The 230686-nt window shown below is 58.4% G+C and carries 213 protein-coding genes, 6 tRNA genes, 1 other RNA gene, 3 pseudogenes and 1 riboswitch (2 of these 224 running past the window's edge); of the genes and pseudogenes, 129 read left to right on the top strand and 94 right to left on the bottom strand.

What is annotated here, in order from left to right; all coding sequences use genetic code 11:
- Positions 1-292, bottom strand: partial view of an NAD(P)-dependent oxidoreductase gene (locus tag N1037_15820; GenBank protein UWS78725.1) — the 5' portion only. 656 nt of this gene lie to the left of the window's left edge; only the first 292 of its 948 coding nucleotides appear in the window; its start codon is at positions 290-292; its stop codon lies off the left edge, out of view.
- A 123-nt stretch (positions 293-415) separates the two neighbouring features.
- Here N1037_15820 and N1037_15815 point away from each other — a divergent pair, with 123 nt between their 5' ends.
- Entirely contained in the window at positions 416-1321 is a 906-nt protein-coding gene (locus tag N1037_15815; protein ID UWS78724.1) for a LysR substrate-binding domain-containing protein, read from the top strand.
- Between the two features lie 179 nt (positions 1322-1500).
- Here N1037_15815 and N1037_15810 read toward each other — a convergent pair whose 3' ends face one another.
- From N1037_15810 to secG, 3 genes are all read right to left on the bottom strand, one after another.
- Positions 1501-2397, bottom strand: a complete 897-nt coding sequence (locus N1037_15810) for a fructose bisphosphate aldolase (GenBank protein ID UWS78723.1) — start codon at positions 2395-2397, stop codon at positions 1501-1503.
- Between the two features lie 219 nt (positions 2398-2616).
- Complete coding sequence (locus N1037_15805) at positions 2617-4260, bottom strand: CTP synthase (protein ID UWS78722.1); 1644 nt, start codon at positions 4258-4260, stop codon at positions 2617-2619.
- 163 nt (positions 4261-4423) lie between these two features.
- Complete coding sequence (gene secG, locus N1037_15800) at positions 4424-4795, bottom strand: preprotein translocase subunit SecG (GenBank protein ID UWS78721.1); 372 nt, start codon at positions 4793-4795, stop codon at positions 4424-4426.
- A 185-nt stretch (positions 4796-4980) separates the two neighbouring features.
- On the opposite strand from secG, the gene nthA reads away from it, so the two are divergent.
- The 5 genes from nthA to N1037_15775 all read left to right on the top strand — a co-directional run bounded on the left by nthA (position 4981) and on the right by N1037_15775 (position 8354).
- A complete protein-coding gene (nthA, locus tag N1037_15795; GenBank protein UWS78720.1) occupies positions 4981-5643 on the top strand; it encodes a nitrile hydratase subunit alpha in 663 nt (220 codons plus the stop codon).
- Positions 5640-6335, top strand: coding sequence for a nitrile hydratase subunit beta (gene nthB, locus N1037_15790; protein UWS78719.1), 696 nt, complete (start codon positions 5640-5642; stop codon positions 6333-6335). The genes nthA and nthB overlap by 4 nt, the downstream gene beginning before the upstream one ends.
- Positions 6332-6664 carry a nitrile hydratase accessory protein gene (locus N1037_15785; GenBank protein UWS78718.1) on the top strand — a complete coding sequence of 111 codons (333 nt, stop codon included), beginning with the start codon at positions 6332-6334 and terminating at the stop codon, positions 6662-6664. Before nthB ends, N1037_15785 begins: the two co-directional genes overlap by 4 nt.
- 140 nt (positions 6665-6804) lie before the next feature.
- Positions 6805-8118, top strand: coding sequence for an adenylosuccinate synthase (locus tag N1037_15780; GenBank protein ID UWS78717.1), 1314 nt, complete (start codon positions 6805-6807; stop codon positions 8116-8118).
- Entirely contained in the window at positions 8118-8354 is a 237-nt protein-coding gene (locus N1037_15775) for a DUF2842 domain-containing protein (protein ID UWS78716.1), read from the top strand. The genes N1037_15780 and N1037_15775 overlap by 1 nt, the downstream gene beginning before the upstream one ends.
- A gap of 112 nt (positions 8355-8466) precedes the next feature.
- On the opposite strand, the gene N1037_15770 is transcribed toward N1037_15775, so the two are convergent.
- Entirely contained in the window at positions 8467-10842 is a 2376-nt protein-coding gene (locus tag N1037_15770; protein ID UWS78715.1) for a chemotaxis protein CheA, read from the bottom strand.
- Positions 10843-10981: 139 nt separating this feature from the next.
- Between N1037_15770 and N1037_15765 the strand changes: the two genes are divergently transcribed.
- Positions 10982-11638 (top strand): thiamine diphosphokinase, encoded by a 657-nt coding sequence (locus tag N1037_15765; GenBank protein ID UWS78714.1) that lies wholly within the window; start codon positions 10982-10984, stop codon positions 11636-11638.
- Between the two features lie 22 nt (positions 11639-11660).
- Here the strand turns inward: N1037_15765 and N1037_15760 are convergent, their stop codons facing one another.
- The 3 genes from N1037_15760 to N1037_15750 all read right to left on the bottom strand — a co-directional run bounded on the left by N1037_15760 (position 11661) and on the right by N1037_15750 (position 14751).
- Entirely contained in the window at positions 11661-12599 is a 939-nt protein-coding gene (locus tag N1037_15760) for a DMT family transporter (protein UWS78713.1), read from the bottom strand.
- A gap of 71 nt (positions 12600-12670) precedes the next feature.
- Complete coding sequence (locus N1037_15755; GenBank protein UWS78712.1) at positions 12671-14044, bottom strand: L-serine ammonia-lyase; 1374 nt, start codon at positions 14042-14044, stop codon at positions 12671-12673.
- Positions 14044-14751 carry a glutathione S-transferase family protein gene (locus N1037_15750; protein ID UWS78711.1) on the bottom strand — a complete coding sequence of 236 codons (708 nt, stop codon included), beginning with the start codon at positions 14749-14751 and terminating at the stop codon, positions 14044-14046. Before N1037_15750 ends, N1037_15755 begins: the two co-directional genes overlap by 1 nt.
- Before the next feature lie 191 nt (positions 14752-14942).
- On the opposite strand from N1037_15750, the gene rpiA reads away from it, so the two are divergent.
- The 6 genes from rpiA to N1037_15720 all read left to right on the top strand — a co-directional run bounded on the left by rpiA (position 14943) and on the right by N1037_15720 (position 22133).
- A complete protein-coding gene (gene rpiA, locus N1037_15745) occupies positions 14943-15731 on the top strand; it encodes a ribose-5-phosphate isomerase RpiA (GenBank protein ID UWS78710.1) in 789 nt (262 codons plus the stop codon).
- A gap of 14 nt (positions 15732-15745) precedes the next feature.
- Complete coding sequence (gene gor, locus N1037_15740; GenBank protein UWS78709.1) at positions 15746-17101, top strand: glutathione-disulfide reductase; 1356 nt, start codon at positions 15746-15748, stop codon at positions 17099-17101.
- A 69-nt stretch (positions 17102-17170) separates the two neighbouring features.
- Positions 17171-18337: an FtsH protease activity modulator HflK gene (gene hflK, locus N1037_15735; GenBank protein UWS78708.1), complete on the top strand. Its 1167-nt coding sequence runs from the start codon at positions 17171-17173 to the stop codon at positions 18335-18337.
- Positions 18337-19218 (top strand): protease modulator HflC, encoded by an 882-nt coding sequence (locus N1037_15730; protein ID UWS78707.1) that lies wholly within the window; start codon positions 18337-18339, stop codon positions 19216-19218. Before hflK ends, N1037_15730 begins: the two co-directional genes overlap by 1 nt.
- 483 nt (positions 19219-19701) lie before the next feature.
- The gene (locus N1037_15725) at positions 19702-21156 is read left to right on the top strand and encodes a Do family serine endopeptidase (GenBank protein UWS78706.1); all 1455 of its coding nucleotides are present in this window, start codon (positions 19702-19704) and stop codon (positions 21154-21156) included.
- Between the two features lie 512 nt (positions 21157-21668).
- A complete protein-coding gene (locus N1037_15720) occupies positions 21669-22133 on the top strand; it encodes a thermonuclease family protein (GenBank protein UWS78705.1) in 465 nt (154 codons plus the stop codon).
- 99 nt (positions 22134-22232) lie between these two features.
- Here the strand turns inward: N1037_15720 and N1037_15715 are convergent, their stop codons facing one another.
- Positions 22233-22901, bottom strand: coding sequence for a Crp/Fnr family transcriptional regulator (locus N1037_15715; protein ID UWS78704.1), 669 nt, complete (start codon positions 22899-22901; stop codon positions 22233-22235).
- Between the two features lie 192 nt (positions 22902-23093).
- On the bottom strand, positions 23094-23612 hold the full coding sequence (locus N1037_15710; protein ID UWS78703.1) for a peptidoglycan-binding protein: 519 nt from the start codon (positions 23610-23612) through the stop codon (positions 23094-23096).
- A 383-nt stretch (positions 23613-23995) separates the two neighbouring features.
- On the opposite strand from N1037_15710, the gene N1037_15705 reads away from it, so the two are divergent.
- Together N1037_15705 and N1037_15700 are read left to right on the top strand one after the other, a co-directional pair.
- Positions 23996-24319, top strand: coding sequence for a 2Fe-2S iron-sulfur cluster-binding protein (locus N1037_15705; GenBank protein UWS78702.1), 324 nt, complete (start codon positions 23996-23998; stop codon positions 24317-24319).
- A complete protein-coding gene (locus N1037_15700) occupies positions 24319-25149 on the top strand; it encodes a VCBS repeat-containing protein (GenBank protein UWS78701.1) in 831 nt (276 codons plus the stop codon). The genes N1037_15705 and N1037_15700 overlap by 1 nt, the downstream gene beginning before the upstream one ends.
- Before the next feature lie 211 nt (positions 25150-25360).
- On the opposite strand, the gene N1037_15695 is transcribed toward N1037_15700, so the two are convergent.
- The 3 genes from N1037_15695 to purD form a co-directional block, all read right to left on the bottom strand.
- Positions 25361-25978: a LuxR C-terminal-related transcriptional regulator gene (locus N1037_15695; GenBank protein UWS78700.1), complete on the bottom strand. Its 618-nt coding sequence runs from the start codon at positions 25976-25978 to the stop codon at positions 25361-25363.
- Between the two features lie 100 nt (positions 25979-26078).
- Positions 26079-26960 carry a hypothetical protein gene (locus N1037_15690; protein UWS78699.1) on the bottom strand — a complete coding sequence of 294 codons (882 nt, stop codon included), beginning with the start codon at positions 26958-26960 and terminating at the stop codon, positions 26079-26081.
- 294 nt (positions 26961-27254) lie between these two features.
- A complete protein-coding gene (purD, locus tag N1037_15685) occupies positions 27255-28520 on the bottom strand; it encodes a phosphoribosylamine--glycine ligase (protein ID UWS78698.1) in 1266 nt (421 codons plus the stop codon).
- A 189-nt stretch (positions 28521-28709) separates the two neighbouring features.
- Between purD and xseA the strand changes: the two genes are divergently transcribed.
- The gene (xseA, locus tag N1037_15680) at positions 28710-30176 is read left to right on the top strand and encodes an exodeoxyribonuclease VII large subunit (GenBank protein ID UWS78697.1); all 1467 of its coding nucleotides are present in this window, start codon (positions 28710-28712) and stop codon (positions 30174-30176) included.
- A gap of 21 nt (positions 30177-30197) precedes the next feature.
- Here the strand turns inward: xseA and N1037_15675 are convergent, their stop codons facing one another.
- Positions 30198-30599, bottom strand: a complete 402-nt coding sequence (locus N1037_15675; GenBank protein ID UWS78696.1) for a hypothetical protein — start codon at positions 30597-30599, stop codon at positions 30198-30200.
- Positions 30600-30796: 197 nt separating this feature from the next.
- Here N1037_15675 and N1037_15670 point away from each other — a divergent pair, with 197 nt between their 5' ends.
- From N1037_15670 to N1037_15655, 4 genes are all read left to right on the top strand, one after another.
- On the top strand, positions 30797-31456 hold the full coding sequence (locus N1037_15670) for a lysoplasmalogenase (protein UWS78695.1): 660 nt from the start codon (positions 30797-30799) through the stop codon (positions 31454-31456).
- A 76-nt stretch (positions 31457-31532) separates the two neighbouring features.
- Positions 31533-32615, top strand: a complete 1083-nt coding sequence (gene ftsY / locus N1037_15665; protein UWS78694.1) for a signal recognition particle-docking protein FtsY — start codon at positions 31533-31535, stop codon at positions 32613-32615.
- Between the two features lie 100 nt (positions 32616-32715).
- A complete protein-coding gene (locus N1037_15660; protein UWS78693.1) occupies positions 32716-33618 on the top strand; it encodes a DMT family transporter in 903 nt (300 codons plus the stop codon).
- Positions 33619-33667: 49 nt separating this feature from the next.
- A complete protein-coding gene (locus N1037_15655) occupies positions 33668-34288 on the top strand; it encodes a septation protein IspZ (GenBank protein ID UWS78692.1) in 621 nt (206 codons plus the stop codon).
- A 32-nt stretch (positions 34289-34320) separates the two neighbouring features.
- Here the strand turns inward: N1037_15655 and N1037_15650 are convergent, their stop codons facing one another.
- Positions 34321-35019 carry a glutathione S-transferase N-terminal domain-containing protein gene (locus tag N1037_15650; protein ID UWS78691.1) on the bottom strand — a complete coding sequence of 233 codons (699 nt, stop codon included), beginning with the start codon at positions 35017-35019 and terminating at the stop codon, positions 34321-34323.
- Positions 35020-35187: 168 nt separating this feature from the next.
- Positions 35188-35265: riboswitch (SAM riboswitch) on the top strand.
- Positions 35266-35324: 59 nt separating this feature from the next.
- On the opposite strand from N1037_15650, the gene metZ reads away from it, so the two are divergent.
- From metZ to N1037_15595, 11 genes are all read left to right on the top strand, one after another.
- Positions 35325-36515: an O-succinylhomoserine sulfhydrylase gene (gene metZ / locus N1037_15645; GenBank protein UWS78690.1), complete on the top strand. Its 1191-nt coding sequence runs from the start codon at positions 35325-35327 to the stop codon at positions 36513-36515.
- Between the two features lie 159 nt (positions 36516-36674).
- Positions 36675-37778 (top strand): GTP cyclohydrolase FolE2, encoded by a 1104-nt coding sequence (gene folE2, locus N1037_15640; GenBank protein ID UWS78689.1) that lies wholly within the window; start codon positions 36675-36677, stop codon positions 37776-37778.
- Positions 37779-37935: 157 nt separating this feature from the next.
- Entirely contained in the window at positions 37936-39390 is a 1455-nt protein-coding gene (locus N1037_15635; GenBank protein UWS78688.1) for a TrkH family potassium uptake protein, read from the top strand.
- Between the two features lie 158 nt (positions 39391-39548).
- Positions 39549-40787 carry an aspartate kinase gene (locus N1037_15630; protein ID UWS78687.1) on the top strand — a complete coding sequence of 413 codons (1239 nt, stop codon included), beginning with the start codon at positions 39549-39551 and terminating at the stop codon, positions 40785-40787.
- A gap of 48 nt (positions 40788-40835) precedes the next feature.
- Positions 40836-43076: a phosphoenolpyruvate--protein phosphotransferase gene (ptsP, locus tag N1037_15625; protein ID UWS78686.1), complete on the top strand. Its 2241-nt coding sequence runs from the start codon at positions 40836-40838 to the stop codon at positions 43074-43076.
- Positions 43077-43706: 630 nt separating this feature from the next.
- Positions 43707-46001, top strand: a complete 2295-nt coding sequence (locus N1037_15620) for a bifunctional salicylyl-CoA 5-hydroxylase/oxidoreductase (GenBank protein ID UWS78685.1) — start codon at positions 43707-43709, stop codon at positions 45999-46001.
- Positions 45998-46753: an SDR family oxidoreductase gene (locus N1037_15615; protein ID UWS78684.1), complete on the top strand. Its 756-nt coding sequence runs from the start codon at positions 45998-46000 to the stop codon at positions 46751-46753. Before N1037_15620 ends, N1037_15615 begins: the two co-directional genes overlap by 4 nt.
- A complete protein-coding gene (locus tag N1037_15610; GenBank protein UWS78683.1) occupies positions 46750-47211 on the top strand; it encodes a MarR family transcriptional regulator in 462 nt (153 codons plus the stop codon). The genes N1037_15615 and N1037_15610 overlap by 4 nt, the downstream gene beginning before the upstream one ends.
- Positions 47208-48011 carry an enoyl-CoA hydratase family protein gene (locus N1037_15605; protein UWS78682.1) on the top strand — a complete coding sequence of 268 codons (804 nt, stop codon included), beginning with the start codon at positions 47208-47210 and terminating at the stop codon, positions 48009-48011. The genes N1037_15610 and N1037_15605 overlap by 4 nt, the downstream gene beginning before the upstream one ends.
- A gap of 82 nt (positions 48012-48093) precedes the next feature.
- Entirely contained in the window at positions 48094-49254 is a 1161-nt protein-coding gene (locus N1037_15600) for an acyl-CoA dehydrogenase family protein (protein ID UWS78681.1), read from the top strand.
- 1 nt (position 49255) lies between these two features.
- Positions 49256-50875: an AMP-binding protein gene (locus N1037_15595; protein ID UWS78680.1), complete on the top strand. Its 1620-nt coding sequence runs from the start codon at positions 49256-49258 to the stop codon at positions 50873-50875.
- 66 nt (positions 50876-50941) lie between these two features.
- Here the strand turns inward: N1037_15595 and N1037_15590 are convergent, their stop codons facing one another.
- The gene (locus N1037_15590) at positions 50942-51526 is read right to left on the bottom strand and encodes an NAD(P)H-dependent oxidoreductase (protein UWS78679.1); all 585 of its coding nucleotides are present in this window, start codon (positions 51524-51526) and stop codon (positions 50942-50944) included.
- Positions 51527-51687: 161 nt separating this feature from the next.
- Between N1037_15590 and N1037_15585 the strand changes: the two genes are divergently transcribed.
- Entirely contained in the window at positions 51688-52269 is a 582-nt protein-coding gene (locus N1037_15585; protein ID UWS78678.1) for a TetR/AcrR family transcriptional regulator, read from the top strand.
- 34 nt (positions 52270-52303) lie between these two features.
- Here the strand turns inward: N1037_15585 and N1037_15580 are convergent, their stop codons facing one another.
- Entirely contained in the window at positions 52304-52921 is a 618-nt protein-coding gene (locus N1037_15580) for a glutathione S-transferase (GenBank protein UWS78677.1), read from the bottom strand.
- A gap of 193 nt (positions 52922-53114) precedes the next feature.
- Between N1037_15580 and N1037_15575 the strand changes: the two genes are divergently transcribed.
- The 5 genes from N1037_15575 (at position 53115) to N1037_15555 (ending at position 54661) form a co-directional block, all read left to right on the top strand.
- Positions 53115-53687 carry a histidine phosphatase family protein gene (locus tag N1037_15575; GenBank protein ID UWS78676.1) on the top strand — a complete coding sequence of 191 codons (573 nt, stop codon included), beginning with the start codon at positions 53115-53117 and terminating at the stop codon, positions 53685-53687.
- Positions 53688-53760: 73 nt separating this feature from the next.
- Positions 53761-53836, top strand: a tRNA-Val gene (locus tag N1037_15570).
- Positions 53837-54291: 455 nt separating this feature from the next.
- A tRNA-Asp gene (locus N1037_15565) sits at positions 54292-54368 on the top strand.
- A gap of 93 nt (positions 54369-54461) precedes the next feature.
- Positions 54462-54538, top strand: a tRNA-Asp gene (locus tag N1037_15560).
- A gap of 46 nt (positions 54539-54584) precedes the next feature.
- A tRNA-Asp gene (locus N1037_15555) sits at positions 54585-54661 on the top strand.
- A gap of 172 nt (positions 54662-54833) precedes the next feature.
- Here the strand turns inward: N1037_15555 and N1037_15550 are convergent.
- On the bottom strand, positions 54834-55055 hold the full coding sequence (locus N1037_15550) for a hypothetical protein (GenBank protein ID UWS78675.1): 222 nt from the start codon (positions 55053-55055) through the stop codon (positions 54834-54836).
- Between the two features lie 208 nt (positions 55056-55263).
- Positions 55264-56652, bottom strand: coding sequence for a M20/M25/M40 family metallo-hydrolase (locus N1037_15545; GenBank protein ID UWS78674.1), 1389 nt, complete (start codon positions 56650-56652; stop codon positions 55264-55266).
- A gap of 515 nt (positions 56653-57167) precedes the next feature.
- Here N1037_15545 and hemA point away from each other — a divergent pair.
- From hemA to ispG, 3 genes are all read left to right on the top strand, one after another.
- The gene (gene hemA / locus N1037_15540; GenBank protein UWS78673.1) at positions 57168-58403 is read left to right on the top strand and encodes a 5-aminolevulinate synthase; all 1236 of its coding nucleotides are present in this window, start codon (positions 57168-57170) and stop codon (positions 58401-58403) included.
- Positions 58404-58533: 130 nt separating this feature from the next.
- Positions 58534-59748, top strand: coding sequence for a DUF4115 domain-containing protein (locus N1037_15535; protein UWS78672.1), 1215 nt, complete (start codon positions 58534-58536; stop codon positions 59746-59748).
- Between the two features lie 170 nt (positions 59749-59918).
- Positions 59919-61049 carry a flavodoxin-dependent (E)-4-hydroxy-3-methylbut-2-enyl-diphosphate synthase gene (gene ispG / locus N1037_15530; protein ID UWS78671.1) on the top strand — a complete coding sequence of 377 codons (1131 nt, stop codon included), beginning with the start codon at positions 59919-59921 and terminating at the stop codon, positions 61047-61049.
- A 91-nt stretch (positions 61050-61140) separates the two neighbouring features.
- Here ispG and N1037_15525 read toward each other — a convergent pair whose 3' ends face one another.
- Complete coding sequence (locus tag N1037_15525; protein ID UWS78670.1) at positions 61141-61911, bottom strand: DsbA family protein; 771 nt, start codon at positions 61909-61911, stop codon at positions 61141-61143.
- The gene (locus N1037_15520; GenBank protein ID UWS78669.1) at positions 61908-63284 is read right to left on the bottom strand and encodes a M48 family metalloprotease; all 1377 of its coding nucleotides are present in this window, start codon (positions 63282-63284) and stop codon (positions 61908-61910) included. Before N1037_15520 ends, N1037_15525 begins: the two co-directional genes overlap by 4 nt.
- Between N1037_15520 and N1037_15515 the strand changes: the two genes are divergently transcribed.
- The 3 genes from N1037_15515 to N1037_15505 all read left to right on the top strand — a co-directional run bounded on the left by N1037_15515 (position 63283) and on the right by N1037_15505 (position 68490).
- On the top strand, positions 63283-64428 hold the full coding sequence (locus N1037_15515; protein ID UWS78668.1) for an aminotransferase class I/II-fold pyridoxal phosphate-dependent enzyme: 1146 nt from the start codon (positions 63283-63285) through the stop codon (positions 64426-64428). The two genes, N1037_15520 and N1037_15515, sit on opposite strands and share 2 nt — an antisense overlap.
- Before the next feature lie 91 nt (positions 64429-64519).
- On the top strand, positions 64520-65755 hold the full coding sequence (locus N1037_15510; GenBank protein ID UWS78667.1) for an N-acetylmuramoyl-L-alanine amidase: 1236 nt from the start codon (positions 64520-64522) through the stop codon (positions 65753-65755).
- 230 nt (positions 65756-65985) lie between these two features.
- A complete protein-coding gene (locus N1037_15505) occupies positions 65986-68490 on the top strand; it encodes a PBP1A family penicillin-binding protein (protein ID UWS78666.1) in 2505 nt (834 codons plus the stop codon).
- 65 nt (positions 68491-68555) lie between these two features.
- On the opposite strand, the gene N1037_15500 is transcribed toward N1037_15505, so the two are convergent.
- Positions 68556-70397, bottom strand: a complete 1842-nt coding sequence (locus tag N1037_15500; protein UWS78665.1) for a Hint domain-containing protein — start codon at positions 70395-70397, stop codon at positions 68556-68558.
- Positions 70398-70729: 332 nt separating this feature from the next.
- Here N1037_15500 and prfB point away from each other — a divergent pair, with 332 nt between their 5' ends.
- The 3 genes from prfB (at position 70730) to N1037_15485 (ending at position 74361) form a co-directional block, all read left to right on the top strand.
- A complete protein-coding gene (prfB, locus tag N1037_15495) occupies positions 70730-71854 on the top strand; it encodes a peptide chain release factor 2 (protein ID UWS78664.1) in 1125 nt (374 codons plus the stop codon).
- A gap of 295 nt (positions 71855-72149) precedes the next feature.
- Complete coding sequence (locus tag N1037_15490) at positions 72150-73547, top strand: amidase (protein ID UWS78663.1); 1398 nt, start codon at positions 72150-72152, stop codon at positions 73545-73547.
- Between the two features lie 49 nt (positions 73548-73596).
- The gene (locus N1037_15485) at positions 73597-74361 is read left to right on the top strand and encodes a DUF2189 domain-containing protein (GenBank protein UWS78662.1); all 765 of its coding nucleotides are present in this window, start codon (positions 73597-73599) and stop codon (positions 74359-74361) included.
- A 48-nt stretch (positions 74362-74409) separates the two neighbouring features.
- On the opposite strand, the gene N1037_15480 is transcribed toward N1037_15485, so the two are convergent.
- A complete protein-coding gene (locus N1037_15480; protein ID UWS78661.1) occupies positions 74410-75240 on the bottom strand; it encodes a helix-turn-helix domain-containing protein in 831 nt (276 codons plus the stop codon).
- A gap of 117 nt (positions 75241-75357) precedes the next feature.
- Between N1037_15480 and N1037_15475 the strand changes: the two genes are divergently transcribed.
- Complete coding sequence (locus N1037_15475; protein ID UWS78660.1) at positions 75358-75951, top strand: hypothetical protein; 594 nt, start codon at positions 75358-75360, stop codon at positions 75949-75951.
- A gap of 202 nt (positions 75952-76153) precedes the next feature.
- Here N1037_15475 and ilvN read toward each other — a convergent pair whose 3' ends face one another.
- The 4 genes from ilvN to N1037_15455 form a co-directional block, all read right to left on the bottom strand.
- Positions 76154-76714: an acetolactate synthase small subunit gene (gene ilvN, locus N1037_15470; protein ID UWS78659.1), complete on the bottom strand. Its 561-nt coding sequence runs from the start codon at positions 76712-76714 to the stop codon at positions 76154-76156.
- Positions 76715-76791: 77 nt separating this feature from the next.
- The gene (locus N1037_15465; protein ID UWS78658.1) at positions 76792-78543 is read right to left on the bottom strand and encodes an acetolactate synthase 3 large subunit; all 1752 of its coding nucleotides are present in this window, start codon (positions 78541-78543) and stop codon (positions 76792-76794) included.
- Positions 78544-78987: 444 nt separating this feature from the next.
- A complete protein-coding gene (locus N1037_15460) occupies positions 78988-79632 on the bottom strand; it encodes a response regulator transcription factor (protein UWS78657.1) in 645 nt (214 codons plus the stop codon).
- 53 nt (positions 79633-79685) lie between these two features.
- Positions 79686-81128 carry a cache domain-containing protein gene (locus N1037_15455; GenBank protein ID UWS78656.1) on the bottom strand — a complete coding sequence of 481 codons (1443 nt, stop codon included), beginning with the start codon at positions 81126-81128 and terminating at the stop codon, positions 79686-79688.
- A 249-nt stretch (positions 81129-81377) separates the two neighbouring features.
- Here N1037_15455 and N1037_15450 point away from each other — a divergent pair, with 249 nt between their 5' ends.
- The 4 genes from N1037_15450 (at position 81378) to N1037_15435 (ending at position 86653) form a co-directional block, all read left to right on the top strand.
- Positions 81378-82460 (top strand): TRAP transporter substrate-binding protein, encoded by a 1083-nt coding sequence (locus N1037_15450; GenBank protein ID UWS78655.1) that lies wholly within the window; start codon positions 81378-81380, stop codon positions 82458-82460.
- Between the two features lie 153 nt (positions 82461-82613).
- Positions 82614-83540: a C4-dicarboxylate ABC transporter permease gene (locus N1037_15445; GenBank protein ID UWS78654.1), complete on the top strand. Its 927-nt coding sequence runs from the start codon at positions 82614-82616 to the stop codon at positions 83538-83540.
- A gap of 17 nt (positions 83541-83557) precedes the next feature.
- A complete protein-coding gene (locus tag N1037_15440) occupies positions 83558-85912 on the top strand; it encodes a TRAP transporter large permease subunit (protein ID UWS78653.1) in 2355 nt (784 codons plus the stop codon).
- Positions 85913-86089: 177 nt separating this feature from the next.
- Entirely contained in the window at positions 86090-86653 is a 564-nt protein-coding gene (locus tag N1037_15435; protein UWS78652.1) for a hypothetical protein, read from the top strand.
- 24 nt (positions 86654-86677) lie between these two features.
- On the opposite strand, the gene N1037_15430 is transcribed toward N1037_15435, so the two are convergent.
- From N1037_15430 to N1037_15410, 5 genes are all read right to left on the bottom strand, one after another.
- A complete protein-coding gene (locus N1037_15430) occupies positions 86678-87085 on the bottom strand; it encodes a VOC family protein (protein ID UWS78651.1) in 408 nt (135 codons plus the stop codon).
- Entirely contained in the window at positions 87082-87906 is an 825-nt protein-coding gene (locus tag N1037_15425) for an arginyltransferase (GenBank protein UWS78650.1), read from the bottom strand. The genes N1037_15430 and N1037_15425 overlap by 4 nt, the downstream gene beginning before the upstream one ends.
- A 312-nt stretch (positions 87907-88218) precedes the next feature.
- Positions 88219-88650 carry an RDD family protein gene (locus tag N1037_15420; GenBank protein ID UWS78649.1) on the bottom strand — a complete coding sequence of 144 codons (432 nt, stop codon included), beginning with the start codon at positions 88648-88650 and terminating at the stop codon, positions 88219-88221.
- A gap of 89 nt (positions 88651-88739) precedes the next feature.
- On the bottom strand, positions 88740-89186 hold the full coding sequence (locus N1037_15415; protein ID UWS78648.1) for a DUF2852 domain-containing protein: 447 nt from the start codon (positions 89184-89186) through the stop codon (positions 88740-88742).
- A 411-nt stretch (positions 89187-89597) separates the two neighbouring features.
- On the bottom strand, positions 89598-90509 hold the full coding sequence (locus N1037_15410; GenBank protein UWS78647.1) for a LysR substrate-binding domain-containing protein: 912 nt from the start codon (positions 90507-90509) through the stop codon (positions 89598-89600).
- A 94-nt stretch (positions 90510-90603) separates the two neighbouring features.
- Here N1037_15410 and N1037_15405 point away from each other — a divergent pair, with 94 nt between their 5' ends.
- A complete protein-coding gene (locus N1037_15405) occupies positions 90604-91572 on the top strand; it encodes a sodium-dependent bicarbonate transport family permease (GenBank protein ID UWS81373.1) in 969 nt (322 codons plus the stop codon).
- A gap of 122 nt (positions 91573-91694) precedes the next feature.
- Here the strand turns inward: N1037_15405 and N1037_15400 are convergent, their stop codons facing one another.
- Positions 91695-92141, bottom strand: coding sequence for a response regulator (locus N1037_15400; protein UWS78646.1), 447 nt, complete (start codon positions 92139-92141; stop codon positions 91695-91697).
- Positions 92142-92516: 375 nt separating this feature from the next.
- Here N1037_15400 and N1037_15395 point away from each other — a divergent pair, with 375 nt between their 5' ends.
- Positions 92517-93311: an ATP-binding protein gene (locus N1037_15395; GenBank protein ID UWS78645.1), complete on the top strand. Its 795-nt coding sequence runs from the start codon at positions 92517-92519 to the stop codon at positions 93309-93311.
- A gap of 293 nt (positions 93312-93604) precedes the next feature.
- Here the strand turns inward: N1037_15395 and N1037_15390 are convergent, their stop codons facing one another.
- Positions 93605-94345 (bottom strand): response regulator, encoded by a 741-nt coding sequence (locus tag N1037_15390; GenBank protein ID UWS78644.1) that lies wholly within the window; start codon positions 94343-94345, stop codon positions 93605-93607.
- Between the two features lie 389 nt (positions 94346-94734).
- On the opposite strand from N1037_15390, the gene N1037_15385 reads away from it, so the two are divergent.
- From N1037_15385 to N1037_15355, 7 genes are all read left to right on the top strand, one after another.
- The gene (locus tag N1037_15385; GenBank protein UWS78643.1) at positions 94735-95655 is read left to right on the top strand and encodes a protoglobin domain-containing protein; all 921 of its coding nucleotides are present in this window, start codon (positions 94735-94737) and stop codon (positions 95653-95655) included.
- Positions 95656-95660: 5 nt separating this feature from the next.
- Positions 95661-96020 (top strand): STAS domain-containing protein, encoded by a 360-nt coding sequence (locus N1037_15380; protein UWS78642.1) that lies wholly within the window; start codon positions 95661-95663, stop codon positions 96018-96020.
- 2 nt (positions 96021-96022) lie between these two features.
- Positions 96023-96439 (top strand): anti-sigma regulatory factor, encoded by a 417-nt coding sequence (locus N1037_15375; GenBank protein ID UWS78641.1) that lies wholly within the window; start codon positions 96023-96025, stop codon positions 96437-96439.
- 92 nt (positions 96440-96531) lie between these two features.
- Complete coding sequence (locus N1037_15370; GenBank protein UWS78640.1) at positions 96532-97050, top strand: serine/threonine-protein phosphatase; 519 nt, start codon at positions 96532-96534, stop codon at positions 97048-97050.
- The gene (locus N1037_15365) at positions 97047-98222 is read left to right on the top strand and encodes an ATP-binding protein (GenBank protein UWS78639.1); all 1176 of its coding nucleotides are present in this window, start codon (positions 97047-97049) and stop codon (positions 98220-98222) included. The genes N1037_15370 and N1037_15365 overlap by 4 nt, the downstream gene beginning before the upstream one ends.
- On the top strand, positions 98219-98614 hold the full coding sequence (locus N1037_15360) for a response regulator (protein UWS78638.1): 396 nt from the start codon (positions 98219-98221) through the stop codon (positions 98612-98614). The genes N1037_15365 and N1037_15360 overlap by 4 nt, the downstream gene beginning before the upstream one ends.
- A gap of 526 nt (positions 98615-99140) precedes the next feature.
- Positions 99141-99214: transfer RNA gene (locus N1037_15355), tRNA-Gly, on the top strand.
- Between the two features lie 153 nt (positions 99215-99367).
- Here N1037_15355 and N1037_15350 read toward each other — a convergent pair.
- Positions 99368-100270, bottom strand: a complete 903-nt coding sequence (locus N1037_15350; protein ID UWS78637.1) for a LysR family transcriptional regulator — start codon at positions 100268-100270, stop codon at positions 99368-99370.
- A 107-nt stretch (positions 100271-100377) separates the two neighbouring features.
- Here N1037_15350 and N1037_15345 point away from each other — a divergent pair, with 107 nt between their 5' ends.
- The 5 genes from N1037_15345 (at position 100378) to N1037_15325 (ending at position 107911) form a co-directional block, all read left to right on the top strand.
- Positions 100378-101568, top strand: a complete 1191-nt coding sequence (locus N1037_15345; protein ID UWS78636.1) for a cytochrome P450 — start codon at positions 100378-100380, stop codon at positions 101566-101568.
- 35 nt (positions 101569-101603) lie between these two features.
- Complete coding sequence (locus tag N1037_15340; protein ID UWS78635.1) at positions 101604-102641, top strand: TRAP transporter substrate-binding protein; 1038 nt, start codon at positions 101604-101606, stop codon at positions 102639-102641.
- Between the two features lie 303 nt (positions 102642-102944).
- Complete coding sequence (locus N1037_15335; GenBank protein ID UWS78634.1) at positions 102945-104744, top strand: ABC transporter transmembrane domain-containing protein; 1800 nt, start codon at positions 102945-102947, stop codon at positions 104742-104744.
- Between the two features lie 169 nt (positions 104745-104913).
- The gene (locus N1037_15330; GenBank protein UWS78633.1) at positions 104914-106824 is read left to right on the top strand and encodes an acyl-CoA synthetase; all 1911 of its coding nucleotides are present in this window, start codon (positions 104914-104916) and stop codon (positions 106822-106824) included.
- Positions 106825-106978: 154 nt separating this feature from the next.
- On the top strand, positions 106979-107911 hold the full coding sequence (locus tag N1037_15325) for an alpha/beta hydrolase (GenBank protein UWS78632.1): 933 nt from the start codon (positions 106979-106981) through the stop codon (positions 107909-107911).
- A 28-nt stretch (positions 107912-107939) separates the two neighbouring features.
- Here N1037_15325 and N1037_15320 read toward each other — a convergent pair whose 3' ends face one another.
- The 10 genes from N1037_15320 to N1037_15275 form a co-directional block, all read right to left on the bottom strand.
- Positions 107940-108533: a DUF4453 domain-containing protein gene (locus N1037_15320; GenBank protein UWS78631.1), complete on the bottom strand. Its 594-nt coding sequence runs from the start codon at positions 108531-108533 to the stop codon at positions 107940-107942.
- 65 nt (positions 108534-108598) lie between these two features.
- Positions 108599-109435 (bottom strand): alkaline phosphatase family protein, encoded by an 837-nt coding sequence (locus N1037_15315; GenBank protein ID UWS78630.1) that lies wholly within the window; start codon positions 109433-109435, stop codon positions 108599-108601.
- Positions 109436-109581: 146 nt separating this feature from the next.
- The gene (locus tag N1037_15310; protein ID UWS78629.1) at positions 109582-110811 is read right to left on the bottom strand and encodes a hypothetical protein; all 1230 of its coding nucleotides are present in this window, start codon (positions 110809-110811) and stop codon (positions 109582-109584) included.
- Between the two features lie 142 nt (positions 110812-110953).
- A complete protein-coding gene (locus N1037_15305) occupies positions 110954-112591 on the bottom strand; it encodes an ABC transporter ATP-binding protein (GenBank protein UWS78628.1) in 1638 nt (545 codons plus the stop codon).
- Positions 112588-113445 (bottom strand): ABC transporter permease, encoded by an 858-nt coding sequence (locus N1037_15300; GenBank protein UWS78627.1) that lies wholly within the window; start codon positions 113443-113445, stop codon positions 112588-112590. The genes N1037_15305 and N1037_15300 overlap by 4 nt, the downstream gene beginning before the upstream one ends.
- Positions 113442-114398, bottom strand: coding sequence for an ABC transporter permease (locus N1037_15295; GenBank protein UWS78626.1), 957 nt, complete (start codon positions 114396-114398; stop codon positions 113442-113444). The genes N1037_15300 and N1037_15295 overlap by 4 nt, the downstream gene beginning before the upstream one ends.
- 1 nt (position 114399) lies before the next feature.
- Positions 114400-115983 carry an ABC transporter substrate-binding protein gene (locus N1037_15290; protein ID UWS78625.1) on the bottom strand — a complete coding sequence of 528 codons (1584 nt, stop codon included), beginning with the start codon at positions 115981-115983 and terminating at the stop codon, positions 114400-114402.
- Between the two features lie 511 nt (positions 115984-116494).
- Entirely contained in the window at positions 116495-116941 is a 447-nt protein-coding gene (dtd, locus tag N1037_15285; protein UWS78624.1) for a D-aminoacyl-tRNA deacylase, read from the bottom strand.
- A 94-nt stretch (positions 116942-117035) separates the two neighbouring features.
- Positions 117036-117710, bottom strand: coding sequence for a nitroreductase (locus N1037_15280; protein UWS78623.1), 675 nt, complete (start codon positions 117708-117710; stop codon positions 117036-117038).
- A gap of 393 nt (positions 117711-118103) precedes the next feature.
- Positions 118104-119222: a TFIIB-type zinc finger domain-containing protein gene (locus N1037_15275; GenBank protein UWS81372.1), complete on the bottom strand. Its 1119-nt coding sequence runs from the start codon at positions 119220-119222 to the stop codon at positions 118104-118106.
- A 276-nt stretch (positions 119223-119498) separates the two neighbouring features.
- Between N1037_15275 and N1037_15270 the strand changes: the two genes are divergently transcribed.
- Positions 119499-119780, top strand: coding sequence for a CZB domain-containing protein (locus N1037_15270; protein ID UWS78622.1), 282 nt, complete (start codon positions 119499-119501; stop codon positions 119778-119780).
- 81 nt (positions 119781-119861) lie between these two features.
- On the opposite strand, the gene N1037_15265 is transcribed toward N1037_15270, so the two are convergent.
- The 5 genes from N1037_15265 to N1037_15245 form a co-directional block, all read right to left on the bottom strand.
- Positions 119862-121049: an SPFH domain-containing protein gene (locus N1037_15265; protein ID UWS78621.1), complete on the bottom strand. Its 1188-nt coding sequence runs from the start codon at positions 121047-121049 to the stop codon at positions 119862-119864.
- A 54-nt stretch (positions 121050-121103) separates the two neighbouring features.
- Complete coding sequence (locus tag N1037_15260; GenBank protein ID UWS78620.1) at positions 121104-122060, bottom strand: DUF2927 domain-containing protein; 957 nt, start codon at positions 122058-122060, stop codon at positions 121104-121106.
- A gap of 3 nt (positions 122061-122063) precedes the next feature.
- On the bottom strand, positions 122064-123254 hold the full coding sequence (locus tag N1037_15255; protein ID UWS78619.1) for a toxic anion resistance protein: 1191 nt from the start codon (positions 123252-123254) through the stop codon (positions 122064-122066).
- A 38-nt stretch (positions 123255-123292) separates the two neighbouring features.
- Positions 123293-124252: a 5-bromo-4-chloroindolyl phosphate hydrolysis family protein gene (locus tag N1037_15250; GenBank protein ID UWS78618.1), complete on the bottom strand. Its 960-nt coding sequence runs from the start codon at positions 124250-124252 to the stop codon at positions 123293-123295.
- Between the two features lie 173 nt (positions 124253-124425).
- On the bottom strand, positions 124426-125688 hold the full coding sequence (locus N1037_15245) for a pseudouridine synthase (protein UWS78617.1): 1263 nt from the start codon (positions 125686-125688) through the stop codon (positions 124426-124428).
- Positions 125689-125769: 81 nt separating this feature from the next.
- Between N1037_15245 and N1037_15240 the strand changes: the two genes are divergently transcribed.
- Positions 125770-126216, top strand: a complete 447-nt coding sequence (locus N1037_15240) for a nucleoside deaminase (GenBank protein UWS78616.1) — start codon at positions 125770-125772, stop codon at positions 126214-126216.
- 79 nt (positions 126217-126295) lie between these two features.
- Entirely contained in the window at positions 126296-126925 is a 630-nt protein-coding gene (locus N1037_15235; GenBank protein ID UWS78615.1) for a DNA-3-methyladenine glycosylase I, read from the top strand.
- 147 nt (positions 126926-127072) lie between these two features.
- On the opposite strand, the gene N1037_15230 is transcribed toward N1037_15235, so the two are convergent.
- Positions 127073-127765, bottom strand: a complete 693-nt coding sequence (locus N1037_15230; GenBank protein ID UWS78614.1) for a metal-dependent hydrolase — start codon at positions 127763-127765, stop codon at positions 127073-127075.
- A gap of 251 nt (positions 127766-128016) precedes the next feature.
- Here N1037_15230 and gatC point away from each other — a divergent pair, with 251 nt between their 5' ends.
- The 7 genes from gatC to N1037_15195 all read left to right on the top strand — a co-directional run bounded on the left by gatC (position 128017) and on the right by N1037_15195 (position 133054).
- Complete coding sequence (gene gatC / locus N1037_15225; protein UWS78613.1) at positions 128017-128304, top strand: Asp-tRNA(Asn)/Glu-tRNA(Gln) amidotransferase subunit GatC; 288 nt, start codon at positions 128017-128019, stop codon at positions 128302-128304.
- A gap of 3 nt (positions 128305-128307) precedes the next feature.
- A complete protein-coding gene (gene gatA / locus N1037_15220; protein ID UWS78612.1) occupies positions 128308-129795 on the top strand; it encodes an Asp-tRNA(Asn)/Glu-tRNA(Gln) amidotransferase subunit GatA in 1488 nt (495 codons plus the stop codon).
- A gap of 39 nt (positions 129796-129834) precedes the next feature.
- A complete protein-coding gene (locus N1037_15215) occupies positions 129835-130629 on the top strand; it encodes a hypothetical protein (GenBank protein UWS78611.1) in 795 nt (264 codons plus the stop codon).
- On the top strand, positions 130629-131369 hold the full coding sequence (locus N1037_15210) for an N-acetylmuramoyl-L-alanine amidase (protein ID UWS78610.1): 741 nt from the start codon (positions 130629-130631) through the stop codon (positions 131367-131369). Before N1037_15215 ends, N1037_15210 begins: the two co-directional genes overlap by 1 nt.
- A 150-nt stretch (positions 131370-131519) precedes the next feature.
- An RNA gene (gene rnpB / locus N1037_15205) (RNase P RNA component class A) lies at positions 131520-131941 on the top strand.
- Between the two features lie 214 nt (positions 131942-132155).
- Positions 132156-132323 (top strand): 50S ribosomal protein L33, encoded by a 168-nt coding sequence (gene rpmG, locus N1037_15200; GenBank protein ID UWS78609.1) that lies wholly within the window; start codon positions 132156-132158, stop codon positions 132321-132323.
- 290 nt (positions 132324-132613) lie between these two features.
- Positions 132614-133054 carry a hypothetical protein gene (locus N1037_15195; protein UWS78608.1) on the top strand — a complete coding sequence of 147 codons (441 nt, stop codon included), beginning with the start codon at positions 132614-132616 and terminating at the stop codon, positions 133052-133054.
- A gap of 92 nt (positions 133055-133146) precedes the next feature.
- Here the strand turns inward: N1037_15195 and N1037_15190 are convergent, their stop codons facing one another.
- The 3 genes from N1037_15190 to N1037_15180 all read right to left on the bottom strand — a co-directional run bounded on the left by N1037_15190 (position 133147) and on the right by N1037_15180 (position 135029).
- Positions 133147-133620 carry a GNAT family N-acetyltransferase gene (locus N1037_15190; GenBank protein UWS78607.1) on the bottom strand — a complete coding sequence of 158 codons (474 nt, stop codon included), beginning with the start codon at positions 133618-133620 and terminating at the stop codon, positions 133147-133149.
- Between the two features lie 105 nt (positions 133621-133725).
- Entirely contained in the window at positions 133726-134502 is a 777-nt protein-coding gene (locus N1037_15185; GenBank protein ID UWS78606.1) for a Bax inhibitor-1/YccA family protein, read from the bottom strand.
- 293 nt (positions 134503-134795) lie between these two features.
- Positions 134796-135029: a DUF1127 domain-containing protein gene (locus N1037_15180; GenBank protein UWS78605.1), complete on the bottom strand. Its 234-nt coding sequence runs from the start codon at positions 135027-135029 to the stop codon at positions 134796-134798.
- A gap of 124 nt (positions 135030-135153) precedes the next feature.
- On the opposite strand from N1037_15180, the gene N1037_15175 reads away from it, so the two are divergent.
- A complete protein-coding gene (locus N1037_15175; protein UWS78604.1) occupies positions 135154-136035 on the top strand; it encodes a LysR family transcriptional regulator in 882 nt (293 codons plus the stop codon).
- A 192-nt stretch (positions 136036-136227) separates the two neighbouring features.
- Here the strand turns inward: N1037_15175 and N1037_15170 are convergent, their stop codons facing one another.
- Positions 136228-137184: an NADPH:quinone oxidoreductase family protein gene (locus tag N1037_15170; GenBank protein ID UWS78603.1), complete on the bottom strand. Its 957-nt coding sequence runs from the start codon at positions 137182-137184 to the stop codon at positions 136228-136230.
- 350 nt (positions 137185-137534) lie between these two features.
- On the opposite strand from N1037_15170, the gene N1037_15165 reads away from it, so the two are divergent.
- The 4 genes from N1037_15165 (at position 137535) to N1037_15150 (ending at position 140941) form a co-directional block, all read left to right on the top strand.
- A complete protein-coding gene (locus N1037_15165) occupies positions 137535-137903 on the top strand; it encodes a helix-turn-helix domain-containing protein (protein ID UWS78602.1) in 369 nt (122 codons plus the stop codon).
- 201 nt (positions 137904-138104) lie between these two features.
- Entirely contained in the window at positions 138105-138899 is a 795-nt protein-coding gene (hisN, locus tag N1037_15160) for a histidinol-phosphatase (GenBank protein UWS78601.1), read from the top strand.
- A 232-nt stretch (positions 138900-139131) separates the two neighbouring features.
- Complete coding sequence (locus tag N1037_15155) at positions 139132-140487, top strand: 8-oxoguanine deaminase (protein UWS78600.1); 1356 nt, start codon at positions 139132-139134, stop codon at positions 140485-140487.
- Between the two features lies 1 nt (position 140488).
- A complete protein-coding gene (locus N1037_15150) occupies positions 140489-140941 on the top strand; it encodes a CAP domain-containing protein (protein ID UWS78599.1) in 453 nt (150 codons plus the stop codon).
- Between the two features lie 54 nt (positions 140942-140995).
- Here N1037_15150 and guaD read toward each other — a convergent pair whose 3' ends face one another.
- Positions 140996-142282, bottom strand: a complete 1287-nt coding sequence (gene guaD, locus N1037_15145) for a guanine deaminase (protein UWS78598.1) — start codon at positions 142280-142282, stop codon at positions 140996-140998.
- Between the two features lie 136 nt (positions 142283-142418).
- Here guaD and mgtE point away from each other — a divergent pair, with 136 nt between their 5' ends.
- From mgtE to N1037_15125, 4 genes are all read left to right on the top strand, one after another.
- Positions 142419-143810 (top strand): magnesium transporter, encoded by a 1392-nt coding sequence (gene mgtE, locus N1037_15140; GenBank protein ID UWS78597.1) that lies wholly within the window; start codon positions 142419-142421, stop codon positions 143808-143810.
- A gap of 60 nt (positions 143811-143870) precedes the next feature.
- Entirely contained in the window at positions 143871-144428 is a 558-nt protein-coding gene (locus N1037_15135) for a 5-formyltetrahydrofolate cyclo-ligase (protein ID UWS78596.1), read from the top strand.
- Positions 144429-144561: 133 nt separating this feature from the next.
- Positions 144562-145380, top strand: coding sequence for a TIGR00282 family metallophosphoesterase (locus N1037_15130; protein UWS78595.1), 819 nt, complete (start codon positions 144562-144564; stop codon positions 145378-145380).
- A gap of 198 nt (positions 145381-145578) precedes the next feature.
- The gene (locus N1037_15125) at positions 145579-147357 is read left to right on the top strand and encodes an SLC13 family permease (GenBank protein ID UWS78594.1); all 1779 of its coding nucleotides are present in this window, start codon (positions 145579-145581) and stop codon (positions 147355-147357) included.
- A 419-nt stretch (positions 147358-147776) separates the two neighbouring features.
- Here the strand turns inward: N1037_15125 and N1037_15120 are convergent, their stop codons facing one another.
- Both N1037_15120 and N1037_15115 read right to left on the bottom strand, forming a co-directional pair.
- Entirely contained in the window at positions 147777-149447 is a 1671-nt protein-coding gene (locus tag N1037_15120; protein UWS78593.1) for an FAD-binding dehydrogenase, read from the bottom strand.
- A 142-nt stretch (positions 149448-149589) separates the two neighbouring features.
- Positions 149590-151365, bottom strand: coding sequence for an SLC13 family permease (locus N1037_15115; protein UWS78592.1), 1776 nt, complete (start codon positions 151363-151365; stop codon positions 149590-149592).
- Positions 151366-151526: 161 nt separating this feature from the next.
- On the opposite strand from N1037_15115, the gene N1037_15110 reads away from it, so the two are divergent.
- Positions 151527-152267 carry a YebC/PmpR family DNA-binding transcriptional regulator gene (locus N1037_15110; GenBank protein UWS78591.1) on the top strand — a complete coding sequence of 247 codons (741 nt, stop codon included), beginning with the start codon at positions 151527-151529 and terminating at the stop codon, positions 152265-152267.
- Between the two features lie 122 nt (positions 152268-152389).
- On the opposite strand, the gene N1037_15105 is transcribed toward N1037_15110, so the two are convergent.
- The 3 genes from N1037_15105 to N1037_15095 are packed head-to-tail and all read right to left on the bottom strand — an operon-like array spanning position 152390 to position 154903.
- Positions 152390-153238 carry a hypothetical protein gene (locus tag N1037_15105; protein ID UWS78590.1) on the bottom strand — a complete coding sequence of 283 codons (849 nt, stop codon included), beginning with the start codon at positions 153236-153238 and terminating at the stop codon, positions 152390-152392.
- A 33-nt stretch (positions 153239-153271) separates the two neighbouring features.
- Positions 153272-153964 carry a nitroreductase family protein gene (locus N1037_15100; protein ID UWS78589.1) on the bottom strand — a complete coding sequence of 231 codons (693 nt, stop codon included), beginning with the start codon at positions 153962-153964 and terminating at the stop codon, positions 153272-153274.
- A 33-nt stretch (positions 153965-153997) separates the two neighbouring features.
- Positions 153998-154903 (bottom strand): LysR family transcriptional regulator ArgP, encoded by a 906-nt coding sequence (locus tag N1037_15095; GenBank protein UWS78588.1) that lies wholly within the window; start codon positions 154901-154903, stop codon positions 153998-154000.
- 128 nt (positions 154904-155031) lie between these two features.
- Here N1037_15095 and N1037_15090 point away from each other — a divergent pair, with 128 nt between their 5' ends.
- The 3 genes from N1037_15090 to N1037_15080 all read left to right on the top strand — a co-directional run bounded on the left by N1037_15090 (position 155032) and on the right by N1037_15080 (position 157781).
- Positions 155032-155652, top strand: a complete 621-nt coding sequence (locus N1037_15090) for a LysE/ArgO family amino acid transporter (GenBank protein UWS78587.1) — start codon at positions 155032-155034, stop codon at positions 155650-155652.
- A gap of 121 nt (positions 155653-155773) precedes the next feature.
- Positions 155774-156694: a DMT family transporter gene (locus N1037_15085; GenBank protein UWS78586.1), complete on the top strand. Its 921-nt coding sequence runs from the start codon at positions 155774-155776 to the stop codon at positions 156692-156694.
- Positions 156695-156842: 148 nt separating this feature from the next.
- Positions 156843-157781, top strand: a complete 939-nt coding sequence (locus N1037_15080; protein ID UWS78585.1) for a DUF1036 domain-containing protein — start codon at positions 156843-156845, stop codon at positions 157779-157781.
- 70 nt (positions 157782-157851) lie between these two features.
- Here the strand turns inward: N1037_15080 and betI are convergent, their stop codons facing one another.
- The gene (gene betI / locus N1037_15075; GenBank protein ID UWS78584.1) at positions 157852-158427 is read right to left on the bottom strand and encodes a transcriptional regulator BetI; all 576 of its coding nucleotides are present in this window, start codon (positions 158425-158427) and stop codon (positions 157852-157854) included.
- 348 nt (positions 158428-158775) lie between these two features.
- On the opposite strand from betI, the gene betC reads away from it, so the two are divergent.
- The 4 genes from betC (at position 158776) to N1037_15055 (ending at position 164120) form a co-directional block, all read left to right on the top strand.
- The gene (betC, locus tag N1037_15070; GenBank protein UWS78583.1) at positions 158776-160284 is read left to right on the top strand and encodes a choline-sulfatase; all 1509 of its coding nucleotides are present in this window, start codon (positions 158776-158778) and stop codon (positions 160282-160284) included.
- Between the two features lie 62 nt (positions 160285-160346).
- Positions 160347-161804, top strand: coding sequence for a betaine-aldehyde dehydrogenase (gene betB, locus N1037_15065; GenBank protein UWS78582.1), 1458 nt, complete (start codon positions 160347-160349; stop codon positions 161802-161804).
- A 204-nt stretch (positions 161805-162008) separates the two neighbouring features.
- Positions 162009-163664: a choline dehydrogenase gene (gene betA, locus N1037_15060; protein ID UWS78581.1), complete on the top strand. Its 1656-nt coding sequence runs from the start codon at positions 162009-162011 to the stop codon at positions 163662-163664.
- A 216-nt stretch (positions 163665-163880) separates the two neighbouring features.
- Positions 163881-164120: a YdcH family protein gene (locus N1037_15055; GenBank protein UWS78580.1), complete on the top strand. Its 240-nt coding sequence runs from the start codon at positions 163881-163883 to the stop codon at positions 164118-164120.
- Between the two features lie 122 nt (positions 164121-164242).
- Here N1037_15055 and N1037_15050 read toward each other — a convergent pair whose 3' ends face one another.
- The 3 genes from N1037_15050 to N1037_15040 all read right to left on the bottom strand — a co-directional run bounded on the left by N1037_15050 (position 164243) and on the right by N1037_15040 (position 168133).
- On the bottom strand, positions 164243-165631 hold the full coding sequence (locus N1037_15050) for a short-chain fatty acyl-CoA regulator family protein (protein ID UWS78579.1): 1389 nt from the start codon (positions 165629-165631) through the stop codon (positions 164243-164245).
- Positions 165632-165724: 93 nt separating this feature from the next.
- Positions 165725-166936: a multidrug effflux MFS transporter gene (locus N1037_15045; GenBank protein ID UWS78578.1), complete on the bottom strand. Its 1212-nt coding sequence runs from the start codon at positions 166934-166936 to the stop codon at positions 165725-165727.
- A gap of 48 nt (positions 166937-166984) precedes the next feature.
- Entirely contained in the window at positions 166985-168133 is a 1149-nt protein-coding gene (locus N1037_15040) for a M10 family metallopeptidase C-terminal domain-containing protein (GenBank protein UWS78577.1), read from the bottom strand.
- 410 nt (positions 168134-168543) lie between these two features.
- On the opposite strand from N1037_15040, the gene N1037_15035 reads away from it, so the two are divergent.
- From N1037_15035 to N1037_15000, 8 genes are all read left to right on the top strand, one after another.
- Positions 168544-170076, top strand: coding sequence for an acyl-CoA carboxylase subunit beta (locus tag N1037_15035; GenBank protein ID UWS78576.1), 1533 nt, complete (start codon positions 168544-168546; stop codon positions 170074-170076).
- Positions 170077-170259: 183 nt separating this feature from the next.
- Positions 170260-170679 carry a hypothetical protein gene (locus N1037_15030; GenBank protein ID UWS78575.1) on the top strand — a complete coding sequence of 140 codons (420 nt, stop codon included), beginning with the start codon at positions 170260-170262 and terminating at the stop codon, positions 170677-170679.
- A gap of 209 nt (positions 170680-170888) precedes the next feature.
- Entirely contained in the window at positions 170889-171251 is a 363-nt protein-coding gene (locus N1037_15025; protein UWS78574.1) for a DUF6497 family protein, read from the top strand.
- A gap of 214 nt (positions 171252-171465) precedes the next feature.
- Positions 171466-171606, top strand: coding sequence for a hypothetical protein (locus tag N1037_15020; protein ID UWS78573.1), 141 nt, complete (start codon positions 171466-171468; stop codon positions 171604-171606).
- Between the two features lie 69 nt (positions 171607-171675).
- Positions 171676-172032: a hypothetical protein gene (locus N1037_15015; protein UWS78572.1), complete on the top strand. Its 357-nt coding sequence runs from the start codon at positions 171676-171678 to the stop codon at positions 172030-172032.
- Between the two features lie 280 nt (positions 172033-172312).
- Complete coding sequence (locus N1037_15010) at positions 172313-172516, top strand: hypothetical protein (protein UWS78571.1); 204 nt, start codon at positions 172313-172315, stop codon at positions 172514-172516.
- Positions 172517-172653: 137 nt separating this feature from the next.
- Positions 172654-174705, top strand: a complete 2052-nt coding sequence (locus N1037_15005; GenBank protein UWS78570.1) for an acetyl/propionyl/methylcrotonyl-CoA carboxylase subunit alpha — start codon at positions 172654-172656, stop codon at positions 174703-174705.
- 186 nt (positions 174706-174891) lie between these two features.
- Positions 174892-175392, top strand: a complete 501-nt coding sequence (locus N1037_15000; protein ID UWS78569.1) for a hypothetical protein — start codon at positions 174892-174894, stop codon at positions 175390-175392.
- Positions 175393-175453: 61 nt separating this feature from the next.
- Here the strand turns inward: N1037_15000 and N1037_14995 are convergent, their stop codons facing one another.
- Entirely contained in the window at positions 175454-175900 is a 447-nt protein-coding gene (locus N1037_14995; protein ID UWS78568.1) for a DUF4174 domain-containing protein, read from the bottom strand.
- 180 nt (positions 175901-176080) lie between these two features.
- Here N1037_14995 and N1037_14990 point away from each other — a divergent pair, with 180 nt between their 5' ends.
- Both N1037_14990 and scpA read left to right on the top strand, forming a co-directional pair.
- Positions 176081-177016 carry a hypothetical protein gene (locus N1037_14990; protein ID UWS78567.1) on the top strand — a complete coding sequence of 312 codons (936 nt, stop codon included), beginning with the start codon at positions 176081-176083 and terminating at the stop codon, positions 177014-177016.
- The gene (scpA, locus tag N1037_14985; protein ID UWS78566.1) at positions 176979-179108 is read left to right on the top strand and encodes a methylmalonyl-CoA mutase; all 2130 of its coding nucleotides are present in this window, start codon (positions 176979-176981) and stop codon (positions 179106-179108) included. The genes N1037_14990 and scpA overlap by 38 nt, the downstream gene beginning before the upstream one ends.
- A 169-nt stretch (positions 179109-179277) precedes the next feature.
- On the opposite strand, the gene N1037_14980 is transcribed toward scpA, so the two are convergent.
- Complete coding sequence (locus N1037_14980; GenBank protein ID UWS78565.1) at positions 179278-179745, bottom strand: hypothetical protein; 468 nt, start codon at positions 179743-179745, stop codon at positions 179278-179280.
- 263 nt (positions 179746-180008) lie between these two features.
- Between N1037_14980 and N1037_14975 the strand changes: the two genes are divergently transcribed.
- The 4 genes from N1037_14975 (at position 180009) to N1037_14960 (ending at position 182824) form a co-directional block, all read left to right on the top strand.
- Positions 180009-180611: a VOC family protein gene (locus N1037_14975; GenBank protein ID UWS78564.1), complete on the top strand. Its 603-nt coding sequence runs from the start codon at positions 180009-180011 to the stop codon at positions 180609-180611.
- A gap of 103 nt (positions 180612-180714) precedes the next feature.
- Complete coding sequence (locus N1037_14970) at positions 180715-181413, top strand: molecular chaperone DjiA (GenBank protein ID UWS78563.1); 699 nt, start codon at positions 180715-180717, stop codon at positions 181411-181413.
- Complete coding sequence (locus N1037_14965; GenBank protein UWS78562.1) at positions 181394-182389, top strand: endonuclease/exonuclease/phosphatase family protein; 996 nt, start codon at positions 181394-181396, stop codon at positions 182387-182389. The genes N1037_14970 and N1037_14965 overlap by 20 nt, the downstream gene beginning before the upstream one ends.
- Positions 182390-182419: 30 nt before the next feature.
- Positions 182420-182824, top strand: a complete 405-nt coding sequence (locus N1037_14960) for a hypothetical protein (protein UWS78561.1) — start codon at positions 182420-182422, stop codon at positions 182822-182824.
- A gap of 59 nt (positions 182825-182883) precedes the next feature.
- Here the strand turns inward: N1037_14960 and N1037_14955 are convergent, their stop codons facing one another.
- The 4 genes from N1037_14955 to N1037_14940 form a co-directional block, all read right to left on the bottom strand.
- Positions 182884-184428 (bottom strand): Ppx/GppA family phosphatase, encoded by a 1545-nt coding sequence (locus tag N1037_14955; protein UWS78560.1) that lies wholly within the window; start codon positions 184426-184428, stop codon positions 182884-182886.
- A gap of 56 nt (positions 184429-184484) precedes the next feature.
- The gene (locus N1037_14950; protein UWS78559.1) at positions 184485-185204 is read right to left on the bottom strand and encodes a DnaA/Hda family protein; all 720 of its coding nucleotides are present in this window, start codon (positions 185202-185204) and stop codon (positions 184485-184487) included.
- A 1-nt stretch (position 185205) separates the two neighbouring features.
- On the bottom strand, positions 185206-186288 hold the full coding sequence (locus tag N1037_14945) for an AI-2E family transporter (protein ID UWS78558.1): 1083 nt from the start codon (positions 186286-186288) through the stop codon (positions 185206-185208).
- A gap of 222 nt (positions 186289-186510) precedes the next feature.
- Positions 186511-187875, bottom strand: a complete 1365-nt coding sequence (locus N1037_14940; protein UWS78557.1) for an FAD-dependent oxidoreductase — start codon at positions 187873-187875, stop codon at positions 186511-186513.
- A 275-nt stretch (positions 187876-188150) separates the two neighbouring features.
- Between N1037_14940 and N1037_14935 the strand changes: the two genes are divergently transcribed.
- Complete coding sequence (locus tag N1037_14935) at positions 188151-189506, top strand: proline--tRNA ligase (protein ID UWS78556.1); 1356 nt, start codon at positions 188151-188153, stop codon at positions 189504-189506.
- A 92-nt stretch (positions 189507-189598) separates the two neighbouring features.
- Here N1037_14935 and hemN read toward each other — a convergent pair whose 3' ends face one another.
- Positions 189599-190954 (bottom strand): oxygen-independent coproporphyrinogen III oxidase, encoded by a 1356-nt coding sequence (gene hemN, locus N1037_14930; protein UWS78555.1) that lies wholly within the window; start codon positions 190952-190954, stop codon positions 189599-189601.
- A 264-nt stretch (positions 190955-191218) separates the two neighbouring features.
- Here hemN and N1037_14925 point away from each other — a divergent pair.
- A tRNA-Leu gene (locus N1037_14925) sits at positions 191219-191305 on the top strand.
- A 426-nt stretch (positions 191306-191731) separates the two neighbouring features.
- Here the strand turns inward: N1037_14925 and N1037_14920 are convergent.
- Both N1037_14920 and N1037_14915 read right to left on the bottom strand, forming a co-directional pair.
- Positions 191732-192157, bottom strand: coding sequence for a hypothetical protein (locus tag N1037_14920; protein ID UWS78554.1), 426 nt, complete (start codon positions 192155-192157; stop codon positions 191732-191734).
- Complete coding sequence (locus N1037_14915; protein UWS81417.1) at positions 192154-192480, bottom strand: hypothetical protein; 327 nt, start codon at positions 192478-192480, stop codon at positions 192154-192156. The genes N1037_14920 and N1037_14915 overlap by 4 nt, the downstream gene beginning before the upstream one ends.
- Between N1037_14915 and N1037_14910 the strand changes: the two are divergent.
- The 4 genes and pseudogenes from N1037_14910 to N1037_14895 all read left to right on the top strand — a co-directional run bounded on the left by N1037_14910 (position 192416) and on the right by N1037_14895 (position 195366).
- A pseudogene (locus tag N1037_14910) lies at positions 192416-192866 on the top strand (IS5/IS1182 family transposase). The gene N1037_14915 and the pseudogene N1037_14910 overlap by 65 nt on opposite strands.
- Positions 192867-193088: 222 nt before the next feature.
- On the top strand, positions 193089-193382 hold the full coding sequence (locus N1037_14905) for a phosphopantetheine-binding protein (GenBank protein ID UWS78553.1): 294 nt from the start codon (positions 193089-193091) through the stop codon (positions 193380-193382).
- Entirely contained in the window at positions 193379-194017 is a 639-nt protein-coding gene (locus N1037_14900) for a hypothetical protein (protein ID UWS78552.1), read from the top strand. The genes N1037_14905 and N1037_14900 overlap by 4 nt, the downstream gene beginning before the upstream one ends.
- A 2-nt stretch (positions 194018-194019) precedes the next feature.
- A complete protein-coding gene (locus tag N1037_14895; GenBank protein ID UWS78551.1) occupies positions 194020-195366 on the top strand; it encodes an AMP-binding protein in 1347 nt (448 codons plus the stop codon).
- 50 nt (positions 195367-195416) lie between these two features.
- Here the strand turns inward: N1037_14895 and N1037_14890 are convergent, their stop codons facing one another.
- Positions 195417-196193: a 1-acyl-sn-glycerol-3-phosphate acyltransferase gene (locus N1037_14890; GenBank protein ID UWS78550.1), complete on the bottom strand. Its 777-nt coding sequence runs from the start codon at positions 196191-196193 to the stop codon at positions 195417-195419.
- A 207-nt stretch (positions 196194-196400) separates the two neighbouring features.
- Here N1037_14890 and N1037_14885 point away from each other — a divergent pair, with 207 nt between their 5' ends.
- From N1037_14885 to N1037_14840, 10 genes are all read left to right on the top strand, one after another.
- On the top strand, positions 196401-197135 hold the full coding sequence (locus tag N1037_14885; GenBank protein UWS78549.1) for a class I SAM-dependent methyltransferase: 735 nt from the start codon (positions 196401-196403) through the stop codon (positions 197133-197135).
- Between the two features lie 16 nt (positions 197136-197151).
- Positions 197152-197910 (top strand): glycosyltransferase family 2 protein, encoded by a 759-nt coding sequence (locus N1037_14880; protein ID UWS78548.1) that lies wholly within the window; start codon positions 197152-197154, stop codon positions 197908-197910.
- A complete protein-coding gene (locus N1037_14875; protein ID UWS78547.1) occupies positions 197907-198308 on the top strand; it encodes a hypothetical protein in 402 nt (133 codons plus the stop codon). Before N1037_14880 ends, N1037_14875 begins: the two co-directional genes overlap by 4 nt.
- 338 nt (positions 198309-198646) lie before the next feature.
- Positions 198647-199576, top strand: a complete 930-nt coding sequence (locus N1037_14870; protein UWS78546.1) for a hypothetical protein — start codon at positions 198647-198649, stop codon at positions 199574-199576.
- A 43-nt stretch (positions 199577-199619) separates the two neighbouring features.
- Positions 199620-200081 carry a hypothetical protein gene (locus N1037_14865; GenBank protein ID UWS78545.1) on the top strand — a complete coding sequence of 154 codons (462 nt, stop codon included), beginning with the start codon at positions 199620-199622 and terminating at the stop codon, positions 200079-200081.
- Positions 200078-202273, top strand: a complete 2196-nt coding sequence (locus tag N1037_14860) for an MMPL family transporter (protein ID UWS78544.1) — start codon at positions 200078-200080, stop codon at positions 202271-202273. Before N1037_14865 ends, N1037_14860 begins: the two co-directional genes overlap by 4 nt.
- Positions 202270-203460, top strand: coding sequence for a beta-ketoacyl-ACP synthase (locus N1037_14855; GenBank protein UWS78543.1), 1191 nt, complete (start codon positions 202270-202272; stop codon positions 203458-203460). Before N1037_14860 ends, N1037_14855 begins: the two co-directional genes overlap by 4 nt.
- Positions 203457-204248 (top strand): beta-ketoacyl synthase chain length factor, encoded by a 792-nt coding sequence (locus N1037_14850; protein ID UWS78542.1) that lies wholly within the window; start codon positions 203457-203459, stop codon positions 204246-204248. Before N1037_14855 ends, N1037_14850 begins: the two co-directional genes overlap by 4 nt.
- The gene (locus N1037_14845; protein UWS78541.1) at positions 204245-204670 is read left to right on the top strand and encodes a hypothetical protein; all 426 of its coding nucleotides are present in this window, start codon (positions 204245-204247) and stop codon (positions 204668-204670) included. Before N1037_14850 ends, N1037_14845 begins: the two co-directional genes overlap by 4 nt.
- A complete protein-coding gene (locus tag N1037_14840) occupies positions 204667-205383 on the top strand; it encodes an SDR family oxidoreductase (GenBank protein UWS78540.1) in 717 nt (238 codons plus the stop codon). Before N1037_14845 ends, N1037_14840 begins: the two co-directional genes overlap by 4 nt.
- Before the next feature lie 142 nt (positions 205384-205525).
- On the opposite strand, the pseudogene N1037_14835 reads toward N1037_14840, so the two are convergent.
- Positions 205526-206011: pseudogene (locus N1037_14835) on the bottom strand (transposase).
- Between the two features lie 32 nt (positions 206012-206043).
- Positions 206044-206433: pseudogene (locus N1037_14830) on the bottom strand (transposase).
- A gap of 279 nt (positions 206434-206712) precedes the next feature.
- Here N1037_14830 and N1037_14825 point away from each other — a divergent pair.
- Positions 206713-207111 carry a rhodanese-like domain-containing protein gene (locus N1037_14825; protein ID UWS78539.1) on the top strand — a complete coding sequence of 133 codons (399 nt, stop codon included), beginning with the start codon at positions 206713-206715 and terminating at the stop codon, positions 207109-207111.
- Between the two features lie 87 nt (positions 207112-207198).
- Positions 207199-207390, top strand: a complete 192-nt coding sequence (locus N1037_14820) for a hypothetical protein (GenBank protein UWS78538.1) — start codon at positions 207199-207201, stop codon at positions 207388-207390.
- A gap of 83 nt (positions 207391-207473) precedes the next feature.
- Here N1037_14820 and N1037_14815 read toward each other — a convergent pair whose 3' ends face one another.
- Entirely contained in the window at positions 207474-208232 is a 759-nt protein-coding gene (locus tag N1037_14815) for an alpha/beta fold hydrolase (GenBank protein ID UWS81371.1), read from the bottom strand.
- Between the two features lie 124 nt (positions 208233-208356).
- On the opposite strand from N1037_14815, the gene N1037_14810 reads away from it, so the two are divergent.
- The 4 genes from N1037_14810 to N1037_14795 all read left to right on the top strand — a co-directional run bounded on the left by N1037_14810 (position 208357) and on the right by N1037_14795 (position 211285).
- Positions 208357-208722: a hypothetical protein gene (locus N1037_14810; protein ID UWS78537.1), complete on the top strand. Its 366-nt coding sequence runs from the start codon at positions 208357-208359 to the stop codon at positions 208720-208722.
- Between the two features lie 126 nt (positions 208723-208848).
- Positions 208849-209340, top strand: coding sequence for a RimK/LysX family protein (locus tag N1037_14805; GenBank protein ID UWS78536.1), 492 nt, complete (start codon positions 208849-208851; stop codon positions 209338-209340).
- Positions 209337-210242 carry a 30S ribosomal protein S6--L-glutamate ligase gene (rimK, locus tag N1037_14800; protein ID UWS78535.1) on the top strand — a complete coding sequence of 302 codons (906 nt, stop codon included), beginning with the start codon at positions 209337-209339 and terminating at the stop codon, positions 210240-210242. Before N1037_14805 ends, rimK begins: the two co-directional genes overlap by 4 nt.
- Positions 210242-211285: a M14 family metallopeptidase gene (locus tag N1037_14795; GenBank protein UWS78534.1), complete on the top strand. Its 1044-nt coding sequence runs from the start codon at positions 210242-210244 to the stop codon at positions 211283-211285. Before rimK ends, N1037_14795 begins: the two co-directional genes overlap by 1 nt.
- Positions 211286-211475: 190 nt before the next feature.
- Here N1037_14795 and N1037_14790 read toward each other — a convergent pair whose 3' ends face one another.
- Positions 211476-212771: a serine hydroxymethyltransferase gene (locus N1037_14790; protein ID UWS78533.1), complete on the bottom strand. Its 1296-nt coding sequence runs from the start codon at positions 212769-212771 to the stop codon at positions 211476-211478.
- A 181-nt stretch (positions 212772-212952) separates the two neighbouring features.
- On the opposite strand from N1037_14790, the gene N1037_14785 reads away from it, so the two are divergent.
- Positions 212953-213714 carry an NAD kinase gene (locus N1037_14785; protein ID UWS78532.1) on the top strand — a complete coding sequence of 254 codons (762 nt, stop codon included), beginning with the start codon at positions 212953-212955 and terminating at the stop codon, positions 213712-213714.
- Between the two features lie 461 nt (positions 213715-214175).
- Here N1037_14785 and N1037_14780 read toward each other — a convergent pair whose 3' ends face one another.
- The 15 genes from N1037_14780 to N1037_14710 all read right to left on the bottom strand — a co-directional run.
- Positions 214176-215606 carry an amidase family protein gene (locus tag N1037_14780; GenBank protein ID UWS78531.1) on the bottom strand — a complete coding sequence of 477 codons (1431 nt, stop codon included), beginning with the start codon at positions 215604-215606 and terminating at the stop codon, positions 214176-214178.
- A gap of 171 nt (positions 215607-215777) precedes the next feature.
- Complete coding sequence (prpE, locus tag N1037_14775) at positions 215778-217670, bottom strand: propionate-CoA ligase PrpE (GenBank protein ID UWS78530.1); 1893 nt, start codon at positions 217668-217670, stop codon at positions 215778-215780.
- A gap of 473 nt (positions 217671-218143) precedes the next feature.
- Positions 218144-218371: a hypothetical protein gene (locus N1037_14770; GenBank protein ID UWS78529.1), complete on the bottom strand. Its 228-nt coding sequence runs from the start codon at positions 218369-218371 to the stop codon at positions 218144-218146.
- A 67-nt stretch (positions 218372-218438) separates the two neighbouring features.
- A complete protein-coding gene (locus N1037_14765; GenBank protein UWS78528.1) occupies positions 218439-218993 on the bottom strand; it encodes a hypothetical protein in 555 nt (184 codons plus the stop codon).
- A 163-nt stretch (positions 218994-219156) separates the two neighbouring features.
- The gene (locus tag N1037_14760; GenBank protein ID UWS78527.1) at positions 219157-219672 is read right to left on the bottom strand and encodes a DUF4065 domain-containing protein; all 516 of its coding nucleotides are present in this window, start codon (positions 219670-219672) and stop codon (positions 219157-219159) included.
- 458 nt (positions 219673-220130) lie between these two features.
- Complete coding sequence (locus N1037_14755) at positions 220131-220328, bottom strand: hypothetical protein (protein ID UWS78526.1); 198 nt, start codon at positions 220326-220328, stop codon at positions 220131-220133.
- Between the two features lie 45 nt (positions 220329-220373).
- Positions 220374-220781: a DUF4376 domain-containing protein gene (locus tag N1037_14750; GenBank protein UWS78525.1), complete on the bottom strand. Its 408-nt coding sequence runs from the start codon at positions 220779-220781 to the stop codon at positions 220374-220376.
- A gap of 3 nt (positions 220782-220784) precedes the next feature.
- Entirely contained in the window at positions 220785-221120 is a 336-nt protein-coding gene (locus tag N1037_14745) for a hypothetical protein (protein UWS78524.1), read from the bottom strand.
- Positions 221121-221132: 12 nt separating this feature from the next.
- Positions 221133-222269, bottom strand: coding sequence for a hypothetical protein (locus tag N1037_14740; GenBank protein UWS78523.1), 1137 nt, complete (start codon positions 222267-222269; stop codon positions 221133-221135).
- A gap of 13 nt (positions 222270-222282) precedes the next feature.
- A complete protein-coding gene (locus tag N1037_14735) occupies positions 222283-226257 on the bottom strand; it encodes a DUF1983 domain-containing protein (GenBank protein UWS78522.1) in 3975 nt (1324 codons plus the stop codon).
- Positions 226254-226658, bottom strand: coding sequence for a hypothetical protein (locus N1037_14730; GenBank protein ID UWS78521.1), 405 nt, complete (start codon positions 226656-226658; stop codon positions 226254-226256). Before N1037_14730 ends, N1037_14735 begins: the two co-directional genes overlap by 4 nt.
- Before the next feature lie 2 nt (positions 226659-226660).
- On the bottom strand, positions 226661-227254 hold the full coding sequence (locus tag N1037_14725) for a hypothetical protein (protein ID UWS78520.1): 594 nt from the start codon (positions 227252-227254) through the stop codon (positions 226661-226663).
- Positions 227255-227256: 2 nt separating this feature from the next.
- A complete protein-coding gene (locus N1037_14720; GenBank protein UWS78519.1) occupies positions 227257-227907 on the bottom strand; it encodes a hypothetical protein in 651 nt (216 codons plus the stop codon).
- Positions 227907-230327 (bottom strand): phage tail length tape measure family protein, encoded by a 2421-nt coding sequence (locus N1037_14715; protein UWS78518.1) that lies wholly within the window; start codon positions 230325-230327, stop codon positions 227907-227909. The genes N1037_14720 and N1037_14715 overlap by 1 nt, the downstream gene beginning before the upstream one ends.
- Positions 230328-230684: 357 nt before the next feature.
- Positions 230685-230686, bottom strand: partial view of a hypothetical protein gene (locus tag N1037_14710; GenBank protein UWS78517.1) — a 2-nt sliver only. The gene runs 328 nt beyond the window's last position; just 2 of its 330 coding nucleotides fall inside the window; its start codon lies beyond the right edge, outside the window; the stop codon is cut by the window's right edge — 2 of its three bases fall inside, at positions 230685-230686.

Here is a 230686-nt window from a genome sequence, read left to right as displayed (position 1 = left end):
CCTCGGCTTCGTCGGTGGTGGACATCTCCATCCAGATCTTGCCAGCGCTCACCTCGGGCAGCATTTCCTTCATCACCGCATCCGATGCCGCAGGCGCGGGCAGGCAGGTGATCACGGCATCACAATCGCGCATCAGTTGCGCGGGGCTGGTCCCGGCCTTGGCGCCACAGGCCACAAACTGCGCTACCAGATCGGGGTTCAGATCATGCACCGTGAGGTCAATACCATTGCGCAGCAAGGAGCCCGAGAGCTTGGCCCCCACATTACCCAGGCCAATAAATCCAACTTTCATTCTACTCTCCCTGATCCGTGTCGCGCCCGATCGCGCATATTGCTGACGACAAAGAAATCCGGCGACGCAGGCAAAGGGAAATGATATTTGTGAGCCAAAATACCCAATTAAATTTGGTGATAAATGGATGAACGCCTTTCCAATTTGACCTGGCTGCGCACATTCGAGGCGGCAGCGCGGCTGTTGAACTTTACTGAAACCGGGCAGGAGCTGGGGCTGACCCAAACTGCCGTCAGCCTGCATATCCGCTCGTTGGAGGCGCGGCTGGGCAGCAAGCTGTTTTACCGCCAGGCACGCAGGCTGGAGTTGACCGAAATAGGACAGGCCTATGCGCTGACGGTCCGCCGGGCGCTGGGGGATATCTCGCTTTCTACCACGCGGTTGTTTGGGGCTGAGACGGCGCGGACCTTGACAGTGCGGGTGCCGGTCTCCACCGCAGCGCTATGGTTGGCGCATCTGTTGCCGGATTTTGCCACACGCCATCCGGAGATTAACATTCGGCTGGTGTCGAACATCTGGACCGAGCCAGAACCGCGCGATGATGTCGACGCCGATGTGGAAATTCGCTTGGGCCATGGCAATTGGGAAGACGGCAGCGCCCTGCAGCTGTCGCAGGAATGCATTGTACCAGTCTGCGCCGCCGGCGCCGCCCGACCAGGTTCTGTGGCAGAGCTGCTGCAGGGGCCGCTGATCCATATTCTGGGCTACGAGGACCACTGGGCCCGCTATTTTGCGGCTCATAAGCTGCCCTATGCCAATGAACACGCGCGTTTTTCCGTGGATACGACGGTTTCTGCCCTGCAATTGGTGGCGGGGGGCGGGGGCCATGCAACAGTACTGGTCCGCTTTGCCAGGTTGTCTATCGCGCGGGGCATGGGGATTGCCATTGCCGGTCCTGAAATGCCGTTTCAGCAATCCCACTACCTGATCCGCCGACCGGCACGTGGGCCGCTTAGGCCCGAAGTGCAGCTGTTCGAGGATTGGCTAACAGAGATTTTTGCGCGTTCTGAGGATGAGACCGGATCATAATTTTCTGGTGTCTTTTTCTAGGCCACGCCACGCGGCCAGTGTTGAGTGGCCTTGCACTGCGTTACCGCTTGATGGGGTGATCCCTGGTGGCACAGGGAAAAGAGGATAAAAAAAAGGCCGCCCCGATGGGGCGACCTGAAACCTGTGGGCCAGTCGTGCAGTAGCCTGCGCTGCACTGCTTACAGCGAGGATTGGTAGATCTTTTCGATGTTGGATCCCAATGCCGCGTTGTATTCTTCGTCGGACATGGCGACATTCAGCCCTTCGGTCAGCGCGCGGCTGAAAGAGGCGATCATTTTGCTGTTCTTGGACAGTTTTTCGCAGGCGTCATCGGTGCTGTAGCCACCGGACAGGGCCACAACGCGTACCACGGCAGGGTGATCCGCCAGCGAATCATACAGACCGGCCTCATTGGGGATGGTCAGCTTCAGCGAGACCTTGGTGCCCTCGGGCAGGGCGTCGAGCTGGTCTTTGATCTCTGCCTTGAGGAAGATTTCGGCCTCGCCTTTGGTGGGGGAGTTGATGTCGACCTCTGGTTCGATGATTGGCACCAGGCCTGCGGCTGCGATCTGCTTACCGACTTCGAACTGCTGCGCCACTACAGTCTTGATGCCCTGCGGGTTGGCCTCTTTGACAACCGAGCGCATCTTGGTGCCAAAAATGCCTTTTTCCACGGCGCGCGACAGCAGCGCGTCAAGGTCGGGCATTGGTTTCATCATCTGCACACCGTCGGCTTCATCTGCCAGGCCTTTGTCGACCTTGAGGAAAGGCACAACGCCGCATTTTTCCCACAGGTAGGTGGGCACAGGGGTGCCGTCGATGGCGTTATCCATGGTTTTTTCAAACAGGATCGCGCCCAGGATCTTGCCCGAGCTGAAATCGGGAGAGCAGATGATACGGGCGCGCATCTTCTGGATCTCGCCAAACATTTCTTCGTCGTTGGAATAGGCGTCTTCGGTGACGCCATAGAGGCCAAGCGCCTTTGGGGTTGAACCGCCGGATTGATCCAGTGCTGCAATAAAGCCGCCGCCATTGGCGATACGGTCAAACTGTTCCTGGTTAATCTCTTGCGCCATGATCCGGTCTCTCCGCGAAAAATCGTTTCTAATCTGGCCCTGTCTATAGCGTGCCTGTCACAAGAAACAAGTTGTGGCTGCATGCGCTTGCGCTAACGGTTGGGGTTTTATGCTCATCAGGGCAAAGCCGCGGCCAATCGCCTGACAGAATGCAAAAACGGGCCTCAATAGAGGGCCCGTTTTTAATGTCACACTGTCAGCACACTGTCTGCGCGCGGATCAGACTAGGCGCGAGGCTTCTTTTGCGGCGCGCACAAAGCCGTCAAACAGCGGATGTGGGGCAAAGGGTTTGGATTTCAGCTCGGGGTGGAACTGAACGCCAATGAACCAAGGGTGATCGCTCCATTCCACGATTTCCGGCAGGCGGCCATCAGGTGACATGCCAGAGAAATTCAAACCGCATGCTTCCAGCTGTTCTTTGTATTTGGTGTCGACCTCATAGCGGTGGCGATGGCGTTCCTCGATATGGGTGCTGCCATAGACGCTGGCCACATGGGAGCCCTCGGTCAGGGTGGCGTCATAGGCGCCCAGACGCATGGTGCCGCCCTTGTCGTCATCGGCCTTGCGCTGAACCTTGTGATTGCCCTGCACCCATTCTTTCAGGTGATAGACAACGGGTTCAAACCGCTTTTTGCCTGCCTCGTGGTCGAATTCTTCCGATCCGGCCTCGGCGATGCCGGCGACATTGCGGGCGGCCTCGATGACCGCCATCTGCATGCCAAGGCAAATGCCCAGATAGGGTACTTTGTGCTCGCGGGCGTATTGCGCGGCTTTGATCTTGCCCTCGGTGCCGCGTTCGCCAAAGCCGCCAGGCACCAGAATCGCATGAAAGCCCTGCAGGTGCGGGGTGGCGTCCTCGCGGTCAAATAGCTCGGCATCGACCCATTCGATCTTGACCTTCACCCGGTTGGACATGCCGCCATGGGTCAGCGCCTCGGCGATGGATTTATAGGCATCTTCCAGCTGGGTGTATTTGCCAACGATGGCAACCCGAACTTCGCCTTCAGGGTTGTAGATACGATCTGCCACATCTTCCCAACGGGCCAGGTTTGGTTTTGGCGCCGGGGAAATGCCAAAGGCATCCAGAACCGCCTGATCCATACCTTCGCGGTGATAGGCCAGGGGGGCCTCGTAGATGGATTTCAGATCCTGGGCTGCAATCACCGCATCCGGGCGTACGTTGCAGAACAGCGCCAGCTTTTCGCGCTCTTTCTTCGGGATCGGCCCCTCAGAGCGGCAGACCAGCAGATCCGGCGCCAGACCGATGGAGCGCAGCTCCTTGACCGAGTGCTGGGTTGGCTTGGTCTTCAGCTCGCCGCTGGCCTTGATATAGGGCAGCAGGGTGAGGTGCATGAACAGGCACTGGCCGCGCGGCTTATCCTGGCTGAACTGGCGAATGGCTTCAAAGAAAGGCAGGCCTTCGATGTCGCCAACGGTGCCGCCGATTTCGCAGAGCATAAAATCAACCTCATCTTCGCCAATCGAGATGAAGTCTTTGATTTCATTGGTCACATGCGGGATCACCTGAATGGTTTTGCCCAGGTAGTCGCCGCGACGCTCCTTCTCCAGCACATTGGTGTAGACGCGCCCGGACGAGATCGAGTCGGTCTTGCGCGCAGGTACGCCGGTAAAGCGTTCGTAATGGCCCAGATCCAGATCGGTCTCGGCACCGTCATCGGTAACAAAGACTTCGCCATGTTCGAAGGGGCTCATGGTGCCGGGGTCGACGTTAAGATAGGGGTCCAGTTTGCGCAGGCGGACGGAATAGCCACGCGCCTGCAAAAGAGCCCCAAGAGCGGCGGACGCCAAGCCCTTGCCAAGCGATGAAACCACACCACCAGTGATAAAGATGAAACGCGCCATGAGTGTTCGGCTGCCCCCGTGAGAAGTCAGAAAATAGCTGCCCGGCGGTTGTGAAAAACCGCTGCACCACGGGGCTACACATATAAAGGATTCGCGCGACATGCGCAAGAGAACCGCAAGATGCTGTTACGGTTCTCTCTCAGAATTCTAGGTCTTGTAGGTGTTAGTCGGCGCTGGGAACCAGCGGCGCATTGTCACCTTCGGCTGGCGGCAACAGATCGCTGCCCAGCGGCGCGATTGGTGCTTCCGGCGCATCACCTGTTTCAGTCGCGGCAGGCACGATGCCATCGGCAACCGAAGATCCAGCGGATTTCTGCGCGGCCAGTACGGTCAGGGTGATCGAGGTGCAGATAAAGCAGATCGCGAGGATCCAGGTCACTTTGCCCAGAGCGGTCGCTGCAGAGCGGCCAGACATGGCCCCGCCACCGCCGCCGCTGCCCATACCCAGGCCCCCGCCTTCGGAGCGCTGCAACAGCACCACGGCAATTAGGCCAAGAGCCAAGAGAAGATGGATGATGAGAACAACGTTTTCCATAGGTTCCTGCGGCTGTTGGCTAAACTATCGGGCGGTAAATAGGCAAGAATGCCGACAGGGGCAAGGGCTCAGTTTCGATTGTTGGTTCAGAGCGGGAGCGGAGGGGGAACAAGCCCGGTAAAACTGTGGGGAAACAGAAGAAAAGTGACTGGACGCGGGCGCGGGCGCTGGGGCAGGCTGCGCTCATGCCTCATGATCATTCTGACCACCCGCACGCCGTTCTGCCTTCTGACCCTGCTTTGCGGGTCAAAGCACTGGAAACGATTCTTACCCGCAAGGGGCTGATTGATCCGGCTGCGCTGGATGAAATCATCGATACCTATCAAAACAAGATCGGCCCACAAAACGGCGCCCGCGTTGTTGCCCGCGCCTGGAGCGACCCGGCGTTCAAGGCAGCACTGCTTGCAGATGCAGATCCGGTTCTGGCCGAGCTTGGCTATTATGGGCGCCAGGGCGAACATATGGTGGTCGTCGAGAACAGGCCTGAGCGGCATAATATGGTCGTCTGTACACTGTGCAGCTGTTACCCGTGGCCGCTGTTGGGCATCCCGCCGGGGTGGTATAAATCCGATGCCTATCGTGCCCGCGCCGTGCGTGAACCCCGTAAGGTGCTGGCTGATTTTGGCGTGACCCTGCCCAGCGAGACCGCGGTGCGGGTCTGGGATTCCACCGCAGAGGTCCGCTATCTGGTGCTGCCCATGCGCCCGGCTGGCAGCGAGGGGCTGGATGAAGACGCGCTTGCCGCGCTGGTGTCCCGCGATTCGATGATTGGCACCGCGCTGGCCACTGCGCCCAGAGGCGCCGGTGATCTAAAAGGCGGTGATTTAAACGGCGGCGATCTTACATGAGCCGCCTGCACGATATGGGCGGGCGATTCGGCGATGGCGCCGTGGTGCCGGACGCCCCGGATGCGCCGATCTTTGCAACAGACTGGCACGCCCGCGCTCTCGCCGTCACCCTGGCCTGCGGCGCCTTGGGAAAATGGAACATTGATGTCTCGCGCCATGCCCGGGAACGCCTGTCGCCCAAGGATTACACCCGATTCTCCTATTATGAGAAATGGATCTCGGCGCTGGCGGATCTGCTGGTTGAGACCGGGGTGCTGACCCGTGAAGATCTGCAAGGTCACAGCGGGGAGGGGTTGCATGCGCTGGCCTCAGCGGCGCTCAGGGCGGAGGCCGTGGCGGCGGTTCTGGCCAAGGGCGGCCCCGCCAATCGCCCCAGCGCTATCGCGCCGATTTTTGCGCCCGGTGAGCGGGTGAAAACCCGCCATCCCGGTGGCAGCGCCCTGGTGGATGGTGGTCACACCCGCCTGCCAGACTATGCAGCCGGCGCCTGTGGTCAGATTCTGCGCCAACACGGCACCCATGTATTGCCGGACAGCAATGCCCATGGGCTGGGTGAAGCACCAGAGCCGCTTTATGCGGTGGCCTTCCCTGCGTCAGAGCTTTGGGCGCATCCGGAACACCCCCATGATGAGGTGGTGCTGGATCTGTGGCAAAGCTATCTGCAACCGCTGGAGCCGGGGGCGCAGATATGAGCGATTGCATCAGCCACTCGGCGCCCGAGCCGGTCTTTCTAGAACCCTGGCATGCGCAGGTCTTTGCGCTCACGGTTTCATTGAATGAGGCGGGGCGGTTTAGCTGGGCGGAATGGGTTGCGCAGTTTTCTGCAACCCTGCGCCGCAATGGGCTGAGCCGGGAACTGGATGGTGGCGCCGACTATTTCAACGCTTGGCTGGAAACGCTGGAGGCGATTCTTGCAGAGGCTGGCAATGCCAGTCCGCAAGAGGTTGCTTTGGTGCGGCGCGACTGGGAAGAGGCCTATCTGAGCACGCCGCACGGCGAACCTGTGCATCTGCCGCGTTGATCCTGGCCCTTGCATCATGGGTCTTGCTCGAATGTAACGGGTCTGCGTCGATTTAACGGTTTCCTCGCGGACGCGGCATCGCTATACGGGGCTCTGGTTTCCACCAGCATACATTCTAACCAGCATACAAAGGACCTGAGATGGCCAATGTCGTGGTAGTCGGCGCCCAATGGGGCGATGAAGGAAAAGGCAAGATCGTTGACTGGCTCAGCGAACGCGCCGATGTGATTGCGCGTTTTCAGGGCGGTCACAATGCCGGCCATACGCTGGTCATTGACAGCAAAGTTTACAAGCTGCACGCGCTGCCCTCGGGGGTTGTCCGTGGTGGCAAGCTGAGCGTGATCGGCAATGGTGTGGTTCTGGACCCATGGCACCTGCTGAAAGAGATCGAAACCGTGCAGGCGCAGGGCGTGGATATCAGCCCCGAAACCCTGATGATCGCCGAGAACACGCCGTTGATTCTGCCGATCCATGGTGAGCTGGACCGCGCCCGCGAAGAGGCCGCTTCCAAGGGTACCAAAATCGGCACCACCGGGCGTGGTATCGGCCCCGCCTATGAAGACAAGGTTGGCCGCCGTGCCATCCGGGTTGCCGATCTGGCCGATGAGGCCACACTTGAGGCCCGCGTTGACCGCGCCCTGCAGCACCATGATCCGCTGCGCAAAGGTCTGGGTTTTGAGCCGGTTGACCGCGATGCGCTGATTGCCCAGCTGCGCGCGGTTGCGCCCGCGATCCTTAAATTTGCCGCCCCAGTGTGGAAAGTGCTGAATGAAAAGCGCAAAGCAGGCAAACGGATCCTGTTTGAAGGCGCCCAGGGCGCGTTGCTGGACATTGATTTTGGCACCTATCCCTTTGTCACCTCGTCAAATGTGATTGCAGGTCAGGCCGCCACCGGTGTCGGCATCGGTCCGGGCTCGATTGATTATGTGCTGGGGATCGTCAAAGCCTATACCACCCGCGTGGGCGAAGGCCCGTTCCCGACCGAGCTGCTGAATGCCGATGGCAAACCTGACACCGATGGGGACCGTCTGGGAACCCGCGGCCATGAATTTGGCACCACCACGGGCCGTCAGCGTCGCTGTGGCTGGTTTGATGCCTGTCTGGTGCGCCAGACCTGTGCCACCTCGGGCATCACTGGCATCTCGCTGACCAAACTGGACGTGCTGGATGGGTTTGAAACCCTGAAGATCTGTGTCGCCTATGATCTGGACGGCACCCGTCTGGACTATCTGCCCACCGCTGCTGATCAGCAGGCGCGCTGCACCCCGATCTACGAGGAAATGCCCGGCTGGTCTGAATCCACTGAGGGCGCGCGCAGCTGGAACGATCTGCCTGCCAATGCCATCAAATATGTAAAACGTGTGGAAGAGCTGATTGAATGCCCGGTGGCATTGCTCTCTACCAGCCCGGAGCGGGACGACACCATTCTGGTGACCGACCCCTTTGCTGACTGATGTCGGATAAGCCGGGGCTCAGCTACAAGGCGCGTCGTCGCTGGGCGTTGATCATCCTGCTGGTTGGCATGCCGCTTTATATCATCGCTGCGGTCAACGTGGTGAGCCTGTTTGAACGGCCACCAATCCTGTTGGAGCTGTTGATCTACGCGGTGTTGGGGGTGCTTTGGGTGCTGCCTTTCAAGTTCGTCTTTCGCGGCGTTGGTAAGGAAGACCCAGAGGCCGAAGATCAGTAGCGCAGGCATTTAGCTAAAAGAAGGCCCGACCGGAAATCACTCCGGTCGGGCCTTTTCTATGTCTGGCAGCTGTCTCGGCTTGCCCCTACAAGCGGATCATACCTGCCTGCGGTTAGCCTGCGGCGCGTTTGCGGGGGCGAAAGCCAATATCGTCAGTGGCGGTGAACTGACCATTGTCGGAGCGCTCGATCTTGCCCTCCCGCAGTAATTGGCCAATGGAACGCAGACCGTTCTCGCGATTGAAGTCGCCATGTCCGACGCTGCGCACCTTGTTCATCAGCTGGGGGCGCGAGAATTTATCGCGTCCTTCGACAAAGCTGAGGTAGGAGGCGGCCGCTTCCAGCATCTCGTGTAGCTCGGTGGCGCCGAGATCCTGAACATAGTCGGTAAAGCTGCCAAAGGCTTCGGCCTGCGCCGAGGGCGTATCGTCAGCAGCCATGGAAATGCGCCGTGGCCGCACCGGTTTGGCCGAGGTTTTTACCTCCGGTTCAATGCGCTGTTCGGCCACCAGTTTTAGCGGCGCGGGGCGGCTGCCTGTGCGGCTACCCGTGCTGCGCGACCGTGTGGCCTCTCCCGCTTCCGGGCGACGCGGGCGAACCACACTGGCGAGATCCTCACGATAGGGTTCGGCCTCATCCGTTTTGGCGCCGGTCGGGCTGGCCGAGCGATCTGCCTCGGCGGCGGCGACAGCGGCGCGCAGATGGCTGTAGGTTTCCCGCGAGGTTGCATTGTCGGGGTCGCCGAGCTTGCTTTCTGCGGCCTCCATCAGGCGGGTGACATCGCTATCTGCGGGCTGAGTGGTCTGCGGGTTGGCTCTGCTGGTTACTTCGCGGGCAGATGCAGAATCAGCGGCCTGTTCGGGCGCGCTTTTTGGCGAAGGGGCATCTGTTTCTGCCTGTACCTCAGAGATCTGCGCGCTGTCCTGATTACTGGCAAGCAGCTCAGCTTCAACCTCTGCCAGTTCGCGCATCAGATCCGCCTCTTCATCGGCGTCCAGTGAGCTTTCTGCAGAGGGCGTGCTGTCTGGCGTTTCGTCTGTTGGTGTTTCGACAACCTCTTCCAGGTTGCCGGAGCTCATGGCTTGTTCCAGATCGGCGCGCTTTACCTTGACGATGCGGGCGCGCAGCGGTTTTGCGGTCTGGGGTGCGATCTCGGGCGCAGTCGGGGCCGCGGTTGGTGCAGGCTCTGCTGCAGCGTCTTCAGCAGGGCTTGGCGCGGCAGTTGTGTCTATGGCCGAAGTGTCGCTCGCAGTGTTGAGCGCCAAATCTTCGGAGGCTGTGAGGCGGCCCAGGCGCATGCCGCGTTTGGGGCGGGCAGGGGGCTCTTGTGCCGCCCGAGAGTCTGCCTGAGTGTCTACCTGAGAGTCGGCCTGGGTGTCTGCCTGAGTGACGGGCTGGGCATCTGGCTGGGCAGCAGCGGTGGGGTCCGCCACTGGATCAGGGGCGGCCTCCTGCAAGACGGAATTGATCAGTGCCTCGCTGGAGGGGGCCGGTGTTTGCGGCTCCGATGTGGCCTCTGCTTCCTGTGCCGCAGACGCCGCGTCGGCGCGCTTGCCGGTCAGATCAATACGATCCAGAACCCGCGAAATTTCATCGCTTTCGGCGTCGATATCTTCCAGGTCTTCGTCTTCAACCTGCGCCATTTCCGCCCGGGCTGTTTCGATAAAGGTCTCGGCGTGCTCGTCCTCAGAGAATTCCTCTTCCGGGGCTTTGGCCACCACGGAGCGAATGCGCAGGAGCTTGGCCGCGATGCTGTCAGCGGCTGGAACGGTGTCACTGCGCGGCGCGGAGGTCACGGGCTCTGCGGCCAGATCTTCGTCAAAGAAATGGACCTTTTCCGCCACCTCTTCTGCGGTGTTGTCATCCATGGTCGCAGCTTCGGAGGCTGGCGAATCGGAAACGGCGGCGGAAATGGCCGCAATGGTGGCCAGATCAACTGAGGCAGCCGGGCTTTCCACGATGCTGCCTGTTTGGGACTGTTCTGCGGGGGCTGCTTGAGCAGGGGCATCTGCCAAGATAACAGCATTGGCTTCGGCAGCGGTATTAGCTTCGCTGGGGGCCTCGGACTGGGTGTCGTCTTCTTCAAACAGGTCAACTTCGCTGGGGGCGACATCAATGGTGTCCTGCGCCAGACGTGCCGGACGATCTGGCTCTGCCGCAGGTGCTTGCTCAGGCTCTGCTGCGGGCTCGGCGGTTTGGGGGGCTATCGTGGGCTGCGATGGGGCCGCTTCTGGGGTTGTCGTGCGCAGGTGGATGCCATCGCTGCTGGTGCGGGCTTCAACCTGACGCGCCACTTCGCGCTGAGCGATGCGGGCCAGCATCTCTGCGTCTGGCTGCGGTGGCTCGGCACCAAAGTAGCGGTCATCGGATGCCAGATCACGGAAATACTCGGCAATGGCCTTCATCGTGCCAAAGGAATCCTCGAACCCTTCCAAGGTGCAGGAGAAGGTTCCATAGGAAACCGTCAGAACTTTGTTGTTGTGTACCATCGGTTTGCTCGTCCTCGCCAAAGTAATTGTCATTTACAATATGGGCTAGCTCGTCAAATTCTGCTCGAATCCGTGCAATTGATCGTATCATTTTGTGTTTAGATTGTGGCTGGTTTCTATATCTGCGATTAATCTCGGCATGAACGAGCTTATTGTAGACGAAATGGGACCAGTGACTCTGGTTGGTGGCGGTGATCTGGGGGAAGGCGACCTGAATTGGGCGCTTTCATTAACCAATTTTTTAGTCGCTGCGGACGGGGGCGCCGATCACGCGCTGGCTTTGAATCACCTGCCAAGTGCTGTGATCGGAGATTTTGATTCAATTTCACCGCAGGTTTTGGCACAGATTCCGCCAGATCGGCTGTGTCGGGTGACCGAGCAGGACAGCACGGACTTTGAAAAAGCCCTGCGGGCAATCCGCGCGCCTTTGGTTCTGGCAGTTGGGTTTCTGGGTGGCAGGGTCGATCATCAACTTGCGGTTCTCAATGCTCTGGTACGGGACATTGGCCCGCCCTGCATCCTGTTGGGGGCGCAGGAGGTGATTTTCCACCTGCCTGCCCGGATCGCGCTGCCGCTGCAGGCGGGGGAGACCGTATCCCTGTTTCCCTTGCGCGAAGTGCGCGCAGAGTCTGTCGGGTTGGAGTGGCCGCTTGAGGGGTTGGTGATGCGCCCGGGTGGGCAGATCGGCACCTCAAACCGGGCACTAGGCCCGGTGACGCTCACAGTTGATGGGCCGGGGCTGTTGGGGTTGGTGCCACGTCATCATTTGCCCGCGCTTATACAGGCGCTTATGTAACGGGCACTTATGTAACGGGCGCTTAGGTAACTGGCGGCGGCGATTTGGCCAGGGCGGCGCCTTTTGCGACGCTGTGCTCGCGTAGGATCGCATACAGCCCTGCCGCCACAGTGAGGCCAATGCCAAGACTGGCCAGGGTGTTGGGCAGCTCGTTAAAGACCAGCCAGCCCACAATGGTGGCAATGGGAATTTCCAGATACTGCATCGAGGCCAGCGTCGAAGCGGGCGCATAGCGCAGGCTCCAGGTCATCAACAGATGGGCCAGGGTGCCCAGCCCACCGGCCATGGCCAGCAGGGTCCAACTGTCCTGTAAGGGCAGAGAGGGACTAAGAACGGCAATCTCCCAGCTATGGCCCAGCCAGAACAGCGGCAGCATTAGCACCGAAGCGATGATACCGGACATCGCCTGCAGTGGAATCGGAGAGGTCTCTTTGGCTATCTTGCGGGTGACCAGCATGAACAGGGCAAAGATCACCGCGACGGCCAGGGGCCAGAGCGCATTGAGCCCCACCACGGCAAAGCTGGGCTGGATCACCAAAAGCGTGCCAATGAAGCCAACAACGCAGGCGGCAAGACGGCGAAAGCCCACCTCTTCGCCCAACACGTATTTACCCAGCAGCAACATGATAAAGGGCATCACAAAAGCAATTGCCACCGCATCCGCCAGCGGCAGATAGCGCAGGGCGTTGAACATGGCGGTAATCCCAGCCATCTGCAGCACGGTGCGCAGCAGCACGGGCGGCAGCAGGTGGCGCGAAATTCGCAGGCTTTGCCCCAGCAGCAGCGAGACAGGCAGCAGAATCAGCGCCTGAGAAGCAAAGCGCACAAAAACGATCTGCCCAACGGGCACGCTTTCTGCCAGCAGTTTGGCAATGGCGTCCCCCAGCGGGATCAGAATGCAGAACCCCAGCATCAATGAGATGCCGAGCAGAGGACGATCTAGGGCGTTGTTTTGTGTCATGGCGCCACGCTAGGGGCGGCGCCAGAAAGGTGCAAGTTCTGGTTGCCTGAGAACGGAAAATTAAACCGTGGTCAGCAGTTGGGTACGTTGACAGCCAGCCCGCCCAGCGAGGTTTCTTTGTATTTCTCGTGCATATCGGCCCCGGTCTGGCGCATGGTCTCGATACAGGCATCCAGTGGCACAAAATGCTGCCCGTCACCACGCAGCGCCAGCGAGGCGGCCGAGACCGCTTTGATTGCCGCCAGCCCGTTGCGCTCGATGCAGGGCACCTGCACCAGGCCTTTGACCGGATCGCAGGTCATGCCAAGGTGGTGCTCCAGCGCGATTTCGGCGGCATTCTCCACCTGTTCGGGGGTGCCGCCCATCACCGCACACAGCCCAGCAGCCGACATTGCCGCAGCCGAGCCAACCTCGGCCTGGCAGCCAGCTTCGGCACCAGAGATAGAGGCGTTGAATTTGACCAAGCCGGCAATGGCGGCGGCGGTCAGCAGGAAATCTTCGATGTGAGAGTCTGACGCACCGGGCACATGGTCCAGGTAGTAGCGGATCACCGCAGGCAGGGTGCCGGCCGCGCCATTGGTGGGGGCCGTGACAACTTGACCTCCGGCGGCGTTTTCCTCATTCACCGCCATGGCATAGACGCTCATCCAGTCGTTGATGGTATGGGGCGCGCTCTGGTTCATGCCACGTTCCGCCATCAGGCTGTCATGGATGCCCTTGGCGCGGCGGCGCACAAACAGACCGCCGGGCAGGATGCCGTCGCGCTCCAGCCCGCGATTGATGCAGTCGTTCATCACCTGCCAGATGCGTGCGGTTCCCTTGGACAGGCTTTCAGGGCACCCACGGGCCACTTCATTGGCCCGCTTCATCTGGGCAATGCTTTTGCCGCTGGATTTGGCCATGGCCAGCATTTCATTGGCGGATTTGAACGGGAAAGGAACGGGAGCGCCCTCATCAGTGTCCTTGCCCTGGGCCAGTTCTTCTTCGGTGACGACAAAGCCACCGCCGATAGAGTAAAACACCTGCCGCAAAATCACATCGCCCTGGGCGTCCGTGGCCATCAGGATCATGCCATTGGCGTGGCCTTCCAGCGCGTGGTCATAGTCAAAGACCATATCGGCTTTGGGGTTGAAATGCAGTGGTGGCAGGCCTTCGGGCTGCAGCGAATGGGTCTTGGCCAGCTCTGCCAAAAAGGTCTCGGCCTTTTCGTCATCATAGGTGTCGGGCACAAAGCCCCCAAGGCCCAGAATGGTGGCGCGGTCGGTGGCATGGCCGACACCGGTAAAGGCCAGCGACCCATGCAGCGAGGCACGCAGCCCGTGGAATTCAAAGGGCGAGGCGCGCATCATGTCGAGAAACCGCGCTGCCGCGACCATCGGGCCCATGGTGTGCGAAGAAGAGGGGCCAATGCCCACTTTGAACATGTCAAAAACGGAGAGGAACATCAGGTAGCAGATCCTTCTGGGGGATTGGCGAGAATTGGCTGACTAAAGGGCGTGGCGCCAAGCCCTTCGGCCTGTTGCGCGGTCTGGGTGGCAGGGCGGCGTTCCAGCTGTTGCAACAGCTGGCGCAGATGCGGGTAGTCTGTCAACCGATACCAGCTGCGATCGCTTTGGGCTGGGTAAAGCGCCATCCAGCGCATCATGCAGCCGAGATAATAATCCAGCACCGAGGGCACCTTATGGCCAAACCAATTGGGTTTGGTGGCGGCCAAATCGTCGAGATGGCGAAGATGCACCGCAAGGCGCTGCTGGATACTGCGGGTCAGAACCGTCTGATCCTGTGGCGCGGCGCCAATGTATTTCTCTGGATAGAACGAAATCCTGAGATCCGCATGCAGGGTGTTGGAGGCAAAGAACAGCCATTTGAGAAAATCGCCGCGCTCTGGGCTGTTGGGGGCGGGGGCAAGCTGGCCGTGGCGATCCGCCAGCCACAGCAGGATTGCGGCGGTTTCAAAAATCGCCCCATCGGGGGTTTCCAGAACAGGGATCAGCCCATGGGGATTGATCGCCCGGTATGCGGCGCTTTCCTGCGCACCGGCCCGGCGATCCACCAGACAGGTCTCGTAGGGCAAGCCAAGCTCCTCAAGCACCAGCCGGATCACCAGCGAGGCGTTGTCAGGGGCGTAATGGAGGCGGTACTGATCTGTCATGGGAGCTTTCTAAATCTCGCTGAAATGCAAATAGCGCCCGATTCCGGCGTTTCCAATAGGAAACACGCCTTTCAGCGACATGTTTACCGGCGCGGAGGGGCTGCGGGCGGAAAAGGCGCCCAATTGCCGCTCGCCTAAGGGCGGGGCTTTGCCTATAAGGCTGGCAAACAGCTAATCACGGAGCCCAGCCAATGACCGGAGAATTGTCCCCTATCGACAAGGCAAAATTCGTCGCGGCCAAACGCGCGGCGGGCTTGGTTGAGGATGGTATGCGGGTTGGGTTGGGCACGGGCTCTACCGCGGCCTGGCTGGTGCGCTGCCTTGGGGAAATGGTGCGCGAAGAGGGGTTGAAGTTCACCGCTGTGCCCACCTCGACCCGCACCGCAGAGCTGGCCCGCGAGGTTGGCATCCCTGTGACTTCGCTGGATGAGGCCAAATGGCTGGATCTGACCATTGACGGCGCTGATGAGTTCGACCGCGATCTCAACCTGATCAAGGGCGGCGGTGGCGCCTTGTTGCAGGAAAAGATCGTCGCCACCGCCTCTGATCAAATGGTGGTGATCGCTGATGCAGGCAAAGAGGTCGAAAACCTCGGGGCCTTTCCCCTGCCGGTAGAGGTCATTCCCTTTGGTTGGCAGACGAGCCAGGCTTTGATCGAGGAAACCCTTGTTTCCATGGATGTTTTGGGGCGGTCTGCCAGCCTGCGGATGAATGGGGATCGGGCCTTTATGACCGATGAGGGCAACCATATCCTGGACCTTCATCTGCACCGGATTGGCAACGCACGGCAGCTGGCGCTGGTGATCAACCAGATCCCGGGCGTGGTTGAAAACGGCTTGTTCATTGATATCTGTGACACCGTCATCATCGGCTATGGGGATGGCAATGTGGAAGTGCGAGATATCAACGAAGGCACGGTAGAGCGGGAAAAACTGGATTTTGTCGAAACCGACAATCTGTTTTCCGACCTCTCCGATTAAAAGGCAGAACTAAGATGAGCTTTGACTACGATCTTTTTGTTATTGGCGGTGGCTCTGGCGGGGTGCGCGCCGCGCGTGTGGCCGCACAGGAAGGCGCCAAGGTCGCCCTGGCCGAAGAAGACCGCTATGGCGGCACCTGTGTCATTCGCGGCTGTGTGCCCAAAAAGCTGATGGTTTTTGCCTCTGAGTATTCTGCCATGGTGGGGGATGCGCAGGCCTATGGCTGGGATATCAAGGGCGGCGCCTTTGATTGGGACAGCTTCAAGGCCAAGCTGCACGCCGAACTGGACCGGCTGGAAGGCATCTACCGTGGCATCCTGAAAAACAACTCAGTCACCAATTACGACAGCCGCGCCACCCTGGTTGACGCCCATACGGTGGCGCTGGCGGATGGCACGCAAAAGACCGCAAAACATATCCTGATCGCCACAGGTGGCTGGCCTACGGTGCCGGAATTCCCCGGCTCGGATCTGGCGATCACCTCGAACGAGATGTTCCATCTGGAAAAACTTCCAGAGGCGATCCTGATCGTGGGCGGTGGCTATATCGCATCCGAGTTTGCCGGCATTATGAATGGGCTTGGGGTAAAGACCACGCAATTCTATCGCGGCACCCAGATCCTGCGCGGCTTTGACGAAGAGGCCCGCAACGTGGTCGCCGCAGGCATGATCGAAAGCGGCATTGATTTGCAGCTGGAAACCAATGTGGTGTCCATGGTCAAGGATGGCGACAAGATCCGGGTCACCGATACCAAGGGCAATGAGACCCTGTTTGATCAGGTGATGTATGCCACTGGACGTCACCCCAATGCCGACAATCTGGGGCTTGAAGCGCTGGGCATTGCACGGGGCAAAAAGGGTGAAATCCTGGTCGATGAATACAGCCAGACGGGTGTGCCGTCGGTCTATGCCATTGGCGATGTCACCGACCGCGCCAATTTGACACCAGTTGCGATCCGCGAAGGTATGGCCTTTGTCGAGACAGTGTTCAAAGGCAACCCCACCAGCCCCGATCACGAGCTGATCCCGACGGCGATCTTTACCCAGCCGGAAATGGGCACTGTGGGTCTGTCTGAGGAAGAGGCGGCGGCGCAGGAACCAATCGAGGTCTATTCCGCCAGCTTTAAGCCGATGCAGCAAAGCTTTGCCGGGCGGGCGCAGAAAGTGCTGATGAAATTGATCGTCAGCAAGGCAAACCGCAAGGTTCTGGGCTGTCACATCGTGGCGCCGGGGGCTGGCGAGATGATCCAATTGGCCGGTATTGCGATAAAAATGGGGGCAACCAAGGAAGATTTCGATCGGACGGTTGCGGTTCACCCCACCATGTCGGAAGAATTGGTCACAATGAAACAACCAAGCCGGACAACTTGAATTCTCAAAGTTTGACCACAGGTTTGAAGAACATGCCGCGACATGCGGCAGAAAAGGGATAGGAGACATATGGCGGGCAATAGCGGTGGCCCCTGGGGGGGCGGAGGCTCTTCTGGCGGCGGTGGCAACCAGGGTGGCAATAATGGCGGTGGCAACAACGGCGGTGGCGGCGGTGGCCGACGTCCCGAAGACCCCCAGATCCCTGAAATCGATGAGCTGGTCAAAAAAGGCCAGGAGCAACTGCGCGTCCTGATGGGCGGTCGTGGTGGCAATGGACAGGGCGGCGGCACTGGTGGCGGCCAGGGCGGCGGCGGCTCGCCGCTGTTCACCAAAGGCACCGTGGCAATTGCTGCGGTTGTTGGTGCTGTGCTTTGGGGTATGAACAGCTTTTATTCGGTCAAAACCGAAGAGCAATCTGTTGAGCTATTCTTGGGTGAGTATTGGAAAACCGGCTTGCCGGGTCTGAACTTTGCCCCCTGGCCGTTTGTCACCTACGAGGTGATCCCGGTACGGGTTGAGCAAACCGAAAACATCGGGGCAGGCTCGCGCGGCAGCGACGCTGGGTTGATGCTGACCGGCGATGAAAACATCATCGATGTGGATTTCCAGGTGGTCTGGAATATCAACGACCCGGCCCTGTATCTGTTCAACCTGCGCGACCCACAGGCGACCATTCAGGCGGTGTCTGAATCGGCGATGCGGGAAATCATAGCGCAATCCGAACTGGCCCCAATCCTGAACCGGGATCGTGGTGCTATTACCGCCCGTCTGGAACAGCTGGTCCAGTCGACACTCGACAGCTATGACAGCGGTGTGAATGTCGTCCGGGTGAACTTTGACGGTGCCGATCCGCCAGAGCCTGTAAAAGACGCTTTCCGCGACGTGCAGTCGGCCGGTCAGGAACGTGACCGGTTGGAAAAACAAGCGGATGCCTACGCCAACCGTAAACTGGCGGCAGCCCGTGGTCAGTCGGCCCAGACGCTGGAAGAAGCCGAAGGCTATCGCGCCCAGGTGGTCAACGAGGCCCAGGGTGAAGCCAGCCGTTTCATCGCAGTTCTGACCGAGTACCAAAAGGCGCCAGAAGTCACGCGTAAGCGGCTCTATCTGGAAACCATGGAAACGGTTCTGGGCAATGTGGACAAGGTCATTCTCGACCAATCCACTGGCGAAGGTGGCCAGGGTGTTGTGCCCTATCTGCCGCTCAATGAAGTGCGCCGTTCGGGAGGGAGCAACTGATGAATAAGACAACTTTCCTTCTGCCAGTTCTGGTGCTTGTCGTTGTTGGTATGATGTCTTCGATCTTTATCGTGACAGAAACTGAAAAGGCGCTTGTTCTGCGCTTTGGTCGTGTGGTTGCCGTCAAGGAAGACCCAGGTCTTGCCTTTAAGGTGCCAGTCATCGACGAGGTGGTGAGCTATGACGACCGTATCCTCAGCCTTGAGGTCGGTCCGCTGGAAATCACCCCGCTGGATGATCGTCGTCTGGTGGTGGATGCCTTTGCACGCTACCGGATTGTCGACGTCAAACAGTTCCGCCAAGCGGTAGGCGCCAGCGGTATTAACGGTGGTGAAACCCGTCTGGACAAGATCATGCGGGCCGCAACCCGTGAGGTTCTGGGTTCTGTCAGCTCCAATGATATCCTGTCGTCAGATCGGGCGGCTTTGATGCTGCGGATCCGCAACGGGGCGATCAACCAGGCTGAGGGCTTTGGCCTTGAGGTTGTTGACGTGCGTCTGAAGCGCACCGACTTGCCGCAGGCCAACCTGGAAGCCACCTTTGCCCGGATGCGTGCAGAACGTGAACGCGAAGCCGCGGATGAGATCGCCCGTGGTGACGAGGCGGCGCAGCGGGTGCGTGCATTGGCAGACCGGACTGAGGTAGAGCTGGTCTCTGACGCAGAACGTGAAGCCGAGGTGATCCGCGGTGAAGCCGATGCGGAACGTAACGCCATCTTTGCCGAGGCCTATGGTCGCGACCCGGAATTCTTTGAATTCTACCGCAGCCTGAACGCCTATGAGGGCGCTTTGAAGGGCAGCAACTCATCGCTGGTGCTGTCACCGGACTCTGAGTTTTTCAACTATCTGAAGTCTTCGCGCGGTGCGGCTGCAGCGCAGTAAATCACTGCCTGTGTAAGGCTTTGACAAGACATCAAGAGGGGCTGACCTAGCGGTTGGCCCCTTTTCATTTGTCCGCAGGCCTGGCCTTGCGACCCATAGGGCGCTGATTGTGTGAGCCTTTGCTCTATGCGCGGCTCTCCGCCGGGGTCGTATTTCCGCGCTGTTATCGGCGGTAAAAATTCTAATATTGTAATCAGCAGCCTGACAATTTGGAGCGCGAAGACATGAGCAATTTTTTTCACGACAAATTGATTGGCGCTTGCAGGTGTTGTGAAACCAAATTCTCCCCCTACATTGAGATAACGCCACTGTAGGATTCAGCTTGTATTTGGATCGGGTCTGTATCCTACAGGTCTTGATGGTCAGATTTGGGGATGAGGGCAGTACAAGAAAATGGCGAAAACAGGAATGGCGATGACAAGGAGTAGTTCCGTGCAGCCTCAGGCAATAGCAGTTTCAAGAGAACAAAACGGACAGGCCACTATGTGGCGCGTGCTTTGGCTGGGGATGCTCAGCCTGGTGTTGGTCATGGCGCAGATGCTTTCTGCGCAGGCCCGCCCGGAAAGCCTGGCCCCCCTGGCGGATGAGGTCAGCCCGGCGGTGGTGAATATCACCACCACCACAGTAATCGAAGGTCGTACAGGTCCCCAGGGCATTGTGCCCGAAGGCTCTCCCTTTGAGGATTTTTTCCGCGAATTCCAGGACCGCAACGGTGGCAACAATGGCGGTAACGGCAATCGCCCGCAGCGCTCCTCTGCGCTTGGGTCGGGCTTTGTCATCTCGGAAGATGGCTATATCGTTACCAACAACCACGTGATTGCGGATGCCGATGAGATCGAGATCGAATTCTTCCCCGGCGATGGCCAGCCCAAGGAGCTGTTGCCCGCCAAGGTGATTGGCACCGATCCCAATACCGATATTGCCCTGCTTAAAGTCGAAGCTCCAGCGCCGCTGAAGTTTGTGAGCTTTGGCGACAGCGATACCGCCCGCGTTGGCGATTGGGTTGTGGCCATGGGCAACCCGCTGGGCCAGGGATTTTCGCTCTCTGCCGGGATCGTCTCTGCCCGCAACCGCGAGCTTTCGGGATCTTATGACGACTACATCCAGACCGATGCGGCGATCAACCGAGGCAACTCTGGTGGTCCCTTGTTCAACATGGCAGGCGAAGTGGTTGGGGTGAATACCGCAATCCTGTCTCCCAATGGCGGCTCCATTGGCATTGGCTTTTCAATGGCGTCCAATGTGGTGAGCAAGGTTGTGGTGCAGCTGAAAGAATTCGGGGAGACCCGTCGCGGCTGGCTGGGTGTGCGCATTCAGGATGTGACTGACGATGTGGCCGAAGCCATGGGCCTGGACAAAGCCAAGGGCGCACTGGTGACGGATGTGCCCGATGGCCCCTCCAAAGAGGCAGGCCTGCAGGCGGGGGATGTGATCCTCAGCTTTGACGGGGCAGTGGTCGAAAACACTCGCAGCCTGGTGCGTACCGTTGGCAATACCGAAGTTGGCAAGACGGTTCGGGTGGTTGTCTATCGTGAAGGCAAAACCGAGACCCTGAAAGTGACTCTTGGCCGTCGCGAAGATGCCGAACGCCAGGCGAACAGCACCACCGGTGACAACAGTGAGCCACCAAAAGTCACCGAGAAAGAGCTTCTTGGTCTGTCTGTTGGGCTCTTGACCGACCAGATTCGCGGCGAATTGAACCTGCCTGCTGGCACCGATGGGCTTGTCATTCTGTCCGTCAACGAAGTGTCCGAAGCCTGGGAAAAGGGCCTGCGCGCGGGGGATGTCATCACCGAAGCAGGTCAGCAGAAGGTGGCGACCATCAGCGAATTGGAAACCCGCATCTCCGAGGCCAAAGAGGCTGGGCGCAAGTCGCTCCTGCTTTTGGTGCGCCGCAATGGCGACCCGCGGTTTGTCGCTTTGAACTTGCTGAAGTAGCACTCCCCATTAGTGCATGAATAAACAAAAGGCCGGGGGATCCCCGGCCTTTTTTGCGTGCGGGCTGTGGCGGCGAACAGAGCGTGGCGGCAAAAAGGGAAAGAGCCATATGCTGGCGGGCATATGGCTCTTTTATGGAACAGGCAACCATCGGGATGGAATGATAATGCTGCCATGTGGCGACCATCGCAGCACCTGTGGCGTGGGTCTGTGAACCAGTTCACAGGAGCGCAAAAGAACCGAATTTTTGAGAAGTTGGACCTTTTTTTCCCCTTGTCGGCCAGCCAGTTTGCGAATTCTGCCTCTGTGGGGCGGGAAAAAATGACGAGAGTTAACATATTCTTGGCCTCTTTGCGTGCACACTCCGTGCAGATGTTACTCACTCTCACAACCAAAATGGCCACCTGATGATGATAAAACGAACCATTGTAAGTGCTGTCTTTGCGTTTGCGGCCGGCATAGTGTCCGCCGCAGATTTCCCCAAGGGCGATTCCGCATCGGCAAGGGTATTTATGGAACTGCACAGCATTCAGCGTCTTTCGGGGGTGTTGACTCCCCTGCTGACGGTGCCAGGTGGTGCTTTTCGCATTGTTGAGGGGGATTTGCTGGCACTCGGCAATCTGCGCATTCGTCTGGTTGGCATTGAAGCGCCAGAAGTTGCCCAGCTGTGCAATTCTGCGCAGGGCGATTCCTGGGAATGCGCGGCAGAGGCTGAGGACCGTATCCGGGACGTGCTGCGCACTGCCGAGCGCATTGAGTGCTTTAGCAATGATCGCGACAGCTACGGTCACTACCTGGCCTCCTGCAAGGCAGACGGGCTGGATGTGGGGGGGCTATTGGTGGCCGAAGGTTTGGTCTGGCCTGACCAAGAGCAGGGGTATTACCAACCTGAAGCTGCCCAGGCGCAGGCCGCCAGCCGCGGGATTTGGCAGGCAGAGACGCCTTCGCCTTCTGACTGGCGCAGGCAACAGGACTAGGAAGGTAACAGGACCAGACTGTGCGTCTGGATATTCTGTGCGACTGGACAGCTGCAGGGGGATAGCCCACTGGGGCTGTCTGCATAACCTCTTGTGGTGTTAGATCGATTCTGGTTCGGCCAGCAGCCCTAGGGCGCTGCGGTCCAGAATTTGCAAGCCGCCACGGCTGATTTCAATCAACTGGCTGCGTTTCCAATTCGACAGGGTCTTTGACACGGCTTCGCGGGTCGCACCAACATATTCTGCCAGTTCGGTCTGCGACAGGGCCAGTCGGCCATTGCCAGTGTCCGGTACCAGATAGAGCAGCTTCCGTGCCAGGCGTACCGGCATCGGCAGGAACACCTGCTCGTTCAGCTGCATATTCATCCATCTCATGCGTTGTCCAGCCAGCCGCAGCAGGTCCCCGGCCAGTTCCGGATGTTGCTGGATCTGGTTCAGAATATCTCGGTTGCGCAGGCGCAGCAAACGGCTTGGCTCTGCCGCGGTCACCGTGGCGGTGCGCGGACCGGGGTCGAACAAAACGATCTCGCCAAAGACGGCACCGGGGCGCATCAGATCAAGCGAGAGTTTCCGACCCGAGGCCGAGAGGATGGAGAACTCAAGAGAGCCCTGGGTGATGGCGTAAAAGGCGTCCCCGGTATCGCCCTGTTCAAACAGAACCTCCCCGTTAGAGAGACGCAGTTCGCTGGCCTGGCTTTCCAGCATTTCCCGCAGCGGGGCCGATGCGGCAGACAAAAATCCAGTCTTTGGCAGGCGGTCGTTTCGCATGATCTCTCTGGTCTCCGTCGTTTTGTGCCAGGTGAGCGCGCGGCGCAGGGGTCGCCCAGCGGCTCGATACAGCCCTTTTTTGGCGGTTCTAGCAGAGCAGAGCAGTTTGGGGAACTCTGGGCTGAACTTTGCTTCTGCTGCATTGCGCGTAGCGCTCACCGTTTCGCCGTTCTGAAAGGTCAGGGGGCAGCGCTAGTGGGCGATGGCGATCAGTCCCAACTGTCGGGCGGTGTCCAGCGATAGGGTGCTGCTATCCAGTCCCGTTTCCTTTTGGTAGCGGCGGATGGCCAGTCTGGTTGCGCGATTGATCTGCCCGGTTGTTGCACCACGGTAATAGCCCCGCGCCGCAAGGGCGCGTTGCAGCGAGGCGGTGAATTCCGGTGTCAGTTGCTCCGGGCAGGGGGTTTCGAGCCAGGTGTCACGCCGGGGTTGGACGATATCCTGGCGGGTAACGGTGCGAAACACCGCCGGTTGGATGATTTGGCCCGTTGCATCTGCCACAGCGGCGGTGACAAGAACCTGATCCGTAACGGTTTGAATGACCGCAGGGCTGGTGTTGCGGTGCCAACAGGTGCCGGGCGGTGCACCAGGCGGAGCCTCTGGAGCATTGGTGCCAGTGCCGACTGCCGGTTCCAGGGGCATGCAGGCGCCCAGGCCAATGGTCAACACAAGCGACAGGCGCGCAACAAGGGGTGCGGAGGATTTGGTCATGCCTGGCTGGTGCTCGATTTCTTTATGGCGATCCTTTGGGCCGTCCTTTTGCACGGCCGTTTGGCGACAGACTAGACCAGATCCTGAGCGGGCGCAAAGGCAGGATCATCCTCGAGGCTTTTCTGATGTGCCGAAAGGGGCCCGCAGGGTGCCCCCTGGCTGAGGTTTGCGCTTGGGAGCGCGGGGGCAAGGTGTGGTGTTGGTCGCTGAAAAGCTATGGATTTGATCAGCAGGCGCCGGACAAAAGCGGGATGCGTCGAACAAATGGCGAACATTTACCGTGACGGGTCACCCCTGTTCGCGATCTGTGCAAATTGGGCTGGTGCAGGCGCAGGGGCTTGGCTACATATTCAGCTAAGTACTGAGAAGGGGAAGAGCAAACGATGGCAAAGATTACCTATGTCGAACACAATGGCACGGAGCATGTTGTGGAAGTAGCCAATGGCCTGACCGTGATGGAAGGCGCCCGTGACAACAATGTTCCGGGGATTGAAGCAGATTGTGGCGGGGCCTGCGCCTGCTCCACCTGCCATGTCTATATTCACCCGGATTGGGTGGAAAAGCTTCCGGCGAAGGATGACATGGAAGAAGATATGTTGGATTTTGCCTTTGAACCGGATTCGGCGCGCTCGCGTTTGACCTGTCAGGTCAAAGTGACAGATGCGCTGGACGGCCTGATTGTCCAGATGCCTGAAAAACAGATCTGATGATCCCGCGGACCATGGCGCGGCGTCTGATGTCGCGCCTTTGGTTCGGGCACATCCGCCGCGCGTGGCAAGGGGTCCTGTTGTGGCCAGTGATCGCTCTTGGCCCATCTTTCGCGGCCGAAGGAATGGGGCCGAATGACATTGGCCATAGGCCGCCGCCGCCGGTGTGGCCCGCTGAAGTGCTGCAAGCGACATTCATCACGCCAACCACCCGTTATGGCCACGGGGTTTTAGGGGATGCGGTTGAGTGGGCTGGTCTGAGAATCTCCTTTGCCGCGCCAGGGCAGCCCCCCTGGGCAATCGAGATAGAGCTTCCTGCCGATCACGTCTTTGAGGACTTGCAGCCGCGGCTGGTTGACCTCAATCTGGATGGGCGTCCTGATGCGGCAATGGTGGTTGAGACCGATATGGCGCTGGGGGCAGCGCTGGCTCTTTATGGGGCCCAGGGCAAGATTGCCGAGACACCTCATATTGGCCGGGCCAACCGCTGGCTGGCGCCAGTCGCTGCGGGTGACCTTGACGGTGACGGACGGGTGGAGCTTGCCTACGTGGATCGGCCGCATCTGGCAAAAACCCTGCGCATCTGGCGGTTTGAGGCGGGAACTCTCACCCCGGTTGCTGCGCAGGCGGGCTTGACCAACCATCGTATTGGTGACGATTTTATCACCTCAGGCCTGCGGAGTTGCGCGGACGGACCTGAGCTGATCCTCGTTGATGCCGGTTGGAACAGGCTGGTCGCCGCGCGATTGGCGGCGGGCAAGATCAGCCGCCGCGACATTGGCCCTTTTGGCGCTCAGTCCAGCCTAGAGGCCGCGCTGGCCTGCCAGTAAGTTTCACATTTTGCCAGCTGATGCGGAAGCCGCAACCGCGCCGCGCCTTGGCGCGGCGCCAGGCCCAAGGGTTTGACATTCTTTGAATGTCAAAGCGCGCGGGAGCCCCCTTTTTTGCTCAATAACGACTAGGTTGCTATCAAAGAGGCCTGATCTATAGGCCTGCAGTCAAGGCAGAAAGGGCGCAGTGTGAGAGGGACAGTGCTGCGCCTTACGAGGGGGCGTTGCGCACAACATGGTCGCCGCCGATGTCGCCCAGCGAGGAAAACAGGCTGGCGGTATTGTTCACCCCCATCTTCTTGAGCAACCGGGCGCGATGCACCTCGACCGTGCGGTAGCTGAGGTTCAAGGTGCGGGCAATTTCCTTGCTGGTCTGTCCCTCGCCCAGCAGCGAATAGACTTCGCGTTCGCGCCGGGTCAGTGGCAGATACGGGCGCTGGGTTGAGAGATCGGCGAAGCTCCAGACCGCACGCCCAAGCGGGGTGTCGGGGGTAAAGGTATGGCCGCGCACCCTGACCCAGAACAGCTCTCCTGTTTTGCGCCGCATGACCCGTTCATCCCAATAGGGATTGCCCTGGCTGAGGATCTTGTCGCCGCGGGTTTCTAGGTTCTGAAATTCTTCTTCAGAAGGGTAGAGAAAGGCAAAAAGCTGATCCACGAGCTCTGCATGGGTATAGCGAAACATCTGGCAAAAGCGCTGATTGCATTCGCGCAGAACCCGGTTTTCCGTGACCACAATGCCAACAGGTGCAAATTCAAAAGCCAGCTTGGCCAGATCTCCTGCGCCGAAAAGCTGGTCTAGCGTGTCCGAACAGGGCTGTTGTTCCATCGTGCCTCCAAGATCTTGTGAGGACTGTAGCTCTGGAGGCGCTGCATGAAAACAGCTTTGACGCTGATAGGTCTCTAGAAAGCACAGGTGTTACGGCGCGTTAGCTGAGATAGAAACCCTGCGGCTGCAGCGCTGGTGGCGCTTTGATGTCCAGATGAGGCGCCAGAGAGATCTCCACAGTGCGGCAGATCGCATCCAGCGGCAGGCCATTGACCGTCTCGCCAAAGGGATGGGCCAGCTCCTCGGTGACCTCTGCCAGGCCAAAAAACACATAGGCAATGATGGCGACAAAGATCGGGGTGATCCAGGCGGCATCTTCCAACAGGGCAAAGGGGATGAGCAGGCAATAGAGATAGGTGGTGCGAAAAACCAAGAGCGAATAGACATAGGGCAGCGGGGTGGCGGCAATGCGTTCGCAGCCGGCCTGAGCCAGTGCAATTGAGGCCAGCCGCTCTGACAGGGCCTTGCGGGCAAAGCCATCAGAGGCGGCTTCGGCCACCGCGACATTCGCCGCGTTGAGCGCCGCACAGGGGGGATGATCTGCCTGGCTGAAATCCTCTCCGGACCAGGCCTGTGTGCTGTCGCGCGCTTTAAGCCTGCGCAGATTGATCCGGTGCAGATGCAAAAAGTCCAGCGCCAGTTTCAGAACCTGCTGGCGGGGGGCGTCCTCCGGCAAAAACACCCTGCAGTCACGGGCCAGGGCGCGCATATCCGCGACCAGCTGTCCCCAGAGCCTGCGCCCCTCCCACCAACGTTCATAGGCGGCATTGTTGCGAAAGCCGAGAAACAGCGAGAGCGCGATGCCAAAGACCGCAAAGGGTGCTGCATCAAGATGGGGCAGCGAGGTGACCCAGCCATCAATCAACACGACGATCAGGGCCAGTAGGGAAACAGCAAGGATCCGTGGCAGAATACGGGGCAAAACCGAGCCCTTGGTGGCAAATAGCAGCTCAAAGAGGCCGGTTTTTTCGCGAATAATCATGGCAGGCCCATTCTGAAAAGAGGAGTTCAGCGCAGTTAAGCCCTAAGCAAAGCTGCCCGCACCTCGTAAAGGCGTCCAAAAATATCCCATTCCCGTCAGCCACTTGCCAAATGGAGGCCAAAGTTGCCGAAAGGGGGCGAAAGTTGCCGATTGCGGGCCAAAGTCCCCCGAACACACAGTTTCGGGAAACACAGAACCGGGTTTGACGCAGCAAGAAATAGCGCAGCTGGGGCGGAAAGGCGAAAGGCCCGGGAGACCCGGGCCTTTGGAGGGCAGTTTCTTGCGGTCGCCCCCTTAGTCGAGCGCGCGCCAGCCGATATCGCGGCGCAAAAAGCCCTCGGACCAGTCAATCTGATCTGCCATGGCATAGGCGCGGTCGCGGGCTTCTTTCAGGCTATTGCCCCGTGCGGTCACATTGAGAACGCGTCCCCCTGTGGCAACAATGGTGCCATCCTTTGCGGCAGTGCCCGCATGAAAAACCATATTGGAGCTGTCTTCAGGCAGAGCATCCAAGCCTTTGATCACGGTGCCCTTTTCATAGGAGCCCGGGTAGCCATTGGCCGCCATGACCACGGTGATGGCATGGTCATCGCCCCAGTTGACCCGAGCCTCGGCGAGGCGACCCTCGGCGGCGGCCTGCATCAGGTCCAGCGCCTGGGCACCCAAGCGCATCATCAGCACCTGACATTCAGGATCGCCAAAGCGCACGTTGTATTCCACCAGACGGGGCTGACCGTCCTTGATCATCAAACCAGCATAGAGCACACCCTGATAGGGCATGCCGCGTTCTGCCATAACCTTCATGGTGGGTTTGACAATCTCTTCCATCGCTTTGGCTTCGATTTCGGGAGTCAATACTGGCGCCGGGGAATAGGCCCCCATGCCACCGGTATTGGGGCCGGTATCGCGTTCGCCGACGCGTTTGTGATCCTGGGCGGAGCCAATCGACAGCACCTCTTCCCCGTCGACCAACACAAAGAGCGAAGCCTCTTCGCCCTCCATGAACTCCTCGATCACCACTTCGGCGCCAGCGCCACCAAAGGCGCCGCCAAACATATCGTCAATCGCCGCCAGGGCTTCGTCTTCGGTCATGGCGATGATCACGCCCTTGCCCGCAGCCAGGCCATCCGCCTTAACCACGGTCGGCGCGCCGTGCTGGCGAATATGGGCCTTGGCCGCCTCGGCCTCGGTGAAGTGGCCATAGCCAGCAGTTGGGGCCTGTGCCGCATCACAGACCTCTTTGGTAAAGCTTTTGGAGGCCTCAAGCCGCGCGGCGGCTTCGGAGGGACCAAAGACCAGGACGCCGGCGTCGCGCAGACGATCCGCCACACCTGCGGCCAGTGGTGCTTCGGGGCCGATGATGACAAAGCCAATGGCGTTTTGTTCGACAAAGATGGTGACCGCAGCCCCGTCCATGATGTCGAGACTGGCGCATTCGGCGATCTGGGCGATGCCGGCATTGCCGGGCGCAACGATCAGCTTGTCACATTTTGGGTTCTGCATCACCGCCCAGGCCAGGGCATGTTCGCGCCCGCCACTGCCAAGGATAAGAATATTCATCGTGTCGTCTCCGATCTGATGATCCCGCCTACCGTAGAGGACAAGATCAGCTGTACCCGTGGACCCCAAAGCCATTTGTCGGGGCTTGCCTTGCTTGCGGCGGGTTCTATGCTGCGCGAGCCCGCAAAACAAGAACCTGCGCTCAATGCAGGCTCAGAACACCAACTTTGCCGCAGGAGCTCTGCTGACGTGTCCGACCTATTTGATGATCCTACACCCGGCCAAACACCAGGCCAAACAACGGGCCAGAACGCGCCGGAATTCAGCGTTTCCGAAATCTCGGGTGAGGTAAAGCGCACGCTGGAAGGCACCTTTGGCCGCATTCGTGTGCGTGGTGAGGTGGGGCGTGTGTTCAAGGCACGTTCGGGGCACCTGTATTATGACATCAAAGATGACCGGTCAGTTCTGGCCTGCACCACCTGGAAGGGGCAGATCTCCAACCTGTCGGTGGTGCCGGAAGAGGGGCTGGAGGTGGTGGTCACCGGACGCCTCACCGCCTTTGGCGCGCAGTCAAAATACAACATGAACGTCGACGAGGTGGCCGTTGCCGGGCAGGGCGCCCTGATGGCGCTGCTGGAAAAGCGCAAGAAGCAGCTCGAATCTGAGGGGCTGTTTGCGCCGGAGCGCAAGAAACCACTGCCCTATCTGCCACATATCATCGGCGTGGTGACCTCGCCCTCGGGGGCGGTGATCCGCGATATTCTGCATCGTCTGCGCGAGCGTTTCCCGCGCAAGGTGCTGGTCTGGCCGGTGGCGGTGCAGGGGGCCAATTGCGCGCCAGAGGTGGCGCGTGCCATCGAAGGGTTTAACAAGATGACACCGGGGGGTGCTTTGCCGCGCCCGGATCTGATCATTGTCGCCCGTGGCGGCGGCGCGATTGAGGATCTCTGGGGATTCAACGAAGAGGTGGTGGCCCGCGCCGCTGCGGCTTCGGATATTCCGCTGATTTCGGCGGTGGGCCATGAAACAGACACCACCTTGATCGATTTTGTATCGGACCGTCGTGCCCCCACCCCGACAGCGGCGGCAGAGCTGGCGGTGCCGGTGCGGCTGGAGCTGATGGCTTGGGTTGAAGACCAAGGCGCGCGATTGTTGCGCGGTACCGGCCAGGCGGTGCAGCAGCGTCGCCAGCGGCTAAATGATCTGTCCCGTGCCATGCCGCGCCCCGACAGCCTGCTGGAAACCCCACGTCAGCGTCTGGACCAGGCCAGCTATAATCTGCCGCGCGCCCTGATGTCGGCGGTGCACCAGCGGCAGTTGGGGCTGGGGAGAGCCTCTGCCGGGCTGCGGCCTGCCACCCTGCGCAGCCTGGTGCAAAGACGGCGCGGCCAGTTTGAAACGGCGATTGCCAAATTATCCCCCTATCCAATTGCGCGAGAAATAGCGCGGCAAAAGACCGATCTGGAAAAGCTCAACGCCCGCATGGAAGCAGCGCAAAGCGTGCGCATTGCCCGGCACCGCCAACAGCTGGAGGCTGCGGGGCGTCAGCTGGATATTCTCAGCTACAAGGCAACATTGTCGCGTGGCTATGCGGTTGTGCGCAGCGGCGCAGAGGTTGTCACCTCCAGGGCGCAGGCTGCTGCGGCACCCGCGCTTAGCATTGAGTTCTCAGACGGGGTGCTGGATCTGGAGGCAACAGAGACGGTCGCAAAATAACAACAAGAGAGCTTTGCGCCGTTAAACCCCGACCTCGGGTCCAAGGCAGAGCATTTCCTCATTGATGTCACCGGATTCATAGAGTTCGGTGGCTTGCGGGTCGTTTTGGAACCGGGCGTTCAACCCATCGGGGGTCAGTGAAAAGCTCCAGCACTGTGGCGTGTTGTTGTCCTCATAGACAAAACAGATCTGCCCAGCGTCTTCGTACCAGATCCCGGTTTGGCAATGGCCATCGAGGAAAGACCAAAGCACACGCCGGCCAGGCAGGTACCGTTCCGCCCCGTAGGCTGTGCCGGCAAAGCCGTAAAACAGGGTTTTTCCGTTGGTATAGCGGTCAAATTCCTCAGCACCCATGGGATCCGAGGCGCGGCTGGAGAGCGGCAATAGGGCAAGTGCGGTAAAAAGAATCAAAAACTGTCGCATGTCTGGGACTGTGACAGAGCGCTACCAATAGGCAAAGACCTTCGGACCCGGTTTCACCTGCTGCTGCCTTTTGCCTCTCCTCGGGTCACCTTTGACTGGGCCGGACAATGGGGGCAAGCATGGGTCGGTAGCCGTCCTAGAGTGGCAGCTCAGACAGGGGTTTGGACAGGGGAACGGCAGATGACAGGTACAGGTCGATGACAGGTACAGGCATTTTTACTGGCGTTTTGGAGGTCGCAGCGGTATGCGCGGCCCTGGGCTATCTTGGGTTTACCGCCCGCGCGCCAAGTGTTTTGCGCAGTGTGCTCAAAACCTTTTCAGTGGCAGCCCTGGCGATTGCTGCCCTGGGTCAAGGCGCGCCACTCTGGCTGATTTTGGGATTGGCGCTCTGTGCCTTGGGCGATTACTTCCTGTCTCGAGAGGGTGAAAAAGCCTTTATGGGCGGGGTCGGCGCCTTTGCCCTTGGACACCTGGCCTATGTGGTTTTGTTCCTGGGGCACCCCAGCAGTGACCTGGGCCAGATCTGGGTGATGCCCGGCCTGGGGCTCACGGGGGCCATTTTTGCGCTGGGCCTGGTGATGATGCCTATCCTAGCTCCCAGGGCGGGGGATCTGAAGCTCCCGGTTTTGCTGTATGTACCGATCATTCTGTCCATGGGGCTTGCCGCACTCACCCTGACTGGTCCTGCGCTGGTCTGGGTGGTGCCTGCCGCCCTGGCCTTTATGGCCTCTGATGTGATCCTGGCCTTTGAAACCTTTGTCCTACCGACAAACCACCCCCTGCGCCGATACGCACCCTATCTGGTCTGGCCGCTCTATTGGGGTGCTCAGGCGGGGTTTTATCTGTCTTTTTCCTGACTGTGGTGCTGCATCCGCTTTGCAACCGGGTGCAATCCGCATTAGGTGAGGGGGAAACCCTTTTGCGGAGGCCCTGATGGCGTTTTTCTCAAAGCTCAAGGAGCGCTTGTTCAAATCCTCGTCAAAACTGGACGAGGGGCTGGAAGCCATTGTCGAGGAGGGCGGCCCGGCCGAGGCCTCTTCGCTGCCCACCGCCGAAGCGCCCCCTGTGACGGATGCAGCGCCCGCTAGGCCTGCTGCGCCTGCGCAAGACATCGAAACAGCAGAAAAGCCCGCTGGCCTTCTGGGGCGCCTTGTTGGACGGGGCAGCGGCAGTGAGCAGCGCCGAACCCTGGACGACGATATGCTTGAACAGCTCGAAGAGTTGTTGATCGCTGCCGACATGGGGGTGGACACGGCGCTGCGGGTGACTGCCAATATGGCCGAAGGTCGTTTGGGCAAGAAGCTCTCGGCGCGCGAAATCAAGGAGCTGCTGGCCGCCGAAGTTGCCAGGGTGATGGAGCAGGTGGCCAAACCGATGCCGATCTATGCCCATCGCCCCCAGGTGGTGCTGGTGGTCGGGGTCAATGGCTCTGGTAAAACCACCACGATTGGCAAACTGGCGAGCCAGTTCAAAGCTGCGGGAAAAAACGTGGTAATCGTCGCTGGGGATACCTTCCGCGCTGCGGCTGTTGAACAGCTGCAGGTCTGGGGCGAGCGTGCCAGGGTGCCGGTTTTGACCGCCCCCGAAGGTTCCGATCCCGCCAGCCTTGCCTATGACGCCATGACCCAGGCCCAGGCAGACGGCGCAGATCTGCTGCTGATCGACACCGCCGGGCGGCTGCAGAACCGGGCCGACCTGATGGAGGAGCTCTCCAAGATCATTCGGGTCATCCGCAAAAAGGACGAGACCGCGCCGCATAATACCCTGCTGGTGCTGGATGCCACGACCGGTCAGAACGCGCTCAATCAGGTTGAGATCTTTCAGAAACTGGCGGATGTCTCGGGGCTGGTGATGACCAAACTGGATGGCACCGCCAAAGGCGGCGTGCTGGTGGCGCTGGCTGATAAATTTGCCCTGCCCATTCACGCCATCGGCGTGGGCGAACAGATCGACGACCTTGCGCCCTTTGATCCGGAAGAGTTCGCCGCTGCCCTGACCGGTCTGGACCAATCCTGACAGCCTCCCCCGCCGCCGTTCATTTGGCAGTAAATTTTCTCTGGGGGTTTGGGGGCGTCCCTCCCAACTCTGCCCCTGCAAAACAGATTGAGCTGCCCAAATGAGCGAATGGTTAATTTCCCTGGAAGGCACAGAAGCCGGGCACCAGGCTGCGCTGGGCCTGGCTTTGATGGCGGCCTTCCTGCATGCGGTTTTTGGCGCGTTGCAAAAGGGGCGGCACGACCCCTGGCTGTCACGCGGCGCCATTGATGCCTCCTATGGGTTGATGGCCGCGCCTTTTGCGCTTTTTGTGGTGCCCTGGCCCGAACCCCATATGTGGCCGATCTTCGCCGTGGTCTGGGTGATCCACGTGGCTTACAAGGTCTTGCAGGCGCTGGCCTATACCAAAGGCAGCTATACGGTGGTCTACCCCGTGGTGCGCGGCACCGGGCCACTGTTCACGGTGATCGGCTCTTACTATCTGTTTGGAGAGGTCTTCACGCTGGCGCAATGGGCCGGGGTCGGGGTGCTGCTGTTGGGCATCTTTGGTCTTGCCGCCTATAACTACCGCTACCTGGAAACCCACCGCGAGACCCTGGGGCTGGCGATGTTTCTGGCGCTGATCACCGGGCTGTTTGTGGCGCTTTATACCACCTATGACGCCTATGGTATCCGCGCCACCGCCGATCCTTTTACCTTTCTCGCCTGGTTTTTCATGATCGACGGTCTGGCCATGCCGCCCTATGCCTATATGCGCTGGCGCCGCATGGCCGAAAAACCGGAGCTGACGCCTTTGGTCATCAAAGGCATCTTTGGCGGATTTGTGGCCTTTGCCTCCTTTGGCGCGGTGATGCTGGCTACCCGGCTGGACAAGGTCGGTGAGGCCGCAGTTCTGCGCGAGACCTCCACCGTTTTTGCCGCCCTCATCGGCTGGCTGGTGCTGAAAGAAACCGTTGGTCCCCGCCGCATTGCCTTGATGGCTTTGATCGCGCTGGGCGCCGTGATAGTGGAGATGGGCGGCTGACAACAGCCTGCCAATAGGCCCTTAGCGGCAAAGAGCTACAGGAGATTCCATGACGCGCGACACAAGTGCAGCCAAGAAGATCAATCCAACCCTCAAAATGGTGTTGGAGCTTGGCCCTGTTGTTTTGTTTTTCATCGGCTACATCAAACTGCGCGAAGAGGTGTTTTTGATCGCCGGCCAAGAATACAAAGGCTTTATCATCATTACTGCGGCCTTCATCCCGTTGATGGTGCTGTCGACGCTGGCGTTGTGGAAACTCACCGGCCACCTGTCAAAGATGCAGCTGGCCACACTGGTGCTGGTGGTTTTTATGGGGGGGCTGTCGGTCTGGCTCAATGATGAGCGGTTTTTCAAGATGAAGCCGACGCTGATTTACCTGCTGTTTGGCGGGGCTTTGGGGATAGGGCTGCTGCGCGGCCAAAGTTATCTCAAGTTGGTGATGGAAGAGCTGATGCCGCTGGAGCATGAGGGCTGGATGATCCTTACCCGACGTATCTGTCTGTTTTTCCTCGCACTGGCAGTGGCGAACGAAGTGATCTGGCGCAGCTTTAGCACTGACACCTGGGTCTATTTCAAAACCTTTGGCCTGCCGGTGGCGATGTTTGCATTTTTTATGTTCCAGGGGCAGGTGTTCCAGAAACACGGTATACCGGACGAAGACGAGGTCTGATCAGCAGGGCCTGAGCACTGGTACAGGCGGGGCTATTGTCCCGCCCTGTCTTTGCCAAAAATCACCTGTTGTGCACGGCTGTCAGAGCGATCACCGCGCCGCGCGGCCTCCAGGCTGCGCCCGGCGACAACACCGGGGCGCGCCCAAAGCTGGTCCAGCCAGCGCGCCATATGCGGTTTGTCCTCCAGCGACTGTTCCTGGCCTTCCCACAAGGAGGCCCAGGGCCAGATCGCCATATCGGCAATGGTAAAGCTGTCACCAGCCACATATTGGTTTTGCGCCAACTGCCGGTCCAGTACCCCGTAAAGCCGGGCAACCTCGGTGCGGTAGCGATCTTTGGCGTAGGGGATGGGATCGGGTGCATATTTCAGGAAATGATGCGCCTGACCGGCCATCGGCCCCAGCCCACCCATCTGCCACATCAGCCACTGTTCCACCACCAGACGCTGGCGTTCGCTTTCGCCGTAGAACTGCCCGGTTTTGCGCGCCAGATATTGCAGGATTGCGCCGCTTTCAAACAGGGAAACGGGTTCGCCATCGGGGCCAGCCGGATCGGTAATGGCGGGCATGCGATTGTTGGGTGCGATCGCTAGAAAATCCGCTGCAAACTGATCCCCAGCGGAAATATCAACCAGATTGACCTCATAGGGCAGGCCCATTTCTTCCAGCGCGATGGCGATTTTCCAGCCGTTTGGCGTCGGCCAGTAATGTAACGCGATTGGATCCTGCATGCTTTGCCCTTTGTATGATCTGTTTGCGACAGTCTCTGGCCGATAACAACATGGCGACCCTATGCAAGCAAGCCTGGCTGCAAAGGCGACAGGTCACAGCCGTGTGATTGCGTGCTCAGGGCGCGCAAAATTCTTGACCGAGCGTCGCAACAGGCGTATCGGGTTTTGCATTACCACCGTGGCGATTTGTAACCGGATTGCGGGCCACGCTAAATATTCCGCTAAAGAGGTCAGGATGTGAAGGACCCCCTTTCGCTTGGCCGGACGGGGGTTTTTTGTTGCGCGATCAGCGCGGAGGACTTGAGATGAGTGAGACTTGGAACAACCGCACCAAACTGGTGCATGGCGGTACCCGCCGCAGCCAATACAATGAAGTCAGCGAAGCGATCTTTCTGACCCAGGGTTTTGTCTATGACAGCGCTGAGCAGGCAGAGGCGCGGTTTTTGGAAACCGGCCCGGATGAGTTCATCTATGCGCGCTATGGCAATCCAACCGTTGCGATGTTCGAAGAGCGTATTGCGCTGTTGGAGGGGGCCGAGGATGCCTTTGCCACCGCTTCTGGCATGGCGGCTGTCAGCGGTGCGCTGACCTCGCTGCTCAAGGCGGGCGATCACGTGGTGTCTGCCAAGGCGCTGTTTGGGTCCTGTTTGTACATTCTGGAAAATGTCTTGTCCCGCTATGGGGTTGAGGTGACGTTTGTGGACGGCACCGATTTGGATCAGTGGCGCGCGGCGCTGCGCCCCGACACCAAGGCGGTGTTTTTTGAAAGCATGTCGAACCCCACATTGGAGGTCATCGACATTGCGGCTGTTTCGGCGCTCGCGCATGAGGTCGGCGCCACGGTGGTGGTGGACAATGTGTTCTCCACCCCGGTGTTTTCCAAGGCTATTGCCCAGGGCGCCGATGTGGTCGTTTATTCAGCCACCAAACATATCGACGGCCAGGGCCGGGTGCTGGGCGGTGTGGTTCTGGGCAGCAAGGACTATATCCGTGGCACCTTGGAACCCTATATGAAACATACTGGCGGCTCGCTCAGCCCGTTTAATGCCTGGACCCTGCTCAAAGGTCTGGAAACCATTGACCTGCGGGTCCGGGCGCAGGCTGAAAGCGCGCTGTTGATTGCCCAGGCTTTTGCCGATCACGCGGCGCTGGAACGCACCATATACCCGGGGCTTTCGACCCATGCGCAGCATGGGCTGGTGCAAAGCCAACTGGGTGGCAACGGTGGAACCGTGCTGTCGCTGGATATAAAAGGCGGCAAGGCGGCGGCGTTTCGTTTCCTCAATGCGCTGACAATCCCGGTGATTTCCAACAACCTTGGGGATGCCAAATCCATTGCCACCCACCCGGCGACCACCACCCACCAGCGGCTGCCGGATGATCAAAAGGCCGCCCTGGGGATTACCCCCGGTTTGGTGCGCTTTTCCGTGGGGCTGGAGGACAGCGCTGACTTGATTGCGGACCTGACCCAGGCGCTTGCGGCGGCACAGGGGTAGGGCTGGATCTGACCTTTCGCGCTCCCGGATTGGATGCTTTCGTCCGATCCGGGGACAAACCTGACGTATTTGAGTGATCCGTTTTGAGTTTTGAGCCGTAAAGGTCTAAACAGTTTAACGCGGCCCCTGCAGGGCGGCGCTACCGGAGTGCATTTTGCCATGAATATTCCTACGCGTGATCTGTCCGAGGCTCCTGATCGTCAAGCCGCCGAGGCGGCTTTGGCGCTGCTGCGGCAGTGGGCCGAAACCGCAGACCCCACCGAGGTGGCCCTGCTGGATCCGGCTGTTGCACGTCTGTTGCCGGGGCGCGACCTGGGCAACTACCCCGAGCTGTCCCGCAGTTATCCGGCAGATTTTGTCTCCGATGAGGCCTACCGCGCCACCCTGCCGGATCTGCAAAACGGGCCTGCCAGCCTCATCCGTGGGGCCAAGGAGCAGATCCAGCACGTCGGGATTTCGAATTTTCGCCTGCCGATCCGGTTCCATAGTCGTGATGGTGGCGATCAAACACTGGAAACCAGCATCACCGGTTCTGTCAGCCTGGAGGCCGATAAAAAGGGCATCAACATGTCCCGGATCATGCGGTCTTTTTACAAGCACGCAGAAAAAACCTTTAGTTTTGAGGTGATGGAGGCGGCGCTGAGCGACTACCTCAAGGATCTGGACAGCATGGATGCGCGGCTGCAGATGCGGTTTTCCTTTCCGCTGCGGATTGAAAGCCTGCGCTCTGGCCTGTCTGGCTATCAGTATTACGACATCGCGCTGGAACTGGTGCAGTCTGAAGGCGTGCGCCACAAGGTGATGCATCTGGACTATGTCTACTCGTCGACCTGCCCGTGTTCGCTGGAGCTGAGTGAACATGCGCGCCAGGCGCGGGGGCAATTGGCTACGCCGCATTCGCAGCGCTCGGTGGCGCGGATTTCGGTCGCAACCGACCCTGATGGCGCGTGTCTGTGGTTTGAGGATTTGATTGAGCATTGCCGCGGTGCGGTGCCGACCGAAACCCAGGTGATGGTCAAGCGCGAGGATGAACAGGCCTTTGCCGAGCTGAACGCAGCCAATCCCATCTTTGTCGAGGATGCGGCGCGGCTGTTCTGCGAGGCTTTGCAGAAGGACGCCCGAATCAAGGATTTCCGCATCGTTGCCAGCCATCAGGAAAGCCTGCACAGCCATGATGCGATCAGCGTCCTGACCCAAGGCCCGCTTTTTGCCAACAAAAGCCTGGATCCCAAGCTGTTCTCCACCCTGATTCACCAGGGCTGACAAACCCTGACAGGCGCACTGACGGGCGCACTGACAGGCCAAGCAGCAAAGCAACCTGGCGCAGCTGACACAAATCGTTGTTTGTCGAGCACGTCAGGGGCGCTCTGCATGGGCTTTGGCTTGACAGTTTCCGCTCAGCGGGCCAACGCTCGCGCCTATGTTGGATTTTCGACCCATTGGATATGTGATCGGCCTGCTGGTTCTGATCCTGGGCGCCATGATGGTGTTCCCGTTCCTCGCTGACCTCATCGAGGGGCGTGGGGAATGGCCGGTGTTTCTTGAAAGCGGTGTTATCACCATGTTGTTCGGGGCGCTTTTGGCGCTCAGCTGCGGCAGCGGTGGCGGGACGAGTCGGGGGCTGAGCATCCAGCAGACGTTTTTGCTGACCACCTCTGTCTGGGGGGCGCTGCCACTTTTTGGCGCCTTGCCTTTGATGCTGGGGGCGACGGATCTCAGCTTTACGGATGCGTTTTTTGAGGCCATGTCAGGCCTGACCACCACCGGTTCGACCGTGATTTCGGGATTGGACGACCTGCCAAAGGGGCTGCTGCTGTGGCGCGGGATCCTGCAATGGTTGGGCGGGATCGGTATTATTGTTGTTGCGATGGTTTTTCTGCCAGAACTGCGCGTTGGTGGTATGCAGATCTTTAAATCCGAAGCCTTTGATACCTTTGGTAAAATCCTCCCGCGCGCGCAGGCTATCGCCAAACAGATCTCGCTGATCTACCTCGGGCTCACGATCGCTTGCATGGTGGTTTATCTGGCCTTGGGCATGGGTTTTTTTGATGCGCTTGTGCATGCCATGACCACCATGTCGACGGGGGGATTTTCCAATTATGATGCCTCTTTTGGCACCTTCTCTGGGTCCGCCGAATACGCGGCATCCATATTTATGATCTTCGCGGCCATGCCATTTGTGCGCTACGTACAGCTGATCAATGGCAAGGCAACACCTTTGTTTCGCGATAGCCAGATACGTTCGTTTCTCGGAACAATTGTTGTTCTTGTGGTTGTCACGGCCAGCGTTCTGGTGACGATTTTCCCCCATCATCCCGAACAGGCTGTCCGCGAGGCTCTGTTTAACATCACCTCCATTATTTCCGGCACAGGCTATGCCAGTGTTGACTATATGGAATGGGGAAGCTTCCTCATTATGGTGTTTTTCTTTATCGGGTTGATTGGTGGCTGTGCGGGCTCTACCGCGTGTTCGATCAAGATCTTTCGCTACCAGCTGCTTTTTGCCTCGATCCGGGTGCAGATCCAGCGCATCCGCTCTCCGCATGGGGTCTTTGTGCCTCGGTTTGACGGCCGCCCAGTGGGGCAGGATGTTCTGAGCTCGGTAATTTCCTTTTTCATGTTCTTTATTGTGACCTTGGGCATCGTGGCCTGGGCACTGGCGCTCACGGGTTTGGATTTTGTTACCGCCATTTCAGGCGCTGCCACGGCGGTGGCCAATGTGGGGCCGGGCCTGGGAGAGACCATCGGACCTGCGGGGAATTTCTCCTCGCTCAATGATACAGCCAAGTGGATCCTGAGCTGCGCCATGTTGATTGGGCGGCTGGAGCTGATGGCGGTCTATGCCATTTTGACGCTGCGGTTCTGGCGCGCCTGACCCTGTTTTCATTGCTTTTTTGGCGGTGGAAGCCCCATTAAATAAGGCGCGAACAGGGCTGGGCGCTTGTATCGCTACAATACGCAGCCTTGCCCTTGAAACCCTGACCCCCTATGAGGCTGTGATCGGAAACTGCGAGCGCACGGAGACTTTTACCCATGCCCGTTCTAGTAATGAAATTTGGCGGCACTTCGGTCGCCAACCTCGACCGGATCCGGCGCGCAGCCAAGCGCGTTGGTGTCGAAGTAGCCAAGGGCTATGATGTTATCGTCATTGTCTCTGCCATGTCCGGTAAAACCAATGAAATGGTCGGCTGGGTCAAGGAGACCTCGCCGATGTTTGATGCCCGTGAATATGATGCGGTGGTGTCTTCTGGTGAAAATGTCACCGCCGGGCTGATGGCGCTGACGCTGCAGGAAATGGATGTGCCGGCGCGCAGTTGGCAGGGCTGGCAGGTGCCGTTGAAAACAAACAGCGCCCATAGCCAGGCCCGGATCGAAGAGATCCCGCCGGAAAACATCAATGCCAAGTTTGGTGAAGGCATGCGGGTGGCCGTGGTTGCCGGGTTCCAGGGCATTAGCCCCGAGGGCCGCATCACCACCCTGGGGCGCGGCGGATCTGATACCACCGCTGTAGCTTTTGCTGCCGCTTTTGACGCCGAACGCTGTGATATCTACACAGATGTGGACGGGGTCTACACCACCGATCCGCGCATCTGTGGCAAGGCGCGTAAGCTCGACAGGATCGCCTTTGAAGAAATGCTGGAACTGGCCTCACTGGGGGCCAAGGTGCTGCAGACCCGCTCGGTTGAGCTGGCCATGCGGTATAAGGTGAAACTGCGCGTTCTCTCTAGTTTTGAAGAACAATCCGACGAGGCCGGCACACTGGTCTGCGATGAGGAGGAAATCATGGAATCCAATATTGTGGCCGGTGTGGCCTATTCCCGCGACGAAGCCAAGATGACCCTGATGTCGGTTGCTGACCGCCCAGGCATTGCTGCGATCATTTTTAACGCCCTGTCTGAAGCCGGGGTGAATGTCGACATGATCGTGCAGAATATTTCAGAAGACGGTCGCACGGATATGACCTTCTCCTGTCCTACCGATCAGGTGGCCCGTGCCGAAAAGGCCCTGTTGGGTATCAAGGGAGAAGGCGGGTTGAACTACGCCGACCTGGTTGCCGATACCGAGGTCGCCAAGGTGTCGGTTGTGGGCATTGGCATGCGCTCGCAATCAGGTGTGGCCGCCAAAATGTTCAAGGTACTCTCGGATGAGGGGATCAATATTAGGGTCATTACAACCTCAGAGATTAAGATTTCCGTGCTCGTTGATCGAAAATACATGGAACTTGCCGTGCAAGCACTGCATGATGCTTTTGAACTGGACAAGGCAGCCTGATACCTTTGGATTGCCTGCCACAAAAAAAAGAATATGTGAACAGGACCCATGGTCGAATCTACTGAATCTGAAAGCCGCAAGCTGCTTGGCCGCTTGCGTGAGGCCATGGCTGGGGAAGACCCTGGCCAGGCCCGTTTGGACAAGATTACCCATCTGATAGGGGACAGCATCGGGACCGAGGTTTGTTCGGTCTATCTGTTTCGCGATGATGAGACGCTGGAGCTTTGCGCAAGTGAAGGTTTGAACATCGAATCTGTTCACCAAACCCGGATGCGCATTGGCGAAGGTCTGGTGGGGCGGGTTGCCAAGTTTGGCAAGGTGATCAACACGCCTGATGCCCCCAACTCCAAGGGGTTTCGCTATATGCCGGAAACCGGCGAAGAGCGGTTTTCCTCCTTCTTAGGCGTACCAATTCAACGGCTTGGTGAAATGCTGGGCGTTTTGGTTGTGCAGTCCAAAGAGGCGCGCGAGTTCTCTGCCGATGCGGTCTATGCCTTAGAAGTGGTCGCTATGGTCATCGCTGAGATGACCGAACTTGGCGCCTTTGTTGGCGAAGAGTCCGGCCTGTCACCGCTGCACCAGCAGCCGGTTTTGTTGCCTGGAACGGCGGCGCAGGAAGGCGCGGCAGAGGGCCATGTCTGGCTGCATGAGCCGCGCGTGCTGGTAACCAACCCAATTGCCGATGACCCGGAAACAGAGCTGGAGCGTCTCAATGAGGCGGTTGAGCAGCTGCGCGTTGGTGTCGACAAGATGCTTGAGATCTCGCAAAACGGCGATAAAGAGCAGCTGCAAGTGCTTGAGGCCTACCGCATGTTTGCCAATTCCAAGGGCTGGATGCGGCGCATGGAAGAGGACATCTCCCGCGGGCTGAGTGCCGAGGCTGCGGTGGAGAAGGAGCAGTCGCAGGCGCGTGCACGGTTGTCGCAGGTGCAGGATGCGTACCTGCGCGAGCGGCTCAGTGATCTGGATGACCTGTCCAATCGCCTGCTGCGTATTCTGACCGGGCAGGGGGCCGAAACCGGTGCCGAGCTGCCGGATGATCCCATCTTGGTTGCGCGCAACATTGGCCCGGCGGAACTGCTGGAATATGGCCGCAATCTCAAAGGTATCGTGCTCGAAGAGGGCTCGGTGGGCTCGCATGCGGCCATCGTTGCCCGCGCCTTGGCGATTCCGCTGGTGGTGAATGCCAAACGCATCACCAATGAGGCCCTGAACGGCGACCACATCATGGTCGATGGCGAACAGGGCGTGGTGCATTTACGCCCTGATGACAGCGTCGTGAGCGCCTTTCGTGACAAGATTGCCATGCTGGCCCAGGCGCAGGAGCGCTATGTTTCGATCCGTGACAAGGCGGCCGTGACGCTGGATGGGCATAAAATTGACCTGGTGATGAATGCGGGTCTTATGGCCGATCTCCCCTCTCTGGAAAGCTCCGGTGCTGAGGGCGTTGGCCTGTTCCGTACCGAGCTGCAGTTCCTGGTGCGCAACCAGATGCCGCGCCGATCAGAATTGGTCGCGCTCTATAAACGGGTGCTGGATGCGGCGCAGGGCAAGCGCGTTGTCTTTCGAACTTTGGATATCGGCTCGGATAAAGTCCTGCCCTATATGAAGCCAAATGACGAACCTAACCCGGCTTTGGGCTGGCGTGCCATTCGGGTTGGATTGGACAAGCCCGGCATTATGCGGATGCAATTACAGGCGCTGATGCGAGCCGCCGAAGGACGTCCGCTGACAGTGATGTTTCCCTTTGTGGCACAGGCAGAGGAGTTTCGTGCAGCCCGAAATGAGGTGACCAAAACCCTTGAGCGGGAACGTATCCTGGGACATGTGCTGCCTGAAAGTCTGGAGATTGGGGCCATGCTCGAAACTCCCTCGCTGGCTTTCGCGCCGCAAAAGTTCTTTGATGAGGTTGGCTTTATCTCTATCGGCGGCAACGATCTGAAGCAGTTTTTCTTTGCCGCAGACCGTGAAAATGAGCGCGTTCGCAAGCGGTATGACAGTCTGAATGTGAGCTTTCTCACCTTCATTGAACAGATTGTGGAGCGTTGCTCTGTCTCAAAGACCCCGCTGAGTTTTTGTGGCGAGGACGCCGGGCGCCCCATTGAAGCCGTCTGTCTTGCGGCGATGGGGATGCGAACGCTTTCGATGCGGCCTGCTTCAATTGGGCCTGTTAAGTCTTTGTTAATGCGTGTGAACCTTCAGGACTTGCGGCAGGTTATTTTTGAGTCTCGCCACCGTGGAGATCAGTCCGTACGCGGGGCTGTGATGCGTTACCTGCGTGAGACATGACGCCCTGATCTCTTCACATTAGAGCGCCATCCGTTTTTTAGCACCGCTTGTCTGGGTCGATCATATCGCTGCTTTTCCACAGCATTTAAGGGAAGCAGAGAGGGTGGCGCTTGGTCTGATGAGTTTCCGTCGACCTCTGGTTTGTTGGATTTTCTAAAATTTCCAGTTTCACATAGTCGTCAAAAATGAATAAAAATTCGACAGATCATCCATAGAATTTACATTTATCAACTTTTGATCTCTATCGGCGAGGCTTTAGTGCCCTGTGGCAATGACTGCAGGCCTGATATTGGGAATTTGGCGTCCCGGAGGCGTGGCTGATACGGGTTTTAGGGCGGACCAACTGTTAAGAATAACCTGCGTTGGGCGCTTTACATCCCTGGATGTTCACAGGGTTATCCACATCATAAATAGATCTTAACTATTTGTTAATATGCTGAGTTTTGGTTTCCCCCACACACATTCAAATTACCGAGATGTTGTTTGGTTTGATCGCTGAGGTGTCTGCATATTTTGGCAGCAGATCGTAAAAAGTGTCTGAATAAAACTTCAAGTATAAAACTTTAAGCTTGAAAGTTTTTTGAGCTGGCCTATCCTGATCTCATATTCTGGTTTCAGGGAAGAACGGTCATGAAAATTGCTTGTTTGGGAGGGGGGCCTGCGGGGCTCTATTTTGCAATCTCGCTAAAGCTGCGGCAACCTGAGGCCCAGGTTACTGTTTTTGAGCAAAACAAGGCGGACGATACCTTTGGTTGGGGAGTGGTTCTGTCTGATGACGCCCTGGATAACCTAAGCCGCAATGACCCCCAAACCGCGCAGGCGATCAAAGATAGTTTCGCCTATTGGGATGATATCGCAGTGGTGCAGGAGGGCGTGAGGACTGTCTCCCAAGGGCATGGTTTTGCGGGAATTGGCCGCAAAAAGATGCTTTTGATCCTGCAGGAGCGAGCACGGGAGCTTGGCGTCGACCTGCGCTTCGAAGCCCGGGCCAAACCTGCATCTGCCTATCAGCAAGACTATGATGTGGTGGTTGGCTGCGATGGTCTGAACTCGGCAGTGCGCAGTGAATTTGCCGATCACTTCAAACCCAATATTGATGTGCGCCCTTGCAAGTTTATCTGGCTGGGCACCCATCAGAAGTTTGATGATGCTTTTACCTTTGTATTTGAAAAAACCAAACATGGCTGGGTTTGGATCCACGCCTATCAGTTCGACGATGAGACCGCGACGGTGATTGTCGAGTGCTCTGGCGAGACCTGGGAGCGCTGGGGATTTGAAGACATGTCCAAGGAGGAGATCATTCGCACCTGCGAAGAGATCTTTGCAGATCACCTTGGCGGTCACGCCCTGATGTCCAACGCTGATCACCTGCGGGGCTCGGCGGTGTGGATCAACTTTCCCAGGGTGCTCTGTGATAAATGGCACCATGAAAACGTGGTGCTTTTGGGGGATGCCTCGGCGACTGCGCATTTTTCAATCGGTTCCGGCTCACGGCTGGCCTTTGACAGTGCCATTGCCCTGGCAGAGCTGATCACCAGCGAAGACAGTCTGGAACGCGCTTTTGAACGTTATCAGGAAGAGCGGCGTCTGGATGTGCTGCGGCTGCAATCAGCAGCGCGCAACTCATTAGAATGGTTTGAGGATGTCGAACGCTATCTGGGCATGGACCCGGTACAGTTCAACTATTCTTTGCTCACCCGTAGTCAGCGAATTTCCCATGAAAATCTGCGCCTGCGGGATCCCAAGTGGCTCAGCTCGGCAGAGAAATGGTTCCAGGAAAATGCGGGCGCGCCAAGCGATGCGCCTGTGCGGGCACCAATGTTTGCGCCCTATCAATTGCGGGATATGCGGTTGCAAAACCGTATCGTGGTGTCGCCGATGGCACAGTATAAGGCAGTGGACGGCTGCCCAACTGACTGGCATCTGATCCACTATGGGGAACGGGCCAAAGGCGGTGCAGGGCTGGTTTATACCGAAATGACCTGCGTCAGTCCCCAGGGACGGATCACGCCGGGCTGTCCCGGGCTATATGCACCAGAGCATGAGGCGGCCTGGACGCGGCTGGTGGATTTTGTCCACCAGGAAACCGATGCAAAGATCTGTTGCCAAATCGGCCATTCGGGGCGCAAGGGGTCAACCCAGGTTGGTTGGGAAACCATGGATGCACCGCTGACGGATGGGAACTGGGATTTGGTCTCGGCCTCGCCCTTACCCTGGTCGCCGGATAACGCCACCCCGCGTGAGATCAGTCTGGCGGAAATGGACCAGGTCAAGGCGGAGTTTGTGGCCGCAGCGCAAATGGCGGCGCGCTGTGGGTTTGATATGATCGAACTGCATGCGGCTCACGGCTATCTGATTTCTTCGTTCATTTCGCCAAAATCGAACATTCGGACGGATTCTTACGGTGGGTCTCTGGACAACCGGATGCGTTATCCGCTTGAAGTCTTTAAGGCCATGCGGGCGGTCTGGCCAGCGGATAAGCCAATGTCGGTGCGGATCTCTGCAACCGATTGGTTGGGGCAGGACGGGGTGACGCCCGACGAGGCAGTGGAAATCGCCCGTGCCTTTGCAGAGGCGGGTGTTGATATCATTGATGTGTCCGCAGGGCAGACGTCGATTGATGCCCAGCCGGTTTATGGCCGCATGTTCCAGACGCCCTTTTCTGACCGCATTCGCAACGAGGCAGGCCTCGCGACCATGGCGGTGGGCAACATCTACGAGGCGGATCACGCCAATTCGATCCTGATGGCCGGACGCGCCGATCTGGTTTGCGTTGGCCGCCCGCATCTGGCGGACCCGTATTGGACGCTCCATGAGGCCAGCAAGATCGGTGACCGTTCTGGCCGTTGGCCCTTGCCCTATGAGGCGGGGCGCGATCAGGCCTGGCGGCTTGCGGATCGCGAAGCTGAGGTGATCCGGGCATGAGCGTTCACGGCAAACATGTTGTCATCACTGGCGGAGGGTCTGGTGTCGGTGCCGAGCTTGCCCGGCAGTTTGCGGCGCAGGGGGCCAAGGTGACCATTCTTGGCCGTCGTTTGGAGGCGCTGCAGCAGGTTGCAACAGAAACAGGTGCTTTGCCGCTGGCGTGTGATGTGACCCTGCGGGAGAGCCTTGATCAGGCGATAGCGCAGGCCAGCGTTGAAAACGGTGCGGTGGCGATTGCTCTGGCCAATGCAGGGGCAGCGCCCTCCAAGGCATTTGAGCAGATGGCGGTGGAGGACTTCACCGATGCTTTGGGGGTCAATTTGCTGGGGGTTTTCAATCTTTGGCAGGCTTGCCTGCCGGGGATGAAGGCGGCAGGCTGGGGGCGTTTGATTGCTGTGGCCTCCACTGCCGGGCTCAAGGGATATCCCTATGTGTCGGGCTATTGCGCGGCAAAACACGGTGTGCTTGGCCTGACCCGGTCGCTGGCCCTTGAGCTGGCAAAAACCGGGGTGACGGTGAATGCCCTGTGCCCGGGGTTTATCGAGACGCCGTTGTTGGAAACTTCGCTGGACCTTATTGTGGCAAAGACCGGCATGTCGCGAGAGCAGGCGGCTAAATCGCTGCGTCGCGGCAACCCACAGGATCGCTTTATCCAACCAGGAGAGGTGGCAGCGGCCGCGCTTTGGCTGGCAGGCGACGGGGCAGGGTCGGTGAATGGCACAGCATTGCCCATTTCTGGAGGTGAAATTTGAGCGAGACGGATATTTCAAAGGATCGGTTGCGGCTGTGGCTGCGGCTGCTCAAGGCGACACGCAGCGTGGAGAGCGCTTTGCGCGAGAACCTGCGGCAGGAGTTTACCACAACGCTGCCGCGCTTTGATGTGATGGCGGCGCTGTCCCAGCACCAGCAGGGGCTCAAGATGAGCGAGCTGTCCAGCGTGCTGAAGGTCTCCAATGGCAATGTCACGGGCATCGTGGAACGCCTGGTCGAGGATGGCCATGTGCTGCGCGAAAAAGTTCCCGGAGATCGCCGGGCCAGCCGGGTGCGGTTGACCTCAGCCGGTGACGCGGAGTTTGCCCGTCAGGCCAGTGCCCATGAGAGCTGGATTGATCAGATTTTTACCGGTGTCGCTCCTGAGGCGGCCCAGACTATGGCCGAGGCGCTGGATGCAGTGGCCCGGCGCTTGGACAACAAGGATACTGCGCCATGACCCAGGTCGATACCAAACATTTTCTCTGCAAGATCGAAGACGGTATTGCCACCGTTTCTTTGGACCGGCCGGAGCGCAAAAACCCGCTGACCTTTGACAGCTATGCAGAGCTGCGCGACTGGTTTCGCGATCTGCACTATAATGATGAGGTCAAGGCGGTGGTTTTTGCCTCTAATGGCGGCAATTTCAGCTCCGGTGGCGATGTACATGATATCATCGGCCCGTTGACCAAGATGAGCATGAAAGAGCTGCTCGCCTTTACCCGGATGACCGGAGATCTGGTCAAGGCGATCGTCAATTGCGGCAAGCCAGTTATTGCAGCGATTGACGGCATCTGTGTGGGCGCAGGGGCGATTATTGCCATGGCCTCGGACCTGCGGATTGCCACGCCGGAGGCCAAGACGGCCTTTTTGTTTACCCGCGTTGGACTGGCGGGCTGTGACATGGGCGCCTGTGCAATTCTGCCCCGGATCATCGGCCAGGGACGCGCCGCAGAGCTGCTTTATACGGGCCGCTCGATGAGCGCAGAAGAGGGAGCAGCCTGGGGGTTTCATAACAAGCTGGTTGCCGCCGCTGATCTGGACGCAGAGGCGCATGCACTGGCGGCGCGCATCGCGGGAGGGCCGAATTTTGGCAACATGATGACCAAGACAATGCTGGCGCAAGAATGGTCCATGTCAATTGAGCAGGCGATCGAGGCCGAGGCGCAGGCCCAGGCGATCTGCATGCAGACCGCAGATTTTGAGCGCGCCTATCATGCCTTTGTAAACAAGGAAAAACCGGTTTTTGAAGGCGATTAATCCGCAAGCCGCAGCACGTGGTGCGGCGGTTGGATGCCTCCGGCGGAGGTATTTTAGGTAAGATGAAGAGAAGGGGTGACAGATGGCAGACCGGACGTTTTTGAGCTGGCCGTTCTTTGAGGATCGGCACCGGGAGCTGGCGCATGAGTTGGACCTTTGGGCTGGACAGAATCTGGGTGACATTGATCACGCGGATGTGGACACGGCCTGTCGCAACCTGGTTGCTGCCTTAGGGGAGGCCGGATGGGCGCAGCACAGTGGTGCGATGGCGGGGGAGAGCTTGGATGTGCGCAGCCTCTGCCTGATCCGGGAAACCCTGGCGCGCCATGACGGGTTGGCTGATTTTGCCTTTGCGATGCAGGGGCTTGGCACTGGGGCGATTTCGCTGTTTGGCTCTGAGGCCCAGCAGGCGGAATGGTTGCCGTTGACCCGCAGCGGTCAGGCGATTTCCGCCTTTGCCTTGACCGAGCCGCAGTCGGGATCGGATGTGGCCAATTCCACCATGACCGCGACACTGGATGGCGACGACTATCTGCTGAACGGGGAAAAGACCTGGATCTCCAATGGCGGCATTGCCGATGTTTACACGGTGTTTGCCCGCAGTGGTGAGGCGCCGGGGGCCAAGGGGCTTTCTGCCTTTATCGTGCCTGCAGGTCTGCCGGGCTTTGAGGTGGTGGAGCGACAGCAGGTGATTGCGCCGCACCCCCTGGCCACCCTGCGGTTTACCAACTGTCGCATCCCCAAGTCGGCCCTGTTGGGCCAGGCGGGGGGTGGTTTCAAAATTGCCATGTCGGTGTTGGATGTGTTCCGTTCGACGGTAGCGGCGGCGGCGCTTGGCTTTGCTCGGCGGGCGTTGGATGAGGCGCTGGAGCGGGTTTCAACCCGGCAGGTGCAAGGGGCGCCGCTGTTTGATTTGCAGATGGTGCAGGGACATATCGCCGATATGGCGCTGGACGTGGATGCAGCGGCGTTGCTGGTGTACCGCGCTGCCTGGGCCAAGGACAGCGGCGCGGCGCGTGTCACCCGCGAGGCCGCCATGGCCAAGCTGTTTTCCACGGATCAGGCGCAACAGGTCATCGACAAGGCGGTGCAGTTGCACGGTGGCGATGGTGTGCGCCATGGTCAGAAAGTCGAGGAGCTGTACCGCGATATCCGGGCTTTGCGCATCTATGAGGGGGCCTCGGATGTGCAACGGGTGGTGATTGCCCGGCAGACCCTTGGTGCCTATCAAGGAGGGGCGTAAAATGTTGGGAGTTTCGGCACATAGCGATACATTCACCCGCGATAACCTACCGCCAGAGGAGCAATGGCCGGAGTTCATGCTGGCGGGATTTGACTATCCTGAGCGGCTGAATGTCGGGGTTGAGCTGACAGATGCCATGGTGGCCAAAGGATTTGGCGATCACATTGCGCTGATCGGCAATGGCAGACGGCGCACCTATAAGGAGCTGGCGGATTGGACCAATCGGCTGGCCCATGTGCTGAGCGAGGATCTGGGCGTAAAGCCGGGAAATCGTGTGTTGATCCGCTCTGCCAACAACCCTGCCATGGTCGCCTGTTGGCTGGCTGCCACCAAGGCTGGGGCGGTGGTGGTCAATACCATGCCGATGCTGCGCGCCGGAGAGCTGGGGCAGATCGTCGACAAGGCTGAAATCACTCATGCGCTTTGTGATACCCGGCTAATGGATGAGCTGGTGACCTGTGCCAAAACCTCGGAGCATCTGAAATCGGTTGTTGGCTTTGATGGCACCTCTAACCATGACGCCGAGCTGGACCGTTTGGCGCTGGAAAAGCCGGTGAGCTATGAGGCGGTGCAGACCGGGCGCGATGATGTGGCGCTTTTGGGCTTTACCTCGGGAACCACCGGCTCTCCCAAGGCGACGATGCATTTTCACCGGGATCTGTTGATCATTGCCGATGGCTATGCCCGCGAAGTGTTGGATGTGCAGCCAGATGATGTCTTTGTGGGTTCGCCACCTTTGGCCTTTACCTTTGGGCTGGGGGGCTTGGCGATTTTTCCGCTGCGGTTTGGCGCCGCTGCAACCTTGTTGGAGAATGCGTCCCCCCCCAATCTGATCGAGATCATCGAGAAATACCGCGCAACGGTTTGTTTTACCGCGCCGACGGCCTACCGGGTGATGTTGCAGGCGATGGAGGAGGGGGCGGATCTGTCTTCGCTGCGGGCGGCGGTTTCCGCAGGCGAGACCCTGCCTTCGCCGGTCTATGAGGCCTGGATCGCCCAGACCGGCAAGCCGATGCTGGACGGGATCGGTGCCACCGAGATGCTGCATATCTTTATCACCAACCGGTTTTCCGACCACCGCCCCGCCTGTACAGGCAAGCCTGTAAACGGCTATCAGGTGCGCATCCTCAACAGCGACGGCACTGAGGCCCCGCACGGAGAGATTGGACGGCTGGCTGTCAAAGGCCCGACCGGCTGTCGCTATCTGGCGGATGATCGCCAGGCCGCCTATGTGCAGGATGGCTGGAATGTGACGGGGGACAGTTTCAGGATGGATGAGGCGGGCTATCTGCATTTTGCCGCCCGCAATGATGATATGATCGTCTCGGCTGGCTACAATATTGCGGGCCCGGAGGTGGAGGCCGCGCTGCTGTCCCATGAGGCGGTGGCGGAATGCGCGGTGATTGCGGCGCCAAACGAGGCGCGCGGCTCTATCGTCGAGGCCCATGTGGTCCTCTCCGCAGGGCATATGCCATCAGAAGCCCTGGTGAAGCTGTTGCAGGATCACGTGAAGGGCAGTATCGCGCCGTTCAAATATCCCCGCTCGGTGGTTTTTGCCAAGGAGTTACCAAAGACCGAAACTGGCAAGATCCAGCGTTTTCGCTTGAAGGCCGCGCAGTAGGCAGAGGGGGCCGGAGGATCGCTACGCCGTGATGTGGCAAGATCCGGCCCCAATCCGTTGTCCACCTTACGTGGCCTTTGCGGCCAGTTTTCCGATCTGCGTAAGCCAGCGTTTTACAGTTGTGGGCTTTGGGTGGGATGCAGCTGCAAAAAAACTGCTTTTGACCGGTTTTAGACCGATAAACCCAAGAATTTGGCGCTCGGTTTGGCGCAGCATGGCGTTGCTGTAAAGCAGCCACATGAGAAACTTGGGGGTGTCTGCCGTGACAATGACGCGACCACTGCGTCCCTTTAGCATCGGGGCCGGCATGCCCATCTTGGTGTTGCGGGTGTCAAAGGCCTTGCCCGGCAATAAGGCGCGATCAAACAAGCCTTTCAGTTTTCCCGGCAATCCTCCCCACCACATAGGGGTGGTCATCACAAAGTGCTCGCACCATTCCAGGTTGTTGAAAAAGCTATTTAAATCCGGCTCAAGTGGTTTGACCTCAGTATAGCCCGCATAGCCATGGTCGATATCAAAATCCAGATCATGCAGGTGCAGGATGCGTACTTCATGGCCATGTGCCTCTGCGGTGCGTGCATAGGAAAGGCTCATCGCTTTGTTGAGAGACGTCTCGGCGGGGTGGCCGTTCAAGATAAAGATTCGGGTCATTCGGGGCTCCAAACTGGCTAATAATTGACTACGGTCATTTATTGGTGTAAAAACTGACTGCGGTCAATTAAAAAATGACTGCGGTCAATTTTTTGTAAGGTTTGGGTTTGAAATTTGACCATTCCAACCGAACGTGGCAGCAGGAGAGCATGGTGAGACAGATGCAAAAGAGAACTCTGGAGACGCGGGCCCGGCTTGTCGCTGTTGCAACGGCTTTGGTGGCGGAAAACGGCTATGGTGCCCTGCGCACAGAAGAGGTTGTTCAAGGCGCAGGTGTTGCCAAGGGCACGTTCTTTGCGCATTTCAAAGATAAGGACGCGTTGATGGACCTGTTGATCGGGACTGGCATCGATCAGCATCTGGATCAGCTGGCCAAGGCGCCTGCGCCCAGAACCGTTGAGGAGCTGGTTGCGTTGCAGCAACCGTTGCTGCGCTACATGACGCAGGAGCGCTATGTTTTTGATGTGATTTTGCGATTGTCCGGCGCCGCCGCCGTGGCAGAGATTGGCACAATCGCCACCACCTTTGGCCGATACCTTGAGCTCACAACCCGTTGGTTCGAAGAAGGGCAGTTCCGCCAGGATATTTCCGCCGAATTACAGGCTGAGGGCATGCAGGGCTTTGTTACGCAGGCGATGGCGTTGTATTTCTGTGCCCTGCATGAGGATCAAAGCATGGAGGCCAGGCTGGTGGTCTATCTGCGGGCTTGGCTGTGCCCGCGCGGGGGCCAGACCGCGGTCTGACCCTTCCCAGCCCCCGTTGCCGCTTGGTCGGTGCCTAGGGAAACAGCGTCGCCGCGTCGCCGTCTTGCCATTTGGGGTACTTATGCATGATCGCCTCAAACCTGCTGCTGCTGATAAAGCGGTCCAGCCAGGCCTGAAGGTGGGGCCAGGGCTGTTGATCGAACCAGGGCTTGTCGATGAATGCGAACTGTCGCACGAAGGGCAAAATGGCGTAATCCGCGAGGGAGGCCTCGGTAAAGATCCAACGGTCAATCGTCTGGTCAAGATCTGAGAGGAACCCGGCGGCTTTTTGGCGCTGTTCGGTTGCGTCCTCATCCGGGTAGCGGCTGGCATATTTGGTTCGGTCTAGGGCCTGTTTGAAGGGGCCATCGGCTTTGGCAATCCAGCCCCAGCCAGTCTCGGGCATTGCCAGCCACTGTTCTGGATCGTTGCGGCGCAGTGCCCAGACCATAATGTCGAGACTTTCATCAATCACCTGCTCAGCGGTCTGCAAACAGGGCACAGTGGCGCTGGGCGAGGCCGCCAGAAAAGCGGCAGGCTTGTCGCGCAGCACAATTTCGCGCAGTTCAACAGGCTGTGCAGCCGAGGCCAGGGCGAGGCGCGCCCGCATGGCGTAGGGGCATCTGCGAAAGGAATAGAGCGTGTGGGTCATGGGCAGCTGCGTTTTCTGTTTCTGGTAAAGAGCAGGTCTTTGATCCTGTCTAAAAGGCCGCAGTTTTCTCGCCTTGTCGAGAGGCAGTTTTCTTGGGGCGGGGGATAGTTCTCCGGGGCTTTCCTTCCAGGCGGTGCAGCGCTAAATATGACGGGGTTTTCACCAAGGTATTAATAACAGGATTTGAGGTCACATGACGTCCTTTCCCAAAATCTGGTTTTTGCGTCACGGGCAAACCGAGTGGAACGCCGAGAAACGTATTCAGGGGCAGCTGGAATCACAGCTGAGCCCCCTGGGGCGGTCCCATGCGCGCCAGCAGGCGGAGCTGATGCGGCCCATATTGGCACAGGAGCCGACCTGCTACGTATCGCCATTGGGGCGGGCGCGGGAAACGGCGGAGATTGCCCTGGGCGGGGCTGAGTGCATCATCGACCCGCGCCTGGCTGAGGCCCATGCCGGCGATCTGCAGGGCATGACCTTGCCAGAGGTGGAGGCGCAGCTCCCTGAAATCTGGGCGGCAAACCCCTCTCATCTGGATCTATTCTGCGCCGCCCCCAATGGCGAAGGCTATGGCAACTTCCATGCCCGCATCCTGTCTTTCATGCAGGTATTGACCGAGCCGTCGGTTGTGGTTGCCCATGGATTGCTGGGCCAGGTGATGCGCGGAATTGTTCTAGGGCTGTCGCGCCAGGAGATGGCAAAACTGTCAAACCAGCAGGGCTGTATCTATGTTCTGGAGGAGGGGCGTGAACAGCTTTTGCAGTAATCTGACTTTTTTGCAAAAAATGCCTTTTCCCCTCTTGCGCCTGCCTCGGTCTTTGTCTAAATCCCCGCTTATCGGGTGATTAGCTCAGTTGGTAGAGCGCTTCGTTTACACCGAAGATGTCGGGAGTTCGAGCCTCTCATCACCCACCATACCCCCCCCCCCAAGAAATGAACAAAATATCCCCACCCTTCGGGGCGGTGTCTTGTGGTAAATAGCGGGGCCGTATGTTGTCGCTCTCCAGGCGGGCAGTGAGTCGCTGTTGCGGCACAAGGTTAACGTCAAACCTTGCATCGTGGGGGGCTTTGGCCCTTCCTTTTGTGTTTCTCCCAGAGGGCTGCACATCCTTGGCCGCTTTGCTGCTGCAGGTAGGCTGTGAAATGCGCGCGACGCTGGCAGGGCAGGGCTGCCACAGGTGGGCGCCGGATTTGGTGGATGCCTTTTCGGCCGGGGCGCCCTATTTGAAATGATGAAAATCAAATAGTTACATTGTTTTTGGCATTTTTTTCGACCAAAGCAGCGAAAATACCAAAACACCGCTTGACGATCCCCGAGCGCTGGGAATATTACAGCCCAACATTCAGCAGCGATGCTGGATGGGCAGCACGCGGTTGTAGCTCAGCTGGTTAGAGTACCGGCCTGTCACGCCGGGGGTCGCGGGTTCGAGCCCCGTCAACCGCGCCACTGCTGCCTGTCTGATTTGGACATATCAAATCCCGCTCCGGATGGGGCCTCCTCGGATGAGGGTGGTGGTTAAGGCCACTATGAAGAAAATGCGCGGTTGTAGCTCAGCTGGTTAGAGTACCGGCCTGTCACGCCGGGGGTCGCGGGTTCGAGCCCCGTCAACCGCGCCACTTCTTCACTTTGCCCCTCTTGGGGTGCCTGAAAAGGTATAGATGCGCGGTTGTAGCTCAGCTGGTTAGAGTACCGGCCTGTCACGCCGGGGGTCGCGGGTTCGAGCCCCGTCAACCGCGCCACTTTTCTCATTCATCACGTGTTGAACTTATGAATGTCTAGATCGGCCGTTCCTGTTGCGTGGGCGCGATCTGGTCTGCCCAAGGATACGCGCCTGCGAAACGGAAAACAGCCCCCGAAGGGGCTGCAGTATGGCGATCTATTGATGTAGGGGTCGGCAAATTCCCGCGCCTCTTAGGGGGTGGGAGGAGTGGGCTCTGCCTCAGTGTCATGGCGCCAGGCGGTTAGATCGGAATTGACCCATTTGGTCAGTCGATCCATATCCAGTTTCTGTTCGCTTTCCAGGTGGCGTAGCAATACGCGCACCCCATGTTGATAGCCCGCGCGGTAGCTTTCTTCTGGATCGCTCTGGATGCCTTCAAAGCCGGCGGGACGTTTGTATTTGCTATGTGGCATTACCTGTTTCTCCATTCGCATCGATCTGTGCTGTTCAGCGCAGTCTCGCAAGAACTGGCTAAACTTGTCTTAAGCAGGTTGATCTGGCGGGAGAGGGAGAGCGTATATCGCGCGTGAATTTGGTTTCTGCGAGGGCAAGCTGACAAATTCGTGTCGGATCACCTGTTTGCAGGGGCCGGTTTGGCCACCAGCCCCTGCGCGTCATTGATTACTTGGTCAAGGCGTCCAGGATGCGGGCCCAGGAACGGGTGCCTTTGTGGAAGCTCTTGAGGTCGTATTTCTCATTTGGGGAATGGATCGCGTCATCTTCATTTGCGTATCCCACCAGCATTGATTCCATACCCAAAATGGATTTGAAAAATCCAGCAATCGGGATGGATCCACCCATGCCGCAGAACACGGCTTCGCGGTTCCATTCGTCACTGAGCGCACCACGCGCGGCTTCAAATTCAGGGCGGGTGATATCCATCACCGAGGCGCGCGAGCCTTCCATGTCATTATCCCAGATGACCTTGCAATCGGGTTTCAGCTGGGCCTCGACGTGATTGCGCAGCTTGGTGCGCAGGGCATCCGGATCCATGTCCCCCACCAGACGGCAGGTGATCTTGCAATGGGCCTCGGAGGGGATCACGGTTTTGGAGCCGGCGCCATTGTAGCCGCCCCAGATGCCGTTGATTTCCAGCGTTGGGCGCGCCCATTGCTGTTCAAGGATGGAATAGTCCTTTTCGCCATGGGCCTGGGTGTAGCCCGCATTGTCGAGGTAGTCTTTGGCCTCAAACCCCGATGCTTCCCATTGGCGCAGCAGTTCGGCGGGAACCTTTTCGACACCTTCATAAAAGCCATCAACTGCAACGGCGCCGGTTTCCTCGTTGTAGAAGGACGCAATGATACGCGACATTTCCCGCAGCGGGTTGAGGCCTGGACCGCCGTAATGGCCGGAATGCAGATCAATCCGCGGGCCGACCAGAGTGAATTCATCCTTCAGCATACCGCGCAGCTGCGACGAAATTGATGGCACCCCGCGGGAAACCATCGAGGTGTCGCAGATCAGCGCTAGGTCCGCTTTCAGCTCTGCCGCGTGCTCTTGCATGAAGGGGATCAGCGAAGGAGAGCCGCTCTCTTCCTCGCCTTCAAAGAAGAAGGTGATGCGGCAGGGCAGGGTGCCATGAATGGCTTTCCAGGCACGGCAAGCTTCGACAAAGGTCATCAGCTGGCCTTTGTCATCCGAAGCGCCGCGGCCCCGGATCACCGTGCCGTTTTCGGTCTCTTCCAGCTGGGGCTCAAAGGGCGCTGTTTTCCACAGGTTCAGCGGGTCAACGGGCTGCACATCATAGTGGCCGTAAAACAGCACATGTGGGGCATCTGTATTGTCCTCACCGATATGGCCCACCACCATGGGGTGGCCGGGGGTGGGGCGTTTTTCGGCTTTGATGCCAATGCTGTTCAGGTCCGAAACCAACCAGTCGGCTGCCTTGTCACATTCTGCCTTATAGGCGGGATCAGTGGAAATGGACTGGATTCGCAAAAGCTCCAGCAGCCGCTGGGTCGCGGCGTCCAGGTCTGTATCAATTCGGTCAAGCACGTCGTTGAGCGACATTCGGGTCTCCGGCAAATAGGGTGTCAAAGTTTCGATTGACCGGACCCTAGCAGCCTCCCAGGCGGGGGGCCAGATCTGCGCGGGGGATAAACGGGAGAGGATTCTGTCAGAAAGGGGGCGGCGCTATTTTCAGCCATCGCAGACCTGATAAAGGGGGCGCGAATCCCCAGGTTTTGCCATGGATTGCGCCAAATTTCAGGGCAGCTTTCCAGCGGAAATGCCCCGGATCATGGGGAGCAGCAGCGGGGATTGGGTTTCCAATAGGCAGCAAGCCTACCATTTGTCGCAGCCCTTGTGGCGCAAATGGCGGTAAAGGGGGCGCGGGGCTTCTTGTCGATCTTTGGTTATAGGTCTATTTGACCTGTATCAAAGTAGTGCAGGGCTGCGGTGCGTATCCGGTTGATATAAGAGTGCGCATTTGTTACTCATTCACGAATGCGAATGGGTCAGCGACCTGCAAACTGCGTGACATATACACAGCCCGCGCTGCTTAACGATCGGCGCCTTAGATAGCTATGGAGAAGCCGGTGGACTATTCCGCGAAACTTGATGCCGCCATTGATCGTCTGCACGAAGAGGGGCGCTACCGCACCTTTATCGACATTGAACGTAAGAATGGCCAGTTTCCCCACGCGGTCTGGACGCGCCCTGACGGCGGCAGCCAGGACATCACGGTTTGGTGCGGCAACGACTATCTCGGAATGGGGCAGAACCCGGTTGTGTTGCAGGCCATGCATGAGGCCATCGATGCCACCGGCGCGGGGTCTGGCGGCACCCGCAATATTTCCGGCACCACGGTTTATCATAAACGTCTGGAGGCCGAACTTGCGGATCTGCACGACAAAGAGGCGGCGCTGCTGTTCACCTCTGCCTATATCGCCAATGATGCGACGCTTTCGACGCTGCCAAAATTGTTTCCGGGCCTGATCATTTATTCTGACGCGTTGAACCATGCCTCGATGATCGAAGGGGTGCGCCGGAATGGCGGCGACAAGCGGGTGTTCCGCCACAATGACGTTGCGCACCTGCGGGAGCTTCTGGAAGCGGACGATCCTGCAGCGCCCAAACTGATCGCCTTTGAATCTGTGTATTCGATGGATGGTGATTTTGGCCCAATTGAAGAGATCTGCGATCTGGCGGATGAATTTGGCGCCCTGACCTATATCGACGAGGTCCATGCCGTGGGTTTGTACGGCCCCCGCGGTGGTGGCGTTGCCGAGCGGGACAATTTGGTCCATCGCATCGACATTATTAACGGAACTCTGGCCAAGGCCTTTGGCGTCATGGGCGGATATATTGCGGCCTCAGCAAAAATGTGCGACGCGATTCGCTCCTATGCGCCCGGCTTTATCTTCACCACATCCTTGTCCCCTGCGGTTGCAGCTGGGGCGGCGGCCTCTGTGGCCTATCTGAAAGAGCACCCAGAACTGCGTGAGAAACACCAGGAACTGGCCAAGGTTCTGAAACTGCGCCTGAAAGGTCTGGGACTGCCAATTATTGATCACGGCAGCCATATCGTTCCGGTGATTGTCGGCGATCCTGTTCACACCAAAAAGCTCAGCGATATGCTGCTCTCCGAGTTCGGCCTTTACGTGCAGCCGATCAATTTTCCCACCGTGCCACGGGGTACTGAACGGCTGCGGTTTACCCCGTCACCCGTCCATGGACCTTCCGAAGTCGACCACCTAGTACAGGCGATGGACAGTCTTTGGTCGCATTGTGCGCTAAATCGTGCCGAATTGGCGGGCTAGAGCACAGATTTGTGTTCAAAACACTTGAGTGTGTTATATTTCCATTAATGAAAAGGTGCGAACGAATCGCGGGGTGATTCGTTTAGCGCCGAAGATGTCGAATGCGGCAGGCTATGATGGGACAGCGGGCATGATTAGGCGCCTCACTTTGCGCAAGTCGAAGGAGCATGAGCAAATCTCAGCTCCGAAGAGTTTTGATGACTATGAGTTGCGCCTCGGTGATATGATGCGTGGCGAACGGGCGACCATGGGGAAATCCCTTCTGGACGTTCAGCGCGAGCTCCGCATCAAGGCGTCCTATATAGCCGCAATTGAAAATTCAGATCCTTCCGTTTTTGATACCCCCGGTTTCATCGCGGGCTATGTGCGGTCTTATGCGCGGTATCTCAATATGGATCCCGAAGTCGCCTTTGATACCTTCTGCCGCGAAAGCGGTTTTGCCGTTGCCCATGGCATGTCTTCCGAGGCCTCTTCGCGCAAGGTGGTTGCCGCTCCGATTACCACGAGTGGTGGGTTGGGAAACGGTGCCTTCACATCGCCAACGACGCCTTTTGCCCCCGCAGCGAGTGGTGTTTTTGCCCAGATTGAACCACGTGCCATTGGTTCGCTGATGGTGCTGGTGGGATTGATCGCCGGGATTGGATACGGCGGTTTGAGCATCCTGAAAGAAGTGCAGCAGGTGCAATTTGCGCCGGTTGAGCAAACGCCACTGGTTTTGGCCGATGTTGACCCGCTTCAGGGCGCGCGGCGCAGTTCCGATGCGTCGTCCGTTTCCGTGGATGAAACAGATATCGCGGCGGCCGCGCTGGACCGTCTGTATCGCCCACAGGCGCTGGATGTGCCGGTTCTGGTAGCGCGCGACGCGCCTATTGCGACGCTGAACCCTGGTAGCCTTGGCAATTTTGCCGTGCCGGAATTGCCCAGCTTCACACTGGCTGAGGCAAGCCTGTCGTCGTCAGAACCAGCTGGACTGGCAGTTCCACAGGTTGTTGAACCGGTATCGCCTGGCGTCGAAATGGTGGCCGTGCGTCCCTCTTGGGTGCAGGTCACTGCTGCGGATGGCTCTGTTATCTTTGAAGCCATCATGAATGCAGGCGACAGTTTCTCGGTTCCGCTGACAGAAGAGGCGCCTAAGCTGCGCACCGGCGAAAGCGGCGCAATCTATTTTGCTGTCAATGGTGATCATTTTGGTCCGGTTGGCAACCGTGGTCAGGTAAGCAAAAATGTCGATCTATCGGTGGATGGCGTCTTGGACCGCTTTGAGGTTGCCGATTTGAGCGACGGGAAAAACAGCGCCCTTGCAACTATGGTTGCGGCCCTGCAAACCCAGCCTGCCTCTGAATAGAGACCATAAAACCTTGCTATATTGGCGGCCACCGCCGATCTGCCCTGAGTTGACATCTTCCCGGCAAAAGAAAACCCGTCTGTTGTGGGTGCGGTAGGCTCCCACCCATTGCAGCGCCAGTGCAGAGCCCTTAGTTAAACCCCAACGAGGGTCAACCGGGATCAGCCTGCATGTCGATGAATCACATTCGCCCCTGGCGCAATATTGAGCGCCGCAAAAGCCGTCAGATCCATGTCGGTAAGGTCCCCATTGGCGGGGATGCTCCCATCGCGGTGCAGACCATGACCAATACGCTGACCACGGATATTGCGGCCACCATTGCCCAGGTTCAGGCCGCAGCCGAGGCTGGGGCGGATCTGGTACGGGTCTCGGTGCCGGATGAAGCCTCCTCCAAAGCCTTGAAAGAGATTGTCGCCGAAAGCCCGGTTCCCATTGTTGCGGATATCCATTTTCACTACAAACGTGGCATCGAGGCCGCCGAGGCGGGCGCGGCCTGCCTGCGGATCAATCCCGGCAATATTGGCGACGAAAAACGGGTGGCCGAGGTGATCAAGGCGGCGCGCGACCATGACTGTGCCATCCGTATTGGCGTCAACGCTGGCTCATTGGAAAAACACCTGCTGGAAAAATATGGTGAGCCCTGTCCCGCCGCCATGGTTGAAAGTGGTCTGGACCACATCAAGATCCTTGAGGATCATGATTTCCACAATTTCAAGATCTCCCTCAAGGCGTCCGATGTCTTTATGACCGCCACCGCCTATCAGCAATTGGCCGATGCCACCGACGCACCAATCCATATTGGGGTGACCGAGGCCGGCGGCTTTGTGTCCGGTACCATCAAATCAGCCATCGGGCTGGGCCAGTTGTTGTGGATGGGCATTGGCGACACCCTGCGCGTCAGCCTCTCGGCGGATCCGGTCGAAGAGGTGAAAGTGGGTTTTGAGATCCTCAAATCCCTTGGGCTGCGTCATCGCGGCGTCAATATTATCTCCTGCCCCTCCTGCGCACGGCAGGGGTTTGACGTGATCAAAACCGTCGAGGCGCTGGAACAGCGGCTTGCCCATATCCACACGCCGCTCAGCCTGTCGATCATCGGCTGCGTGGTCAACGGACCAGGTGAGGCATTGATGACCGATGTCGGCTTTACCGGCGGCGGTGCCGGCTCTGGTATGGTCTATCTGGCAGGCAAGGCCAGCCACAAGATGAGCAACGAAGCCATGGTGGATCACATCGTCGAAGAGGTGGAGAAAAAGGCTTCTGAGATCGCCGCCAAAGAGGCGCTGGAGGCCGCGGGGGACTGATCCCGCTCCCAGTTGGCCCAGGCGGGCCTGTCTCCACATGCAAAAGGGCGCCAGTTCAGGCGCCCTTGTTTGTTTTGTTTGTCTGGTTAGGTCAGCTGTTTTCTTCGCGCTGTTCATCCACAAGGATTTTCATCTGATCCGCAGGCAGATATCCCCGCAGCAGTTGGTTGCCGAGCACAAAGGTTGGCGTGCCGGAAATGGCCAGGTTCTGTGCCAGATCGCGGGTGCGGCGCAGCTCATCGGTGACGGCATCGGAATCCATCGCGGCCAAAATGGCATCCGCGTCGAGCGACAGCCCTTCGGCCAAGCGGCGCAGGGTGACTTCATTCAATTCGCTGCTTATTTCAATCAGCGCGTCATGGACCTGTTCATAGGCCTCATCCCCGGCCACCTGTTTTGTGGCAACCGCAAACCGGGAGGCAAAGACCGAGGCCTCTCCCAGAATGGGGAATTCTTTGACGATGAGCCGGATATTTCCGTCAGCCTGAAGGAGCTTGGCAACTTCTGGTGCTGCTTTGCGGCAGTAGCCACAGCGGTAGTCCATAAATTCAACCAGGGTAATATCGCCCTCAGGGTTGCCACCGACCCAGGAATAGCCATCGTTGTGCAGCTCTTCCAAATTGGCAGCGACCATGGCTACATCCCGGTTGGCCTCGTCTGCTGCCTGTTGCTGTTCCAGCAGATTGACAGCCTCCAGGATCACCTCAGGGTGTTCCATCAGATAGGCCCGCACTTCGGCCCCAAAGGCAGCGCGTTCCTCTGCGGTCATTGCACCCAGTTCAAAGGCCTGCGCCGGAAGGCTACCCAAAGCGAGCGCCGCAGCAGTTGCGACCCCAGTGGCCATGCGCGAAAGAGGTTTCATCGTCGTTTCCTTTTTTGACTTTGTTCATAGGCCAGCACAACATCCTGCGCGCGGCGCCAGGTGGCAGAGCCACGTGGCAGCAGCGCCACTGCACGTTTTGCGTGAAGGCCTGCATCTTCAAAACGCCCGGCAAGAGCGTAGCGTTCGGCAGTCACCAAAGCTGCCATACCGTTTTGTCCGGTCTTGGCATAGGCCTGTGACATATCCCGCAACAACAGTGCATTGCGAAAATCCAGACTGCGGGACCTCTCCATTGTTTTTAAGGCCGCAGTTGCCGCACCAGCCGCCAGTTGCGCCCGCCCATAGTTGGCCAGAACCAGGGGTTCAGAAGCGGCAAGTTGCACCGCACGGGCAAAGCTGTTTTTGGCCGCGTTCCAGCGGCGGTTTTCAAACAGAATTTGACCTTTGAGTTCATGGTAGAAGGCATCATTGGGGCGGATAGAGAGGGCCCCATTAATGCCGCGCAGTGCCTTTTGTAGGTCCCTGCGCCGATGGTAGGCAATGGCCTCACGCATCAGGCGAATATCCCTGTGCGGCTCTTCCTTGGCACGGCGCAGGCTCCATTTGGGGGCGCGTTTGAAGGCAGAGAGCTTGCCGCGTATGCGGGCAAACCAATACTCGTCCTGAGGGTCAGGGGCGCTCACGCGGCCATGGGAGGTCACAAAGGCCTCGGCGGCGCGGATCCGGTCCCGGCTTAAGGGGTGCGAGCGCATGTAGGGATCCTGGTGCGCGGCGCTGAGCACTTCCTGGCCGGCAAAAATCTTGTGCAGGTCCACCAGCCCCTGTGGATCAATGCCAGCCGCCTTGAGGTAGCGTGCGGCGGCCCGATCCGCTGAGGATTCTTCGGCGCGGGTATGGGACAGAAACCCCCGCAAGGCAGAGGTCTGCGTGCCTATGGCGATGCCGCCTGCGGCCTCACCGGCGCCTGCAGCAGCGGCCAGGGCGGCAAGGGCCAGACCCAGCCCGGCAGCGGTGCCGGCGGATTGCAGGTTTTGCATTCTTCGGGCGATGTGCCCATTGGTAATATGGGCCGCCTCATGGGCAATCACCGCCTGCAGCATTTCAGGGCTGGAGACCTTTAGGATCAGGCCGTAGTTGATAAAAATTGCACGGCTGTCCAAAACAAAGGCATTAAACTGGGAGTCATTCACCACCAGAATGCGCAGGCGTTTTGCGTTCAGACCAGCGGCGCGCAGCACAGGGGCGGCCAGCCTGGTCAGGCCCTGTTCGATATCCGCATCCCGCAATAGCGTGATCGTCGCCGCCTGGACACAGGTGGCGGTATAGACGAGCAGGCAAAACACCACGGCCGGGATTGACGCCAGCCGAGAGAAACGGTCAAAAGTCATGCGCGCACCATGGGAGATCATCATGCGAAACTCAAGCAGATCAAACGTCGATCCCTTCATTGTGATGGATGTGATGGAGGCAGCCCGCCAGGCTGAAGAGCAGGGGCGCCACATTATCCATATGGAGGTGGGGCAGCCCTCGACCGGGGCGCCGATGGCGGCGCGGCGGGCTCTGGCGGATGCGCTGGAGGACAATAGTTTGGGCTATACCGTGGCGCTGGGTTTGCCTGCCCTGCGACGCCGCATCGCACGGCTGTATGGCGAATGGTATAATGTTGATCTGAACCCGGACCGGGTGGTGGTTACGCCAGGGTCGTCCGGCGCTTTTCTACTGGGCTTTACCGCCCTGTTCGACAGCGGCGACCGGGTTGGCATTGGCGCGCCGGGCTATCCCTCCTATCGTCAGATCCTGTCGGCGCTGGGGCTGACCCCTGTTGATATCGAGACCGCGCCGGGAAACCGGCTGCAGCCGGTGGCCGCTGATCTTGAGGGGCTGAACCTGGACGGGCTGATGGTGGCGTCGCCGGGCAATCCCACGGGCACGATGCTTGATCGCGGGGCAATGGGCAGCCTCATCGACGCGGCGCGGGCGCAGGACGCGTCTTTTATTTCGGATGAGATCTACCACGGCCTGGAATATGAGGCCAAGGCGGTCACAGCGCTGGAGCTGACGGATGATTGCTATGTGATTAATTCCTTTTCCAAGTTCTTTTCCATGACCGGCTGGCGGGTTGGCTGGATGGTGGTGCCCGAAGATCAAGTGCGGGTGATCGAACGTCTGGCGCAGAATATGTTTATCTGCGCCCCACATGCCAGCCAGGTCGCAGCCCTTGCGGCGCTGGATTGCCAGGATGAGATGCGCGAAAACCTTGCGGTTTATGCCCGCAATCGCCAGCTGATGCTGGAGGGGCTGCCTGCAGCTGGCTTTGACAAGATCGCGCCACCGGATGGTGCCTTTTATGTCTATGCCGATGTGTCTGACTTGACCACAGACAGCCGCAGCTTTGCCGCTGAAATCCTTGAAAAGGCGGGTGTGGCTGTGACGCCGGGTCTGGATTTTGATCCGGTGCGCGGCGCCACCACGCTGCGGTTTTCCTATGCACGCGGCACGGCGGATATCAAAGAGGGCCTTTCCCGGCTCAAGGCCTTCATGGCGGCGCGTGGCTGAAAGATGCAAACGGTTAGGCTGGCAGTTTGATCTCTCCTCCGCGCGGCGGCTAGGATAGGACAAAGCCATAAACACAGGTCAGGGGCAGTACATGGGCAGATTGAACGCGGCGGTGACGGCCCTTTGGTTGGGCGGGCTATGCGTTATGGGGTCTTTGGCCTCAGCGCAGGAATTTAGCGGCCTGGCACGCGTCACCAGCGAGGTCTCGCAGATCAGCGATACTGGTGACGGCGCGCGCCTGCAGCTGGGGCTGAGCCAGGGAGTGCCGTATCGGCTGTTCACCCTGGATGAGCCCGCCCGGCTGGTGCTGGACTTTCAGGAGGTCGACTGGAACGGGCTCGACCCGGAAGCATTTTTGAGCGGCGAGGCTGTGGCTGCGGTGCAATTTGGCACCTATGTGCCCGGCTGGTCGCGGCTGGTGCTGGAACTCTCTGAACCGATGGTGGTTGCCGCGGCAGCGCTGGAGGTCGATCCGGTGACCGCGGCTGCGGTGCTCAAGCTGGACTTGCAGGCCAGCACAGCAGAAGATTTTGCCAAAGCGGCGGGCGCGCCGCAGGATGCCCGTTGGGATTTGCCCGCGCCACAGGTTTTGGACGTCGCGCCGCACCGGGATGAAAACGCGCCGCTGCTGGTGGTGCTGGATCCGGGGCATGGTGGTATTGATCCTGGGGCCAAGGCTGCGAACGGTGTCGTCGAAAAAGATCTGATGTTGCAGTTTGCGCTGGAGCTGGGCGAGGTTTTGGTGCGCTCGGGTCAGTTTGCGGTTCAGGTCACCCGGGATGGGGATTATTTTGTCTCGCTTGAGCGGCGCACTGCGCTGGCGCATCAGGCCGGAGCGGATTTGTTTATTTCCTTACATGCGGATTCGCTGACACAGGGGCACGCGCATGGCTCTACCGTCTACACCCTGTCGCAAGAGGCCACGGATGCGGCCTCGGCCAGCTTGGCAGAGCGCCATGATCGCGCCGATCTGCTGTCGGGCACCGATCTGAGCCACACGGATGATCTGGTTGCCGGGGTGATGCTGGATCTGGCGCGACAGGAAACCCAGCCCCGCAGCGAAGCCCTGGCACGGGCCTTGGTTACCGGGCTGAAGGAGCAGGGCGGGCCGCTTAATCGTAAGCCGTTGCGATCTGCCGGGTTTTCGGTGTTGAAATCCGCCGATATCCCATCAGTTCTGGTGGAGGTCGGATTTTTGTCCAGCCCCCGCGACCTGGCCAATCTGCAAGATCCTGATTGGCGCCGACAAACCGCAACTGCGATGCTGAAAGGTCTGATTGATTGGCGGATAGAGGATGACGCGCGTCGCGCTCTGGTACGCCAATAGGCCAAATGCGCTGTCGTCAGACCTGATGACAGCCCTGCGACAGACGTAGCGGGCTCTGCATGGATTTTTTTGTTTCCGGTGGTTGCAGGTTTTGAAGAGAAAAGGCAAAGACCCGAGGGGCATTGCAAAGCGTTTTTCCCCCTGTGACGGCATCTTTCCGCTGTTTCCGCTTTTGACCCCAGGCCGTCGCCCTCCTATATAGGCGGCACCCCGCGAGAAAGGCAGCATCCGTGCTCAGGTTTATTCTATCCTTCTTTGGTTCGATCTTCAGCACCGTAACCCTGGGCATTGCCATGGTTGCGCTGACACTGGGAGCGATTTTCTGGATCTACGGGCGCGATCTGCCCAGTCATGAATCCCTGTCGCAGTATCAGCCACCAACCATCAGCCGGATTTATTCTGGCGAGGGGCGGATGATCGATGAGTTTGCCAAGGAACGACGCCTGTTCACCCCTTCGGCGGAGATTCCGGATTTGGTGAAACAGGCGTTTATCTCGGCTGAGGACAAGAATTTCTACTCCCACAATGGCTATGATGCCCGTGGTATTGCCGCCGCCGCAGTTGAGGCGGTGCGCTCGCGCGGGGACAACGTGCGCGGGGCGTCGACGATCACCCAGCAGGTGATGAAAAACTTCCTGCTGTCCGGCGACCGTAAGGCGGCGCGCAAGGTCAAAGAGATCATCCTCGCCACCCGGCTGGAGGAGACGCTGAACAAGGACCAGATCCTTGAGCTCTATCTCAACGAGATTTTTCTCGGGCAGAACTCCTACGGGGTGACGGCAGCGGCGCAGAGCTATTTCAACAAGACCCTGGGTGAGCTGGCCCCCCATGAGGCGGCGACGCTGGCCTCGATGCCCAAGGCGCCGGGGAAATTCCATCCGGTGCGAGGTAAGGCGCGCCTGAAGGAACGGCGCGACTATGTGCTGCGGGAAATGTTTGAAAACGGCTACATCTCCGACGCCGTTTATAAAGTTGAAGTCCAGCAGCCGCTGCGCTCGGTGCAGAATGGGGATTTCCCCAGTTTCCGCACCACCCTGCCGCCCCGTGATTATTTTACTGATGAAATCCGCCGCCAGCTGTCTGAGAACTTTGGCGAAGGCGAGTTCTTTACGGGCGGCCTGTCGGTGCGCGCGACCATTGATGCCGAGATGCAAACCGAGGCGGCCGATGCGCTGCGCACGGGATTGCAAAAGTATGACCGTTCGCGTGGGGTCTGGATCGGCACTGGCGTTACCCTGGAAGAGGAAGTGCTGGCGGATGAGGCAAGCTGGCGCGAAGCCCTGTCAGAGGCCGAGGTCCCCCGCGATATTACGCTGGGCGGTAAATGGTATCCGGCTGTGGCACTAGAGGTCGGTGACAAGGCCCTTATTGTTGGCGTCGAGGAACAGACCGGCACCGGTGCAGTGCCGCGCGATGACATCAAATGGATGAAGGGCAGCTTTAAGGACAATATCACCCGTGGCGATGTGGTGCTGGTGCGCGCTGTTACGGCGGATGACGGCAGTATTAAGCATTGGTCGCTGCGTCAGGTGCCCGAGGTGCAGGGTGGCTTTGTGGCGATGGATGTGAACACCGGCCGGGTTCTAGCGATGCAGGGTGGGTTTTCCTATCAGGATTCCGTGTTCAACCGCGCAACACAGGCGCAACGCCAACCGGGCTCCAGCTTTAAACCTTTTGTTTATGCGGCGGCCCTGGACAGTGGCTATAGCCCGGCGACCATCGTTATTGATGCGCCCATCGAGATCAACACCCCACAGGGGCTGTGGCGTCCCAAGAACTCATCGAACAAATTCTATGGACCAACGCCCCTGCGCACCGGCATCGAGCGGAGCCGGAACCTAATGACCATTCGTCTGGCACAAGAGGTTGGGATGCCGGTTGTGGCGGGATATGCTGAACGCTTTGGGGTCTACGACAATATGGGCACCTTCCTGGCCAACTCCTTGGGTGCAGAAGAAACCACGCTGTACAAGATGGTGGCGGCCTATGCGATGTTCGCCAATGGCGGCGAGCGGGTGCAGCCCACCCTGGTGGACCGGGTGCAGGATCGCTACGGGCGCACGATCTATCGCCATGATGATCGTGACTGCGTCGATTGCGCAGCGCCTGACCTGCCAGCCGGGCAAGCGCCCCGTATCGCCACGGACCGCGAACAGGTGATGGATCCAATCACCGCCTATCAGCTTAGCTCGATGATGCGAGGCGTGGTGGAGCGCGGCACCGCCTCCAGTGTGATCAACCTGCCGGTTCCCACCGCAGGCAAGACCGGGACCACCAATGATTCCCGCGATGTGTGGTTTGTGGGCTTTACCTCCAATATTGTCGCGGGCTGCTACATGGGGTTTGACCAACCCCGTCCGATGGGGCGGGGCGCCTATGGCGGCACCATGTGTGGTCCGGTGTTCCAGCAGTTCATGAAGGTGGCCACCGAGAAATTTGGCGGTGGACCCTTCGAAGTGCCCGAGGGTGGTCATTTTATCAAGATCGACCGCTATACTGGTGCGCGCCTGCCCGACAGTGCTTCGGGCGCCTATGTGGTGGCCGAGTATTTCCGCGACGGGGCTGAGCCCATCTTTGGTTTGGCTTTTGACGGCGGTTTTGCCATGGGGTCTGATCTGCCGCTATTGGAAGAGGTGCAGCAATCTGGCCGTCAGGTGACCACCTCTAGCGGCGGCACCGCAGTTCTGGGACCAAAGGCCACCTTTGGCACTGTCACTTCAGGCGGCCAGTATTAGGCGCTATTAGGCGCTGAAGCTTTGCATTCTCGTTCCGTCGCAACCAAGGGGTGGCTCGGGAAAGTTCACCCCAGGGGCAAAGCAGGCGTTTCCGGCGATGTCGCGGGGGCGGTGGCCATTAAGGCCAGAGTTTCGCGCCGCGTTAGACAGTGCCGCGCTGTGGGGCCAAAGCCCTTGGGGTGGCCACGCAGCTCAGGCATACAATCAAACAGGCTAAACAGGGCCGGTGGGCCTAGGGCCTCAAGCGCCTGATCGCCGGGAAAGAAGCTCTCGGTGGGACAGTTCTCCGCATAGATAATCTCATGCTGATCCAGCAGCAGGTGAACATAGGTGACCATGCCACCCGGCTGGCGGCGAATGCTGTGATCGTTGACCAGGTGATGCGCCGCCGACAGAACCTCATTGGTGTCAAACAGCATCCGCGTCGTCGCCCCGGTGAGCAACATGCGGTGCTGTGGCGACACCAGAAGATCACGGCTGGTGCCAAGTGTCCCTGCCTGAATGCGGATCGGGGCCCAGTCCCCCATCGCCGGAACAGTTGTTTTGCCCACCCAGCGGACTGGCTGAAACCCATTGTCACGGGTAAGGACCAGATCTCCCTGGGCCAGCTCGTCAACCGGGATCGCCCCGGCAGCGGTGGAGATCCTGGTGCCGGCGGCAAAGCAGATGATTTTTTCAATATTGGAAAATGTCAGACTAGAACCATCCAGCAAGGTGGCGGTTCCGCTCATGGTGCCATCTTCTGTTGTGGTGACATCCAGCGTGCTGCGATCTATTAATCCACCAAGATCCAGCGTGTCCCAATCGGTGCCGCCTTCATTGCCATCAATGACAATACCTGCATCGCCGGTTTCACCCAGATCGACAAGGGTAAAGGTATCCTGATCATCGCCGCCAAAGACGGTATCGCCCTTTGCTACCGCAATCTGGTCCTTGCCCGCGCCACCTGACATGAGATCGCTGCCAGTGCCGCCGGACATTGTATCATGACCCGCGTTGCCATCCAGCGTGTCGTCGCCACTGCCGCCAAGAATGCTGTCAGCACCGTCGCCGCCAAGAATGCGGTCGTCGCCCGCGCCCCCAAGCAGGGTGTCGTCGCCTGCGTCTCCATGCAATGTATCGCGTCCGCCGGCCCCATCCATGTAGTCATCGCCGTCGCCGCCATAGAAATCGTTGGTGTAGGTGTCACCCGCGCTGGTGCCTTCGTTGTCAAAGCCGACAATCGTGTCGTTGCCATCCGTACCGATGACGCCGTCAATACCGGAATAGGTATCACCAGCCGCTTCGCCGCCACTGGCCGCACCCGTTGCCAGGTTCACGTCCACAGCCTCCGCAGAGTTGGAATAATCCGCATAGTCGAGCCCGGTGCCGCCACTCAGGTGGTCCGCGCCGCTGCCCCCCTCCAGGGTATCATCGCCATCCTGGCCATGAAGCGAGTCGTTTCCTGTGCCGCCGACTAGTGAATCATCGCCGCCCGCGCCAAAGACCGTGTCGTTCCCAGCGCCCGCCAGCACAGTGTCGCCATTTCCCGAAGCGCCACCGCCGATCCCGTCGTTCATGCTGTCGCCATCGGCATCCGTGTGGGTTGCCGAAATATAATCATCCGAATCCGTGCCGTCGACGGTGCCCTCGGAGGAGGTATATGAGGGAGGGTTGGTTGCAGAGGCAGAGCTAATGGTGCCAACCGGCCCGGCATCCGGGGTGAAATAGACGTTGCCATCATCGCCCAGGGCGTAGGTGCCGGGTTCGGTCTCGTTGGTGTAGGTGGTGCCACCGGAACTGCCGCTCCAGGTCCAGGTGCCGGAACCAAGTGCCTGATCCGTCGTAAAGGCGGTATAACCGCCGGAAATGGAATCTCCTGAGTTCAGGGCGCTATCGCCAAGCGAGACTAAATAACCAGAGGGCACGTTGGTATTCCTTTGTTGATTCAGAGAGCCGCCTTTACGGCTTCCTGAACTGTTAGTGGTGCGGCGTCATTCCGGGGCGGTGCTGTGATTGGTCCAGATCGGCGCAAAGATGTCCTGTGGGGAACCAGATCATCCATAGGTGTGAAAAATTTCCCTAGGGTTTCTCGGTGGTTTCTCGGGGGAAGTTTTTGTTTCAACTTTTAACGAGGCGTCAGCGACAGGGGGCGATCCGGAGCGGCTGCGGCAGTCGCGGCTTTGTCCGCAGCCCGGCTTGCTCGCAAGGGCTCTGTGGTCTATCACCCTTGCTTGATACGTAAGTTCAAGGACATCACATGCGCGCTGAGACCCAAAATACCGTGGCCGAGATCGAGAAATCTCTGGAGCTTCTGGCCCAGCGTCTGAATTGGGAAACAGCAGAGTACCGGCTGGAAGAATTCAACGCCCGTGTCGAGGACCCTAACCTGTGGGATGACGCTGAGGCGGCGCAAAAGCTGATGCGCGAGCGTCAAAATCTGGTTGATGCGATCGACACCTACAAGGGCATCAAGCAAGACTTGGCCGATAATATCGAACTTATTGAACTGGGCGAGATGGAGGAGGACCAAGAGGTCATCTCCGACGCCGAAGAGGCCCTGAAAACGCTGCAGGTTTCTGCTGCAGAAAAAGAGCTGGAAGCCTTGCTGGATGGGGAAGCCGACAGCAATGACACCTTCCTTGAGATCAACTCGGGCGCCGGTGGCACCGAGAGCTGTGACTGGGCCTCGATGCTGGCCCGGATGTATGTGCGCTGGGCTGAGAAAAAAGGCTACAAGGTCGAGCTGCAATCCGAAAGTGCGGGCGAAGAAGCCGGCATTAAATCCGCCGCTTACAAGATCACCGGGCATAATGCCTATGGCTGGCTGAAATCCGAAAGCGGTGTGCATCGCCTGGTGCGGATCTCACCTTTTGATTCTGCCGCCAAACGCCATACGTCTTTTTGTTCGGTTTGGGTCTACCCGGTGGTGGACGACAATATCGAGATTGAAGTGAACCCGGCGGATATTCGCATTGATACCTACCGGTCGTCCGGGGCGGGTGGTCAGCACGTAAACACCACCGACTCGGCGGTCCGGATCACCCACCACCCCACCGGTATTGTGGTGACCTCGTCAGAGAAGTCACAGCACCAAAACCGCGACATCGCGATGAAAGCACTGAAATCCCGGCTGTATCAGCAAGAACTGGACCGCCGTAACGCGGCCATCAACGAGGCCCATGAAAACAAGGGCGATGCAGGCTGGGGCAGCCAGATCCGGTCGTATGTGTTGCAGCCGTACCAAATGGTCAAAGATCTGCGTACCAGCCACGAGACCTCTGACACCAAAGGGGTGCTCGACGGAGATCTGGATGGGTTTATGGCAGCGACGCTGGCGATGAATGTCGCGGGCAAAAGCCGTTCGCAAGCGCAGGGCGACTAAGCTGTTTTGGGTGCCTTGTTTTGCAAACAAGGCGTCATTCAAAAGGGGCAAAGAACACAGGTCCGGGTGCAGGGAGAATCCCTGCACCCTTTTGTTACTTGTGTGCCTGTCTACCCGCCCGTCTACCTGCCTGTCTGATTTTTAGGATGTAGCCACTGATCTGGGTGAGTGGTGGTGGATTTTCCGCCAGATACAGTCGTTTTTCCAGGCGAATGAAAAGGTTAGCCTTGGGTGCAGCTTTTCAGACGTAAATTCCAGCGCTAGGCTGATCCATAAGTATAGCAGGAGCATTTTCATGTATGACCCCTTTGGATCGGCGTTGGAGCTGGTGACACAGCTGCGCAGTGGTGCGCTTAGCGCGGTGCAGGTGATGCAGGAAACCCTGGACCGGATTGATGCAGTCAATCCGCAGCTGAATGCCATTGTCGCCCTGCGTGACCGGGATGTGCTGATGGCCGAAGCCGCTGCCGCTGATCAGGCCAAATCCCGCGGCGTGCTGCATGGTTTGCCAATGGCAATCAAGGACCTGGCCAATGTCAAAGGCATAGCCTCTACCCAAGGCTCGCCCATGTTCAGGGATTTTGTGCCGCAACAGGATGAGCTTTTTGTGGCGCGTCTGCGCGCCGCCGGGGCCATTTTTATTGGCAAAACCAATACGCCAGAGTTTGGCCTGGGCTCTCATACGTTCAACCCTGTTTATGGCGCCACCCGCAATCCGTTCGACACAGGCCGTAGCTGTGGCGGATCCTCTGGCGGGGCTGCGGTGGCGCTGTCTGCCGGGCTGGTCGCATTGGCCGATGGCTCTGACATGATGGGATCCCTGCGCAACCCGGCGGGCTGGAACAATGTCTACGGCTTTCGCCCGACCTGGGGCATGATTCCGTCAGAACCAACCGGGGACCTGTTCCTGCATCAGCTGGCAACCGCAGGCCCGATGGCACGCAGCCCTGAAGACCTTGCCCTGTTGCTGGACGTGATGTCCGGGCCTGATCCGCGCCAACCGCTGTCGCGAAGCCGCGAGACAATGCTGCCGCTTCCAGAGCCCGCGCCGATGCGTATCGGCTGGCTGGGCGATTGGGGCGGGGCCTTCCCGATGGAGCCTGGTGTGCTTGAAACCAGCGAAAAGGCCCTGGCGCATCTGCGCAACCTCGGTCACCGGGTCGAAACTGTGCCTGCACCATTTTCCGCAGAGCAGATCTGGGAGTCCTGGATTACCCTGCGGTCTTTTGCGGTGGCTGCCGGCCTGCGTGCCCTTGAGGGGCACCGGGCAAGCCTGAAAGAGACGGCGATCTGGGAGTTGGACCGGGGCCTGTCATTTAGCGCCCAGCAGATACAGCAGGCCTCGGATCTGCGCTCTGATTGGCAGCGCCGGGCCACGGAGTTGTTTCAAAGCTATGATGCGCTGGTTTTGCCATCGGCGCAGGTCTGGCCCTTTGCGCTGGATCTGGACTATCCGCGTGACATCAATGGCGTCGCGATGGACAGCTATCACCGTTGGATGCAGGTTGTGACACCGGTCAGCCTGCTGGGGCTGCCCTGTCTGGCGGTTCCTGCCGGTTTTGGCCAAACCGGGCTGCCTATGGGGGTGCAGATCTTTGCGGCGCAGGGACAGGATCAAAACCTGCTGGCGCTGGGGCAGGGCTATCATCAAGCCAGCCTGCTGCCACAGAACGCCCCGCCGCCCCTGGGGTGATCCTAGGGGAAAACAGAACACGAGACATTTTTCTGGGGAGGAGAATTGAGTGAGTGAGAAAGCTTTTGGAGTGCCGGACCTGCAGCCAATGCGGGCCGAGATTTTGGCGCAGGCGCTAAAATGTGGCTGGCAGGATTTTTGCAAAAAACCCGGATACGGGCTGTTTTTCTCCGGGGTCTATGTGCTGGCTGGCTGGGCGATGATCTGGATAACCCTGCAAACGGGAACCACATTCTGGCTGGTGCTTGCCGCCATTGGCTTTCCATTGATCGGCCCCTTTGCCGCGGTTGGGCTCTATGAGGTTTCGCATCGTCTGGAACAGGGGGAGCCAATGGATGCCGGGGGTATTCTGGGCGTAATTCTGCTTCAAAGCCGACGCCAGCTGCCCTCGATCTGCGCCATTATTATTGTGGTGTTTCTGTTCTGGTTCTTTTTGGGCCATATGATCTTTGCGCTGTTTCTGGGGCTTTCGACGATGACCAATATTTCCAGCTCGCTGGAGGTGTTTTTGTCGCTGAACGGGGCGCTGATGCTGGGCGTCGGCAGCCTGGTTGGGGCGCTTTTTGCGTTGCTGCTCTATATGATTACGGTGATTTCGCTGCCGCTGCTTCTGGACCGCGAAGTTGATTTTGTCACCGCGATGATCGCCAGTTTTACCTACGTGCAGAGAAACTTCCTGTTGATGATGTTCTGGGCGGGGGCGATTTCGGTTTTGACCTTCGCGGCGCTCTTGCCCGGGTTTGCCGGGCTGTTCCTGGTGCTGCCTCTGCTGGGGCATGCCACCTGGCATATCTACCGCCAGATTGCCCGTTGACCAAGCTGCGCCCGGCAACGGCAAAGGGGAGCGCCTGGGGCTATGGCCTTAGCTGAAGGGGTCATCCGGGCGCAGCAGGTGGCGGTGGTAGGGCAGCAGATCTTCGGCGGTGGAAAATCCGGCTGTGCGTGCCACCTTGAGCGCGCTGCCTATGTCCCTCCCCAGATGTTCGTAGACCATACGTGTAACCCGCTCACCGCTGCCGTCGCGCACGGTGCGCGCCACATAGCCAAGCCAGAAGTTGTTTTCCAAAGACCCAACCCGCGCCAGGTAGTTGAACGAATAGGTCATAGCGTGGCGTCGTGAGATGACAAAGGCAACGCCGTCCTCATGGGAGGTCAGAATACCTCGAAACTCGCGCCGCTTGGGGGCGTCGGACAGGCCCTGGTAGCGCATCGCTTCGCGCGCCTCGTAGCCTTTGATAAAGGTTGCAGCCTTGCCAGAGCGGAACACATGGACCAGCCCGATAACAAACTTGTCGCTGTTGACAAAACTGCGTCGGGTGAACCGATAGAACCCTGTCGGGAACATTGCCTCGTTGACCTGGCGGATACCGTGGCCAAGAAAATCGGCGAGAAACGGGCCGTTAAGGATGTTCCCCTGATGCCCGATTGTCTCAACCGGTTCCAACAAAATGCGGGCGTCCACTTCGAAAAAATTACATATCCGGTCAAGAATGTCCGGCCGTGGAAAGCTCTCGCCGGACATGTAGCGGTTGAACTGGGTTCTGTTGATCCCAAGCCGCCGCGCCAGTTCCGAAACCGAAGGATAGTGCTGCGCGAGGTGACGCAGATTGGTGCCAAACATATTGCGCAGTTGTGCCGGCGACCGTGTCGAAGCAGTGTCTGTTTGACCTATGAGGTCCAGTGTGTCTGACATGGCAGCCTGTGTATCCTGTTTTCTGGGCGGAATAGTCACGAATTTCGAGGGTATGGACGCTAATCCGTGTCATGCCGTCTCTAAGTTGTGTCAGAGTCTTAGGGGTGCAGACACAAAATGCAATGGGTCGATGCATTTTTGACGATGTTGAAACAGAGCCTTTTGAACCAAACTCGATCTGTCCAGAATGCGAGGACTGTTATGATTGGAATTGTTCTTTGGAGTGACGCGACAGCTGGAAAAGCAATTATTTGGTGCGAAGATCAGGGGGATTTGGCATTCTACACCCATGTGGGTACCTTTGATAATTTTGCAATCCGTTCTGGTGACTGGGTGTCGTTCGAGTTGACGTTGGAAAATGATCTACGTGTGGCGTTGGATATTCAGGTTCTTCAGGAACCTGGCTGTCCTAGTCTGGCAGAGGATCTTGCTGTTGCCAGCAAAAAGGCATGTGCGGGCTCATCGCTTAAGCTGGTGGCGCAGGAGGGGGCGTCATGCGACATACCTGTCACAGCCACCGCTGCAACATGCGTCGCGGTCGCGGAAAGGCCAGTGTCCCCCGTTCGGTTGGAGCGGACAAGCGCGGCTGGGGTGAGACGGGAAGAGGCGGAGCAATCCCACAGCCGCGTTTCGCCTTTGACCGATGACGATGAGGCGCAGAACATCATTGCCTTTCCATTGGATGCAGCTGGTCGGTTGCGTCGCGCCTGAGCTTTGTCTGAGGTGACGGCAACCGGGCCTTGGCCTTAGGTGTGGCCTCAGTTCTGGTGCCTGGCTTCTGATGGTGTTGGATCTCCTTCGGCAAGGAGGGACGGCCTGGAGAGAATCGCCAAGGAGAGACAGTAAGTCTAAAACACAAAAAGGCCGGTCATTGGACCGGCCTTTTTTACATCTCGTTTTCTTGTTCGTGCTGTCAGGCGCCGCGCAGCAGCGCTGCAACGCCGGTTCGCGCAACTTCTGTCAGACCCAAAGGCCGCATCAGATCGGCAAAGGCGTCAATCTTCTCCGGTGCTCCGGTGATTTCGAAGATGAAGCTGTTCAAGGTGCTGTCGACCACATTGGCCCGGAAAATATCGGCCAGGCGCAGGGCTTCGACCCGCTTGTCACCCTCTCCGGCCACTTTGAAAATGGCCAGCTCGCGCTCGACCGATGCGCCCTCAACGGTGAGGTCATGGACCTCATAGACCGATACGATACGGCCAAGCTGAGCCTTGATCTGCTCGATCACCTGAGGGGTGCCGGTGGTCACCACAGTGATGCGGGACAGATGCCCGGTGTGATCCACTTCGGCGACGGTGAGGCTTTCGATGTTATAGCCACGACCGGCAAACAGGCCGATGACACGGGCCAGAACGCCGGGTTCGTTTTCGACCAGAACCGCCAGAGTGTGTTTTTCCTGAACATCCGAAAATGTGGGGCGTAGGTTATAGGCAGAATGGCGGGTGGAGCCTTTTTTGATATGTAGGGCAGACATTTATGTCCCTTTCTGAATTCGGGCCAAAGTACGGGGCAGGGCGCAACCGCCCTGCAAATTCTGTAGCTGGGCTAAAGTTAGACCAAAACCGCGCCACCGGACTGGATCACGCCCTGGGTGTCGGCTTCGCCCATCAGCATCTCATTATGGGCCTTGCCTGATGGGATCATCGGGAAGCAGTTCTCGTGCTTTTCCACCAGACAGTCAAAGATCACTGGCCCGTCGTGGTTGATCATTTCCATGATGGCGTCGTCCAGATCAGCGGGGTCAGAGCACAAGATGCCCTTGGCGCCAAAGGCCTCGGCCAGTTTTACAAAATCAGGCAGCGATTCAGACCAGGAATGGCTGTACCGTTCGCCGTGCAGCAGCTCCTGCCACTGGCGCACCATGCCCAGACGTTCGTTGTTGAGGATGAACTGTTTCACCGGCAGGCGATACTGGGCAGCGGTGCCCATCTCCTGCATGTTCATCAACCACGAGGCTTCACCGGCGACGTTGATCACCAACGCGTCCGGGTGCGCCATCTGCACCCCGATCGAAGCGGGGAAGCCATAGCCCATGGTGCCAAGCCCGCCGGAGGTCATCCAGCGGTTTGGGTCTTCAAAGTTGAGGTATTGCGCCGCCCACATCTGATGCTGGCCAACCTCGGTGGTGATATAGCGATCATGGTCCTTGGTCAGGGCTTCGAGCCGTTCCAGGGCATACTGTGGCTTGATGGTCTTTTGCGACCCGGTATAGGCCAAGCAATTGACCCCACGCCATTCGCTGATCTGTTTTTGCCATTTGGCAATGGCTTCGCGGTTCACCTTGCGGCCACGCGCCTTCCAAACCTTGAGCAGATCCTCCAGAACATGGCCCACGTCACCGACAATTGGGATGTCGATGCGGATCACCTTGTTGATCGAAGAGGGGTCGATATCGATGTGGGCCTTTTTGGAATTTGGGCTGAAGGCATCGATACGGCCAGTGATCCGGTCGTCAAAACGGGCGCCGATATTGATCATCAGATCGCAGTCATGCATCGCCAGGTTGGCCTCATAAAGCCCATGCATGCCCAGCATGCCCAACCAGTTCTCGCCTGAGGCCGGATAGGCCCCCAATCCCATCAGGGTCGAGGTGATTGGAATGCCGGTGCTATCCACCAGTTCGCGCAGCAGTTGGCAGGCGGCAGGGCCGGAGTTGATCACGCCACCGCCGGTATAGAAAACGGGGCGTTCAGCGGCCTCAATCGCGGCGACCAGTTCGGTGATTTCTTCCATATCGCCTTTGACGATGGGCTGATAGCGCGAAGCGCTTGGTTTGGCTGGCTCATAGGTGCCGGTGGCAAACTGCACATCTTTGGGGATGTCGATCAGAACGGGGCCGGGGCGACCCGAGGTGGCGACATGAAAGCCTTCGTGCAGGGTTGCGGCCAGCTTGTCGGTGTCTTTCACCAGCCAGTTGTGCTTGGTGCAGGGGCGGGTGATGCCAACAGTGTCGGCCTCCTGAAAGGCATCCGAGCCGATCATAAAGGTGGGAACCTGGCCGGTGAGAACCACCAGCGGAATGGAATCCAGCAACGCATCGGTCAGGCCGGTCACCGCATTGGTAGCGCCGGGGCCAGAGGTCACCAGCACAACGCCGGGCTTGCCGGTGGAGCGGGCATAGCCTTCGGCGGCATGGACCGCGCCCTGCTCGTGACGCACCAGGATGTGGCGAATGTCATTTTGCAGGAAAATTTCGTCGTAGATCGGAAGTACGGCGCCACCTGGGTATCCGAAAACTGTGTCGACGCCCTGTTCCTTCAGGGCTTCGACTATCATCTTTGCGCCGGTCATTTCACGTGTCATCTGCTTTTTGCTCCAATTGGCGGCATCGTCCATTACGCATAAAAAAAGCCTCCGCTAATTCTAGGGGAGGCGCATGGGTTTGATTGTGGTCTACCGTTACCGGCCCATGCGCTTGGTTCCTACAATTACGACTAGGCTGGTCATTGCCAGGCTCTCCTTTACTGCGTTGCAGCGGACATTATGATTGCTTTGGCGGGGCGTCAACAGGCAAAAGGATCGAAAGCCCTCTCATTTCGGACATTTTCTTGCGCAAGGGGTCGGTTTTTGGGAATTATCGGAATGTTTGGGTGCGAATTGTGATCTTTCGTTCCCTTCTTTCCATTCCCCAGCGCTGTTTTGCCCGCCGAAAGTGGCCGAACCGGGGTCTTTGCGCCTAAGGTGCCTCAGCTGTGACGGCAAGGAAATGGCGCTCTGGAGCGGGGCAAAACCGGCGCGCGCGCGGCCTCAGAATTCGTGGCCGGTGCCCTGCAGGACGCCATGTTCCAGCGCATAGCGGGTCAGGCCTGCGGTTGAGGAAATGCCCAGCTTGCGCTTGATGTTTTTGCGGTGGGTCTCAACCGTGCGCACCGAGATATCCAGTGCCAGGGCGACTTCCTTGTTTGATTTACCCTGGGCCAGTTCCAACAGGATGGTCTGCTCGCGCCCGGTGAGCGCTTCGCGCGTCTCGCCATCCTTGGGTTCGAGCGAGCCCTGGGCGCCTGTGCAGAGATACCGTTCACCGCTCATTACTGTATCAATGGCCTGCTTGATCTCTTCGGTGGGCACATCTTTTAGGATATACCCCAGCGCGCCATGGCTCAGCGCAGTGGAGATATATTCAGGGCTGTCATGCATCGTCAGGATGACAATTCGGGTTTCTGGTTGGCGCTCCAAAATCATCTCGGTGGCGCTTAAACCGCCAAGCCGGGGCATGTTCAGGTCCATCAGAATAACGTCCGGTGCAAGAGCCGGGGCTTGTTCCACCGCCTCAGCTCCATCCTTGAGGCAGGCGAGCACCTCAATGTCGTCATAGCTCTCTAGGATCGATTGGATGCCTTCGGCGACCATCGGGTGATCATCGACGATTAAAACGCGAACTGTGGTGCTCATCTCTTTCCCTTTGGTCGAAAGCGGCGCATCGGTCTTGTACTGAAGCAGAGGCGTCAGCCTTCAACCGACTTGCTCCCCAGATCCGCGCCAAGGGATTCCCCCGGGGCCAGAAGGTGGCTAAGGGGGAGGGTGGCTTCGATCATGGTGCCGCTTTGGGTGCCACGTGATGACAGAATGCGTAAGGTGCCGTCAAGCTGCTCTATCCGTTCCTGGATGTTGCGCAGGCCAATCCCTGGGCCGGTGCGGTCCTGATCGAGCGGCAATCCGCGACCGTTATCGGTGATACGCATGGTAACGCCCTTGGCGTGGCCGCGCAGATCCATGGTCATTTCACTAGCATCAGAATGGCGCTCGATATTCATTAGGGCCTCTTGGGCAATCCGGTAGAGCGCGATCTTGGCCTCCGGGTCGAGCCGGTTGCGAAAGACCACAGTGCTGAATTCTGAGTGGATGCCGGTGCGGGTAGAAAAATCATCGGTCAAGGCCTTGAGTGCGGGGCCCAACCCCAGGTCATCCAGCACGCGGGGGCGCAGGTCACGGCTGATGCGACGGACCTCGGTAATTGCGTTGGCCAGATCGTCGATGCCTTTGTCCAGGGGGGGCAATCCGCGATCCAGTTCGCCGCGCTTGAGACGGCGACTGGCATTGTCCAGCGCGTAGCGTACCCCGACCAGGATTTGACTGATGCCGTCGTGCAATTCCCGCGCCACCCGCCCGCGCTCTTCTTCCTGGGCGTCAAAGACACGTTGGGTCAGCTCCTTGAGCTTGGCATCGGCCAGGCGACGTTCGCGGATGTTGAGAACCATACCTGAGGCAAAAACCACGATCAGGGCGGCCAAGGTGATGACGCCAATATACAAAAAGGTACGCTGTACCCGGGCTTCAACCTCGGCACGGGCAACCGCGACCGAAGCCAGCACATCGTCGATAAACACGCCAGTGCCCACAGCCCATTGCCAATCCTGCAGGCCAACAACATAGGCAACCATCCGGGCTTCTTCCCCGGTAGAGGGCTTTTGCCACATAAAGCTGTGCCACCCGGCACCTTGCCGTGCCAGCCGGATGAATTCATCCACTACGGGGGTGCCCTGGCTGTCTTTGAGGCCCGACCAGTTTCGTGTGATGAACTCTGTCTGCCGCGGACTGACGAGATTGGTGCCGTCATAGTCATAGACAAAAAAGAACCCATCCGTGCCATAGATCATCGAAGACAGAATCTGGGCGACCTGTTCCTTGGCCTCGTTGTCATCAGGTGAGGCACGACCGTAGATAAAGGAAAACCCATTGCGCGCCTGAGTCACATAGTTGCGCAGTTCGGCCTTCTTGGCAGCCAGCAATTGCTGTTGCAGCGCCTGGATCTCGCGCTCAGCTGAGCTCCTTGATTCAAACGCGACCAGCAGGGCAATTGCCGCCACCGCAACAACAAGCGGCAGTGTCGCCAGAATCGATAGCTTCTGTGCGTAGTTCGGTCGAAAAGGTGGGCGGAATAAGGCCATGTGCCGAATCGTTACGCAATCCCGCAACCGAATCAAAGGGCTGGAAGCGCATTTTCCGGACGTGACGGCCGAGATTCGCTGCGGTTCCACAAAAATCCTGTCTTTGAGCGCAGGATTTTGGGGTTTTTCGGCGTACCTACGCAGTACTAGGTATTCACAAGGGGCGCAGCACCGCTACGTTGACGCCACTCGAAAAGATCCGTCCGGCCCAAGCTGGACATAGGGACTACTTATGGGAGGAGCACTATAATGGATCGTCGTTCTTTTTTGAAAACCTCTGCGCTGGGCGGGACCGCCGCAGCTGCAACCACTTTGGCCGCACCGGCATATGCACAGGGTAAACGCACCCTGACCATGGTTACCACCTGGGGCCGTGGTCTGGCGGGCGTGTTTGACGCTGCACAGCGCGTTGCCGACAACGTTACCGCCATGTCCGATGGTCAGCTGACCGTCGACATCAAAGCCGCCGGTGAGCTGGTTGGCGCGTTTGAAGTGTTTGATGCGGTTTCTTCCGGTCAGGCCGATATGTATCACGGCGCCGACTACTACTTTGTGGGTCAGCACCCAGGCTATGCCTTCTTTACTGCTGTGCCCTTTGGCATGACCGCTCAGGAACTGTCCAACTGGTATTACCAGGATGGCGGCATGGAACTGCACGACGAGCTGGGTCAGATCTTTGGTCTGAAATCCTTCCTCGGCGGCAACACCGGCGCCCAGGCTGGTGGCTGGTTCTCGAAAGAGATCAACAGCCCCGAAGACTTCAACGGTCTGAAGTTCCGTATGCCTGGCCTCGGCGGTAAAGCTTTGGGTAAACTGGGCGCTTCCGTTCAGAACATCCCTGGTTCCGAAGTGTATCAGGCGCTGTCCTCTGGTGCCATCGACGGCACCGAGTGGATCGGCCCCTGGGCGGATGAAAAGGCTGGTTTCCAGGAAATCACCAAGACCTACTACACCGCCGGCTTCCACGAGCCAGGCGCCGGTCTGTCGGTTGCGACCAACCGTGACGTCTTTGAAAGCCTGTCGCCTGCGCACCAGAAGATCATCGAAATCGCTTCGGCTGAATGCCACCAGTGGAACCTGACACAGTTCCTGGCCAATAACGGTGCAGCTCTGCAGCGTCTGCAGGCTGGCGGCGTAAAGGTCATGGAATTCCCTGACTCGGTCTGGGATGCCTTTGGTCAGGCTTCGAAAGAAGTGCACGAAGAAAACCTGGGTGATGATCTGTACAAAAAGATCTACGACAGCGCCATGAAGTCGATGAAGTCTTCTTCTGGCTGGCAGAACCTGTCGTCCGGTGTTTACACCGCACAGCGCGACCGCGTTCTGGGTTAACCCAACCCGAAGCCTCTTTTGGATCTCCCGCCAGGTGCGGGGGATCCCTTTTTCATTTTTGCCGCAGGCCAGAAGGCAGTGGTCGCCCGCGTATCACGCATTCTGGGCGGAACTGTCGCTTGATGCCGCAGCATGCAATCATCCGAGGGAACAATGCAGGACGATACAGGCATTTCCTTTTTCGGCGCCCTGTTCAACGGTCTGATCTGGCTGGTTCAGAACATCGCTGGCGCCTTTTACAATTTCGGCTACGCCGTAACCCATCCGCAGCTGTGGCTTGATTGGTCTGACAAGACTTCGATCATGCGCTTTGTCTACTATGGCGGCTCGGTGGAGTTCTTTTTTGTAGTCTTTACTGTGTTCCTGATGCTGACGGCTGTTGGCCTTTACCGCCGCCAGGTCATGTGGGGCATGGTGCGTGGCCTTGAAGGTTTTGCCAATGGCATCGGGCGCTTTTTTGCCTGGGCTGGTCTGATCATGGTGATCCAGCAAATTGTCATTGTGTTCATGCAGCGGATCTTTGCCCGCCCCGACATGAGTTTTGGTCTTGGGATTGCCTTGGAAAAAGACATCAGCTGGTTTGCTGAAGAGCTCAAGCTCTACAACGCCTTGGTGGTCTGCCTCTGTGTGAGCTACACCTTTGTGCAGGGCGGCCATGTGCGGGTTGATCTTGTCTATTCCGGTGTCAGCTTCCGCACCAAACGTGTGATCGACATGGTGGGATCGCTGATCTTCATGATGCCGGCCGCCGTGCTGACCTGGATGTATGGCTGGTATTTCCTGTGGCGCCACCTCATCGTGCCAAAGCCGTCGGCATCCGACAGTCTGGAGCGCCTGGTGATGAAAGCCCGCGCGCTGCGCTGGAATGTCGAAACCATCGGGTTCAGTCCCAATGGCTTTAACGGATACTTTCTCTTCAAGATCTTGCTGGTGACCTTTGCCGGTATCGTCTTTATGCATGCCATCGCCTTCTTCTACCGCTCCATGCTGGAGTTCATCGAAGGCCAGGGCAGTGAAAATAAATACCTCGACAAGGATACCCTTGGAGAGGGCGAAGAAGCCTATGAAGGCGCTCATTAACCTAAGGGACAGCTGATATGCTATTCGGTCTTGATGGCGTCGAACTCGGCCTGCTCATCGTATTTCTTTGCCTTTTTGGAGGCATCCTCTCCGGTTTCCCGGTGGCTTTTGCCATCGGTGGTGCCGGTATCATCTCCTTTGGGATCATCGCGGCACTGGACAGTGCCGGACTGCTGATCCACCAGGCCATTGATACCTCCTCCGAGGTCTATCGCAGCCTTGTGGATAGCGGGGTGAAACCCGATGCAATTTCAATCTTCCGATATCCGGAACTGCCGCGCATTGCCGAGCCTGTGTTTGTACAGGGTTGGGAATATGCGATGGATCGCAATGTCTCGTTCATTGTGAACCGGATGAACGAGCGGGTTCTGGCCGGGGCATCGATTGAAACCCTGCTGGCAGTTTTGATGTTCGTTCTGATGGGGATCACCCTGGAACGGTCGAAAATTGCCAATGACCTGCTGACAACAATGGCGCGGGTCTTTGGCCCGCTGCCGGGTGGTCTTGCGGTGTCTATCGTTGTGGTTGGTGCCTTCCTGGCGGCCTCCACCGGGATCGTTGGTGCCACCGTGGTGACCATGGGCCTGCTGGCTCTGCCGACCATGTTGCGCAACAACTACTCGCCTGAACTGGCAACTGGTGTGATCGCGGCCTCTGGTACCCTGGGGCAAATCATTCCACCCTCGATCGTGATCGTTCTTCTGGGGACCCTGGCGGGGGATCTGTATTCCACCGCACAGGAAAGCCGGGCGATGGAGGCAGGCTGTTCCGACGCTTTGACCTATCTGGGTGAACCGGCGGTTGTCTCTGTGGGCACATTGTTCCAGGCGGCTTTGCTGCCGGGGATCATGCTGGCGCTGCTCTATGCGCTTTATGCCTTTGGCTATGCGATGCTGAACCCGGAAAAAGCGCCAGCTGTTGCGCTGGAGGCCAGCTCCAATGAGCCGGTGACGCGCAACGAAGCGCTGCTGTGGTTCCTTGGTGCACCTGCTGCCATCATTGGCGGTGCCATGCTGTTGGGCTCCTTTGGGGTGATCGGTTCGCAGAACATTACGGTCTCGGCATTTTCTGACGCAGGTCAAACCGCCTCTTTGCGGACCAATGTCGGACCTCAGTGCCAAGCGGCAATGATTGACCTGCACGGTCAAGAGGCCTGGGATGCCGCAGTTGCGGAACAGACTGCGATTGATGCGGCTGGCGGCGTTGCACAGGCAACCAAGCTGACTGAGGAAGAGTTTGCTCAGGCAGGTGTCGACAAGATCGCGGCAGCTGCTCCGATTGGCACAGGCGTTACCATCCTGGTGATCATGCTGGGGCTGGTTCTGGCCATTGGTCGTGGGGTTGCTCCGTCGCGGGACACCAAGCCGCTGATCCTGGGGGCCATTGGCCTGTTGCTGGTTTTGCTCGTCGATGTGCTGTTGATTGCACCTACGACAACGCCCGGTGTCACGGTGCTGTTGTTGGCTCTGCCTGCGCTGTTGGCGCTGTATGGTGCGCGCGAAGCTGCCGCCCGCTGTGCGCGCAATGATCTGATCCGGGTGGTTTTCCCACCGCTGGTTCTGATTGTTGCCGTGCTTGGGTCGATCCTTGGTGGTATTACCAACCCAACGCCCGCTGCGGCGCTTGGCGCCGGTGGTGCAATCATGCTGGCGGCCTACCGCAAGCTGCAGGACCAAGGCAAGTCGGGCAAGATCATCATCTGGGCCACCTTTGCCGTGATGATTGCGATCCTGATCGGGGTGAACTTTGATCTGCGGATCAACCAGTCTGATGTCAGCGTCGAAAGCTGGATCGCCTTTGGTGTTGCCTATGGTGCCTATCTGTTTGCTCTGTTTGGCCTGCTTTATGGCTGCTGGGTTCTGTACAAAGGCGCTGTTCTGACACCCATTGTGCGGGAAACAGCCAAGGTTACCTCCATGGTCTTTACCATCCTGATCGGCTCGCAGCTGCTCAATCTGGTGGTGATTTCCTTTGGTGGTGAACACTACATCCAGCAGTTCCTGAAGAGCTTTGACAATGAGATGACGGTCTTCCTGATCGTGATGTTGGTGCTGTTCTTCCTGGGCTTTGTGCTCGACTTCCTCGAGATCATCTACATCGTGATCCCGATTGTTGGGCCGGTCATCTATGGCGGTTCCTTTGATCCCAAATGGGTGACGATCATGGTTGCGGTGAACCTGCAGACCTCCTTCCTGACACCACCTTTTGGCTTTGCGCTGTTCTATCTGCGTGGGGTCGCACCAAAAGAGGTGACCACCGGACATATCTATCGTGGGGTTCTGCCCTTCGTATTGATCCAGGTGGCAGGGCTGGCGCTGCTGTGGTTCTTCCCCTCGATTGTGACCATCATTCCGGCGCTGATCCCCAACTGATCAGGACGATCCTAGAACTAAACGATTGCAAAGGGGCTCCGGTTTGGGGCCCCTTTTGCGATTGCGCAGGGGGCGGAAGGGGCCGGTCTGACAGGTGGCTTTACAAAGTCAGGATAGGCATTAGTCTGGGGCCTGTGTTCTGGTGGGGGCTGGGGCAAATAAAAGGAGTGGTATTCCATGTCCTTAGTGCGAGAATGGCGGTTGGCCAAGAAACGGTATGACGCGGCCCATACCCAAGCGCAAAAACAGATCCAGGCCTTAAATACCAAGCTCTCCGCGGTAGAGTATTATCTGCATGCGTTGCGCGACGATAAACTCTCTGATCAGGCGCATATGCGCAAGATTGACGCCTATCTGGATGAGTTTTCCCCCGACAGTATCGAGACAATTCAAGCTGCACTGTTTCGTGAGCTGGAGAACCTGACTGCAATCGAGTGTCGCCCTGAAGCGGGGATCGAAAGAACGCTTGCAGCATTGGAGCAAATCCTGGAAGCCGCAGAAGAGCTGATGGCCAAAGGCGAGGTTTCTGCTGCGCAATGGAGCCAATACCGGGAGGTCTATGACCGCAGCGCCCATCGGCTGATGGATGCCGGGGATGTTTTTGAGGAGTTCATCAATAAACGGGCAAATATGGAAGAAAAACTGGCCCTGCGGCTGGACCACGCCACACTTCTGAAAAAAATCACTCAGCGCAGCCGCGCGGTGCATGACTACCTGCAGCGCAACGAGATCCCCGGCTAGGCGCGACCTGGCTGGCCTCCTGCGCTAATCTGTTGTGAATTCCAGCAAGTCCCAGCGATTGCCAAAGGGATCTTGCCAGACGGCCACTGTGCCATAGGGCTCCTGACGTGGGGCTTCTTCAAACAGGACACCAAGGGCAAGCATCCGGGCATGGTCACGGGCAAAATCATCTGTTGTCAGGAATAGCCCGACGCGGCCGCCAAACTGGTTGCCAATGGCGGCATCTTGGACAGGCCCTGTTGCCCGCGCCAGGATCAGGCTGCCCTGGGTGGCACCTGGGGGCAGGATGCGCACCCAGCGTTTGTGGCCCTGGTCGATGTCCTCGACCAGCTGCCAGCCCAGAAGATCACAGTAATAGGCGATCGCCGCATCATAGTCCGGTACGAGCAAAGCAACCGCATGCAGTGCCTGAACTGGGCTGGGCTTGCTCATCTGCGGCGATGAACTGGCTGCTCGGGCAAGTGGATATTAGCCACCTGTTCGGCGATGGGATCTGTGGACAATGGATGGCTGCTTTCGGCAAATTCTGCCGGATCGCGCATCTGTTTCCACGCCCCCTGATGATAGACTTCAAGGCCGGAAAACTTTTCTTTGTAGCTCATCTTGCTGCTGCCGGGCACCCAGTAGCCAAGATAGACATAGGGAAGTCCGGTCTCCAGTGCGATGGCGATATGATCCAGGATCATATAGGTGCCGATGGAGTTTTGCGGCTGGTCCGGGTCGTAGAAGGAATACACCATGCTCAACCCGTCTTCCAGCACATCGGTCAAAGAGACCGCAACAAGGCCGCTGAACTGGGGTTCGGTGTATTCGATAACCCGGCTTCGGATCGGGGTTTCCTCGATCATTGCCGCATATTCAAAGACATCCATATCCGCCATGCCACCGTCAGAATGGCGGCTGTCAAGGTAGCGCCGGAACAGGGTGTATTGATCTTCTGTCGCCCAGGGAGAGGTGGCGCGGCGCAACAAGGAGGCATTGCGCTTGAGGATGCGTTTCTGGCTGCGGGTCTTTACAAAGGCGCTGACATCAATGCGGGCCGACATGCAGGCAGAACAATCCGAGCATGAAGGACGATAGAGCACGTTTTGAGACCGGCGAAACCCTTGATGCGACAGGCTATTGTTCAGCTGATCGGCACCTTCACCCTGTAGTGAGGTGAACAGCTTCCGCTCCATCCGGTTTTCCAGATAGGGGCAGGGCTGGGGGGCCGTGACATAGAACTGAGGAGCAATGGGAAGTGTGTGACGCATCTGAGGCTAGACTAACAAACAGGATTTCTTGATCATAAGAAACAACCACAAGATAGCAATGGCAAAGCCAGACTCCAAGCGGCCAATGGAAACTGGTTAAAATCGCGAGACAAGCGGTCGCGCTGCAAAAGATGCTGCACAGCGTGCACCAGATGTGCGCTGCCTGGATTGAAGCCCCTTAGATGTATGCTGCCTGGTGCAAAGAAGGTCCAAGCGGCGCCTCATACCTGCCGCTCTGGGGCTCTGGCGAATGGCTAGGGGGCTATCTGGCCGCAGCAGAGCAAACACGGTTTCCCCGCTCGGCCAGCAGGCTTAAGCGCGCCGGTTGAGCATGACAGTCCCCAACAGAGCGTCGCTCAGCCCCTGTCCTCTGGAGGTGGTCAGCATCATGATGATCGAAATCACCTGCAACACGGGAACTGCGACAGAAAAGGTAAAACCAAGGGTGTGCAGCATGGCCTGCTGCGCATTCAAACGGCGCCCGGACAGGTCGCGCAGTTCAATCCCGGCAAAGCGCATACCCAGAGTGGCAGAGCTGTTTGTGAGGGTAATGGTTCGGTAGATAAAACCGATCACCAAATAGAGCAGCGGCCAAATGAGGAGGCCAACAAAAGCCGTCAAAAGCACTATTACAAGGCTCAACACGATGATCAGAATACTATCGACAACCCATGCCACGAGACGTTTCGGGGCGGTGAGCGCGTAGAATTCGGCCTGATAATCGGGGTCGGGCAGGGAGGTCATGGGGATGCCTTTTTGAATGTGGATGACATAGAGGGCGCCGCCCCCGGCCTAAGCCTAGGCTAAGGGGGCGGCGCGGTCTTGAACAGAGGTTAGTGGGACTTTTCAGCGCGGTCTTCGTCGCTGGAATCTTCCGCAGGCATTGTGCTGCGTTCATCCATGAATTGGTCGAACTCGGCCTTGTCCTTGGCATCGCGAAGTCGCTGCATAAAGCCTTCAAAATCGTTCTGTTCCTGCTCAAGCCGGCGCAGAGTGTCTTCTTTGTAGGCGTCAAAGGCAGAGTTCCCGGAGGGTTTCATTGCCGACATACCATGGCTGGCCCAGGGTTTACGGCTGTGGCTGCGGCAGGACTTGTTGAACATACGTTTGCTCCAGATCATGTAAAAGAGAAGGGCGAGGCCGATGGGCCAGAAAAAGACAAAGCCAAGAACCATTGCGGCGATCCAGGCACCTTTGCCCTTTTGGTCCAGCCACGCTTCGCTACGGGTAAACCATCCCTGTTGACTGTGGGCAGGGGTGGGGGAGGTCATTGCTGTCATAATTCATCTCCAGGGGTTGCAGTCTTGCGACTGGGTAACTGCGTTTGCTCGATGTAAATCGTGTTCACATTACTTCATATTGGAGTGACTGCGCCCTGCTTCAAGCCCGCATGTGAATCTTTTTTACATTTTGTTTCGCTCAACCGATACGGGGCCTAAAACGATACGGGTGCCTAAAGCGACGGCGTCAGGGGACAGATCTTAGCGCGCCCCTGGCCCTGCGCCGCGCGGTCGGACACGTTGACACCGTGGATGATACTGTACGCCTGCTGAGTGACCCTGACGCTGATGGCAGCGAAGCACTGCGCGTTTCAAAGCGATTGACGGACTACTTTCGGCACCTTGGCCACCGAATGATGCGGGGGGGCCGCCAGATAGCTGCGGCAGCTTCCCCTGCCTCTGCCGCGCTCTTTACGCCGCGTTTACTTCTAATTCGAGCGCTTCGGCGGCACGGCGAAGGATCGTCGCAAGTGCGCCGGAAAAATGCTCTGGATTATCGTTTGGAACCAGGATGCTGATGGTTCGATCCGCACCGGGTATGGCCAGCGGCATGACACGGACTTCGTTGCGGTGGATCCCTTGTCGTCGGGTAAAAAGGTCAGGGAGGATGCCAATGCCTGCTCCCGTCGCGGCCATCAGCACAATCGAGTCGAGACTTGTGCCCTCGTAATCGTTGGATACCATGGCGCCGCTTGCGCCGGCGATGCCATAGACAATACGCGCCAGCCTGTGGCCGGTATCGAGCGTCAGTAGCCGTTGCCCTGCGAGGTCTGCTGCCACGACCTGGCTGCGCCCTGCCAGCGGATGGTCCTGCGCCACCGCAACCCAGAGCGGTTCGACAAACAGGTGATGCTGAAAGGTGTTGGGGTGATCCTCGGGTGTCGAGATAATCGCGTCGAAACGCCCGTTTCTTATGCCCTCATCGAGGCTTAGTGTGTTTTCCTCGCGTACAATGACGCGCAGGTTGGGCTCGGCTGCGTGCAAAGCCTTCATCGCTTGCGGCAAAAGATATGGCCCAATTGACGGTAGCACGCCCAACCGTAGTCTGCCGCCAAACGGCAGGTCCGACAGCATACTGCCGCGCAGAGCTTCGACCTCGGACAGGATGCGACGGGCGCGGGTGACAAATTCCAGACCCCGGGCGGTCGTGCGTGCACCGGCGCGCCCTCGGTCAAAAAGCCGCACACCAAGGTCGGTTTCTACTGCGGCCACCTGGTTCGAAAGGCTGGGTTGACTGACGTGCAGCGTTTCCGCAGCAAGGCCAAAACTGCCCAGCTGATGGATCGTGACGATATACTCCATTTGGCGCAGTGTTGGTCGCATCCATAATCTCAAGCTATATTTTATGACGTTAGATTGTATTTAAACTATCAGATGAATTCGGGCAACAGGCGGTAAACCTGTTGCGGAGATACAAATCATGCAGATTTTTGAAAGCCTTGTGGGCAACCTGATGGTGCCGACGATATTGTTCTTTGTCCTTGGTCTTTTGGCTGCGGTGGTGCGCAGCGACCTTTCGATCCCCGAAGGTGCGGCTAAATTCATGTCGCTCTACCTGCTCTTGGCAATTGGCTTCAAAGGGGGGCACAGCCTGGCAGAAAACGGCCTGAGCCCAGAGGTCTTCACGGCACTGGGTGCGGGGTTGGTGCTGTCCTTTTTGATCCCCTTCATTGCCTACGCCCTGCTGCGCGGCATGACCCGGTTGAATGCGCTGAATGCAGCCGCTGTGGCAGGTCACTATGGCTCAATCTCAATCGTTACTTTCGTCGCGGCCTCCAGCCTGCTGGAGCTGACTGGCATTGCTTCGGATGGCTACATGGTTGCTGTGGCCGCAACGATGGAGGTCCCTGCGATCCTCTCGGCGTTGTGGATTGCCCATCGCTTTGGACGGGAGGGGGTGGCGGAACACATGCCCATGCGAGAGCTTTTTGCCAATGGCTCCATCGTGCTTTTGACTGGTGCGTTTGTGATTGGCGTGCTGACGCAGGACAGGGGCATGGAGATGATCGCGCCCTTTGTCGTGACGCCCTTCACCGGCATACTCTGTCTGTTCCTGCTGGACATGGGCCTGTCCGCGGGCCGCAGCCTGTTGCGCAACCGGCACCTGCTAAGCACAGGGCTGTTTGCCTTTGGCATCATGATGCCAATCCTCGGCGCGGTGCTGGCCTGGGGCATGGGCGCGATGATCGGTTTGCAGACTGGCAGCCTGTTTCTGTTGATGGTTCTTGCCGCTTCGGCCTCTTATATCGCGGTGCCAGCAGCAATGAAGATCGCGCTGCCGCAGGCCGAGGCAGGCATTTACCTGACGCTGTCTTTGGGGGTGACCTTTCCGTTTAACATCACAGTCGGTCTTCCCCTGTACCTCTGGCTTGCGGGGCTTGCCTAAGACCCTGGCGGGGCCTGAGGCTCCGCCAAGTGTTGTCGCAGGATGCATAAAGCACGCAGAATGGTTCTTGGTTCACTCCCATTGAAAGACAGACCAAACCAAAGAGAGGCCAGGGCCTGTCCCTACATTGCGGATGGCGCAATCACACCAGGACAAGCAATGCGCAGATAGTGCTGTAGCATTTCCACGGTCGCCAAGACGCTTTGATAGGCATTCTTTTTCACTACATATCCGGCCACGTTGTAGCGGTTGGAGTTGGCAACATCAGCCGGATCCTCGGAGGTCGTCAGGACAAAAACGATGGTATGCGCCAATTCCGGCCTGCTGCGCAGTTCAGCAAGAAATTCTAGGCCGTTCATCCGGGGCATGTTCAAATCCAACAGAACAAGGCAGGGATTGCGGCCTGGGGTATCGTTCAACACCTGCAATTGTTCCAGCGCTTCCAGCCCGTTCCGGCCGACGCGCACAGGGTTGCTCATGCCAAGTTTGCGCATGGCCCGCTGTACCGAAGCGACGCCGATGTCATCGTCGTCAACGATGAGCAGTGTTATCTCTTGCGGCTGTTTCATTGCGCACGAGCCTCGCCGAGCAGCAGCATGCCTGGCTTTGGCCCCAAGGACTGGGTGAGTGTCCCACCGATGTTACCATTTGCCCCATGCTTCAAATCAGCCACCCGTATCATTATTAGCCATGGGCTGTTTGCCGGAACTGCCCCTTTGCTTCCTTAATACATTAGACATGAAAGGTTGCCTGTCTGTTAATTGCAGAATTTTGAATGTATGACTGTAGAGTTTGAACTATAAAGTTTTCAATAATTTATCGCAAAATGAAGGGGTGTTAACGCATTCTTATCGGTGGGGCGGCACCCTATGTTTAGCGGCTAAAACGCCTAAGGCGACCAGCGCTACGCCGGTCGCCAGAAACATACCAGGAGGCCTGTTGCGATGACGCCAGAAGGGGCACGGAATGACGCAGAAGCGGGTCTGCTGCAGCCTGGTTCGCAACAGCAGACAGCGGATGAGATCATCTACCGCCTGTCACATGATCTGCGCGGGTCAACGCGGGCGCTGTCGGATTTGCCTACTTGGATACAGGAAGACTTGGCAGAAGCCGGGCTGGAGTTACCCGATTCAGTCCAAGATTGCCTGCATTTGATGCAAAATCATACGCAGCGGCTTAACAAAATGATCGATGGATTGCTGTTGCATTCCCGCGTAGGTCGCAGTCCAGCGGAGGTGATGGATGGTGGGCAGGCAGTCAGAAAGGTTCTGACGCGCCGCACATTGCCAGACACAGCGCGGCTGCGCTGCAAACTGCAAAAAGGCGCGGTGCAGATTTCCATGCCTGATCTGGAGATGGCTGTCGACGTGCTGATCAGCAATGCGTTGATACATGGGTCCCCTGACACAAGAATTGCCATAACCGGGTCTATTGAACAGGGCAGCCCAGAGACCGGACTTGGGGATTTCTGGGTGTTGAAAGTCAGGGACAATGGCCCCGGAATCCCCGAACGCCATTGGACAGAAGTTTTCAAACCTATGGTCTCGCTGCATGCCGCCAGCGATGACAAAGGTGTTGGCATGGGATTGGCCATCTTGGACAAGATCGCCCTGCACTGCGGCGGGCGCGCATGGGTTGCCCGACCTTCAAGAGACATGCAGGGCGCGTCATTGTGCTTGGCCCTGCCTGTATCAGATGAAACACAGATGCAATCACCGTCTAGGGTCAGGACCCATTAATCCTGCACCGTCAGTTTGTCAGATCGGGTCTCTGACAAGACGCGTTTGTTCAGCTGTAGTTGTTATATTTCAACCAGATGTGACGCGGGCAGCAGCAAAATTCGTTAAACCTGCCACGCCAAAGGGGGCCGATGTCTTGTCGGCCCCCCTTTGGGGTGATCGGTGGTCACTCTACTTCACTTCATTTCAGCGTCTTGGGTGGCTTGCACATAGAGCGACTATTCACGGCAGGCCCCAAACCACTGAAATTTTATAAAATTCGGCTGCCGACGCAGGATTATCGGGTTCCGACCCTAGTGAACCGGTTTGCTGAACCCATCGGCGTAGGCTTCTACCTCATCAAAGAACCGCCAAACTGCGAGGCAGTTTTGCTCGATTTTATCAAGCGCCTGCGGATCTGGCAAAAGACCCATGTTATGGCAATTCCGAATAAAGCTGACCTGGCGATAAATCTGGCGAAGCCGGGGCTGGAGTTCTGCAATGCAGCCTTTGGCAATCCCCTTTACAACGGCCTCTGACGCTTCATGCAATCTGTAAGTCAGGTCCGGATCCGGCATCGAAGAGGTCAGCGCCTGGAAGATGGTTTGGCGCAGTTTATCTGCGGTCAGGTGGTCTTTTTCCAGAAAGTCGGTGCAGCCAGCCTTGATGGTTCTGACAACAGATTCTGTATCCTGCATGCCAGACACCATGACGACAGGCAGTTCTGCGCTGTCAGGCCTTCTGCGCAGAGACTGCATGACTTCGCACCCGTCGAGATCCCCCATTCTCAAATCCAGTAGGCATAGGTCAATGACCTGATGATCCAAAACGTCATTCATCTGCTCGACTGAAGAACAGGCGTGAACTTCCACCTTCTTGTCGACCTTTTGCAACAGGCGCTGAAGACGTGTCAGGTCAAAGTCATCATCATCAAAAACGAGTATTTCCAAAGCGGTCTGCGCTGCGAGCAAGCCCTGCTTGTGATGGTCGATATGTGTTAACTGCATAAAACAACTCCACTCTTTACGGGTACATTTGAAACTAACACTAAACACGGGAAGATTTCTAAATGATTGTATTAATAAATTGATTTGTTATGACTTGTCTTTCGAGCAGCTTTAACACCTAATGGGAGTGTATGTATTTGAATGCCGCATTCATGGAATTATTTAGGTCAGAACCTATAACCAATAAATAGCAGGAGCCGCGCGAGATGGAAGAGGTGCATAATTTTGAAGAGCGATGATAGCGTATTGCCAAGCGTTGCCAGTTTTTGAGATTTGGCGGAATGGCTTGCCTGCGTGCAGGGTGATTGGGTCCTGTATTTAATGCGGACGAGCCGTTAGGGCAGCGTAAAATAATTCCCCCGCAGGATTTTATGCAAGTTTATTAACCAAACCAATTTAGTGTCAGGGGAAGCCAAACAGAAACTCAGGAGCGTTTTATGTCTGATGTTGTTTCCTCGTCTATCACCGGGAATCTGGCAGATACCACGACACATGCTAATGCGTTGGCCGATGCGCTGGCATGGTTTGATATTACCGCATCAGACCAAGAGGAAAGGCGGCGGCTGTCCGGTATTGCAGAGCAAATGGCCGGAGAAATCATCGAAGCGTTTTACGACCATATTCTATCTTTTGATCAGGCCTCAAAACATTTTCAGGATGAGGAACACATCAATCGGGTGAAACGCGCGCAAGTCCGGTATTTTGAGGAATTTGTATCAGCCGATATTGATGATGCCTATATCGAGAACCGTCGTTTGATTGGCCGCATCCATGAACAGGCTGGGGTAACACCCACGCTCTATATCGGGGCATACGCCTTTTATATGCACCGCCTTGGGCACGTCATACTGGACAAGCTTGCCGAAAAACCAGAAGAGGCCTTCCGGTTGATGCTGGCGCTGTTGAAGATATCCCATTTCGACATGTCCCTGGCGCTGGAAACCTACGTGGAAACCCGCGAGGAGACGATCCAGAATCGTGAGCGCGAACTGAGCGAACTGCCGACTCCGGTGCTGAAATTGCGCGAGGGCCTCTTGCTGATACCTGTCGTGGGAACGCTTGACAGCCACCGGGCCCGGTCGCTGACCGTGGAGCTTCTTGAAGGCATCCGCGAACATCGCGCCCAGGTCGTTGTCTTGGATATCACCGGTGTGGCCGGAGTGGACAGCGCTGTGGCCAACCATCTGATCCAATCCATGAGCGCCGCGCGCCTGATGGGGGCGGCCTCTGTTCTGACTGGCATTTCTGCAGAGGTGGCCCAGGCCCTGGTCAAGATCGGTGTATCGGGCCAGCAGCTTAATACTGCCGGGGATTTGCAGCAGGGAATTAAGATCGCTGAAAAGTTGATCGGTACCTGATCCCGATGGCTGTACGCGTTCCCATCCTGCAACAGAACCGGCGTTTGATTGCGTCTATTCAGGAAGATCTGTCAGATCAGGAAATTCTGGATCTGCAGAGCAGGCTGCTGGATATGGTGGTGACAAAAGGCGTGACTGGCGTCATCATTGATGTCAGTGCTGTGGATGTCCTGGACAGTTTCAGCAGCCGCACCTTATCCGAGATTGCAGGCGGCGTGTACCTGCGGGGCGCAAAGCTGGTCCTTGTCGGCATTCAGCCTGAAGTCGCCATGGCTCTGGTTCTTCTGGGGCTGACTCTGAAGGATGTTGAGACCGCGCTGGATCTTGACCGCGGCATGGCGCTATTGGATCGGTCAGGCGCATGAAAATGGCTGGCGGAGTTCCCGACATTCAGCTTCGTCGGATCACCACGGACAGTGATATTGTTGCGGCTCGGAAGTTGGGGCGCAACATTGCGGAATCTCTTGGGTTCAGTCGGCCAGACCAAGCACTGGTGGCGACTGCGATTTCCGAACTGGCCCGCAATATCGTCAATTATGCGGGCAAAGGAGAAATCCAGATTGCAGTGATCCAGGACACAAAAGGGGCTGGTATTCTGGTCCGGGCCAGTGATCAAGGCCCGGGCATCAAAGACCTTTCCAAAGCGATGCAGGACGGGTTTTCTACCGGGAACAGCCTGGGGCTCGGCCTGCCGGGAACCAAGCGTATCATGGACGAATTTGACATTTCTTCCCAGCCAGGTGAAGGCGTGCTCGTGGTCGCCGCCATGTGGTGCAAGCCATGAAACAAGGTGTGCTGGATAAGCAAGGTTACAGTATCAGCTGGGCAATCGAGCACCGCTCGAAGCATTCAGGGTCAGCCTGCGGGGATGGCTATTTGCTGCGTTTTATTGGCCCCGTACTTGTCGCGGCAGTGGTCGATGGCACGGGTAGCGGAACAGCAGCAGCGCAGGCCGCCAATCAGTGTCTCAGACGGTTGAGCGAAGCGGAGCACCCGGACCTGCGCCAGATCTTTGCGCTGTCGCATCAAGCCTTGAAAGGAACTCGCGGGGCGGCTCTTGGTGTTGCTTTGATTTCCCTTGAAACTCTGACACTGGACTGGGCTGCCATGGGCGATATTGATGGTGTCCTGCTTCAGGGCAGGTCTCAGACAGACTCGGTTATCCAGTGCGGCGGCACACTGGGGTTGGCCTTTGGATCGCTGCTGCCCCAGAGACTGGCTTTGCAGCCGCCTGCCACGATCGTGCTGGTCAGTGATGGCATATCTGCCAGCTATCGCAGCCAATTGGACGCCTATGAAAGTGCAGCAGATCTGGCGCACAATACAGTGTTGCAACACGGCCGCCAGAATGACGATGCGATCGCACTGGCCGTGAAAATCGGTGCTGCGCCATGATCAATAGCGCAGATGAAATAACTGAGACGGAAATCAGCGACTTCGGCGCCTTTTACAGCGGAGCCCTGAGGAAGTATCTGGTCAGTCAGGATGAGGATGTTCTTGATTCCGCACATCTTTTTTCGCGATCAGCGCTTGGGAAACGGTTGACGTTCTCGGAACTGGCCAGCCTGCATCATCGGGCCTGCGTTGCAGTGCTAGAGACCGTTTCCGCAGCTGAAACGCGCCAGATGGTCTCCCGGATGGAAGTGTTTTTTCTGGAGGTTGCGGCTGTCTACGATATGGCTCTCAAAGGCTACAGGCAGAACTTGGAGCAACTGCACCGCGAAATTGAGGAACGCCGTAAGGCGGAGCAGGAACTGCGCAATGTCACCGTCGAACTGGCCCATCAGCGTGATCAGCTGGACGATCAAGTGCGGGCCCGTACCCAGGAACTAGAAGTCCAGTCCAACAAGCTTCGGCGGCAGAACGCGCGTTTGGTGCAGACAAATCTGGAACAGTCCGATTTTACCTATGCAATTTCCCATGACTTGAAATCACCAAATAACACGATCAGGATGATTTTGCAGATCCTGGCACAGGACTATGGCAGCTGCCTCGACGAGGAGGCCCGCTCCTTGCTGACTGCTGCGCTGGAAACGGCGGACCGGATGATCAAGATCATCGAGGATGTGTTGAAATATTCCCAAACTCTTGGTGACGAAACACAGCATGAAACAGTCTCGCTGGCAAAAACTTTGCAATCCATTGCCGAAGATACCAAGGCCGATTTGTTGAGCAACAAAGGCCAGTTGGATCTGGCTGATCTGCCCGATCTGATCTGTTCTCCGATGCAAGTGCGGATCATGTTCCAGAACTTCATTTCCAATGCGATAAAGTTTCGCCGGGATGGTGTTGCGCCGCGCATAGAGGTGTTCACTGAAGTGCAAGAGGATGGCGGCACGGATATCGTGGTGCGTGACAACGGAATTGGAATCGCCGAGGAACACAAAGCCCGGATTTTCGGCCTGTTCCAACGGTTGCATACCTATGATGTTTACCCAGGCTCAGGACTCGGCCTTGCCCTGTGTCAGCGTGTTGCCTCAAATCATGGCTGGATTATTTCGATTTCTTCGAAACCCGGCTTGGGATCCAGTTTCCGTATTTCCATCAATCCGGAGCAACTGCCATGACCGCCCCGATCCGCATCATGTTGATTGATGATGAAAAAGTTGACCTCATGCTGTACCGGCGTCTGTTTGTACAATGGAGCGATGAAGTGGAGACGGTTGTTTTCAGCTATGCCTTTGAAGCCTTGGAGTATCTGAAGGACCAAACCAACGCGCCGGTGGATGCCATTTTGCTGGATATAAATTTGCCGCGCATGAGCGGCTTTGAGTTCCTGGACGAGTTGGATTTTGTCTTCCACAAAAACGTCTGGCCTGATCTTTTTGTCTTGTCGACGTCAATGGACCCACGCGACCGTCTCCGGGGCCTGGCCCACGAGAAGGTGCGCGGATTTATAGAAAAGCCGCTGACAGGAGAGAAGCTTCAAGAAATCATAGGAGTTCTGGCACAAGACTAGGTCGCTAAAGCCTCGCTTGGTGGCGATACTCGCGGTGAGGCCGCGCTAAATGGCGACACCGCGCTCGGCATCCCGGTTGCCAAGCCCCCGGAATAAGGGCGTCCAGTACAAGGGAACTCATACCTTCACCTTCTTTGCGCAACAATGCCCGGTGTCCCGGGTGGTCGTGCCGCCTGAATATCCGCGATGAATAGGCTGCATCCAAACCACTTGCATGTGACTGCTCACCAATGCCAGCGTTCATGCTCTAGGGGGGCCTAGGGACTGGCATGTACCACCCGGCAGGCGATGCTGCCGAAAGCAAAAAGGCGACGGGCTTTGAAAGCCAGGTTGCAGGCACACCTGGCACGACATGGGGAAGTAATGCGCCGCCGCATGGGCTGATGTGAGGTCAAAGAGGCCCTGCACCGCTTGCGTATGTAAGTCCGGGCTGGGCGGAAGCGCCAATTTCCGCAATCTGCAGGAGAATTGTTAAGTTCATTACTTGACGCCCGAAAACCAATGAAATACTAGCTGACCACACTGAGCGGGCGTTGTGTAATGGTAAGACCTTAGCCTTCCAAGCTAATGACGCGGGTTCGATTCCCGCCGCCCGCTCCATCAAATCCCCTGCAAAATATATTGTAAAATTTGGCAAGTGGTCATGGATATAGGCTCACAGCGTCCGTGATTTGACAGTGCCCTCCTTGCGCAACCCTGCTGTTTGGCAAAATATCTGTCAGCCCGATCAGGCAGAATGAAGGGGGGCTGCCCCTAGTCTACAATTTGGGATGCAGCCTCGGCGATTTTGGACCGCAACCACATATGCGGCGCCGAAACATGGGTCCGGGCGGTCCAGTAGAGATCGATTGAAAGCTCTGCTGGAAAGGGGCAGGGAACCGATACCACCGCATCGCCGAACATCTGGGCAATCCGTGAGGGAACAGTGGCGATCATATCGGTTTGCACCAGAATGTCGGGCAGATTGGCCGGGCTTGGGACTTCCATCACTGTGTTGGGCACATGCCCGGACGCCTCCATCACCACCAGAAACCGAGACCTGAAACTGCCTCCGTAGTTCACCACCACCTGCGGCGCCTTGACAAAGCGCTCGATGGTCAGTGGGGTTTGAGCAAGAGGGTTAGATGGATCCATGACGCAGGTGTATTCTTCGCGTAAAAGCGATCTTCGGTAGTATCCGCTGTCCTCGATCCTGATCGGGCCAATCAGAAGATCACTTTCCGAGCGCAACAGCTGCTGTTTGCCCTGGGCGGAGGAGGAAATCACCTTGAGTTTGATGCCTGGCGCTTCACGCCGCAGAATGCGGGTCACGTGGGGCAGGATCGTAACTCTCTCGTAAAAGTTACAGCTGAGCCCGATTTCAACAGAGGCCTCAGCCGGGTCAAACTGTCGTTGCGCGGTCAAGGTTTCAAACCGATCAATCAGCTCGCCGGCCTGGGCCACGATCTCGTTGCAGCGGTCTGTTGGCACCATACCGGCGCCTTGGCGCACAAACAGTGGATCGCTGAACACCTCACGCAGGCGGGACATGGTGTAGCTGATTGTCGATTGCGTAACGCCAAGTGTTTCGGCGGCCCGTGAAAAGCTCCCGTGGGCAAAAACCAGGCGGAGCGTACGCAGAGCTGCGAAATCCAAAGCAAAGGGATCTTGGGTCATCGGGACATCCTATCGAATTTTTCGAACTAGAGTATCAAATCCATCGGATTGCCCAATACTTAATCGCTGGATAACGTCGCAGAACTGTCGTTTTGTGAGGACCAACCATGACCGTAACTGCTTTGCCGTCGATCCCTGTGCAGGATCAGATCACCATCGCGCAGCTGACGGAAAATCCCTATGCGATCTACAAACGGTTGCGCGCCGAAGCACCGGTCGCGCGTATTCCCAGCATTCAACGGATCTTGCTGACCAAAGCGGCCGACACCAAACATGTCAAAGAAAACTGGGAGCTGTTCAGCTCGGATGATCCGCGCACCCCGATGACCCGGGCTTTTCAGGCTCAGACCCTGATGCGCAAGGATGGCGAGGCCCACAAACGTGAACGCAATGCCATGGCGCCGGCTTTTGCCCCCCGCAACATCACCGGATGCTGGCAAGAGCTCTATACCAAAGTGGCGCAGGACTATGTCGGAGGCTTGCAGCGTGGCGACACCGTTGATCTCTTTACTGCCCTGGCTGCGCCCTATGCGGCGCGCTGTCTGACGCATCTCCTGGGCATTCCAGAAGCCACAGACCCAGAGATGATCCGTTGGTCGCAGGCGTTGATTGACGGGGCTGGAAATTTTGGCAATGCGCCTGAGCTTTATGAACGCTCCGACCAGGCCAATGCAGAAATGAACGCGCTGTTTGATACCTGCGTCGGTCGGGTCAAAACCGCGCCGGACCAATCTGCCCTGTCAGCCATGGTGAACGCTGAAGATCCGATTGAGAAAAGCCAAATCTATTCCAATATCAAAATCGCGATTGGCGGTGGCATCAACGAGCCAAGGGACGCGCTGCTGACCATCCTCTATGGGTTGCTGACAAACCCAGATCAGCTGGAAGCCTGCAAAGCCGAGGGGCTTTGGAATGCCGCATTTGAGGAAGGTGTGCGTTGGGTTGCTCCGATTCAGGCCAGTTCGCGGCTGGTGATGGAAGACACCGAAATCCGCGGCCATGCCATCGCCAAGGGAGAGGTGGTGATGACAGCGCAGGCTTCGGCCTGTCACGATGAAGACCTGTATGACAGGCCTGATGAGTTCAATCTCTTTCGGCCCAAAACATCTCATCAGGCCTTTGGGAACGGTCCTCATTTCTGCCAAGGGACCCATATCGCCCGGCGGATGTTGGCACAGATCATTCTGCCAATGCTGTTCGACCGGTTCCCCAACATGCGGTTGCCGGAACCCGATGCGGTCAAGTTTTGGGGATTTGGCTTTCGCGGACCGCTCAGTCTACCGGTCACACTAAACTGACAAGAACACGACATGAAAAACGAGGGAGCTACTTCATGAAACGTCGAAATATTCTTAAATCTGCAGCAGCAGTAGCACTGGCCATTGGTCTGATGCCCAGCACCACGCTGGCACAGGAGGTGACACTGCGCCTGCACCAGTTTCTGCCAGCGCCAGCAACCGTGCCAAAGCACATTCTCAAACCCTGGGGCGCCGCCGTGGAGGAGCGCAGTGGCGGCCGTATCAAGATCGAACACTTCGATTCCATGGCACTGGGTGGCAAACCCCCTGGCCTAATTGATCAGGCGGTTGATGGCGTGGCGGATATCGTCATGACCGTGGTTGGCTATACTCCGGGCCGGTTCCCTAAAACCGAAGTCTTTGAATTGCCCTTTATGATGACCAATCCGGTCGCCACCTCGCAAGCCTTTCAGCATTTGGTCGAAACTGACCTGCAGGAGGGGGAGTACAAAGACATGAAGGTTCTGGGGGCCTGGGTTCATGGTCCGGGGGTTATTCATACCACCGATGGTGTGACCCGACCTGAAGACATGGAAGGGGTCAAAATGCGGGGGCCTACCCGTGTGATCAATGACTACCTCAAGGAACTGGGGGCCATTCCGGTTGGATTGCCACTGCCCGCCATTCCCGAGGCCCTGTCCAAGGGCGTGGTATCGGGCACTGTGATCCCCTGGGAGGTGACCCCTGCGATCAAGCTCTCCGAACTGGTTGGAAATCACACCGAGTTTGTTGGAGAAGAATCGCTGTATACCGCCACGATTGTCCTCGTGATGAACCGGGCCAAATACGACAGCCTGCCCGAGGATCTGCGCGCAGCAATCGATGCAGAATCTGGACAGGCGCTTTCGCAGATGGCTGCCGAAGTGATGTGGAGCTACGATGCTCGTGGCCGGGAAATTGCCGAAGATGCCGGGAACTCCATCATTCAGCTGTCAGAGGCAGAAGTCGCCCGGTTTAAGGAGAGATCCGTGCCCGTTATCGACCGCTGGGTCAGCGAAATGGAAGGGCGCGGCATTGATGGCCGTGCGCTGATTGAAACGGCCAAAAGCCTGATCAAGCAATACGGCGGCTGAGGCCGCAATAACACCGTGAAGGCGTCTTGCGGTGCCTTCACGATCCACTGGGTGCCACCCTGCGGATCGGCATCTGCGCCCCAAGCAACCTGTGAGTTGTTCGCTCGCCGCGACGATAGATAGTCGTAGGCGAAATTTTATTGCGTCTTTTTGTCCGAAGCAGCCATTCGGCAGCCCATGCCCCCGGTTTGTTCTCAGCAACCGGGCGAGAGTTGCTTGACCTGCTGAGCTGGGAGGGCCATGAACCTGCTTGGACCGCAGGGCACCAGGCCCGAGCAGGGAAAACTGTCAAAGGGACTCGGTATGGCGCGAAATAAGGCAGCTCCGACAACAGAAGAAGACCGCGAGAGTTCTCGCGAAATCGGGGTTCTTGGAGCCTTGTGGCCTTTTATGCGCCCCTATTGGCTGTTGATGTTTGCGGCCACCTGCGCCCTGGTCTTGACGGCGGGTTTGTCTCTGACGCTGCCCCTGGCGGTGCGCCGGGTGGTGGATAATTTTCGGATCTCCGAAAGCGCGCTGCTCAATCAGTATTTTATGGCCGCTTTGGTCATCGCGGCTTTGTTGGCTGTGGGGACCGGGCTGCGCTATGCGCTGGTGACCCGATTGGGTGAGCGCGTGGTGTCGGATATTCGCAAGGCCGTCTTTGACCGTGTTATCGGCATGAGCCCGGCCTTTTTTGAAAAGATCATGACCGGTGAAGTGCTGAGCCGTATCACCACCGATACCACCCTGATCCAATCGGTTCTGGGCTCTTCGGTATCCATTGCCCTGCGCAACCTGTTGATCTTTATTGGTGGCATGGTGCTGATGCTGCTGACCTCGGCCAAACTGACCGGTCTGGTTTTGCTGATTGTCCCAGCGGTCATCGTGCCGATCATGGTTTTGGGGCGTCGTTTGCGGGGCATTAGCCGCGAGAACCAGGACTGGATCGCGGCCTCCTCTGGCAATGCAGGCGAAGCGCTGGGCGCGGTGCAGACGGTGCAGGCCTTCACCCATGAAAACGCCAGCCGTGCGCAGTTTTCCAAAATGACCGAGACCGCGTTTGATGTTTCGATCACGCGGATCAAAACCCGTGCCTATCTGACCGTTATTGTGATTTTCCTGGTTTTCTCGGGTATTGTTGGGGTGCTGTGGATGGGCGCCAATGATGTGCGCGCCGGACTGATGAGCGAAGGCACCCTGATCCAGTTTGTGATCTATGCGGTGTTGGTTGCCGGATCCGTGGCGGCGCTGTCGGAAATCTGGAGCGAGCTGCAACGCGCCGCCGGGGCCACCGAGCGGCTGATTGAACTGCTGAACGCAACGGATACCGTAAAGGATCCCAAGGCAGCCAAGACCCTGTCCCAGCCTGTCCAGGGTGAGATCACCTTTGAGGATGTTAGCTTTGCCTACCCGTCCCGCCCCGGGGTACAGGCCTTGAATGAGGTAAACTTGACGGTGCGCCCAGGTGAAACGGTTGCGTTTGTCGGTCCGTCAGGCGCGGGTAAAACTACCATCATCCAGATGATCCAGCGGTTTTATGATCCCGACAAGGGGGCAATCTTGCTGGATGGTGTCGCGCTGCCGGATTTGCAGCGCGATGATTTCCGCCAGTATCTGGCCATGGTGCCCCAGGATCCGGTGATCTTTGCCGCATCCGCTCGCGAAAATATCCGCTTTGGTCGCCCCGATGCGACGGATGCTGAGGTCGAGGCCGCAGCGGCGGCAGCGGCGGCGCATGAGTTCATCTCAAACCTGCCCGAGGGCTATGACAGCTTTGTTGGCGAGCGCGGTGTGATGCTGTCGGGGGGGCAGAAACAGCGGATCGCCATTGCCCGTGCCATCCTGCGTGATGCGCCGGTTCTGCTGCTGGATGAGGCCACCTCGGCGCTGGATGCCGAAAGCGAGCGTTTGGTGCAGGCCGCAGTGGATGAGCTGAGCCAAAGCCGCACAACTTTGATCGTCGCGCACCGTCTTGCCACGGTTAAAAAGGCCGACCGTATTGTCGTTATGGAAGAAGGCCAGGTGGTCGCCACCGGCACCCATGAGGCGCTGGTCGCCGAAGGTGGGCTTTATGCCCGGTTGGCGCGGTTGCAGTTTACCGACGGGCTGGCCGCAGAATAGGACCCTTTGCAAGCGGCTTGCCTGGGGCAGGCTGCTTGTGTCGCGACGTCAAAACGGCTTGTTGCCTTGACGTGATCCTCGCCATTCTCTTGCACGATCTGGCTTTTGCCCTCAGATTGGGGTTGAAGAGGAGTTTCCCGGCTAAAGCCGGGATCAGGGGAGGATTACAATGGCATTTGCCACGATAGATGACAGCATTGCGATGGAGAACGAGGCGAGCTGGGAGGAGCGGGACAACCCGGTCACTCTGTATCAGTTGTTGTCACGTACAACAGACAAGTTTCCCAATAACAATGCGGTAAGCTATCAGATCTTTTCTGGTCCCACCGATAAGGCGGAAACCCTGAGCTGGAGCCAGCTTAAGGATCAAGTGACGCAAGCGGCCAATTTGTTCCGCGAGCTGGGTATCGGGGAAAAAGACGTGGTGGCCTATGTGCTGCCCAACTGTAACGAGACCCTTGTCACCATGCTGGCGGGGGCCGTTGCGGGGATCGTCAACCCGATCAACCCACTGTTGGAACCCGAACAGATTGCCTCAATCCTGCGCGAAACCAAGGCCAAGGTCGTGGTGACGCTGAAACCTTTCCCCAAGACTGACGTGGCACAGAAAGTGGTCGAGGCGGTGCGTCACGCACCGGGTGTGAATACTGTTCTGGAAGTGGATTTGAACCGCTACCTGACGCCGCCAAAATCCTGGATCGTGCCATTGGTGCGTCCCAAGTTGGAAAACAAAGATAAAGTCGCCCACGCTGATTACAAATCCCTGCGTGGCGAGATGCGCAAACAGCCAACCACACTGACCTTTGCCGACAGCACCACGGACCGTGTTGCCTGCTACTTCCATACTGGCGGCACCACCGGCATGCCCAAGGTCGCTCAGCACAAATACTCTGGTATGATCTACAACGGCTGGATCGGCAGCACGCTGCTATATACTGAGAACGACAACATCATGTGTCCGTTGCCACTGTTCCACGTCTTTGCCTGTCACGTCATTATCATGGCCTCGGTTGCCTCAGGCGCGCATGTGGTGTTCCCGACGCCACAGGGCTATCGTGGCGATGGGGTGTTCGATAATTTCTGGAAACTGATCGAGCGCTGGAAAATCACCTTTATCATCACCGTGCCCACGGCAATTTCGGCCAAGATGCAGCGCCCGGTGGATGCGGATATCTCGACGGTAAAAACCGCCTTTTCCGGCTCTGCACCGCTGCCGGTTGAGCTGTACCGCCGGTTTCAGGATGCCACCGGCATCAATATCATTGAAGGCTACGGTCTGACCGAGGCCACCTGTCTGGTGTCCTGTAACCCGGTCGATGGCGAGAAAAAGATCGGCTCGATCGGTATTACCTTCCCCTATACGGATGTGAAGATCGTCAAGGGAACTGCCGACGGGTTGGTGGAATGTGGCACCGATGAAGTGGGCGAGATCTGTATCTCCAACCCTGGTGTTTACGCAGGCCATACCTATACCGAGGCGGATAAAAACGTCGATCTCTACTATAAGGATAAATACCTGCGCACGGGGGATCTGGGGCGGTTTGACGAAGACAGCTACCTGTGGATCACTGGGCGCGCCAAGGATCTGATTATCCGTGGCGGTCACAACATTGATCCGGCTGAAATCGAAGAGGCGCTTTTGGGCCACGAGGCCGTTGCCTTTGCCGGTGCCATTGGCCAGCCAGACGCCCATTCGGGCGAACTGCCCTGTGCCTTTGTCGAACTTGTCGAGGGAGCTAAGACCTCAGCAGAGGAGCTGCTGGAGTATTGCAAGGTCCACGTGCATGAGCGCGCCGCCATTCCAAAACACCTGACGGTTATGGACGAGCTGCCCAAAACGGCGGTGGGCAAGATCTTCAAACCGGATCTGCGCAAACACGCCATAACCCGCGTCTATAACGAGGCCCTGCTGAAGGCGTCCTGTCCGGCGCGGGTCGTCGCTGTGATTGACGATAAAAAGCGCGGTCTGGTGGCGCAGCTGGAGGCCAATGGCGCCAGTGACGGTGACGTCTCCGCTGTGCTGGGCGGCTTTACCCGCCCTTGGGAACACATGGCCGCAGAGGCCGCTTTGGCCAGCTGAGTGAGAAACGCGTAACGACCACCGCATTCGGTCGGGACGGATTTGTTAAGGGCGCGCCAGCAGGGCGTGCCCTTTTTTTGCGCTTTGACCATTCCCTTGCCCCGGTGCTCTGGCCTAGGCTGTTGCCCAGAACCACGATACTGAAGGGCCAGGCATGGACTATGAGAGACTAATCGACGAAGAAACCTGGGCCTTCATCCGCAAGACCGGGGAGTGTTATCCCGAGGACGCTGTTGCGCTTAGCATTGAAGAGCAGCGCGGGGTTTACAATGATATGGCGCGGGAATTTCTGGCACCGCGCCCCGATCTGGTGACCAGCGAAGACCGCAGGGTGTCTGATGTGCCGGTGCGAATTTATACGGCGGGTGATCCCAGTCGCACGGTGCTGTTTTGTCATGGTGGCGGCTTTGTTGTGGGTGATCTCAACAGTCACGATGATGTCTGCGCCGAAATCTGCGCGCAAACCGGCTACCGCGTGGTTGCGGTCGACTATCGCCTGGCGCCAGAGCACCAGCACCCGGCCATGTTCGAAGACACCTGGACGGCGCTCAGATGGGTGGTTGCAACCTATGGCAAAGGCGTTGTCCTGATGGGCGATAGCGCCGGGGCCAATCTCTGTGCGGCGCTGGCCCATGCCGCACGGGCGGATACCGAACTGTCGTCGGCAGTTATGGGGCAGGTTTTGATCTACGGCGCCTTTGGAGGCGACATCAATGCCGGCTCCTATCTGGAGCACGCGCAGGCCCCCATGCTGACCCGTGACGAGATCCTCTTTTATATGGATGTGCGCCGCCCCAAAGGCGATCTGGGGCCGGATCCTACTTTCGCGCCGTTACAGGACAAGGATTTTACCGGTTTGCCGCCGACGGTTCTGGTCTCGGCGGATTGTGATCCGGTGCGCGATGATAGCCGGGACTACCGGGACCGGATCCAGGCAGCCGGGGGCAAGGCCTATTGGATCAACGAGCCGGGGCTGGTGCACGGGTTTCTGCGCGCCCGCCACTCGGTTGGGCGCGCGCGCGACAGTTTTGAGCGCATCTCAGCCGCGGTAGAGGCGCTGGGGCAGGGCATCTGGCCCTACGATTGATAGGTGCCAGTGACCGCGTGCGCTACGTCTAGCCAGCGATGTCTCGGCAGCTCTTGGGGGAGACCGCCAGATCGGTCCAGCCTGCCGATTTCAGCGACCAGTTGCTGTCATAGACCTGTACGTAGTCCCAGCCGTCCTCGGGAAGGTAGTTGTAGCCAATGGTGTCGCCCGGGCTGATTTTCCCGATGATCGGTGCATCTTGGCTATGACCGATGCGCAGACCGACCTGGGGACCCAGCCAGCCGATGCAGGCGCTTCCGGACAGGTCTCGCAAGGGCAGATGCCACAGGCCTTTGCGCAGCCCTAGATCGCCCAGGGAAAGATGCCGTTTTGCTGTATTGACGCTGCATTGCTCTTGCTGCTCCAGGCGCTGCAGTTCGGTGACTCTTTTCTCGTCATCGCTGCTGAGTGATACGGACTTTCCCAGGCAGTCGCTGTTGTCAAAAATGGCCTGACCAAGGGGCGAGCCAAAGCAATAGCCAGCCCGATCCATGATGGCATTGCGCGTGAACCAGAGATCTTCACAATAATCATTGGCGGTGGCTGAGGATGCGCTGAGCAGCACCGCGCCAAGAGCTGAAAGAAGAGAAGAATAAAGGTGGTTCATGGAAACGCCTTTCATGTGCGGCGCGATCCTCTCTCCAAATGTGGCGCTGGCCAAAGGAGAGAGGGGCGCTGGATTTTGGCCTATTTCAAAAACGGCTTTGCCGTCATGGTATCGGCAATCGGGGCACCAAGCCTGTCCAGGATTGTTGGTGCCAACTGGCGCTGGTCAATCACATCGTCCTTGTCAGGGCCCTCGGCCGTGCCAAAGTAGTAGAGCGCGGTTTCTTGCTGGAGCGCACTGCGTCCGCCGTGATGACCACGTTCATCCTGGCCATGGTCTGCGGTGACAATCACCTCATAGCCCAGTTGCCGCCATTTGGTGACAAAGGGGGCCAGCATCTCATCCATCACGAAACAGGCATGGTCCATCTGTTGGCAATCATGGAAGAACCGATGCCCCATACTGTCCAGGGTGCAGGTGTGCAGCATGCCGTAATTCAGGCCAAAGCGCAGGCAGAGATTGGTCAGCGTGCCAAACAGATCCACATCTGAGGGTGTCATCTGGTTGTCGTGACCATAGCCGGTCATGGTGTGAAAGCGGCCATGGTTGATGGTGGCATTGTCGGGCTCGTCGTACTCAATATCACGCACATAGTCAAAGGGATGGCGGTTGAAGAATTGCGACCAGAAGCTATGGGCCACTGCACCGGTGGTGCCGCCGGCCTCGCGCACCTGGGAAAAGACGTCCTTGTGGCTCAGCTTGAAGACATTGCCATTGCCGGTGCAGCCGTGTTCTGCGGGCGCGACTCCTGTATGGATGGAGGCATAGCAGCTGGCAGAAATGGAGGGCAGAACCGAGCGCAGCTTCCACACCCTCGCCTCACCGCTATCGACCCAGCCTTCCAGGTTGCCAAACAGACGGCGGAAGTTGCGATAGGGGACCCCATCCAGAATGATGAGAAGCAATTTGTTGTTCATAATCCGAATCCTTTTGTTCCGCCGGGCGTCCTAGACACATCATTGCGAGGAGAACTTGAATTACCATTCAAAAAAAGGATGGCGAGGCCGCCACCCGTCATTTTTCTGCTTTTCGTCAGGTCAATTGCCAGGGTCAATTGCCCGGATCACTCAGCTGGCACCGCAGTTGCTGCAGTTGCCACCCCTTTGAAATGCTGCCGGTTGAGGCGCAGCACCAGCGCAATCATCGCCCATTGGAAAGCCAGGGCCAAGGCGGTGAGAGCCCAGTAGGAAAGGCTGAACTTGTCGACAATCTGGGTGCCAACCAGACCCTTGTTGATAAAGAAATGCAACATAACCGACAGGGCCACACCGGGGCAGACCAGCGCATAAGAGCCAGCAGACAGCTTGTCGCCAAAGACAAAGTCAGAGAAATATTTCTGACGGGACATCACCAAAAGGCCAAGCAGCGAAAAGACAATCTGGATGGTCAGGATGCGCGCCAGCAGGACCAAGGTTTCAGCCGGGGCGCCATGTACGTCAAAGCTGGCATGCAGCCCGTGGTTCTGGCGCAGCATCATGATGCCCAGCACAGTCAGCAGCGGCACGATCACCATTAATGTGGGGCCAGCCTCGCGCGCGGTGCCATGCATCAGCATGGAGGAGAAGGCAGTGACAGAGGCATAGGCCGCATAGAGCATTGCAGTGACCCCAAAGAAGGTCGAGAGCACCAGGGAGACGCCAACCACAAGGCTGTTGCCGCTCATCGCTGCGGGGGCCGACAGTCCCACGGCCACCATCGACAGGGCAAAGGCGGGCAGCAGCTGGGCAAAGGAGTTATGGGCCGTCATGTCAAAGGCGCCACCTTCGGCCAGAACCCGGCCCAGAAAATGCCCGATCAGGCGGAAGGCCCAGATGCCCACAGCCAGAAAGGCCACCATGGCTGCGGGGAACAGATATTCAGCCACGCTCCAGAGCTGCGGCACAAAGACCAGGCCAACAATAAAGCCCCCATTGATGGTCATCGCTGTGGCCAATGGACCTGCCAGAAGGGTCGTTTCGCCATTGGTTTTGCACAGGTCGCTATAGGCATCGGTCTTTTTAAACCGCGACAGCGCTGCAAAGTTCCACAGCAACATCTTCACGTTCAAAAAGGCAAAGACAGCAATCCCCAGCATTGCCACCACTACGGCGCCTTTCAAAGGCAGGCTATCCTTGGCAAACACCGTCATGAGGTCTTCAAAGACGGGAACGGGGCGACCGGGATGGGGCACCCAGAACATCAGGTACATAAAGAAGGTGACAGTCAGACCACCAGCGCCGAGGGAGGCGAGAAAGTAGAGCGGAGAATAGCTTTGACCTGCGGCGGCGCCAGCAGGGGAGCGAGATTTGGTCATCGACCTATTCCTAACATGATAATAATATTCCAATTTTGGAATATATAAACATGCTTAAAATGGAATGTATAGATCCAAAACGACGCAGGCCCGCGCAAATTGCACGGGCCTGAAGGGTTTTAGCGTAAAAAGGTCAGCCGGATCAGTTGCCGGCACTTTCCATTTTACGGTTGGCAATGACCTCTTCCAGCCAGCCCAGACGCATCTCGGGCACAGAACTGAGCAGAAGATCGGTATAGTCATCAAACGGCGGGCTAAGCACCTGGTTCTTGCCGCCATAGCGCTGCACCTTGCCCTGATACATCACCGCGATGGAATCAGAGATGGCGCGGACAGTCGCCAGATCGTGGGTGATGAAGAGGAAGGCAACATCTTCGACCTTTTGCAGCTCCAGCAGCAGCTTGAGAATGCCATCGGCCACCAGGGGATCCAGCGCCGAGGTGACCTCGTCGCAGATGATCATCTTGGGCTTGGCCGCCAGGGCACGGGCGATGCAGACACGTTGCTTTTGCCCGCCCGACAGTTCGGCCGGGTAGCGATCGATGAAGTCTTCGCCCAGTTCGATCTCATCCAGCAGTTCGATGATCCGCTTGCGCTTCTCGCCACCCTTCATGTCGAAATAGAACTCCAGCGGGCGGCCGATGATGGTGCCCACGGTCTGACGCGGGTTCATCGCCACATCCGCCATCTGGTAGATCATCTGCAATTCGCGCAGATCCTCGCGGGAGCGTCCCGCCAGATCGGGCGATAGCACACGACCAGCGAATTCGATCTCCCCCTCGCGCGGAGGCAAAAGACCGGTGATGACACGGGCGAGCGTTGATTTGCCTGAGCCGGATTCCCCCACCACAGCCAGAGTCTGGCCCGGGTAGAGATCCACATTCACACTATGCAGAACGTCAAACTGAGTGCCTTTGTAGCGGGCGGTGATATTGCGCACGCTCAGGACCGGATCGCCACTGGGAGATTTTTCTTCGTGGTCGATCGAGCGGACAGAAACCAGTGCTTGTGTATACTCTTCCTGTGGGTTGTTGATGATCTGATCAACAGGCCCGTATTCCACCATATTGCCGTGGCGCAGCACCATGATGTCATCGCTGACCTGGGCCACAACGGCCAGATCATGGGTGATATACAAGGCCGCAACACCCGTATCGCGAATGGCTTCCTTGATTGCCATCAGCACATCAATCTGGGTGGTCACATCCAGCGCCGTTGTCGGCTCATCAAACACCACCAGATCCGGCTCCGGGCATAGCGCCAGCGCTGTCATGCAGCGCTGCAGCTGGCCACCGGACACCTGATGGGGAAAACGATCGCCAATATTGTCTGGATCGGGCAGGCCAAGTTTCTCAAACAACACCCGAGCGCGCTCTTCCGCTTCTTTGCGGCTGAATTTGTTCTGCTCGACGGCAGCCTCTACCACCTGATCAATGATCTTTTTGGCGGGGTTAAATGAGGCCGCTGCGGATTGTGAGACATATGTCACCTCACCGCCGCGAAGCTTGCGGATATCGCCCAGGCTGGATTGCATGATGTCACGGCCATTGACCCAGACTTCACCCCCGGTGATTTTTACACCACCACGACCATAGGCCATGGAGGCAAGGCCGATAGTGGATTTACCAGCACCGGACTCGCCGATGAGTCCCAGCACCTTGCCCTTTTGGACGTCAAAATCCACCCCATGCACGATTTCGATGTCATGGGGTTTTTCACCCGGAGGATAGGCCGTTGCGCCGATCTTCAGGCCGCGTACTTTTAGCAGGGGTTCGCTCATCCGCGGCCTCCTTTCAAAGAAGTAGTTCGGTTCAGCACCCAGTCAGCCACCAGGTTGACCGAGATGGCCAGTGTGGCAATGGCAAAGGCAGGCATCAGGGCCGCCGGAATGCCGTAGACGATACCGTCTTTGTTTTCTTTCACGATACCGCCCCAGTCCGCTTCGGGCGGCTGAATGCCAAGCCCAAGGAAGGAAAGGGTAGAGACAAAGAGAACCATAAAGATGAACCGCAGGCCCATTTCGGCCACCAGAGGGGACAGCGCATTGGGCAGGATTTCACGGAAGATGATCCAGGCGGTTTTCTCGCCACGCAGGCGGGCTGCTTCGACGTAGTCCATGACTTCGATATCCACCGCAACGGCGCGGGCCAGACGGTAGACACGGGTGGAATCCAGCAGCCCCATGACCAGGATCAGTACCGGCACTGTCACCGGCATCACGGACAGAACCACCAGGGCAAAGATCAGCGTTGGGATCGACATCACCAGGTCAACAAAGCGCGACAGCCCCTGATCAATCCAGCCACCGGCTACGGCAGCAAAAAAGCCCAGGGTGGAGCCGAGTGTAAAGGACAGGATCGTCGCCGCAGTGGCGATAAAGATGGTGGTGCGCCCACCATAGATCATGCGGCTCAGCAGGTCGCGGCCGATATTGTCAGTTCCAAGCCAGTAGTTGGCTTCGGTGACACCATCGGGCGCGATGCCCAGCATGATTTCAACGCGGGAGGGTTCCCAGACATCACCGACAACTTCGGCCATGCCGTAGGGGGCGATCAGTGGTGCAAAAATTGCTGCCAGAAAATAGAGGGCCGTGAAGAACAACCCGATCATAGCGGAGATTGGGATATTCTTCATTTTGGATGCCTCAGACGGGGGTTCGACAGGATCGCGACGACATCAGCCACCATGTTGAGACCGATATAGACGGCGGCAAAGATCAGACCACAGGCCTGTACAACCGGCACATCGCGTTTCGAGACATGGTCCACCAGATACTGGCCCATGCCGGGGTAGACAAAGACCACCTCGATCACCACGACGCCGACCACCAGATAGGCAAGGTTCAGCATCACAACATTTACAATAGGCGCAATCGCATTGGGGAAGGCATGGCGAAAGATCACCTGAAAGCCGTTGAGACCTTTCAGTTCAGCCGTCTCGATATAGGCCGATTGCATCACGTTCAGGATCGCGGCGCGGGTCATGCGCATCATATGGGCCAGAACCACCAGGGTAAGCACCGTGACGGGCAGGGCAATGGCGCTGAGCTTATCCCCCAGGGACATGCTGTCGTTGATCATTGCAACCGATGGAAACCAGCGCAGTTTCACTGCAATCAGATACATCAGCACATAGCCGATGAGAAATTCGGGAATAGAGATAGAGGCCAGGGTAACGGCTGAGATCAGCTTGTCGGGCCAGCGGTCTTTGAACCGCACTGCCAGAAGTCCGAGGAAAATCGCCAGCGGCACCGCAATGATCGCAGCCCAGAAGGCCAGGAACAGGGTGTTGGACAGGCGTTTCGCTATGCTTGCAGTAATGTCGGCGCCGCTGGTCAAGGCAGTGCCCAGATCGCCGGTAATCGCACCGCCGAGCCATTGAATATAGCGCTGCAACGGGGGATCGTTCAGCCCCAGCTCTGCGCGCAGGTTCGCTAGCGCTTCGGGAGTGGCCGATTGGCCCAGGATCGACTGCGCGACATCACCCGGCAGGATCATCGTGCCGGCAAAGATCAGGCCAGAAACGAGGAAAAGCAGGACGAGGCCCAGCGCAATGCGCTGGGCCAATAGTTTGATGATAAGTGGCATCTTATGCCTTCACCCACATTTTCATTGGGGCATAAGCGTTCATCAGTGGTTGGCCTTTGGACTTTTCGGCCCAGCCATCCAGACGATCAGAGGTCGCATCCACAAAGTCGTTGAACATTGGGCAGATCAGGCCACCTTCGTCACGCTGGATTTCACCCATGTCCGCGTACATTTGTGTCCGCTTGGCAGTGTCGAGCTCGGCACGGGCTGCCAACAGCAATTGGTCGAACTGTTCGTTGTTGAAACGGGTGTCGTTCCAGTCTGCGGTGGACAGGTAGGCGGTGGTGAACATCTGATCCTGGGTTGGACGGCCACCCCAGTAGCTGGTGCAGAAAGGCTGCTTGTTCCAGACCTCGGACCAGTAGCCATCGTTTGGCTCGCGCTTGACGTTCAAGTCGATACCGGCACTGGCACAGGACTGCTGGAACAGCGCCGCAGCATCAGGAGCGCCGGGGAAGGAGTTGTCCGAGGTACGCAACAGGATTTCGCCATCGTGACCGGACTTCTTCAGGTGATGCATGGCCTTGTCAGGATCAAACTCACGCTGCTCAACCGCGGTGAACATCGGATAGGAGGAGTTGATCGGGCTGTCGTTGCCGATCGAGCCATAGCCGTTGAGAACCTTGTCGACCATTTCCTGACGATTGATGCCGTACTTCAGCGCCATCCGCACATCGTTGTTGTCAAACGGGGCCGTGTTGGTGTGCATGATGAACACATAGTGGCCGGGGCCTGATGTGGAGTGCACTTTGATGTTGGGCGCCCGGTCTACCAGCTTGGCGGTGCGTGGCGGTACCCGGTCGATCATGTCCACCTGGCCGGACTGCAGGGCAGCCACACGGGCGGTGTTGTCGTTGATGACGATCAGTTCGATGGTATCAGCATTGCCAAGGTCATCCCAGTGGTTGGGGTTCTTTTCGGCCACGATGCGGACACCCATGTCGACGTCTTTGATGATGTAAGGGCCGGTGCCAATTGCGGCAGCCGGATCATCCATGCCGCCACCGGGCTGAATCGCCAGGTGATAGTCCGCCATCAGATAGGGAAGGTCAGCGTTTGGCGTCTCCAGTTCAAAAACAACGGTGTCGCCATCAGCAGAGACGTTTTTGATGCCGCGCATAATGCCAAGCGCACCTGATTTGGTGTCTTCGCCAGAGTGACGCTCCATGGTCTTCACGACATCTTCTGCGGTGACGGCTTTGCCGTTGGAGAAGGTGATACCCTTGCGGATTTTGAAGGTCCAGACCTTGGCATCTGCAGAGGCTTCATAGCTTTCGGCCACTTTGCCGTCCAGACCGCCATCGTCGTTCAGCTCAACCAGCGCCTCACCCCACAGGCGGATCATCATCAGGCTGACCATATTGGTGGACAGGGCCGGATCCAGGCTGTCAGTGGTGCTACCCCCCTGCAGACCCATCCGGATGGTACCACCCTTTTGTGGACCTGCGGCGCGGGCCTCGGTGGTCAGCAGCGTGCCGGCTGCAGCGGCGCTAAAGCCCAGTGCGGCGGCTTTTGCCATAAAATCACGGCGGCTCAGTTTGCCGGCTGCGGCATGGCGCGCCAGATAATGAAGGTGATCGTTCATCGATGTCTCCCAGTTTTAGTTCCTGCAGCTTGCAATCACGGTCAGCGATCTCAGCGGCTAATTTCTTGTATGATGCACCAAGATTTGCGCATTTGCCGCGACCTCGCAAGCTTTAATAACGACAGACCTCGTTTGGCGAAACTTCTGCAAAGCCTCGAAATCTGTCTGGTGTCGCCTTCTGAAGGTGTCATGCCGCATTTGTGAGGTAAACCTGCATTCGACCCCTATTTTTCTTAACTGATGAGTTTTTGACTTTTGTGACGCAACGCAGGTGTTTTTGCCCCGTCCAAAGAGCGGAAGGGGCATTTTGTCACCAAAACGAAAAGAATCCATGGCGGGGCTTTGGTCGGTTTTCGACTATTTTGTTGCGGATGCTTCGTGTGCGCCCCGGTGATTTTCCCGCTGCAAAGCGATGCTGAAACCGGGATGGCGCGGGGCGGAGTGTGGGGTGAACAACAGCCGAGACGGGCCGTGACATCAGAGCAGGTCTTGCCTTTTGAGCGCCCGCGGCTCAGCGTTCAGCGCTGTCCATCCAGATAGTCACCGGCCCGTCGTTCAGCAATTTGACCTTCATGTCTGCCCCAAAAGATCCGCGTTGCACGGGCACTGCCTGGGCTGCGAGCTGGTCGGCGAAATAGGTGTAAAGCGCCTCACCCTCGGCCGGGGGAGCTGCAGTTGAGAACCCCGGCCGATTGCCGCGATGGGTCTCTGCCGCGAGGGTAAATTGGCTGATCACCAGAACGGATCCCGCAATATCAAGCACCGATCGGTTCATCTTACCTGCGTCATCCTGAAAGATACGCAGCTTGGCGATTTTCTTGGCCAGATAGTCTGCCTGTGCCTTGTCGTCGCCCTGCATGGCGCAGATCAGGACCAGCAGGCCGGTCTCAATCTTGCCGATGATCTGGTGATCTACCGTGACCGAGGCTTCGGAAACGCGTTGAATGACTGCGCGCATGGGGCTGGGACCTCTTGTTTAGAAGGATCGGGAGCAGATGCCCCTTTGGGGTTAGCTGTTCTGCCCTGGACAAAGCTTTCAGTCTGCCGGGCGATCAGCCGCGCCACTCGGCAAATTCGGGCAGAGCTGCGCGGCTGGTGCGAAAGCTGTTGGCGGGATGATCTGGGTCGCCATAGCCAAAAGAAATGGCACAGAGAATTTGCCGGTTTTGCGGGATGTCCAGCATATCGTGCAGCAGCGGCGCATAGGAGGCCACGGCGGCCTGGGGAATGGTTGCAACCCCAGCAGCCTGGGCGGCCAGGGTAAAGGCGGCGACAAAGCCACCGCAATCCATCGCCCCGTAGCCTCCCAGCTCCACCGGCGTAGACAGAATGGCGCAATGAGGGGCACCAAAGAGTGCAAAATTCTCCATCATTTGCCGTTCAGAGGCGGCGCGATCCCCTTTGGGGACCCCGACAGCCTGATACAGGGCCCAGCCACAGGTGCGGCGGCGGGCCTGGTATTCATTTTCATACGCGCTCGGAAAGGCGAGGTCAGGGCTGTGGTCACTGCTGTGCGCCGCTTCCATCAATGCCTGACGCAGCCGGTCTGTTTCGGTGCCGCTGGTAATGGTCACCTTCCAGGGCTGCGCATTGCACCAGGAGGGCACCTTTTGGGCACAGGTCAGGATGCCTTCGGTCACTTCGCGCGGTACCGGTTCGGGCAAGAAGGCACGACAGCTATGGCGGGCAGTGAACAGCTCCTGAAGGTCTGACAGATCGATGGACATGGCGGCTCCTGGTGGTTTGACGGCACATTGGCCTCTGCCCCGGAGCTGTGCAAGCGGATAGCTCGGCAATTTGACAGTGATACAGGGCCATTCGAGACTGGTTTCGATAGCCTTAGCTGATGGCTCCTTGCCATCACGAGGTGAAAAGCGCCCCCAATCTAAAAACAAAGGCAAAACCAGGTACTTTAGCGCGCACCTGTACGGTGCTTTTGGTCGCTGTTTTCGCCCGCCCGAGGATACGGATGGCCAAGCTGCCAGCGTCAAGATCGGGCGGGGGCGTGCTGTATGTCTCGGTCCCGAACACAGCTTTGGAAGCCACTACTAGGGCACGCAGGATTGAGATCTGCCCGGGCTAGGTCCAGCTGATAGGAGAGCAATTTCGGCGCCAGTCTGTTATTGCTGCGCGCCGAAATAGGCCGCAACCGCCAAGAGCGCGAGACCGAGGCTGACCGCGGCAGCGATTTTCCAGGCGGAATAGGGCCGTTCCCCCTGGACGCGACCGCTTTGGCCATTGACTACAAAGCGATAGGTCTTGCCACGGTATTTATAGGCGGCCAGCCAGACCGGCAGCAGCACATGCTTGAAGGTGATGTCAGACAACTGGGTGTCAATCTGGGCGATGCGCTGGCGGTCGCCGCCAATGTCAAAGCGCACGTCCCGTTCGATAACCCGGTCCATCTGCGCCCGGGCTTCCTGAAACCCCTCTTCCAGATCCACAGCATAGGCCTCAGCACGGAAACCGGCGAGAAACTGCGGCTGATAGGGGGCAAGTGCGGACAGGTCCCAGGGCTCCAACGCGTCAGTGTAGCGCTTGGGCAGGCTCTTGGAGGCCAGCACCAGCACGTCATCAAAGAAACGGCGCACGCGACCCGACACGGGGGTCCAGCGGATTTTGGCAACCCGGCGGCTCTCTGGCTTGCCGTCCACCATGACTGTTTGTGTCACATAATAGGTGGTGCCCCGGGCCCCGGAATAGCGGCTCTGGCTTTCGGCGTCATAGGTCCAGAAGGGCACATAGATCCCCTCCATCGCGCGGCCCTTGCGGGCATAGGCCTGCAAGCCATTGGGGGCAAACCACAACCGTCCTAGCCAGCTGCTCATGGCTTCATGGGCGGCGCGTTCCTCCAACTCAAACGGCACCACGCCTTTGGGTTTGATATGACGGCTTTCGCCGGTATCTGCCACCACGGGTGTGGCACAAAACGGGCATTCAAGCGCATGGGTTTCAGCGGAAAACTCCACCTGGGCCGCACAGTTTGGGCAGCTGGTGACCCGTGTCACCTCCATCTCAACCTCGGGCAGCTGCTGTGCCAGCGCCGCTTTCAAGTCCAGTTCCCGCAGGGGGCTGCCATGATCGGCTGTGTCACGGACAACCTGGGCATGGCCGCAATGGCTACAGACCAGACTCCCGGCCTTTGGATCGAACCGGTAGTCAGCGCCGCATTGCTCACAGGGGAACCGGTTGGTTTCGCGCGCGGCAGTGGCGGGCGTTTGAGACAGGGTCTCCGGCAGGGGGGGAGGTGCGTCGGTCACTGAAGCTCCTAAATCTGGCTAGGATGTTTGAGGCTTTATAGCAGTCGTTCTTCTGGTTGTCCTTATTGGATCTCCCTCTTTTGTCGCCGGAGTCGTGTCGATCTATGGAGCGACACCGAAATGGTCTTTTAGGAGTGTGGCGTCCTAGAGGAGAATGACGATACCACCTGGAGTTATGTTTATGTCAGATAATGCTTTCTGCGAAGAAATCTCAGAGGCCATTCGCGCCCATGGAGCCTTCAAGGACCGGCTGCGATGAAAAACGAGACCAATTTGCCTGTTCAAGATATCTGTCGGGACGAAAAATGCCGATTTGGCAAATGGTTGCACAGCGTTGGATTGAACGAGCGCAACCGCGAACGGGTCAACACCATCAAGGCCCTGCATGGCAAGTTTCACCAGAACGCAGGCAAGATTGCGCAGGAAATTTCGGATGGAAAGCCCGCAGTTGCCCTTGCCGCCTTCGACGGCAAGGCCTTTAACGACACCAGCCAGGAGCTGACGTCCGCTCTTATGAGTTGGAAGGTAAACGGCTGAAATTGGGCTCTTTTTCACCCGGTCCAACGTCACGGGGGGCCTTCTGTGCGACGGCTCCCCGCTGACACATCAACGGCTTCCTTACGGGGCAGGAGCCGGGGGCGGAGGAGGCGGCAGAACAGTGAACAACTGCGCCAGTTCAGCCACATCCCCAGCCCGCATCCAGCCGTCCTGGCCCGGTGTCCAGACATGGGTGTCGCGGCTAAGAGTGCCCTCCTGCGCCATGCGCCCCAGGCGGGCCTTGGAGAATGGGCCAGAGGTGGTGCCATTTTCCGCCGTGTGCCAGACATGTTCCACCGGTGGTGGCGGCGGGGCGACGGGGGCGGCCTGCGGCGGTGCCGCTTGCGCTGCAGCTGCGGTTGCAGCGGGCGCGGGACGGGCGCCCCAGGGACCTGCGGCTTGCCCCGCTGCCTCTGGCTGCATCTGTTGCCCCATCTGCTGAGCCATCGCCATGCCCATTCCCATGCCAAGCCCTGCGCCCATGCCACTGTTGGGAGTCTGCGCCGCAGCGCCCATGGCTTCGGCGGCGGCAAACTGGGTATAGCGCCCCAGATCTCCGACAATGCCCATCTGGGTGCGCTTGTCCATGGCCTGCTCGACCGCCGGGGGCAGCGAGATGTTCTCGATATAGAGTTCCGGAATGGAGAGGCCGTATTCGGCCAGGGTTGGTGCAATTTCAGCCGCGACCAGCTTGCCCAGGTCGGCGGTATTGGCTGCCATATCCAGCACCGGGATGCCTGATCCTGCCACCGCGCGGGAAAACTCCTGTACGATGATATTGCGGATCTGGAACGAAATCTCATCCATGGTGAACTCACCATCGGTGCCCACGATTTCGGTCAGAAAACGGGCCGCATCCACCACCCGGATCGAATAGCTGCCAAAGGCGCGCAGGCGCACCGGGCCAAACTCCGGATCCCGGCAGATGATCGGGTTCTTGGTGCCCCATTTCAGATTGTTGAACCGGGTGGTGTTGACGTAGTAGATCTCGGATTTGAACGGCGACTGAAAGCCATGATCCCAGTGCTGCAGGGTTGTCATCACCGGCATGTTGTTGGTCTCGAGCATATAGAGACCGGGGGTAAAGACATCGGCCAGCTGGCCTTCGTGGACAAACACCGCCGCCTGACCTTCGCGGACGGTCAGTTTGGCGCCGTATTTGATCTCATGCGCCTCACGCTCAAACCGCCAGACCATGGTGTCGCGGCTATCATCGGTCCAATGAATGACATCAATGAATTCGCCTTTGAGAAAGTCAAATATTCCCATGTTTCTGGTCCTTTTCTCTTGTCGTCTAAATCGGAAACTAAACGGGCACCGTGCTCAGAGCGGTTGCCCCATTACGTCGCGGGCAAGGATGCGGATGATTGGCCGGGCTTCTTCGATGCGCATGCCGGTGCGCAGTCTGGGGTCATACAGCATCTTGAGCAGCAATTCGTCATGGCTGGTCAGATAGGCAAATTCGTCATCGTCGTTGAAAATCGAAGGCCGCACCTTGGGGCTGTCATTCAGCAGTCCCAGGCCCTGGGCCACTTCCTCGTGGATGCAGCTGTCGCGGACCAGATCGGGATGTTCAGCACGAATAAGCGCAACGCCGCGGATATAGTCAAAGGGCGCATTCTGCGGCCCACCTGCCAGCACAAAACAATAGTGGCTGCGCGGCAGATTGACAAATAGCTGCAGGTCATTGTCGCTCAGGTTGGGCAACAGGTCGCGCACTTTTTCAGCCACATAGGCACGATCATCGGCGCTGGCAAAAATCACATGAAAGTTGCCCTGTCTGGCCGTGGTGGTGATGTTATGGCCGGTGACGCGTGACAGGCGTGCGCCATAGGTCGCCAACACAGTTTGGTCGCGTTGGCGCTGTGCCTCGGGCACCGAGGGGCCAAAATCCGCCACCAGCTTGACCGGCCCGGACCAGCGGCTCAAGCCGCCAGTCAATCCGCTGCCGCTGCGCCCGGCATATTCATTGTAAAAGGCGATCTCTTCAAAATGCTCCGCCAGATCATCGGCGTCATAGGGGGTTTCTGGTCCGCCCCCGTCGGTGCGCAGCAATCCACGGGTCAGCAGGTCCTGCTGTAGCACCCGGTAATAATTGCGCAGTTGGGCGCTCTCAACCGAGGGCGGGCGATAGGCCGCCGGAAGCACTTGCGGGCGTTGTTCCGGCACCAAAGAGGTTCCGGGGCTGCTGGGCAGGCAGGCGGTCAGGGCGACCCCGCCAAGGGCCGCCACTACAAGGGGCCGCATGGCCCGAAGAATTGCCGCTACTGCCTGTGCCATCATTCAGCCGGGAACGGCGGTGCCAGCATTGTCGCCAACCCCGTCTTTGCGCGCCTTGGCCGCGGCCAGGGTATCGCGCAATTCGCCTTCCATCTTTTTCAGCTCTTCCTCGGCGGCGGCACGGCGGGCCTTGCCTTCGTCTGCGATTTGCAGGCTTTCCTGGATGGTGCCAACCAGATCGGCATTGGCCTGTTTTACCGCCTCAATGTCAAAGACACCGCGCTCCATCTCCTGGCGGATCATCTTGTTGCTTTGGCGCAGGTTGGCGGCATTGGAGGTCAACAATTCATTGGTGAGATCATTGGCAGAGCTCACGGCCTGGGCGGCCTCAGCCGAGCGCTGGATGGTCACCGCCTGGGCCAGCTGGGTTTCCCACAGGGGCACGGTATTGACCAGGGTCGAGTTGATCTTGGTGACCAGGCTCTTGTCGTTTTCCTGCACCAAACGGATTGACGGCAGCGATTGCATGGTGACCTGACGGGTGAGTTTAAGGTCATGCACCCGGCGTTCCAGGTCATCGCGTGCAGCGCGCAGATCCCGCAGCTCCTGGGCGCGCATCACCTGATCGTCCTCAGGCGCGGCGGCGACGGCTGCCTCCAGGGCGGGGATGTCATTGGCGTCCAAATCGGCCAGCTTGGCCTCACCGGCGGCAATATAAAGCGCCAGTTCGTCATAGAAGTTCAGAGTTTTCTCATAGAGCATATCCAGCGATTTGATGTCTTTCAGCAGGGTGTGCTCATGGCCCAGCAGGTCGTCGGTGATCTTGTCAATCTGGCTCTGGATGGTTTCGAACCGGGCGGTAAATTTGGCAAAGGGCGCGGCGCGGCCCAACAGGCGCTCCCAGAAGGTGGGTTTGCGACGCACATCCAGTTCCGAGACGGAAAAGCCGCGAATGGTGGTGACGATGCCACGCAGGGAATCGCCAGCCGGGCCGACGTCCTTGTTGCGCACATCCGCCAGCATCGCCTGGCTGATGGTTTGCAACTCCGCCTGAGCGCCAGAGCCAAAACGGATAATCGAGTTGCTGTCACCCATGTCGATTTCACCGATGCGGGTGGTGATCTCGGCGCTGACCTCGGGGGTGGCAGTGGCGAGCGCCTGCACCTCTTCGACGGGGTCTGGCAGGGTATTTGCAGCCACTGCCATGACTTGGGCTTCGGCTTCGGCGGCTTGTTTTTGAATGGTCTCGGACATTTAAGGTTCCTTGCAAAAGAGGAAAATAAAGCAATGTGTTAGCTGCGGTCCAGATGGACGCCTTCGCGCTGCAGACGATCGCGTAACACGTCGATTTCAACGGTGAGATCGCTGCGGTCTTCGAGCAGCATTTTACGGGTGCGGGCGGCAAAATTGTCTTCCAGATCGCTGAGCAGTGACAGGTAGTCTGCCCGCGCCGTTGCATCGCCGCTGCGGCTGTAGATATCGGCAAATTTTACCGTCGCGTCCTTGGCGCCGCGCAAATAAACCGTGAGGTATTTACGGGCCGCTGTCAGATCACGGGGATCTTCTTCGACGGTGCGAAACAGTTCGCGGGCGACGGCCTGAAACTGTTCAACGCGCTCTTCTACGTCCCGGTCACGGGCCCGCATGGCGGCGTCTGTCATTTCATCCAGGCTGAACTCGGCTTCTTCCACGGCGCGGGCGACCCGGTTTTGCTGGAAATCATCAATCCCTTCGGTGCCCTTGTCCTGCAGCGGATCAAGCCCAAAGGCGGCCAGGTGCAAGCCGCAGGCCGCCAGCCCGTAGATTGCAGCGGTCACAATGCCAGGCTCAGCTTTCCAGGCGGCAAGGGCGCCGCCGAGACCAACCAGAACAGCGGCCAGGATTTTGCGGGGCAGGGCGGGTTTGCGGGCGACGCGCCGCATGTCATAGGCGGCTGTGGCGCGCAGACCTTCGCGCAGCATATAGGCACCCGCCGTCCAGAAACAGGCGGCGATCAGCCCCATTGCCAAGCCAGTGGCGCCATCGTTCAAAGACAGCAGCACCAGCAGGCCAGCCGGGACAAACATCAAGTTAGAGCGCAGCCCAACCGGATCGGGAGTGGCGTTGCGGATTGCCACACTGGGGCGCGATGCGCCTTGGGGCGTCGCGGTGCCGGACTGGTTGCCGGATTGGGCACCAGACTGGGTGTTGCCTGAGTTGGGCGTGGCCGAGCTGCCCCGTGGACTGAATTTGCCGCCAAACTGTTTTGCCATGGTTTTAGCTCCCAACGATCCAGCCGGTGCTGAGCCCGACCATCAGGAGTAGCAAAGCGACAAAGGCAAGTTTCTGCACGCGGGTCCCTCTCGCAACATTCAGATCTCTCTCGTTACTAAGAAACTAGGGGATGCGACGGGCACTTGCTAGGGGGAAGTCTTGTTGAACCGCCTCAGCGGCGAGGATTTTTGCCGATAGGGCGCGGTTTTGGGCCGCCACCGCCACCACCGCTGCGGGGCGCGGGTTTGCCCGTGCGGTTGCTGCCGCCAGCGCCGCTGGGCTTGTCGCCAAAACGGTCTGCAGATCGTGAGCCGGGTTTGCCTGCGGGCTTTCCACTGTGTTTGCCCGTTGGTTTTCCGGTGGGTCGACCTGTTGACCTGCCAGTCGGGCCGTCTGCTGGTCTGCCAGTTGGTTTTCCAGCAGGTTTCCCAAAGGTCAGATCGCCAGTTTGGGGGCCGCGTTTGCCACTGGATTTGTTGCCAGGTTTGCCGCCGGGTTTGCCGCCGGGTTTTCCACTGGGTCTTTGGCCCGGTTTGGCGCCTGGTCGTCCACGAGTTGGTCGGGCGGCTGGCGTCTCTTCCATGTCCTCAGCCTCAAGCCCAAGCTGGTCACGCACAACGCGCGGGCGCAGTTCTTCCACTTCGCCCAGTTTCAGCGTGCCCAGTTGGAACGGGCCATAAGACAGGCGCAGCAAACGGTTCACGGTAAAGCCGATGTCTTCCAGCGCGCGGCGGATCTCACGGTTTTTGCCTTCGCGCAATCCGATGGTCAGCCAGGCATTGGCGCCCTGCTGGCGATCCAATGCCACATTCATCGGCTGAAACCGCTCGCCGTCAATCACCATGCCTTTGCGCAGGGGCTCAAAATCTGCTTCTTGCGGGCGGCCATTGATCCGCACCCGGTAGCGCCGCAGCCAGCCCGTTGAGGGCAGCTCAAGGCGGCGTTTGATGGCGCCATCATTGGTCAGCAACAACAACCCCTCAGAGTTCAGGTCAAGCCGTCCCACCGTCATCACCCGCGGCAGATCTTCGGGCAATTCGTCAAAAATGGTGCGACGCCCCTTTTCATCGCTGTTGCTGGTCACCAACCCGGCGGGCTTGTTGTACAGCCACAGACGCGGCGCCTCGGCCTGGGGCAGGGGCTTGCCATCGACGATAATGCGGTCCCGGTCTGTCACGTTCAGCGCGGGGCTGTCGATCTTGGTGCCGTTCACCTTGACGCGGCCCTCGGCGATCATGCGCTCGGCCTCCCGCCGCGAGGCAACGCCTGCGCGCGACAGCACCTTGGCGATGCGGTCCCCGGCGGGGGCGCTGTCCTCGGTGGAGGACGCGGCTGAAGCCACTTTGGCGGCTGATTTTGCGGCGGCTGGGGCCTGCGCGGAGGTTTTGGCCTGTGCGGGGGCCTTGCCTTTGGGGGATCCGGGTGCTTTGCTCATGGATCTGGGACATAGAGCATTCCTGAGGCTTGCGAAAGCTCCCATTGCGGGGCAGGAACGCCTGAGGAGGACAAAGCCGCTATGTTCAAGTCGCATATGGATGTTGCCCTGGCAGAAGCGCGCGCCGCTGCGAGCCGGGGCGAGGTGCCGGTGGGGGCGGTTTTGGTAGACCCAACCGGCGCCATTGTTGCCCGTGCAGGCAATCGCACCCGCGCGCTGTCTGACCCCACCGCCCATGCCGAAATTCTGGTGTTGCGACAGGCCTGTGCCGCAGGACAGACCGAGCGCCTACAGGGCTTTGATCTCTATGTGACGCTGGAGCCCTGTGCCATGTGCGCCGCCGCCATCGCAGCGGCACGTATCCGGCGTGTGTATTATGGGGCTTCCGATCCTAAATCCGGCGGGGTGGCGCATGGGGCCTGCGTTTTTTCGCACCCGCAGGCACATCACGCTCCAGAGGTCTATGAGGGAATTGCAGAGGTGGAATCGGCAGAGATTTTGCGGCAGTTTTTCGCCGCAAGGCGTTAAGATAGTGGACTGATTTCAAGGTGCGGGGCGATGTTATGGTCGCAAGAGAAGCCAAAAAGGCCAGAAGAAAAGGTGCAGAGTGAGTAAACTTATCAACGGCCAGGACGGCCAACCGCGCTGCGCCTGGAGCGCTTCGGCGCCAGAATTTGACGCCTATCATGATGCTGAGTGGGGCTACCCAGTGGGCGATGACATCCGGCTGTTTGAAAAGGTCTGTCTTGAAAGCTTCCAGTCTGGCCTCAGCTGGCGCACGATCTTGGCCAAGCGGGAAAATTTTCGCGCCGCCTTCTGCGGTTTTGACTGGAACAAAGTGGCCGAGTTCGACGAGGGTGATGTGGCGCGGTTGTTGCAGAATACCGGTATCATTCGCCACCGGGGCAAAATCGAAGCCACCATAAACAACGCCCGCCGGGCTCAGGAAATGGTTGCGGAGTTTGGCTCTTTGGCTGCGTTTTTCTGGAGCTTTGAGCCGGATCCCGCAACGCGCCCCGAGCCGCAGACCCAGACCACCAGCGCCGACTCGGTGGCGCTGTTCAAGGCCTTGAAAAAGCGTGGATGGAAATTTGTCGGCCCCACCACCGCCTTTGCCTTTATGCAGGCCATGGGGCTGATCAATGATCACGCCAGGGGATGTATGTGTCGCGCCCGGGCCGATGCGGCCCGGGCCACTTTTACTCCACCGGTCGCGATCGGCGCTCAAGGTCTTTAACTCCACACTTAGACCCACGCACCAGTTTCAGGATATGGCACCCCAGCGCCGGGCAATAGCCCGGCGCTGGGCCCAACGGGAGCGGATCTGCAGCGCAGATCCGACGACGGGCGGGAGCCCCCCTTTGCGGTGCGCAGTCCTAGGGGCTTAGATTTCAATCGCCTCCAGGACCTTTGGTTCGATCACCTCGACACCAGGCAGCGCCTCGACCAGATGCTCCGCGTTCTGTTCCAGAATGGGAAAGGTGCCATAGTGGCAGGGGATCAGGGTTTTGAAATTGAAGTAGCGTTTGGCAGCATAGGCGACCTGTTTCATGTCCATGGTGAAATGGCCACCGGCGCTCAGGATGCCAACCTCGGGTTTGTAGTAGTCTCCGATCCAATCCATATCCGCCATGATCCCGGTATCTCCCGAGATATAGACAGTTTTGCCTTCACTCATCAGCATATACCCCACTTCCGACCCACTGGCGCGCAGACCGTCTTCGGTGGTGAAGGTGGAGCTGTGTGAGGCCGGCACCATCGCCAGCTTTGCCCCGCCCAGATCGACTGTGCCGCCCTTGTTGAAGCCGATGGTGGAAATGCCTTCGCTTTCGCCCCAATAGCCCATCAGATCATACTGTCCCACCACCGGTATGTTGTGCGCTTTTGCCAGCGGCAACACGTCCACAACATGGTCAAAATGGGTGTGGGTGAGAACAATATGGGTGGCTCCGTTCAGGGCTGCATCATACTGGCTTTCGGCAAGCATGGGATTGCCGCTGAGCCAGGGGTCGATCAAAAACACCTGATCGTTGGTTTCAATGCGAAAGCTGCCATGTCCCAGCCAAATGATCTTCATCTCTTCTACTCCCTCTCAAGACGTTCTTGCCGGGCGCAGACTATCAGCGTTACCGCAGTTTGCCATGGGCAACAGCTGCAGGGCAGAATTTTGAACAGCTCTGGCGCAACGGATCCAGGCGGCAGATTTTCCGGGCAATCCGGCAAAAACACCGGGTTTCGCGGAGAAAGCGGCCAGTGCCAGCCAGCACAGGCTTGCAGCTGAGCCGCCACCCCGGTAAATGCCAGATTGAACACGAGATGAGGGTTTCCATGTCGATTGACCAAAACACCGCCGCCAAAGTGGCCAAACTGGCCCGGATCAAGGTTGAAGATGAGGCGCTGCCAGCCCTGGCCGCCGAATTCAACACGATCCTGGAATTCATCGAGCAGCTGAATGAAGTCGATGTCGAGGGGGTCGAACCGATGACCTCGGTGACGCCGCAGCGGCTCAAGCGGCGCGAAGATGTGGTCACCGATGGCGACCAGCCGGACAAGATCCTGTCCACTGCGCCGGATGCGCGCGAAGGCTTTTTTGCCGTGCCCAAAGTGATGGAGTAAGAGATGAGCGATCTGAACAAGCTTGGCCTGGCAGAGGCCCGTGATGCGCTCCGCAAGGGGGAAACAACCTCCGTCGAGCTGACCAAAGCCTGCCTCAGCGCCATCGACAAGGCAGATGCGCTCAACGCCTTTGTGCATAAAACGCCCGAAATCGCGCTGGAACGCGCGGCGGCCGCAGACGCACGGCTGCAACAGGGCGATGCCCCGGCCATGTGTGGCCTGCCGGTGGGGATCAAGGATCTGTTTTGCACCAAAGGCGTCGCCAGCCAGGCGGCCTCCAAAATCCTTGAGGGATTTGTCCCGGAGTACGAAAGCACCGTGTCCCAGCAACTGGCCGACAATGGCGCGGTGATGCTGGGCAAGCTGAACATGGATGAATTTGCCATGGGCTCGTCGAACGAGACTTCGACCTATGGCAATGCTGTCAGCCCCTGGCGCCGTGGGAACGATGATGCGCCGCTGACCCCTGGTGGCTCCTCTGGTGGCTCCGCGGCAGCGGTTGCGGCGGACCTGTGTCTGGCGGCCACCGGCACTGATACTGGCGGCTCGATCCGCCAGCCTGCGGCCTTTACCGGCACCGTTGGCATCAAACCCACCTATGGGCGCTGCTCGCGCTGGGGGGTTGTTGCCTTTGCCTCCTCGCTGGATCAGGCCGGACCAATGACCAAATCGGTGCGCGATGCGGCGATCATGCTCGAGGCCATGTCGGGCCATGACCCCAAAGACAGCACCAGCGCCGATCTGGCGGTGCCCAATTTTGAGGCCATGTTGACCGGCGATATTCGCGGCAAAAAGATTGGTATCCCCAAGGAATACCATATGGAGGGCATGCCCGCCGAGATCGAAAAGCTCTGGGCTGAGGGCACGGCGATGCTGAAAGCGGCCGGCGCCGAGATCGTTGATATCTCGCTGCCCCATACCAAATACGCCCTGCCAGCCTATTACGTCATTGCCCCAGCTGAGGCCTCGTCCAACCTGGCGCGCTATGACGGGGTGCGCTACGGCAACCGTGCCACGCTGGAGGCCGGCGATGGCATCACCGAGATGTATGAAAAAACCCGTGCTCAGGGCTTTGGCGACGAGGTGCAGCGCCGTGTCATGGTTGGTACCTATGTGCTGTCGGCCGGCTTTTATGACGCCTATTACAACCGGGCACGCCGGGTGCGCAGCCTGATCAAGCAAGACTTTGAAAACGTCTTTGCAGCGGGCGTTGATGCGATCCTGACTCCGGCCACACCGTCGGCGGCCTTTGGTCTGGGAGAGATGTCGGATGCGGATCCAGTTGCAATGTATCTGCTGGATGTCTTCACCGTCACAGTGAACCTTGCAGGCCTGCCGGGCATTGCTCTGCCAGCTGGGCTCGACAGCCAGGGATTGCCGCTTGGCCTGCAGCTGATTGGCCGTCCTTGGGAAGAGGGTGACCTGCTGAACACCGCCTATGCACTGGAGCAATCCACAGGATTTGTGGCAAAGCCCGGAAAATGGTGGTAAAGATCCTCTCAAAGAAGAGCAGATAAACAGGTAAAGCCTATGCGTGTCGTTGTTACACTTGTTGCCCTTGGCAGTATTCTATCCCTTGCAGCATGTAGCCCACCGGTACCAGATAGCGCAGCGGGCGTCGGCATTGATGGCGACCCCTTTGCCCCGCCGCCCGCGGCGGGGACCACCATCACTGGCGATCCTCTGGTGCCGCCGGCTCGGATTTCCAGCGAAACTCTGCCACTCGCAAATGAGCCGTTGCCCACTGCGCCACGCAGCCCTGCCAGCAGCAGTGTCGCGTCGAGCTATGGGGCGGGTAGTGGCAGCACTGCGGCGGCTGATATCGCGGCAGAAACCCGGGCCGCCCTACAGGCCGCCGGAGCCAATTCCGGGCAGGCACCGGTAGAGGCAAGCCCCTCCAATCCGGCACCCGCCTTGATTGGCAATCCGGGCATTTCCGATGAAAACAATTTTGACGCTGTCGCGGCGCGTCAAACAATTGAAAGTGACGCGCAACGCTTGGCCAATCAGCGCTCGCAATACCAGCAGGTCGCGCCCACGGCCTTGCCGTCTCAGACTGGCAGCCGCGACCCAAATATCGTGCAATACGCCCTCAGCACCTCCCATCCGGTTGGGACCAAAGTCTATAGCCGTGCCGGGATCAATCTGCGCAGCCGTTCTGCACGTAATTGCGCCGGGTTCCGCTCCTCCGATCAGGCACAGATTGCCTTTCTTCAGGCGGGTGGCCCCAAGCGGGATCGTAAAGCGCTGGATCCGGATGGAGACGGCTATGCCTGCAGCTGGGATCCCAGCCCCTATCGGCTGGCAGTACGCGGCAATTCCTGATGCCCGATCTGGGGGAGGTTTCGGTGGACGGACCTGGCGCGGTTGGTGCGGTTCCTCCACTGCAGGCCCAGTGGTGTCCCAGCCCTAATTTTGGGGCGCGACGGGACGGGCTGCGCCCCAGTCTGGTTGTGGTGCACTATACAGCGATGCAAAGCGCTGAGGCGGCTTTGGCGCGCCTCTGTGATCCGGCGGCTGAAGTCTCCGCGCATTACCTGATTGGGGGCGATGGGCGTCTTTGGCAGATGGTGTCTGAAGACCAGCGCGCCTGGCATGCGGGGGCGGGGGAATGGTCCGGGTTGGATGACATCAATTCCCGCTCTATCGGTATTGAGCTGGACAACACCGGTACGCATCCTTTTTCTGAACCGCAGATGGCAGTGCTGGAGTGCGTGCTGGCGCAAATCCTTGCGCGTTGGTCGATTGCGCCAGAAGGGGTGATTGGGCATTCTGACATGGCACCGGGGCGCAAGAGCGACCCGGGCCCGCGCTTCGACTGGGCGCGGCTTGCGAACCTTGGATTGGCGCGGGCGGTCCCGGCAACTCTTGGAACAAGCCTGCTTGACCCTGGCGTTGCACTGGAAGATATGCTCCGCCGCTATGCGCGCGATCTGGGATATACCGCTGCGGTTGATGATATGACGCTCTTGTCTGCCTTGCGATCCCGCTACCGGCCCTGGGCGACGGGGCCGTTGGTTGCGGAAGATCTGGCACCTTTGGCGCAATCAGAGATCTGGGTTTAAGCGATATGCGAGGCTCTGCCTTGCGATGCGAGATAGTATTGGCCAACGCAAATCCCAAAACCCATTCCTTTGACCAAAGGCCAAGAGGGGCAGAGCCCCTGTTCGCTTACCGCTTGACGCGCGTTGCCGGGGGGAATAGGCGGGCAAGGCGCAGAAGGCTGGACGGCCGCGCTGAGGGCTTGCCCTTCGCGAGGAAAGTCCGGACTCCCTAAAGCAACGGTGCCGGGTAACGCCCGGGCGGGGTGACCCGACGGATAGCGCCACAGAAACAAACCGCCACGCCGTGGCTGCCTTCGGGTGATCACTTTGGCGTGGTAAGGGTGAAACGGTGGGGTAAGAGCCCACCGCGCCGCTGGCAACAGGGGTGGCAAGGCAAGCCCCACCGGGAGCAATGCCAAATAGGGTCCCCGCGCAGGCAGGTCGGCACCAGCCGAAACCGCTGCTAGGCTTGCTTTAGCCGAGAGGGACCGGGTTGGCAGCTAGAGGTGCATAGCAATATGCATCGCAGAGGAATGGTCGTCTAAGGAGCGCAAGCTCTGGGACAAAATCCGGCTTACAGGCCTTCTGCGCATTTTCCGACACAGCAAACCTCCTAAGGGGGAGCGGCAGCACGGCGGCTGTCGCGGCCGGTTTTGGGGAACAAGAGGCAGAAAGAAGAGCTGTATGGCGAATTCCAGGGCAAAGCGGTGGGAATCCTATTGACTCGGAGGCTGTGACGGGTACAAGCCACGCTCGTATAGGAATTTACCGAGAGGCCCCTGCCTTTTCGGACGCAGGAGAAGCACCATGGCGAAGCCTACCACAATTAAGATCCGCCTGAACTCGACCGCGGGCACTGGCCACTTCTACGTGACCAAAAAGAACGCACGCACCATGACCGAGAAAATGGTTATCCGTAAGTATGACCCGGTTGTGCGCAAGCATGTTGAGTACAAAGAAGGCAAAATCAAGTAAGCCTTCCTTGTTCTTTCAAGGTATTAAGGGTCACGCAATGCGTGGCCCTTTTTCGTTTTCGACCCTATTGCGCCCTGAGGCCGCGCCATTACCCGACTGCACCTTTTGCGTGAAGAGCCTGTTGAGGCGGCAGTTGGTGCGGATGTGTCCAGCCATCTGGCCATCTGAGGGTCGCTAAAATTCAATTGGAAACAGCTGAAAAAGCGCATCATTCTAAAATTGGTAAGGCCTGATTTTGCCCCATTCTTTGCCTAGGTAGGTGGGGTGGAATGGTGAAAATGGGTGTTGTCATGGTAAAGAGTATGTTGTTTAGCGCCGCGTTTGTGTTTGCGGTTGGTCCCGAGGCTATCCCGGTTTCGGCAAATGTTGTTCCCCTGCCCATGGAGGTCGCGGCCACTGACCTGCAGGTTGGCGGGCCGCAAACAAATCTGGACAGCGTGGCGGTGCAGCCCGTCCGAGGAAATGAACCGGTTGCCTCTGGCAGTCAGCAGCGGGTGGTGCAGGTATTGGGGCGGTCGCTGTCTCTGTCTCTCATGCGGGCAGATCGCATGGGATTGGCGGTTCTGAGCGTGCCAAAGCGCAGTGTCATTGCCAGTCTCCCCAATCTAGAACCCGATGCATTTCGCAGTCTTGTGGCCGTAGAATCGGGCTGTCGCCCGGTTGGGCGGGTGCAAGTGGTCGGCGGCAGAGGTGGCACACTGGCGCTGGCAACAGGGCTGTCCTGTAGTTAACAGCCCAGACGCTTCCCTTCCCAACAGGTTTCGGCCTGCGTTCGCCCTAGGGTCGCCCTGGGGGGCGATCCTGGCGCAGCGCGGCCAGCCCGTTAGGCTCGCCATTCAGCCATGGTCACGACCGGCTGCAAGCCCAGACCTTCAAACAGGCCCGCCGAGGCGCTGTTGAAGGGGGCATAGGTGGTGGCAATGGTGCCGACACCCTCGGCCTCTGCCCGCTGTTTGACCGCCGTGAGCAAGGCCTGGCCAACGCCCATGCGGCGAAACGCCTTGGCGGTGGCGATGTGGTGTACCATCACGCGGGTCTCCTCAAATCGGATGGGCAGCGGCGGGCGGTGCTCGATGCCAAAGATGGTATAGCCCAACAGCGCCCCCTGGGGGCTTTCAGCGATCAGCGCGGTGATCGCGTCTTCCTGTAGCCAGCCCTGCAACCACTGCTCAAGCGCCGCGTCTGAGGGGGCTGCCGGGTAGCGGGCGGGCTGATGTTCAACATGCAGGGCATGCAGCTCTTGCAAGAGCGGGACGAGGCGGCTGGCCTGGCTGGGCGGCAGGTCTAGAATTTCCATTGGTATTCCTAGGTCTTAATAAGGGGATGAAATAATCTGCAAAAACAAAAAGGGCGGATCTTTGTGATCCGCCCCTCGCTTTAGGTCTTGGAATGTCTGTGTCGCTTATTCGCGGTTTCCAAGCAGCTGGAGCAGCATGACGAAAAGGTTGATGAAGTCCAGATAGAGGCTCAGCGCACCCATGATCGCGGCCTTGCCCAGCCATTCCTGATCGCCGGTGTGGGCCATTTCAAGGTAGGTCGTCTTGATCTTTTGCGTGTCATAGGCGGTAAGGCCAGCAAAGATCAGCACCCCAATGACGGAAATCGCAAAGGCCATGGCGCCGGACTGCAAGAACATGTTGACGATAGAGGCAACGATCAGACCGATGAGCCCCATGATCAGGAAAGCGCCCATGGCGCTGAGGTCCTTTTTAGTGGTGTAACCCACCAGGGACAGGCCAGCAAAAGAGATCGCTGTGATCAGGAAGACCTGAATGATCGACTGACCTGTGTAGACCAGGAAGATCGAGCTGAGCGACAGGCCCATGACGGCGGCAAAAGCATAGAACAGCAGCTGCACACCGGCGGCGGGCATGCGGTTGGCGGCGGCACCAAAGCCAAAGATGAAGGCCAGCGGTGCCAGCATGATCACCCATTTCAGCGGCGACAGGTAAATCGCATTGCCAAAGCTGGTCAGATATTTGCCCTCGGCGATCATGGCTGTGGCGTTGGCTGGGTCAAAGGTCACTGCCAGGTTGGACAGGGCCCAAGCAGCCAGGAAGGTGATAAACAGGCCTGCGGACATTGTGCCGTAGACCTTATTCATATGGGCGCGCAGCCCCGCGTCGATTTGAGCAGAGCTTACCCCTGCTGCGGATCTCATCGTATCAAACTGTGCCATGTATCATGGTCTCCGTTCCAAATTCTCCCTCGCCGAGCCGAGCCCGCGTCATAACGGGCCAAGTGGCGTTCCCGCTAAATATCGGGTGTCTTGGGCAAGCGTTCAAGTCTTTGTGCAGAGAAACAGCTTAAAAACGTAAAAAGACCTGCCGCATAGATTGGGCAGGTCTTCGTGTTGGTTTGGTTTTGGGGTCGCTCGCTGTTTGATCAGCTTGGAAGCGGGAAAACGGCCTGACGGCTCTTGCCAAGATAAACGGCCTGACGGCTCCAGCCAAGGTGTGTTGGATCAACGGGTTAGTCTTTCCAGCTCTCAGGGGCATCCCAGACCGACCGGCCGGCCTCTTGCAGGGCGTCGCGGCGGCTGATGCCGATATCTTCCAGGGCGCGGGCATCCAGGGCGCGCAGCGAGCGACGCTGACGCAGCAGCTCAAGGCGGGTTGTCACAAAGGACAACAGGCTCAAGCGGGCGGGTGCCTTTGTACCTGGCAGTGCCGGGGCTGAGTGGTGGGCGTTTACGCTATAGGTCATCTTTCTTGTCCTTTCGTTAGATTTTGATATGTTTCTGGGTCTGCATCATTTCTATTGATGTATATGCGCGCTTATGATCTATTTTGAAAACGAATGTTTTTGATGAAACACATCAGAGGTTGTGATGGCGCGTAATTTGGATATCACCACGCTACGGTCTTTTGTTGCCGTGGCAGACTATGGCGGCGTAACGCGGGCGGCGGGGTTTTTGCATCTGACCCAGTCGGCGGTCTCGATGCAGCTCAAGCGGTTGGAAGAGCTTCTGGGCCTGGCGCTGCTGGATCGCTCGGGACGGACCATCGCCTTGACGCCCTCAGGGGAACAGCTGTTGGGCTATGCCCGGCGTATGGTTGCGCTGAATGATGAGGTCATAGGGCGTTTGACGGACCAGGCCTATGAAGGCGAGGTGGTGTTGGGGGTGCCCCACGATGTGGTCTACCCGGTCATTCCCCAAGTGTTACAGCGCTTCAATGCCAGCTTTCCACGGGTGAATGTCAATCTGGTGACATCTAATACCCGCGATTTGAAGGCTGGCTTTGCCAAGGGGACGTATGATCTGATCCTGACCACCGAAAGCGGTGCCAGCGAGGGCGGCGAAACCATCCACGAGATGCCCCTGCGCTGGGTTGGCGCCCCTAATGGCTCTGCCTGGCGGCAAAAGCCGCTGCGGCTGGGGTTTTGTCGCGCCTGCATCTTTCGTCCGGTGGCCACGGCCAAACTGGATGAGGCGGGGGTCGAATGGGATATGGCGGTAGACAGCGAATCTGATCGCACAGTAGAGGCCACGATCAGCGCCGATCTGGCGGTTGGCGTCTTGCTGGAGGGAACAATCCCCGCCCATCAAGAGGCGATTGACCACGGGGGATTGCTGCCAGAGCTGCCGATCCAGCATATCAACCTTTATGGGGCGGCGAGTGTCAGGGCCAGCTATGTTGGGGATCTTGCCCGGGTCATCCGCCAGGGCTACGCCGCCCTACGCCCGGTTCAGTTGCGCTCTGCAGGCTAAAGCTAGGTCACCAAAGCGCCTGCAAGCCTACATATCGGCAACAGCGGGGCAGCGCAGCAGGGCGCTGTCCGGTCTGCCCCGTTGCACGCTTCTGCCTGTGCCCGTCCCAGAGCTTCCAGGTCTGTCCCTTGGCAGGGCCGCCGGTTCTGGCTGGGATTTCAGCGGCCAGGTCGGCCAGGTCAGTCTGGGTGGTCAGGGGGTGATCACCACTTTACCACTCGAGGCGCGGCTGCGCAGCAGTTCCATGCCCTCTGCGACCTGCGCCAGCGGCAAAACATGGCTGATATGAGGGGAGATGCGCCCGGCGCTGTGCCAGTCCATCAAGGTCGACAGGGAGCGCTGGATGACTTCTGGATGGGACTTCATATAGCCACCAATGTAAAACCCGATCACTGTTAGGTTCTTGACCAGCAGATGGTTTGCCGGGATTTGCGGCACCTCGCCACTGGCAAAACCAATGGGCAGTAACCGGCCTCCGGGGTTGGTGGCGCGAAAAGCAGCCTTCCAGACATCTCCGCCCACTGCATCATAAACCACATCCGCACCGCCCAGGGATTTTACCTGGCTGCGCAGGTCCGAACTGGCGTCAATCAGGTGATCCGCACCCGCGGCCCGCGCCACTTCCAGTTTTCCCGCTCCGCGTGCATGGGCAATAACACGGGCGCCCATCAGTTTGCCGATTTCCACCGCCGTCAATCCAACGCCACCCGCAGCACCAGTGACCAAAAGAGTCTCTCCTGGCTGCAGGCGCGCGCAATGGTCCAGCGCCACGTGACTGGTGCCATAGGCGATCTGCAAGGCTGCGGCATCCTCAAACCCCATAGCATCGGGGATGGGGACAACACGGGCTGCATCAAAGACACCTTCCTGCGCCAAACCACCCTGGCCACCAAACACTGCTACCCGGTCACCAAGGGCCAGGTTTGTCACCGCTGATCCACAGTCCATCACCTCCCCGGCGGCCTCCAGGCCCGGGGTGAAGGGCAGGGCGGGGGTGTCTTGGTATGTGCCTTTTTGCAAAAGCAAATCCGCAAAGTTGAGACCGCAGGCGCGGATCCTGATCTTGACCTCATGTGCCGCAGGAGTGGGGCTGGCGATCTCTTCCAGAAGGGGAGGAGTGCTAAAACTGGTGATGCGATAGGCCAGCATGATTTTTGTCCATCTTTCTTCCTGTGTGCAGGTGATTCGCTGTTGAGCGAACCGAACTGTGCCAGTTTATGCACCTCGCTATTTATGGGGAGGCGCAAATACCTATCCCAAAGTATATATGACCCCACCAAAATGATAGGTAAAATCATACATTTGCCTCATTGTAGGTGCACGGGTGAAGTGTCAGGCTTGAATTCAACTGCGAAGGTCTTACTGTTGGGGCTGAGGTTGAGCTCTGATCGTGATGGTTGAGTATGTCACTGGTGCCGGGTGTTTTGAACACCTGCGTTGCTGCTGAAATACGATCCCATATCCGGGCAGGGATTTTTTGTTTAACTAGGAGATAGCGAATGGCTCATCCTGTAGATGTTCATGTTGGCAAACGTATTCGACACCGCCGGTGGCTTATTGGGAAAACCCAACAACAGCTGGCCGAACAGGTTGGTATCAAGTTCCAGCAGATCCAGAAGTATGAAACCGGTGCAAACCGCGTCAGCGCTTCGCGGCTCTGGGACATATCGGATGCGATGGATGTTCCTGTCAGCTTTTTCTTTGAAGGGCTTGATGAAGAGGGTAAGGTCGGCGGAAAATCCGCAGTGCCTGACGATCTGATGGGCGATAAAGAGGCTCTGGATCTGGTGCGCTCTTACTATGCAATTCCAGAAAACCAGCGTCGGCGCTTGTTTGAACTGGCCCGCGTCCTGAGTGACGTCGCTTAATCGTCCCGGCCTGATGCTTTTTGCATGAAGCAGCCCGGTGGCTGCAAGACCCAAGGCCTTTGCATATTTTGCTTGAACCGGCGCCACGAGAGTGGCACCGGTTTTTGCATGACTGATTTGGCCTAACTGGTTGGGCATGGCTGCTTTGCCGGGCTGTTCTGAGGCCGGAGTATTTCTGAAAAACATGTTTCAGGTGGATAGATGACACAGACAGCTTTGAGCGACATGCAGATTGCGCACCAATTGGCCGATGCCGCTGGTAAGGTGATCTTGCCGTATTTTCGCAGCAGCGATCTGGGTGCGGAGAACAAGCTGAGCGAAGGATTTGATCCTGTTACGATCGCGGATCGGGCGGCAGAACAGGCGATGCGGGCCCTGCTGGCCGAGCTGCGGCCACAGGATGGTATCCTGGGCGAAGAGTTTCCGGCCAAGGCTGGCACGTCGGGGCGCACCTGGGTACTGGATCCAATCGATGGCACCCGCGGCTTTATCAGCGGCACCCCGACCTGGGGGGTATTGATCGCCTTGTCGCAAGATGCGGGACCCATTCTGGGGGTGATTGATCAGCCCTATACCGCTGAGCGCTTCTCTGGCAGCGCAGACCTGGCCGAAATGACCGGGCCTTTGGGACGCAGGCCGTTAAAAACTCGCTCTATACAGGATTTGAGTGAAGCCATTTTGTTCACCACCTTTCCAGAGGTTGGCAGCCCTGAAGAGCGCGCAGGTTTTGAACGTGTGGCGCAGCAGGTCAAGCTGACCCGCTATGGCATGGATTGCTATGCCTATGCGCTGCTGGCTGCCGGTCAGGTTGATCTGGTGATCGAGGCGGGGCTCAACGCTTATGATATTCAGGCCCCCATTGCGGTGATCGAGGCGGCGGGAGGGCGCGTCACCGATTGGCAGGGCGGGCCGGTCCATGAAGGCGGGCGGGCGTTGGCCGCCGCGACGCCGGAATTGCACGCGGCGGCCCTTCAGCGCCTGAACTGGCAGGGCTAAGCTGGTAGGGAGAGGGTGGAGCAGTTGGGGCTCTGCCCCCGCGGCCCTGAGGCCGCTCCCCCGAGATATTTGGGGAAAGATGAAACCTAGAGGGGCTAGGTGCGTCGGTTTTCAGTCTTGAGGACTAGGCTGGGTCTGGGGTAGCTTTGGCTCAGGTCGAGTCCTTTGCCCGTTCTCTGTCGGCCTTGTTGCAACTCCATGAACCGAGTCGGGCCTTTATGGAGTATGCTAAATGGGCGAGATCCTCATTCAAAATGCCGAAACCATCCTGACCATGGATGATGATGAGCGGGTAGTGCACAGGGCAGATGTGTTGATCCGCGACGGTGAAATTGCTGCCGTGGGGCAGGGGCTTGCCACGTCTGAGCGGGGAGGCGCGGCGCAGGTGGTTCGCGGTGAAGGCTGCGTGGTGACGCCGGGATTGGTCAATACCCACCATCATCTCTACCAAAACCTGACACGGGCGGTGCCTGGGGCTCAGGATGCTTTGCTCTTTGGTTGGCTGCAGCGGCTTTATCCGATCTGGAGCAGGTTTGGCCCGGAGGAGATGTTTGTCTCGGCTCAGTTGGGGTTGGTTGAACTGGCCCTGTCTGGCTGCACGCTGAGCTCGGATCATCTGTATCTCTATCCCAATGGCGCCCGGCTGGAGGATACCATCCATGCCGCTGCTGAGGTGGGGCTGCGGTTTCACCCCACCCGCGGCGCCATGAGCATTGGCGAAAGCAAGGGCGGGTTGCCACCGGATCATCTGGTGGAGGCCGAGGCGGCCATTCTGAACGATATGATCCGGGTGGTGGATGGGTTTCACGATGCGGGTGAAGGCGCGATGTGCCGGGTGGGGCTGGCGCCGTGTTCGCCCTTTTCGGTGAGCCGGGAGCTGATGCGCGATACGGCTGTATTGGCCCGCGACAAAGGCGTGATGTTGCATACGCATCTGGCTGAAAACGATGAAGATATCGCCTATAGCGAGGCGCAGTTTGGTTGCCGTCCCGGCCAATATGCCGAGGATCTGGGCTGGACCGGGCCGGACGTGTGGCATGCCCATTGTGTCAAGCTGAACCCGGCTGAGATTGATCTCTTTGCCCGCAGCCGCACCGGGGTGGCGCATTGCCCCTGTTCCAATTGCCGCCTGGGATCGGGCATCGCGCCAGTGCGCCAGATGCGAGATGCGGGGGTGCCGGTGGGGCTGGGGGTTGATGGATCTGCCAGCAACGATATGGCCAACTTGATGGGGGAGGCGCGCCAGACACTATTGTTGCAGCGTGTGGCCCAGGGGGCTGACGCCATGAGCCCCTATGAGGCGCTGCAGATTGCCACCCGTGGTGGTGCCGATGTATTGGGGCGCCCGGATTGCGGGCGGCTTGCGCCGGGGAAGCGCGCCGATGTGGCGATCTGGGATGTCTCGGGCGTGGCCTCCAGTGGCAGCTGGGATCCGGCGGCGCTGTTGTTGGCTGGGCCTTCGCAGGTCAAACACCTGTTTGTGGAGGGCCGCCAAGTGATCAACAATGGCGAGGTAACGACGCTGGATCTGCCGCGCTTGTTGGAGCGTCATCACCGTTTGGCGCAGGCTTTGATGTTGGCGGGATGATATGAAATCCCTTTTTAAATCTGTGATCCGCCTGGCGCTTTGCCTGAGCATGGGCACGGGGGCTGCGCTTGCCAAAGATGTTGATCGCCAGGCGGCATTGCGTGGTCTGAATGATCTGCGTGCCCAGCACGCCCTGGCACCGTTGGGCTGGTCTCCCAGGCTGGAACAGGCGGCCCTGGGGCATGCAACGGACATGCGGCGGCGCGGCTTCTTTTCACATCAGGGCAGCTCCGGCAGCCGCGTCGGAGACCGGGTGCGCAAGCAGGGATATGGCTGGTGTGTGGTTGCTGAAAACATTGCCAAGGGCCAGCCAAGCCTGCCCAGTGCCATGAACAGTTGGCGGCAGTCTCCAGCCCACCGCAAGAATATGCTGCACCGGGACATGAGCGAGTTTGCGGTGGTGCGCGCAGAGGGCAACATCTGGGTGATGGTCTTGGCACGCCCTAGATGCTGAGGGGCAAGGGGTTGAGAGGGAGGCCCCCGCCATTTCCTCCAGATGCCTGCGTGGTTACTGGCGCACGCCGTTGATCCAGACCTCGGCAATGGCGCGGTCGTCCCCCATCATCAGCGTTGGGAACACCGCCTCCCAAAGATCGCCAGCACGGGCGCTGCGCTGGGCAATGGCGGGGGTGGAGGCGAGGTCCAGAACCACCAGATCGGCCTCCAGCCCAGGGGCGACATTGCCAATCTTGTCTTCCATGCGCAAAGCGGTGGCTGACCCTTGGGTGGCCAGCCAGATCAGCTCTGCGGCATGAAGCGGGCGGCCCCGCAACTGGCCGATCTCATAGGCGGCGGCCATGGTGCGCAGCATCGAAAAGCTGGAGCCACCACCTGTATCTGTTGCCAGACCAATGCGCTGGCCCTCTGTCATCAAGCCGCCCATATCGAACAGGCCAGAGCCGATAAAGGTGTTGGAGGTGGGGCAATGCACCAATGCAGCGCCATATTCGCGCAGCCGGTGGCGCTCTCGCTCTTCCAGGTGGATGGCGTGGCCATAGAGCCCACGGGCGCCGAGCAGGCCGAATTCTTCATAGGTATCCAGATAGTCCCGCGCCTGGGGAAACAGGGATTTGACCCACTCGATTTCATCAAGCTGTTCGCTCAGGTGGGTTTGCATCAGGCATTCGGGGTGTTCGCCCCAGAGCGCCCCCATGGCCTCTAGCTGCTGCGGCGTGGAGGTGGGGGAGAACCGCGGCGTGATGGCATATTCCAACCGGTCCACCCCGTGCCAGCGCTGGATCAGCGCATTGCTGTCGTCATAGGCGGACTGGGCGGTGTCGCGCAGCTCCGCGGGGGCGTTGCGATCCATGCAGGTCTTGCCGGTGACCACCCTTTGGCCACGGGCCTGTGCAGCACTGAAGAAGGCATCGACGCTTTCGGGGTGGATGGTGGCAAAGCTGCAGACTGTGGTGGTGCCATTGGCCTGGGTCAGATCCAGATAGCGGTCTGCGATCTCGCGGGCATAGGCCGCGTCGCCAAAGCGCATTTCCTCGGGAAAGGTATAGCTGTTCAGCCAGTCGATCAGCCGTTTGCCCCAGCTGGCGATAATGGCGGTCTGCGGGTAATGCACGTGGGCATCGACAAAGCCGGCCAGGATCAGCCTGGCCCCGTGGTCGATCACCTCGGCCTGTGGTTGCAGGGCCAACATGTCTTCAAATGTGCCACAGCCGACAACCCGGCCCTGTGCCAGCGCCACGGCGGCGCTGATCTGCACGGCCTCCTCTGGCGTTGCCATCGCAAAGGGGGAGGCGGTAAAGGACAGCACATGTCCGCGCAGGATATATTCGCTCTGCATTTTGGGGCGTCCTTTTCTTGCCAAATCGCAGCCCGCAGGATACGCGCGCTCACAGTTCCGGTAAATTATCGTATTGTCATTGTTTTCTGGTAACTGCTTCTAGTAATTTGCAACCAATCTTAGCAAAGGGCAGCACATGAGCACAGGCAACGATACCCTCGGCAGTGATCAGCCCAAAGACGAAGGGTATGATCTCGACAGGCGACTCGTTGCAGGTATCCTGTTTGCAGTTGACCGCGATGACAAGGCAGCGCTTACCACGCTGATGGAGGATCTGCACGCGGCGGATATCGCCGACCTTCTGGAGCAGATCAACAGCTACGACCGGACTCGGCTGATCCGGCTTTTTGGTCGCGAATTTGACGGCGAGATCCTGTCGGAACTGGATGAAAGCATCCGTGAAGAGGTGATTGCCACGCTGAACCCAACGGTTCTGGCGGATGCGGTGCGCGAGCTGGAAACCGATGATGTTGTGGATCTGGTCGAAGACCTAGAAGAGCCACAGCAAGAGGCCATTCTGGAGGCGCTGGAGGATTCCGACCGGGTTGCGGTTGAACAATCGCTGAGCTACCCGGAAAATTCCGCTGGCCGCCTGATGCAGCGCGAAGTGGTGATGGCGCCCGAACATTGGAACGTCGGCCAGGCCATCGACTATATGCGCGAATCCGAGGACCTGCCGGAACAGTTCTACCACATGGTACTGGTGGACCCGCGACTGCGCCCCATCGGCAATGTGACCCTTGGCCGGATCATGGGCACCAAACGCGAAGTGCCGCTCACGGATCTGCTGGAAGAGACCTTTCAGGTCATTCCCGCCGATCAGGATGAGGAAGACGTGGCCTATGCCTTTAACCAGTACCATTTGATCTCTGCGCCCGTCGTGGACGGTGACGGGCGTCTGGCCGGGGTGATCACCATTGATGATGCCATGGCGGTGCTGGATGAAGAACACGAAGAAGACATCCTGCGTCTGGCGGGTGTTGGTGATGAAAGCTCGCTGGCGGACCGGGTGATCGAAACCACCAAACGGCGGTTTCCCTGGTTGGCGGTCAATCTGGTAACTGCAGTGCTGGCTTCGCTGGTGATTGCCCAGTTCGAGGCCACCATTGCCCAGTTTGTCGCTCTGGCGGTGTTGATGCCGATCGTGGCCTCAATGGGGGGCAATGCGGGGACACAGTCGCTGACCGTGGCGGTACGGGCGATGGCGACCCGTGATTTGACCGGCTCCAACGTCTGGCGGGTGATCCGGCGCGAAGTGCTGGTGGGGCTGGTCAACGGGGTGATCTTTGCCGTTGTCATGGGCGTGGTTGGCGTTATCTGGTTTGGCTCACCCGCGCTGGGCGGGGTGCTTGCTGCCGCAATGGTGATCAATCTTGTCGTCGCGGGGCTGGCAGGCACCGTGATCCCGGTTCTACTAGAGAAAATGGGCGTTGACCCGGCCCTGGCCTCTGGTGCCTTTGTAACAACCGTGACGGATGTGGTTGGGTTCTTTGCCTTTCTGGGGCTGGCGGCCTGGGTGCTTTTGTAGCTCAGGGTATTGCAGGCCCTGATTTTTACGCAGGCGAGAAACTTTCAAGAGGAGAGCGTGATGAGCGACCTGACCGAGATAAAGGCGGCAGCCCGCAAGGCAGCTTTTGCGCGGCGCAAGGCCGCTTTTGACCTCAAAATTCCAGGTGCGGCCGGGCATCTCTCCGAAGTGCTGGCGGGATATCGCGGCGTGCCGCTGTCCGGGTTTCTGCCCATCCGCACCGAAATCGACCCGCTGCCCGCCATGGCAGAGGCCGCAGCCCATGGGCCGGTTGGGGTGCCTGTGATCCAGGGACAGGGGCTGCCGCTAAAATTCAGCCGCTGGCAGCCGGATTGTGCCCTGCGCGATGGCCCCTTTGGCGCAGCGGTGCCAGAAGTCGACGACTTTTTTGAACCGGAAATCCTGATTGTGCCGCTGGTGGCGTTTGATGCCCAGGGCGGGCGTCTGGGCTATGGTGGTGGCTTTTATGACCGCACGCTTGAGCTGCTGCGCGGCAAACGCGCCACATTGGCCATTGGGTTTGCCTTTGACGCCCAGGAAGCGGCAGAGCTGCCCCTGGAAGAGACCGACCAACCCCTGGATATGGTGGTGACAGAAAGCCGCGTTGTGCAGTTTTAGCCTCCCCATTTGTGGCTTGGGGCCCAAGCACATGGAATTTGGCCCGGCGAGAATGCCGCAGAAGAGTCAAAAATCCGTGGCTAACATGCTCCGGGCTCTTGTCCTGCCAGGCTGGGCGGCCTAGGACAGCCCAATGCGAATTTTGTTTCTAGGCGATGTGATGGGCCGCGCCGGGCGCCGCGCTATCACCGAAAACCTGCCGCGGCTGCGTCAGGAATGGCGGCTCGACTTTGTCGTGGTCAATGGGGAAAACGCGTCCAACGGTATGGGGCTGAGCGGGGCACATGCCAAGCTGTTGCTGGATGCCGGCGCGGACTGTCTTACCCTAGGCGATCACGCCTTTGATCAAAAAGACATGCTGCAATACATTGAAAAAGAGCCGCGTATCATCCGGCCTTTGAATTTTGCCAAAGGCGCGCCGGGGCGGGGGCACCGTCTGTTCGATGCCACTGGCGGGCGCAAGGTACTGGTGACACAGGCGCTGGGCCAAGTGTTTATGAAACGGGCCTTTGATGATCCCTTTGGTGCAGTGGAGGCCGTGCTCAAGGCGCATCCGCGCGGCGGCCTGGCACAGGCTGTGATTGTTGACATGCACTGCGAAGCCACCTCTGAGAAGATGGCCATGGGGCATTTCTGCAACGGCCGGGCCTCGCTGGTTGTAGGCACCCATACCCATGTGCCAACAGGCGATGCGCAGATCCTGTCCAATGGCACAGGCTACCTGACTGATGCGGGCATGTGCGGCGATTATAACTCGGTGATTGGTATGGAAAAAACCGAGCCCCTGCGCCGGTTCCTGACCGGGATGCCCAAAAGCCGCTTTACGCCGGCCGAAGGTGAGGCAACCCTGTCGGGGGCGTTGATCGTGACGGATGATCGCACCGGCGAAGCCAAAGAGATCCATATGGTGCGCAATGGTGGTTTGTTGCAACCCTCCGGCCCGCAGGATTGAACCTGCGGCGTTTGGCTTTGAGGAAGAAATTCTTTCACCATACCGTTTTTGTTGCATAAACTCCTTTTGTGCCGAGACAGCATCGCTGTTGCGGCATGAAACCATTGCTCCGCCAATTGCGATGAGAGAAACTGGCTGGTGGCAGGGTTTGGCGCCGATGTGTGGGCTCAGCCAGGGCAATTGGGGACAATCGATAAAATGGATCTGATCAGTTTTTCCCAGAACGGCAGCGCTTTGCTGTCCCTGGCCATCGTTGGGCTGATGTTTGTCGCCTTCCTGCGCGAGATTTATCCAACTGAAGTGGTTGCGATGACCGGGGTGTCGTTGATGCTGGTCACCGGGGTTCTCCCTTATGACCGCGCCATTGCGGTGTTGTCCAACCCCGCACCCTGGACCATTGCGGCGATGTTCATCATCATGGGGGCCTTGGTGCGCACCGGGGCGCTGGATGCCTTTACCGCCCGGGCCCGCAAACAGGCGGAAATCAGCCCCAAACGCGCCATTGCCTTGTTGATGGTCTTTGTGGTCGCGGCCTCTGCCGTGGTTTCGAACACCCCTGTGGTGGTGGTGATGATCCCGGTCTTTGTGCAGATTGCCCGTACCCTGGGGGTGACGGCGTCAAAAATGCTTATCCCGCTGAGCTATGCCGCCATCCTTGGTGGTACGCTGACCCTGATTGGCACCTCCACCAACCTGTTGGTTGACGGTGTGGCCCGGGCCCAAGGGTTGGAGCCTTTCTCTATCTTTGAGGTCACGCCTTTGGGTATCGTTCTGGTGATTTGGGGGATGATCTATCTGCGTTATATCTCGCCCCGTTTGCTGCCGGATCGTGACAGCATGGCTATGTTGCTCAGTGATCGCTCGAAAATGAAGTTCTTCACCGAGGCGGTTATCCCCCCCGAAAGCAACCTGATTGGCCGCGAAGTCACTGGGGTGCAGTTGTTCAAACGCCCCGGCGTGCGATTAATTGACCTGGTGCGCGGCGACGTCTCGCTGCGGCGCAGCCTCAAAGGTGTCGAGCTGCAGGTGGGGGACCGGGTGGTGCTGCGCACACAGATGACAGAACTGCTGAGCCTGCAGGCCAATAAGGAACTGAAGCGGGTGGATCAGGTTTCGGCGGTTGAGACCAAGACCGTAGAGGTGCTGGTGACGCCGGGCTGTCGTCTGGTGGGGCGCTCTCTGGGGGCCATGCGTCTGCGGCGGCGCTATGGTGTCTATGTTCTGGCGGTGCACCGACGCAATCAGAACATTGGCGTCCAGCTGGATGATCTGGTGGTTCGGGTTGGTGACACGCTGCTGCTGGAAGGCACTCCGGGTGATATTCAACGATTGGCAGCCGACATGGATATGGCGGATGTCTCGCAGCCGACCCAGCGGGCCTACCGGCGCAGCCACGCGCCTTTGGCGATTGTTGGCCTGTTATCGATCGTCGGGCTGGCGGCACTTGGGGTGGCGCCGATCCTGTTGCTGTCTATTGTGGTTGTGGCCCTGGTGTTGGTCACCCGCTGTATCGATGCGGATGAAGCCTTTTCTTTTGTCGATGGGCGCCTTCTGGCGCTGATCTTTTCCATGCTGGCCATTGGCGCTGCCCTGGAAAGCTCGGGCGCGGTCAGCCTGATTGCTGAGGCAATAGCCCCGGCGTTGACAGGTTTGCCGCCCTTTGTGCTGGTCTGGGCGATCTATCTGCTGACCTCGGTACTGACCGAGCTGGTGTCCAACAATGCTGTTGCGGTGGTGGTGACGCCTATTGCGGTTGGGTTGGCGCAGGCCATTGGCGTTGACCCGCGCCCACTGGTGGTGGCGGTGATGGTGGCGGCCTCGGCCTCGTTTGCCACGCCCATCGGTTATCAGACAAATATGCTGGTCTATGGTCCAGGCGGCTATAAATTCACCGATTTCCTGCGGGTTGGCATTCCACTTAATCTCAGTATTGGGCTGTTGGCCTCGGCGCTAATCCCCTACCTCTGGCCCCTGTGAGCCGAGCCGGAGAGGCCGCTAAGACCCAGCTTGAGAGCGGATGGCTGAGGCAGGATGTTGCCGGAAATCTGCGGAAAAAAGTGAAATTTGTAATCTTCGCCCTATATTAGATGGATAGATATTTTTGACGAGGGCGTATTGATGAGTTTTAGACGTGGATTTTTGGTTTTCTTGTTCGTTGCTGCCTCCGGGATCGCACTGCTGTCCCAGGCTATGACATAACTGGGTCATGACATGCTTGGGCCAGGACACACCTTGGCCATGGCATACCGCAGGCATGGCGTAATCCTAGCGCTTTGTGCGCGCCCATCTGCGCTGTGACAGGCGGTGCAACGTGCTTTTGCAGCGCAGGGGCACAAGACTGCAGACGGCGCGATTGCACAGTTGAAGTGTAGCGGTGTTTTTGTTCCTCGCAGGCTTCAGGCAATCAAATCAGATCGTCCAGCCTGGCGACCAGAGAACAGGCAACCGCCGAGAAAAGTCCCCTCCAGCGCATTGTAGCCGTGATAGCCCCCACCGCCAAACCCTGCTGCTTCGCCGACTGCAAACAGCCCTGGCACCGCCGCCCCGTCGGCGCCGACCATCTGGCTGTCCAGATTTGTCTGTAGCCCGCCCAGGGTCTTGCGGGTGAGGATGTTCAGCCGAACGGCAATCAACGGACCATTCTCGCGCTCCAGTATGCGATGCGGTTTTGCGGTGCGGATCAGCCGGTCGCCACGATAGTTGCGGGCGGCATTGATGGCAATCACCTGGGCATCTTTGGCAAACGGATTGTCTACCTGGGCGTCGCGGGCCTCAATCTGGCGGCGCAGATGGGTCTCCTCCAGCGGCACCTCGGCGATCCGGTTCATGCCCTCGACCAGTTCTGCCAGCGTATCGGCGACAACAAAATCCTGCCCGTGTTTCTTAAAGGCTTCCACCGGGGCCGGGGCGCCGCCGCGCGACATCAGGCGGGCGCGGATCACCTCCAGCCATTTGCCCGAGGTGAGATCGGGGTTCTGTTCCGATCCTGACAGGGCAAATTCCTTTTCGATGATCTTTTGGCTCAGCACAAACCAGCTGTAATCATAGCCGGTTTTCAGGATCTCTTTCAGGGTTGCCAGGGTGTCAAAGCCGGGCAGGCAGGGTGCCTGCAATCTGTTTCCAAGCGCATCGAACCACATCGACGACGGTCCTGGCAGGATGCGAATGCCATGGTTGGGCCAGATTGGATCCCAGTTGCGCAGGCCTTCGGTATAGTGCCACATGCGGTCGCCATTGATCACATGGCCGCCTGCGGCTTCGGCAATGGGGATCATCCGCCCGTCCACATGGAAGGGCACACCCGCCACCATGTTTTCTGGCGGCGCGCCCAGCCGGTCACGAGGCCAGTTCTTGCGCACCAGGTCCAAATTGCCGCCAATGCCGCCTGAGGCCACGATGACCGAGGGCGCGTAGACCTCGAATTCACCGATTTCCTGGCGGTTTGTCTTAGCGCCTTGTGGGGCGGAATCTGCGGCAAGCACCTCGCCAGAGACACCTTTGACCTCGCCTGCCTGCACGATGATATGGCTCACCTGATGGCGAAACCGGCAGATCACACGCCCGGCAGCAACATGGGCCTGCAGCCGGGTGGCAAAAGGCGCCACAACGCCGGGGCCTGTGCCCCAGGTGACGTGAAAGCGGGGAACCGAATTGCCATGGCCTTCGGCGCCGCTGCCGCCACGTTCCGCCCAACCAACGATGGGAAACCAGCGCATGCCCATCTCATGCAGCCAGGGGCGCATTTCGCTGGCGGCAAAATCCAGATAGGCGCGGGCCCATTGCTTTGGCCAGTCGTCCTCGGCGCGGTCAAACTGGGCACTGCCCATCCAGTCCCGCCGGGCCAGGTCGTGGCTGTCGGTGATGCCCATGCGCCGCTGTTCCGGCGTGTCGATCATGAACAGCCCGCCAAGGCTCCAATGGGCCTGTCCGCCCAGAAACTGCGCTGGTTCCTGGTCCAGCAGGATCACCCGCTTGCCGCGATCGCCCAGTTCGCAGGCGGCCACAAGCCCAGCAATGCCGGCCCCAACAATTATCACATCTGCATGGGTATCTATACTGTCGCTCATCTGCCCCTCCCGCTTCGGTTTTGTTCAGCCTATGCGCAGCCCGTGATTCAGGGCAATTCTTTAGGGGCTGTGCCGTGAGGTCAGCATCACACCTGCGGGCCGCCTCACAGGTTAGGTTCGGTCTCCATTGGCCGGGGGTGGGCTACATTGGCCAAAAGACCAAGATTGACGGGATCGAAACGGCGATCACCAGGATCTCCAGCGGCAGCCCCATGCGCCAGTAGTCACCAAACTGATAGCCACCGGGCCCCAGAACCAGGGTGTTGTTCTTATGCCCGATCGGGGTGAGAAAGGCCGCAGAGGCGGCCACGGCGACCGCCATCAAAAACGGATCGGGAGACACCCCCATTGCATTGGCCATCTGGATGCCAACGGGGGCAGCAACAATGGCGGTGGCGGTATTGTTCAACACATCGGACAGGGTCATGGTGACCACCATCAGAACCGTCAGCACCATCCAGGAGGGCAGGCCGGCGGTAAGGTCGATCAGCCCATTGGCAATCAAGGCGGTGCCGCCGGAAGCATCCAGGGCGGCGCCAAGGGGAATCATCGACCCCAATAAAACAACCACCGGCCATTCCACGTGATCATAGATTTCCGCAACCGGCAGCACCTTGATCAGCACATAGCCAACCACCACCAGCCCCAGTGCGACCGGCAGGTAGACCAGCCCCAGCGAGGCGGCGAGCACGGCCAAGGCAAACATCCCGATTGCCGCCCAGGTCTTGTCATCGGCGGTCACAGCCAGACCGCGCTGAGCCAGAGGCAGGCAGCCTAGCCATTCGGTCACATCGGCGCCGCGATCCCGGGGGCAGAGCAGCAGCAGGATATCGCCGGCCTCGATTTCTGTCTGACGAATATGTTTGGTCAGGCGTCGCCCCTGCCGCGACAGACCCAGCAGAACGGCACTTTGCCGCCAGGCCAGCCCCAGCGCCTGGGCCGAGCGGCCATTGATGCGGGAGGTTTCCGGCACCACCACCTCAATGACTTCCAGCCCTTCACCGGCGGCGGTGAGCTTTTCCTGGCGCGCGGCGTCAGAAAAATTCAGCGACAGCGAGGTGCGAAACTCGTCCAGCGCCTCGGGTCTGGCTTCGATCACCAGGGTATCGCCAGCCTGCAGGACCGATCCGGCGGAGCGGCCATAGCGGCGCTTGCCATCGCGGATCAATCCCAGAATGGCGACATCCGCCTGTTCGGCGTCTTTGTCGAGCATGCCAAGCCGTTTGCCGATCAGCTTTGATTCCTCAGGTATTGTGAGTTCTGCCATGTAATCAGCCAATTGCGCCTCGGTATTGCCCGCGCCAGTTTCGCGCTGGGGGATCAGGCGCCAACCAATCAGGGCGACAAAGGCAAGCCCGGCAAGGGCTGCAATGCCGCCCACGGGTGCAAAATCAAACATGCCAAAGGGTTCGCCCATGGTCTCCTGTCGGATCGCCGCGATGATGATATTTGGCGGCGTGCCGATCAGCGTCGCCATGCCGCCCAGGATGGTGGCAAAGGACAGCGGCATCAGGCTCAACCCCGGTGCGCGTCCGGCCTTGCGGGCGGTCTGTATATCCACCGGCATCAGCAGCGCCAGCGCCGCGACATTGTTCATAAAGGCCGAAAGCACCGCACCGATGCCGCCCATCAGCCCGATATGGCTGCCAAGCGTGCGCGAGCTGTCCACCAGGGTTCGGGTGATCAGAAAGACCGCCCCCGAGCGCACCAGCCCGGCCGAGACGATCAGCACCAGCGCCACCACCAGCGTCGCCGGATGGCCAAAGCCGGAAAAGGCCTCCTTGGTGGGGACCAGGCCCAGCACCACAGCGATCATCAGCGCTGAGAAGGCGACGATGTCGTAGCGAAAGCGTCCCCAGAGGAACAAGCCAAAGACGGCGGCGAAAATGGCAAACAATGCGGTCTGTTCAAATGTCATGGCGCCACTCTAGCCATTGGCGCAACAGGGGCAAGGCGACACTGGCGTTGTTGCCGGATATTGCCCCGGATTCTGCTTGCCTGTCAGCAGTGCTTGAAAGCTGCCCCTGCCACAGGCTATATGAGCGCCAATTCAAGCATGCACGACACAAAGGATCTACCATGGCAGGCCATTCAAAATGGGCAAACATCCAGCATCGCAAGGGCCGTCAGGACGCTGTGCGGTCGAAACTGTTTTCCAAACTGGCCAAGGAGATCACCGTGGCCGCCAAGATGGGCGACCCTGATGTCGATAAGAACCCCCGTCTGCGTCTGGCTGTCAAAGAGGCCAAAAGCCAGTCGGTGCCCAAGGATGTGATCGAACGTGCGATCAAAAAGGCGATTGGCGGCGACGCTGAAAACTATGATGAGATCCGCTATGAGGGCTATGGCCCCAGCGGTGTCGCCGTCATCGTCGAAACCATGACTGACAACAAAAACCGCACCGCCTCCACTGTGCGCTCGACCTTCTCCAAGAATGGCGGCAACCTGGGCGAGACGGGGTCGGTTGGCTTTATGTTCGATCGCAAGGGCGAAGTGACCTACAAGGCGGAGGTTGGCGATGCCGACACGGTGATGATGGCCGCGATCGAGGCGGGCGCCGAAGACGTGGAATCCACTGAGGATGGCCACACGATCTATTGCGAAGACAGCGAGCTCAACGATGTGTCCAATGCGCTGGAAAAAGAGCTGGGCGAATCTGAGAGCACCAAGCTGGTGTGGAAACCGACCACCACCACCGAGCTGGACCTTGAAGGCATGCAAAAGCTGATGAAGCTGGTGGATGCGCTGGAAGACGACGATGATGTGCAGCGCGTCACCACCAATTTTGAAGCCTCTGACGAGGTGATGGAGCAGCTCTGATCTGCTCTGCCTTATTGGCTGTCCAAACCCTGGATACTCACGAAAGCCTCCGATCCTTCGGGGGCTTTCTGTTTGTGGGTGACCTCTTTGTGGGGGAGGGAGTGGGTGGGGGATTGAATGGTCTAAGGCGCACTGCGCAACATGCCGCCAGCCCATAGCAGCTCCGGGCTGGGCCGCCAAAGCTCTGTTGGGGCAATGGCGTAGATCTGCTGGATAAAACCAGGGGTGACACCCTGGCCAACAAGGAAATCCCCGTCCTTGCGCTGCTCCGCCATCAGGTCGATCTGCGGCAAGCCGCCAAATATTTCAAGCGAGTAGCCATGAAATCCCAGCTGTCCCTTGGGGCCCAATTGACGCGTGGTTCCAGCAGCAAATATCAGGGTACAGGCCGAGGCACAGAGCCCGGGTGCCAGGGTGGAAATTTCTTGCGCCCGGATCAGCTGGGCCACCCCACGGGCCTCATAGATGTGGCCGCCTGGACTGGTAAGCTGCAGCTGCTGAACCCCGGGGTGCAGCAGCAGCTGCGCCTTGATGGTCTTGGTCAGTCCAAAGGTTACCTCGCCGGAAAAAATCAACGCGCGGCCATCCTGTGACAGGGTCAGACTGTAGCGATCCGCATGGTCCTGGGCACGCTGTTCAGAATAGCTGAGTCCTTCGGGCGGGCGGTTGGCGATCAGCAGGGCCTGCCACCATAGGGACAGTGAGGCGAGCACCGAGAGCAGCAACAGCAGATAGCCGCCCCAGATCGGCGCCATGGCCCCAGAGCTGAGCATATGGGCGTCGGCGACCCGCAGATAGGCACGGCTTACCCAGAGCAGGCAGAGAAAATCCGCAGCGATCAGCCCCCAGACCAGGCTGGGCGGCATTTGGATCAGGTGATTGCCCCCCCACCACAGCAGCAGCGCCAGCCCGCGTGGCAGCAGGATATGCCACAGGAGGCTTGCGCCTAGGCTGCGCGGCTCAGCACTCATCTAGCCAACCAAAGCCTGGACGGATGAGGCGTCTCATTCAAAAACCGTCGAAATGTCTTGCAGGGGCTTTTTCACCTTGGCAACGCTGGGCACCTTGGCGTCTGGGCTGGGATGTCCTACGGCGATGATCATCGTGGGCTTTTCCGAGGCAGGACGCCCAAGTGCGGCATTGAGAAACTTCATCGGGTTGGGGGTATGGGTCAGACTGCACAGCCCGACAGTATGCAGCGCAGCCAACAAAAACCCGGTGGCGATATTGACGCTTTCGGGAACGTAGTAGTTTTTGTAGCGGGTGCCGTCGTCAAACTCTCCCCACCGCTGGGCAAAGACGACGATCAGCCAGGGCGCTATGGTCAGATGCGGCTTTTCGGCAGTGGTGCCAATGGGCTCCAGTGCCTTGATCCATTCGTCCCCGGCGCCACCGGCGTAAAACCGGCGCTCTTCTGCCTCGGCCTCCTGGCGGATCTGTTGTTTCAACGCGGGGTTAGCAATGGCGACAAAATGCCAGGGTTGATGATTGGCCCCCGAAGGCGCCGTACCGGCGGTTTTGATACATTGCTCAATCACCGTGCGGGCAACCGGCCGCGTGGTGAAATCGCGCACTGTGTGGCGCCGCTGCATATGCGCGAGGTACTCTGCTGCTTTGGTTTGCATCTCCGCATCAGAGTAGTCCGCACGATCTGGCAGCGGCACCGGCGCGTAACTGAGGGCAGATTTTGCGAACATGTTGGGTGCTCCAGAGCGGGGACGGAGGGCGATCTACTCCCCCCTGCGGGGGGGCTGGATCAGATGTTGTTTGGCCGAGCCTAACACTGCCCGTGTCAAAGGCGCCAGCGCTGAGGCCATAACACGGCTCACTTGCCATGTGAGGTCAATTTTTAGTGCGCTGTTGGGCAGCAAAGGCACCAGGGCGCCGGAATTCAGCGCTGGCTCAATCAGTTGAACCGGGTTCATGCCCCACCCCAGGCCTGCCTGCGCCCCGTCGGCAAACCCCTGTGTTGAGGGGATGAAATGGCAGGGGGCGGTGATCTGGCGCCCAAACTGCTGCTGGACCCAGCGCTGTTGCAGGGCATCCTTTGCATTATAAATCAGCTGCGGCGCCTGGGCGAGCGTTTCCGGGGTGATGCCCTGACCAAACCATTTTTGCATGAAGGTCGGGCTGGCACTGGCCTCATAGGGCATCGCGCCCAGGGGCTGGGCATTGCAGCCGGTGACCGGGGCGCTGTGGCTGGTGACGGCGGCGGAGACCTCGCCGCGTTTCAGCCAATCGGTGCTGTGGTCCTGATCATCAATGACCAGATCAAACAGCAGCCCCGGCGTGGCCGCCATGGCAGAGATGAACCAGGTCGCCAGGCTGTCGGCATTGACGGCAATGCGCAGATGCGGCGGCGTCTGTGGGCTGTTTTGGTCCAGCGCCAGGGCGTTGGACACCTGACCCTCCAGTATCGCGACATCTTCGGCGTGTTTTGCCAGCCGCAGCCCGGCTTCTGTGCCGGTGCAGGGCAGCCCGCGTTTGACCAGGGCCGTACCCACCCGCTCTTCCAGAGCCTTGATCCGCTGTGACACCGCCGAGGGGGTGACAGACAGATTATGGGCTGCGGCCTCAAAGCTGCCCAGGCGCAGGACGGCGGCCAGCGCCGAAAGGTGGTTGGGGTCAAATTGCATTAGAATGTCTTACTTTGGGTGAGTGTAATTAATTTTACTACGTCATTGGTGCAGGGTAGTCAAAGTCAGGATCGGGGGCTGAGGCCGCCAGCGATACCAGACACCGCACAACCGAAAGTACCCAGTTTATGCCGCTACTGACGTCTCTCCCGCCCAGCCTGTTTGCCGGCTTTGGTCTTGGCTTTAGCCTGATCCTAGCGATTGGCGCACAAAATGCCTTTGTGTTGCGCCAGGGGTTGCGGCGTCAGCATGTGTTCTGGGTATGCCTGGCCTGTGCCGGATCTGATGCCTTGTTGATTGCCTCTGGTGTCCTGGGCTTTGGATCCCTGGCTGTGGCCTTTCCCTGGTTCGAACCGGTGATGCGGTTTGGTGGCGCGGCGTTCCTGGCCTGGTATGGCGCCCGCAGCCTGTTGGCCGCTTGGCGCGGCGGTGAGATGCTTGACGCTGGGCAGGACGCTGGCAAAAGGCCGCTTTTACCCGTGCTGACAACGGTTCTGGCCCTGACCTGGCTGAACCCACATGTCTACCTGGATACGGTTGTTTTACTGGGGTCTATTTCCGCACAATATGCCGACCCGCTGGTTTTTGGTCTTGGCGCCATGCTGGCCAGTTTTACGTTTTTCTTTTCTTTGGGCTATGGCGCCAGCCTGTTGGCGCCGGTTTTTGCCCGTCCTGGCGCCTGGCAGGTTCTGGATGTCATTGTTGGCCTGACCATGTGGGCCATTTCGCTAAAGCTGCTATTGATGTGAACAGGTGGCGGCTTGCGCAGGGGGACGGTGAAGCAATCTCATTTGAGGTGATTTACTTGTGAAGGGTTGTATGGCGTGCCGAATGTGTGTTCTGTCGGCGCCATGAACAGGCAGATTGAAAATGACTAGGCACGTTGAAGAACCCGATAGCAGTAAACATCCAATGGTTGGTGTTTTCTGGATGTTTGTAACGGGTCTATGCTTTGTGGCGGTGACGGCTCTGGTGAAATACCTTGGCGACCGTATCCCCCCGGCTGAATCTGCTTTTTTGCGCTATCTGCTGGGATTGGTGTTTCTGATCCCATTGATTGGAAGTCTGCGCAAGACAACGCTAACGCCAAAACTCTGGCTCCTGTTTGTCGGCCGAGGCGTGGTGCATTCCGGCGGCGTTATGTTGTGGTTTTTTGCCATGACCCAGATCCCCTTGGCCGAGGTGACGGCAATGAACTACCTGTCGCCGATCTATGTGACCCTGGGGGCGGCCGTATTTTTGGGTGAAAAACTGGCAGCGCGACGCATCGCAGCGGTTGTTGCAGCCCTGATCGGCGCAGTGATCATACTGCGTCCCGGGTTCCGAGAGATCTCTCCGGGACATATTGCCATGATGTTTACAGCCCTGGCCTTTGGCGCCTCATACCTGCTGGCCAAGTTTACTGTCGACGACACCAACCCGGTGATGGTGGTGGCCATGCTGTCGATCTGGGTGACGCTGGGGCTGGCCCCCTTTGCGGCGGTGGTTTGGGTCACTCCGAGCCTGGGAGAACTTGCCATTCTCTTTGCTGTGGCCTGTTTTGCCACTGCGGGTCATTTCACCATGACGCTTGCCTTTGCGGCAGCCCCGGTGACGGTGACACAGCCGGTTACCTTTCTTCAACTGATCTGGGCGACGTTACTGGGAGCCTTGGTGTTTTCCGAGCCAGTGGACATCTGGGTCGTTTTTGGTGGTGGGCTTATCCTGGCTGCCATCAGCTTTATCACCTGGCGCGAGGCAATGCTAAAAAGGCGGGCGATTACGCCTCCTGATGCTGCAACAAAGGTGTAGGGCTCAAGACGGTGCTAGAGTTTGGAACTGACAGGGATGCCTGTGTAATACGTGGGGAGCTTTACCCATAATTTTGCAGAAAAAAATAATTCTAAGTGCGCTTATCTGTCTGTTCAGCGGGTTGATCAGCCCAGCCCGGGCTGAGCTGATGATCTGCAATGACACTGACCTGCCCCACGAAGTGGCGGTGGGGTTCAAACAAGACGGGCACTGGGTCTCAGAAGGCTGGTGGACAGTGGACGCCTCGGACTGCGTGACGCCGATCCATGGCGATTTGCAGTATCGCTTCTACTATTATCACGCCAGAAACCCGGAGCGGACATTCCACCACGACATGCTTTCCTTTTGTACCCAGCCAGAGCTTTTCACCATCGGCGGGGACAATGATTGTGAGGCGCGTGGCCATGACAAAACCTATTTTGCAAAAATAGATACTGGCCTTGGCAACAAGAATTTTCGCCAGAACTTGAGCACGCATTCCACCCCTTTGGAGGTGCGCTCCAGTCCCGAGCCGGGAACCTGGGGGGCCCCGTTTTCCGGGGAGGTCGTGTTTCTGGATTGCAGCGTTATGTTTCGGGGCAGATTCCAGTTTTGCAGGTTTATCGGCTCTGGGCGGGTTTTCACCGTGGTCGAAGACAACAGGACACCGCCAGAGGTTTTTGCGACCTTACGGGGGATGGCCAAAGCAACGCCGGTGCAGATCGAAGGAGACTGGGTCGGGCTCTTTGACCATTCGGTAGAGATTGCCTTGCGATCGGTAAAGGTGCGGGCGCCAAACGAAGAGGACAGGGTGCTTAAGCAGTTGCAGGGGAACTGGTTTTCCGAGACCGATAGCAAGGATCAATTTACAATTATCGGCAATGAGAGGCAGAGCAACTACGGCGGTGCGCTGACCTCTTTGGAATATCTGTCGGTGATGCCGTTTTGCAATGAATTTGACGGTTTTGGCCCCTACCTTTATGCGTGGGATAGCCAGGGTGGCACCGGGTTATGCTACGAGATCAAAAAGGTGTCCGAGACGGTTCTGGAGTTGATCTACTTGCCCAGGCGCACAGAGCATCGGTATTTCAAGCATTCATCGCCCTGACCCCGCCAAACTGGTAGTCTCGTGATGGCACCAGAACACTGTCGAGTGCGCAGGCCTTGGCTGAATGGGACTAGGAGAGGGACAGATCCACCACCCGGTGCGCTGCCAGGCGGGCAGCTTTGGCGTCGACACTGCTTTCTGATTGCGCAGCTTGTAGCCAGACGCCATCCATATAGCACTGCAGGGCGCTGCGCGCTGTTTCGATTTGCTCAGCGGGCAACAGATTGGCCAGCTCAGCCCGCACATGGCTGCGGACACGGGTGCGATTGATTCGATGCAGCCGCGCAAGGCGGGGTGAATAGGGGGCGTTGGCCCAGAACTGCATCCAGAGACTGCACTGCGGCACAGTAAAAAGCGCATCCGAGAAATTGGCATCCATTACCGCATAAAGCCGCTCTTCCGGCGTTCTGGCTGCGCTGTAGCCAGCAATCATCGCGGTGCGCAATTTACGCAGCAAATGCCGCATAGTGGCCTCCATCAGGCCTTCCTTTGATCCGAAGTAATAGTTGATCGATGCCGCAGAGGCACCAGCCTCTCGCGCGATTTCTGCCATTGTAACAACAGAGTAGCCGCGTTTGTGAACGGCGACAATGGTGGCTGCGATCAGCTCTTCGTTGCGAATGTCTCTAATGCGTTTTCTTCCCATGACGAAGTTTTGCGCCACTTGGAGGCAGGTTTCAACTGTTGATGTCTCAAACTAAACTTGAATGACCATTCAAAAATATGTTTGGAGGGGTAGGTTTTCATGCTAGAAGGCCTTTCGATGTGCACAGGGCCAACTCCACAGGGCCAACTCCACGCGTCCAGGTCCACGGGCGCAACAACCATCATGGGAGCCTCGCTCCATTGACAGGCTTTGACTTGCCGCCTTTGCACCGTCGACAGGGAGGCCGCGCGTCAGAAAGTGACGTAAACAAAGTATCGCTCCGGTGTGGGGCTAAGACGAACGGAACAAAATGGGGTGAAGCCCCTGAAAACATAGGACGTAATGCAGATGACAAAGCCAAATATTCTGGTTCTTATGGTTGATCAGTTGAACGGGACACTGTTTCCGGATGGGCCCGCGGACTGGCTGCATGCGCCAAACCTGAAAAAGCTGGCGGCGCGCTCAACCCGCTTTGCCAATGCCTATACCGCGTCGCCGCTTTGTGCGCCGGGGCGTGCTTCGTTTATGTCGGGGCAGCTGCCCTCGCGCACTGGCGTTTATGATAATGCGGCTGAGTTCCGCTCTGATATTCCCACCTATGCCCATCATTTGCGCCGCGCCGGCTATTACACCTGCCTGTCGGGCAAGATGCATTTTGTCGGCCCCGACCAGCTGCATGGGTTCGAGGACCGTCTGACCACCGATATCTACCCCGCCGATTTTGGCTGGACGCCGGATTATCGCAAACCTGGTGAGCGTATCGAGTGGTGGTATCACAACATGGGCTCGGTCACCGGGGCCGGGGTTGCCGAGACCTCGAACCAGATGGAATACGATGATGAGGTCGCCTATAATGCCACCGCCAAGCTGTATGAGCTGTCGCGTGGCTTGGACGACCGCCCCTGGGCACTGACGGTCAGCTTTACCCATCCCCATGATCCCTATGTCGCCCGCAAAAAATACTGGGATCTCTATGAGGATTGCGAGTATCTGCTGCCGCAGACCCCGGCGATGGACTACGCGGATCATGACAACCACGCCAAGCGGATCTTTGACGCCAATGACTGGCGCAGCTTTGACATCACCGAGGACCATATCAAACGGGCGCGCCGCGCCTATTTTGCCAATATCTCTTATCTGGATGACAAGATCGGAGAGATCCTGCAGGTGCTGGAAGACACCCGGCAAGAAGCCACCATCCTGTTTGTCTCGGATCATGGCGATATGCTGGGCGAGCGGGGCCTTTGGTTCAAGATGAGCTTTTATGACGGCTCGGCGCGGGTGCCCCTGATGATTTCCTCGCCTGACCTGCCTGCAGGGCTGGTTGAAACTCCGGTGTCAACGCTGGATGTGAACCCGACCCTGGGGGCGCTGGCCGGTCTGCCCATGGAAGAGATCGCCCCCTGGACCGATGGCGAAGATCTGTGTCCCCTGGCCAAAGGTGTGGAGCGCAGCGCTCCGGTAGCAATGGAATATGCCGCCGAGGCCTCTTATGCGCCGCTGGTGTCCCTGCGCTATGGCAAGTGGAAATACAACCGCTGCAGCCTGGACCCGGATCAGCTGTTTGATCTGGAGGCCGACCCGCTGGAGCGTAACAATCTGGCAGATGATCCGGCCCATGCAGGCACCCTTCAGACGCTCAAGGCCAAGTCCGAAGCGCGCTGGGATCTGGCCCGGTTTGACGCCGATGTCCGCGCCAGCCAGGCCTGTCGTTGGGTGGTCTATGAGGCCCTGCGCCAGGGGGGGTACTACCCCTGGGATTACCAGCCACTGCAAAAAGCCTCCGAGCGCTACATGCGCAACCACATGGATCTCAACACGCTTGAGGACAACAAACGCTTTCCCCGTGGCGAATAGCCCGAAATTTAAATACCGCCAGTTCATTTGGCCCCAAATATCCCCGCCGGAGGCATAAAATCATGACTCATCCCGCCCAACCCAAAGCCAGCCATTTCATCAATGGCGCCTATGTCGAAGACACAGCCGGAACGCCAATCCCGGTGATTTATGCTGCGACCGGCGACCAGATTGCCACGGTACACGCCGCAACCCCGGCCATCGTTGAACAGGCCCTTGCCAGCGGCAAGGCTGCTCAAAAGGCCTGGGCCAAGATGAGTGGGACTGAGCGTGGCCGCATCCTGCGCCGGGCTGCTGATATCATCCGCGCGCGCAATCACGAACTTTCGGTGTTGGAAACCTATGATACCGGTAAGCCGCTGCAGGAGACTCTGGTGGCGGATGCCACTTCTGGTGCCGACGCATTGGAGTATTTTGGCGGCCTGGCTGGCAGCCTGACCGGAGAGCATATCCCACTGGGCGAGGACTGGGTCTATACCATGCGCGAGGCCCTGGGGCTTTGTGTTGGGATTGGGGCCTGGAACTACCCAACGCAAATTGCCTGCTGGAAGGGCGCGCCTGCGCTGGCCTGTGGCAATAGCATGGTGTTCAAACCCTCTGAGGCCACGCCGCTCTGTGCCTTGAAGGTTGCCGAGATCCTGCATGAGGCCGGGCTGCCAGCCGGGGTTTTTAACGTGGTTCAGGGCATGGGCGAGGTGGGGGCCGCGCTGGTGACAGATCCCCGCGTCGACAAGGTTTCGCTGACCGGATCGGTGCCCACCGGTAAGAAGGTCTATGCTGCGGCCGCTGCGGACATGAAACATGTCACCATGGAGCTGGGTGGCAAATCGCCAATGATCGTCTTTGATGACGCGGATATCGACAATGCCGTGGGCGGAGCCATTAACGGCAATTTCTACTCCTCCGGGCAGGTCTGCTCGAATGGCACGCGGGTGTTTGTTCAAAAAGGCATCAAGGAGAAATTCCTGGCGCGTTTGGCGGAACGGACCGGCAATGCGGTTATTGGCGATCCCATGGATGAGGCGACCAGTTTTGGTCCCATGGTCAATGAACACCAGATGAATATCGTTCTGGGCTACATTGAAAAGGGCAAAGCCGAGGGGGCGCGGCTGCTCTGTGGCGGCGGACGCTGCGACATGCCGGGCTGGTACCTGCAGCCCACCGTGTTTGCCGATGTCACCGATGATATGACAATTGCCCGCGAAGAGATTTTTGGCCCGGTCATGTCAGTACTGGATTTTGACAGCGAAGAAGAGGTGGTGGCCCGCGCCAATGACACCGAGTTCGGCCTGTCCGCCGGGGTGTTCACCAAGGATTTCACCCGCGCACACCGGGTGATTGGCAATCTGGAGGCCGGCAGCTGCTTTATCAACTCCTACAACGACGCACCTGTTGAAGCGCCTTTTGGTGGGGTCAAGGCATCCGGTGTGGGGCGTGAGAACTCCAAAGAGGCGATCAAGCATTTTAGCCAGGTGAAATCGGTTTACGTGCGTATGGGCGATGTCGAGGCGGCGTTCTGATTGCCCATTCAGGCAACGCCCACCCACCCGCCCCGTTGCCCGAATGGGCAAAGACAAGGGGGCTGCTGAGGCCGCGATGCCTGCCTCAGCAGATCTCAAGCCAATGAAGAGGCGATTTTGGGCTGCCTCAAGGACGAGCCCGCGCCGGCGCGCGGGGCCTGACGGCTGCCTTGACCAGCCCCAAATGCGCGACGGAGAGAAGTGATGAAAGCGGATTATGTGATTGTTGGGGCGGGCTCGGCGGGCTGCGCCATGGCCTATCGTCTGTCTGAGGCGGGGAAATCCGTTCTGGTTATCGAACATGGTGGCACGGATGTCGGGCCGCTGATCCAGATGCCGGGTGCGCTGTCTTATCCGATGAATATGTCGCTCTACGACTGGGGCTACAAATCCCAGCCCGAGCCACATTTGGACAATCGTGAGTTGGTGACACCGCGCGGCAAGGTGGTAGGCGGCTCTTCTTCCATCAACGGCATGGTCTATGTGCGCGGCCACGCGGGCGATTACAACCACTGGGCCGAAAGCGGCGCCCAGGGGTGGTCCTATGCGGATGTGCTGCCCTATTTCAAACGGATGGAAACCTGGGACAGTCGCGGGCAGGGCGGCGATGCCGACTGGCGCGGCACGGATGGCCCGCTGCATGTGACCCGTGGCCCCCGCGACAATCCGCTGCATGATGCCTTTGTCTCGGCCGGCGCGCAGGCGGGCTACCCGGTGACCGAAGATTACAACGGTGAGCAGCAAGAGGGCTTTGGCCCGATGGAGATGACCGTCTACAAAGGCCAGCGATGGTCAGCCGCCAATGCCTATCTGCGGCCTGCGCTCAAGCGGGACAATTGCGAGATGATCCGGGGGTTTGCCCGCAAGGTGGTGATCACCGAAGGTCGCGCCACCGGGGTCGAGATTGAGCGCGGCGGCAAGGTTGAGGTCATTGAGGCCGAGATCGAGGTCATTCTGGCCGCCAGTTCAATCAATTCGCCGAAACTGTTGATGCTGTCGGGCATTGGCCCGGCGGAACAGCTGGCGGAGCATGGCATCGAGGTGGTTGCAGACCGCCCCGGCGTTGGGAAAAACCTGCAGGATCACCTGGAATTCTATTTCCAATATGCCTGCAAACAGCCCATCACCCTGTTCAAATACTGGAACCTTTTGGGCAAGGCCTGGGTTGGGGCCCAGTGGTTCTTTAGCAAGACCGGGCTGGGGGCCTCGAACCAGTTTGAAAGCGCGGCCTTCATCCGGTCCGACAAAGGGGTCGATTATCCAGATATCCAATACCATTTCCTGCCCATTGCGGTGCGCTATGACGGTCAGGCTGCGGCTGAAGGGCACGGGTTTCAGGCCCATGTGGGGCCGATGCGTTCAGAATCGCGCGGCGAGATTACCCTCGCCAGCGCCGACCCCAAAGAGGCGCCAAAGATTTTCTTTAACTATATGTCGACGGAACAGGACTGGATCGATTTCCGCAAATGTGTGCGCTTGACGCGAGAGGTCTTTGCACAGGAGGCCATGACGCCCTTTGTGAAGCACGAAATCCAGCCTGGTGACGCTTTGCAAAGCGATGCGGAGATTGACGGCTTTATCCGTGAACATGCGGAAAGCGCCTATCATCCCTGTGGCACCTGCAAAATGGGCGCGCTGGAGGATCCGATGGCAGTGGTTGATCCTGAATGTCGGGTGATTGGCGTCGAAGGGCTGCGCGTTGCCGACAGTTCCATTTTTCCACGCATTACCAATGGCAACCTGAACGGCCCCTCTATCATGACCGGGGAGAAGGCGGCAGACCATATTCTGGGACGGCGGTTGCCCGCCTCTAATGCCGAACCCTGGTTCAATAAAAACTGGCAGGAGAGCCAGCGTTAGGGCTGTTTTGCAGTCCACAAAGGCGGCAAGCCGTCGTTCCTGTTGTTTGGGAACGGCGGCTTTTTTCGTCGGCGGCTGGGCCGGTTGTATGCGGGATTTGGGGTAGAAAAAAACGCCGCCATATTTGTGTTTTCAGATGTTTGTTTGATCCGCGTCAATGTGACGGAGGGCTGGGGGCAATAGCCTGTTCTTGACCCAAATATAAGGAGCGAACAGATGTCCAATACCCCCCATGAACTGGCAGAAGAATTCCCCGACAAAGTGGAAGCCATGAGCCAGTTGAAACAAAACGATGCGCATTTTTCCAAGCTTGCGGATGAGTACCATGAGGTCAACCGCGCGGTACACCGCGCCGAAACCAACGTCGAGCCACTGGAAGAGCTGGCCGAGGTGGAGCTGCGCAAAAAGCGCGGCGCATTGAAAGACGAGATCTGGAACATCCTGGCCAAGGCCTGATGTCTGCCAGGGCTGCGAAGATCTGAAACAGATTGAGACAGCGCAGTGATATGTTCAGTCACGAGTATCAGGGGGCGTTTGACGCCCCCCATTTTGTTGTTCAGCTCTGGGGGCGCTGGTCTTCAGCTTACTTCGTAGGGCAGAATACCGCGCTGATCATTGTTGATGCTGAGGCGGCGTTCCAATGGCGGAACCGAGCGCTGATGGCAGGTTTTACGCTCACAGATGCGGCAAGAAATGCCGATGGGCTCATAGGCGGAGGCATGGCTCATTTCCAGATTGTCAGCATAGACCAGGGCCTGAGCATGACGCACTTCGCAGCCCAGAGAGATGGCGTAGCGCCGCACGGGCGAGCCAAAGGAGCCGCCTGATTTGGACACATCCCGCGCCAGCGAGATATAGCGCACCCCGTCCGGGGTTTCGGCCAATTGCCGCAGGAAACGCCCGGGCGTTTCAAAGGCGCGGTGCACGTTCCACAGAGGGCAAGCACCGCCAAAACGGGCAAATTGCAGCCGTGTGGCAGAGTGGCGTTTGGTGATGGTGCCTGCCTGATCCACGCGGACGAAGAAAAACGGAATACCCTTGGCGCCGGGACGTTGCAGCGTTGAAAGGCGATGCGCCACCTGTTCGATTGAGGCACCAAACCGGGTGGCGAGGCGTTCCAGGTCGTGACGGTCTTCTTGGGCGGCAGCAAGAAAGCGACCATAGGGCATCAGCGCGGCCCCGGCGAAATAGTTGGCGAGGCCAATTTTGGCGATGGCTCGGGCCTCATCGCTTTGGAAGCGGGCAAAATCCAATGTCGCCTCCAGCAGGCTTTCCTGACTAAGCAACGCCACCTGCAACAGCAGCTGAAACACCTGCGTCGGCGGGCTGGAGCGGTTAGAGAGCCGCAGCGTACGGGTGCTCGGATCATAGCCGCGCAGCCCGTCCATATCGGTGATGGAAATGGTGATGCCGGCGTTTTCCAGCGCAGTTGTGGCAGCAAGCCGCACATCTGCGGACCCGGCAAAGCGTTCGGCGGCCCGGTCCATGGCATCAATGTAGTTGTCGCAATAATGGAAAAAGTCGCGCACTTCTTCCCAGGGGCTGGCCTGAATGCGGGAATCCTCGCGCCCCAGGGCCTCATCCAGCGAGGCAAGCCGTTCATGGGTTTGGCGATAGGCGCGATGCAGGCTGAGAAAGGCGCGGGCCAGTGCAGGGGCATTGGAGGCGGTGAGCCGCAGATCGGCCAGGGGCGGGGGCTCATCGGCAAAGACCGGATCAGCAATGGCTTCGCGCATGTCACTCACCAGCCGCTCACTGTCGCCTGTCGACAGTTCTGTCACATCCAGGCCAAACTCCTGCGCCAGCGCCAGAACGACGGTGGTCGATACCGGCCGGTTGTTGTTTTCCATCTGGTTGAGGTAGGGCAATGACACGCCGAGCTTGGCTGCAAATCCTTTTTGTGTCAGCTCAAGCCGGGTCCGCATTTCGCGCAGTTTTGCCCCTGCATAGAGTTTCTGTGTCGCCATTGGAGATACCTTTGCAAACCTGCTATCCAGGGGAAGTATAATTGCAAAGTTACAGACGCGGCAAGTTAGGCTCCGGATGAATGGATCCTGAGTCTAGCTGTTCAATTGCTTTTCACGCAGGATTACCAGCAGGATCGCCACCAGCCCGGCGATGGCGGTGGCAAACATCAACAGCAAGAGAGGCACAGCCGTAGAATCGGGTTTCAACAGAAAGCCGGCATAGGCGCTCAGCGCAGCGCCGGCACCAATCATAATGGCGCCGCTCAGGCCGGAGGCGGTGCCCGCCAGATGCGGGCGGACGGAAATCGCGCCAGTGGTGCCATTGGGAATGGCCATTCCATTGCCCAGGCCGACAAAGCACATAAAGCCAAAGAAGGTGAGGAAGGTATCAGCACCTGCCAGGGCGATAATGAGCGAAACGAGCACGCCAACCCCATTGATGATACAGCCCCACAGCACCATTCGGTTGATCCCGACCCGACCAGAAAACCGACCCGAGAGAAAGTTGCCAACGAAGTAACCAACAGCCGGTGCAGAGAGGTAGATGCCAATTTCCGCACTGCTGAGGCCATAAATTTCGGTCCCCAAAAAAGGTGCGCCGCCGAGATAGGCAAAGAATGAGCCAGAGGCGAGGCCTGAGGCCAGAGAGTAGCCCCAGAAGCGGGGAGAGCAGAGCAGTTCAGGGTATTCGGCGAACTGTGCACCCAGCGTTTTGCCGCTTTTGTGTGCGGTTTCCCCAAAATCAAAATAGGTAATCGCTAGGGTCAGGGCACCCATCAAAAAGAGCGCCCAGAACACAGCAGTCCAGCCCATCCATTGGTCCAGAAAGCCGCCGATGGCGGGGCCAATCATCGGGACAATGGCCATTCCCATGGTGACATAGCCGATCATGCTGGCTGCGTCATTGGTATCATACATATCCCGCACCGCGGCGCGGCTTAGCACCATGGTGGCGGCGACGACAGTCTGCGCCACCCGGAAAAAGAAGAACACCTCCACGTTGGTGGCAAAGATACAGCCCACCGTCGCCACCAGAAACAAAGCCATGCTGGCCAGGAGCACCGGGCGGCGTCCCATCTGGTCCGAAATGGGCCCCACAAATATCTGCACAACTGCGTTGCCAGCGAGGTACAGCGAAACCGACAGCTGCATCACTCGGTAGTCAACCTCGAAATGGCTGGACATGCTGGGCAGAGCGGCAAGGTGCAGGTTCATCCCCAGCGCGGAGAGACCGGCCAGCAGGATCAATGTTGCAATATGCGGTTTGCTCAGTACGCGCTTTGGGGAGCTTGGGGAATTTTGCATATCTTGGGCTTAGATTAGCTTTTTGGGATTGTCTATTCTAAGATCGTCTCAAACGAGAAAGTCATCGCCCAGGCTGTCCAATGTGACATCCTGTAGCAGCAGGCTGTCACCGGCGCCAAATTCAAACAAGAGCCCCTCGTCTGTGTCGCGGGCCTGATCCAGCAGATCCGCGCTGGTGCCATGGCCGATAATATTCAGAAGATCTTTGCCGGGTTTGAAGTCGCCGACGGTATCCGAGCCGCCATTGTTCTTGAAGATGAAGACATCTTTGCCGCGTCCGCCGATCAGAAAATCATCACCGGCCTGACCATCCAGTCTGTCTTGGCCGCGGTTGCCACTGAGAAAGTCATCGCCACTTCCACCGCGCATCCGGTCGCCGCCACGGCCGCCAAGCATCACATCATCCCCTTGATCGCCCCACAGGGTGTCACCGCCAGCCCCGCCTTTCATCCGGTCGTCGCCGCCTTTGCCCGCCAAAAGATCCCTGCCGCCATGGCCGCGCAGCAGGTTGTCCAAACCATTGCCGATAACCCGGTCATTGCCCTTGGCTCCATAGGCGTTTTCGATCTCGGTGCTGAAGGTTATAATCAGGTCATGCTCCGTATCAAAGGAAGAGAAAGCCCCTTGTCGCAGGTCCAGGGTCACCGGGTGTGTGCGACCCGTTGCATCCAGGGCGTCGATGCCGCCACTGTCCCAGATGCTGTCCACGGTATTGGTCCTGCAGCCAGTGTAGCGGCTGTTTTCTTCATTGTTGACTGCAGCGCCCCAGATGTTTTGCAGGGCCAGCACATCAAACAGCATAAGCGCATCACTATGCGCGCCGTTGAAGGGGTTGGCCCGGTAGGACATCAAAGAAAATAGGTTGCTTTCATATTGGGTCGGCAGGGGAGTATCGGCTTCAAATGTATGGCGCAGACCCATGGCATGTCCCAGCTCATGCAGCAGCAGGTCTGTATAGCGCTCAGAGGAGAGGTTCAGTGTTGCGTCATAGGCAACAAATCCATCCCATTGGGTTATGTTCTTGTCTTGGTAACGAATGCTGTAGCCACCGCTGCCAATGGTGGCGCCGGGTAGGCTGACGGCTGCCACGTTCAAATCCGGGTCACTGGTACGTTTGGTCTGAACAAAATCGACGTTGAGGTAGCTTTCAATATGCTCCAATGCCGCCTCAAAGCTGGCTTTTTCTGCGTTCTCCATGCGGCGCCATCCGTCATAGTATGCTTGCGTAGGCAGGTCTCCAGGTTCGCTTCCGCCAGCATATTGGTAGGTTATCTTGATCGGGGCGCTGCCCGTGGTGTTGAGCGGGTTGCTGATGTGGAAACGCTCGTATTGCATGGCCTTGATTATTTCATCGCGACTTAACATTGCTCTGCCCGAATTTGATTGAGACGAGCCTGATCCTGCGACCTTGATGCTGAACGAAGGGTGAACGCATTACGGCAAGAATGTGTTGCATTGAATCGAATTTGGAAACAATGCGAGGGGATTAGCAAATATTCAACTATTCGATATTGATATGCAAAATGTTTGCAAATTTGCCATTTAGGCCTTTGGCTTGGCGCCTCTCGGCGGTAGTCTGCGACAAATTCTATATGGGGATCTGTGCCATGAAAGATATTCTGTCCGAGCTGGAAGACCGTCGCGATGCCGCGCGACTTGGTGGCGGCCAGCGCCGCATTGATGCGCAACACGGGCGTGGCAAGCTGACCGCACGCGAGCGGATCGAGCTTCTGCTGGATGAGGGCAGTTTTGAAGAGTTCGACATGTTTGTGTCGCACCGCTGCACCGATTTTGGCATGGAAGAACAAAAGCCTGCGGGGGATGGTGTCATCACCGGCTGGGGCACCATTAACGGGCGCATGGTCTATCTGTTCAGCCAGGATTTCACGGTCTTTGGCGGGTCCCTGTCCGCAACCCATGCGCAAAAGATTTGCAAGATCCAGGATATGGCCATTCAGAACGGCGCGCCCATCATCGGTTTGAATGATTCTGGGGGTGCCCGGATCCAGGAAGGTGTCGACTCGCTGGCAGGCTATGCTGAAGTGTTTCAGCGCAACATCATGGCCAGCGGCGTTGTGCCGCAGATCTCGGTAATCATGGGGCCCTGCGCCGGTGGTGCGGTCTATTCGCCCGCGATGACTGATTTTATCTTTATGGTGAAAGACACCTCTTACATGTTTGTGACCGGCCCGGATGTGGTCAAGACTGTCACCAATGAGGTCGTCACCGCCGAGGAGCTGGGCGGGGCGTCCACCCATACCAAAAAGTCCTCTGTCGCTGATGCGGCCTTTGAAAACGATGTCGAGGCCCTGGCCGAGGTCCGCCGCCTGGTTGACTTTCTGCCGCTCAACAATCGTGAAAAGCCGCCGGTGCGGCCCTTCTTTGATGAACCCGGTCGGATCGAGGACAGCCTGGATACGCTGATCCCGGCGAACCCCAATTCGCCCTACGATATGAAAGAGCTGATCACCAAAGTGGCGGATGAGGGGGATTTCTACGAGATCCAGGAAGACTACGCTAAAAACATCATCACCGGCTTTATCCGCCTTGAAGGCCAGACCGTGGGTGTGGTTGCCAACCAGCCAATGGTGCTGGCGGGCTGCCTTGATATCGACAGCTCGCGCAAGGCAGCGCGGTTTGTGCGCTTCTGTGATTGCTTTGAAATTCCAATCCTGACCCTGGTGGATGTTCCTGGCTTCCTGCCTGGCACAAGCCAGGAATATGGCGGTGTGATCAAACATGGTGCCAAGCTGCTGTTCGCCTACGGCGAAGCCACGGTACCAAAGGTCACTGTGATCACCCGCAAGGCCTATGGTGGTGCCTATGACGTTATGGCCTCCAAGCACCTGCGCGGCGATTTCAACTACGCCTGGCCGACCGCTGAAATTGCGGTGATGGGCGCCAAGGGTGCCACCGAGATCATTCACCGCGCCGATCTGGGTAATGCGGAAAAGATCGCGGCCCATACAGCAGACTATGAGGACCGGTTTGCTAATCCTTTTGTGGCAGCCGAGCGGGGCTTCATTGACGAGGTGATCCAGCCCAAATCCACCCGCCGCCGGGTGTCGCGTGCCTTTGCCTCCCTGCGGGGCAAGTCACTGAAAAATCCGTGGAAAAAGCACGACAACATTCCGCTTTGAGCGGGTGTTGTCGCGGGGGCTGTCTGCCCCCGCACCCCCGAAGGTATTTTTGGAAAGATGAAAAGGAAAGCGTGAGGCAATGACAGGGCTTCGGAAAGATCAGGCGTGCACGGTGTCAGCTGTGGTTTGCGGCGCGCTCGAAGCTGGTGGTCTGCTTGCGGTTTGTGGGCTTGGCGCAACGTGATGCGCGGCAAGTGGCATATCTTTCGCGAAGAGGGCTCTTTGACAGTGGCGCGCCAAGTCCCGCCGCGCTTTGATGTCGCCGTGTCCGTGGTGTTACCTCCAGCGGATCCGCTGCGACTGGCGCAGCAGATCCGCCAAGACATGTGGCGGGCGGTTCAGGCCGTGCGGGGCTTTTCTCCAGTGGTGAAGGTCGAAGAGCAGGGCGATGGCTTGCTGGTCACAGCGGGTGGCCGTGTGGCTGGGCGGGTTCCGGGTAACTTGGCCTCTGAAATCAAGGCGGTACTGGCGGATGAGGCAAAGCGCAGCCGTTGGCTGCGACATGCAATGCGAGACAAGAAGCGCTTAAAGAGCGCGCAATCAGAAGTAAAACTGCACAAATCTACAACAGGGTTTGACAAAGAGGCCGAGACTGGACAATGATCTGCCAGCACCAATACCAGACAGCGCGCGCCAGTGGCGCAGCGCCAGCAGCCCCGCCCGGAGGAGCCCAAGTCATTGGGGGGTGGGGTTGCGGATTTGGTGATTGGCTGTTTCCCCCTGTACAAAAGGTCTTTTTTGGCAGTGGCCTTTGTCTGCTGCTTACGACTCAGATCCTTGAGGCTGAGGAGGCCGCGCTTTCTGGGGCCTTTGTGCCTGTGACGGTGCCCTCGGGGCAGCAGGTGCTGTTGTCGGAAGTCTTGCTGGACGACAGTCCTGGTGCGCTTTGGGCGCGGTTCCGGTTTGTTGTGCCCGGAATTTCGCGTCAGGCGCCGGAGGGGGCAGAAGCGGGCGTAGAAGCGGGCGCGGATTTCCAGCGCAGCGCTGCGGATATGGACTATCTGTGCGACTCGCTGGCGCTGGACTATCTGGCCCAGCATGCCCTGTCCCCCAGCATGGTGGTGATCTCCTTTTCGGACCGCCCGGTAGAATTTGGCACCCCGGATCCCGACGCAACCCAGTTTTTTGAAGCCTATCGTCCTGGTGAAGGTCGCTGCATTTGGGAGGCTTTTTGATGTCTCTACAACATCTTGCGGCGCACTCTTGCCATGGGCGGTGTTTTGCGGCTTTGCGGCCACAGCCCCCTGTGAGGGGTGGTTTTCGATGTGATTCACCCGGTAATCCGGCTATCCTTGGCGCGAATGGTCACAGTACCCTTCGCAAATTGAGGTTGAGGCTGGACAAGGCAGTAGGTCTTGGCGGTCTCGTAAACACATTCAGGAGACAGAAATGTCCAAGAGCATCAAGTTTATCACGCTGGCAGGTCTGCTGGCGATGGTTGCCGCCTGTGGTAACCGTGAAGAAGAGTTCGTTGTGGTCGATCCCGAACCCATCTCGGTTGAGCCAGTATACACCGGAAAATACAAGTAACGACACATGGGGTCCGGCCCTGTGGCCGGCCCCAGCCGTCCCTCGGGGTGCCGGATCGGAGGCACCATCATGCTAAAGCACCGAGGGTTTCCTGGCCGTCTGCCGGGAACAGATTTTCAATTTGTCGTTCGTCGCCCCAATCCCAAAGGGGTGACCGAGCTGACCAAACGCGAACGGTTCCGGGATCGCAAACCGGCAGACCGGCGTGCTGATGCCGCCTTTATGCAGGCTTTGTTGCAGCAGTTTGGCGACCAGCCCTTTGAACGGGGCAACCTGGATGCGGGCCGATTGAGCTGGCTTTTTGGCCGGGAAGTTCTCCCCGCAGAAGATCCCTTTGATCCGGCCTCCTATGAGGCTCTTCTGGTTCTTGATGTCGAACTGGCTCAGCGGTCTTTTCCGGAAGCCTTTGAGGGGAAGAGCCTGTGATGCGCGGGGCGAAGCCAGGCGCAGGCGACCAGCGGGGGCGGGGCGTGGGCGCTGTCCTCGTCGGTCGGATTGTGGGCTTCGCCCCGTTGTTTAACCCTGCTGAACAGGCTCGCGGTGCGGGCAGGGCGGCGCCAGTGGCGAAAGCCCGCCGAGCGCGCAGCACCTTTGGGCGCAGGGCTGCTCATTTTTGCGGCTCACACACTGATTTGTTGCCCGCTGGCCCGACAACTGCTTGTTGGAGAAGAGAGCAGCGCTCTCCACAAAAAGGAGTTAAAATACTATGCGGGCAATCCTTTTCACATCTGCGTTGGGGCTTTGCACGGCCCTGTCAGCCTGTGGCGACACCACCGGCGAACAAGTCGCCTTTGGCGCCGGTGCGGGGGCCGTCGGATCGGCTTTGCTGGGGGGGCATTTGCTCACCGGTGCGGCCGTCGGTACAGCGGCCAATCTTATCTATTGCAAGGAAAACCCTGGCCGTTGCTAGGGCGACTACAGCACCAGTTTCACTGATCTGTCAGCCCCTTCGGGCGACAGCAGATACTCACGCAAGCGCCGCCGGCGAGCCCAGAGCTCGCCTGCGGCGTTTTGCATTTCGGCATACAAAAGAACAAGGGACTGCCAATGTTTGAAAAGATCCTGATCGCGAACCGGGGCGAGATCGCCTGCCGTGTTATCAAGACCGCCCGCAAGATGGGTATCAAAACCGTTGCCATCTATTCGGATGCGGATAAGCAGGCCCTGCATGTGCAAATGGCCGATGAGGCGGTTCATATCGGCCCGCCCCCTGCCAATCAGTCCTATATTGTTATCGATAAGGTGATGGAGGCCATTCGCGCAACCGGCGCTCAGGCGGTTCATCCTGGCTATGGTTTTTTGTCGGAAAACTCCAAGTTCGCTGAGGCCCTGGCGGCCGAGGGTGTAGCCTTTGTTGGCCCGCCTGTGGGGGCCATTGAAAAGATGGGTGACAAGATCACCTCGAAGAAAATCGCCAAGGAAGCGGGTGTTTCCACAGTTCCTGGTCACATGGGCCTGATCGAAGACGCCGATGAGGCGGTAAAGATCTCGCGCGAGATCGGCTATCCGGTGATGCTCAAGGCTTCAGCTGGCGGTGGCGGCAAAGGCATGCGAATTGCCTGGAACGACGAAGAGGCCCGCGAAGGCTTCCAGTCTTCCAAGAACGAGGCGGCGAGTTCCTTTGGTGATGACCGGATCTTTATCGAGAAATTTGTGACGCAACCGCGCCATATCGAAATTCAGGTGCTTTGCGATGCCCATGGCAATGGCATCTACCTGGGCGAGCGCGAGTGTTCGATCCAGCGTCGCCAGCAGAAGGTTGTGGAAGAAGCGCCAAGCCCTTTCCTGGATGAGGCCACCCGCAAGGCCATGGGGGAGCAGGCTGTCGCCCTGGCTCAGGCGGTGGATTATGCCTCTGCCGGGACCGTGGAATTCATCGTGGACGGCGATAAGAACTTCTACTTCCTGGAAATGAATACCCGTTTGCAGGTGGAACACCCGGTGACTGAGCTGATCACCGGTGTTGACCTGGTGGAACAGATGATCCGGGTCGCCAATGGTGAGCCGCTGACGATCTCGCAGGACGACGTGCAGCTGAACGGCTGGGCGATTGAAAACCGTCTTTATGCCGAAGATCCCTATCGGGGCTTTCTGCCCTCGATTGGCCGTCTGACCCGCTATCGTCCCCCGGCTGAGCTGTCGGGTGGTCCGCTGTTGGATAATGGCAAATGGCAGGGCGATGCGCCTGCGGGCGCGGGTATCGCGGTGCGCAATGATACCGGCGTCTATGAGGGCGGCGAAATCTCGATGTATTATGACCCGATGATCGCCAAGCTTTGCACCTGGGCACCCACCCGCGATCAGGCGATTGAGGCGATGCGCAATGCACTGGACGGGTTTGAGGTCGAAGGTATTGGCCACAACCTGCCTTTCCTGTCGGCGGTGATGGATCACCCGATCTTCATTGAGGGCGCCATGACCACCGCCTTTATCGAAGAACAGTATCCCGAAGGTTTTGTTGGTGTTGATCTGCCCGAAGAGGCGCTGCGCCGGATTGCGGCCTCGGCGGCTGCGATGCACCGGGTTGCCGAAATTCGCCGCACGCGGGTGTCTGGCCGGATGGACAATCACGAGCGCCGGGTTGGCAGCGACTGGGTTGTTACCCTGCAGGGGCAGAACTTCCCGGTCAGCATTGAGGCCGACCAGTTGGGGGCCACGGTCACCTTCCAGGATGGCGCGGCCATGCGCATCGCCAGCGATTGGACGCCGGGAGATCAGCTGGCGACAATCGATGTGGATGGCACCCCGCTGGTGCTGAAAGTGGGCAAGATTTCGGGTGGCTTCCGGATCCGGTCCCGTGGTGCTGATATCAAAGTGCATGTGCGCACGAAGCGTCAGGCGGAACTGGCCGAACTGATGCCGGAAAAAGTGGCGCCTGATACGTCGAAACTGCTGCTCTGTCCGATGCCCGGTCTGGTGGTGAAAATCGATGTCGAGGTTGGCGACGAAGTCCAGGAAGGCCAGGCCCTGTGTTCGGTTGAAGCGATGAAGATGGAAAACATTCTGCGTGCCGAAAGGAAAGGCGTGATTGCCAAGATCAACGCAAGTGCAGGCGACAGCCTGGCAGTTGACGAAGTGATCATGGAATTTGAGGGGTGATCACAGAGGCAGGCATAAGCCGGATTTCACGGGCGGGGCAGGGTGCTCTGGCCGCGAAATTCCGGTGTCAGTTGCGACCTTCGGGTCGCGCTGAGCCTGCTTTTTCCACATGCAATGCAGGTGCATGCACCAAATCTTCAGACCTCTGTGCGAGATCAATCCCATTGGTTTATCGCAGGGTGGCACATGTTTCGACTGGCAGTAACGTTGATTTCGGCTTTGTTTCTTCTGTCCGGCTGCGCGCTGGACAAGGAAGACGAGCTGCGTGTTCAGCTCTCCGAATGGGTCACACTGGGCGATACCTATTTCTTCAAATCCAACGGCACCTGCACGGCGGCAGTGTTTCACACCGACAGCCCACGCATCTCGTCGCTGCTTGGCGCCGCGCGTTCGGTGGATACCGGGCTCAAGATGCTGGCCGATGGGCAGCCGGTGGTGTTCAAGGTTGGCGACAAATCCCCCAATGCGCTGGTCGAAGCGATCATGTCGCGCGATCTGCCGCATGGGATCAGCGTGCTCAACTCCGGCCTGGCCGGGGTCAACTGCATGAGCGAGCTGGTGAAATCCATCTACCATCAGGCGATTATGAACCCCAGCTCGCGCATGGCCTTTATCCCCGAAGGGCACGGCGTAATGATTGTGGATTCACAGGCCAAGGCAGTGATCTACGTGCGCAGCAACGGCTAAACCCCTGGCCAAACGCGCAAACTCCCATGCGTAAAAGGCGCGGCTGGCGCGCGAATGGCTCTCAGTTCTCGCGCCGATCTTCGACCTCTCGCAAACGGTCCTGGAACTTGTCGATGGTGCGCGACAGCTCGCGGACTGTCCAGGGATGTGGTTTGCGCAGCTTCACGCCCCCGTCCTTGCCCACCAGAACCAGCATGAACCCACGCGGGCGCAGTTGCTTGCGCAGCGCCGAGGTGGGTTTTGGGGTGGTATCGGTCAGGACCACGACATCGCGTTCCAGTAAGGCCTCTGCTTCGCTGGTCAACAGGATCATTTGCTCTTTGAACCGGGGGTCTTCCGGGCTGTCGGCAAAGACAACAATTGGGCGCTTGTGCCACAGAAAACTGGACAGATCGACCTCTTCTCCGGGCTGCACAAGCGTGGGGGGCTCAGGCTCTGAAGCTTGGGCTGCTACAGCTAGGGTAAGCGGAAGAAAACTCGACAAAACAAGGGCTAGGATTGGTTTCATAATCTCTCCTGTTGGCCTCAATATATGCGCATGGCGCATAAATGCGATGGGCAATCGGCCTGTTTGCAGAAAAAAAACCACGCTTGTTAATCGCTTTGAGAGGGTCTGTGGACAATGATCGCGCAGTCTCCCTTTTCAGAGGTGCGGAACGCGCCTCCCGTCCAAAGAATTGGAAATGCGATGCAAACCTGTCTTCATCTTGGGGCACACCGCTGTGCCACCACCTCTTTTCAGGAATACCTGCGCCAGAATGCAGCAGAGCTTGAAACGCAAGGGATAGGGTTTTGGGGACCACGACGCACCCGCAATGGCTTGCTGCACGGGGTCTTGCCCACACCTTCGGTGGTGAATTCCACAGCGCTGGCAAAACGGGCGCAGGGGCGGATCAGGATGAACCTGAACCACAGCCGGGAGCGCGGCATTCAGCAACTTATTGTCAGTGATGAAAACCTCATCGGCAGCACCCGCACAAATCTGCGGCTCGGCGGGCTTTATAGTGGCGTCGGGGAGCGGCTGGCACGCTACGCCGAAGCCTTTGATGGCCAGATTTCTTCTGTGGCGCTCAATATTCGCAGCCTGGAAAGCTACTGGACCTCTGCCCTGACCTATGCGGTCACCCGGGGGCACCGCGTCCCGTCGCATTTGCAATTGCAAAACCTTGCCGAGAGCAGCCGCAGCTGGCGCGATGTTATTTCCGATATCGCCTGCGCCATGCCCGGGGTGGAGATCCAGGTCCTGCCCTTTGAGATCTTTTGCGGCCGCCCTGAACTGCAACTGCAACTGCTGAGCAACAGCGAAGCCCCGCGCAACCATGCACGGGTGCGGCTCAACGCCTCCTTGCGGCTGGAAGATCTGCGGGCCCATGTGCTGACAAACACAGCCCTTGAGCTGCCCGAAGGAGAGGGGCGCTGGCGCCCCTTTGACGAAACCCAAAGCGCCATGCTGCGCGAGAATTATTCAGATGATCTGATGTGGCTGACTGCCGGCGCCGATGGGCTGGCGCAGCTGGTCCAGGATCCAGAACACCAGGCGGCAGGACTAAACCTGCCCCAAACAGATATGACAAGAGGAAGATCCCATGACAAGCAAGACAGACGATTGGCGGGCTCTGGCTGAAAAAGAGCTCCGTGGCCGCCCACTCGAAGACCTGACCTGGAAGACACTGGAAGGTATTGAGGTCAAGCCGCTGTATACGGCTGAAGACACCGCCGAGCTACCGCATATGGGCACGCTGCCCGGCTTTGGCCCTTTCACCCGTGGCGTCAAGGCCACGATGTATGCAGGCCGCCCCTGGACCATTCGGCAATATGCGGGCTTTTCCACCGCCGAAGAGAGCAACGCTTTTTACCGCCGCAATCTGGAAGCGGGCCAGCAGGGGGTTTCCGTGGCCTTTGATCTGGCCACCCACCGGGGCTATGACAGCGATCACGAACGGGTAGTGGGCGATGTGGGCAAGGCTGGCGTTGCCATCGATTCTGTTGAGGACATGAAGATCCTGTTTGACGGTATTCCGCTCGACAAGGTTTCGGTGTCGATGACCATGAACGGCGCGGTGATCCCGATCCTGGCCAGCTTCATCGTGGCGGGCGAAGAGCAGGGCCATGACAAGGCACTGCTGGCGGGCACCATTCAGAACGATATTCTGAAGGAATTCATGGTCCGCAACACCTATGTTTATCCGCCAGAGCCTTCGATGAAGATCATCTCGGATATCATTGAATACACCTCCAATGAGATGCCCAAGTTCAATTCGATCTCGATTTCCGGCTACCACATGCAGGAAGCCGGCGCCAATCTGGTGCAGGAGCTGGCCTATACGCTGGCTGATGGTCGCGAATATGTCCGCGCCGCTACCGAGGCGGGTATGGATGTGGATAAATTTGCCGGCCGTCTCAGCTTTTTCTTTGCCATTGGCACCAACTTCTTCATGGAAATTGCCAAACTGCGCGCGGCGCGCACCCTGTGGCATCGCGTCATGACCGAATTTGACGCCAAGTCCGACCGGTCCAAGATGCTGCGCACCCACTGCCAGACCTCGGGCGTGTCCCTGCAGGAACAAGACCCCTATAACAACGTGATCCGCACCGCCTATGAGGCGATGTCGGCGGTTTTGGGCGGCACCCAATCGCTGCACACCAATGCGCTGGACGAAGCCATCGCGCTGCCCACCGAATTCTCGGCGCGTATTGCCCGTAACACTCAGCTGGTGTTGCAGGAAGAAACCGGCGTCACCAATGTGGTCGACCCGCTGGCGGGCTCTTACTATGTGGAAAGCCTGACAAACGAGCTGATCGACAAGGCCTGGGCGCTGATGTCGGAGGTTGAGGAAATGGGCGGCATGACCAAGGCTGTGGCCTCTGGCATGCCCAAGCTGCGCATCGAGGAAAGCGCCGCCCGTCGTCAGGCAATGATCGACCGCGGCGAAGAGGTGATTGTCGGCGTCAACAAATACCGCAAGGAAAAAGAAGACCCGATCGACATCCTGGACGTGGACAACGTGGCCGTGCGCGAAAGCCAGATTGCCCGTTTGCAGAAAATGCGCGACGAGCGCGACGAGGCGGCGTGTCAGGCTGCGTTGGATGAGTTGACCAATCGTGCCAAAAATGGCGGCAACCTGCTGGAAGCTGCCGTCGAAGCGGCGCGGATGCGGGCCTCAGTTGGAGAAATCAGCATGGCGATGGAAAAAGAATTTGGCCGTCACCGCGCCGAGGTGAAAACTCTGGCGGGGGTCTATGGCGCGGCCTATGAAGGCGACGAAGGCTTTGCCGAGATCCAGAAAAGCATCGAAGCCTTTGCCGAAGAAGAAGGGCGTCGCCCGCGTCTTCTGGTGGTCAAGATGGGCCAGGACGGGCACGACCGGGGCGCCAAGGTAATCGCCACAGCCTTTGCCGATATCGGGTTTGATGTGGACGTAGGTCCACTGTTTCAGACCCCCGCAGAGGCGGCGCAGGATGCCATCGACAATGATGTGCATGTTATCGGTATCTCATCCCAGGCGGCAGGTCACAAAACCCTGGCACCGCAGCTGGTAAAGGAACTGAAAGAGCAGGGCGCCGAGGATATTCTTGTGATCTGCGGCGGAGTTATTCCGCAGCAGGACTACCAGTATCTTTATGACAACGGCGTCAAAGCGATCTTTGGCCCTGGCACCAACATCCCCGAAGCGGCGCAGGATGTCCTGAAACTGATCCGCGAAGCCCGCAGCTGAGCAAAGACACAGGTGCAGATCCGGTCATGGACTGGATCCGCCGGATATTCTGGTCATCAGATTTATGGGCGCGGGGGATCCTGCGCCCATATGTGTTGCAGCCTTAAACCGGTTTGGGAGCGCGGCCTTGCACTGGCTTGGATCTGGTGTGCGCAGCCGTTGCGGCCCCTCACGCGTAAAAATCGATGGCCGGTTGCGACTTATCATAGCCCGCCTCTTCCAAGGCGGCCAAAACGGTGTCGCCTAAACTCAACGCGTCTTCACTGGTTGAATCATAGGCCTCAACGGTGGCGGCGATCAGCTCGACAATTTCGTCGTCAACGGTCGAAATTCCCTGCCTTTCCTGTGGCGGCAGCGGACGGTCCGCGCGCAAGGCCGCATCGGCTCCGGATTGGGCTACCCGCTCGGCTGCCGCGCTGCCTGACCCCGCCAAGGCTGCGTCAAGATTATTTCCGCTGCCCAGGTCCGGGTCTTTGACCTGAATGAGCATTGTGCGGGCATTGGTGTCCAATAGCTTGTCAGGCTCGAAACTGGACAGAAAGGCTGCGAGCTTTTCTGCTTGCTCACCATTCATCTTTGTCGATTTCCTGTTCAGGCTCGACAGTAGTTCCTGGCTCATTGAACCTTGGATCAGCATCAGATGACCTCCTATACCTCGTTCACACGGCACCAGGTGTCCTGGCGCGCTTTTGACACGGACATGGAAGAAGGGGCCTCATTATCTGAAGCCCGCGCCATGTCCAAAGTTTTCTTAATTTCATAGGGGGCAGGCCATAATTCAAGCGCTGGCAGTACCTTATGGTTTCCAAACTATGAATGTCTGCCAGTGATCACCTCCTTAGCTTTGCGCTTGAATGTCGCAAGAGGCCGGCTAGGGTGTGGCCAAAATAGGAGAGCATGATGGAACTGGATCACCTGGCCGTCGCAGGCGCAACTCTGGAAGAGGCGCGGGTTCATGTGGAAGAGGCGCTTGGTGTGGCGCTGCAGCCGGGCGGGCAACATGCGATGTTTGGCACCCATAATTACCTGCTTGGGTTGGCGGATGGGCTTTATCTTGAAGCCATCGCCATTGATCCATCTGCCACCCCCCAGCGGCGCCCCTGCTGGTTTGATCTGGACCGGTTTACCGGGGCGCCCCGGATCAGCAACTGGATTTGCCGCTGCACCGATCTGCCCGCACAACTGGCCGGGCTGCCAAAAGGGGCAGGGGAGCCTGTTTCGCTGACGCGGGGCGATCTGAAGTGGGATATGGCGGTGCCGGCGGACGGGATTCTGCCCTATGACAATATGTTTCCAGCACTGATTGAGTGGCATTCCGCCCATCCGGCGCCCAGCCTGCAGCAGCAGGGCTGTCGGCTGCACCACCTGGTGATTTCCCACCCCGAGGCGGGCGCTTTGCAAGAGGTGATGCCAATGTCTGATCCGCGGATCAGTTTTGAGACCGGCCCGATGGGGTTTGAGGCTGAGTTCGACACGCCCCACGGGCGCCGCCATCTGCGCTGAAATCAGACGCCACCGGCGGTGATTTGCCAGTTGCCCGCCGCGGTGTGCAGCGGCAACGCGGGGCAGCACTGACATCGGCTGGGTTTCCAGCTAAGGTATTGATATGACTCTTTGGTCCCGAATCTCAGATGCGCTGTCTGCGCTTGGAAAGGGCGAAAGCCTTGCGGATGTTTTTGACCGTCTGCGCACCCCGCCCGAGCGATCGGTAGCCTTTGCCATTGCGGTGGTGGCTCTGGGCGCCAAGATGGCAAAGGCAGATGGCCAGGTCACCCGGGATGAGGTCACCGCCTTTCGCGAAGTGTTCCAGATCGCCCAAAACGACGAGGCCGGCGCGGCGCGGGTCTTTGATATGGCTCGGACAGATATTGCCGGATATCAGGACTATGCGGCGCGTATCCAACGGATGTTTGCCTCGGACAGCAGCACCCTGTGTGATCTGATGGAGGGGCTGTTCCATATCGCCATGGCAGATGGCTTTTATCATCCCGGTGAAAACGAGTTTCTGGAGGATGTGAGCCGGATCTTTGGCCAGACACCACAGCAGTTTCAGGCGCTTAGGGCGCGATTTGTCCCGGATGCGCCCAAGGATCCCTATACGGTGCTTGGCGTGCCCCCGGATATGCCGCGTGAGGAGATCCGAAAATACTGGCGCAAGCTGGTGCGCGACACCCATCCGGATGCAATGATCGGGCGCGGAGTGCCGGAAGAGGCCGTGCGGCTGGCGGAAAAACGCATGATAGATATCAACCGCGCCTGGGATCAGATCAACGGATGTGAAAAACATGCGCCTGGTCACCTATAATATCGAATGGTTTGCGCATCTGTTTGACGATGCTGACAATTTGATGCTCGATGGTGAATCTTCTGGGCGCTATGGCGTCGATCGCTACACCCAGGGCCGGGGTATTGCCCATGTGCTGCAACGCCTGGATGCGGATGCGGTTATGGTCGTGGAGGCACCCAACACCGGGCGAAATCAGAGCTGTAGAAGAGCGTTGGAACGCTTTGCCGCCGAGGCAGGCCTGCGCACGGATACTGCGGTTTCCGGTTTTGCCACCGACACCCATCAAGAAATCGCGCTGCTCTATGATCCAACGGTGCTGACCGTGAAGGTGGATCCCCAGGTCAGCAAAGACACGCCACGCTTTGATGATAGCTTTCATATTGATCTGGATGTGGATGACCGGAGGGACCGGGTCCGGTTTTCCAAGCCGCCGCTGGAACTGCGGGTCAACACCAAAAAGGGCATGACTTTGCGCCTGATCGGTGCGCATTTGAAATCAAAGGCCCCCCATGGGGCTGAAAACGCCAAAGACGTGGTGCGGCTCTCCATCGCCAACCGGCGCAAGCAGCTGGCCCAGGCGATCTGGCTGCATCGGCGTGTCGCAGACCACACCGAGGCCGGCGAACATGTGATTGTCATGGGGGATCTCAATGACGGTCCAGGGCTGGACGAATATGAGCGCCTGTTTGGAAAATCCTCGGTTGAGATCGTCATGGGGACAGAGCTGACCGATCCCCATGCACAAGGTCTGCTGAAACCGCGCGAGATTGTGCAGCCCTCGACCTCCCGGTTTTACAACGCCGCAACCAAGCGCTATTTTGGTGCGCTTCTTGATTATATCATGATTTCCCACGGGTTGGAGGCCTACGCACCGCGCTGGCGTATCTGGCACCCGTTTGAGGATGCCGAGTGTTATGGCGACATTCCCCTGCGGGAGGCGCTATTGGCGGCGTCTGATCATTTTCCGGTCTCATTGGATCTTGGGCTGACTTAAATTTTTACACAGAGAGACTATATTGACCCCATGAAACATATTTTTGCTCCCGCCCTGATCGCCAGTTTTTTGATGGCCTCGCCGCTTGTTGCCCAGGACAGTGTCCCGCAGGATGGCGACAGTGGGGGCTCCAGCCTGATGGAGCGCGGGGCTGAGCTGTTTTGGAAAGGCTTGCGCGAAGAAATGGCGCCTTCCCTGGAGGAGCTGGAAGGGCTGATGTCTCAGATTGGCCCCTCAATGCAGAGTTTCCTGGCGGAAATGGGGCCGGCATTGACAGAAATCGCGGGCAAGGTCGAAGACTGGAGCCACTATGAGGCGCCGGAAATCTTGCCCAATGGCGATATCATCATTCGCCGTAAACCAGATGAACCAGACAGCACGCCACCTGAAGGTGGCTCAGCTGACGGGGCAGGCGACGGGTCCACAGATCTGTGAGCGATAGCACATGCGGTCGCTGCCAAGGCAGAGCTCCCATGTGATCACGTCAGCAGACCTTATTTGGTGATCTTGACGCTGAGCTCAGCCTCTAAGGCCTCGGCCAGCGATTTCAGACGGCTCTCGGCCACTTCACCAAACAGATCCTCGCAGGCGCGGGGCAGTTCCAAACACAGATGACGTTTGCGGGGCTGCCATTTCAACGTGCCAATATCGCCCTCTTCGCTGACCATCAGCATAGCGCCAAAACGCATGGCCTTGCCTAGGATCTCAGCTTCTTTTTGGCCCTTTTCGTCCAAAAGGTCGTAAAGATACTCAAAGGCAGTGCCCTGTCTTTTGTTGCGGTAGCGATGCAGCAGGGCCAGGCCGAGAAAAATCCGTTCAGAGTGTTTCAAGCCGCCAAGATTGGCGCGGGTTGCATTATCAAAGCAGACTTCGGCGCGATAATCCGGGTGGGCGCGCCAACTGACGTCATGCAGCAGGCAAGCGGCCTTGATCAGGCGCTTCTGGGCGTGCGGGCCAGAGCTGAACAGCGGCAGAACAAAATCATAGAGCGTTTTGCCAAAGCCTGGCAGCCGCGCGTCTTTGGACTCGGCAAAGCGGCAGGATTCCACCAGCGGGTCCCGGTTGCGCAGCCGCTGCGGCATCTGCTCATAGAGCAGGCCTTCGCGAATGCCATAGCTGGACACCGCAATATCTTTGGGCTTGAAGGTTTTGACCAGGCGCGACAGCACGTCGATGGCATAGGGCACAAGCGACATCCGCGCGGCAGAGATACCACAGGCGGTGCGCAGATCTTCGATATCATTGGTGTCGATATATTTCAGGGTTTCACGGACATCCCGCGCGGTCATTCGGTATTCATGCAAAACCCGTAAGGGATAGCCGCGCCGCATCATGTCGACACGGGCAATGGCGCGCCAGCTGCCGCCGACAAGAAACAGACGATCCGTCTGCCGCCCCATTTCGGTGCTCAGCTCCTTCATGACCGCAGATATATGCGCCTTGCGTCCGCGACGCCCGCCCTTGATGTCACGCAGTTTTAGCGGCCCAAGCGAGGAAGTCATACGCTTTCCAACCTCACCATCGTGGATTTCAGCCAGCTCCATCGAGGAGCCGCCAATATCGCACACCAGCCCATAAGACCCGGGCCAGCCTAGCAATACACCCTGGGCAGACAGCCGGGCCTCTTCGCGCCCGTCAATCACCCAGATTTTCAGCCCGGTTTCCTGCAGGACTTCCTCGCAGAACTCCGGGCCATCCTCGGCGTCGCGCACTGCGGCTGTGGCCACCACCGACAGGCCCGGCAGCCCCATGCCTTGGGCCAGATGCTGGAACCGGCGCAGCGCTGCCAGCGCCCGGACGCGCCCTTTGGGGTTCAGCTTGCCCGTTTCCGACAGGCCCGCGCCCAGGGCACACATGATCTTTTCGTTGTAGAAATAGGCCGGGCTACGTGCAGCGCCGTCAAAGATCACCATACGAACCGAGTTGGAGCCGACATCAACCACGCCTACTCGCGATAGGGCGCGGGCGCTGGGGTCTTCAAAAACGGGGCGACCAAAAGGGCCTCCATCGGGGGCGGAGCTGGCCTTGGCTGGGGTCATGGTCGCCTCATCAATTCTGCTTTGTGTTATCACGATGGGCCATGCCCAGATTTGGGTCAATCGCTGGTATATGCGACATTTTTGGTTACTTGTAGCGGATCATTTGGAAGGTCTTGTGACATCAGCCTGACCGCAAGAGGGCGCGACAGGGTGCGTCCTTCGGAGAGCGCCAGACTATCAAGCTGTTTTACGATGACAGCCGCAGCTGCAAATGAGCGATCCATATGGGCTACCAGATAAGGTATAACATCAGGTTTTGGCGTTACCTGCCTGTCGTTAAACAGTTTTGCCAGAACCACGGCAAGCAGCGCATCATCCGGGGCTTGCAGCTCGGCGTGGGTCGCGGCCTGCACCCGGCTTTGCAGATCTGCCAGCGACAGCTGCCAAAGATTCGGAGCGGCCCGCCCCGTCAACATCAGCGCATGACCATTGGACAGAACCAGATTATGCAGGTGGAACAGGGCATTTTGGGCCTCAGGGTTGCCAGCAATGGCCGGAACATCCTCCACCACCACCGGCGCCTGCGCCAGCTGGGGGACCTGGTCTTCCCGCAGGCTGCTGGCCTGCAGGATCTTGGCACCGGTCTGACTGGCCCAGACATGGGCGAGATGGGTCTTGCCAGAGCCGGCAGGGCCGGTCAGGACCAGTTTGCCGCTGGGCCAGTGAAAGGAAGGGTCCAACAGGGCCACAGCCATGGCATTGGAGGGGGCGACAAAAAAGTCATCCCGCCCCAGGGCCGTTTTGGCGGGCAAATCAAAGCTCAGCTGTTGGGCCATTTCAGGTCTCGTCTTTTTTCTGCAAGGCCGGGTGTTCCAAGCCCCGGTACAATCGGCTGTCGAGATACTGTTCTACCAGAAAACGCGCAACCACCCCGAGTGCGGCGGCCAGGGGCACGGCGACCAGCATACCAACGAATCCAAAAAGGGCGCCAAAAACCGACAGCGCCAGCAACAGCCAGACCGGGTGCAATCCGACGGAGTTACCCACCAGTTTGGGGGTCAGGTAGTTGCCTTCGATCACCTGTCCAAAAGCAAAGATGGCGCCGACGATGCCAATCGACCACCAATCGCCCCAGAACTGGAACAGGGCCAGGCCAATGGCCAACGCGCCGCCAATCAGCGCTCCGAGGTAGGGAATGAAGGTGACCATTCCGGCAATAAAGCCAACCGCCAGGCCAAAGTTGAGGCCAACAAGCATCAAGGTGACAGCGTAGTAGCTGCCCAGAATCAGGCAGACGGTGCCCATGCCGCGAATGAAGGAGGCCAGAACCGCGTCGATCTGCGACATCAGGCGGCGGATGATTGGGGCGTGATCACGCGGCAGCAGTTCGTCCACACGGGCTATCATACGATCCCAGTCGAGCAGCAAATAGACGGCAACCACTGGAACAATGATAAACAATACCAATACATTCAGAAGCGAAACTGCGGATCCGGCGATGCCCTCAACCAGTTCAATCCCTTTGCCCTGCAAGGTGCCAACAATCGAGGCAATGGTTTGTTGCGCCCGGCTGCCTTCGGTAAAGACAGAAGGGAAATGAGTCTGCGCAAAGGCTCGCAGATCCAGAAAGGCCTTGGGCAGGGTCTCGGTCAGATCAATCAGCTGATTGATCAGCGTCGGCAGCAAGACAAGCAAAGCCAGCAAAAAGATCAGCATCAAGAACACGACAATCACAGCCGTGGACGTCGACCGACTGAGCCCCATGGTTTCCAGTCGATCAGCAACAGGGTCGATCAGATAGGCAATGGCTGCGCCCAGCACAAATGGCAGTAAAACGTCGCCCAGCGACCACATCACAATGGAAAAAATCAGGGCGGCAATGCCCCAGTATTTGAACTGTTTTTTTGCCGGAAGGGCCATGACTGCGCTGCCTTTTTGCGGACTGATCCGTAGGATCTTTGCTCAGTCATCGCCCAAGGCCGCGCCCCTTGCAAGAGGAGCGGGTGGCTCTGGGGTTAATCTGAGCTGTTTTTTGCGCCGAAAGTCCCGCTTTGGCGCGTGCTCCGGCCCCTGCGAATCCCACCCAGGCTGTGTTGCCGGGGGGGGGCGCCCTGGTCGAGGAAGGGGCCGGGATGGGGCAGGTCACTCGATCCTGACGCCTTGGCGTTTCAGTTCCGCCTGCAAAGCGGTGATGTCCACAGCCTCCAGCGCGCAGTCTGATTTGACGGACAGGGCCGCAGCAATGCCTGCGCCTTGGCCCGCGACGGCACAACAGGCCATGTTGCGGGTGGCGGCATGGGCGATTCTGTCGCCACCAATGGCGCGACCGGTCACCAGCAGGCCTTCGACTCCCTTTGGCAACATGGCGCGATAGGGGATCTGCATATAGCGTCCGGTGGTGGGCAGGATCAACACGCCATAACCATCAATAAATTCCGGATAAATCCCGATGCTATCGTCAAAGCGGCCCTGATTGCGGGTCTCATCCTCGGTAATGTTGTGGTGGGCGTCGATCTTGCGGGTGTCGCGAATGCCGATGGTCATGCCAAAATTGCGCAACCGCGCCGCTTCGCAGCCCGGCGTGTAGGCATTCAGCGCTTTTATCGCCAACATGGCCTGTTTGCGGCCTTCGATTTCGCCCTGGGTCATGCTGTCGGGGTCGGTGCCGTCGATGCCTGCCAGATGCACCAGGTTCATATAGGTCATCTCGCCACTGTCATGCACCGCGCCCCAGGTGCCGCCAATGGTGTTGAGATGCGCGGGGATCACCCCGTCGCGGATCGCTTGTCCAAAGGGTTTGGCCAAAAAGGGAGAATACATCTCGTCTTCTTTACCGGAGGTTTCGACCTGCCATTCACCGGTGGACCAGTCAGCATAGGTCTGCGGGTCGGCCTTGACGCCCTCGATGAATTTTTGCTTGTCGACACCTGCGATGTGGAACATGACGCTGGCCGCCTGCATTTCCTCCACCGGGGTTTTCATTGTAGGCGCCCCCATCATATGGGCAATGTCCGCATCACCAGTGGCGTCGATCACCCGTTTGGCCAGCACCGCTTCGCGGCCTGCCTTGCTTTCGACAATGACGCCGGTGACACGGCTGCCTTCCCGGATTGGGGCCACAAAGACCCGGTGCAGCATGGGGTGGATTCCGGCCTCTTCTACCAGCTTGTCTGCCACCAGTTTGAAGCCCTCGCTGTCCAGCTCATAGGACAGGGATTGGCTTTCGGGTACGGCGGCGCCCATGGATTTGGCACGGTCTTCGAATTCCCAGCCTATCCCCCCGGCCTCAACCGTTTGCTCGTGACGATACCAGGCAAAACCCTCCACGCCGACGGTGGTGATATTGCCACCAAAACAGCCAAACCGGTCCAGCAGAGCCACGGCAACACCAGCCCGTGCCGCAGCCAATGCCGCGGCCAGCCCGCCGGGGCCGGAGCCCACCACCAGCACTTCGGTTTCATGGATCACCGGTATCTCACGGGCTGGTTCAAGAATGGTTTTGGTCAAGTCTTTCTCCTTAAAGACAGCGAAGCAGCTCCGGGCTGGCAGTGAGGTTTCCGCTAACAGATATATTCCTGTATGGTCGTTCAAGTTATTTTTGCGCTGCTCGGATGGAAAAGTGACAACATCGCGCTGACAGGCCGGTAAAAATCACCTGTGGTCGGGCCGGCAGCTTGCCAGGCGGCCCGTGCTTTCGTGCCTCTGCTCTTGCTCGCCTTCGTCGCAGCCACTACACCGGGCGGGATCGCGAAAACACGAACCACATCAGCTCTGGAGCCATTATGCGCCTGTCCCGCTATTTCCTGCCTGTTCTGAAAGAGACCCCCTCCGAGGCCCAAATTGTCAGCCACCGCTACATGCTGCGCGCCGGAATGATCAAGCAATCCTCTGCTGGCATCTATTCCTGGTTGCCGCTTGGCTTCAAAGTGCTGAAAAAGCTTGAAGGCATCGTGCACGAAGAGCAGCAGCGCGCCGGCCACATTCCGATGCTGATGCCCACCATCCAATCGGCGGATCTGTGGCAAGAGTCCGGTCGCTATGATGACTATGGGGCCGAAATGCTGCGCATCAGCGACCGCCATGGCCGCGATATGCTGTATGGTCCCACCAATGAAGAGCTGATCACCGATATTTTCCGTGCCAACGTCAGTTCCTACAAGGATCTGCCGCTGACCCTTTATCATATTCAGTGGAAATTCCGCGATGAGATCCGTCCGCGCTTTGGCGTGATGCGGGGGCGCGAATTCTATATGAAGGACGGGTATAATTTCGACCTCACCCAGGAGGACGCGCTGCACGCCTATAACCGTCACTTGGTTAGCTACCTGCGCACCTATGAACGCATGGGCCTGCAAGCCATTCCGATGCGCGCTGACGGCGGGCCAATTGGTGGCGATTATACCCATGAGTTCCTGGTGCTGGCGGAAACCGGTGAAAGCGAGGTCTTTTATGATAGCGCCGTCACCGATCTGAGTTTTGGGGATCGTGAAATCGACTATGACAGTGTCGAGCAGTGTCAGAGCGTGCTGGAGGAGTTCACCTCAAAATATGCCCGCACCGATGAGACCCATGACGCGGCGCTGTTCAACGAGGTGCCAGAAGAGCGCCGCCGGGTGGCGCGTGGTATCGAGGTTGGCCAGATCTTCTATTTTGGCACCAAATATTCCGAGGCCATGGGCGCAACCGTTCAGGGGCCAGACGGCAAACCCACCCCGGTTCACATGGGCTCGCATGGCATTGGCGTGTCGCGTCTGTTGGGCGCCATCATCGAAGCCAGCCATGACGACAAGGGCATCATCTGGCCCGAAGGCGTGACGCCGTTCCACTGTGGTATCGTCAACCTCAAGCAGGGCGATGACGAGGCGGACGCTGCCTGTAACCAGCTGTATGCGGCGCTGACCGCGCTGGGGCTGGAGCCGCTTTATGATGACCGTAAAGAACGCGCCGGCGGAAAATTTGCCACCATGGATCTGATTGGCCTGCCCTGGCGCATCACCGTTGGCCCCCGTGGTCTGAAAAACGGCGTGGTTGAACTGACCTCGCGCCGCAGCGGTGAAAGCGAAGAGCTGAGCCCGGAAGAGGCGGTGAAAAAGATCGCCGCAATCTATGCCAAGCACGGGGCCACCCGGGGGTTCTGATCCCAGATTGGGCGGCAAGACTTACATGACTTCTAGGGGAGGCGGGCCAGATGGCGCGCCTCCACTTTTTTGAATTTACGGTATGTTCCGCGTTATGAGGCGCGGCTGAATTTGGCATCCGCTGGCATGTGGGCATCAAACAGGCTGGCAATAATCCGGGTCATCGGGCGTCCCTCTTCGGTGATTTCCAGCTTTGCATCCGTCAGGCTGACCAGATCGCCAAAGCGGGCAACCACCTGTTGTAAATCTGTGTCCAGCCCGGCGGTCAGCGCACCAAATTGCTGCGAAAGAGCCTCTCGGTCCAGGGCAAAATCACACATGATCATCTCAATGGCGCGCGCGCGCATCAGGTCTTCCTGCGTCATTTCGTGGCCTCGTGCGCCAGCCAGGTGCCCGGCTTCGATATGTTTGATATAGGCCGGAGTGGCCGCAGCATTCTGCACATAGCCGCCCGGAAACCGCGAGATAGACGAGGCACCAATACCAATGAGGGCAGGGCAGATGTCTTCGGTATAGCCCTGAAAATTGCGTCGCAGATGACCGGTGCGCGCCGCCTTGGCCAGGCCGTCGTCCGGCAGGGCAAAGTGGTCGATACCGATGGCTTGGAACCCGGCTTCGGCAAAGGCGGTTGCCGATTGTCCCGCCAGGGCAAAGCGCGCCTGATCATCCGGCAGAACCGTCTCATCAATCAGCTTTTGGCGCTTGGCAACCCAAGGCACATGGGCATATCCAAACAGGGCGATGCGGTCGGGCTTGAGGCTCAGCACCTTGTCCAGCGTATCCGCCATGCGAGCCGGGGTTTGATGCGGCAGACCGTAGACCAGATCGGCATTCAGCGAGGTAATCCCAGCAGCGCGCAGATCCTCGACACAGGCCAGGGTTGCCTCATAGGGCTGCTGGCGGCCAATGGCCTCTTGCACCAGGGGATCAAAATCCTGGATGCCAATACTGGCCCGGTTCATGCCTTCGGCGGCAAGGGCGGCGATTTTGTCCCGGTCCACCAGGGTTGGGTCGATTTCCACCGAGAACTCCCAGTCGGGGGTCTGCGCAAACACGTCTTTGACGGCGCGCGCCAGCCTGTGGATCAAAGCAGGGGGCAGGATGGTGGGTGTGCCGCCGCCCCAATGCAGTCGCCCCATGCGCAGGCCCTTTGGCAGGGTGTCTGCCAGCAAGGCAAGCTCGGCCTCCAGCGTGCCTATATAGCTCTCAACCGGGCTCAGCGATTGGGTGCCCTGGGTGCGGCAGGCGCAGAACCAGCACAGGCGTTCGCAAAAGGGGATGTGGATATAGACCGACACCGGAACCTTTGGGTCCAGGGTTGCCAGCTGTCGCTGTTGCGACGTCAGCCCGATATTGGGGCTAAACACCGGCGCGGTGGGATAGGAAGTATAGCGGGGCACGCGGCTGTCAAAAAGCCCAAGCGCGGCAAGGCGATCAATCTGTTTCATGACTCCCATTTGTCCCTTAATCCGTGGTCTCGCTTTGCGCAGGATCAAATAGGGAAGAAAATTTGGCCCTCTTACTTCCCTCTTTACCCGCCCTCTGACCTCCCTCTGGCTGGCGGGATAAGCTGTTGAAAAGAAACCTGACTATGGAAACCTCCCCGGATCCTGCCTGCTATTGCACGGTGTCGTGATTTTTTATGGCCCTAGCTTTGCTTTTCCGTTTGACGCCCGCCGCGCATCGCCTTATACGGCCCCAACACGACACCTGCCCAGGTGGCGGAATTGGTAGACGCGCTAGCTTCAGGTGCTAGTATTGGCAACGATGTGGAGGTTCGAGTCCTCTCCTGGGCACCAAGATCACTCCCCTAAAAATCAACAAGATATGTTTTTTAAGGGGTTTGCCATTTTGAGTTCTCAAATTGCCCCACAAACTGCTCCACCTTATGGGGTCCGCATCCCGACCAGAATCTACTCGCTGAAGCTGCGAGGGCGGAGACCAAAGCGACAGGAAAATCCTCCGCATACACTGGCTACGAAATGCGCCTCTCGACAACCGTCTGACAAACCCAGGCCATCCTCGACAACTGCACCGCCCCGCTATCCGGGTTGGCCCAGAATTGCGTTCTCCGCGGTATCACCGCCGATTTCTGTCAAAAGGCGTGCCGACGCTTGAGCAGCAGAAGGTATGGGTGTCGGCACGCATGAGATTGGTTGTCTAAACCAGTCCCTGGGCATCTCTGCCCTCAAGATGACGGCGCCGATGATAGGCGCCGTCTTGGCTCATTCTTGAAGAAGATCGTCAATCAGACGCTCGGCTTTCGCATAGTCGATGACTTCGGTGGCGGCTTCGTACAGGCCGATCGGATTCCCGACAGCGACCGCCAGAGAATGTGCGCGCGTATCGAAATGGCGCTCATGATGGCCGCCATGCACTTTGTGCTCATCGGCGATCCACGTTGTCTGAATACCTTTTTCGATTTCTACCCGCATGAAATCGATCAAGATCTCCAGGTCGCGCAAAAGTGGCTCAGTGAGCAGTGCATCCGCATGCAGGTGGCGTTTCACTGCCTCGGCAAGCACGCACCTATGCGGAGGCAGTGACGGGATGATGACTTCATGGAGCTGGTCACGCACGATGCGCGCTTGCATCACTGCATCCGCAGTTAACGCCAACAGAAACTCTCGGTGGGAAAGTTCTGCGCTCATTTCAGGTCTCCCATTTTTTGGGCTTCGACGCTGTAATGAGGACCTTGTGTGCCATTGACATCAATCGAACAGCCAAGAAGTCCCGAGACGGTCGGAGAGTTGCGCAATGCTTGGGCCAGACCCTCCGCCAGCAGGCAGATATCCTCGACGACCGGATCGGCGGGGTCAATGGCCGCGAAGAACCCTGATTCAACCCGACCAGGATCGTCGACGTGTTCGAGAAAAAGGATTTCCCGCAGCTGCTTGAGCAGACCTGCAGTCCTACGCGACGGCGCAAGCTCCCGGCTCAAGGCCGAAGGCGAAGGCGAGTGGAAGGCTCGCAAGCAGGGTGGTCCAAAACGTCGGCTCTGGCGCAAGATACACATAGGAATTGACAAAGAAATGCCATGACGCGAGTGCCGCTCGTGGTGCCCATGCTGTCCTACCACCACGCAAGAACGCCAAACCGCGGCAACCCACCCCGGCCGGAGCCATCGCTCGGAACGATGCAGTGGATGCCTCGCGCTACCTCGATCGAACCATTTGGAAGCGATGCAGCGGATATCACCGCAGGAGCCGCGTCGAGACCAAGATGCACTGTGTGAAGCAATTGGACCAATCCTTGATGGCCCGAGACTTCGAGCGATAGATCGCTGAGATCCAAATCCGGATCGCCGTATTGAACCGCTACACCGCTCTTGGCAAACCTGTCACAGAGCCCCCAGGATAACTCCGTCCTGGGAAAGGGGGAGTCTGTCCTTCAGACGATTTGCGCAACAAAGCCGGGCCACTTCACTAAGCCTCCAGGTTACTCGTCTGGTGATTGTGCATGATAGCGAATAAACTCGCCCCATTTCTGGCTAGACGGAACAGTTCCCGGCAGATAATAAATTGCCACTAAACAGGCCGTAGCGAAATCTGCTTCGGGGCAGTGCCAAAAAATGGAGCAGACATGTCAGTAACCCAACTTGCAGATCAGGGCGATTTTGAAAAGCTACAGATTGAAGTCGCTGAATTGATTGTGAAGGCTTTGGTTCTGGATGACGTGACTGCTGCGGAAATCGATTTTGATGCTCCTTTGTTCGGTGAGGGGCTTGGGCTTGACTCCATCGACGCCCTGGAAATCGCCTTTGCCATCAGCGAGACCTATGGCTTCAAACTGCGCTCCGATGATGAGCGTAACGAAGAGATCTTCTCTTGCGTGCGTGCTCTTTCCAGTCACATCGCGGAAAACCGCAAGACGTGAGCCTAAATCCAGCAGGCTGGCCTCCTCATCTGAGGGCGGCCGTCACGGGTGCCTTGCTCGTCTCCTGCTGGCTGTTCGCTTCGCCTCTGCTGAATGCTGTCTTCATTCTGTTCACCCTGCATGTCTTTTCGCTGTTCTTGCGTGATGTCTGCGGCCTTCAATGGGCCAGACTAATCCTGCTGAGGATCGGGGGGACCTTGGGGGTGCTCCTGGCGTTCTTGAAGCCAGAGCTGCAATTTGTGCCCTATCTCGCCGTCATCGCAATCAATCTGAGCATGGCCTATGTCTTTGGCCACAATCTACTGCGCGGGCAGCCCAGCGTTTTGCTCCAGTTCGTCACCGCCGCTCATCTAGGACCAAACCCATCTGCAGAGTTCACGGCCTACCTAAGGCGGCAATGCGGGGTCTGGCTGGGCGTCGGTCTGTTTTGCGCTGGTTTGGGCCTACTGGCCCTTGGGAGTGAACCCCTGCGCCCCCTTGCTAGCGTGATATTGGTCACGCTTCTGGTTGCTCAGGTGCTGTGGTTTGTCATATCTCATGAAATTGCCCGCCTTCGGTTTAAACGGCCGGAAACCTGGCAGCGCTCTATATCATTGATAATGCAGCGTGATACCTGGAAGAAATTGGACATCTGAACATGTATGCAGCAGACAGAAACCTGTTCTTTTCAAAAGATGGCACTATTGATCAAAAGCAATTTGTCACCGATATTGCTGCCCTGCGCGGTCAGGTGCAGGGGGCGGGATCGATCTGCAACCTGTTTCAGGATCGCTACCAATTCTCCCTCGGCATTGTCGCCGGGTTGTTGAACAAACAAACGATTGTCCTGCCGCCTTCGCTGGCACCAGAGGCGATCCGCTCCGCGATTTCCGATGCGCCCGCCCCAGTCATTCTGAGCACCAACGCAGATCATGACGCGCTTGCACCCCGCCTGTCGTTTGAAGCTGCGCAGCCCGGACAGGTAGAGGTTCGGGACTTTGCAACACTGCTGCAAGACAGTTCCACAGAAATTCGCGTTTATAGCTCAGGCTCGACCAAGCAGCCAAAATGTAACGTCAAAACCTGGAAGATGCTACGCGGCGGTGCGGCGATAACCGATCAGATCATTCAGGATCTGGATGCGTCCCCATCAGAGGTCGGCCTGCTGGGCACCACGCCGCATGGTCATATGTACGGGCTGGAAGCCACAATCTTTGCCACGCTTGGTTTTGGTCATGCGACCTATCGGGACACCATTTTTTATCCCGCCGACCTGGAAGCGGCGGTTGAGGCGGCGCGCGCCTGCGGAATTTCCAAACTTGTACTGATCACCAGCCCTGCACATCTGCGGTTTCTTGAGGCTGCCATTTTGGCCGCACCGGAAATCATCTGCGTGCTCTCCGCCACAGCGCCCTTCCCTCAGGCGCTGGCTCAGAAACTGGCCCGCAGAGAAAACCTGAAGGTCATGGAGATATATGGCAGCACCGAGACCGGCTCCATGGCGCTGCGACAAACCGCACATGAACAGGCTTGGAGCCTCTCGGCTGGGTTTGAGCTGAAAAAGGCGCAGGCCATCTGCCTGGCCTCTGCACCGCATCTGCCAGAACCTATCGCGCTGGAAGACGAGATCGAGCAACATCCCGATGGGCGCTTTACCCTGCTTGGCCGCGCCGGCGACATGGTGAGCGTGCGAGGAAAGCGGAACAGGCTTGCGGCCTTGAATGCGATCCTTTCGGAGGTTTCCGAAATATCCGATGGGGTTTTCCTGCACGACAAGCGCAGCGAGACCGATGCCCTGGCCATAGCAGTGGTGCCGCCTCTGGACAGTTCCCTGTCAGAGTCTGAGATACGCAGCCTGGTGCGCCGCCACCTCTTGCGCCATCTCGATGCAGCCTTTGTTCCTAAAAAGCTGTTATTTTTACCCGAAATTCCCCGCTCTGCTACCGGAAAGATCACCCGCGCAACAACGCTAGAACTGTTGAAAAAAGCCGGATTGCAGAGCTAGCCCGCTCTCTGTGCGCTTTGGCTCAGGTCCGCGAATTTTGGCTCGCAGGCTTATACCTGCGGAGCCATCAGTTTTGCCGCCTCCGTGCGAACGCTTTCTTCCAGCTCTGCTGCAAATTCATTTGGGTTTTTGCCCGCTTCGATGGGCGGCAGAAACCGCAACGTAATCACTGCGGGTGGTTTTGTCGCGTAGCCCGATGGCCAATGAAGACCTGAATCCGTCACAAAAGGCACAACCGGCACACCGCAGTGTTTGTACAGGATCTCAAACCCACGCGCGTAGGGGCGGGTTTCTCCGATGGGAACGCGGGACCCTTCTGGAAAAATGACCATACTCCTACCTTCGCGGATCGAGGCCTTACCCTCTTTCAACAGGCGGCGGATGTTCTTGCCTGGGGTCTCGGGATCAATGGGGGTCATTGGCGCATGTTTCAAACCCCAACCGAACACCGGAATAGACATAGCAGCGCGCTTGGTCACCATGTTCACATGGGGCACCAGCACCGTCATCATCACAGATTCCCAGGCGGTAAGGTGATTGCCCATATAGATCACAGGCCCAGCGGGAATGTGTTCCCGACCTTCGATCTTGTAAGTCACCCCAAGGATGTATTTGGCACCATAAATATACCCACATGACCAAAACCGAAGCAATCGGCGCACCAATACCGGCGTTGGCCGCCAATGCAGGTAAAAAATGATGCAGGCGCCTGCTGTAATACTGACCAGGAAAACGAAGGCTTCATAGACACGGGTTCTTAGCCAGGCAGCTAAATATGGCAAAAGCCGTTTTGACTGAACGTTTTCTTCGTGGGCAAAGGTATTCATGACTTCCATCAGCTTGGTACGAGGGCAAAACCGTCTATACACGTCGAATGTAACGCAACAAACACCTTTTAAAACCACTGCGCCGTGTAGGTTTAGCACCTTGCAGGGCTGGCAGGCTTGATTTCTCTACTGGTATAAGTTGCGCTGAAGAGCCAAGGATCTGATTCGAGAGTTTTGGCCGAATATCTAGGCGACAAGGTCTTATCAATGTCCGACGGCAACAAACCAATCGTAGTTGGTGAGTATTACGAGTCACACGCAGAAAAGCAGGCCTTCCTGCGTCAGGTGTTTGACGACACTGCTAAAAACTATGAGGCCATCGCAAAATGGGGCTGGTTCGGCTCTGGCGACTGGTATCGCCGCGAGGCCCTGCGCCGCAATGGTGTGACCTCCGAGATGCGGGTGCTTGATGTTGCCACCGGCACCGGTCAGGTGGCACGGGCGCTGATGACCATTCTGGATGACCCCAAACAGATTGAATGCGTTGAACCCTCGGCCGGCATGATCGCAGAGGCCAAGAAACGTGTTCCGGTCACTTTTCACCAGTCCACAGCAGAAAAACTGCCCGTTGAAAACCAAAGCTTCGACTTTCTGACCATGGGGTTTGCCCTGCGTCATGTGGACAGCCTAGATGACAGTTTCACTGAATATCACCGGGTTCTGAAAGACGGCGGCAAGGTGCTGATCATGGATGTGACAGTACCAGAAAAAGCCATTCCCAAGGCCCTGTTCCGCCTCTACTTCAAGCATATCCTGCCGACAGTGGCGATGATCCTGACCAGAGACCGCAATGTGTTTCGTCTGATGCGCTATTACTGGGAATCCATGGATCAGATGGTACCAATAGAAAACGTATTGGACAGCCTGCGCAAAGCCGGGTTCACAACGGTCGAGCACAACTCGTTGCTGGGCTGTTTTTCCGAATATGTCGCGCGCCGATAACGGACGCTGATCCCTCATGGCCAGTCCTTTTGCTCTGATCCCGGCACACAACGAGATCCTGACCGTTCGGCAGGTGGTCGAGGAAACCATCCCTTTGGTGGACAAGGTCATTGTGGTCGATGATGGATCAACGGATGGCACGGCGGGCTCCTTATCCAATACCGGAGCTACTGTGCTGCGTCACGAGATCAACCTGGGCAAGGGGGATCGCCTGGTCGAAGGCTTCCAGTCGGCACTGGACAAAGGTGCAACGGCAGTGATCGTGCTGGATGCTGATATGCAGCACGACCCTGCGGATATCCCCAAATTTCTGGCGCAGCATCAGGATAATCCCCTGGCCATTGTCATGGGGGATCGCTCTGCCGATATGGAAAACATGCCCGGGTCCCGCCGCAAAGGCATCAAATTTGGCAACTTCTTTATTGGCTGGGCCTGCGGCCGCCGGATCAAGGACGCCCAATGTGGCATGCGGCTCTACCCCGCGACCGCATTGAAGCGGCTGGACATTCCCAGGCGCCATATTGGGGGGTTCAAATTTGAAACCGCCGCACTGCTCTATGCTGCGGAGAAGGGAATTCCCTTTGAATACGTGCCCCTGAAAGCCCGCTATGAGGGCTTTGTCCTGCGCCCAAGCCACTTTGACCCCCTGCGTGACTTCATGCGGCTGTTTGGGCTCGTCACCGAATTTCTACTTCTTAGAGGCCTGCGCCCAATGGGCTTTTTGAAGGCCTTGGGACTTATTGACCAGAAACATAATCGAGGAGAGACGAAATGAAACTTTTGACCTATGCCTTCCTGGGCGCCCTTGCCCTGCAACCGCTGACAGCGACAACCGCGGCGGCTCTGCAGAAAGTCCGGACGTCCTATGTTCAGCTCAGCGAAGTGACATCAAAGAACACCACGATCCGTGGTGTGGAGAATGCCCTTAAAACCTGCAGCTCGGCACGTGGCTGGAAGTTCAGCCGTGTCGCACAAGGCAAGTTGATCGGCCAACTGACGGTGCGCGGCAAACATTATGTTGAAGTTGACGTTGAATACAGCAGCCAGGCCTTCAAGATCTCTTACAGAGACTCAAAGAACATGAAATTCGACGCCGAAAAGAACACCATCCACAAACGCTACAACAGCTGGATCGAAAACCTGACCAACGATGTGATCTTTTGCCTAAAGTAACCCCCAACTATCCGATCCGGCACATCTGCTCGGAGGCTTGGCTGTGCAGCTGATCAGATCAGAGGGCGTTGATCCCAAGTCCAGGTGCCTGGACGGCCATTTCCCCGGGAACCCAATTGTTCCCGGGGCGGTTCTGTTGGGGCTGGCCGAACAGGCCTTACGCGACATCGGATATGAGATTAAATGCGTTCAACGCATGAAGTTTCTGCGCCAACTCATCCCAGATCAGCCGTATGAAATCACCTTGGAAATAGGGGCAGGGGGCACCCTTGCGAAACTTGCGTGGATCTCAGGGACAGAAACCCTGGCAAATGCGCGGGTAGAACTGCGGCCGACCAATGGCTGAGCAAGAAACCGGGGTGGACCAGGCGACTGGCTGGACCAAAGCCAGGGAATCTGGGTCTTTGTGGCAGTTGAAATTCATGCGGCTACTGGCAAGCAGACCCCCAAGCCTGATATACGTGCCCCTGCTCTGGGGTATTGCATTGGTCTTTGCGATCGACAAACGACGGTTGAGCACCCGAGCCTCGATCGCCTTTCTCACCCGCATTCTGGGCCGCGCACCAACGCTATTGGAACGCATGCGGCACGCCAGGACTTTCAGTCATGCCTTCTTTGACCGGGTGCGGTTGTTGGGGCGCGGGGTTGAGCAGTTTACCGTGTCGACGCGCGGTGCGGAGCCTATTCAAGACCTTGTAAACCAGGGCAAAGGGGCCGTGTTGCTGGGCGCGCATTACGGTAGTTTTGAAGCCCTCAGAGCGTTGGATCGTGAACTTCCAGGCCTGTCCGTTCGCTATATGATGTTCACGCAACACGCCAGCAAAAGCACCGGCATTTTGGAGGGCATCAACCCGGACGTCAGTGAAAAGATCATCGCTTTGGAAAATGGCCCCATGGCGATGATCCAGGTCTCTGATGCCCTGAGCCGCGGCGAGTTTGTGGCTATTCTGGGGGATCGGCTGCCCGATGCGACTGTACGTGCAAAACAGGATGTCTCATTTCTGGGCGATGATATAGAAGTGCCCCTATCCCCCTACCTGACTGCAATGGCAGCCAGGGTTCCAATTATCCTTAGTTTCGCCAGATGGGAATCCAGAGACCACTATGCCGCTGAATTCACACAGTTCTATGATGGGGCGCCTGTGCCACGACCCGAGCGCGCTGAAGCCGCTGCACATATGGCGCAGGACTATGCAAAGGCTCTTGAAGGCTGGTGTCGCGTCGATCCTTATAACTGGTTCAACTTCTTCGATATCTGGCGCCGCTGAGCCAAGCTGCTCGCAGCCGGCCCCTGCAACGCTGGAGCTCGCCTTGAGGGCAGAGCCCATTTCTGTGGACGGCTCAGTGGCCTACGTGGAAACCATTGTACATCCGGCCTTTGGCACTGCAGTCCAAAATGGCGGTGTCTTTGTCCTGACCCGCGATAAATCCCTGGTGCGGCGGCAAATCACGCCCAAAGCAGAAGAGATGACAATCGGCGCCAAGACCATCACCATCCAGCGTGACGGAACAGAGATCACCCGCGCAATTCCCAAACGCATGCATGCGTTTTTCACTGTCCTGCAAGCGGCAGTGTTCAATCAGGGCATTTCTGAGCTGCCGCCGCTGCCCCATAAGATTACATCCACATCAACGGGTTGGACCGCCCGCATTTCGCTGCGCCAAAATGGCGGCGGCAGCATTGTCTTTTCCGGCTGTGGTGAGACCTTGCAGGCCATCGACCTTGAAATGGCAGGCAATCAAAACCGTCAAATCAGGTTTGTGTCGCAATGACGCGGATTACCTTGGCTGTTCTGGGTCTGATCGGACTGGTGTTGCTCTTGGCGCCCTGGGTCACGATCAGCTCTGACACCGAGGCCCTGACCGTCGGGGACAATGCCGGCCTCCCCTCTCTCACCGATGGTACCGGGCTGGATGTGCTTGTCGCGCTCAGCCACCCGCAGGTCTCCCAGCGCAACAGAGCAGCAAAAGCAATTGCACACCACCTGAGGCAAGACCCTTTGGTCGATGAGGTTCTTGTCACCACGCCGGCCCCCTCGGAAGAATTTGACAGCTGGGTCTGGGAAAACCGGCTCAAGCTGGCCCCGCCAGCACAGTCGGATCTGGAGAGCCCGGGCATGGTTCGGCGGCTCGTAGAGGCAAAAGACTATTTTTCCGATGCGGCCAGCATTGTGTTTGGGGACCGTTTCCTGCGGGATCCAACAGGAAGCTATTGGCGCATCATAAAGCGGTTTGAGAGCCCCGGAGACGCCTTCCCGGTTGTAAACGGCGTTTGGCAATCCAATGATAACTCCGCAGCAATTCTGCATATCCGCTTGGTACAGTTCCCCTTTGACGCCCAGGCGCTACAGGATTGGTCATCGGCACTGCGTGACCTTGCTGCTCATGAGGGGATGACGGCGCATCTGCTAGGGGTCCGGGTGATCGCCGCAGAGACCACCCAGTTCAACTCCACAGCCTCGGCGCGCGCCTCAACTATCGCCAGCCTGCTTTTGGTGATTTGGCTGATCTGGTCACTGCGCTCGGTGGTCTTGGTGGTGCATACCTTTCTCCCCCTCGCCCTGGGAGTGGCCGCAGCCATTGGCGTGGTCAATCTGGCATTTGGCTCGGTGCATATTCTGGCCCTGGCCTTTGGTGGCGTTCTTTTGGGGCTGGCACTGGACTATCCGATCCATGTCATGGCCCATCATGGCAGTCGCCGCAGCAAGGCCAATAGGCTGATCCTGCTGGGCGCTGCCACCACCGGGCTTTCGTTTTTGGCCATGGTTGGCACACAGGTTCCCGCATTGGTTCAAGCCGGGGTCTTTATCCTGGTCGGGCTGTCCGTCGCCGCCATTGCCTCCGTCGTGATGCCCGTGCCCAAAAGGGCGGAAATACGCGGCGTCGCGCTCAGCGCCTTTGGCTTTTACCTGCCTGCCAAGGCCTGGATCGAGGCCACGCTCATTGGGGCTGGGCTCGTCACAGTGGTACTGTTTAATCAACCACCCCCCATCACTCTCTTTGAACCGCCAGAGCACATCCGCACAGAGCTGGCGGAATTGAACCAAAAACTGGTCCTGCCCTCCAGCACATATGCCATCGACGTAGAGGGCGAAACGCTCAGCGCGCTGCTTGAAAACGAGGTGCAACTGGCAGCGAAATTGGATCAGGCTATCGAAGACGGGGATTTGCACTCGTATCAGATGCTCTCTCAATGGCTCTCCCCCTCGCGCGCCCTTCACAGCTCAGTTTCCGACTTCCAAGCCGAGGCAGAACTGGCACTGGAGCAGGCAGGCATGGCCGTCGCCTTTGCCGAGCAACAGACCCTTGCGTTTGAACGCGCCCTCCTGGCCCCAGGCCTGCAGCCGGAAGACCTGAGCAGGTTTCCGGAATTGCAGGGCTTGGCCAGGCGGCTGTCGGTCTCAGAGGGGCGCTGGAAGGAAAGGGTTGAACTGGTCTTGCCACAGGGCAGCTCTCAGTTGGATCTGACCCTCACCACCCCAGGCGCTGAGCTGGTCGACCTACTGGCCCCCATTCGCCAAACCATGACAGATCTGCGCAATCGCATTGCCTCCTGGCTTCTTGCTGGATTGCTCTGCGGTATGGGGGTGCTGGCTGTTGGACTGGGCAGCCGGAGTGAAGCCCTGCGCATTTTCCGTACTTGCTGCGCGGTTCTGGGCGGCAGCGCCTGCATCATCATCGCGGTTTACGGTGCGTTCAGCATCTTTCACATCGTCGCTATGGCTCTTGTTGTGGGAATTGGCGTGGATTATGATCTCATCCTGACCGGCATGAAGGGAGACAAAGACAGCAAGACCTCTGCCAGATCAGTCTTTGTATGCGCGGGATCCACCCTGATCGCCTTCCTTGTTCTTTCTCTTTCTGAAGTTCAGATCCTTCATCAGATAGGTGCAACAGTGACTATGGGATTGATGTTGATGCTGTTTCTGACTCTTGCACAGACAAAACGAAATGAAGACCTATGACGAATTTACCAGGTGCCAATAATATCGGCATTTCCCATAGCACGCTTGTGTCCTGCCTGGGTCGCGGACATGCCGCCCATGTGACGGCGCTGCGTAATGGCACCTCCGGGTTGCGCGCAGAGCATCATCTGGACCTGCCCTTCAGTTGTTTTCTCGGTGAAGTTGATGACCTGGCCGACCTCCGCTTTCCGGTTGAGCTGAGCGCCTATGACAATCGAGCCAACCGCCTGGCCCTGGCCGCACTGGGAAGCGATGGCTTTGATCAGGCTGCACTGGCAACGAGGGAAAAATGGGGCGCGCTACGCTGTGGCATCGTCATAGGCACCTCCACCGCGGGCGTTGAGATGCTGGAACGTGTTTATCGCGCGCGGGATGACGACGCTCCAATGCCCAAAAGCTATTCGATGCGCCATCATGACAGCCAACAGGCTGTTGCGGCTTTTCTGCAGGACTATCTGGATTTCCAGGGTCCAAGCTATTCGATTTCAACCGCCTGCTCCTCCTCCGCAAAGGCGCTGGTTGACGCCTATCAACTCATCGAAGCCGGTCTTTGTGATGCGGTGCTGGTTGGCGGTGTCGACAGTCTCTGCCTGACTTCGCTCAATGGGTTTGAGTCCCTGGAACTGATCTCACGCAGCCCCTGTAAACCCTGTGACAGCAACCGTGATGGCCTGTCCATCGGCGAGGCCGCAGCCTTTTTGATCGTCGAACGTGACAGTAAAAACGGCATCCGGATGAGCGGTTTTGGCGAAAGCTCGGATGGAACCAATATGTCCACCCCTCCCGAAGACGGGGCCGGGGCCGCCACAGCAATCCGTCAGGCGCTCCAACGTGCCGGCCTCACAGCGGGCGATATCGACTACGTCAATCTGCATGGCACCGCCACGGTTGTGAATGACGCGGCCGAAGCTCAGGCCGTCAGCTCTGCGATCGGCGCGCAGGTCCCCGCCTCCTCTCTGAAAGGCGCCATTGGCCATACCCTGGGCGCCGCTGGTGCCGCCGAGGCGGTGTTGTGTCTCTACGCGCTGGAACACGGCATCATTCCCGGCAACCCCGGCCTCGAAAAACTGGATCCCAAGGCCCTACCAAACGTCGCCGCACAATGCCGCAACGCACCTTTGAAACATGTGGTCAGCAACTCATTTGGCTTTGGCGGCTCCAACTGCGCATTGGTGCTAAGCCGATGACCCAGACACAGATCTTTGTAGATGCCGTTTCGCTGATCGCGCCCTCAAAAGAGCATACCGAGCCCCTGGCGAAATCACTTGCGACCGCCAGTTTCACCACCTTCCCCGAAAGCTGGAAACCCAGCCCCGAAAGCATCCCTGCGCGCGCCCGTCGGCGCTATAGCCCGCAAACGCTTCTGGCGATACAGGCGGCGGAAAACATTGCCCCGGCACTGGCACAGGATGCCGCCTGGGTCTTTGGCTCCGCCTATGGAGAAGGCGAGACCCTACAGCTGATCCTGGAAGCGCTGCGCGGCCCGACCATGGCAATCCGACCCACACGGTTCCAGAACTCGGTGCATAATGCGGCCTCGGGCCAGTGGACCATTGCACAGAGCATCAAGACAGCCGCCACCAGCATATGTGGCGCCGATCATACCGCAGGATCCAGCCTGCTAAAGGCCCTGTTGCAGGTGCAGCTTGAACAGCGCCCTGTTGGGGTGGTGCTGTTTGATGCGCCGCTGCCTGCACCGCTTGATACATCACATTTCCTGACCTGCCCCGCTGGTGCCGGTCTGGCCCTGTCCAGCCGACAAAGCCCACAGTCCTTTGCCAGCATCGCCTTCTCGCTGGCACAACGGGCTGAAACACCACCCCGGACCAGATATGCCCAAGCAGCGCTTGCAACCTTGAACCCGGTGTTTTCCATCCTTCCCCTGTTTGAAAAACTAGTCGAAAGAGACGCAGGAGATGTTACTCTTGGGCTCAACGGTGGGATGAATTTAAACCTAGAGGTGACCCTGCTGTGACCTTTGACGACGTATTGGAACGCATGCCCCACAAGGGGGCAATGCGGCTGATTGAACGGATTATTTCGGTCGACGACACGGTAATCCACTGCCTGGGCGTGGCTCACGGTGGGGTAGATTACCCACTGCGGTTAAACGGTATCCTATACGCCGCCAATCTTGTTGAGCTTGGGGCACAAGCAGCAGCGGCCCATGCCTCGATTGGGGATTTGAAAGGCAACCATACTGGCCTGTTGATTGGTCTGCAGAACGTCAACTTCCTGACCTCCACAGTGATTGATTGCTCTGACAATCTGCATATCACGGCCCGTCAGCTGCATTTTGACGGCAACGGTGCCCTTTATGATTTTGAAATCAGCTCTCAGGGGCAGAGATACATCGAGGGACGCGCAACCCTCAAGATGCAGGGAGAAGCAGAATGAAGCGGGCCTTGGTGGTAGGCGGATCCAGCCCGATTGGGCAGGCCGTGAGCAGTGAGTTGGCGGCAATGGGGATGCATGTCTTTGTTCATGCGAACAAAAATCTGGATCAGGCGCAGACCTGCGTGAACAACATCACGGCAAATGGCGGCAGCGCCGTGGCTCTGCAGCTGGACATTCTGGCCCCCGAGGCCGCCAATCAGCTGGAGGCGCTTGCTGCGGATGGGCCGATACAGGTGGTGGTGCATTGCGTCGGTGGGCAAATCGACAAACCCTTTGCCGCGATGGCGTTTGACGACTGGAAAAATGTCATCGACCTCAATCTGACAAGCTTTTACTCTGCGGTGCGGCCCCTGATCATGCCAATGCTGCGCAGCAGATGGGGGCGCATTATTGCGATGTCTTCCCTCACGGCTGTGCGCGGCAATCGCGGCCAGACCAACTACGCCGCTGCAAAGGGCGGGTTCCTGCCCCTGATGAAATCCTTGACCCAGGAATACGGCTCGCGTGGCATCACCGCCAATGTGGTGGCCCCGGGGCTGATCGACACCGCCGAAACTACCAACCTCAGCAACTACGACGAATTGGTCAAAATGACGCCAGCACGCCGCGCCGGCACGGTCGCGGAAGTTGCCGCCCTCGTCGGCTATCTGGCCAGCGACAAGGCCGGGTTCATTTCCGGCCAGCAGATCAGCATTGATGGCGGCTGTTCCTAAGTCCCGCTTTGGCGGGGTCAGTATCGTTAATACAACCCTCAAGTTCAGCCAACAGATCTGAGCGGCTTTGTTGCGCAAATCGACTGAAGGACAGACTCTCCCTTTCCCCGGACGGAGTTATCCTGCGGGTTCTGTGACAGGTACTGCTGGTCGTTACCTCCACGGCTCGCACTTCCAGCGTTTCTTTGTCAATTCCTATGTGTATCTTGCGCCAGAGCTGACGTTTTGGACCACCATGCTTGCGAGCATTCCACTCGCCTTCGCCTTCGGCCTTGATCCCCGCGCTGTCGACAAGGAGGTTCCGTGGGCCCTTGGAACCACCATACGGCAGGTTCACGTTCAGTGTCTTTTGACCTCGGCTCAATGTGCTGGAATCCGGCGCAGACCAATCCAGACCCGGCAAACGCAACAGGCTCTGAACGACCCCCGTTCGCCAGTGGGCTCGAACCCGTGGCGCCTTCACTGGCTCACTCTGCCGAAGCGGCATTCCGAACAGCACCTTCAGGCTGAGGCCCGCCTGGATCGCCGCATCACTGAAACTCTGGGTTCGCCCGCGCTTACCATTCGGCGGCGGAACCCAGACCATCTCGGAGACGGGCTAAATGTACAGTAATCCGCGCTGCTTCAACTTGTTTCGTCAGCATCGCCCATAGGGTGGCCGACAAACATCTGCCGTGTTCGAAACAGCATGGCGCGCGCTTGCTGATCTTCCGTCTTCACGGGGACAAAACGCATGGTTGGGCGTAATGCTGCCTCCACAATCGCTTCGGCATCCGTCACATCGTTCTTCTGACGTTTCACGAAAGGTTTCACATAGTTCGGCGGGATCAATCGCACGTCATGCCCGAGCGTCTCAAATTCGCGCCCCCACCCGTGTGCCGTGGCGCAAGCTTTCATGGCTACAATGCACCTCGGATGTTAGGCAATGAACGCGAGCAGCTGAGCCCGTGAAAGCTGCTTGCGGAACATGACAGATCCATCGTCGCGCGCGCCGTGCAAATGGAAAACGCGCTTTGCAAGATCAATCCCGATAACGGTAACTTCGGACATGGTTGCTCTCTCCTTCTGTGATGTCTTCAGAAAACATCACCTTGGCACATTGTGATGCCGGCGGGAGGGGGCATCCATGCCATCAACAAAGCCGCGTGACGGTTTCGCCGCCAGGAGTGACGATGACTGGGCAATACATCGCGGTGTTGACCTGTATGATTTGCCTTTGGCCAAATGGTCACATCCCGTTGAACAGGGGTTTTCTCAGCTTTCGAACAGCGCCATCTTGGATCAAAGCGGCAGGCATCCGGTGATGCCTATGAGCTCCAGGAGAGATAAATGGCAATTTCCTTGCAAGAGATGATGGCTGAAGCAAATGCGGCAGTGGAGCGCATTCCGGTGGCCCAGGCGCAGGAGTTGATCGCGCGAGGGGCTTTGTTGCTCGATGTGCGAGACGCCCCTGAATTGGAAGCGCAGGGACGCGCGACTGGATCGCATCATATTCCGCGTGGGATGTTGGAGTTTCGCGCCGATCCTGCCAGCCCCTTTTATGATGTGGCCCTGCGTGCGGATCGCCCTGTGGTACTGCATTGCGCCAGTGGTGGCCGTGCGGCCCTTGCGGGCAAGCTGCTGAAAGACATGGGGTACGACGAGGTCTACAACCTAGGTGGTTTTGCTGACTGGAAAGAGGCTGGGGCGCCGGTAGAGGAACCTGTCGATCGCGGCATGGGGCTTTGAGGTGAACTGATCCGGATCAAAGAACGGGTGCGCTGATTTGGGTAAGACGTGATTCACATTCGAAACCCAATAGTCGAGGAGGCCTGTATGTTACGCCTTGCATCCATTCTTTATTCCCTGATCGGCAGTAGCCTGGCTGGCGTCGGTGTTATCGCCGTTCTGGTGGCTGGATTTGTGTCGGTAAATGCGATCTTGCTTGCGGCCGTTGGCGGCGCGGTTCTGGGCCTGCCGGTGGCCTGGCTGGTGGCGCGTCAGCTCTATCAGAACGCAGCCCACTAACTGTTTCACGGGACTGACCCACCAATCTGGCAAAAGGTGGCCCCCAAAGCTCACGGACTTTGGGGTGGTCCTGTTTATGGCAGTCAGGCGTTGAGAAAGGCGCGGGCATTGGCCTCAAAGGCGCGCGGCTTTTCTGCATGGAGCCAATGACCGGCCCCGGGGATCTTGGCAAAGCGGGCGTTGGGGAAACGGGCGAGGATGACGTCGCGGTCTTCGCGCCGCACATAGTCCGAATTGCCACCAGACAGAAAGAGCACAGATCCCTGCCATTGGGCCTCGGTCTCAGGGAAAGACATGATGTCGGGCATATGCCGCGCCAGGGTGTCCAGGTTGAGCCGCCATCCCTTGTTGGGGATATCTAGGGACTGGGTGAAAAAGCTCTGCAGGGCGGGTTCGACACCCGCTTTTGCCAATTGTTGCTCAACATCGCCGCGCCGTTCCACCTGGTCAAAATTCACTGCGCGCATTGCGTCGATGAATTGAATTTGACTGTGGCTATAGGGCACAGGCGCAATATCGGCGACAATCAGGCGATGCACCATTTCCGGGTGGTTGAGGGCCAGCATCATGGCGGTTTTGCCGCCCATGGAGTGGCCGATCACATCCATATGGCCCCCGTGCGCTGCGATGACTTCGGCCAGGTCTTCGGCCATTTCCGGATAACTGTGGCTGTCGCTCCAGGCGCTTTGCCCGTGGTTGCGCAGATCAACGGCAACAACCTGGCGCTCATCCGCGAGCCGTTTGCAGATCACCCCCCAATTGCGCGCAGATCCATAGAGACCATGGGCAACCAGCAAGGGAGGTTTATCGGTGGGGGTACCATGTAGAATGTAGTTCAGCATGCGCCAGTGATAGCCTTGCGGCCAGGGCATGGCCAGACCCATTGAGGCGCAGGGACGCTTGCGGTAACTACTGGGGGCAGGAAACCGGGGCGAGCACAGCGTCCCAAAAGCGGAGCACAGATCAATGGCGCAAGACATCTTTGCCGATATCGAAGAGGTGCAGGAGTTGTTGAGATCCCATGCCGAGGTCTCGGGGGATCTGGCATCCGCTTTGGGCAAGGCGCGGCGTCAGCTGCCGCGGCGAATTTATAAACAAGGGATGCGTCTGGCCAACGCTTTGCCGATGTTGGAGCATCCAAAGCTGCGCCAGACCCAGGATGAAAAATCCCTGCAACAGGCAGCGCGGGAAGTGAGAAACCACCTGAAAAAGATCGACACCGCAGATCGCCGCAAGGGACGTATGCTCGAGATCCTGGGCAGTATGGCCTTCGCTATACTGGTGGTGTTTGTGCTGCTGGTGACTGTTTTGCGTTGGCGTGGGTTTATCTGACCTGCAGAACGGTCTAGTTACCGGCCTGTTGAGGGAGGTTCGGCGCGGGGTCCTGGCAGCACGCGACTGCAGCATCTACCTAATCCAGCTCAACAAATAAGGTTGGTACACCTGCATGAAGCTGTCATGGTGGATGCGATAGAGAAACTGGAGATGCGTTGTATGCTCATTGTTGGCTGGCGGGAGCGTGTCGATCTGCCGCTTCTGGGTCTCAGAAACCTCAAAGCAAAAATAGACACCGGGGCGCGTACATCTGCCCTGCATGCGACCGATATCGTGAGCTTTGAACGCGATGGCGTCCCTTGGGTCAAGTTTCACACCCGGTTCGATGATGACGCGCTGGATACGGATGTGGAATGCCCGATTTTCGACCAACGGGATATTCGCAACACCAGTGGCATCCCGCAGTCCCGTATCATCATTCGAACCAAGTTTCGGATTGGCAGCCGCCTGTGGAAGATCGATCTGTCGCTGACTGAGCGCTCAGACATGAAGTTTCGAATGATTGTCGGACGCACCGCTTTGCGGCGACACAATATCCTTGTCGATCCCAGCAAAAGCAATCTGACGACGCCAGTTTCGGCCCAACACTCTGATGAAAGGAGCTCGCCTTCATGAAAATTGTCATGCTTGCCCGAAATCCGAATCTCTATTCCCATAAACGCCTGGTTGAAGCCGCCGAGGCCCGCGGCCATGAAATTCGAATTGTCGACACCCTGCGGTGCTACATGAACATCGTGTCGCGGCGTCCCGAAATCTATTACAACGGCGAAAAGCTGACAGGCTATGACGCGGTGATCCCTCGGATTGGCGCATCCATTACCTTCTATGGCATGGCAGTGTTGCGGCAGTTTGAAATGATGGGTGTCTATCCATTGAACGAAAGCGTCGGCATCGGCCGCTCACGTGACAAGCTGCGCTCAATGCAGCTGTTGGCGCGCGATGGTATCGGCCTGCCGGCAACCACATTTGCCCATGATCCCAAACAAACCGAAGAAGTTCTGAAAGTGGCAGGCAGTGCGCCCTTGGTCATCAAACTGCTGGAAGGCACCCAGGGCATGGGCGTGGTTTTGGCGGATACTGACCGCTCTGCCAAATCCGTGATCGAGGCCTTTCGGGCGACAAAAACAAATATCCTGGTACAGGAATTTATCAAAGAGGCCGGCGGCACCGATATCCGCGCGATTGTAATTGGCGGTAAGGTGGTGGCAGCGATGAAACGCAAAGGCGCCGAGGGCGAATTCCGCTCCAACCTTCATCTCGGGGGCACAGCTGAGGTGATCAAGCTGTCGCCTGCCGAACGTGCCACTGCGGTTGGCGCCGCCAAGTCGATGGGGTTGAATGCCTGTGGCGTTGATATGTTGCGCTCTGACAATGGGCCGCTGGTGATGGAAGTGAACTCCTCTCCCGGTCTGGAAGGTGTCGAAAAGGCAACCGGCCTTGATATCGCAGGCAAGATCATTGAGTTCATCGAGAAGAGCGCAAAGCCCGGTGCCACCAAGACAAAGGGCAAAGGCTAATGCCCAAACGGCCTGCGTTCGAAATCGGCGGTGAAGTGGTGGCCGCGGGTAGCCGCCAGACCATTGATTTGCCGGTCAGTTCCTTGTCTGATCACACACCGGTCATGATGTCTGTGCATGTGGTCCATGGGAAACTAGACGGGCCCACGGTGTTTGTCAGCGCCGGTATCCACGGCGACGAAGTGATCGGCATCGAGATCGTGCGCCGCTTGCTCAAGTCCTCTGCTTTGCGCGGAATGCGCGGGACATTGATCGTGGTGCCGATTGTGAACTCATTTGGGTTTATCAACAAATCTCGCTACTTGCCCGACAGGCGGGATCTCAACCGATCCTTTCCCGGCAGCGAAGGCGGCTCGCTTGCTGCGCGACTGGCCAATCAGTTTTTGACCCAGATTGTGTCGCGGGCGGATCTCGGTATTGATTTGCATTCAGCCGCCATCCACCGCACCAACTACCCGCAGGTGCGGGTGTCACCGGGTGAAACCGAGATCCGTAAGCTGGCGGATGCCTTTGGGGCGCCAATCATCATGGAATCGACAATCCGCGAAGGGTCTTTGCGGCAGGCGGCCCAAGATCTGGGAACACCTGTTTTGCTCTATGAAGCTGGCGAAGGCTTGCGCTTTGACGAGGTGTCTGTGCGCGCTGGGCAGGTCGGAATTTTGCGGGTCTTGAAATCGCTCAGCATGATTTCAGGGCGTGGCGTTGCTGCGTCCAAGGGGCAGCCGCAGTTTTGTACCGCCAGCAAATGGCTGCGCGCGCCGATGGGCGGATTGTTTCGCAGTCTGAAATCCGACGGTGAACTGGTCCACAAAGGGGATTTGCTCGGTGTTGTCTCTGATCCCTTTGGAGAACTGGAACGTGAGATCGAGGCACCTTTCAGCGGTATCATTGTCGGGCGCGCGGTCTTGCCGATTGTGAACGAAGGCGATGCGGTGTTCCATCTCGCACGGGTTCGGTCAGTAGAACAGGCCGAGGACGCGATGGATGAACATTCAACACAGCTGGCCGACGATCCAATGTTTGATGAGGATGAAATCATCTGATCGCAGGGTGACCTTGCAACCCCAGCCTCGGCGAAGGTGCAGACAGACGCCCATATTGCCGTGCTCTGTGTCTATGTGGAAGCGCCGCTACAAACGTCGTGGTCGCGTCGAGATCACGTTTAGCAGGTATGAAAAAAGGCGCCGCTGAAAGATCCAGCGGCGCCCCTGTCATTACGTTGCTTATCCGACCTTAGAGGTTGGGGTAGAGCGGGAATTTGGCGCAAAGCGCAGAGACCTTGCCACGGACAGTGGCCTCGACCTCGGCATTGCCTTCTTCGCCATTGGCGGCCAGACCATCGACCACTTCGACGATCAGCTGAGCGATCTCGCGGAATTCAGCCTCACCAAAACCGCGGGTGGTGCCCGCAGGGGTGCCAAGACGGATACCAGAGGTCACCATTGGCTTTTCCGGGTCAAAGGGGATGCCGTTTTTATTGGTGGTGATATGGGCGCGGCCCAGGGCCTTGTCGACGATGTTGCCGGTCACGCCTTTGGGGCGCAGATCGACCAGCATCACATGGGTGTCGGTGCCGCCGGTGACGATATCCAGCCCGCCTTTGATCAGCTCATCTGCCAGGGCGACCGCGTTGGCGCGAACCTGTTTCTGGTACTCTTTGAACTCGGGGCGCAGCGCTTCGCCAAAGGCAACAGCCTTACCTGCGATCACATGCATCAATGGGCCACCCTGGATACCGGGGAAGATCGCCGAGTTGACCTTTTTGGCGATATCCGCGTCATTGGTGACGATCATGCCGCCGCGCGGGCCGCGCAGAGTTTTATGGGTGGTGGTGGTTGCCACATGGGCATGCGGGAAGGGCGAGGGGTGCTCTCCAGCGGCAATCAGACCGGCGATATGGGCCATGTCGACCATGAAATAGGCGCCAACGGAATCAGCAATTTCGCGGAACTTGGCAAAGTCGATCTGACGTGGGATGGCAGAGCCGCCTGCAATGATCAGCTTGGGCAGATGCTCGGTTGCCAGCGCCTGGATCTGATCATAGTCGATCAGGTTGTCGCCTTCGCGCACACCGTAGTGAATGGCGTTGAACCATTTTCCCGATTGGTTGGGGCGCGCACCATGGGTCAGGTGACCACCAGCAGACAAATCCATGCCAAGGATGGTATCGCCGGGCTGGATCAGCGCCTGGAACACCCCCTGGTTGGCCTGGGAACCGGAATTGGGCTGCACATTTGCAAACTCACAGCCAAACAGCTGCTTGGCGCGGTCAATGGCGAGGTTTTCCGCAACGTCGACGTGCTGGCAGCCGCCATAATAGCGGCGACCGGGGTAACCTTCGGCGTATTTGTTGGTGAGCACAGAGCCCTGCGCTTCCATTACGGCAGCGGAAACGATGTTCTCGGAGGCAATCAGCTCGATTTCGTCGCGCTGGCGGTGCAGCTCGTCGGTGATTGAGCCAAAGAGTTCTGGGTCACGCTCAGAGAGGGATTGAGTGAAGAATCCGGGATCACGGGTGGTCGCTGTCATGGTGGCTCCGCTAAGTAACAAGTGGCAAGATTGGGTAATCTGAGAGATTTCCTATCGGAAACTTCACAGATCTTAAAGGCTGTAAAGCGGCAATAACCGAACATAGAGCGGCAACACTGGTCTTTGTGGCTCGGCTGTGCTTGTTTCGGAACAAAATGGCTCACTCCGGAAACAGGGTTTTGTGACAATGAGAATCGCCTTCTTGGCCAGTGATGCCCCCGTGGCGCAAACGGCCTGTGACACCCTGGTCAAATTGCACGGCAATGCGCCGCCGGAAAATGCCGATGTGATTGTGGCGCTTGGCGGGGACGGCTTTATGCTGAAAACCCTGCACGAGGCGGTTGATCTGGCCTTGCCGGTCTATGGTATGAACCGGGGCACGGTTGGGTTTTTGATGAATGAATACCATGAGGATGGTCTGCTTGCCCGGCTTGAGGCGGCAGAGGAAGAAATTATCAACCCATTGTCGATGACTGCGATGGACCGCGATGGGGCCGTCCACAAGGCCTTGGCGATTAATGAGGTTTCCCTGTTGCGGGCGGGCCCGCAGGCGGCGCGGCTGAAGATATCGGTCGACGGGCGCCAAAGACTGGCAGAGCTGGTCTGTGACGGGGCGCTGGTCTCTACGCCGGCGGGATCCACCGCCTATAACTATTCCGCCCATGGGCCGATCCTGCCGATTGGCTCGGATGTGCTGGCCTTGACAGCAATTGCGGCTTTTCGACCGCGTCGCTGGCAGGGGGCGTTGCTGCCCAGCGGTGCCAAAGTGCGCTTTGACGTGCTGGAAGCAGACAAGCGCCCGGTTATGGCGGATGCGGATTCTATCTCCTGCCCGGATATTCAGTGGGTCGAAATTCAGACCGAACCCAGCATCCGCCACAAGATTCTGTTTGACCCAGGCCATGGCCTGGAGGAACGCCTCATCTCCGAGCAGTTCACCTGAGGCCTTCCTTTGGGAATTGTGAAAGGCAAGAAATTTCAAGCGAATAACTGTGACTTTATTTCCCAGCTGTAGAAATTTTGTGCGAAATGCGATCAGGTTATTGTGAAAAGGCTGGCCTGGTCCGCTTTGATTGGGGCATCCTGGCGGTACGGTAGCTGCAGTTTTGGCGTTGTGTGCATTCTGCTGAAGCTACCCCTTGTTTTCAGAGACGATTTTGGCCCTTGGCGAATGATCGTCCTGTGTGAGCTAGTTTTCATGGTATGAAAGATGCCGGGAATGGACTGATCCATTTCCCGGTTTCTTTTTGTGGCGTCTGGTCCGCAAGGCGTCCGGCGGCACTGCAGTTCGCTGGCAATATTCACCCACAGACAGACAGGGAGCGGGCGGCTGATGCACCGCCCGCTCCCTTGGAGTTTGATGGCATGGCTCGGGTCAAAACACCTGCTGCGGCAGGGTTTGGTTTAGGCCATGAGATCCCACAGGTGTGGACTGAACCTTCCAACGCGCTGCTCGATCGCAATGCAGGCGTCCACCGCCATGTCTTCGCGCCAGCGACGGGCGACGATCTGCACATTGATCGGCTGGGGACCGCTTGCCAGTGGTGCCAGTCGTGCAGGGACGCAGCCCGCAGGCAGGCCGAGATAATTCATTGCATAGGAATAGACGGCGCAGCCCAGAACCTCATGCACGCCTTCCGCACCTTCAGTATCGCGGTCGGGTTTGAAAAACGGCTGCGGCAGAAACGGCGTGAGAACCAGAGGATAGTCCTGCATGAACAGGGACCATTCGCGTGCATAGTGGCTGCGCTTGGCCATCATCTGCAACAGCTCGGTGCCGGCAAAGGGCGGGAACTCCTGGAAATAGACCTCAAAGATCTGTCGCACGGTATCGGATCCGGCGGCGTCCACATCCTGCTTCATCATTGCGTAGACTTCGCCCATCAGCGCCCGATAGCCGGTGCGCCCGGCGTCAAAGGCATTGGGGGGCTCGACCTCTTCAACGACATACCCGGAATCTGTCAGCGCATCGCGCGCGGTCTCCAGCGCCAGATTGACCTCCGGGTGCAGGTCATAGCCAAAGGTGTTGCGGGTAAAGGCAACCTTGATCGGGCCGTCTAGAGGCGCGCCACGCCAGGGGAGGGGGGCATGAAACGGGTCGCGCGGATCTGGTGCAATCAGCGAAGGCATCGCCAGATGCAGATCCGCAGCCGAGCGGGTAATCAGCCCCTGTACCGACATGGACTGCGCCAGCATGCCGCGTTCGGCCTTTTGGCTGGGGTTCCAGGCGGGCACACGTCCTAGACCTGGTTTAACCGTCACCGCACCATTGGCAGCCGCCGGAAACCGCAGCGAGCCGCCGATATCGTTGCCATGGGCCAGGGCGCCGATGCCTGCCATCACTGCTGCACCCGCCCCCCCAGAAGAGCCGCCGGGGGAAATATGTCGTCCCCAGGGGTTATGGGTGCGGCCAAACAGCGGGTTGTCCGTATCGGCGCGAAAGGAGAACTCGGGTGTATTGGTTCGGCCAATCACCACGGCGCCGGCTTTTTCCAGATTCGCGACCACGGGCGCATCCCCGGGGGCAATCAGGTCTTTCAAGGCTGTCACCCCGTTAGAGGTGGCATGGCCTTCCTGATCGACGTTGATCTTGATGGTGACAGGCAGCCCCTGAAGCGGCCCCGGCGCCGCACCGGCTGTGCGGGCTTTATCGAGTTCCCGGGCACGGGTCAGGGCCTCGGAGCTCAAGTCTTCGACCACCGCGTTCAGGCCGGGGTTCACCGCATTCATCCGGTCAATCGAGGCCTGCACCGCCGCTTCGGCGGAAACATCGCCAGCGCGGGTTCGGGTGGAAAGTTCGGTGGCGCTCAGGCGCCAAATATCATCTGTGTTCATTTTGCTCATCTCCTGCGCGGCAGGGTAGAGCTGTGGTTTGCGGTTGCAAGGGAAACCAGAGGTAAATTCTGTTTCCTTTTCTAGAATTTAGCTCATCGGACAAGAAACCGGCAGAGCTGTGCGTTATGTGGTCGAAAGGTTGGGCTGCCCTTCGACCACAAGGCTCAGCTGTTAGGCCTTTGCAAAGCCAAGGCCCTGCAGGGCACCGGTGATTTCATCCAGAATTGCCGGGTCATCAATGGTGGCCGGCATTTTCCAGGGGGTGCCATCGGCAATATTGACCATGGTGCCTCGCAGGATCTTGCCCGAGCGGGTCTTGGGCAACCGGTCGACCACAACGGCCAGTTTGAAGGCGGCCACAGGGCCGATCTTTTCGCGCACCAGCTTGACCACTTCTGCCACTATTTCGCTGGGGTCGCGATCGACACCGGCATTGAGGCAGAGGAAGCCCAGTGGGGCCTGGCCCTTCAGCGGATCAGCGACGCCAATCACCGCGCATTCCGCCACATCCGGGTGGCCTGCCAGCACCTCTTCCATGGCGCCAGTGGACAGGCGGTGGCCGGCAACATTGATCACATCATCCGTGCGCGCCATGATATAGAGATAGCCGTCCTCGTCCTTCATGCCCGCATCACCTGTTTCGTAATACCCGGGGAAGGTGGTGAGATAGCTTTTCTTAAAGCGCGCTTCGGCGTTCCACAGGGTTGGCAAGGTGCCAGGGGGCAGGGGCAGCTTGATAGCAATGGCCCCCAGCTCTCCGGCAGCAACGGGATGGCCGCCTTCGTCCAGGATATCCACCTCATAGCCCGGCATTGGCACCGCAGGGGAGCCAAGTTTCGTGGGCAGTTCTTCAATGCCAAGCGGGTTGGCGGCAATCGACCAGCCGGTTTCGGTCTGCCACCAGTGGTCTACAATTGGCACATTCAGCTTTTCCTGCGCCCAGGTGATGGTATCAGGATCGGCGCGCTCGCCAGCCAGATAGACCTGACCCAGGCAGCTGAGGTCGTATTTGCCGACAAATTCGCCCTTGGGGTCTTCGCGTTTTACCGCACGGAATGCGGTGGGGGCGGTGAAGAAGCTTTTGACCTTATGTTCCGAGATCACCCGCCAAAAGGTGCCCGCATCTGGCGTGCCGATGGGTTTGCCCTCAAAGACGATGGTGGTGTTACCATGGATCAGCGGCGCGTAGCAGATATAGCTGTGTCCGACGACCCAGCCCACATCGGACGCCGCCCAAAACACATCGCCCGGATCAACGTTGTAGATGTTTTTCATCGACCAGTTCAGCGCCACCAATTGCCCGCCGGTGTGACGTATCACCCCCTTGGGCTGGCCCGTGGTGCCCGAGGTGTAGAGGATATAAGAAGGATGATTGCCTTCCACTGGCAGACAGTCGGCCGGTTCCACACCATATTGAAAGCCGTGCCAGTTGACATCCCGGCCCTCGACGAGCTCGGCAACCTCTTGTTCTCGCTGCAAAATAACGCAGAAATCAGGCTTGTGTGCGGCCAGATCTATAGCCCCGTCCAGCAGCGGTTTATAATGCACCACCCGGCCAGGCTCCAACCCGCAGGAGGCGGCGATGATGGCCTTGGGGGTGGCGTCATCAATGCGCACCGCCAGCTCATTGGCGGCAAAGCCCCCAAAGACAACCGAATGCACCGCGCCAATACGGGCGCAGGCCAGCATGGCCTCCAGCGCCTCGGGGATCATCGGCATATAGATTATGACGCGATCGCCCTTCTCGATGCCCTTGGCCCGCAGGGCGCCTGCCAGATTGGCTACGCGGTTGCGCAGCTCCACATAAGAGATTTCGCGCTTGGTGTAGGTGATGGGGCTGTCATAGATGATCGCTGTCTGCTCCCCTCTGCCGGCCTCTACATGGCGATCCACCGCATTGTAGCAGGTGTTGACGCGGGCATCCGCGAACCATTCATAAAGCCCCTCACCTTTGTCGGTCAGCGCTTTGGTTGGGGCCTCCACCCAATCAATTGCCTCGGCGGCCTGCATCCAAAAGGCTTCAGGATCGGCTTTCCAGTTGGCATATATCTCTTTGTAAGACATCGGCGTCCTCCACGCGTTTTGTTCTCAACCGAGTTACGCGTAAGCGTGGCTCTGGAGCAAGTAATCATCATAACCTTGCGTCACAGCGCCGCGCAAAAATTTGCACTATGGCCGCAAAGACCCTGCAAATTTTTGCAAACCCAGCGGTATTGCGGACTGTCGGGCAGTTTTTAACAGTTTTTGCAAATTTGCTAACCTGGCCTGGCTAAGAATGTGAGGCTCGATTACGGGGGATGTAGCTGGATGTATGTAGCGGGATTGTAGCGGGACACTTCGCGTTGCAGTGCGGGACACTTCGCGTTGCAGCAAACTAATTTGGCGAATTCCCTGTTTTCTAACCCCAAATCGAGAGTTTGACCAGCCCATAGCCGCGCGGCTGGTTTGAGGCGGCGAGGGATGTTTGGGACACTTCCCGTTTCAAACTCCAAAAATCCGCCGCCCAAACCGTTTAAATCGTCGGGCGGCGGATGTCTTTAAAGGATGTTTAAAGGCTTTTGAAGATGCTCGGCGTCCAGCTCATCAGGGGCATCTTTCAAGGCCTCCCAGCATTCAGGCTTCAGCACCGCTTTTAAGACGACGTCCACCTCTTCCAGGAAAGAGTGCCACATGGGCGCACCATCCATTGTTATGTTTGGCTCATGGCCCTGCGACATGCAGAGAGCGCGGGCGGCGCGCTCACGGACTGACTTCGGTTTTCGCATAGAAACACTCCCTGGGGGGGGCTATGGTTGGCCCTGCGCTCCCCTTTGCCATCTTGGCGCACATTCTCTACTCATCCGGTTCTTCAGCGAGCTCCATTAGGAATTGATAGATTAGATCTGCTTCTTCATTGAGGAAGGCACGATCAGCGATCTCGGCTTTAGGCAATCTGTGAAGTCGTGGCACTCGATGTGGTTCAGCCCTCCAGCCGCCTCTCGGTCCAACAAATCCTGGCCTGCTGAGGTCAATCATTTCGACGTCAAAGTCGCCAAAGTCAGCATCTTCTGAGACGTGGTTATAGTAAACTAGAGAAAGACAGATATGTAATTCATCAGGTGTTAGCTCACGGCTTCTTGGGTAGACAAACTGAAACGCCCCTCGATCTCCGTCGACTACGTAGTGTTGAATTCCCATAGGCACTTCACGCTGTACGCCAAAAAGTAGAGGGTTTCGGTGATGGTTGTCGTAGGCGGTCCAGCTTTGAGGGCGTGCAAAATCAAACAAGAGTTTAGCTATGCTGACATTGCTTTCGAGGTCCTTTTTATTACAGACGATTTTTAGAGACCTCTTGATGCCATCAAAATCCATACCTGAAGATGGGTCGAGACCTCGACTGACACCCATTATGTTTCCGATTTGACTCCGGAAGCCGCTGTAAGAGATCCAGTTTCCCTTCCTACGGTTCACATAGGATCTAAGGTGCTCTTTACGTTCTGTTCGAGGCTTGGAAACGGCAATAGCAAAATCAATGAACTGATATCTGTTTAGGAGATTAATAATCTCTCTTTTACGCGGACTTCGCAAACATAGCCTCCTCAGAGCAATGCAAGCCCTCAAACAGGTCAACGATCAGATCATTTGAAATTCTCATTCCAATATTAGCGGAATTGATGGCATCTGAACGAGTTTTGGACCAAGGGGTGTCGGGTTGGTGGGTCATTTCAACAAGCTCAAAACTGGGAATACTCAGGTACTTTGGCAAGTGTTTGGCAATAGTCTCGCGGATGGAGTTTGTCGTTACCGATGGGAGCGGCTTTTCTTTCTGCCGGATAGGGTCGAATGCTACAGCCAGTTCGGTGATGGATTGGCTACCAAATTTCTTAAACTGATTGTATAGGCTTCTTTGAACTGGTCCGTAGTCCCAAGCCTCAAAGGTGGAGGCTATCATCGGTTGACCATGATCGACGAGGTGATGTCCATGTAGGAAGTAGCATATCTTTTGAAGGTCTATCTGAGTGACGTCATGACCGTTTTCCCAAGCGGCCTTCAGAACCTCGTTCGCGATGACACGAGCATCATACATAGCTTTGTCCTCCATATTTGCGCGGTTGCTAGCTTAAACACTGGGTCAAGAGCAATTGGTGATCCACATGCTTTTCGTGTTTAAGATGATTTCCTCACGTTTTGGGGTGTTTTCGCTTCGAATGTTTCAGATATGGGCGGTTTTGTGATGAGAATAGGGGCTTGCCTCATGAAGGCCGGGTCCTCGAGGACAGGGAGCGGCCATGAAGCTTGCGCTGGTCGGCGGGGTCATTGTGAGAATTTGGACCCGTGTTAAGGGGTGGGGTTTTGGTTGTAGGGTTAAGCTTTTGAACACTTATGCTTGCTATGGTCATTGACAGGCACTTGACCCGTCCGTGTATTTGGGTGCCGTTAGCTTGTTGTCACAGGCATTGAGAGTGGGTGCTTGTGCTGCACCCGCTCTTTAACGTTTCAGCCGCTCCACAATTTCACCTCCATCTACGGGTGCGGTTTCGGGGATTAGTCGCAGGGCACGAATTCCAAAACGAGTTCGTTTGGCTTTTCTGGCACTCCGTCAGTTGTCCGCTGGATACCGTCGCGGCAGGGGGCAATATCAAGCGCCTTGATGTCGCTGTCGAAGGTGTAAAGCGGCAGGTCGCCGTGCTTCTCCATCGCTGCTTTCAGGCAGTTGATGACGCTGGAAATCTTCATTGTCATGGTGGGTCTCCATCTTTGGGTGTTGTAGCACCCTTTAACCTCCCATTACTGGGAGGCGTTTAAAGCCGCTGTAAACGCGGTTTGAAGGTCAAAGCCGGTCAAATTTTCCTGCGCCTCGATCTGCGCCTGGACGGTGCGCTCAGCGGCAAAGCTGGCTTGCACGTGAGCTGACACGGCGGCGGTGATCGCTTCGAGATCCTGTTGCGACAGATCCGTCCAGCCTGCGGCCATCTTCCAGGCAATTGGAGCCTGCATCAGCCCATTTGATAGCGAGTTGACCGCCTCGGTCAAAGCGGCGCGGGTTTCGCGGTCGGTGCGGACTTGTGCCCCGTCTGGCAAGGTGAGGCCGCCCACTTCATGTTTCCAGCGGATGTTGGCCAGGTCAGTCAACAAGGCGGCGCGGGACGTGACGGCGATTTCTTCGGGAGTGGTGATTTGCAGGGAAAAGCTCATGGGTCAGTCCTCGTCTACTGTGGTGGGCTGCGGCAAGCGAGTGACCGGATCTGGGACTGGCCCTGAGGTGACAGTCAGAACCGGCGCTGTGGCGGGCTGGATCGGCTCTGCCGTGGCAGTGTCATAGTGCCAGCGCAGAGACAGGAGCAGAACGCCCCCGGTGCGTTCGATGCGCCCCACAAACGGGTGATCGCCCTCTGGCTCAGCAAAGCCGCCCTCGGGTACGGAGGACAGGTCATAGGCGACACCATCGACGGTGAGGGTATCGCCGTTGACGCTTGCGGTGGTTTCCGGTTGGCCGGGCAGACCAGCGATACAGATGCAGGCGATTTTCATCATGTGGTTTCTCCTTTAGAACCATCGGCCAATGGCGATGAGGCTGGCGGCCAGGGCAACCCTGTCGCCGTTAAGATTGACGGCCCGAACGGCCACATCAGTCGCAACGGTTCCGCTCCCCGCGATCCCACCGATCGACAAAAAGGCTGGCGCTGAAGACAGGGCAGAGACAGCCCCGGAAACAGCAGGCCGCCCAGGTGATGCCGGATAGAAGAAGGTAGCCGGATACGTCCAAATCAAATCCCCCGCCGCGCTCGTATTGAACGCCTGACAGGTGCAGATCTGCGTCCCGTCTGCCAATCGCACATACTCGCCATTGGCGTTGCTGCCGCGCTCGATCAAAGCTCCCGTCGGCACCCCGCCTGATTGGGAAACGGTGCCGAGAATGCTGCCCTGGGTGTACCCTTCGCGCCATTCGGACCAGCCGGTTGCGGGATCAACTGCCCGTAAAGCAAACCTGCCGAGACTGGACGCCGCCCGCGAAATCGCCAACTGCGTGTGAATGTCAGCGGTTCTAGAGGCGTGGAGAATGGTGCCGTTTGGGGTGAATGGCGGAGAGTTCAAGGTCTGCGAGTCAAAAGTGTGGAAGCCCGATGCCGTGATGTCGTTGCAGTCTCCGTTGGTCGCGCTGAGACCGACGCTCCCAAGACCACCCGCTCCGAGTTTCAACAGCTTTCCGACCGTGAAGTCATCAGGGCTGGACTGCACCGCTGCGCCGCTGGCAACCCCACCCGCAAGCATGAGCTGAAGAACGTCACCGGCCTTGAGGCCAATGGCGTTTCCTGCGGGGTTTGTCATGCCAGTATCGCGGTCGGCGTCAAAGACCACGTCGCCTGGGAACCGGCCCTGACCGGCCTTGTCATAGATGCCTTGGTAGTTGCTGATCAGATCCTGCAGCCGGGCCGTCAGATCATGCGCCAAAGACTGCGTGGGAAAGGCCGCGTAGGTTTGCCCGGCTGCGGTGGCTCCCATATAGGGGGAGGCCAGAGTGATTTGCGTGGCGCTCTCAACCGAAAACACCTCGTAGGTGCGGCCATCTGGGCCGACAAAGCCCCAACCTGTCTGCAAGCTGCCGAACCAATTGGTGCAGGTGCCGGCCACCACGGCAGAGCCGTTTTCAACTGATACAGTACCTGTCTTTACCCATGCCATGACGGGGCCTCCTTTAGGTTACCTGGAACACGGTCCATTCGATTTTGGGGTTGCTGAAATAGACGCCTTGGGTGGCCTCCAGATCGATCTTGAGAAAGACCCGCTGGTCGGTGCCGCTGGACCAGTAGGGCGTCACCAGCTTGTTCGGGTCTTTTTGCCAGTTCGCTGATGGGTCAGGATTGGCCCCGCCAAATCCATTCCAGCGCGCGCCCGGCTGGATGGATGCGTTCAGGGACCACAGCGCATTGTTTGGGTCAAACCCACCGGGAGCGGTTGCTCCAGTCGTCACCGAAGCAGCCGCGACCAGGGCAACCGAGCTGGCCTGCCAGACGTCGGATTTTCCGACTCGGATGCCAGTGTTCACAAAGGCCCATTGGTCGCCGTCTTGAATGTTGCCGGTTAGGGTGAACGACCCAGTCGCCAGGACCATTGGGCGGGACAAAACAACGCCCGCCGCTTTGACCATGCCCGTTGCAAAATCCAGCTTCAGCCCGGCCGTCGGAATGCCGTCGGCGTCTTCGGCGTAGTCGTCGCTCTGGATGGTGTCTTCGATCTGCGCGCGGCCAATACTGGCTCGGCCGAGGAACACGTTTTCCATGTAGACGCCTGCCGGAAACAGCTTGCCGTCAATGGTGCGCGAGCTGGTGTAGACCACAAATGGCGCGGTGCGGTTGCTTCCGTTCGGCCCGACGATTGCGAAACGATCCGATTTGAACACCGTGTCAGAAACAACCGCGCCTTCGTCGTCCAGCTCGGAGCGAACGACCAGGCCGGAGATCACGCCGTTGACGTCGAGCTGCAAAGTGTATTCAGCATTAATGCCGCCGATAGCGGCCAGCGACTGAGAAACTCCGGCGCTGTTGCCGTCCACCTCCGCTTGCACCGCCGTGAGAGCTGTGGCCTGCGCCGCAACCACACCGTCTACAAGCTCAATCTCGGTGGTCAGCTCTGAAATCGCAGCGGAATGGCCCGCGAGTGTGTCACCCGCGCCGTCCAGCTCGGCTTGCACCGCCGTGAGAGCTGTGGCCTGCGCCGCAACCACGCCGTCTACAAGCTCAATCTCGGTGGCCAGCTCTGAAATCGCAGCGGAATGGCCTGCGAGTGTGTCACCCGCGCCGCCCAGTTGTGCGTCCAGTTGTACTATGTCCTGGGCAATGGCGGCGGTCTCACTGGCCCGCGCGGTGCGTTCCGCCTCGATCAGGGCGGCGTTGTCTGCGGTCACAGCGCCAAGCGCCGCCGTTTGCGCTGCAAAGGCCTCGCCCTGATCGTCGACGTGGGCGCGCAGGTCCTGGGAGGCATAGGCCAGATCCACGCGCCAGGCTTCGCGGTTTTCATAGCTCTGGAGCAACTGTTCCAATGTGGCGAGGTCCGCAAGATCCTGTGCGGTTTGTTGGTTCCGCGTATCCGCCACTGTTTGGCTGATTTGGGGGCCATCCATGGCGCTGATCTGGATTTCGGCGGATTGCAGGCGGTCTTGCAGACCGGTGAACTCTGACTGCGAGGCCTTTAGCGTGATGGCGGCTTCGGCGGCGTCCAGGTCAAGTTCCGCCTGCGAAAGGCGGGCGTCAATGCCGGTGACGGTGGTTTGAGAGGCCATCAAGGCAAGCGCGGCTTCGGCGGCGTCCAGGTCGATTTCAACTTGGTTCAATTGTAACTGCAGATCATCGACTAGCGGAAGGCTGGACGGATCTAAGGCCGCCAGGGTGATCTGTTGATTTACCCAGGCCTGCGTGGCCGCAAGGTTGATAGTGCCCTCGGCCGCGCTCATGCGGAGTTCAACCTGGCTGATCCGCTCGCCTTCGGCTTCCAGCCCATAAATCCTGACCGCGCCAGTCTCGGGGTCTATCACGATCCCCGCGTCTGCCATCAAACTGTCCAGCCCGGCAAGATGGGTGAGCGCCCAAAGGGATTGCTCCCCGATCTGGTTCAGGGCGTCGGCCTGTGTTTGTTGCGAGACCGCCTGAACTTCCAGCGCGGTATCCAGCGGATCTATGCGGGCGGCGACCAACTCATCGTCCAGGACAGAGGCCACGTCAAAGGCCGCGTCCGATAGAGTTTCAAAGGTCTCGGTCGAAAGATCAGCAGGGGCGATCCCGACGTCCGGGGTCGTGACCGGTAACCAGGCAGACCAGCTCGTGGCGCGGTTTCTCGCGACTGGTTTGGCCTGGACCACATAGTCTGTCGCGCGGATGGTCGGCGCAAAAACGAACTCACCGGCGCTCACGTCCTGAGTGCTGGCCGTGATGATCTCAGAGGTGCCGACTACTTTGACCCGGAATGCCAGCCCGTCGGTTGCGTCCGCAATGTCGCCATCCCAGACGATGCGAATAGCGGGCGCGCGGTTGTTGCCTGCGCCGTCCTTGATCGCTGCCCCGTAGACCGCAAAACCGGTGACGCCGCTGTGGGTCGGGGATGGCGTGCTGGTCACCTGAGGGACAGTTGGCAGGGCAAGGGCGGGGTCCGGGTTATAGTCCTCGGGGTCGCATTCGCGCACGCTGATCGAGACATTCAGGGTCAGCAGATCATAGGCAACCTCAGTAATGCGAAAGCTCTTTGAGGTGTATTCGTAGTCTTCGGAGGTGGCGTTGATTGTCTGAAGCGGACGCAGGCGGAAGAACTCTGGCAGCATAGGCCATTTGTGGGCTCTGAAGCGCCGGTTTTCCTTCAGCAGGGCGTCACCAATCTGGCGGCCTTGGTTGGCGTCAAAGACCATGGGCAGAGATAGGTCATAGAGTTTTTCTCGGCCGTCCTCAGCGATCCAGTTGGCCTTGGAGATCGTCTCCAATGTCGACGGGTTCCAAAGCGCCTCAGGAGAGGGGTGCGAGACGATGACGCCATTGAAGGTGCTGTTGAGATCGGGGAAGGGATCATGCGTCCAGGCGTCAGAGACAGACAGATCCGTGTCCAGAACGATCTCCGCCACCGCGTCGCCGCTGTCGCCAACAATGGGATACCAATAGCCGCCGATTTCCACGATCTGAGCGTTGGCCGCCGCAAAAAGCTCTTTGAGAATGTCGGCTGGCGCCTCTTCAAACTTGATCTCATAGCCGCAACGCGCGGGCTGCGGATCGCCGTTTTCGTCAATGAACTCCCGCGCGTTCATCGCAGCGAACCAGTCGGGAAGGGGGAGGTCTTCGGCGTCGAAATCCCCGCCATAGATACGCCCGCAAGGCAATGTGATCCCGCGCAGGATATGATAGGCAATCACCATGGCATTGTCGGTGAATTCCCATGTCTCCGGCGCGTCCCAGCGCTGCGGCCCATTGCCACCGACGGTGCTGTCCTGGCGTGGGTCATAGAAACCCGGGCCGTCCAACTCAAAGAGGTATTCTGGACGGCCATTGGGGTAAAGATAGGCCATGTGGTAGAAAGTCAGAACCGCATAGCAGACGCCGGTCAGGATGTGGTCGTCTGTCCAGGGGCGTTCCGGGTCGTCTTTGAAGCGCGCGACCAATTCCGGGTCAGCGGCGATTTGCGAACCGTCCAGAAAGCGAATGAAACCTGTAAAAGATGTCGATGTGTGGCGTTTGGTTTCAATGGGGTAGCCATAGGGCTCTTGCCAGTCGGTGCCGATTTCTGAGATTTCGCCGTCAATAATGAGGCGGCGTAAGCGGGCCCCTGGCAGGTCCCCGACCTCGACAACGTGGACGTTGTAGATATTGTTCGCACCGAAGCCGTTTTGATAGACGGCGTGGCCGCCTGTGGCGTAGCGGCCGATGATAGTGGCCTGCGGGTCAATGCCGCCTTTGGTCGTGTGAGTGGTGACTAGGCCGGGGTCACGCCGCTTGCTCTTTTGGTATTTCTCCATCAGCACCGAAATGGCGGTGGTGATCAGTGTTTTGAGCGCGGCGGCGACCAGGGCTTTTACTGTGATAGAGGCGGCGAAGGCCTGCCCGAGGGCCACCAGAACACCAATAATGGGCGCCGCGTGGGCGGGTTGGCTGAACAGAAAGAGGCAAATCAGAGCGTAGGACAGCAGGCGGGTCATGGGCGAAACACCCGGTAGGCGTTGGCGGGGTTGACGTAGTCCAGGCCGTCCAGGCTCAAGACGTGGATTTGCGGGCCGCCAAAGATGCCAAGTGCGATTTCGCCGGCTTCCTGAATTGCGGCAATGTCACCGACCTGCGCCTGGGACCAGCCGTCGATTTCGACCAGGTGGTGCGCCGCCAGATCGTCCAGGCTGGAAAAGCCTGCCATGGCGAGCTGGTCGCGCCCCTGATCCAGGCGACGGTACGTTCCGCGCCACTGCGCTGCTAGGTCCTTGCCCGAGCACCGCTTGACCCACTCGGCCGCGAAGAGCGCGCAGTCAAAACGCCCGGCCCGAAAGCGGCGTCCCGTGGCGCGGGTTTCGCGCAGGTAGCAAAACAGTAGGGGTGCTCGGCTGTTCATTGTCAGCCCCATCTGATCGACCATTCGCCCGCCACGTCGCTGTATTCGCGGCCCCGATCCAGGGGATTGCGGCGTTGCAATTCAGCGCTTGAACGCTTCAAGGGCAGGCCAAAGGTCAGGCGGCGGCCAGCGGAGACCAGCACCAATTCGGTAAAGCCCGTGCCGCCTTTTGCGGCAATTTCCTGCGGGGCCTGGTTCAGGAAACCTTTGAACATGCGCACGGGCTCGCCGAGGGGGGCGCCGGTGTCGATATCCATCGGGCAGGAATGGATCTGGACGGCGGCAAGGCGTGGCTCATAGGCGTGCAGAAGGGTTTTAACCTCGTCCGTTAAAGGCGGTAATTTGATCCTCAAATTGCGCACAACAAAGCCGGGTTTGGCGATGATTGGGGGCACGTCGATCACATTGCCCGCGCCGTAGTAGGTGCGGATTTCGCCTCCGATCAAGAACTCCTGGTGGTCGTCTCCGCTCCAAAGTCCGAGGGTTTCTGGCGCGCCGGTCTCGCGGTTCTTCGCCTGGATCCACAAAAGGGCGTGGCCCTCAGTGCCCCGGCGCTCTTCTAACTGTGCCTGTGCTTCTGGACTGAGATTTGACATTTCTACCTCAAGGTCTGGACCCACTCAAACGACCCGCCTTCGCTGATCTTTGAGCGGCTCGCGCCGTAGTTTGCTGATTTCAAAACGGCCTTCAGGACCGGGGTTCCGAGCGTCACAGAAGCGCCAATCGCGGCTCCGGGGCGGATCTTTGGCGTGACCTCGATGTCGGTGATCTTGCCGCCCAGGCTGGCGGTGCCGCCCGTGAAAATCCGGTGATAGGCATAGCGGGTTGGGTTTGCCCCGTAGCTAAAGCCCAGCAAATCGCCCCGTTGCAAAACATACCCTTGTGGCAGGCCAGCGAGAGTCAGTTCCCGATTGTTGACGGAAAGGGCCGAGATATAGGGGGAGGCCGCGCCCAGAATGACCTTGCCAGGGTCAGCAATCGGGCCGGTCATTCGGGGGTCGCGGAACAGAAAAGACGCGCCGGGGTCTTCGAGAACGGAAAGACCCGCTTCAATAGCAGTCCAGAAACCGTGGGCTTCAATGTCCAGGGTGATGCTGCCCTGCCAGAGCCGGGCACCGCGTTTATGGGGAATGATCGATCCGTCCGCGCCTTCGGTGGTCGTGACCGCGCGGCCGGGAAAGGACGTGACCTTTGCAATGGGTAAAAAGTCCATGAATTCAGAGGTGGGGAGGGGCCAGGTTGCGGGCATTAGCCTATTCCATGTGGGTCGTTCAGGGCGCGTCGGGCGGTCTCGGGGGCGGTGTTGCGGTCGTAGTCTTGAAGACCCTCGACGGTGATCCTGCCCGAGACCTCTTCGACGTAGCTATGAAACAGAGGGCTTGGCTGGATCACGACGCGGGCGTAGGGAATTTCTCCCGCGCTGCCCGTGGCCGAGCTGTTCGCCCCAGTTGCCTTGCCTCCGGGGATTTCGCCACCGCTCGCAAAGCCGGGGATTTCGGCGCCGTCATTCATCGCCTGCAGGACAGGGCGGTACTTGCGAGTGGCCTTTGCGTGGACCACGGTTTCGCCTGGGGACAGCCAGGCCGGAACCTTGTCGTCGCGGTTGCCGCCGTCGCCGTGGACCGTCCCGATTCCGACGTGACCCTCAGCCAGGCCCAAGCCGCCGAGAAAAATGCCCACAAGGCCGCCGAGTTCGCCGTCCTTACCACCCAGGCCGAAGAGATTGCCCAAGGGGCCGCCACCCAGAAGGAGCGCTTCTAGGGCCGCAGCCGCGATGGATGCCTTAACTTTGTCCCAGGCGTCGGCGGCTTCTTCGCCGCCTCTTACCAAGCCTTCGGTCAAAGAGGTTACATTGTCGCGCAGATAGTCAGTTGCGGCCTCTGTCTGAGCAATAGCCTGTTCTTCTTTTAGGCGTTCGCGGATCAGGGCCTCTACCGCTTCGCGTTCTGCATCTGTCGCGTCCTTGAGCTGGTCGCGGATGCGAAGCATTTCTTTCAGAACCGGGTCCGTCTCGCGCAGCACTGCAATGCGCTGGCGTTCCCGTTCCATCAGCCGTTCGATGGCCTTGCGTTCTTTGTCGTAGCTGGCCGCGCCGCCGCCCTTGCGAGACCGTCGCGATTTGGGGTTCGACGGCATATCGACGTCGGGCAAACCGTGGTCTTGGTAGACATAGTCGGAGTTGCCTGCGCCCCGGCTTTCGCCGCGAGGGTCTGCAAAGTCGGGGTTCTCCCGGATGCGCCCCATGATCTCCTGGCCGTTGGCCTTCATCATATTGACCATGAGGCGGTGTGCCTCATCAGCCGCCAGCGAAATGTTGCCCGCCATATCCGCCGAAGCGACGCCATTGGCCGCGTCCCAGGCTTCCAGCAATTCGTCCTTCAATTGTTCGGAAAGATCGCGGCTCTCAAGCTGCTGTTCATAGGCTAGGCGCTCGGCCTGCAGGCGCAGTTCTGCGACTTCCACGCTGCCTTCACCAAATGCGGTGATCGCCTGCTGGGTTTCGGCCTCGAGGCGGAGCAGCTCAATCTGGTTGCGGGCTTGGGTTTCGACCTGCAAGCGCTTTCTCAGGTAGGTTTCCACATTGCTTGAGAGGCTGGACCACAGATCGGCGCCGGTCGCCTTCAGCTCATTCCAGGGCGCTTGTAGGGCACCGGCGAACAGCTCCAGATCGCGGATGATGGCACTCAGGCCTTCATAGAATTCTCGCTGAGTGCCGTTTAGGTTTTCCAGCCCGCCAGCCGCGCCCAGGAGCTGTTCGCGGACATCAAGAGCCGCTTTAAGGCGGGTTGCGGCGTCTGCGTTGCTGTTCAGCAGCTCAAGGTTCTGGGCAAAGGCATGGCCAGCCTCACGGTTGAACTTGCCGACCGATCCCAGACCGAGGAAGTCCTGAGACGCCGACATTGAGGAACGGTCGTCCCAGATCGCCAGATCCAGCACCAGATCGCGCACGCTCTTTGCTGTGCCGTCAATCGCTTTCTGAGCATCCATCTTGGCCAGGGCCGCCATATCCGCCAGCACCAGGCGCAGCTCCGGCGACGCCTTGCCAAATTCTTCGATCATTTCGGCGGTGCTGAACCGGGTCTTAGCGGCCTTGTCCGCATAGGCGTCGATGGCGTCACCGAGCGCCTCGAGCTGGTCTTCAAGCGTGGCAATGTCTTCGTCTGCACCGGTCAACCAGTTGACCAGGGCGGCACCGGCGGCGATGGAGCCGATGGTGATGAGCGTTAGGGGGCTGACCATGGAAACAAGTGCGGCTTTGAGGGCTTTGGCTGCCCCGGCTGCGCCCATATTACCGATGACCTGGGTGATCTGGGTGCCCTGTTGGATGGCGAGCTGAAACGGGTTTTGGCCCGCTGCCATCATCACGCCGATATCGTTGAACTGGGCTGTGAGGTTGCCAACCTGACCGGCGGCCAGTTGGTGCGACCGGCCCATGGTCACGGCCTCATTGGCCACTCTGGCTTCAGTCGCGGAGAGGAGGCGGTTCTTGGCGGCGGCCGTTTCTGCCTGCGCTGCCAGTTTCCGAACCCCAACCGCAGCCTTTGCTTCTTCTGCCGTCATGGTCTTGGTAGACGTGGCGACGGCATCTTTTGAGGCTTTGAGCTGCGATAGCTCAGATTTGCCCTGGGAGGCATCAATCGTCAGCTTTCCAGAGACAACAAAGGTCATTTCAGTTTCCGTTCCATTCGGCCAATGCGCCGTGTTCGATGATCTGGACTCGGCCGAATAGTTCCGGGTTCATTTCCACTCCGGCCATGTCCCAAGCGGCGCGGGCACCGCCATAATCAAGCCCAAGCGATCTGGTGCTGCCGTCTGCCAGACCGATCCGCTTGAACTGTGTGGCCGCATCACAGAAGGCCTCAACAGCGGGCAGGTTGCATTGCCAGACGCCTTCGCTGTGTTCTGGCGGCGCGAGGCTGTCAGCAGGGATGCCGAGGACCGCGCAGTCTTGAAGGGCCTCGGCCTGACGGTCCTCTTGGTTCCCGGTGAACAGGGTCCCATTGGCAAAGGCCCGCCCGGCCCAGGTT

This window comes from Phaeobacter sp. G2, from assembly GCA_025163595.1.
GTDB lineage: Bacteria > Pseudomonadota > Alphaproteobacteria > Rhodobacterales > Rhodobacteraceae > Pseudophaeobacter.
The sequence above is the reverse complement of the archived record's forward strand: the minus strand, read 5'-3'. Positions and strand labels throughout refer to the sequence as shown.

Coding starts and splice junctions, on each gene's coding strand:
- betI (UWS78584.1), bottom strand. CDS start 158,427: ATGGGAAGAAAACGCATTAGAGACATTCGCAACGAAGAGCTGATCGCA.
- N1037_14840 (UWS78540.1), top strand. CDS start 204,667: ATGAAGCGGGCCTTGGTGGTAGGCGGATCCAGCCCGATTGGGCAGGCC.
- N1037_15425 (UWS78650.1), bottom strand. CDS start 87,906: ATGCGTCACACACTTCCCATTGCTCCTCAGTTCTATGTCACGGCCCCC.
- N1037_15300 (UWS78627.1), bottom strand. CDS start 113,445: ATGAAGAATATCCCAATCTCCGCTATGATCGGGTTGTTCTTCACGGCC.
- N1037_15455 (UWS78656.1), bottom strand. CDS start 81,128: ATGGCCTTATTCCGCCCACCTTTTCGACCGAACTACGCACAGAAGCTA.
- ftsY (UWS78694.1), top strand. CDS start 31,533: ATGGCGTTTTTCTCAAAGCTCAAGGAGCGCTTGTTCAAATCCTCGTCA.
- N1037_14960 (UWS78561.1), top strand. CDS start 182,420: ATGAAACATATTTTTGCTCCCGCCCTGATCGCCAGTTTTTTGATGGCC.
- N1037_14815 (UWS81371.1), bottom strand. CDS start 208,232: ATGCTGAACTACATTCTACATGGTACCCCCACCGATAAACCTCCCTTG.
- N1037_15715 (UWS78704.1), bottom strand. CDS start 22,901: ATGCGAAACGACCGCCTGCCAAAGACTGGATTTTTGTCTGCCGCATCG.
- N1037_15100 (UWS78589.1), bottom strand. CDS start 153,964: ATGTTCGCAAAATCTGCCCTCAGTTACGCGCCGGTGCCGCTGCCAGAT.
- N1037_14790 (UWS78533.1), bottom strand. CDS start 212,771: ATGACAGCGACCACCCGTGATCCCGGATTCTTCACTCAATCCCTCTCT.
- N1037_14810 (UWS78537.1), top strand. CDS start 208,357: ATGGCGCAAGACATCTTTGCCGATATCGAAGAGGTGCAGGAGTTGTTG.
- N1037_14770 (UWS78529.1), bottom strand. CDS start 218,371: ATGCGAAAACCGAAGTCAGTCCGTGAGCGCGCCGCCCGCGCTCTCTGC.
- N1037_15755 (UWS78712.1), bottom strand. CDS start 14,044: ATGTTCCTCTCCGTTTTTGACATGTTCAAAGTGGGCATTGGCCCCTCT.
- N1037_15150 (UWS78599.1), top strand. CDS start 140,489: ATGAAATCCCTTTTTAAATCTGTGATCCGCCTGGCGCTTTGCCTGAGC.
- N1037_14920 (UWS78554.1), bottom strand. CDS start 192,157: ATGAGCGCAGAACTTTCCCACCGAGAGTTTCTGTTGGCGTTAACTGCG.
- N1037_15165 (UWS78602.1), top strand. CDS start 137,535: ATGGCTCATCCTGTAGATGTTCATGTTGGCAAACGTATTCGACACCGC.
- N1037_15230 (UWS78614.1), bottom strand. CDS start 127,765: ATGAAGATCATTTGGCTGGGACATGGCAGCTTTCGCATTGAAACCAAC.
- N1037_15595 (UWS78680.1), top strand. CDS start 49,256: ATGTTGGGAGTTTCGGCACATAGCGATACATTCACCCGCGATAACCTA.
- N1037_15310 (UWS78629.1), bottom strand. CDS start 110,811: ATGACCAAATCTCGCTCCCCTGCTGGCGCCGCCGCAGGTCAAAGCTAT.
- N1037_15320 (UWS78631.1), bottom strand. CDS start 108,533: ATGAAAGGCGTTTCCATGAACCACCTTTATTCTTCTCTTCTTTCAGCT.
- N1037_15360 (UWS78638.1), top strand. CDS start 98,219: ATGACCGCCCCGATCCGCATCATGTTGATTGATGATGAAAAAGTTGAC.
- N1037_15450 (UWS78655.1), top strand. CDS start 81,378: ATGGATCGTCGTTCTTTTTTGAAAACCTCTGCGCTGGGCGGGACCGCC.
- N1037_15085 (UWS78586.1), top strand. CDS start 155,774: ATGACTAGGCACGTTGAAGAACCCGATAGCAGTAAACATCCAATGGTT.
- ispG (UWS78671.1), top strand. CDS start 59,919: ATGTCGATGAATCACATTCGCCCCTGGCGCAATATTGAGCGCCGCAAA.
- folE2 (UWS78689.1), top strand. CDS start 36,675: ATGAATATTCCTACGCGTGATCTGTCCGAGGCTCCTGATCGTCAAGCC.
- N1037_14725 (UWS78520.1), bottom strand. CDS start 227,254: ATGTCAAATCTCAGTCCAGAAGCACAGGCACAGTTAGAAGAGCGCCGG.
- N1037_15010 (UWS78571.1), top strand. CDS start 172,313: ATGCGGGCAATCCTTTTCACATCTGCGTTGGGGCTTTGCACGGCCCTG.
- N1037_15490 (UWS78663.1), top strand. CDS start 72,150: ATGTATGACCCCTTTGGATCGGCGTTGGAGCTGGTGACACAGCTGCGC.
- N1037_15185 (UWS78606.1), bottom strand. CDS start 134,502: ATGGCACAGTTTGATACGATGAGATCCGCAGCAGGGGTAAGCTCTGCT.
- N1037_14905 (UWS78553.1), top strand. CDS start 193,089: ATGTCAGTAACCCAACTTGCAGATCAGGGCGATTTTGAAAAGCTACAG.
- metZ (UWS78690.1), top strand. CDS start 35,325: ATGAGTGAGACTTGGAACAACCGCACCAAACTGGTGCATGGCGGTACC.
- N1037_14805 (UWS78536.1), top strand. CDS start 208,849: ATGGTGGATGCGATAGAGAAACTGGAGATGCGTTGTATGCTCATTGTT.
- N1037_15170 (UWS78603.1), bottom strand. CDS start 137,184: ATGCTGGCCTATCGCATCACCAGTTTTAGCACTCCTCCCCTTCTGGAA.
- N1037_15400 (UWS78646.1), bottom strand. CDS start 92,141: ATGAAACAGCCGCAAGAGATAACACTGCTCATCGTTGACGACGATGAC.
- N1037_15245 (UWS78617.1), bottom strand. CDS start 125,688: ATGAGCAAAGCACCCGGATCCCCCAAAGGCAAGGCCCCCGCACAGGCC.
- N1037_15020 (UWS78573.1), top strand. CDS start 171,466: ATGTCCAAGAGCATCAAGTTTATCACGCTGGCAGGTCTGCTGGCGATG.
- N1037_15520 (UWS78669.1), bottom strand. CDS start 63,284: ATGATGATCTCCCATGGTGCGCGCATGACTTTTGACCGTTTCTCTCGG.
- N1037_15810 (UWS78723.1), bottom strand. CDS start 2,397: ATGGCGCAAGAGATTAACCAGGAACAGTTTGACCGTATCGCCAATGGC.
- N1037_15035 (UWS78576.1), top strand. CDS start 168,544: ATGAAAGATATTCTGTCCGAGCTGGAAGACCGTCGCGATGCCGCGCGA.
- N1037_15720 (UWS78705.1), top strand. CDS start 21,669: ATGGAACTGCACAGCATTCAGCGTCTTTCGGGGGTGTTGACTCCCCTG.
- N1037_15410 (UWS78647.1), bottom strand. CDS start 90,509: ATGCGACCAACACTGCGCCAAATGGAGTATATCGTCACGATCCATCAG.
- N1037_15050 (UWS78579.1), bottom strand. CDS start 165,631: ATGGCGACACAGAAACTCTATGCAGGGGCAAAACTGCGCGAAATGCGG.
- N1037_14880 (UWS78548.1), top strand. CDS start 197,152: ATGGCCAGTCCTTTTGCTCTGATCCCGGCACACAACGAGATCCTGACC.
- N1037_15135 (UWS78596.1), top strand. CDS start 143,871: ATGAGCGACCTGACCGAGATAAAGGCGGCAGCCCGCAAGGCAGCTTTT.
- dtd (UWS78624.1), bottom strand. CDS start 116,941: ATGCGCGCAGTCATTCAACGCGTTTCCGAAGCCTCGGTCACGGTAGAT.
- N1037_15550 (UWS78675.1), bottom strand. CDS start 55,055: ATGCCACATAGCAAATACAAACGTCCCGCCGGCTTTGAAGGCATCCAG.
- N1037_15775 (UWS78716.1), top strand. CDS start 8,118: ATGTCGGATAAGCCGGGGCTCAGCTACAAGGCGCGTCGTCGCTGGGCG.
- N1037_14730 (UWS78521.1), bottom strand. CDS start 226,658: ATGAACAGCCGAGCACCCCTACTGTTTTGCTACCTGCGCGAAACCCGC.
- N1037_14745 (UWS78524.1), bottom strand. CDS start 221,120: ATGATGAAAATCGCCTGCATCTGTATCGCTGGTCTGCCCGGCCAACCG.
- N1037_15605 (UWS78682.1), top strand. CDS start 47,208: ATGACCCAGGTCGATACCAAACATTTTCTCTGCAAGATCGAAGACGGT.
- hisN (UWS78601.1), top strand. CDS start 138,105: ATGACACAGACAGCTTTGAGCGACATGCAGATTGCGCACCAATTGGCC.
- N1037_15265 (UWS78621.1), bottom strand. CDS start 121,049: ATGGGAATATTTGACTTTCTCAAAGGCGAATTCATTGATGTCATTCAT.
- N1037_15125 (UWS78594.1), top strand. CDS start 145,579: ATGGATCTGATCAGTTTTTCCCAGAACGGCAGCGCTTTGCTGTCCCTG.
- N1037_15585 (UWS78678.1), top strand. CDS start 51,688: ATGCAAAAGAGAACTCTGGAGACGCGGGCCCGGCTTGTCGCTGTTGCA.
- N1037_15420 (UWS78649.1), bottom strand. CDS start 88,650: ATGACCTCCCTGCCCGACCCCGATTATCAGGCCGAATTCTACGCGCTC.
- N1037_15575 (UWS78676.1), top strand. CDS start 53,115: ATGACGTCCTTTCCCAAAATCTGGTTTTTGCGTCACGGGCAAACCGAG.
- nthB (UWS78719.1), top strand. CDS start 5,640: ATGAGCCGCCTGCACGATATGGGCGGGCGATTCGGCGATGGCGCCGTG.
- N1037_15475 (UWS78660.1), top strand. CDS start 75,358: ATGCAATGGGTCGATGCATTTTTGACGATGTTGAAACAGAGCCTTTTG.
- N1037_15005 (UWS78570.1), top strand. CDS start 172,654: ATGTTTGAAAAGATCCTGATCGCGAACCGGGGCGAGATCGCCTGCCGT.
- N1037_14990 (UWS78567.1), top strand. CDS start 176,081: ATGCAAACCTGTCTTCATCTTGGGGCACACCGCTGTGCCACCACCTCT.
- N1037_15545 (UWS78674.1), bottom strand. CDS start 56,652: ATGTCGCTCAACGACGTGCTTGACCGAATTGATACAGACCTGGACGCC.
- betC (UWS78583.1), top strand. CDS start 158,776: ATGACAAAGCCAAATATTCTGGTTCTTATGGTTGATCAGTTGAACGGG.
- hflK (UWS78708.1), top strand. CDS start 17,171: ATGGCGGGCAATAGCGGTGGCCCCTGGGGGGGCGGAGGCTCTTCTGGC.
- prfB (UWS78664.1), top strand. CDS start 70,730: ATGCGCGCTGAGACCCAAAATACCGTGGCCGAGATCGAGAAATCTCTG.
- N1037_15045 (UWS78578.1), bottom strand. CDS start 166,936: ATGCAAAATTCCCCAAGCTCCCCAAAGCGCGTACTGAGCAAACCGCAT.
- gor (UWS78709.1), top strand. CDS start 15,746: ATGAGCTTTGACTACGATCTTTTTGTTATTGGCGGTGGCTCTGGCGGG.
- N1037_14855 (UWS78543.1), top strand. CDS start 202,270: ATGACGAATTTACCAGGTGCCAATAATATCGGCATTTCCCATAGCACG.
- gatA (UWS78612.1), top strand. CDS start 128,308: ATGAGCGATCTGAACAAGCTTGGCCTGGCAGAGGCCCGTGATGCGCTC.
- N1037_15725 (UWS78706.1), top strand. CDS start 19,702: ATGTGGCGCGTGCTTTGGCTGGGGATGCTCAGCCTGGTGTTGGTCATG.
- N1037_15155 (UWS78600.1), top strand. CDS start 139,132: ATGGGCGAGATCCTCATTCAAAATGCCGAAACCATCCTGACCATGGAT.
- N1037_15695 (UWS78700.1), bottom strand. CDS start 25,978: ATGGAACAACAGCCCTGTTCGGACACGCTAGACCAGCTTTTCGGCGCA.
- N1037_15650 (UWS78691.1), bottom strand. CDS start 35,019: ATGCAGGATCCAATCGCGTTACATTACTGGCCGACGCCAAACGGCTGG.
- N1037_14995 (UWS78568.1), bottom strand. CDS start 175,900: ATGAAACCAATCCTAGCCCTTGTTTTGTCGAGTTTTCTTCCGCTTACC.
- N1037_15815 (UWS78724.1), top strand. CDS start 416: ATGGATGAACGCCTTTCCAATTTGACCTGGCTGCGCACATTCGAGGCG.
- N1037_14980 (UWS78565.1), bottom strand. CDS start 179,745: ATGCTGATCCAAGGTTCAATGAGCCAGGAACTACTGTCGAGCCTGAAC.
- ilvN (UWS78659.1), bottom strand. CDS start 76,714: ATGTCTGCCCTACATATCAAAAAAGGCTCCACCCGCCATTCTGCCTAT.
- N1037_15115 (UWS78592.1), bottom strand. CDS start 151,365: ATGACATTTGAACAGACCGCATTGTTTGCCATTTTCGCCGCCGTCTTT.
- N1037_15110 (UWS78591.1), top strand. CDS start 151,527: ATGGCAGGCCATTCAAAATGGGCAAACATCCAGCATCGCAAGGGCCGT.
- N1037_15325 (UWS78632.1), top strand. CDS start 106,979: ATGGACTATGAGAGACTAATCGACGAAGAAACCTGGGCCTTCATCCGC.
- N1037_14955 (UWS78560.1), bottom strand. CDS start 184,428: ATGACCCCAGCCAAGGCCAGCTCCGCCCCCGATGGAGGCCCTTTTGGT.
- N1037_14875 (UWS78547.1), top strand. CDS start 197,907: ATGAAACTTTTGACCTATGCCTTCCTGGGCGCCCTTGCCCTGCAACCG.
- hemN (UWS78555.1), bottom strand. CDS start 190,954: ATGAAACAGATTGATCGCCTTGCCGCGCTTGGGCTTTTTGACAGCCGC.
- N1037_14895 (UWS78551.1), top strand. CDS start 194,020: ATGTATGCAGCAGACAGAAACCTGTTCTTTTCAAAAGATGGCACTATT.
- N1037_14795 (UWS78534.1), top strand. CDS start 210,242: ATGCCCAAACGGCCTGCGTTCGAAATCGGCGGTGAAGTGGTGGCCGCG.
- N1037_14820 (UWS78538.1), top strand. CDS start 207,199: ATGTTACGCCTTGCATCCATTCTTTATTCCCTGATCGGCAGTAGCCTG.
- N1037_15630 (UWS78687.1), top strand. CDS start 39,549: ATGCCCGTTCTAGTAATGAAATTTGGCGGCACTTCGGTCGCCAACCTC.
- N1037_15295 (UWS78626.1), bottom strand. CDS start 114,398: ATGCCACTTATCATCAAACTATTGGCCCAGCGCATTGCGCTGGGCCTC.
- N1037_15435 (UWS78652.1), top strand. CDS start 86,090: ATGTCCTTAGTGCGAGAATGGCGGTTGGCCAAGAAACGGTATGACGCG.
- N1037_14965 (UWS78562.1), top strand. CDS start 181,394: ATGCGCCTGGTCACCTATAATATCGAATGGTTTGCGCATCTGTTTGAC.
- N1037_15270 (UWS78622.1), top strand. CDS start 119,499: ATGAAAAACGAGACCAATTTGCCTGTTCAAGATATCTGTCGGGACGAA.
- N1037_15195 (UWS78608.1), top strand. CDS start 132,614: ATGGTAAAGAGTATGTTGTTTAGCGCCGCGTTTGTGTTTGCGGTTGGT.
- N1037_15365 (UWS78639.1), top strand. CDS start 97,047: ATGATCAATAGCGCAGATGAAATAACTGAGACGGAAATCAGCGACTTC.
- N1037_15690 (UWS78699.1), bottom strand. CDS start 26,960: ATGATTATTCGCGAAAAAACCGGCCTCTTTGAGCTGCTATTTGCCACC.
- N1037_14825 (UWS78539.1), top strand. CDS start 206,713: ATGGCAATTTCCTTGCAAGAGATGATGGCTGAAGCAAATGCGGCAGTG.
- N1037_15080 (UWS78585.1), top strand. CDS start 156,843: ATGATCTGCAATGACACTGACCTGCCCCACGAAGTGGCGGTGGGGTTC.
- N1037_15445 (UWS78654.1), top strand. CDS start 82,614: ATGCAGGACGATACAGGCATTTCCTTTTTCGGCGCCCTGTTCAACGGT.
- N1037_14765 (UWS78528.1), bottom strand. CDS start 218,993: ATGGGTGTCAGTCGAGGTCTCGACCCATCTTCAGGTATGGATTTTGAT.
- N1037_15215 (UWS78611.1), top strand. CDS start 129,835: ATGCGTGTCGTTGTTACACTTGTTGCCCTTGGCAGTATTCTATCCCTT.
- N1037_14950 (UWS78559.1), bottom strand. CDS start 185,204: ATGGCCCAACAGCTGAGCTTTGATTTGCCCGCCAAAACGGCCCTGGGG.
- N1037_15785 (UWS78718.1), top strand. CDS start 6,332: ATGAGCGATTGCATCAGCCACTCGGCGCCCGAGCCGGTCTTTCTAGAA.
- N1037_15255 (UWS78619.1), bottom strand. CDS start 123,254: ATGTCCGAGACCATTCAAAAACAAGCCGCCGAAGCCGAAGCCCAAGTC.
- N1037_15805 (UWS78722.1), bottom strand. CDS start 4,260: ATGGCGCGTTTCATCTTTATCACTGGTGGTGTGGTTTCATCGCTTGGC.
- N1037_15250 (UWS78618.1), bottom strand. CDS start 124,252: ATGGCAAAACAGTTTGGCGGCAAATTCAGTCCACGGGGCAGCTCGGCC.
- N1037_15000 (UWS78569.1), top strand. CDS start 174,892: ATGTTTCGACTGGCAGTAACGTTGATTTCGGCTTTGTTTCTTCTGTCC.
- N1037_15460 (UWS78657.1), bottom strand. CDS start 79,632: ATGAGCACCACAGTTCGCGTTTTAATCGTCGATGATCACCCGATGGTC.
- N1037_15620 (UWS78685.1), top strand. CDS start 43,707: ATGAAAATTGCTTGTTTGGGAGGGGGGCCTGCGGGGCTCTATTTTGCA.
- N1037_15090 (UWS78587.1), top strand. CDS start 155,032: ATGCCGCTACTGACGTCTCTCCCGCCCAGCCTGTTTGCCGGCTTTGGT.
- N1037_14970 (UWS78563.1), top strand. CDS start 180,715: ATGACTCTTTGGTCCCGAATCTCAGATGCGCTGTCTGCGCTTGGAAAG.
- N1037_14935 (UWS78556.1), top strand. CDS start 188,151: ATGCGCCTGTCCCGCTATTTCCTGCCTGTTCTGAAAGAGACCCCCTCC.
- N1037_15750 (UWS78711.1), bottom strand. CDS start 14,751: ATGACAGATCAGTACCGCCTCCATTACGCCCCTGACAACGCCTCGCTG.
- rpmG (UWS78609.1), top strand. CDS start 132,156: ATGGCGAAGCCTACCACAATTAAGATCCGCCTGAACTCGACCGCGGGC.
- N1037_15040 (UWS78577.1), bottom strand. CDS start 168,133: ATGGAGAACGCAGAAAAAGCCAGCTTTGAGGCGGCATTGGAGCATATT.
- rimK (UWS78535.1), top strand. CDS start 209,337: ATGAAAATTGTCATGCTTGCCCGAAATCCGAATCTCTATTCCCATAAA.
- N1037_14715 (UWS78518.1), bottom strand. CDS start 230,327: ATGACCTTTGTTGTCTCTGGAAAGCTGACGATTGATGCCTCCCAGGGC.
- N1037_15515 (UWS78668.1), top strand. CDS start 63,283: ATGCGAAACTCAAGCAGATCAAACGTCGATCCCTTCATTGTGATGGAT.
- N1037_15615 (UWS78684.1), top strand. CDS start 45,998: ATGAGCGTTCACGGCAAACATGTTGTCATCACTGGCGGAGGGTCTGGT.
- N1037_15130 (UWS78595.1), top strand. CDS start 144,562: ATGCGAATTTTGTTTCTAGGCGATGTGATGGGCCGCGCCGGGCGCCGC.
- hemA (UWS78673.1), top strand. CDS start 57,168: ATGGAGAAGCCGGTGGACTATTCCGCGAAACTTGATGCCGCCATTGAT.
- N1037_15510 (UWS78667.1), top strand. CDS start 64,520: ATGGGCAGATTGAACGCGGCGGTGACGGCCCTTTGGTTGGGCGGGCTA.
- ptsP (UWS78686.1), top strand. CDS start 40,836: ATGGTCGAATCTACTGAATCTGAAAGCCGCAAGCTGCTTGGCCGCTTG.
- N1037_15525 (UWS78670.1), bottom strand. CDS start 61,911: ATGAAACCTCTTTCGCGCATGGCCACTGGGGTCGCAACTGCTGCGGCG.
- prpE (UWS78530.1), bottom strand. CDS start 217,670: ATGTCTTACAAAGAGATATATGCCAACTGGAAAGCCGATCCTGAAGCC.
- N1037_15105 (UWS78590.1), bottom strand. CDS start 153,238: ATGAGTGCTGAGCCGCGCAGCCTAGGCGCAAGCCTCCTGTGGCATATC.
- N1037_15340 (UWS78635.1), top strand. CDS start 101,604: ATGAAACGTCGAAATATTCTTAAATCTGCAGCAGCAGTAGCACTGGCC.
- N1037_15375 (UWS78641.1), top strand. CDS start 96,023: ATGGCTGGCGGAGTTCCCGACATTCAGCTTCGTCGGATCACCACGGAC.
- N1037_15705 (UWS78702.1), top strand. CDS start 23,996: ATGGCAAAGATTACCTATGTCGAACACAATGGCACGGAGCATGTTGTG.
- N1037_15210 (UWS78610.1), top strand. CDS start 130,629: ATGCCCGATCTGGGGGAGGTTTCGGTGGACGGACCTGGCGCGGTTGGT.
- N1037_15770 (UWS78715.1), bottom strand. CDS start 10,842: ATGGTACACAACAACAAAGTTCTGACGGTTTCCTATGGAACCTTCTCC.
- N1037_15535 (UWS78672.1), top strand. CDS start 58,534: ATGATTAGGCGCCTCACTTTGCGCAAGTCGAAGGAGCATGAGCAAATC.
- mgtE (UWS78597.1), top strand. CDS start 142,419: ATGAGCACAGGCAACGATACCCTCGGCAGTGATCAGCCCAAAGACGAA.
- N1037_14945 (UWS78558.1), bottom strand. CDS start 186,288: ATGGCCCTTCCGGCAAAAAAACAGTTCAAATACTGGGGCATTGCCGCC.
- N1037_15055 (UWS78580.1), top strand. CDS start 163,881: ATGTCCAATACCCCCCATGAACTGGCAGAAGAATTCCCCGACAAAGTG.
- N1037_15760 (UWS78713.1), bottom strand. CDS start 12,599: ATGACACAAAACAACGCCCTAGATCGTCCTCTGCTCGGCATCTCATTG.
- rpiA (UWS78710.1), top strand. CDS start 14,943: ATGACCGGAGAATTGTCCCCTATCGACAAGGCAAAATTCGTCGCGGCC.
- N1037_14850 (UWS78542.1), top strand. CDS start 203,457: ATGACCCAGACACAGATCTTTGTAGATGCCGTTTCGCTGATCGCGCCC.
- N1037_15180 (UWS78605.1), bottom strand. CDS start 135,029: ATGACCTATAGCGTAAACGCCCACCACTCAGCCCCGGCACTGCCAGGT.
- purD (UWS78698.1), bottom strand. CDS start 28,520: ATGAATATTCTTATCCTTGGCAGTGGCGGGCGCGAACATGCCCTGGCC.
- secG (UWS78721.1), bottom strand. CDS start 4,795: ATGGAAAACGTTGTTCTCATCATCCATCTTCTCTTGGCTCTTGGCCTA.
- N1037_15635 (UWS78688.1), top strand. CDS start 37,936: ATGTTGGATTTTCGACCCATTGGATATGTGATCGGCCTGCTGGTTCTG.
- N1037_15580 (UWS78677.1), bottom strand. CDS start 52,921: ATGACCCACACGCTCTATTCCTTTCGCAGATGCCCCTACGCCATGCGG.
- betB (UWS78582.1), top strand. CDS start 160,347: ATGACTCATCCCGCCCAACCCAAAGCCAGCCATTTCATCAATGGCGCC.
- N1037_15345 (UWS78636.1), top strand. CDS start 100,378: ATGACCGTAACTGCTTTGCCGTCGATCCCTGTGCAGGATCAGATCACC.
- N1037_15655 (UWS78692.1), top strand. CDS start 33,668: ATGACGCGCGACACAAGTGCAGCCAAGAAGATCAATCCAACCCTCAAA.
- N1037_15710 (UWS78703.1), bottom strand. CDS start 23,612: ATGACCAAATCCTCCGCACCCCTTGTTGCGCGCCTGTCGCTTGTGTTG.
- N1037_15700 (UWS78701.1), top strand. CDS start 24,319: ATGATCCCGCGGACCATGGCGCGGCGTCTGATGTCGCGCCTTTGGTTC.
- N1037_15675 (UWS78696.1), bottom strand. CDS start 30,599: ATGCGACAGTTTTTGATTCTTTTTACCGCACTTGCCCTATTGCCGCTC.
- N1037_15430 (UWS78651.1), bottom strand. CDS start 87,085: ATGAGCAAGCCCAGCCCAGTTCAGGCACTGCATGCGGTTGCTTTGCTC.
- N1037_14890 (UWS78550.1), bottom strand. CDS start 196,193: ATGAATACCTTTGCCCACGAAGAAAACGTTCAGTCAAAACGGCTTTTG.
- N1037_15590 (UWS78679.1), bottom strand. CDS start 51,526: ATGACCCGAATCTTTATCTTGAACGGCCACCCCGCCGAGACGTCTCTC.
- N1037_15415 (UWS78648.1), bottom strand. CDS start 89,186: ATGACAGCAATGACCTCCCCCACCCCTGCCCACAGTCAACAGGGATGG.
- N1037_14975 (UWS78564.1), top strand. CDS start 180,009: ATGGAACTGGATCACCTGGCCGTCGCAGGCGCAACTCTGGAAGAGGCG.
- N1037_15600 (UWS78681.1), top strand. CDS start 48,094: ATGGCAGACCGGACGTTTTTGAGCTGGCCGTTCTTTGAGGATCGGCAC.
- N1037_15440 (UWS78653.1), top strand. CDS start 83,558: ATGCTATTCGGTCTTGATGGCGTCGAACTCGGCCTGCTCATCGTATTT.
- N1037_15290 (UWS78625.1), bottom strand. CDS start 115,983: ATGAACGATCACCTTCATTATCTGGCGCGCCATGCCGCAGCCGGCAAA.
- N1037_15660 (UWS78693.1), top strand. CDS start 32,716: ATGAGCGAATGGTTAATTTCCCTGGAAGGCACAGAAGCCGGGCACCAG.
- N1037_15260 (UWS78620.1), bottom strand. CDS start 122,060: ATGGCACAGGCAGTAGCGGCAATTCTTCGGGCCATGCGGCCCCTTGTA.
- N1037_15330 (UWS78633.1), top strand. CDS start 104,914: ATGGCATTTGCCACGATAGATGACAGCATTGCGATGGAGAACGAGGCG.
- N1037_15335 (UWS78634.1), top strand. CDS start 102,945: ATGGCGCGAAATAAGGCAGCTCCGACAACAGAAGAAGACCGCGAGAGT.
- N1037_14860 (UWS78544.1), top strand. CDS start 200,078: ATGACGCGGATTACCTTGGCTGTTCTGGGTCTGATCGGACTGGTGTTG.
- betA (UWS78581.1), top strand. CDS start 162,009: ATGAAAGCGGATTATGTGATTGTTGGGGCGGGCTCGGCGGGCTGCGCC.
- N1037_15190 (UWS78607.1), bottom strand. CDS start 133,620: ATGGAAATTCTAGACCTGCCGCCCAGCCAGGCCAGCCGCCTCGTCCCG.
- N1037_15670 (UWS78695.1), top strand. CDS start 30,797: ATGACAGGTACAGGCATTTTTACTGGCGTTTTGGAGGTCGCAGCGGTA.
- guaD (UWS78598.1), bottom strand. CDS start 142,282: ATGCAGAGCGAATATATCCTGCGCGGACATGTGCTGTCCTTTACCGCC.
- N1037_15350 (UWS78637.1), bottom strand. CDS start 100,270: ATGACCCAAGATCCCTTTGCTTTGGATTTCGCAGCTCTGCGTACGCTC.
- N1037_15465 (UWS78658.1), bottom strand. CDS start 78,543: ATGACACGTGAAATGACCGGCGCAAAGATGATAGTCGAAGCCCTGAAG.
- N1037_14885 (UWS78549.1), top strand. CDS start 196,401: ATGTCCGACGGCAACAAACCAATCGTAGTTGGTGAGTATTACGAGTCA.
- N1037_15765 (UWS78714.1), top strand. CDS start 10,982: ATGAACGAGCTTATTGTAGACGAAATGGGACCAGTGACTCTGGTTGGT.
- N1037_14750 (UWS78525.1), bottom strand. CDS start 220,781: ATGAGCTTTTCCCTGCAAATCACCACTCCCGAAGAAATCGCCGTCACG.
- N1037_14720 (UWS78519.1), bottom strand. CDS start 227,907: ATGCCCGCAACCTGGCCCCTCCCCACCTCTGAATTCATGGACTTTTTA.
- N1037_15395 (UWS78645.1), top strand. CDS start 92,517: ATGACGCCAGAAGGGGCACGGAATGACGCAGAAGCGGGTCTGCTGCAG.
- N1037_15280 (UWS78623.1), bottom strand. CDS start 117,710: ATGTCCATCGATCTGTCAGACCTTCAGGAGCTGTTCACTGCCCGCCAT.
- N1037_15380 (UWS78642.1), top strand. CDS start 95,661: ATGGCTGTACGCGTTCCCATCCTGCAACAGAACCGGCGTTTGATTGCG.
- N1037_15030 (UWS78575.1), top strand. CDS start 170,260: ATGCGCGGCAAGTGGCATATCTTTCGCGAAGAGGGCTCTTTGACAGTG.
- scpA (UWS78566.1), top strand. CDS start 176,979: ATGACAAGCAAGACAGACGATTGGCGGGCTCTGGCTGAAAAAGAGCTC.
- N1037_15730 (UWS78707.1), top strand. CDS start 18,337: ATGAATAAGACAACTTTCCTTCTGCCAGTTCTGGTGCTTGTCGTTGTT.
- gatC (UWS78613.1), top strand. CDS start 128,017: ATGTCGATTGACCAAAACACCGCCGCCAAAGTGGCCAAACTGGCCCGG.
- N1037_15305 (UWS78628.1), bottom strand. CDS start 112,591: ATGAGCGAACCCCTGCTAAAAGTACGCGGCCTGAAGATCGGCGCAACG.
- N1037_15175 (UWS78604.1), top strand. CDS start 135,154: ATGGCGCGTAATTTGGATATCACCACGCTACGGTCTTTTGTTGCCGTG.
- N1037_14740 (UWS78523.1), bottom strand. CDS start 222,269: ATGGCATGGGTAAAGACAGGTACTGTATCAGTTGAAAACGGCTCTGCC.
- N1037_15315 (UWS78630.1), bottom strand. CDS start 109,435: ATGAACAACAAATTGCTTCTCATCATTCTGGATGGGGTCCCCTATCGC.
- N1037_15780 (UWS78717.1), top strand. CDS start 6,805: ATGGCCAATGTCGTGGTAGTCGGCGCCCAATGGGGCGATGAAGGAAAA.
- N1037_15480 (UWS78661.1), bottom strand. CDS start 75,240: ATGTCAGACACACTGGACCTCATAGGTCAAACAGACACTGCTTCGACA.
- N1037_15015 (UWS78572.1), top strand. CDS start 171,676: ATGCTAAAGCACCGAGGGTTTCCTGGCCGTCTGCCGGGAACAGATTTT.
- N1037_14780 (UWS78531.1), bottom strand. CDS start 215,606: ATGAACACAGATGATATTTGGCGCCTGAGCGCCACCGAACTTTCCACC.
- N1037_15120 (UWS78593.1), bottom strand. CDS start 149,447: ATGAGCGACAGTATAGATACCCATGCAGATGTGATAATTGTTGGGGCC.
- N1037_15095 (UWS78588.1), bottom strand. CDS start 154,903: ATGCAATTTGACCCCAACCACCTTTCGGCGCTGGCCGCCGTCCTGCGC.
- N1037_14735 (UWS78522.1), bottom strand. CDS start 226,257: ATGACCCGCCTGCTGTCCTACGCTCTGATTTGCCTCTTTCTGTTCAGC.
- nthA (UWS78720.1), top strand. CDS start 4,981: ATGCCTCATGATCATTCTGACCACCCGCACGCCGTTCTGCCTTCTGAC.
- N1037_15240 (UWS78616.1), top strand. CDS start 125,770: ATGTTCAAGTCGCATATGGATGTTGCCCTGGCAGAAGCGCGCGCCGCT.
- N1037_14870 (UWS78546.1), top strand. CDS start 198,647: ATGGCTGAGCAAGAAACCGGGGTGGACCAGGCGACTGGCTGGACCAAA.
- N1037_14755 (UWS78526.1), bottom strand. CDS start 220,328: ATGACAATGAAGATTTCCAGCGTCATCAACTGCCTGAAAGCAGCGATG.
- N1037_15385 (UWS78643.1), top strand. CDS start 94,735: ATGTCTGATGTTGTTTCCTCGTCTATCACCGGGAATCTGGCAGATACC.
- N1037_14760 (UWS78527.1), bottom strand. CDS start 219,672: ATGTATGATGCTCGTGTCATCGCGAACGAGGTTCTGAAGGCCGCTTGG.